We start from the raw sequence: 230,686 nt of genomic DNA, 5'->3' as shown, positions 1-230,686 counted from the left end.
TGGACACCGGCCCCGACGGTGACCTCGACCCCGAGGCGCTGGCCCGCGTCCTGGCCGACGGCGAACCCGAGGCCGTGCTGCGCGGGGGAGCCGTCCTCACCCCCCGGCTCGCCGCCGCGGCGGCGCCGCAGGACGGCCCGCGCCCGGCGTGGCCGGCCGACGGCACCGTCCTGGTCACCGGCGGCACCGGGGTGCTCGGCGCCCACGTCGCCCGCCACCTCGCGTCCGCGCACGGGGTACGCCGGCTGCTGCTGCTCAGCCGGCGCGGCGAAGCCGCCCCGGGCGCGGCCGAACTGGTCGCGCAACTGGTGGAGTCGGGCGCCGAGGCGAAGGTCGTCGCCTGCGACGTCGCCGATCGGTCGGCCCTGGCCGCGGTGCTGGCCGCGATCCCCGCCGACCGCCCGCTGCGCGCCGTGGTGCACACCGCGGGCGTCCTGGACGACGGCGTCATCGACGCGCTCACCCCGAAGCGCCTCGACGAGGTGCTGCGCGCCAAGGCCGACGCGGCCTGGCACCTGCACGAACTCACCCGCGGGTTCGACCTCGCCGGCTTCGTGCTGTTCTCCTCCGCGGCGGGCACCCTCGGCGCGCCCGGACAGGGCAACTACGCCGCCGCCAACGCCTTCCTCGACGCCCTGGCCGCCCACCGCCGGGCCGCCGGCCTTCCCGCGGTCGCGCTCGCCTGGGGGCTGTGGGCCGACGGCAGCGGGATGACCGGCGCGCTCGACGAGCGCGATATCTCCCGGCTGCGCCGCCAGGGCTTCCCGCCCCTGGAGACCGCGGAGGCGCTCGACCTCCTCGACGCCGCCCTCGCGTCCGTACGCGCACCCGGGTCCGTATCTCCGCCGGAGTCCGCGCCCGCGCCCGTATCCGCGCCCGCGCCCGCACCCGTATCCGCGCCCGCCGTCGCGCCGCACGGCTCGCCGTCCGGCAGCGCATCCGGCAGCGCACCTGGCGACGCACCCGTCCCTGTCACCTCCGGCGACCCGGCCTCCGCGCACCGGCTGCTGCTGAAGCTCGACACCACCGCGCTGCGCGCGCAGGCCGCGCAGGGCACCCTCCCGGCCATGCTCCGCGGCCTGGTGCGGACTCCGCCGCGGCGCGCGGCCCGCTCCGGCGGCGACGCCCCGCTGGGCGAGCGGCTGTCCGCCATGGCCCCCGGCGAGCGCGAACGCGCCCTGCTGGAACTGGTGCGCACCCAGGTCGCCGATGTCCTCGGGCACGCCTCCCCGGACGCCGTGGAGGCGGACCGCGCCTTCAAGGAGTTGGGCTTCGACTCGCTGACCGCCGTCGAACTGCGCAATCGGCTGGCCGCCGCGACCGGCCTGCGGCTGCCGGCCACCCTGGTCTTCGACCACCCCTCGGCCCGGGCTGTCGTCCGGCACATGGACCGCGAACTCACCGGGCAGCGCCCCCAGTCGGCGCGGACCCGGGCGGCGGCACCGGACGAACCCGTCGCCCTGGTGGCGATGGCCTGCCGCTTCCCGGGCGGCGTGGAGTCCCCGGAGGACCTGTGGCGGCTGGTCGCCGACGGCACCGACGCGGTCTCGGCGTTCCCCGCCGACCGCGGCTGGGACCTGGAGGAGCTGTACGACCCCGAGCCCGGCAAGCCCGGCAGGACCTACACCCGCTCCGGCGGATTCCTCGACGGCGCCGCCGACTTCGACCCGGACTTCTTCGGGATCAGCCCCAACGAGGCACTGGCCATGGACCCGCAGCAGCGGCTGCTGCTGGAGACCTCCTGGCACCTGTTCGAGCGGGCCGGGATCGACCCGGGAACCCTGCGGGCCACCCCCACCGGGGTGTTCGCCGGCGTGATGTACCACGACTACGCCGACAACAGCGCCACCGGCTCCATCGCCTCCGGCCGGCTGTCGTACCACTACGGCTTCGAGGGCCCGGCGATCACCGTCGACACCGCCTGCTCCTCCTCCCTGGTCGCCCTCCACCTGGCGATCCAGTCGCTGCGCTCCGGCGAGTGCGATCTCGCGCTCGCCGGCGGTGTCACGGTGATGGCCACCGCCGGGGTGCTCGTGGAGTTCGGCACCCAGCGCGGCCTGGCCGCCGACGGGCGGTGCAAGTCGTACGCCGACGCCGCCGACGGCACCGGGTTCTCCGAGGGCGTCGGGCTGCTGCTGGTGGAACGGCTCGCCGACGCCCGCCGCAACGGCCACCCCGTCCTCGCCCTGGTCCGCGGCTCCGCGGTCAACCAGGACGGTGCCAGCAACGGACTGACGGCGCCCAACGGCCCGGCGCAGCAGCGGGTCATCCGCCAGGCGCTGGCCGCGGCCGGGCTCGGCACCGGCGACGTCGACACGGTCGAGGGCCACGGCACCGGCACCACGCTCGGCGACCCGATCGAGGCCCAGGCGCTGCTCGCCACCTACGGCCAGGACCGCTCCGCTGAGCGCCCGTTGTGGCTCGGCTCGATCAAGTCGAACATCGGGCACGCCCAGGCCGCCGCGGGCGTCGCCGGGGTGATCAAGGCCGTGGAGTCCATGCGGCACGGCGTGCTGCCCCGGACGCTGCACGTCGACGAGCCCTCGCAGCAGGTCGACTGGGCCTCGGGCGCGGTACGGCTGCTCACCGAGGCGCAGCCGTGGCCCGAGCCCGGCCGGCCGCGGCGGGCCGGCGTCTCCTCGTTCGGCATCAGCGGCACCAACGCGCATGTGATCGTCGAGCAGGCGCCCGCGGATGCTGCCTCCGACGCCGCCTCCGACGCCACCACCGGGCAGACCCCCGCGGAGCCCGCCGGAGGTTCCGCGGAGCCGCGACACCCGGAGCACGGACCGGAGTCGGCCGCGGCGTCCGAGTCGGCGTCCGAGCTGGCATCCGAGTCGGCGTCCGAGTCGGCGCCCCGGCCCGTGGTGCCCTGGCTGGTCTCCGCGGCGAGCCCGGACGCCCTCCGGCAGCACGCCCGGCGCCTGGCCGCCCACCTCGCGGACGACCCCGGGCCGAGCCCGGCCGACGTGGCGTTCACGCTCGCCACGGCCCGGTCGCCGCTGGACCACCGGGCCCTGGTCGTCGGTGACGACCGCGACGAGCTGGTCGCGGCACTGGCGGCGCTCGCCGCCGACGCCGAGCCGGCCGGGCGGCGCACCACCGGCGGCACCGCCTTCCTCTTCACCGGCCAGGGCGCGCAGCGCCTCGGCATGGGACGCGGACTGTACGACGCCCACCCGCACTTCCGCCGGGCGTTCGACGCCGCGCTGGAGGCGTTCGACCCGCACCTGGACCGGCCGCTGCGCGACGTGATGTGGGGAACCGACCCGGCGGCGCTGGAGCTGACCTGCTACGCGCAGCCGGCGCTGTTCACCGTCGGGATCTCCCTCTACCGGCTGGTCGAGTCGTGGGGCGTGCGGCCCGACTTCCTCGCCGGCCACTCCGTCGGCGAGCTGGTGGCCGCGCGCGCGGCGGGGGTGCTCGGCCTGCCGGACGCCGCCGCGCTGGTGGCCGCCCGCGGGCGGCTGATGCAGGCGCTGCCGGCCGGCGGCGCGATGATCGCCGTGCAGGCCGCGGAGGACGAGGTCCTGCCGCTGCTCTCCGACCGGGTGAGCCTCGCCGCGGTCAACGGCCCGACCTCCGTCGTCATCTCCGGCGCGGCCGGCGCGGCCGAGGAGATCGCCGCCCGCTTCGCCGCGGACGGCCGCCGTACGACCCGGCTGCGGGTCAGCCACGCCTTCCACTCGCCGCTGATGGAACCGATGCTGGCGGAGTTCCGCGCGGTGGCCTCCGCGCTGTCCTACCGGCCGCCCGCGCTCCCGGTGGTCTCCGCGGTGACCGGCCGGCAGGCGGGGGAGGAGCTGCTGTGCGACCCGGAGTACTGGGTCCGGCACGTGCGCGAGACCGTGCGCTTCCACGACGTGGTGCGCCACCTCGACGAGCGCGGGGTGTCCACGCACCTCGAACTCGGCCCCGACGCGGTGCTCGCCACGATGGGGCCCGACTGCCTCACCGGTGAGCGCGACGTCGCCTTCGTCCCCGCGATGCGCCGCGATCGCCCCGAGGCGCGGGAACTCGTCACCGCCGTCGCGCGGGCGCACTCCCGCGGTGTGCCGGTGGACTGGGCGGCGTTCTTCGACGGCACCGCGGCCCGCCGGGTCGACCTGCCCGTCTACCCCTTCCAGCACCGGCACTTCTGGCTGGAGTCGGCCTCGCACGGCGGCGACCCGGCCCGGGTCGGTCAGGCGCCGGCCCGGCACCCGCTGCTGGGCGCGCTGGTCACCGTCCCGGACTCCGGCGCGCTGGTGCTCACCGGCCGGCTCACCGCCGCGGGTGCGCCGTGGCTGGCCGACCACGACCTGCTCGGCACCCCGGTCCTGCCCGCCACCGCTCTGGTCGACCTCGCCCTGCACGCCGCCGGGCACGCCGGCTGCGACACCCTGCGCGAACTGACCGTCGAACTGCCCCTGGCGGTCACCGGCGACGGCTCCACCGCGCTGCGCGTCGTGGTGGACGGCCCGCGGCCCGACGGCAGCCGCCCCGTCTCCGTCCACTCGCGTCCCGACGCCGACCCGGACGCCCCCTGGACCCGGCACGCCTCCGGTGTCGTCGAGGGACCGCAGGCTCCGGAGCCGCCCGCGCCGCGCCCGGCGGCGGACTGGCCGCCCGTCGGCGCCGTCCCGGTCGGCCTCGGCGACGCCTACGAGCGCCTGCTGGCCGCCGGATACGGCTACGGTCCGGCGTTCCAGTGCCTGCGGGCCGCCTGGCGGCTCGGCGACGACCTGTGCGCCGAGGTCGAGCCGGTGCGGGACGCCGACCCGCGGGCGGAGGGCTTCAGCGTGCACCCGGCCCTGCTCGACGCCGTGTTCCACGCCGAACGGCTGGCCGGGGAGGGCGACGCGGCACCGGTCGTCCCGGGTACGTGGCGGGGTGTCCGGCTGCGCGCCGCCGCGGGCGCCGACGCGCTGCGGGCACGGATCACCCCCGGCCCGGAGGGCTGCGCACTGGTGGTCACCGACAGCGCCGGCCGGGTCGTGCTCACCGCCGACTCGGTGGTATCCCGCGCGGTCACCCCCGGTGAACTCGCCGCCGCCGACCGGACCGACCACCCGGTGCTCCACACCCTGCGCTGGACACCGGCCCCGCCCGCTCCCGCCGGGACGGCGGTCGCCGGATGGACGTTCCTCGGCCGCCCCGAGCCGCTGTTCGACCCGGCGTCGCCGGGCCACGCCGACCTCGACGCGCTGCTCGCGGCCATCGACGCCGACGAGCAGGCCCCGGCCACCGTGGTCCACGTGTGCGCGACCGCCGCCCCCGACCCGGAACTGCCCGCGCTGCTGCGGCGCTGGGCGGACGACCCGCGGCTCGCCGCGGTGCGGCTCGTCGTCGCCACCAGCGGGGCGGTGGCCGCCGGCACGGAACCCGGGCAGGACCCGGCGCCCGACCCCGAAGGCGCCCGCGCCTGGGGACTGGTGCGGGCCGCCCGCGCGGAGGGCCTGGGCCGGCCGGTCGTGGTGGACCTCGACCCGTCCGCCGACCCGGACCGCGCGCTCGCCGCCGCGCTGGCCTGCGGCGAACCCGAGACGGCCGTCCGTGGCGGTGAGGTGCTGCTGCCGCGGCTCACCGCCCCGGACGGCGCCGGCCTCCCCCCGCGGGGTCCGGCCGGCTGGGACCCGGACGGCACCGTGCTCGTCACAGGGGACACGGCCGCGGGCACGCTGCTCGCCCGCCACCTCGCCGCCACGCACGGCCTTCGGCGCCTGACGCTGGTCCGCGCACCCGGTGACCCGCAGACGGCCGTGCCCGACGCGGCGGTGACCGTCACCACCTGCGACCTGGCCGACCGTACGGCGCTGGCGGCGCTGCTGGACGCGATTCCCGAGGCGCATCCGCTGACCGCGGTGGTGCACATCGCGGCCGACGGCCCGCGGGCCACCACGGTGAGCGGCCTCGACTCCGGGACGGAATCCGGGATCGGAACCGAATCCGCGACCGGGACCCAGGTCGCCGCGGCCCGGCGGGCCGACGACGCGTGGCACCTGCACGAGGCCGTCCGCGACGCCGCTCCCGCCGCCTTCGTCCTGGTGTCGGCGGCCGACGCCCTCCTCGGGGAGATCGGCACCACGGACGCGGCCATGGCGCACGCGTCCTTCGAGTTGCTGGCCGCGCACCGCCGCGCGCGCGGACTGCCCGCGGTCTGCCTCGCGCACGGGCCGTGGCGCACCGCCGCCCCGGACCGGCCCGGCGCCCCGGACCACGCCGCCGGCACCGAGCACCCCGAGCACCCCGACCGCCCGGGTTTCCCGACCCTCACCGCCGAGGAAGGGCTCGCGCAGTTCGACGCGGCGCTGGCTCTCGGCGCGACGCACTGCGTACTGGCGCGCCTCGACCACGCGGCGCTGCGCGCCCGGGCCGGCGAACTCCCGCACGTGCTGCGGGCGGTGGTGCACGCCCCGGTCCGCCGCGCCCGCGCCGAGGAGGACGCGCCGCTGATCCGCCGGCTCGCCGGACTGGCCCCCGAGGAACGCGACCGGACCCTGCTGGCCGCCGTCCGCGAGCACGTCGCCGCCGTCCTCGGCCACGCCTCGGCCGCGGCCGTCGACCCCGACCGGGCCTTCCAGGAGATGGGATTCGACTCCCTTGCCGCCGTGGAACTGCGCAAACGGCTGAGCGCCGCCGCCGGGGTGTGGCTGCCCGCCACCCTGGTCTTCGACCACCCCACCTCGCGGGCGGTCACCGAGCGGCTCGGCGCGGCCCTCGACGGCGGGACCGGCCCCCGGCAGCCGGTGTTCGCGGAATTCCGGCGGCTGGAGGACGCCCTGGCCGAGGCGACCCCGGACGACGCGGAGGCGGCCCGGATCACGGCCCGGCTGGAGAGCCTGCTGCGCAGGTGGCGCGACCGGCGGGTCGGCGTCGCGGCCGAGGCGGAAGGGGCCTACGAGTCGGCCTCGGACGAAGAGCTGTTCCAGGCACTCGACGACCTCGAGATTGGTTGATGGCGATGGCGAACGAGGAGAAGCTCCGCGACTACCTCAAGCGCGCGATGGCCGACCTGCACCAGGTGCGGCGCCATCTTCGCGAGGTCGAGGCGAAGGAGCACGAGCCCATCGCCATCGTGTCGATGAGCTGCCGGTTCCCCGGCGACGTGCACACCCCGGAGCAGTTGTGGGAGCTGGTGGCCGAGGGCCGCGACGGCATCTCCGCCTTCCCCGACAACCGCGGCTGGGACCTGGCGGCGCTCTACGACCCGGAGCCGGCCACCCCCGGGAAGACCTACGCCCGCGAGGGCGGATTCCTGCACGACGCCGGCGAGTTCGACGCCGACTTCTTCCGGACCAGCCCCCGCGAGGCCGCGGAGACCGACCCGCAGCAGCGGCTGCTGCTGGAGGCCGCCTGGGAGCTCCTGGAGCGGGCGAACATCCCGCCCGACTCGCTCAAGGGCAGCCCCACCGGGGTCTTCGCGGGCGTCGTCTACCACGACTACGCCGCCGCCGGAGTCGGCAGCCTCGCCAGCGTCGCGTCCGGCCGTATCTCGTACTGCCTCGGCCTGGAAGGGCCGGCCATCACCGTCGACACCGCCTGCTCCGCGTCGCTGGTCTCCGTGCACCTGGCCATGCAGGCGCTCAGGTCCGGCGAGTGCTCGCTGGCCCTGGCCGGCGGCGCCACGGTGATGACCACCCCGACGTCCTTCGTCGGCTTCAGCCAGGAGCGCGGGCTCGCCCCCGACGGCCGCTGCAAGTCCTTCTCCTCCGACGCCGACGGCACCGGCTGGGGCGAGGGAGTCGGGCTGCTGCTGCTGGAACGGCTCACCGACGCCCGCCGCAACGGCCACCCCGTCCTCGCCCTGGTCCGCGGCTCCGCGGTCAACCAGGACGGCGCCAGCAACGGCATGTCGGCGCCCAACGGCCCCTCCCAGCAACGGGTCATCCTCCAGGCGCTCGCCAACGCGCAACTGTCCCCGCAGGACGTCGACGCCGTCGAGGGGCACGGCACCGGCACACGGCTGGGCGACCCCATCGAACTCCAGGCCCTGCTGGCCACCTACGGGCAGCAGCGCGACCCCGGCCGGCCGCTGTGGCTCGGCTCGATCAAGTCCAACATCGGGCACGCCCAGGCCGCGGCCGGGGTCTCCGGGATCATCAAGATGGTCCAGGCGATGCGTCACGACACCCTGCCGCGCTCCTTGAACATCAAGGAACCCGTGTCGGAGGTCGACTGGACCTCCGGCCACATCCGCCTCCTCACCGAGGCCCGCCCCTGGACCCGAGCGGACCACCCGCGCCGCGCGGGGGTCTCCGCGTTCGGCCTGAGCGGCACCAACGCGCACGTCATCATCGAGGAGGCCCCCGACGACGACCCGGCCGAGGCCGACCAGCAGGGCACGCTCCCGGACGTCCTGCGCACCCAGGCGCAGCGCCTGCGCTCGCAGGTCGAGGAACTCGCCTCCTCCGTCGTCATCCCGGTCGTCGGCCGCAGCATGGACGAGATCTGGGCCCCCAACCAGCGCGGCCGCACGCACCCGAAACCGTCCGCCCCCGCCGTGCCGCTGCCCCTCTCCGCGCACAGCGGCACGGCACTGTCCGCCCAGGCCCGCCGGCTGCTCGACCACGCCGCCACCGGCAGCCACAGCGTCATGGACCTCGGCTACTCCCTGGCCACCACCCGCTCCGCGCTACGCCACCGCGCGGTGGTCGTCGCGCAGGACCGCGCCGAATACCTGCGCGGCCTGGAGGCGTTGGCGACCGGCGAGGTGCGGGCGGATGTCTTCCAGGGCGCGGTGGCGGAGGGCCTGACCGCGTTCGTGTTCACGGGGCAGGGTGCGCAGCGGTTGGGGATGGGTCGGGAGTTGTGTGGGGCGTTCCCGGTGTTCGCGGCGGCGTTCGACGAGGCGGTGGCGGAGCTGGACCACCATCTCGGGTTCTCGTTGCGGGAGGTGTTGTGGGGTTCGGATGCGGCTCGGGTGAACGAGACGGTTGTGGCTCAGGCGGGGTTGTTCGCGTTCGAGGTGGCGTTGTTCCGGCTGGTCGAATCGTGGGGAGTACGGCCGGACTTCGTGGTGGGTCACTCGATCGGTGAGGTGGCGGCTGCGTGTGTGGCCGGGGTGTGGTCGGTCGAGGACGCGGCGCGGGTGGTGGCGGCCCGGGGCCGGTTGATGCAGGCGTTGCCGGCGGGCGGCGCGATGGTGGCGATCGGGGCGTCCGAGGCCGAGGTGTGCGCGGAACTGCCGCAAGGCGTGTCCATCGCTGCGGTGAATGGTCCGTCGTCGGTGGTGGTGTCCGGGGTCGAGGACGCCGTGGCCGAAGTGGCGGAGGCGTTCGCGGGGCGGGGCCGTCGGACGAGTCGGCTGCGGGTGAGCCACGCCTTCCATTCGGCCTTGATGGAGCCGATGTTGGCGGAGTTCGGGCAGGTGCTGGACGGGGTGTCGTTCGCGGCGCCGCAGATTCCGGTGGTGTCGAACGTGACGGGCGCCCTCGCGACGGCCGAGGACCTGTGCAGCCCCGACTACTGGGTGCGCCACGTACACGAACCGGTCCGCTTCCTCGACGGCGTCCGCCACCTCGGGCAGAAGGGCGTCACCACCTTCCTCGAAGTCGGCCCCGACGCCGCGCTCACCCCGGTCGTCCCCGACTGCCTGCCCGACGACGGCGACCACGCCTGCGTACCGCTCCAGCGCCGCGACCGCGGCGAGGAACGGGAGGCGGTCAGCGCCCTCGCGCTCCTCCACGTCCGAGGCGTCCCCGTCGACTGGTCCGCCTTCTACGCCGGCCGCGACGCCCGCGCGGTGGACGACCTGCCCACGTACGCCTTCCAGCGCAAGTGGTACTGGTGGCAGGACACCGACGGGGGCACGGCACCCGGCGCGACCGGCGGCGACCCCACCGACAGCGCGCTGTGGGACAGCCTCGAACGCACCGGCCTGCCCGAACTCGCCGCGCACCTGAAGGTCGGCGTCGACGCCCTCGGCCAGGTGGTGCCGGCGATGACCGAGTGGCGCCGCGGCCGGCGCGAGCGCGCGACCACCGACACGTGGCGCTACCAGGTCGGCTGGCGGCCCGTCACCACCCCCGCTCCCACCGGCCCGCAGGGAACCTGGACGGTCGCCGTCCCCGCCGGACTCGACGACGACGAAGCCGTCCGCACCGTCCTGGACGCTCTCACCGCGCACGGCGCCGACCGCCTCGCCCTGATCCGCGTCGACGCCGACGACGACCGCGCCGGCCTGGCCGTACGGCTGACCGAGCAGGCCGCCGACGGCCCGCTCGGCACCGTCGTCTCCCTGCTCGCCTTCGACACCACCGGGCATCCGCGCCACCCCGCCCTCACCCGCGGCTGCGCGGAAACGCTCCTGCTCGCCCAGGCACTCGCGGACGCCGCGCCCGACGCCCGCCTGTGGTGCGTCACCCGGCAGGCCGTCGCGGCCACCGCCACCGAAACCGCCGACCCCTACCAGGCGCTGCTGTGGGGCCTCGGCATCGGCCTCTCCCTGGACCGCCCCGACGCCTGGGGCGGCCTGGTGGACCTGCCGGAGACCGTCGACGCGGCCGCCGCCCGCACCCTGTGCGCCATCCTCGCCGCAGACGGTGGCGAGGACCAACTCGCCGTACGCCCCGGCGCCCTCCTGGCCCGCCGCATGCTGCGCGCCCCACGGGAGGGCGCCACCGCGCCGCGCACCTGGCGGCCCGAGGGGACCACCCTGATCACCGGCGGGACCGGCGGCCTCGGCGCCCACGTCGCCCGGATGCTCGCCGACCTCGGTGCCGCACACCTGGTGCTCACCAGCCGCCGCGGCCCGGCGGCCGAGGGCGCCGACGACCTGCGCGCGGAACTCGCCGCCCGCGGCACCCGCACCACCGTCGTCGCCTGCGACGTCGCCGACCGCACCTCCCTCGCCGCGCTGCTGGACTCCCTGCCCGCCGACGCGCCCCTGCACGTCGTGCACGCCGCCGGGGAACTCCAACGACTCGCACCCGTCACGGAGTTGACCGTCGAGGAGGTGAACCAGGCCGCCCATGCCAAGGTGGTCGGCGCCGCCCTGCTCGACGAACTGCTCGCCGACCGCGAGCCGGCGACGTTCGTCCTGTTCTCCTCCGGCGCCGCCGTCTGGGGCAGCACCGGCCAGGCCGGCTACGCCGCCGCCAACGCGTTCCTCGACGCCCTCGCCCACCGCCGCCGCGCCCAGGGCCGGACCGCCACCTCGATCGCCTGGGGCTCGTGGGACGGCGGCATGGTCGACGCCGAACTCGCCGCCACCATGCGGCGCCTCGGCGCACCCCCCATGCCGCCCCATCTCGCCGTCGGCGCGCTGCGGACCGCCCTGGACCACGACGAGCACCACCTCGTGGTCGCCGACATCGACTGGGCCCGCTTCGCCCCCGTCTACACCATGGCCCGGCCCCGGCCGCTGCTCGACGGCCTGCCGGAGACCCGAGGCGGCCTCACCGCGGCACCCGCGCAGGGCCCTGCCGCCGGCGCGGCCCTGCGGGACAAGCTCGCCACGATGTCGCCCGCCCGCCGCAGGCACACCGTGGTCGACCTGGTCCGCAACCACGTCGCGGCCCTGCTCCACTACGACGACCCGGGCGAACTCGACACCGCCCGGCCCTTCACCGACCTCGGATTCGACTCGGTCGCCGCCACCGACCTGCGCACCCGCCTCGCCACGGCCGGCGGCGTCCCGCTCGCGGCCACCGTGGTCTTCGACCACGCCACCCCCACCGCCCTCGCCGACCACCTCCTCGCCCGACTCGGCCTGGACGAGCAGGCCCGCGCCACCGCCGTCCTCGCCGAGGTCGAACGCCTGGAGCAGGCAGCCGCCGAACTCACCCCGCAGGAAGTCGAGGAGCACGGCATCGCCGCCCGGCTGCGCGCGCTGACGGCCCGGCTGGCCGGCGACCCGCCCGGCACGGACACCGGCACCGACCCGGCCGCGCCCGGCACGCCGGACGTCGGCGCGCGCCTCGACGAGGCGTCCGCCGACGACGTCCTCGCCTTCATCGACCAGGAGCTGGGGCTGTCCTGACCGACCGCGCAAGCGCCCCGACCGGAGCCGGAATCCAGTCCCCACCGGGACCGAAAGGTGTTGTGAAACAGGGATGGCTGACGACGCCAAGCTGCTGGACTACCTCAAACGTGTCACCGCCGACCTCGCCCAGACCCGGCAGCGGCTGCGCCACGCGGAGGCGGCCGACCACGAGCCGATCGCGATCGTCGCCATGGGCTGCCGCTTCCCCGGAAGCGTCTCCTCACCCGAGGACCTGTGGCGGCTGGTGGCCGGCGACGGCGACGGCATCGCACCGTTCCCCACCGACCGCGGCTGGGACCTGGCGCGCCTCGGCGGTGACGGCGACGCCGGCACCAGCTACGTGCACGAGGGCGGATTCGTCGACGGCGCCGGCGACTTCGACCCCGGCCTGTTCGGCATCGCCCCCCGCGAGGCGCTGGCCATGGACCCGCAGCAGCGGCTCATGCTGGAGATCTCCTGGGAGACCCTGGAGCGCGCCGGCATCGCCCCCGACGCGCTGCGCGGCGCGCCCGTCGGCGTCTTCGTCGGCTCCGGCTTCCAGGACTACGGCGACCTGCTCGACGCCGCCCCCGAGGTCGCCGAGGCGTACCTCGGCACCGCCGCCGTGGCCGCCGTCATCTCCGGCCGCATCTCCTACACGCTGGGCCTCGAAGGCCCCGCCCTGACCGTCGACACCGCCTGCTCCTCCTCCCTCGTCGCCGTGCACCTGGCCGCCAAGGCGCTGCGGCAGCGCGAGTGCACCCTCGCCCTCGCCGGCGGTGTGATGATCATGTCCACCCCCGGCCCGTTCGTCGCCTTCAGCAAGCAGGGCGGCCTCGCCGCCGACGGCCGCTGCAAGTCCTTCTCCGACAGCGCCGACGGCACCGGATGGGCCGAGGGCGCCGGAATCCTGCTGCTGGAACGGCTCAGCGACGCCCGCCGCAACGGCCACCCCGTACTCGGCCTGATCCGCGGCTCCGCGGTCAACCAGGACGGCGCCAGCAACGGCATGTCGGCGCCCAATGGCCCCTCCCAGCAGCGGGTGATCCGGCAGGCCCTGGAGGCCGCCGAACTCACCACCGCCGACATCGACCTCGTGGAGGCGCACGGCACCGGCACCACCCTCGGCGACCCGATCGAGGCCCAGGCCCTGCTGGCCACCTACGGCCGCGGGCGCCCCCAGGACCGGCCGCTGTGGCTCGGCTCCCTCAAGTCGAACATCGGGCACGCCCAGGCCGCCGCCGGCGTCGGCGGCATCATCAAGGCCGTCATGGCCATGCGGCACGGCACCATGCCCAGGACCCTGCACGTCACCGAGCCCTCACACCACGTCGACTGGACCGCCGGCAACGTCAGGCTGCTCACCGAGCCCGTCGCGTGGCCCTCGACCGGGCACCCGCGCCGCGCCGGCGTCTCCGCGTTCGGCCTGAGCGGCACCAACGCGCACGTCATCCTGGAACAGGCGCCGGAGCAGGACGACGAGCACGCCGAGGAGTCCGCGGCCCCGGCCCCGTCCACAGCCACAGCCACGGCCACGGCCACGGCCCTGGACCGCCCGGCCGGGCTGCCGCTCGCCTTCACCGTCTCCGCCCGCGGCGCCGACGCGCTGGCCGCACAGGCCGCCCGGCTCGCCGCCCACGTCGGCACCGCGGACCCGCTCGGCACCGCGCACACCCTGGCCACCGGCCGCGCCGCGCTCGAACACCGGGCGGTCGTCGTCGCCCCCGACGGCGCCACCGCGCGGACCGCGCTCGCCGCCCTCGCGGAGGGCCGGAGCACCCCCGGCATCGTGCGAGGCGTCGTCGGCGACGGCCTGACCGCGTTGGTGTTCACGGGGCAGGGTGCGCAGCGGTTGGGGATGGGTCGGGAGTTGTGCGGGGCGTTCCCGGTGTTCGCGACGGCGTTCGACGAGGCGGTGGCGGAGTTGGACCGTCATCTCGGGTTCTCGTTGCGGGAGGTGTTGTGGGGGTCTGACACGGACCGGGTGAATGACACGGTTGTTGCTCAGGCGGGGTTGTTCGCGTTCGAGGTGGCGTTGTTCCGGCTGGTGGAGTCGTGGGGAGTACGGCCGGACTTCGTGGTGGGTCACTCGATCGGTGAGGTGGCGGCTGCGTGTGTGGCGGGGGTGTGGTCGGTGCAGGATGCCGCGCGGGTGGTGGCGGCGCGGGGGCGGTTGATGCAGGCGTTGCCGGTGGGCGGCGCGATGGTGGCGATCGGAGCACCCGAGGCGGCGATACGGGAGGTGTTGCCGGAGGGTGTGTCGGTTGCGGCGGTGAACGGTCCGTCGTCGGTGGTGGTGTCCGGGGTTGAGGACGCCGTGCTGGCGCTGGCGGAGGTGTTCGCCGGGCGGGGGTGCCGTACGAGTCGGCTGCGGGTGAGTCACGCGTTCCATTCGGCGTTGATGGAGCCGATGTTGGCGGAGTTCGGGGAGGTGCTGGACGGGGTGTCGTTTGCGGCGCCGACGATTCCGGTGGTGTCGAACGTGACGGGTGGCCTCGCGACGGCCGAGGAGTTGTGCAGCCCGGAGTACTGGGTGCGGCATGTGCGGGAGGCGGTGCGCTTCGCCGACGGCGTGAGCTGGTTGGCGGGTGAGGGGGTGTCGCGATGGGTCGAGATCGGACCGGATGCCGTGTTGTCCGGGATGCTCACCCCCTGCCTCGAAGCCGGCGCCGAAGCGGACAACACAGCCACCAGCGCGGCCAGTTCGGCGGTCATCGTTCCGTTGGTACGCCGTGATCGCCCCGAGGTGGCCGAAGCCCTCGCCGGGGTGGGCCGGTTGTGGACCTCGGGCGTGGCCGTGGACTGGCGCGAGACCTTCACCGGCCCCGCGCCGCGCCAGGTCGCGGACCTGCCCACGTATGCCTTCCAGCGCCGGCACTACTGGGTGGCCCCGCGGCACACCGCGGGCGACGTCGCCGCCGCCGGGCTCAGCTCGGCCGACCACGCGCTGCTCGGCGCGTCCGTGACGCTGGCCGACTCCGAGGGCACCCTGCTCACCGGCCGGCTGTCCCTTGCCACCCACCCGTGGCTCGCCGACCACCGGATCGGCGGCGCGATCCTCTTCCCCGGCACCGGCTTCGTCGAACTCGCCCTGCGCGCAGGCGAACAGGTCGGCTGCGGAACGCTCGACGAACTCGTCATCGAAGCTCCGCTGGTGCTGCCGGAGCAGGGCGGCGTGCAGATTCAGGTCACCGTCGGCGCGCCGGACACCACGGGCGTACGGCCGTTGGGCGTCCACTCCCGGGCGGAGGAGGCCGCGCCGGACGCGCCCTGGCACCGCCACGCCACCGGGACGCTCTCCATCGCCGCGCCGGCCGCCGACCCCGAGGACCTGCCGCAGTGGCCGCCACTCGGTGCCGAGGAGCTTGCGCTCGACGACATCTACCAGGACCTCGCGGCCGCCGGGCTGGAGTACGGCCCCGTCTTCCAGGGCCTCACCTCGGCCTGGCGCCACGACGGCGCCGTGCTCGCGGAGGTCACCCTCCCGCAGCAGGCCCACGCCGACGCCGAGCGCCTCGGGCTGCACCCCGCCGCCCTCGACGCCGCCCTGCACGCGATCGCCTTCACCGGCGCGGCCGACGGCCAGGCCGCGGTGCCCTTCTCATGGAACGGAGTCGTGCTGCACGCTTCCGGCGCGTCCGGTCTGCGGGTCCGGCTGCGGCGCACCGGACCCGACTCCGTCTCCCTGGAAGCGGCCGACACCGCCGGCCGACCGGTGGCGTCCGTCCAGCAGCTCACCGTCCGCCCGCCGTCCCGCGACGCCATCGCGGCGGCCCGCTCGGCGGGGGACGGCGCGCTGTTCCGGCTGGAGTGGACCCCGCAGGCGGCCCCGGGCGCCGCGACCGCTCCGACCGTTCTGCCGCCGGATGTCCAGGTGCTGCACAGCGTCCCCGGCGACGACGCCGACGCGGTACGACGGGCCACCCACGCCGTACTGAAGGCGCTCAGGACGCTGCTCGGCGCACAACACTCCACGCAGGACGTGGACGTGGACGTGGACGTGGACGTGGAGGGGGCGGGAGCCGCTGCCCAGGACGTGGCGCGGGAGGAGGACGGCACCGAAGGGATCGGCACCGAAGGGATCAGTGCCGAACGGGTCAGCGGCGCGGGCCGGTTGGCCGTCGTGACCCGCGGTGCGGCCGGACCTCGCGGGGAGGGGGTCACGGACCTCGCCGGCGCCGCGGTGTGGGGCCTGGTCCGGGCCGCACAGTCCGAGCACCCCGACCGCATCGTTCTCGTCGACCTGGCCGGCGAACCCGACGACGAAGGGCTCGCCGTCGCCCTCGCCAGCGGCGAGCCGCAGGTCGCGATGCGTGACGGCCTCGTCCACGTACCGCGCCTCACCCGGCTTCCGCAGGCCCCCGCCCCTTCCGAACCGACCGGCACCGGATCGACCGGCACCGAGCCGACGGGCGCCCAACCGACGGGCGCTGAACCGACGGGCGCCCAACCGACCGGCACCGCGCCCGCGTTCGGTCCCGACAGCACCGTCCTGATCACCGGGGCGACCGGTTCCCTCGGCGGGTTGCTCGCCCGCCACCTCGTGCACCGGTACGGCGTGCGCCGCCTGCTGCTCACCAGCCGCCGCGGCCCCGCCGCTCCCGGCGCCGACGCGCTGCGCGACGAACTCGCCGCCATGGGTGCCGATGTGGACCTCGTGGCGTGTGACGCGGCCGACCGCCAGGCACTCGCCGAGCAACTGCGCCGGACGGCGCCCACCGCGGTCGTCCACGTGGCCGGTGTGCTCGACGACGGCGTCGTCACCGAACTCACCCCCGACCGGATCGACGCCGTGCTGCGTCCCAAGGCGGACGCCGCGCTCCACCTGCATGAGCTCACCGCCGGACTCGGCCTCACCGCGTTCGTCATGTTCTCCTCCGGAGCCGGCGTCCTCGGCGCCCCCGGTCAGGCCAACTACGCCGCCGCCAACGCCTTCCTCGACGCCCTCGCCGAGCACCGCCACGCCCAGGGCCTGCCGGCGCACTCCCTCGCCTGGGGCCCCTGGGCCGACGCGTCCGCCGCCGGCCCCGCCGGGATGGCGGCCGCTCTCGACGCCGGCCAACGGTCCCGCATGTCACGAGGCGGCGTCCTGCCGCTCACCGCCGACCACGGCCTCGCCCTCTTCGACGCCGCCGTCGCCACCGACCGGCCCGCCCTGGTCCCGGTCCGGTTCGACCTGGCCGCGATGCGGCGCCAGGCGGACGACGTTCCGGCGGTCCTGCGCGGTCTGGTCCCGCCGGCTCGGCGACGCCGTGCCGACGGCGGCCAAGACGCCGCCGCCGCGCTGCGCCGGCAGTTGGCCGCCCTCCCGGCAGCAGACTGGCCCGCCGCCTTGCTCGACGTCGTCCTCCAACGCGTCGCGCTCGTCCTCGGTTTCGGCTCCACCGGCGCCGTCGAGCCCGACCGCGCCTTCCGCGACCTCGGTTTCGACTCGCTGGCCGCGGTCGAACTCCGCAACGGCCTCGGCACCGACACCGGTCTGCGCCTGCCGGCCACCCTCGTCTTCGACTACCCCACCGCCACCGTCCTGGCCCGCTACCTGTGCGAGGAACTCGCCGGCCACCACTCCGCCGACACCGCCGCGCCCACCGCCGCCGCTGCCCCGGCCGCCGACGACGACGACCCGATCGTGATCGTCGGGATGGCGTGCCGCTATCCGGGTGGGGTCTCCTCGCCGGAGGATCTGTGGCGGCTGGTGGCGGACGGCGTGGACGCGATCTCGGAATTTCCCGCCAACCGAGGCTGGAATACCGAGGAGTTGTACGACGCGACAGGTGAGCGGCCGAACACGAGTTATGTCCGTGAGGGTGGATTCCTGCACGACGCGGGGGAGTTCGATCCGGCGTTCTTCGGGATCAGCCCGAATGAGGCGTTGATAATGGACCCGCAGCAGCGGTTGTTGCTGGAGGTGTCGTGGGAGGCGCTGGAGCGGGCGGGTATCGACCCGGCGTCGTTGCGGGGAAGCGCGACGGGCGTGTTCGCCGGGATGATGTACCACGACTACGCCGCGAACAGCGGCACCGGCGCGATTGCCTCCGGTCGGATTTCCTACGTGTTCGGCCTGGAGGGGCCGGCGGTGACGGTGGACACGGCGTGCTCCTCCTCACTGGTGGCACTCCACTGGGCGGTGCAGGCGCTGCGTTCGGGCGAGTGCTCGCTCGCGCTGGTCGGCGGTGTCGCGGTGATGGCGACCCCCGAAGCGTTCGTGGAGTTCAGCCGCCAGCGCGGCCTCGCGCGTGATGCCCGGGCGAAGTCCTTCTCCGACGCGGCGGACGGCACGGTGTGGGGTGAGGGCGCGGGAATGCTGGTGGTCGAGCGGCTTTCCGACGCTCGGCGGAGCGGCCACCCCGTTCTGGGCGTGATTCGTGGGATCGCGGTGAATCAGGATGGGGCGAGTAATGGTTTGACGGCGCCGAATGGTCCGGCGCAGCAGCGGGTGATTCGTGCGGCGTTGGGTGCGGCGGGGTTGTCGGTGGTGGATGTGGATGTGGTGGAGGGTCATGGGACGGGGACGTCGTTGGGTGATCCGATCGAGGCGCAGGCGTTGTTGGCGACGTATGGGCGTGGTCGGGTGGAGGGTTTGCCTTTGTGGTTGGGGTCGTTGAAGTCGAATGTGGGTCATACGCAGGCGGCTGCGGGTGTCGGTGGTGTGATCAAGATGGTGGAGGCGTTGCGGCGGGGGGTGTTGCCGCGGTCACTGCACGTGGGAACGGCGTCGGGTGAGGTGGACTGGGCGTCGGGCTCGGTGGAGTTGTTGGCGGAGGCTCGGGAGTGGCCGCAGGTTGGTCGTGTGCGGCGGGCGGGGGTGTCGTCGTTCGGGATCAGTGGGACGAACGCGCACGTGATCATCGAACAGGCGCCGGAGGAGGTGGAGCCGGCGCTGGCGGAGTCTGAGTCTGTTTCGGGTTCGGCTTCGGGGTTGGTGGCGTGGGTGGTGTCGGGTCGTTCGGAGTCGGCGGTGGTGGGTCAGGCGGTTCGGTTGGGTGAGTGGGTGGGTGGGGTTGGTTCTGGTGTGTCGGTGGGGGATGTGGGGTGGTCGTTGGCGGGGCGTGCCGCGTGGGAGCAGCGTGCGGTGGTGGTCGGGAAGGACCGTGCCGAACTGGTGCGGGGGTTGGAGGCGTTGGCGGCCGGTTTGCCGGGTGCGGGTGTGTCTCGGGGTGTGGTGGGTTCGGGTCGTTCGGCGTTGGTGTTCACGGGGCAGGGTGCGCAGCGGTTGGGGATGGGTCGGGAGTTGTGTGGGGCGTTCCCGGTGTTCGCGACGGCGTTCGATGAGGCGGTGGTGGAGCTGGATCGTCATCTCGGGTTTTCGTTGCGGGAGGTGTTGTGGGGTTCGGATGCGGGCCGGGTGAACGAGACGGTTGTTGCGCAGGCGGGGTTGTTCGCGTTCGAGGTGGCGTTGTTCCGGCTGGTGGAGTCGTGGGGGGTGCGGCCGGACTTCGTGGTGGGGCATTCGATTGGTGAGGTGGCGGCTGCGTGTGTGGCGGGGGTGTGGTCGGTGGAGGATGCCGCGCGGGTGGTGGCGGCGCGGGGGCGGTTGATGCAGGCGTTGCCGGCGGGTGGGGCGATGGTGGCGATCGGGGCCTCGGAGGCGGCCATTCGCGAGGAACTGCCGGAAGGTGTCTCCATCGCTGCGGTGAACGGTCCCTCGTCGGTGGTGGTGTCCGGCGTGGAGGACGCGGTGCTTGCGCTGGCGGACGTATTCGAGCGGCAGGGGTGCCGTACGAGTCGGCTGCGGGTGAGCCACGCGTTCCATTCCGCCCTGATGGAGCCGATGTTGGCCGAGTTCGGCGAGGTCTTGGAAGGGCTGTCGTTCGCGGCGCCGCAGATTCCGGTGGTGTCGAACGTGACGGGCGGCCTCGCGACAGCCGAGGACCTGTGCACCCCCGACTACTGGGTGCGCCACGTTCGAGAGGCGGTGCGGTTCGCGGACGGCGTCAGCTGGTTGGCGGGTGAAGGGGTGTCGCGCTGGGTCGAGATCGGACCGGACGCGGTGCTGTCCGGGATGCTCGCCCCCTGCCTCGACGCCGCCACCGAAGAGGACACCGCACCCGACACCGCTGAATCCGCAGCCACCGACGCGACCGTCTCCGTGAGCAGTTCGGCGGTCATCGTGCCGTTGGTGCGCCGTGATCGCCCCGAGGCGGCGGAAGTCCTCACCGGGATAGGCCGGTTGTGGACCTCGGGCGTCGCCGTGGACTGGCGCAAGACCTTCACCGGCCCCGCGCCCCGCCACGTCGTGGACCTGCCCACGTACGCCTTCCAGCGCCGGCACTTCTGGCTCGACTCCCTTGATTACTGGGCCGATCCGTGGGCCGGTGCGGCGCGAAGCGACATCGGGTCCAGCGGAGTGGAGGCGGTCGACCACCTGCTGCTGCGGGCCGTCGTGGAGCTGCCGGGTGAGAGCGGCACCGTCTTCACCGGTCGGCTGTCGCTCGCGGCGAACCCGTGGCTCGGCGACCACCAGGCGCTGGGCACCGTACTGCTGCCCGGGACGGCATTCGTCGAGATGGCGTTGCGCGCCGGCGGTCACCTCGGGTGCGACACGGTGGAGGAACTGACCCTGCAGGCGCCCCTGTTGCTGCCGGAGAGCGGCGACGTCGTGCTGCGCGTCGCCGTCGGCGCGGCGGATGCCGCCGGAGCCCGGCCCGTACGGGTGCACTCGCGGGTCGGCGACGGGGACGAGCCGTGGGTGCTGCACGCCGAGGGAGCCGTCACCGGTACCCCCTCCGTACGACCCGCCGCCGACCTCGAACAGTGGCCGCCGAACGGCGCCGCCCCCATCGACCTGGTGGGCTTCTACGACGGTCTGGCCGAGCGCGGGTACGGCTACGGCCCGGTGTTCCGCTGCCTGACAGCGGCCTGGCGGCGCGGCGACGACCTGTTCGCGGAGGTCGAACTCGCCCCCGAGGCCGTCGACGACGCCCCGCGCACCGGGGTCCACCCGGCGCTGCTCGACGCGGCCCTTCACGCCACGCTCCTCGGCGGTGGCGGCGACGACGGCGCGACGGACGGGAGCGACGGAGAACAGGCCGGTCCCATGGTGCCGTTCGCGTGGAGCGGTGTCGCCCTCCACGCCACCGGACCGACCGCCCTGCGGATACGTGTCCGCGCCAACGCCAACGGGGACGCCGGCTCCCGCGGCTCCATCGAACTACTCGCCACGGATGGCGCCGGCGCCCCCGTACTGTCCGTCGCCTCCATCGTCTCCAGGCAGGTCACCGCGACGCAGCTCGCCGGCCGGCGCGACGCGCACCCCTACCGCGTGACCTGGTCGGCCGGTCACCGCACCGCCACGACACCGGGGCGCCACGAGGACACCGGCCAGGCGCCCGGCGCCGACTGGGCTCTGGTCGGTGCGCCGACCACCGAGACGGCGACGCGCTTGCGGGCCGCGGGCATCGCCGTCCATCCGGACATCGCCGCACTCGCCGCGGCCGTCGACGCAGGGCTGCCCGCGCCTGCGGTCGTCCTCCTGCCGTGCGCCCCCGACGAGCCGGCCACCGACGTCGTCGCCGAGGCCCACTCCACCCTGCACGAGGTGTTCGAGGCGATGCGGGCCTGGCTGGCCGACGAGCGGTTCGCAGGCACCCGATGCTGCGTCGTCACCCGGAACGCCGTGGCCGTGGACGGTACCGCGGACCCCGCCTCCCTGACCTCGGCCGCCGTCCGCGGCCTGACACGCGCCGCGCAGGGCGAGCACCCGGACCGCCTCGTGCTGATCGACCTCGACGGCACCGACGCCTCCTACCGGGCGCTGCCCGCCGCCATCGCGAGCGACGAACCCGAAGTCGGCCTGCGTGCGGGCGAGATGCTGATCCCGCGACTGGTGAGCGCGCCCTCCGCGGAACGCCCGCCCGTCGCGTTCGCTCCCGACGGCACGGTCCTCGTCACCGGCGGCACCGGCGGGCTCGGTGCGCTCGTGGCCCGGCACCTGGTGACCGAGCACGGCGTGCGGCACCTGCTGCTCACCAGCCGCCGGGGCGCCGAGGCCCCGGGCGCGGCCGAACTGCGCGACGAGCTGGCCGCGTTGGGCGCGGACGTGGTGATCGCCGCCTGCGACGTGGCGGACCGCGCGCAGATCGCGGCCGTCATCGACGGCATCCCGGACGGGCACCCGCTGACCGGCGTGGTGCACGCCGCGGGTGTCCTGGACGACGGCGTGCTCTCCTCGCTGACCGCGGAGCGGATCGACCGCGTCATGGCGCCGAAGGCGGACGCCGCCTGGCACCTCCACGAACTCACCCGCGACGCCGACCTGTCCGCCTTCGTTCTCTTCTCCTCCGCCGCCGGAACCCTCGGCGCCGCCGGGCAGGCGAACTACGCGGCGGCGAACGTCTTCCTCGACGCGCTCGCCGAGCACCGCAGGACCGCCGGGCTGCCCGCGGTGTCCATGGCCTGGGGCCTGTGGGCCACGGACACCGGGATGGGCGGCGGTCTTGACGCGACCGCTGTCCGGCGGCTGCGACGCCAGGGGTTCCCGCCCATGTCGCCGGAGGAGGGGCTCGCGTACTTCGACGCGGCCCTGCGCTCCGATGCCGCGCTGCTCATGCTGTTGAGGCTCGACCTCGCCGCCCTACGGGCCCAGGTCGCGTCCGCCGGAGTCGACGCGCTCCCGCCTCTGCTGCGCGGCCTGGTGCCCGCGCCGTTGCGCCGGGCGGGCGGCAAGGGAACCCAGGACGGTTCCGCACTCGCCGCACGGCTCACCGCGCTGCCCGAGCGGGACCGCATGGCCTTCCTGCTGGGCGAGGTACGCGCGCAGGTCGCCTACGTACTTGGGCACGCGTCCCCCGAAGCGATCGAACCGGACCGCGCGTTCGGCGAGTTGGGCTTCGACTCGCTGAGCGCCGTCGAGCTGCGCAACGTGCTCAACACCGAGACCGGTCTGCGCCTGCCGGCCACCCTCGTCTTCGACTACCCGTCCGCCGCGGCGGTCGCCGCGTTCCTGCTGGGCGAGCTGACCGGCTCGACCGACACCGTGGACGCCGGAGCGGTGGCGTTCCGTACGCAGGTGGACGGTGACGACCCGATTGTGATTGTCGGGATGGCGTGCCGGTATCCGGGTGGAGTCTCCTCGCCCGAGGATCTGTGGCGGCTGGTGTCCGATGGCGTGGATGCGATATCGGAGTTTCCGACCAACCGCGGTTGGAACACGGAGGAGTTGTACGACCCGACGGGTGAGCGGGCGAATACCACATACACGATGCACGGTGGTTTTCTGCATGACGCGGGGGAGTTCGATCCGGCGTTCTTCGGGATCAGTCCGAATGAGGCGTTGGTGATGGACCCGCAGCAGCGGCTGTTGCTGGAGGTGTCGTGGGAGGCGTTGGAGCGGGCGGGTATCGACCCGGCGTCGTTGCGGGGAAGTGCGACGGGTGTGTTCGCCGGGATGATGTACCACGACTACGCGAACAACAACAACACCGGTTCCATCGCCTCGGGTCGGATCTCCTACACCTTCGGCCTGGAAGGGCCCGCGATCACCTTTGACACGGCGTGCTCGTCGTCTTTGGTCGCTCTTCATTCCGCGGTGCAGGCGTTGCGTTCGGGTGAGTGCTCGCTCGCGCTGGTGGGTGGGGTGGCGGTGATGGCGACTCCGGATGTGTTCGTGGAGTTCAGCCGTCAGCGTGGATTGTCGCGTGACGGTCGGTGCCGTTCGTTCTCGGAGGGGGCGGATGGTACCGGGTGGGGTGAGGGTGCGGGAATGCTGGTGGTGGAGCGGCTTTCCGATGCTCGGCGGAGCGGCCACCCCGTTCTGGGTGTGATTCGTGGGATCGCGGTGAATCAGGATGGGGCGAGTAATGGGTTGACGGCGCCGAATGGTCCGGCGCAGCAGCGGGTGATTCGTGCGGCGTTGGGTGCGGCGGGGTTGTCGGTGGTGGATGTGGATGTGGTGGAGGGTCATGGGACGGGGACGTCGTTGGGTGATCCGATTGAGGCGCAGGCGTTGTTGGCGACGTATGGGCGTGGTCGGGTGGAGGGTTTGCCTTTGTGGTTGGGGTCGTTGAAGTCGAATGTGGGTCATACGCAGGCGGCTGCGGGTGTGGGTGGTGTGATCAAGATGGTGGAGGCGTTGCGGCGGGGGGTGTTGCCGCGGTCGTTGTATGCGGGGGTGGCGTCGGGTGAGGTGGATTGGGCGTCGGGTGCGGTGGAGTTGTTGGTGGAGTCGCGGGAGTGGCCGCGGGTGGGTCGTGTGCGGCGGGCGGGGGTGTCGTCGTTCGGGATCAGTGGGACCAACGCTCACGTGATCATCGAGCAGGCGCCGGAGGAGGCCGAGTTGGCGCCTGTGGAAGTTGAGTCTGGGGTGGGTTCGGGTTCGGGGTTGGTGGCGTGGGTGGTGTCGGGTCGTTCGGAGTCGGCGGTGGTGGGTCAGTCGGCCCGGTTGGGTGAGTGGGTGGGTGGGGCTGGCAGTGGTGTGTCGGTGGGGGATGTGGGGTGGTCGTTGGCGGGGCGTGCCGCGTGGGAGCAGCGTGCGGTGGTCGTGGGGCAGGACCGTGCCGAATTCCTGCGCGGCCTGGAGGCGTTGGCGGCCGGCGAGGTGCGGGCCGGTGTCCTCCGGGGTGCGGTGGCGGAGGGCCTGACCGCGTTGGTGTTCACGGGGCAGGGTGCGCAGCGGTTGGGGATGGGTCGGGAGTTGTGTGGGGCGTTCCCGGTGTTCGCGGCGGCGTTCGATGAGGCGGTGGCGGAGCTGGACCGTCATCTCGGGTTCTCGTTGCGGGAGGTGCTCTGGGGTTCTGACACGGACCGGGTGAACGAGACGGTTGTTGCGCAGGCGGGGTTGTTCGCGTTCGAGGTGGCGTTGTTCCGGCTGGTCGAATCGTGGGGGATACGGCCGGAGTTCGTGGTGGGGCATTCGATCGGTGAGGTGGCGGCTGCGTGTGTGGCCGGGGTGTGGTCGGTGGAGGATGCCGCGCGGGTGGTGGCGGCGCGGGGCCGGTTGATGCAGGCACTGCCGGCGGGTGGGGCGATGGTGGCGATCGGGGCCTCCGAGGCGGCCATACGTGAGGAGCTGCCGGAAGGCGTGTCCATCGCTGCGGTGAACGGCCCCTCGTCGGTGGTGGTGTCCGGCGTCGAGGAGGCGGTGCTTGCGCTGGCGGACGCGTTCGAGCGGCAAGGATTCCGGACCAGCCGCCTCCGGGTGAGCCACGCCTTCCATTCCGCCCTGATGGAGCCGATGTTGGCCGAGTTCGGCGAGGTGCTGGACGGGGTGTCGTTCGCGGCGCCGCAGATCCCGGTGGTGTCGAACGTGACGGGCGCCCTCGCGACGGCCGAGGACCTGTGCACCCCCGACTACTGGGTGCGGCACGTTCGAGAGGCGGTGCGCTTCGCCGACGGCGTCAGTTGGTTGGCGGGTGAAGGGGTGTCGCGCTGGGTCGAGATCGGACCGGACGCGGTGCTGTCCGGAATGCTCACTCCCTGCCTCGAAGCCGCCACCGAAGAGGACAGCGCAGCCACCAACACAGCCACCAGCGGGGCCCGTTCGGCGGTCATCGTGCCGCTGGTACGCCGCGATCGCCCCGAGGCGGCCGAAGTCCTCACCGGGGTGGGCCGCTTGTGGACCTCGGGCGTGGCCGTGGACTGGCGCGAGACCTTCACCGGCCCCGCGCCGCGCCACGTCGTGGACCTGCCCACGTACGCCTTCCAGCGCCGGAACTTCTGGCTCGACTCCGTACGCGGGGACACGCGGCGCGACGCGGTGTCGCTGGGTCTGGGCGCCACCGGTTCGCCGCTGCTCGGTGCGGCCGTGCCGTTGGCGGAGGCCGACGGCGTGGTGCTGACCGGTCGGCTGTCACTCGCGACGCACCCGTGGCTCGCCGACCACCGCGTCGGCGGCATGGTGCTGTTCCCCGGCACCGGCTTCGTCGAACTCGCCGTGCAGGCCGGCGACCAGGTCGGCTGCGACGTACTGGAGGAGCTGACGATCGAGGCGCCGCTCGCGCTGCCCGAGCAGGGCGGGGTCCAACTCCAGCTCACTGTGGGCGAGATGGACGAGGCGGGCGGCCGTACGCTCACGGTGCACTCGCGCGGCGAAGAGGCGGAGTCGCCGTGGGTGCGGCACGCCAGTGGAACGCTCACCACCGGCCCGAGCGACCCCGGCGCGGACGTCGACCTCACCGACTGGCCGCCGGCCGGGGCCGAACCGGTCGACGTCGACGCACTGTACGAGCAACTGGCCGACGCCGGGCTGGAGTACGGCGCCGCGTTCCAGGGGTTGCACCGGGCCTGGATCGGCGGCGACGACATCTACGCCGAGGTGCGCCTGGACGAGCGGTTCACGACCGAGGCCGCGTCGTACGGCCTGCACCCGGCCGCGTTCGACGCGTGCCTGCACGCCATCGGCCTCAAGGCGGCGCACGAGGGTGAACCCGGCGCGGCGCGGCTGCCCTTCGCCTGGCACGGGGTGACCCTGCGGACCAGCGGCGCCGCCGCTCTGCGCGTGTGCGTCTCGCTCGCCGGCACCGGCGCGGTCTCGCTGTCGATGGCCGACGAGGCGGGCGGCCCGGTGGCGCACGTGCGGCAGTTGGCGCTGCGCGAGGTGTCGGCGGAGCAACTGGCGGCGGCGCGGGCCGCCGGGCACAACGACGCGCTCTTCCAACTCTCCTGGACACCCGTGCCGGTTCCGGTGCCGGAGCCCGCGCCCGCGTCCGCCGTGCCCGCGTGGTGCGAGTGGGAGGCGCTGTCCGACGACGAAGTGCCGCCCGCGACCGTGGTGTTGCGCTCGCACGGCGACGACGACACCGTGCAGGCGCGCGTGCACCGCGTCCTCGACGTGCTCCAACGCTGGCTCGCGGACGAGCGCTTCACGTTCGCGAAGCTCCTCGTCCTGACCGGCGGCGCGGTGTCGGTCGGCGGCGAGGACATCGCGGACCTCGCGGGTGCGGCGGTCTGGGGGCTGATGCGTTCCGCGCAGTCCGAGCATCCGGACCGGTTCCTCGTCGCCGACCTCGACGAAGCCGCGGCGTCGTTCGAGCCCGGCCAGGCGAGCGGCCAGGCGACCGGAGAGGTGACCGCGGCCGCGGCCGCGGCCGACGCGCTGATCGCCGCGGTCGTCGGGACGGGCGAACCGCAGATCGCGGTGCGCGGCGACCTCCTCCACGCGCCTCGGCTCGTCCGTGCCGCGGCCCCGGCACCGACCGCGGCTGAGGACACCGGTGCGGACGGCGGCCAACGCCCGGCGTCGTTCGACCCCGACGGGACCGTGCTGCTCACCGGCGCCACCGGAACGCTGGGCCGCCTCGTCGCACGCCATCTGGTCGTACGCTGCGGCGTCCGGCGTCTGGTGCTCACGAGCCGCCGCGGCATGGACGCCCCGGGCGCCGCCGAACTCGTCGCGGATCTCGCCGAACTCGGCGCCGAAGCGGCCCTCGTGGCCTGCGATGTCGCGGACCGGGCCGCCCTGGCCGCCGTGCTCGCCGCACATCCGGTGACAGCGGTGGTCCACGCGGCGGGGGTGCTCGACGACGGGGTGATCAGCGCGCTGACCCCCGAGCGGGTCGACACCGTGCTGCGGCCCAAGGTGGACGGCGCGCTCAACCTGCACGAACTCACCGAGGAGATGGGCACGAAGCTCTCCGCCTTCGTCATGTTCTCCTCCGCCGCCGGTGTCTTCGGCACCCCGGGCCAGGGCAACTACGCGGCCGCCAACGCCTTCCTCGACGCCTTGGCCGCACACCGCCGTTCTGCCGGCCGCCCCGCCCAGTCCCTCGCCTGGGGGCTGTGGGAGGACGACGAGGGCATGGCGGGCGAGCTGGACGTGGCGGGCCGGCAGCGGATGAGCCGCACGGGAGTCCGCCCGCTCGCGACCGACGAGGGGCTGGCGCTCTTCGACACCGCCCGCGGCCTCGACGCCGCCGTGCTCGTACCGATCCGGTTGGACCTCACCGCGTCCGCCGGCGGGCGCGGTGGCGGGCCGGACGACGTCCCGCCGCTGCTGCGCTCCCTGGTCCGTCGCACGTCCCGGCGGAGCGCGGACGGGGGGCCGGGCAGCGGTGCGGCGCTGCGCGGCCGGCTCGCCGACGCCACCGCGGAGGAACGCGACGCGCTGCTGTTGGACCTGGTGCGGACCCGGGCCGCTGAGGTGCTCGGACACGCGTCCTCCGACGCCATCGAACCCGATCGGGCGTTCAAGGAACTCGGCTTCGACTCGCTGAGCGCGGTGGAGTTCCGCAACCTGATCAACTCCGCCACCGGTCTGCGGCTGCCGCCGACGCTCGTCTTCGACTACCCCAACGCCCGCGCCCTGGCTGCCCATGTGCACGGCGAACTGCTGCCGGAGGAGGACCCGGCCGACCGCGAGGAGGCGGAGATCCGGCGCGTGCTGCACAGCATTCCGGTCAGCCGGCTGCGCGAGGCGGGCCTGATGGAACTGCTGCTGGAACTCGGCGGAGCGAACGGCCCGGACTCCGGCGCGTCGGCCCCGGGCGCGGCCGACGGCGGACCGTCCATCGACGAGATGGACACCGCGGCACTGATCAGCATGGCACTTGACGGGCATGGCTTTGACGAGCCGACACAGGAAACGGGAGAACTGTAGATGTCCAGCTCTGACCAGAAGCTTGTCGAAGCCCTCCGCTCCTCCCTCAAGGAGACCGAGCGGCTCCGCGCCCAGAACCAGAGTCTCGTTGCCGGTGCCCGCGAACCGATCGCGATCGTCGGGATGGCGTGCCGGTATCCGGGTGGTGTGGAGTCGCCGGAGGATTTGTGGCAACTGGTGTCCGGCGGTGTGGACGCGATCTCCGAGTTTCCGACCAACCGCGGTTGGAACACGGAGGAGTTGTACGACCCGACGGGTGAGCGGGCGAATACCACGTACACGAAGCACGGTGGATTCCTGCATGACGCGGGGGAGTTCGATCCGGCGTTCTTCGGGATCAGTCCGAATGAGGCGTTGGTGATGGACCCGCAGCAGCGGTTGTTGCTGGAGGTGTCGTGGGAGGCGTTGGAGCGGGCGGGTATCGACCCGGCGTCGTTGCGGGGAAGCGCGACCGGTGTGTTCGCCGGGATGATGTACCACGACTACCCGGCCAATGCCAGCACGGGCTCCATCGCCTCGGGCCGGATCTCCTACGTGCTGGGCCTTGAGGGGCCGGCGGTGACGGTGGACACCGCGTGCTCCTCCTCCCTGGTCGCGCTTCATTCCGCTGTGCAGGCGTTGCGTTCGGGTGAGTGCTCGCTCGCGCTGGTGGGTGGGGTGGCGGTGATGGCGACTCCGGATGTGTTCGTGGAGTTCAGCCGTCAGCGCGGATTGTCGCGTGACGGTCGGTGCCGTTCGTTCTCCGAGGGGGCGGACGGCACGGTCTGGGGTGAGGGCGCGGGAATGGTGGTGGTCGAGCGGCTTTCCGACGCTCGGCAGAACGGGCATTCCGTGTTGGCGGTGGTGCGGGGTTCCGCGGTGAACCAGGACGGGGCGAGTAACGGGTTGACGGCGCCGAACGGTCCGGCGCAGCAGCGGGTGATTCGTGCGGCACTGCGTTCGGCCGGGTTGTCGGTGGTGGACGTGGATGTGGTGGAGGGGCACGGCACGGGGACGTCGTTGGGTGACCCGATCGAGGCGCAGGCGTTGTTGGCGACGTACGGGCGTGGCCGGGCGGAGAACTCGCCTTTGTGGCTGGGCTCGTTGAAGTCGAACATCGGTCATACGCAGGCGGCTGCCGGTGTCGGTGGCGTCATCAAGATGGTGGAGGCGTTGCGGCGGGGGGTGTTGCCGCGGTCGCTGCATGCGGGGGCGGCGTCGAGTGAGGTGGACTGGGCCTCGGGCGCCGTGGAGTTGCTGGTGGAGGCACGGGAATGGCCGCGGGTGGATCGTGCACGGCGGGCGGCGGTGTCGTCGTTCGGGATCAGCGGGACCAACGCCCACGTGATCATCGAGCAGGCACCGGAGGAGGTGGAGTCGGCGCCGGCGGAGTCTGAGTCTGTTTCGGGTTCGGGTTCGGGGTTGGTGGCGTGGGTGGTGTCGGGTCGTTCGGAGTCGGCGGTGGCGGCTCAGTCGGCCCGGTTGGGTGAGTGGGTGGGTGGGGCTGGCAGTGGTGTGCCGGTGGGGGATGTGGCCTGGTCGTTGGCGGGCCGCTCCCAATGGGAGCACCGTGCGGTGGTCGTCGGGCAGGACCGTGCCGAACTGGTCCGAGGGCTGGAGACGTTGGCGGCCGGCGAGGCACGGGCAGCGAATGTGTCCCGCGGGGTGACGGCATCGGGTCGTTCGGCGTTCGTGTTCACGGGGCAGGGTGCGCAGCGGTTGGGGATGGGTCGGGAGTTGTGCGGGGCGTTCCCGGTGTTCGCGACGGCCTTCGACGAGGCGGTGGCCGAGTTGGACCGCCATCTCGGGTTCTCGTTGCGGGAGGTGCTGTGGGGGTCTGACACGGACCGGGTGAACGAGACGGTTGTGGCTCAGGCGGGGTTGTTCGCGTTCGAGGTGGCGTTGTTCCGGCTGGTCGAATCGTGGGGGATACGGCCGGAGTTCGTGGTGGGGCATTCGATCGGTGAGGTGGCCGCTGCGTGTGTGGCGGGGGTGTGGTCGGTCGAGGATGCCGCGCGGGTGGTGGCGGCACGTGGCCGGTTGATGCAGGCGTTGCCGGCGGGCGGCGCGATGGTGGCGATCGGGGCGTCCGAGGCGGCGATTCGCGAGGTGTTGCCGGAGGGTGTGTCGGTTGCTGCGGTGAACGGTCCCTCGTCGGTGGTGGTGTCCGGGGTCGAGGACGCCGTCGCCGAACTGGCGGACGTATTCGAGCGGCAGGGGTGCCGTACGAGTCGCCTGCGGGTGAGCCACGCGTTCCATTCCGCCCTGATGGAACCGATGTTGGCCGAGTTCGGCGAGGTCTTGGAAGGGCTGTCGTTCGCGGCGCCGCAGATCCCGGTCGTGTCGAACGTGACGGGCGCCCTCGCGACAGCCGAGGACCTGTGCGACCCCGACTACTGGGTGCGCCACGTTCGAGAGGCGGTGCGCTTCGCCGACGGCGTCAGCTGGCTGGCGGATCAGGGGGTGTCGCGCTGGGTCGAGATCGGACCTGACGCGGTGCTGTCCGGGATGCTCACCCCCTGCCTCGAAACCGCCACCGTAACTGACGAGACGCATGCGGCGAGTTCGGCGGTCATCGTGCCGCTCGTACGCCGTGATCGCCCCGAGGCGGCGGAAGTCCTTACTGGGGTAGGGCGGTTGTGGACCTCGGGCGCCACCGTGGACTGGCCCAAGACCTTCACCGGCCCCGCGCCCCGCCACGTCCTGGACCTGCCCACCTACGCCTTCCAACGCCAGCACTACTGGCTGCACCCTCTGGAGTTCCTCGCCGAGTCCTGGCTCGCGGCCGAACTGGGCGGCAGGCCCGAGGCGATGGGGCTGAGCGCGGTCGAACACCCGCTGCTCGGTGCCGTTGTGGCCCTGCCGGAGACCGACGGGGCCGTCTTCACCGGCCGGCTCGCGCTCGACACGCAGGAGTGGGTCGCGGACCACGACGTCCTCGGGGCCGTCCTGCTGCCCGGCACCGCCTTCGTCGAACTCGCGATCCACGCGGGCGACCACTTCGGGTGCGACGTCGTTGAGGAGTTGACACTCCAGGCGCCCCTGGTCATGCCCGACAGCGGAGGCGTCCTGCTCCGGGTCACCGTCGGCGGCGCGGACGGCTCCGGTGCCAGGTCGCTGACCATCCACTCGCGTCCCGAAGGCGCCGACCAGCCCTGGACACCGCACGCCGAAGGACTCCTGCGCGTGGGTGCGGCGACGCCCTCGTACGACTTCACCCAGTGGCCGCCGGCCGGCGCCACGCCCATCGACGTCACCGGCGGCTACGAGCGCCTGCTGGACCGCGGGTACGGGTACGGCCCGGCCTTCCAGGGCCTCACCTCCGCCTGGGAGCGCGGCGACGAACTGTTCGCCGAGGTCGCACTGCCCGACGCGGCACACCCCGACGCCGCCCGGTTCGGCCTGCACCCGGCCCTCTTCGACGCGGCCATGCACGCGGCCCTGCTCCAGGAGGAGGAGACCGGCGAGGAGACGCTGCTGCCCTTCTCGTGGAACGGCGTCTCCCTCTTCGCGTCGGGTGCCACCGGGCTGCGGATGCGGATGCGCGCCGAGGGCCAGGACAGCGTGTCCATGGAGATGGCCGACGCGTACGGTCAACCGGTCCTGTCCGTCGGGTCGTTGGTGTCCCGGGCGGTCTCGTCGGAGCAACTGGGCGCGGCCCGGGCGGCGGGCGCGGCACAGAACCAGGCGCTGTTCCGGGTGGAGTGGACCGCGACTGCCGTCTCCCAGGCTCAGCCGGAGACGTCGGAGTGGGTACTGCTCACCGCGGACACGGACGGCCCGGAGACGGCCGAACTGCTCGGCATGACGGGGCGATCCGCGTACCGCGATGTCGCGGCGCTGCGGGCCGCCCTCGATGACGACGGAGCCGCCGTCCCCCCGGTCGCGCTTCTCGCCCTGCCGCCGGACGCGACCGCGGGTCCGGTCCCCGCCGCGGTACGGGCTCGCGCGGCGACCGTCATGGCGGCGGTACAGGGCTGGCTCGACGATGACCGCTTCGCCGGCTCGCGGCTCGTGGTCGTGACCCGCGGCGCGGTCGCCACGGCCGACGGCGACGACATCGACCTGGCGCTCGCCCCCGTCTGGGGACTGGTGCGGGCAGCGCAGGCCGAACAGCCGGGCAGGTTCGTACTGGTGGACCTCGACGACGACCACGCGCCGGAGTTGCTGCGTGCCGCCGTGGCCGCCGGCGAACCCGAGATCGCGCTGCGCGACGGCCAGGCGCGGGTGCCGAGGCTCGCCCGGGTCGCGCCCGACGAGATCACCGCCGCGGTCACCGGCCCCGACACCGACCCCGACCCCGACATGGTCACCGGCGCGGACACCCCGCGACTCGACCCCGAACGGACGGTGCTGGTCACCGGCGGCACCGGCGGCCTCGGCGCCCTCGTGGCCCGCCATCTGGTGGCGGCCCACGGCGCACGGCACCTCCTCCTGACCAGCCGCCGCGGCCTCCAGGCACCCGGCGCCGAGGAACTGCGGGCGGAACTCGTCGCGGCGGGCGCCTCCGTCACGGTCGCCGCGTGCGACGTGAGCGACCGGGACGCGCTGGCCGCCCTGCTCGCCGGAATCGACCCCGCGCATCCGCTGACCGCGGTCGTGCACGCCGCCGGCGTGGCCCACAACGGACTCGTGACGGCGCTGACCGACGAGCGGCTGGACGCTGTTCTCGGGCCCAAGGCCGACGCCGCCCACCACCTGCACGAGCTGACCGGCGACCTCGACCTGTCGGCGTTCGTGCTCTTCTCGTCCGCCGGCGGCCTGCTCTTCGCCGCCGGACAGAGCGCCTACGCCACCGCGAACGTCTTCCTCGACGCGCTGGCCGCACACCGCCGGGCCCACGGCCTGCCGGCGACCTCCCTCGTCTACGGCCTGTGGGGTGTCGAAGCGGGCCTCGGCGCGGCCCTCGGCGACGCCGACCTGCACCGGATGAAGCGGCAGGGCTTCCCGCCGCTGTCCGCGGAGGAAGGACTCGCCGCGCTCGACGCCGCCCTGCGCGGAGCCGGGCCGGCGAGCACGCCGCCGTCCGCCGCACCGGCGGTGCTGGTGCCGTTGCGCGTGGACACCGCGGCGCTGCGTGCCCGTGGCGAGGTCCCCGCCCTGCTGCGCGGGCTGGTGAGGAGCCGTCAGGTGTCCGGCACCGGCGGACCGTCCCAGGGCACCGCCCTGGCCCAGCGGCTGGCCGGCCTGCCCGCGGACGAGCGCCGCGGCGTCCTGCTGGATCTGGTCCGCGACCGCGTGGCCGCGCTGCTCGGGCACGGGTCCTCCGACGCGATCGAGCCGGACCGCGCCTTCCAGGAACTCGGCTTCGACTCGCTCACGTCGGTCGAGCTGCGCAACGTCCTCAACACGGAGACCGGCCTGCGCCTGCCGGCCACCCTCGTCTTCGACTACCCGACCGCGTCCGACGTCGCGCGGTACCTCGACGACGAGATCGCCGGAGCCGTGGCGAACGTGCCGGTGACCCCGCTGCCGCTCACCCGTCAGGACGCCGAGCCGATCGCGATCGTCGCCATGACCTGCCGCTACCCGGGCGGCGTCTCCTCGCCCGAGGACCTGTGGCGACTCGTGGCCGACGAGGTGGACGCGATCGCGCCCTTCCCGACCGACCGCGGCTGGGACCCGGACGTCTACGACCCCGAGCCCGGCAAGGCGGGGAAGTCGTACGCGTCGGAGGGCGGATTCCTTTACGACGCGGCTGACTTCGACGCCGACTTCTTCGGCATCAGCCCCAGCGAGGCGCTTTCCATGGACCCGCAGCAGCGGCTGCTGCTGGAGGCGTCCTGGGAGGTGTTCGAGCGGGCCGGGATGGACCCCACCGCGCTGCGCGGCAGTTCGACCGGTGTCTTCGCCGGCCTGATGTACCACGACTACGGCCAGGGCAACGGCGGCGCCAGCACCAGCGGCGGAAGCCTCGTCTCGGGCCGGATCGCCTACACCTTCGGCCTGGAGGGGCCGGCGGTGACGGTGGACACGGCGTGCTCCTCCTCCCTGGTGGCGCTGCATCTGGCGGTGCAGGCGCTGCGTTCGGGCGAGTGCTCGCTCGCGCTGGCGGGCGGTGTCGCCGTGATGGCCACGCCGGAGATGCTGATCGAGTTCAGCCGCCAGCGCGGCCTCGCTCCCGACGGCCGTTCGAAGTCCTTCTCGGACGCGGCGGACGGCACCGGCTGGGGCGAGGGCCTGGGCCTCCTGCTGGTCGAACGGCTCTCCGACGCCCGCAGGAACGGGCACCCCGTCCTCGCGGTGGTGCGGGGCTCCGCCGTCAACCAGGACGGCGCCAGCAACGGCTTCTTCGCGCCGAATGGTCCGGCGCAGCAGCGGGTGATTCGTGCGGCGTTGGGCGCGGCGGGGTTGTCCGTGGTGGACGTGGACGTGGTGGAGGGGCACGGCACCGGGACGTCGTTGGGTGACCCGATCGAGGCGCAGGCGCTGTTGGCGACGTACGGGCGTGGCCGCGCGGAGAACTCGCCTTTGTGGTTGGGGTCGTTGAAGTCGAATGTGGGTCATACGCAGGCGGCTGCGGGTGTCGGTGGTGTGATCAAGATGGTGGAGGCGTTGCGGCGGGGGGTGTTGCCGCGGTCACTGCACGTGGGAACGGCGTCGGGTGAGGTGGACTGGGCGTCGGGCTCGGTGGAGTTGTTGGCGGAGGCTCGGGAGTGGCCGCAGGTGGGTCGTGTGCGGCGGGCGGGGGTGTCGTCGTTCGGGATCAGCGGGACCAACGCGCACGTGATCATCGAGCAGGCACCGGAGGGGGAAGAAGCGCGAACGGTGTCGGCGGGGGTTGGGCCGGCGCCGCTGGAGATTGCGGCGGAGTCCGAGTCTGAGTCTGTTTCGGGTTCGGGGTTGGTGGCGTGGGTGGTGTCGGGTCGTTCGGAGTCGGCGGTGGTGGGTCAGTCGGCCCGGTTGGGTGAGTGGGTGGGTGGGGCTGGCAGTGGTGCGTCGGTGGGGGATGTGGCCTGGTCGTTGGCAGGGCGTGCCGCGTGGGAGCACCGTGCGGTGGTGGTTGGGCGGGACCGTGCCGAACTGGTGCGGGGGTTGGAGGCGTTGGCGGCCGGTTTGCCGGGTGCGGGTGTGTCTCGGGGTGTGGCGGGTTCGGGTCGTTCGGCGTTCGTGTTCACGGGGCAGGGTGCGCAGCGGTTGGGGATGGGGCGGGAGTTGTGTGGGGCGTTCCCGGTGTTCGCGGCGGCGTTCGACGAGGCGGTGGCGGAGCTGGATCGCCATCTCGGGCTCTCGTTGCGGGAGGTGCTCTGGGGCTCGGACGCGGCCCGGGTGAACGACACCGTCATCGCTCAGGCGGGGTTGTTCGCGTTCGAGGTGGCGTTGTTCCGGCTGGTCGAATCATGGGGGATACGGCCGGACTTCGTGGTGGGTCACTCGATCGGTGAGGTGGCCGCTGCGTGTGTGGCCGGGGTGTGGTCGGTCGAGGACGCGGCGCGGGTGGTGGCGGCACGGGGCCGGTTGATGCAGGCGCTGCCGGCGGGCGGCGCGATGGTGGCGATCGGGGCGTCCGAGGCCGAGGTGTGCGCGGAACTGCCGCAAGGCGTGTCCATCGCTGCGGTGAACGGCCCCTCGTCGGTGGTGGTGTCCGGGGTCGAGGACGCCGTGGCCGAGCTGGCGGACGTATTCGAGCGGCAGGGGTGCCGTACGAGTCGCCTGCGGGTGAGCCACGCGTTCCATTCCGCCCTGATGGAGCCGATGTTGGCCGAGTTCGGGGAAGTACTGGCGGGGGTGTCGTTCGCGGCGCCGCAGATCCCGGTGGTGTCGAACGTGACGGGCGCCCTCGCGACGGCCGAGGACCTGTGCACCCCCGACTACTGGGTGCGCCACGTTCGAGAGGCGGTGCGCTTCGCCGACGGCGTCAGCTGGCTGGCGAGTGAGGGGGTGTCGCGATGGGTCGAGATCGGGCCTGACGCGGTGCTGTCCGGAATGCTCACCCCCTGCCTCGAAGCCGCCACCGAGGAGGACGGCGCAGCCGCCAACGCGGCGACCAGCGCGGCCAGTTCCGCGGTCATCGTGCCGCTGGTGCGCCGTGATCGCCCCGAGGCGGCGGAAGTCCTCACCGGGGTAGGGCGGTTGTGGACCTCGGGCGTGGCCGTGGACTGGCGCGAGACCTTCACCGGCCCGGCGCCTCGCCACGTCGTGGACCTGCCCACCTACGCCTTCCAGCGGAAGCGGTACTGGCTGGACGCGTCACGCGGCGGAACGGACGTGGGCGCGGCGGGACTTGAGGCCGTCGACCACCCGCTGCTCAGCGCCGTACTGCCGTCGCCCGACGGTGACTCCGTCGTGCTGACCGGGCGCCTCTCGACGGAAACCCACCGTTGGCTGGCCGACCACGACATCCTCGGGGCGGTCCTGCTGCCCGGTACCGCGTTCGTCGAACTCGCGTTGCGCGCAGGGCTGGAGGTGGGCTGCGGGGGTCTGCGGGAACTCGCCCTGCACGCCCCGCTGGTCCTCCCGGAGCGCGGCGGCGTAGCCGTCCAGGTGGTGGTGCGCGCGCCTGACGCCGCAGGTCTGCGGGAACTCGCGATCCACGCGCGGCCGGAGGAAGACGGCGAAGAGGCCGTCTGGACCCTGCATGCCGAGGGCGTCCTCACCCCTGAGCAGGAAGCCCCGGCGTTCGACCTCGCCGCGTGGCCGCCACCTGGTGCGGTGCCCGTCAAGGTGGCGGGTGCCTACGAGCGGCTGCTCGGCGCCGGCTACGTCTACGGCCCGGCCTTCCAGGGGCTCAAGTCCGCCTGGCGGCGCGGCGACGACCTCTTCGCCGAAGTGGAGTTGCCGGAGGAGTCCCACGCCGACGCCTCCCGATTCGGGCTGCACCCCGCCCTGCTCGACGCCGCCCTGCACGTCAATCTGGTCGCCGCGGGGGACTCCGACGACGAGGACCGCACCGTGGTCCCGTTCGCCTGGAACGGCCTGGCGCTCCACGCGCGCGGGGCCACGGCGCTGCGCGTGCGGCTGACACCGCAGGAAGCCGGACGGACGGCCGATGGCGGTCCGGCCCCGGCCGGGATGTCCATCGTCGCCGCGACCGCCGACGGTCAGCCCGTGTTCAGCGTCTCCTCGCTCGTCGCCCGCGAGGTCTCCCCGGAACAGCTCGCGGCGGCACGCCGTACGGAGCAGGTCCCGTACCACCTGGGGTGGGCCACGCTGCCCGCGCCCACCGGCACGGCCGACGCGCCGAGTTGGGCGGTCATCCGGCCCGCCGGAGCAGCCGAACCGGCGACCGGCCGGCCCGGAGCGACCGAACCCCCCTCGTTCACCGGTCTGGAGGCGCTGGGCGCGGCGCTGGAAGCCGGACAGCCGCTCCCCGACGCGGTCGTCCTGCCGTACGCCGCCCTTCTCGACGGCGCCGACGGCACTGACGGCGCGGACGGCCCCGGCCTGACCGTCATCGCCCACCGTGCCCTTGAGGTCGTGCAGTCCTGGCTCGCGGACGAGCGTTTCGCGCCGTCCCGACTGGTGCTGCTGACGGACGGGGCGATCCGCCTGCCGGAGGACGGCGAGTCCGCGTCCGAGGCCCGGCCCGAAGCCGTGCCCGAAACCGTGCCCGAAGCAGTACCCGAGGCCGAAGCCCTGTCCGAGGCCGTGCTGTCGGCATCGGCGGTGTGGGGCCTGGTCCGGGCGGCCCACAGCGAGAACCCGGGCCGCTTCGTCCTCGTGGATGCCGACGCCGCCACCGATCCGTGGACCGCGCTGCCCATCGCCCTCGCCACCGGCGAGGCGGAGATCGCGATACGGGACGGCGTCATGCGGACGCCTCGACTGGTCAGGTCGAGCACCGTGCCCAGCGACGCCGAACCCGTCTGGGACGCGCACGGGACCGTGCTGATCACCGGCGGCACCGGCGGCCTGGGCGCACTGATGGCCCGTCACCTGGTGACGGCCCACGGGGTGCGACGGCTGCTCCTGGTCAGCCGCCGGGGTGCCGAGGCCCCAGGTGCGGCCGAACTGCGCGACGAGCTGGCCGCGTTGGGCGCGGACGTGGTGATCGCCGCCTGCGACGTGGCGGACCGCGCGCAGATCGCGGCCGTCATCGACGGCATCCCCGCGGCGCATCCGCTTACCGGCGTGATCCACACCGCGGGCGTGCTGGACGACGGCGTCGTCTCCGCCCTCACGCCCGAACGGCTCGACACCGTGCTGCGGCCGAAGGCCGTGGCCGCCTGGCACCTGCACGAGCTCACCCGCGATCTCGACCTGTCCGCGTTCGTGCTGTTCTCGTCGATGGCCGGCACGTTCGGCGGCATCGGCCAGGCCAACTACGCGGCGGCGAACGTCTTCCTCGACGCCCTGGCCCAACGGCGCAAAGCCGCCGGCCTGCCCGCGGTGTCCATGGCGTGGGGCCTGTGGGCGACCGGCATGGGTGGCCAGTTGACGCAGGTGGAGGTACGGCGCCTCGGCAGGCAGGGCTTCCCGCCGCTGTCCGACGCCGAGGGCCTGGCCCTGTTCGACGAGGTCATGCGGTCGGACGCCGTCACGCGGTCCGGACAGGCGCTGACCGTGCTGCTCCGGCTGGACCCCGCCGCCCTGCGCGCCCAGGCGGTGTCCTCCGGCTTCGTCCTGCCGGTACTGCGCGACCTCGTGCGCGTGCCCGCCCGGCAGAGCGTGGTGAGCGCCGCCGCTTCCGGCCTGGCCGGCCGGGTGACGGGCCTGGCGCCCGCCGAGCGGCACGCGTTGGTGCTCACCCTTGTCCGGCAGCACGTCGCCGACGTGCTCGGGCACGCGTCCTCCGACGCGATCGAACCGGACCGTGCCTTCAGCGACCTCGGCTTCGACTCGCTGGCCGCCGTCGAGCTGCGCAACAGCCTCAACACGGCGACCGGAATCCACCTGCCGGCCACCCTGGTCTTCGACTACCCGAGCGCCGAGGCCGTCACGGCCCACCTCGTCGACGAACTGACCGGCGCCGCGCAGGCGTTGGCGCCGGTGGCGTTCCGTACGCAGACGGACGATGACGACCCGATCGTGATCGTGGGGATGGCGTGCCGGTATCCGGGTGGCGTGGAGTCGCCGGAGGATCTGTGGCGGCTGGTGGCGGACGGTGTGGACGCGATCTCCGAGTTCCCGACCAACCGCGGTTGGAACACGGAACGCATCTTCGACCCGACGGGTGAGCGGCCGAACAGCACCTACACCCGGCACGGTGGTTTTCTGCATGACGCGGGGGAGTTCGATCCGGCGTTCTTCGGGATCAGTCCGAATGAGGCGTTGGTGATGGACCCGCAGCAGCGGTTGTTGCTGGAGGTCTCGTGGGAGGCGTTGGAGCGGGCGGGTATCGACCCGGCGTCGTTGCGCGGGAGCGCGACGGGTGTCTTCGCCGGGATGATGTACCACGACTACGCGAACAACAACAACACCGGTTCCATCGCCTCGGGTCGGATCTCCTACACCTTCGGCCTGGAAGGGCCCGCGATCACCATCGACACGGCGTGCTCGTCGTCCTTGGTCGCCCTTCACTCCGCGGTGCAGGCGCTGCGCTCCGGCGAGTGCACGCTCGCGCTGGTCGGCGGTGTCGCCGTGATGGCGACCCCGGACGTCTTCATCGAGTTCAGCCGCCAGCGCGGCCTTGCTCCCGACGGCCGTTCGAAGTCCTTCTCGGAGGGGGCGGACGGTACCGGGTGGGGTGAGGGCGCGGGCATGCTAGTGGTGGAGCGGCTTTCCGATGCCCGGCGGGGTGGGCATTCGGTGTTGGCGGTGGTGCGGGGTTCCGCGGTGAACCAGGACGGGGCGAGTAACGGGTTGACGGCGCCGAACGGTCCGGCGCAGCAGCGGGTGATTCGTGCGGCGTTGGGTGCGGCCGGGTTGTCGGTGGTGGATGTGGATGTGGTGGAGGGGCACGGGACGGGGACGTCGTTGGGTGATCCGATCGAGGCGCAGGCGTTGTTGGCGACGTATGGGCGTGGCCGGGCGGAGAACTCGCCTTTGTGGTTGGGGTCGTTGAAGTCGAACATCGGTCATACGCAGGCGGCTGCGGGTGTGGGTGGTGTGATCAAGATGGTGGAGGCGTTGCGGCGGGGGGTGTTGCCGCGGTCGCTGTATGCGGGGGCGGCGTCGAGTGAGGTGGACTGGGCCTCGGGCGCCGTGGAGTTGCTGGTGGAGGCACGGGAGTGGCCGCGGGTGGATCGTGCACGGCGGGCGGCGGTGTCGTCCTTCGGGATCAGCGGGACCAACGCCCACGTGATCATCGAACAAGCCCCCGACGAGCCTGAGTCGGCACTGGTGGTGGGCTCGGAATTGCCGCTGCTGGAGGGGGCGGCGGAGGCCGACGGGGCTGAGTCTGAGTCGGGTTCGGGGTTGGTGGCGTGGGTGGTGTCGGGTCGTTCGGAGTCGGCGGTGGCGGCTCAGGCGGGCCGGTTGGGTGAGTGGGTGGGTGGGGCTGGCAGTGGTGTGCCGGTGGGGGCTGTGGCCTGGTCGTTGGCAGGCCGCGCCGCGTGGGAGCACCGTGCGGTGGTCGTCGGGCAGGACCGTGCCGAACTGGTCCGGGGGCTGGCGGCGTTGGCGGCCGGCGAGGCGCGGGCGGCGAATGTGTCTCGCGGGGTGACGGCCTCGGGTCGTTCGGCGTTCGTGTTCACGGGGCAGGGTGCGCAGCGGTTGGGAATGGGGCGGGAGTTGTGCGGAGCGTTCCCGGTGTTCGCGACGGCCTTCGACGAGGCGGTGGCCGAGTTGGACCGCCATCTCGGGTTCTCGTTGCGGGAAGTGCTCTGGGGTTCTGACACGGACCGGGTGAACGAGACGGTTGTGGCTCAGGCGGGGTTGTTCGCGTTCGAGGTGGCGTTGTTCCGGCTGGTCGAATCATGGGGGATACGGCCGGACTTCGTGGTGGGTCACTCGATCGGTGAGGTGGCCGCTGCGTGTGTGGCCGGGGTGTGGTCGGTCGAGGATGCCGCGCGGGTGGTGGCGGCACGGGGCCGGTTGATGCAGGCGTTGCCGGCGGGCGGCGCGATGGTGGCGATCGGAGCCTCGGAGGCGGCCATACGTGAGGAACTGCCGCAAGGCGTGTCCATCGCGGCGGTAAACGGCCCCTCGTCGGTGGTGGTGTCCGGCGTGGAGGACGCCGTCGCCGAACTGGCGGAGGTGTTCGCGGGGCGGGGCTGCCGTACGAGTCGCCTCCGGGTGAGCCACGCGTTCCATTCCGCCCTGATGGAGCCGATGTTGGCGGAGTTCGGGGAGGTGCTGGACGGGGTGTCGTTCGCGGCGCCGACGATTCCGGTGGTGTCGAACGTGACGGGTGGCCTCGCGACGGCCGAGGACCTGTGCACCCCCGACTACTGGGTGCGCCACGTTCGGGAGGCGGTGCGGTTCGCCGACGGCGTCAGTTGGTTGGCGGATCAGGGGGTGTCGCGCTGGGTCGAGATCGGACCGGACGCGGTGCTGTCCGGGATGCTCACCCCTTGCCTCGAAGCCGCCACCGAAGCGGACAGCGCAGCCGCCAACACAGCCACCAGCGGGACCAGTTCCGCGGTCATCGTGCCGCTGGTACGCCGGGATCGCCCCGAGGCGGTCGAAGTCCTCACCGGGATCGGGCGGTTGTGGACATCCGGCGCCACCGTGGACTGGCCCAAGACCTTCACCGGCCCCGCGCCGCGCCAGGTCGCGGACCTGCCCACCTACGCCTTCCAACGCCAGCACTACTGGCTGCTCCCTGAGGACCACGCCGACGTGGCCTCCGCGGGCCTGGACACCCCCGATCACGCCCTCCTGGGCGCGGCCGTCACGCTCGCGGAGTCCGAGGCCGTCCTCCTCACCGGCCGGCTCTCCGTGGCGACCCACCCGTGGCTCGCCGACCACCGCGTCGGCGGCGCGATCCTCTTCCCCGGCACCGGCTTCGTCGAACTCGCCGTGCAGGCCGGCGACCAGGTCGGCTGCGACGTGCTGGACGAACTGGTCCTGCACGCCCCGCTGATCCTCCCGGAGGAGGGCGGGGTCCAGGTGCAGGTGTCCGTCGGGGAGCCGGGGGAGGCCGGCCCGGGAGACGCCCGCAGGTCACTGACCATCCACTCGCGGCCCGAGGGCGACGACCAGTCCTGGACACTGCACGCGGAGGGGTTCCTGGGCACCGGCGCGGCGGCACCGTCGTACGACTTCACCCAGTGGCCGCCGGCCGACGCCACGACCATCGACGTCGACGGCGCCTACGAGCGGCTGGCGGAGTACGGCTACGGCTACGGTCCGGCCTTCCAGGGGCTCAAGGCCGCCTGGCGGTGCGGCGAGGACCTGTTCGCCGAAGTGGAGCTGCCCGAGGACGCGCACCAGGACGTCAGCCGGCTCGGAGTCGACCCCGCCCTGCTCGACGCCTCCCTGCACATCATGGCCTTCGCCGGAATCCGCGAGGACGACACCCTGGGCGCCACCGTGCTGCCCTTCTCCTGGAGCGGCCTGTCGGTCCACGCCGAGGGCGCGCGGGCGGTGCGGATACGGATCGCCGCGACGGGACCGCAGGCGGTGTCCGTGGAACTCGCCGACCCCACGGGCGCCCCCGTCGTCCACATCGAGTCGCTGATGCTGCGGGAGGCGTCGCCGGAGCAGTTCCGGGTGCCTGCCGCGGGGCGCAAGGAGCCGCTGCTGCGGATCGACTGGACGCCGGTCGCCCTGCCTGCCCGCGCGGTGCCCTCCGCGCTGATCGGCTCCTTCGCGGACCCGACCGGGTTCGGCGACGCCGCTTCCTACGCGGACCTCGCCGCGCTCACCGCCGCAGTCGAGGCCGGCGCCGCCGTACCCGAGGTGGTCGCCGTACGGGTGGACGCGGTGGCCGCCGTGGACGGCCCGCCCGGGGAGGCGGACATGCCCGCCGCGGTGCGTGGGACCGTCCACGGTGTCCTGGCACTGGTCCAGGAGTGGCTGGCGGAGGAGCGGTACGCCGGGTCGCGGCTGGCGGTCGTGACCACCGGTGCGGCCGACGGCGGCGACGTTCGGCTGGAGCAGGCACCGGTGTGGGGTCTGGTGCGGGCGGCGCAGGCGGAGAACCCGGGCCGCTTCCTGCTCGTGGACGTCGACGGCACCCCCGAGTCCGAGCGGGCGCTCGCGGCCGCCGTCGCCGGGGACGAGCCGGAGACGGCGCTGCGCGGCGGTGAACTGCTCGCGCCGCGGCTGGTCAGGGCCGAGGAGGAACCGGCCGAGAGCGAACCGGCCGAGAGCGACCCGGCGGAAGGCGAACCGCGCGAGGGCGACTCGGGCGAGGCCGAACCGGGCGTGCTCGCCGGCGACGGCACCGTACTGGTGACCGGCGGCACCGGCGGGCTCGGCGGCCTGGTCGCCCGGCACCTGGTGACCGCGCACGGCGTCCGGCACCTGCTGCTGGTCAGCCGCAGCGGGCCGGACGCCCCGGAGGCGGAGGAACTGCGGGAGGAGCTGCGGCGGGCCGGCGCCGAGGTGGCGATCGCCGCGTGCGACGTCTCGGACCGCTCGGCGCTCGCCGGCGTCCTCGCCGCGATCCCCGACGGGCATCCGCTGCGGGCCGTGGTCCACGTCGCCGGTGTCGCCCACAACGGGCTGGTCTCCGCGCTGACCCCGGAGAACGTCGAGACGTCGCTGCGGCCCAAGGCCGACGCCGCCTGGCACCTGCACGAGCTGACCCGGGAGATGGACCTGGCGGCGTTCGTGATGTTCTCCTCCGCGGGCGGCCTGGTGCTGGCCGCGGGACAGGCGGGCTACGCCGCGTCGAACGTGTTCCTCGACGCGCTGGCCCGGCACCGGCGCGCCCTGAACCTGCCGGCGTGCTCCCTCGCCTACGGCCTGTGGGACGTGGCGACCGGGCTGAGCCGGTGGCTGACCGACGCGGACCGGGAGCGCATGAAGCGCCAGGGCCTGCCCGCGCTGACCGAGCAGGAGGGCCTCGCGGCGTTCGACGCGGCGCTGACCACCGCGCACCCGACGCTGGTGCCGCTGCGGGTCAACCCGAAGGGGCTGCGCGGCTGGTCCGGTGAGCCGCCGGCGCTGCTGCGGGGGCTCGCGCCGAAGGCCAGGCGCCGTGCGGCGGGCGGCGGCGCCGACGCGGTCTCGCTGCGCCGGCAGCTGGCCGGCATGGCCGAGGCCGAGCAGAAGCGGGCCATCCAGGACGTCGTGCTGCGGTACTCGGCGATGGTGCTGGGCCACAGCGGGCCGGAGGCCGTGGAGCCCGAACGGGACTTCCTGGAGTCCGGCTTCGACTCGCTCAGCGCCGTCGAGCTGCGCAACCACCTCAACGCCACGACGGGGCTGCGGCTGCCGCCCATGGCCGTCTTCGACGCCAAGACGCCCGCCGAGCTGGCGTCCCGGCTGCACGAGGAGCTCGCCGGCCAGCTCGACGGGACGCTCACCGGGCAACCCGCGGCGGCGCAGCAGCCGGAGCAGGCGCCCGGCCGCCGCCCCGACACGCTGTCGGAGCTGTTCCGCGGCGCGGTGCTGTCCGACAACGTCCCGCAGGGCTTCGACCTGCTGCGGGCGGTGGCCGCGCTGCGGCCGGTGTTCTCCTCGGTCACGGAGCTGGAACACCCGCCCGTCGGGGTGCGGTTGGCCGACGGCCCGGCCACGAACCGGCTGATCTGCATCAGTTCGCCGATGGCGACGGCCGGCCCGCACCAGCACGCCCGGCTGGCGGCGCCCTTCCGCGGCCTGCGCTCGGTCAGTTCGCTGCCGACACCCGGCTTCGGACACGGGGAGAGCCTGCCGTCGTCCGTCCAGGCCGCGACCGCCGCGTTCGCGGCCGGCGCCGTCGAGACGGCGGCCGGCGAGCCGTTCGTGCTCCTCGGCTACTCCGGGGGCGGGGTGATCGCCCACGCCGTGGCGGTCCACCTGGAGCAGCACATGGGCGTCCGTCCCGCCGGCCTGGTGCTGATCGACACCTACCAGGTGGACACCGGCGACGGCGACCAGCGCGACCTGATGCGGCAGCTGGTGATGGGGCTGGTGGCCAAGGACTCGGAGTACGAGATGTTCGACAGCACCGTGCTGTCGGCCATGAGCTGCTACTTCGACCTGGTCCCGCAGTTCACCGTCGGGGAGTTGCGGGCACCGGTGCTGTTCGTCGGGGCGGAGGAGTCGTTCCTGCCCGGCGCCGGCGACTCGGCCGGCCCCGACGACGACTGGCAGGCGAAGCCCTGGGACAGCCGCCAGGAGTACCGGACCGTCCCGGGCAACCACTTCAGCCTCATCGAGGGGAAGGCAGCGGACACCGCGCGGGTCGTCCAGGAGTGGCTGACCACCCTGGACTGAGCGGCGCCCGCCCCTGTGCGGGCGGCTCCGGGGGGAGGCCGGTCCGGCCGGCCTCCCCCCACCGTCAGGAACCGACGTGTCACCGACGTGCCAAAGAGAGGCGATGGACATCATGCACCCGGCCCCGAGCGCCCGAGGAACCCTGCCGTTCGGTCCCTACCGGACCTGGTACCGCGTCACCGGCGAGCTGGGCGCCGGCCGGCCGGCACTGGTCGCCGTGCACGGCGGTCCCGGCAGCACGCACGACTACCTGCTGCGGCTGGCCGGCTTCGCCGCGCACGGCTGGCCGGTCGTCCACTACGACCAGCTCGGCAACGGCGGTTCCACCCATCTGCCGGACGCCGGCGCGGACTTCTGGACCGTCGAGCTGTTCCTCGACGAACTCGACAACCTGCTGCGCGGCCTGGGCGTGGCCGACGACTACATCCTGTTCGGGCAGTCCTGGGGCGGCCTGCTGTCCGCGAAGCACGCCTCGACCCGCCCCGCCGGGCTGCGCGGCCTCGTCATCGCCGACTCGCCCGCCTCCTACCCGCTGTGGATGCAGGAGATGAAGGTGCTGCGGTCCCAACTGCCGCCCGGCACCGACGAGGAACTCGCCCGCCACGAAGCGGCCGGCACCACCGACACCGACGCGTACCACGCCGTCGCGCAGCCCTTCTACGAGCGGCACGTGTGCCGGCTCAAGCCCTGGCCCCGGGACTGGACCGCGTCGTTCTACGAGCTGTACAACGACCCCACCGTGTACTACGCCATGAACGGTCCGAGCGAGTTCCACGTCGTCGGCACCCTGCGCGACTGGTCCGTGGAGGACGTCATCGCCGACATCGCCGTGCCGACGCTGCTGATCTCGGGCCGCCACGACGAGGCGACGCCGGCGACCGTGCAGCCCTACCAGGACCTGATCCCCGACGTGCGCTGGAAGATCCTGGAGGAGTCCAGCCACCTGCCCCACCTGGAGGAGCCCGAGCGCTTCGACGAGATCCTGCTGGCCTTCCTCGCGGGGCTGTGACCGCTCACCTGTCGTCGAGCCAGCCCGCCCCGGGCTCCGGCTGGCCGTCGATCAGACCGCGCTGCGCGGCGATGACACCCGCCTGGAACCGGCTCGTGGCCTTCAGCTCCTCCGTCAGGTCGGAGATGTGCCGGCGGCAGGTGCGCACCGACATCCCGAGCCGGCGCGCCACCATCTCGTCCTTGTAGCCGTTCGCCATGAGCCGCAGGATCGACCGTTTGAGGTCGTCGGTGCGCGGCGCCGGCGACGCGGTGTTCGGCGCGAACGGAACCGACCGGCTCCAGAAGTAGTTGAAGAGCGAGCAGATGAAGGCCACCAGGTTCGGCTCCTTCACGACGACCGCACCGTCCCCGCCGCCCCGGGCCGACTGCGCGGGCAGGAAGGCCACCTCCCGGTCGTAGACGACCATCCGGTCGACGAGTTCCTCCGTGGTGCGTACGTGCGCGCCACGGGCGGTGATCTGCCGCACGTAGGCGATGGTGGTCAGATCACCGCGCGCCGTGTGCTGGTAGATCGTCCGCAGCTCGACCCCGCGTTCGAGGGCGGAGAGCATCGACGGCCCCGGCCGGTCCGACTCGGCGCCGTACCGGGGGCGGGCGGGCTGCACGTCCAGCACCTCGCTGCGGCACCGCCTGCGGTAGTGGTCGAGCATCGACTGGACGGTGTCGGCGTCGGACACGATGTCGAACGCCTCCACCTCGTTGCGCCGCCGGCGCGCCTCGAAGTACACGGGTACGAGCGACAGCAGTTGGCTGCGGATCTCGGCCGCCGCCCTCTGTATCCGGTGGACCTCCTCGTCCAGCGGCCCGACGAGATCGGCGGAGGCGACGTCCGGGTTCACCGGGACGAGCACGTCCGGCGCGCCCGGCATCGCCTGAAGGAGCCGGAGCCGGCGCAGGACCCGTTCGGCCCTGACGACCTCCTCCGACGGCAACTCCATCCGGTCGCCCAGCTCCTGGCGGGAGAACGTCCCGATCTGGATCGCTTCCCGGTAGGCCGCGGCGCTGACGTCGTCCAGTTCGAGGCAGTTCCGCTCATCAGATACCGGCTCCGACATCCTGACAGGACCCCCGTCCGTCGCATCTGGATATGCCGAGGGTCAACGTACTCCAGGTTGCTTTGCACGGCGGGTATGCGAACGCCCACAGTTTCCGGCGCCGGCGCCGGCGACGAGGGCGGCGGGTGGGGCAGCCGGTGCGGCGGCGGGACGTGCGGCCGGTGGGGCGGCCGGTGCGGAAAGCCGGTGGGGAGGCGGGACGGGCGAACGATGGGGGGTGGGACGGGTGAACGGTGGGGCGGCCGGTGGGGCGGCCGCCCTGCGCGTCGCCCGGTCGCTCAGGCGCTCTCCATGGAGCCGAGCGGGAGGTCCACCGGCAGGTCCTGGCGGCGGCTGATGCTCAACTTGCGGTAGACGTGGGTCAGATGCTGCTCGACGGTGCTGACCGTGATGTACAGCTTCGAGGAGATCTCCCGGTTGGTGTAGCCATGCGCGGCGAGCGCGGCCACCCGGCGCTCGGACTCGCTCAGCTTTGCGTCGCTCTCCTCGGCTCCCCGTCTTTGCCGCGGCACCGTGGGATAGCAGGGGTTCAACTGCGCGGCGAGCCCGGGCAGGATGACCTCGCGCAGCGTCTTCGCGCCGCACGCGTGCGCCAGGTTCCAGGCCCGCCGGGTGAGCATGCTCGCCCGGTTGGTCTCCCCGACCGCCTGGAGGTGCTGGCCGAGGTCGGCGAGCGCCCGGGCCAGTTCCACCCGGTCCCCCGACAGCCGCAGCTCGTCGATGGCCTCCTTCAGCAGCGCCTGCCGCTGCTCCGGCGGCCGGATCGCCGCGCGCAGCCGGAGCGAGATGCCCCGTACCCGCGGATGCCGGGCGTCCGGCAGGGAAAGCTGCTCCGCCACCAACTGCTCGGCCTGCTCGGGCTCCCCGAGCCGTACCAGCGCGTCCGCGGCCTCCGTCCGCCACGGCAGGGCCACCGGCCGGTCCAGTCCCCAGGACCGCAGCAGCCTGCCGACCTCCAGGAAGTCACGCAGCGCGGAGGCGTACTGGTTGGTCGCCACGTAGTGCACGCCGCGCGCGTACAGGTAGGAGGACAGGTACACGCTGTCGTCACGGGAGTTGGCGATGGGCAGGTCCAGCAGCCGGGCCACCGTGGCGTGTTGGCCCATCGCGGTCCGCGCCCTGATCAACAGGGCGGCCGGCGCCGCCACGAAGACGGTGCCGTTGCGGCCGGGCAGTGCCTCCCACGCGCGTAGAGCTTGCCGTTCGGCGCCGCGCAGGTCACCGAGACGCAGCAGGACGTCGCCGTGGAGCGTGGCGAACACCGCGGTCCACGCGGGGGCGTTGCGGCAGGCGGCGTCGTCGGCGAAGGTCTGGCACCACGGGGTGGCCCGCTCCGGGTGCTCGGACAGGATGAGCGTCTGGAGGGCCTGCACGATCGGCAGCAGCGTGGTCTCGGTCAGGACGGCGTCCTGCAGGAACCGTTCGCAGTCCGCCAGATCGCTCATGCCCCGGTCCCGCACCGCCCAGAAGGCCGCGTGGGGCAGGTTCGGGTAGGGATCGTGCGCCGTACCGGAGTCCGGCCCGGGCGGGTTCATCCGCCGCAGGACCTCGTCGGTCTCGGCGATGCGCCCCTGCGCGCTGAGCGAGCGGACCAGAGCGGTCAGCCGGCCCTTGCTGAGCTGGCCCGCGCGCGCCAGCCGCAGCGGCTCGGCGAGGTGCTTCTCGGCCGCGGCCGGGTCGAACCGCCAGGTGATCGAGGACAGCCGGGTCTTGATCTCCGCCCGCGTTCCCTCGTCGGTGCAGGCGTCGTAGGCCAGGTGGAGCAGGTCGGCGGCCTGCCGCGGGTCGTCGGTGACCATCAGCTGCTCGGCTCGCTCCCGCAGCACGTCGACCGCCCACAGGGTGTCCGGCCACGGCTCGTGGGCGTGGACGGAGGCGCGCAGGTGCTGGATGACCTTCGCGGCCGGCTCCTGCGCCTGGTAGGCCAGGCGGGCGCAACGCCGGTGCAGGCGGGCCCGCTTGGCCGGCTCCAGCGCGTCCAGCACGGCGGCCGCGGCGCCCGGGTGCCGGAAGCGGTGGCCGTCGAGGATGCCCGCCGCCCGCAGCGCGGTGTCGGCCTGCTCGACCGCGGAGACCGGGATGCCCAGCAGCAGCGCGGCCTGCTCCGGCGAGCCGCGGTCCTGGAGCAGCGCGAGGGCGACGCCCAGGTCGAAGGCGGCCGGGCCGCTGCGCAGCACGCACGTCAGCACGGCCTGGGAGAAGAGCCCGCCGCGCTCCGGCTCCAACTCCTCCGTGGTGGTGGCGGGCGGGGTGGTGGCGCGGGTCTCCTCCAGCAGGGCCCGCAGGAGAAGGGGGTTGCCGCCGCTGATGTCGTGCAGCGCCGCGGCGGACCCGGGGATGGCGGCGATCCGCGGGTAGCCGGCGACCGCCTCCGCGACGGCCGCCTCGCTCAACCGGCCCAGCCGGATGCGCCGGAAGTCGGGCCGGCGCAGCAACTCGGTGTCGAACGTCGGGTCCTGGGAGCTGAAGTGCAGCGACCGCGCCGCCACCAGCAGGACCGGACCGGTACGGGCGTGCCGGATGAGCGCCTGGAGGTACTGCAACGACACGGCGTCCGCGTACTGGAGGTCGTCCACGCAGCAGACGACCGGCACGTTCTGGCTCAGCTCCTGGATCGCCGCGCAGAACTCGCGCATGGCCTCGGCGCGCGGCCGGCCGTCCGTGGCCTGCGGCACCTGGGCCAGCCGCGGGGTCGGCGCGTCGGCGAGCAGTTGCCGCAGTACTCCCGACGGGACGTCCGCCTCGCCCGGTGACCCGACCCCGTGCAGGAGGGCGGCGCCCTCGGCCACCGCTCGCTTTGCGAGGAAGTCGATTAAATCGCTCTTTCCGCAGCCTGAGGCGCCCTCGATAAACAGCAGACGGGCTTGCCCGGAGAGGAAATCGGCCAGTGTTGATTCGATGATCTCAATGTCCATACGATGTTCCACGAGAGTCATCATCTTCCCCCGAATTGGCGACTCGATGCAACGTACGATCAACGGCGTAAGTCTAGAGAGCGGGCAGTCGTTTCGCGCTGACCGCAAGTTGCACGGCAGTAAGTTCGCATGTAGGGGTGGCGCCCTCTCTACGGGCGCATAGGGGGTTGGATCAGGGGAGATGTCCCTTCGCCGGCTAGCCGCGGGGGCACGTTCCGGTCCTGAAGTCCGCGGCAGTTCGTGGCGGACTCACAGGGCTCCTTCGGTCCGCGGGCCCCTATGATCCACATTCGGCCGGTTCGCCGTCGGAGCGGGGGAGCCGGCACGCCCTGAGTGGGGGCGTCGGCCCAGGCCGGACGCCCTGCGAACGCCGTTGGCCGAGCGGCCGCGCCCGCGCGGGCGAGCCGTCGATCGGCGGCCGAGGCGGTCACTGCCGGGTTGCCCCGACGGGCCGGAATGGCCTGGCCGGAAAAATCTGGTTGACAGTTGGATGACTTTCGCTTGTATACGGCCCCTACCGCGTCCGCGTGCGGGAGCGGGGTCCGCGCCGGGGCCTCCGGCGAATGCGGATACCCGCGATATTCCTCGGGAATAGCTGTCGGAATCAGGTCGGAATGTTATGCGGTGGCGGGGAGAAGGGGGCTTCGGCTCACCGCGTGTTCCTGGGCCGAACACCCCTCGTCCGCCCGGTACGGGAACGGGAAAAGGCGCCGGACGACGGCCGGCCGGAGGACGGGAGCCCACCGCGGAGCGCCAAGCGGAGAAAATCCGCTGCCTCCGTTCGCCGGGCTCGGCGGTTTTTCCCGACGACCCTCGCCCGACCCGGTTCCGGCGCCCGGAATTCCCCCCGGTTGCCCGATCGTCGGCCGCCCCCGAGGGTCCGCGCGCCGCCGTCCGAGGGGTGCGCGGAGGGGTCCGCGGGCCGCGCCGGCCGCTCGGGAGATCGGCTCGACGCCAGGTGGGCGGGGGCGCGGACCGGTTCGCGGCGTGCGGTCGCGTCCCGGGCCGCGCCCTCGCTCACCTCGGCTTTTCGTCCGGCAAAGCGGCTTCTTCACCAGCAGCCACATGCGTTCCTACGAATTGCACGCAGTGTGTAATACATACGTCTGATCCAGAGCTACAGTTGGACCATGGGACATCGCGAGGAACTGCTCAAAGGCGCCAAGCACTGCCTGTATGAAAAGGGTTACGCCCGGACTACGGCACGTGACATTGTGGCGGCGTCCGGCACCAATCTTGCTTCCATCGGCTACCACTACGGGACAAAGGAAGTCCTGCTGCGCGCCGCCCTGATCAGGGCGATGAACGAGTGGGGCAGCGAGATGCTGCGCGCGCTTCCGGCCGAGGCCCCCGCGTCCGAGGACCCGCTGGAGCGCTTCGAGTCCACCTGGACGCGGATGATCGAACTGTTTCCGGACAACAGCCGCCTGTGGCGGGTGAGCTTCGAGGTCTTCGCACAGATCCCGCACGACGAGGAGCTCCGCAAGACGATCGCGGGGGCCCTGCCGGACGCCCACGAGGCGATCGCCGAGCTCTTCCAGGGCGTTGACAGCGCCGCGGACGAGAAGTCGGCGCAGCTCGTCGGCATGTTCCACCAGGCCCTGCTCACGGGGGTGCTGGCGCTGTGGCTCATCGACCCGGAGCAGGCCCCCACCGGCCACGACCTCGCCGAGGCGCTGCGCATCGTCGCCGGCGGCCCGGCCGCGTCCACGCAGGGGGCATCCGGCGCGGAACCGTCCCGTGAGAAGTCCGAAACCGCCCAGGAACAGGAGGAGGGCATCCGCGAGGACAGCGCGGCACCCGGGGCCGGCGCGGAGCCCGTACAGTCGTGAGCCCGCGCGGCCCGGGTCCGGCGCTCAGCCGGCCGGCCCGCCGCCGCCCAGCACCTGCGCCAGGTCGTAGGAGACGGGCTCCTCCAGTTGCGCGTACGTGCAACTGTCCGGGGTCCGGTCCGGGCGCCAGCGGCGGAACTGGGCGGTGTGCCGGAAACGGTCGCCCTGCATGTGGTCGTAGGCCACCTCCAGGACCCGCTCCGGGCGCAAGGGCACCCAGGAGAGGTCCTTCTTGCCCGTCCAGCGGCTGGGCCCGCCCGGCAGCCGGTCGGCGGACTGCGCCTCCTCGCTGGCCCACTCCTGCCAGGGGTGGCCCTCGACCGACTCCATCCGCAGCGGCGCCAGCTCCTCCATGAGGGCCGCGCGCCGGGCCATCGGGAAGGACGCGCAGACCCCGACGTGCTGGAGCCGGCCGTCCGCGTCGTACAGGCCCAGCAGCAGCGAGCCGACCACCGGCCCGCTCTTGTGCGGCCGCAGCCCCGCCACCACGCAGTCCGCGGTCCGCTCGTGCTTGACCTTGACCATGGACCGCGCCCCCGGCTGGTACGGCAGTTCGTGCGGCTTGGCGACCACGCCGTCCAGGCCCGCGCCCTCGAACTGCGCGAACCACTCCCGCGCGACGGCCAGGTCGTCGGTGGCGGGAGTGACGTGCACGGGGGCCGCCGCGTCGCGCAGCGCGAGCAGCAGCGCCTCGCGCCGTTCGCGCTGGGGCGCCGCCACCAGCGAGGTGTCGCCCAGCGCCAGCAGGTCGAACGCGACGAAGCTCGCCGGCGTGACCTCCGCCAGATGGCGCACCCGCGAGTCGGCGGGGTGGATGCGCTCCAGCAGCGCGTCGAAGTCCAGCCGGCCGTCCCTCGCGATCACGATCTCCCCGTCCAGCACGCAGCGTGCGGGCACCTGCTCGCGCAGCGCCTCGACCAGTTCGGGGAAGTAGCGGGTCAGCGGCTTGCCCGAGCGGCTGCCCAGCTCGACCTCGTCGCCGTCACGGAAGACGATCGCCCGGAAGCCGTCCCACTTCGGCTCGTACAGCATCCCCGGCGGGACGGCCGCCGCCGACTTCGCCAGCATCGGCCGCACCGGCGGCATCACGGGAAGGTCCATGCCGGGATTCTCCGCCGCGCGGCGGCCGGGCGCCCGCCGAGTGACGGGCGGGGGGAGCCCCGGCCCGCGCGCGTGAGGCGGCTGCCGCGCCGACGGGCGGTCCGCGGCGAGGCGGCCTAGCGTGAGGGGCATGGCAGAGGCGCTGGAGCTCACGGTCGGCGAGCGCACGGTCCGCGTGTCCAACCCGAACAAGGTGTACTTCCCGGAGCGCGGCTTCACCAAGGCCGACGTCGTCCGCTACTACCTGAGCGTCGGGGACGGCATCCTGCGCGTCCTGCGGGACCGGCCCACCACCCTGGAGCGCTACCCCGACGGCGTCGGCGGCGAGTCGTTCTTCCAGAAGCGCGCGCCCAAGAACCTGCCCGATTGGATTCCGACCGGCCGCATCTCCTTCCCCAGCGGGCGCCACGCCGACGAGATCTGCCCCACCGAGACCGCCGCCGTCGCCTGGGCGGCCAACCTCGGCTGCCTCACCTTCCACCCCTGGCCGGTGCGCCGCGACGACACCGAGCACCCCGACGAGCTGCGCATCGACCTCGACCCGCAGCCGGGCACCGACTACGCCGACGCGGTGCGCGCCGCCCACGAACTGCGCGACGTGCTCGACGGGCTGGGCCTGACCGGCTGGCCCAAGACCTCCGGCGGCCGGGGCCTGCACGTCTTCGTGCCGATCGCCCCCGAGTGGACCTTCGTCCAGGTCCGCCGCTCGGCCATCGCGATCGCCCGCGAACTGGAGCGGCGCGACCCGGCGCACGTCACCACCGCCTGGTGGAAGGAGGAGCGCGGCGCGAAGATCTTCGTCGACTACAACCAGACCGCCCGCGACCGCACCATCGCCAGCGCCTACTCGGTACGGCCCCGCCCGCAGGCCCCCGTCTCCGCACCGCTGCGCTGGGACGAGCTGGACAGCGCGGTGCCCGCCGACTTCGACCTCGCCACCATGCCGGGCCGGTACGCCGAGGTCGGCGACCTGCACGCCGACATGGAGGAGCATGCCTTCCGGCTCGACGCCGCCCTGGAGCTGGCCGCGCGCGACGAGGCCGAGCACGGGCTGGGCGACCTGCCCTATCCGCCGGACCACCCGAAGATGGCGGGCGAGCCGAAGCGGGTGCAGCCGAGCCGCGCGAAGAAGGAGAAGTAAGGGAGAAGCAGGGAGAGCAAGGAGTAAGGGGGCCCGGGAGGAAGCACGGGCGCCGGAAGGCACCGACGCGTAGCGGCCGGGGGAGTGCGGTGGGAGGTGACCCGGGCCCGGAGGCACCGGGACCCGGGTCACGTCATGGGGGCGGGCCTCAGTCGAAGGTCTCCACGAACTCCTGCGGCGGGCCCAGCTCCGGCCGGTCGCGCAGCTCGATCCGGTCGCCGAAGCGCTCCAGTTCGAGCACCGTCACGGTGTTGCCGCCCGCGGCCAGCAGCGGCGCGGGCACGTACAGCGTCAGTTGCGGACCGATCTCCCAATAGCGGCCCAGCAGCGTGCCGTTGACCCAGGCGAAGCCCTTGCCGAAGCCGGGGAAGGCGAGGAAGGTGTCGGCGGGCCGCGGCACGCTGAACGACGCGACGGCGAAGCCCGCGCCGCCCGAGGACGCGGCCGCGTCCGGCGCGATCCGCACGTCGTCCGGCGACCATTCGTCCAGGGGGAGTTCACGCATCTCCCAGCCGTGCACCAGCCGCCGCTCGACGCGGACCCCACCGAGGATGCCCTTGCCCTGGCCCAGCAGCGGGCCGTAGTTGATCCGGCCCTGGTTCTCCACCAGCAGTTCGAGCCGGACCCGCTGCCCGGCGCCCTCGACGGCCAGCGAGCCGGTCTCCTGGTCGAGCACGCCCAACGGCACCCCGTCGGCGAAGACCTGCGCCCGGTCGTGCAGTCCGGTCACCGTCAACTCGCAGCTGCCGTGCGGCAGTCGGGGCCACGCCCGGTACAGCACCAGGCCGGAGGGCTGCCCCAGCTCCTCGAAGCTCATCGGGTACGGCGAGCGCACCGCCGCGGACATCGCGGTGAGCCCGCCGAGCAGACCCGCGCCCTGCCGCACCGGCAGGTCACGCGGGGCGAGCAGTTCGGCCGGCGGCGGCAGCGGGCGATCCCGTGCCCCGGACGCCGCGGCGCCGTCCTGCGTCCCGGCGGCCACCGCCCGCAGCCGCTCCCGCAGCGCGACGAACTTCGCCCCGACCGCACCGTGTTCGGCGATCGGCGCGTCGGAGTCATAGCTGGTGACGGTCGGCTGGAAGCGGGTGCCGTCATGGTTGGCGCCCGCCCACAGGCCGAAGTTGGTGCCGCCGTGCGCCATGTAGAGGCTCACCGAGCCGCCCTCGTCCAGGATCTCGCCGAGCGTGCCCGCCGCGCTGCCGGCCGAGCGGACGTGGTGCGGGTCGCCCCAGTGGTCGAACCAGCCGTTCCAGAACTCGGCGCAGACGAACGGCTCGTCGGCCCGGCGCTCGCGCAGCAGCCGTGCCGCCTGCCCGGCCCGTGAGCCGAACGTCGCGGTGGTCAGCACCCCCGGCAGTGAACCGCCGTCCTGCATCAGCTCGGTCGGGCCGTCCGCGGTGCACAGCAACTCGCTGATCCCGCGATCCACCAGCGCGTCCCGCAGCCACTCCAGATAGTCGGTGTCGTCGCCGTAGCTGCCGTACTCGTTCTCCACCTGCACGGCGACCACCGGCCCGTCGTACGCCGCCTGCGCCGCTGCGATCTTCGGCACCACGACGTCGAACCAGCGTGCCACCTCGTCCAGGAACAGCCGCTGCGAGGTGCGCGGCCGCAGCCCTGGCATGCCGGTCAGCCAGGAGGGCAGCCCGCCGTTGTCCCACTCCGCGCAGATGTACGGGCCCGGGCGGACGATCACGTCCAGGCCGGCGTCCTGCGCGAGGTCGAGGAACCGTGCGAGGTCGCGCGGGCCGTCGAAGCGGGGCGCCGAGCGGCGCGGCTGGTGGAAGTTCCACGGAACGTACGTGTCCACGGTGTTGAGGCCCAGCGCGGCCAACCGGGCCAGCCGGTCCGCCCATTGCGCCGGGTGCACCCGGAAGTAGTGCAGCGACCCGGCGAGTATCCGGTGCGGCTCGCCGTCCCGCAGGAGTTCGCCCCGCGGGTAGGACAGGATCGGGGCGGGTGGCTGCGCCGGGCTCCCGACCGGGACCACGGGGGCCGTCGCGTCCCGCTGATCGGCAGTGTCCCGCTGATCGGCGTCCACGCCCACCGCCATCCCGCGGAATGATACCGATACCGTCTGGTCCACCGCCGACTTCGCCATGCTCGCTCCCTAGTGACGTGCTCACGGGTGGAGCAACCTCGGGGGAACTGTTGCACAGGATGATATCGATGCCAAGCCCGGCCGGTGCCGGGTGTCCGGCGGCCCCTGGGTGGCCCCTCTCCGGGGCCGGGGTGTCCTTCACGGGCGGCGGCCACCCCCGAGGGGCGCTCGGCCGCACGGGAGGGTGGCGGATGGGACCGTTATCATCGGGGGAGGAGCGGAAGGGGCCCATGGAGAAGCAGAGCGGGCGCGAGAGCGTACGGCCGCCGGGGATGACGGACGTCGCGCGGGTCGCGGGAGTGTCCGCGCAGACGGTCTCCCGGGCGCTGGCCGGGCACCCGAACGTTCAGGAGAAGACCCGCGCGAAGGTGCTCGCCGCGGTGGAGCAGCTCGGCTACCGGCGGAACAACGCCGCCCGCATGCTCTCCTCCGGCCGCAGCCGCACCATCGGCGTGGTCACCCTCCAGACCAGCTTCTACTCGCGCACCGCGCTCACCTCGGGGATCGAGCACGCCGCGCAGGCCGCCGGGTACGCGGTGAGCACCGCCACCACCGCGTCGCTGGACACCTCCGCGATCGAGGGGGCGCTGCAGCGGCTGGCCGACCAGCACGTGGAGGGCGTGATCCTCGCGGTGCCGCTGATCCATGTCTCGCGGCAGATCGAGCAGTTGACCGGTGCGGTGCCCACCATCACCATCGACGGCTCGCGCACCTCGGCGACCGAGGTGGTCGCCGTCGACCAGTCGCTCGCCGCGCGGCTGGCGACGCGGCACCTGCTCGACCTGGGCCACGAGACGGTGTGGCACGTGTCCGGGCCCGGGCAGTGGCTGGACGCGGCGAGCCGCGCGGCCGGCTGGCGGGCCGAGCTGGAGGCCGCCGGGCGTACCGTCCCGCCGGAGCTGGCGGGGGACTGGTCGCCCGCGTCCGGCTACCGCAACGGCCTGATCCTGGGCCGCATCCCCGACGTCACCGCGGTGTTCGTGGCGAGCGACGAGATGGCGTTCGGCGTGATCAGGGCGCTGCACGAACTCGGGCGCAGGGTGCCGGACGACATCTCCGTGGTCGGGGTCGACGACATCGCGCTCGCCGAGTACTGCTCGCCCTCGCTGACCACGGTCGCGCAGCCGTTCGCGGAGATGGGGGCGCTCGCGGTGGCGCACCTGGTCCGGGCGATCGCCGAGCCGGGCGCCGCCCCCGAACCCGCTTCCGTGGAGCCCACGTTGGTGGTCCGCGCGAGCACTGCTCCCGTCAGGGTGCCCTGACCCTCCGGGGTGGTGGGTGCTGTCGGTCGAGGGACCACCTGCCGGTGGTGGGTTGGTCGCGCCGTTCCCCGCGCCCCTTTGCCGACCTGGGTGCCCCGTCCTGCCCGTTGAGGGACCACCCGCCGGTGGTGGGTTGGCCGCGCCGTTCCCCGCGCCCCTTTTGCTGATCTGGGTGCCCCGTCCTGCCCGTTGAGGGGTCTCCCGCCGGTGGTGGGTTGGTCGCGCCGTTGTCCCCCAGGGCTTCGCCCGGGTGGGGGCGCCCCCGGCGGAACCAGGGGGAGCGGCCCCACGCGCCCGCTATCCGGCTGGACCGGGTGCTCATCGGGTGTGTGCGGCGATATCAGGCTTGCTCGCTTGGTTCACAGACTCTGGTGTTATCGATGCCATCGCGGCTACAGTCGGCACCACTTTCGGCGCTCTCCCAGCCCTAGGCGGTAGTTGGCATGACCTTGAGCATGACCTCGAGCCCACCCCGTTCACCGCGTCGCAGACGTAGCCGGCGGCTTGCGACCGCGGTCGCGTTCCTCGCCTCGCTGACGTTGCTGTCGGTCGGCGTGACCCCCGCGCTGGCGGCGGCGCCGGCCGCGCAGGCGGCCGCGGACCCCGGCACACCCATCGACCCGGGCCAGTACAGCCTGGTCGGCGCCGACTCGCAGTCGCCGGCGTATCCGGCGCCGCCGGCGCTGGACGGCACCGCGCTCGCGGCGTTCGACGACGACACCGGCACGCAGGGGACCGTCGCGTACGACGTCGTGAACGGGGCCGGCGTCGCCAAGACGCCGATGCCGCACTGGCTCACCGTCGACGTGGGCGGGTCGTTCACCCTCACCGGCCTCGACTACTCCGTGAAGAAGCAGGACAACGGCCCGGTCAAGGACTTCAAGGTCTACGTCACCGACGACCCGGCCGCCGCGAAGGACCCGAAGGGCGACTGGGGCGCACCCGCCGCCACGGGGTCGTTCCACCAGCCCACCGCCGACACCGAGGTGCAGACGGTCGCGTTCGACAAGCCGGTCAAGGGCCGTTACGTCAGGTTCGAGGCGGACAGCGCGATCAACGGCAGCGACAACGCGTCCGTCTCCGAGCTGCGGGTGCGCGCGACCGGCGACACCACGCCCGCGCCGGTGACGCCGCCGCCCCCGGCGCACCCCGCCACCCCGGTGACCCTGTCCCGCGGCGGGCTGAAGGTCCAGGTGGCCAAGGAGTTCCCGCAGGTCGTGTCGTACGCGATGGACGGCGGCACGCTCGGTGGGCAGCCGTCGGTGCTGGACACCTTCGACATCAACGGCAAGGCGCACACCGCGACCACCGCGATGCGCGTCACGGGCGACACCGCGACGTACACCTCCACCTTCGCCGACCTGCCGAACGTCACCATCACCTCGGCGATCACCGTGACCGCGAAGAAGACCGTGGTGTTCGAGGTGAAGAAGATCGCCGGCAGCGCGGCCCGCACCGTGGACGAGCTGTCGATCCCCGACCAGTCGCTGGTGTCGGTCGACACCTCCGACCCGCATGCGAACCTGGCCCGTACCAGGATCTCCACCGACTCCACCACGACCGCCGACCAGTTCATCGCGGTCACCGGGGCCACCACGCCGGACGCCGCGTCGGTCGGCACCCCCTACGGCTTCGTCGCCGACTCCCGGCTGTCCGCGGGGCTGCTCACCGACGCCACCGACGACGCCGCGCAGGACAACAACGACAACGGCAACACCCGGCTCCAGTCGCGGATCGTGGACGCGGGCGGCGGCGCCCGGCGCGCGGAGCTGTCGGTCGGCAACTACACCTACGCGGCCAAGGGCGCGACCGACCCGCGGGTGGCGACGTACACGCTGCCGAAGACCACGGTGGTGCTGGCCGGGGACGCCAACGGCGACGGCCAGGTGACCTGGGAGGACGGCGCGATCGCCTACCGGAACGCGATGACGCGCCCGCTCGGCGCGGACCGGGTCCCGGAACGCGTGGTGCAGCACATCCCGTTCAACTTCGCCAGCGAGGCGACCAACCCGTTCCTGAAGACGCTCGACAACGTCAAGCGGATCTCGCTGGCCACCGACGACCTCGGCCAGTGGGTGCTGGAGAAGGGCTACGCCAACGAGGGCCACGACTCCGGGCACCCGGACTACGGCGGCGACTACAACGTGCGGGCCGGCGGGTTGAGCGACCTCAACCAACTCGCCGCCCAGGGTTCCAAGTACAACGCCGACCTGGCCGTGCACGTCAACGTCACCGAGGCGTACCCGCAGGCGAAGCACTTCAGCTCCGGCCTGGTCCAGGGCCAGGTCAACGGCTGGGACTGGCTCAACCAGTCGTACCACATCGACCAGCGCACCGACCTGGGCAGCGGCGCGATCCTCGACCGCTTCAAGGAGCTGCGCAAGGAAGCGCCCGGCATCAAGACCGTCTACATCGACGCCTACTACTCCAGCGGCTGGCTCGCCGACGAACTCGCCACCCAGCTGCACAAGATGGGCTTCGAGGTCGCCAGCGAGTGGGCGTACAAGTTCGAGGGCGAGTCGATCTGGTCGCACTGGGCCAGCGACAAGAACTACGGCGGCCCCACCAACAAGGGCATCAACTCCAACATCGTCCGCTTCATCGGCAACACCGACCGTGACGTGTGGAACGTCGACCCGCTGCTCGGCGGCTCCGACATCAAGGAGTTCGAGGGCTGGACCGGCCAGGACGACTGGAACGCCTTCTACAGCAACATCTTCACCGAGAACCTGCCCACCAAGTTCCTCCAGCACTACCAGGTGACGGACTGGGACTTCGGGAAGTCCGCCCGGCTCACCGGCGGGGTCGACGTCGCGATGACCGACGGGGTGCGGCAGGTCACCATGGGCGGCGCCCTCGTCCTGAAGGGCGACAGCTACCTGCTGCCGTGGGGCGAGGCCAAGGGCGGCGACGGCACCTCCTCGCCGAGCGACGCCGACAAGATGTACGCCTTCAGCGCGTCGGGCGGCACCCACACCTTCGGGCTCACCGCGCAGTTCGCCCGGGACCGGCACTTCACCCTCTACCGGCTCACCGACACCGGCCGGGTCAAGGCCGCCGACATCACCCCGTCCGGTGGCCAGGTCACCCTGACCACCACCAAGAACCAGCCGTACGTCCTGGTGCCGACCGGCGGCAAGGCCCCGCACACGGACGTGGACTACGGCCAGGGCAGCGGCCTGTCCGACCCGGGCTTCAACGCGGGCGACCTGACCGCCTGGCACCCGACCGGCGGCGCGGCCGTCGCGCGCACCACCAACGGCGACAACGTCGCCCGCCTCGGCACCGGCGCCGCGTCCGGCATCTCCCAGCAGGTCAAGGGGCTGAAGGCCGGGAAGACCTACACGCTCAGCGCCGATGTCGAGATCGCCAAGGGGCAGCGGCGCGCCGTCACCCTCGGCGTCAGCGGCGGCAAGCAGCCCGCCGCGAACACCTTCGACACCACACCCGCGCCCAACGAGGTGGCGGCCGACGCCAAGGAGGGGACGTACGCCCAGCGCGCCTCGGTCACCTTCACCGCACCGCCCGGCGGCCGGGTCACCGTCGCCATCGGCGCCGCCGCGGGCGACCCGGCGGTCACCCTGGACGACGTGCGGCTGATGGCCGACAGCACCGTCCCGCTGCCCAAGGCCGGCAGCAAGGCGGCCGGCGGCACCCTCGTCGCGAGCGAGGACTTCGAGGGGAACCAGCCCGGCTGGGGCCCCTTCGTGAAGGGCGACGCGGGAGGCGTCACCGACCCGCGCACCAGCATCAGCGACCTGCACGCGCCCTACAGCCAGAAGACCTGGAAGAACACCTACGCCCCCTACAACTCCGGCACCCTCAAGGGTCAGGCGGTGGACGACGTCATCGGGGGCGACCACTCGCTGAAGGCCCACGAGGAGAACACCGGACTGGTCTACCGCACCGTGCCGGCGACCGTGCCCTTCACCGCCGGGCACCAGTACCGGGTGTCGTTCAGGTACCAGACCAACGTGGCCGGGCAGTGGGCCTGGGTGACGGGTGCCGACACCGTCGGCGGCGGCAAGGTCACGTCGAAGGACGTCACCCGCGACACCCTCGACCCGGCGCTGGACACCGCCACCTACAGCAAGGACATCGTGGCCGGGTGCGGTGACACCTGGGTGGGCCTGCGCAAGCTCGGCGGGGCTTCCGGCACGGACTTCGTGCTGGACGACTTCACCGTCACCGACCTCGGCCCCTCGGCCACCGGGCCGGCCTGCGCGAGCGTCACGGTGCCGCCCACCGCGGAGTTGAGCCCCGGGGTGCCGAGCGAGTACGCCACCACCTTCACCAACAGCGAGACCACCGACGCCACCGGCGTGCGGATGACACTCGACGGGCTGCCCGCGGGCTGGACCGCCGAAGTGGAGAAGCAGGGCGGCAACGCCTTCGCGGCCGTCAAGCCCGGCGCGAGCGCGACCACCACCTGGCTGATCACCGCGCCGGCCGGTGCGGCGGGCACCTCGGCGAGCTGGAAGGCCACCGCCTCCTACACCAACGGCGGCGCCACCAAGACCGTCGCCACCGACGCCAAGGCGACGGTCGCCTCCCGCGCGCTGCTCTCGCCCGGCTCCATGACCGCCACCGCCGACTCCGAGAACCTCTCCTCCGACCCCACCGAAGGCCCGGTCGCCAACGTGCTCGACGGCGACCCCGGCACCATCTGGCACACCGACTACACCAACTCGGAGGCGCCCTATCCGCACTGGGTCACCCTGAAGCTGTCCGGACCCGCCGACGTCGACGGCTTCGGCTACCTCGACCGCCAGAGCGGCGGCCTCAACGGCCGGATCGGTGACTACGAGATCGCGGTCTCCGACGACGGCACCACCTGGCAGACCGTCACCCACGGCACCCTCGTGGACTCCCCGCAGACGCAAGCGATCAACTTCACCCCGGTCAGGGCCTCCTACGTCCGCTTCACCGGGCTGAACGCGCTCAACGGCCTGCCGTTCGCGGCCGCCGCCGAGATGCGGGTCTACGGGTCGTACGCCAACCCGCCGGTGGGCTACCCGCCGCAGTAGGGCAGACGCACGGAAACCGGGGTGGCCGCTCTTCACGGAGAGCGGCCACCCCGGGCGCGGTTCCGGCCGCCGCGGGGCACGCAGGGCGCGAGCAACCCCGGGCGCGGGTCCCGCGAGGGCGCGGTCAGGCCATCCGCAGCGGCTTGTGCAGCCCGGACAGCTCCAGCAGGTCCACCGGCACGACCTCCTGGGTGCGGTCGTCGATCACCGACACCCGCACCGCGGGGCTCGGGTTCGCGTCCCTGGTCGCCTGGTCGTCCAGAGCGAACAGCACGTTCACCGGCCGCGCGCCGCCCGCGTCGTGGTGCACGCCGGCGAACCGCAGCACCCGCCAGCCCTCGTCGTCCCAGGAGTCCAGGAGCGCGGAACGGACGATCGGCGCCGATGCCTGCCAGGCGAGCGAGCGCTCCAGCAGTTCCACCGACGCCTCGACGGGCACCCAGCCGCGCGGGCCGGCCGGCAGCGGAGTGCCGAAGACCCGCAGCCGCAGCCGCCGCAGCGGCATCCACACCCGGTCCAGGTCGGTGGACAGGGCGAGCAGGCCCGCCGCGGCCACCGCGACCACCAGCACCGACCAGCCCGGGTCCCGGACCACCCGCGACCACCAGGCGGTGCCCGCGAAGGCCGCGGCCACCCCGCCGGCCAGTACCGCGCCGGCCCGCAGGAACGAGCGCACGCCGATCGGGCCCTCGTCACGGGCACTGCAACCGCAGGAGGACTGCGGCGCGGTCGCCTTCGCATGGCCGAGGTAGCCGGTGAAGCCCGCCCCGAGCAGCGCGGTGGCCGCGCCGGGCAGGACCGTGCCGGGGAAGGCGGCCAGCAGGCCCGCGGCCACCACGAGTTCGACGGCCCCCACCGCGCGCAGCGCGAACGCCGCCCGGTGGCCGTTGCCGAGCACCCGCACCAGTACGGTGTTCGCCGCCACCTGCGCGGTGCGCCGGCCCAGCAGCTTGGCCGCGCCGCTCACCGCGAGCAGCACACCGCACACCAGGGGAGCGAGGTCGAGGATCATCGCGCCGCTCCTCAATGGCCGACCGTGACGCGGGCGATGTCCACCGAGTCGTCCGCGGGCCGCCAGGCGCCGAGCACCTGCGCCGACTGCCCGATCCGCACCCGGGACAGGTCCGGTGTGAGCGACCCGCCGAGGTAGGACGCGGTGGTCGTCTGGGGCACGATCCGGCCCACCACGGCGTGGTTGCCGTCGCCGTGCGTGAGGTGCAGGCGGTCCTTGGCGATGCCCCGGATCGTGCAGAACAGGTTCACGATGTTCACCCACACCGCGTCGGCGGCGATGGTGCCGTCGGGCATGTCGACGCCCCGCGCGTACAGGCCGTCGCCGACCTCGATCGCGTCGGCGGTGGTGGTGTGCAGCTTCCAGACGCTGGTGGCGTTGGTGAGTTGGATCAGGTGCCGGTCGCCGTACGAGCCGGCCACTTCGAGCACGGTGCCCTTGATGGCGGTGATCCGGCCCTCGGCGAACGCCGACTTGGCGATCGCGGGGTCGAGGGAGGGGGACGGCGCGGCGAACGCGGCGTCCGCGTCGAGTCCACCGAGCGCCGAGGCGCCCACGATGGTGGCGCCGCCGAGCGCGGCGGTGGTCAGGAAGCGCCTGCGGTCGAAGCCGGAACGGGCCCTGGGGTCCTGGCGGTTGCTCATGTCGGTGCTCCTCCTGCCGGGTCGGGTCACTCGTAGATGTAGACCGGCAGCAGGCCGGAGCTGAGACTCCCGATCGCCGAGAAGGCCGCCGGGGTCAGGTCGATCACGCGGTTGGTGCGGCAGGCGCCGTTGCAGCAGGTGGCCTCGCCGCAGAAGCTGTGGGTGCTCGGGCCGCAGTCGGAGATCGTGACGCAGACCTGGGCGCCGGAGCACTGGTGCTTGACGTTCATCACCGAACCGCAGCCGCGCTGCGGAAGGCCCTCGCCGCACAGGTCGGGCCGGGTGATGTTGAAGCACGCCTGGCTGGCGTAGGGCCAGGCGGCCTGGTTGGAACTGGACTGGCAGGTGCCGCAGGCGCCGGTGCCGGCGCTGCCGCAGGGGCCCCAGGAGCTGCCGCAGCAGAACCAGGAGGTCTCACCTGCCCAGAGGCTGGTCGATCCGCAAGCCATGTCGGGTTCCCTTCGCTGATGTCGGAATACCGAGATGTCCTGTGCATGACAACTCGGGATACGGGGTGGGGTTCGCGGGAGTTCGGGAGGAGTTCAGGGTGCGGCGTACGAGGTGTGACGTACGAGGTGCGACATGCGGGGTGTGACGTACGAGGTGCGATGCGCGAGGTGCGATGCGCGAGGTGCGGCGTACGAGGTGCGACGTGCGAAACGCGGTCTGCGACGTACGGTCTGCGACGTGCCCGGGGTATGGCGTGCCCGTGGTGTCTCGTGGAGCCGCACGCGACGCGGCGCTGCGCGCGTGGGCCCCGGGATCGGGCGCCTCCGGCTGTGCCGGGTGGGGACGTTGGGGCTGTAGTGCGGTGGAGCACGGCCATGATGCGCGCTTCTACGCGCGTCCGCCAGAGGGCGGACGCGCGTAGATGGTTTCCCGGTGCACCGACGGTGGCCGGAATCGTCATAACCCTGTCCTTGCCGCCATTCCCGGGCCGCGCCCAGGATGGTGACGTGACCAGCCGCCGTATCGTCTTCGCCGTCTACCCGGACTTCCAGATCCTGGATCTCACCGGGCCGCACGAGGTGTTCGCGAGCGCCGGACGGATAGCCGCCGCGGCGGGCGCCGGGGCGGCGGACCCCCACGTGGGCGACGGCGCGGACCGGACGGTGATCGAGGTCGTGTCCGCCGAGGCCGGCCCGGTCGCGTCGAGCGGCGGCCTCGCGGTGACCCCGACGCTGCCCCCCGCGCGAGTCGGCGGCCCGGTCGACACGCTCGTCGCGGTCGGTGGACCCGGCGTCCAACGAGCCTGCCAGGAAAGGGAGTTCGTCGAGTGGTTCGCGGCCACCGCGCGCACCGCCCGGCGTACCGCGTCCGTGTGCAGCGGCGCCTTCCTGCTCGCCGAGGCCGGGCTGCTCGACGGGCGCCGGGCCGTCACCCACTGGTCGGTCTGCGCCGAACTGGCCGAGCGCTACCCGGCCGTCACGGTCGACCCCGACCCGATCTTCGTCCGCGACGGCGACGTGTGGACGTCGGCCGGGGTCACCGCGGGCATCGACCTCGCGCTCGCCATGGTCGAGGCGGACCACGGCCCCGAGGTGTCCAGGACGATCGCCCGTCACCTGGTGATGTTCGTGCAACGACCGGGCGGGCAGGCCCAGTTCAGCACCCAACTCGCCGCGCAGCGTCCGGACAGGTCGCCGCTGCGGGAGGTGCTCGACTGGATCGCGGACCACCTCTGCGACGACCTCGCGGTGCCCGCGCTCGCCGCCCGCGCCGGGATGAGCGAGCGCAACTTCACCCGCGTCTTCCGCGCCGAGACCGGCCGCACCCCGGGGGCGTACGTCGAGGGCGCCCGGATCGAGGCCGCGCGCCGGCTGCTGGAGTCCACCGGCGCCACGCTCGACGGCGTGGCCCGCAGGTGCGGGTTCGGCACGGTCGAGACGCTGCACCGCAGCTTCAAGCGCCGGGTCCGGGTCACTCCGGGGGAGTACCGACGGCACTTCTCCGTGCCCGCGCCCGCGCCGGCCCCCGATCCCGTTCCCGTGCCCGCGGGTCCGGCCGCGGCCGCCGAACCGCCCCGGTAGCCGGCCGGATCGGTGCCCTGGGCGCCTTCCGGGCACTCGCCCGGGCTCGGCGTACCACCGGGCCCCTGACCCCCAACTGCCCCTTCCTGCCCACGAGTCGACGAACCGACCGCATGTCAGGTCGACAAACCGACACGCCCGTACGGCGACACGTACCGGCCCCCAAGGGTCCGGAGCGGCGTCGGACACGCCCGAAAACGATCACTCCCGAAAGGTTCCGCCCGTGCGAATCGTCGTTCCGGTCTTCGACGGCTTCACCTCGCTCGACGCCATCGGCCCCTACGAGTTGCTGCGGATGCTGCCCGGCGCGGAGGTGGTCTTCGCCGCGCAGTCCACCGCCCCGGTCACCGACGACGCCGGCTGGCTGACCGTGATCCCGTCCGCCACGCTCGACGCGACGGCGTCGGCCGACGTGCTGCTCGTGCCCGGCGGCCCCGGCGCGTCCCGCAACCTCGGCAACGAGGCGCTGCTGGAGTGGATTCGCCGCATCCACGCCACCACCCGGTGGACCACGTCGGTGTGCACCGGCTCGCTGCTGCTGGGCGCCGCCGGGCTGCTGGACGGGCTGACGGCCACCACGCACTGGAGCGCGGCCGGGAAACTGGCGTCCTTCGGCGCCACCTACACCGAGCAGCGGGTGGTGGAGCAGCCCGGGGGGATCATCACCTCGGCGGGCGTCTCCTCCGGGATCGACATGGCGCTGCGGCTCGCCGAACTCGCCGCGGGCCGGGTCGCCGCCGAGGCGTTCCAGCTCGCCATCGAGTACGACCCGCAGCCGCCGTTCGACTCCGGTGCGCTGTCCAAGGCGTCCCAGGAGGCGAAGGACTACCTCGCGGCGCGCTGAGCCGCGGGCGCGTGGGACGCCGCCCCGCCGTGCCACCCGCCCTGCGGGCGCGGCGCCGGCGGGGCACCGGGCGCGGGGGAGGCGGAGCGCGCGGCCGGAGCGGACGCCGGCGCGCCCGCGTCCTGGCCCGCAGCGGCGTCCGCACCCGCGTCCTCGTCCGTGGCCGGGCCCTCGTCCGTACCCGGGTCCGGCTCCCGATCGGCGCCGGACCCCGCCCCGTCCGCCTCCTGCCCCTCCGGCAGCCGCGGTTCGGCGGCCCGCAGCCGCTCGGCCGCCCGCTCCACCGTCTCCACCAGCGGCAGCACCCGCTCGGCCACGCGCTCCCGCAACGCGATCTCGGTGCGGGTCCTGACCACCCCCGGCAGCCGTATCAGCCGCTGGATGATGTCCTCCAGGTGCGCGTTGTCGCGGGCCACGACCCGGGCCAGCAGGTCGCCGCCGCCGGTGATCGAGAACGCCTCGATGATCTCGGGCACCACCGCCAACTCGGTGCCGATCTCGTCGAGATGGCCCTGTGCTACCTCGATCCGGACGAACGCCAGCACCGGGTGGCCGAGGGCCGCGGGCGAGACCCGCGGGCCGGCGGTGGTGATCACGCCGTCGCGCTCCATGCGGTCCAGCCGCGCCTGGAGGGTGCCGCGGGCGACGCCGAGGATACGGGCGTACTCGCGGACGCTGGTACGCGGCTGCTGGAGGAGCAGCCGCAGGATACGGGCGTCCAGGGCGTCGACGGGCATGGGCCGGTGGTCCCCTCACGGCTGTGTTCTTGGCATATTCACCGTACCGACGGGTCGTCGGCCGACGATCATTTCGAGCCACCGCCATGGCCGACGGAAAAGTCGCGCCGGAAGGGAACCGGCGGACCATCGGCGGAATCTTCATATTCACGGGCACGAACCGGGCCGTGCGCATAGGCTCCGGCCACACCCGGGCGCGATCACGCGCGCCCGGCGATGTCGACGGTGACCGAGGGTGGGGGAGTTCGCGGTGTCTTGGGATGGGCAGAACGGGGCTGGTGGCGGCGGTGGTTACGGTGCGCCGCCACCCGGCGGCGCGGGAGGACCCGGTGGTCCGGGCGGTCCCGGCAACCCGCCGGGAAGCGGCTACGGCAGCCCCGGCGGCTACGGCGCACCGCCACCCGTCCCGCCCGTCCCGCCGGCTCCGCCCACCGCCGGCGGCTACGGTGGCTACGGCGCCCCGGCGGGCGGCTTCGGCCCGCCCGGCAGCGGCCCCGGCGGATATCTGCCGCCCCCGCCGCCCGCGCCCCCCGCCGCGCCCAAACCGCCCGCCGACGCGCTGCGAGCCGTCGCCGTGGGGCTGCTCAACCTCAGTGGCCTCGGCCTCGGTTACGCCTTCATGCGCCGCTGGCTGGGCCTGGCGATCTGCCTGATCGCCACCGCCGCGCTGGTGGTCGTCGCGCTGCCGGCCAAGCCGGACGGCGTCTCCGGCGGCGTCCTCGCCGGCTATCTGGCCTTCCTGGTGCTGGCCGCCGCACACGGCGCGTGGCGCGGCCTGCGCACCCGCCTGTCGTGGCCGCCACTCGCACCGGTCGCGGTCGTGGTCGGCCTGGTGCTGCTCGCCGTGCCGGCCGGCGGCGTGGTCCTCTACGACAACGCGCGGGACAACGCGACGCAGAAGATGCTGCTGGACCGCCTCGCCGCGGCCGACAGCAAGGTGACCGCCGCCAAGGGCAAGGACTTCTCGTCCGCGCAGCCCGCGTACAAGTCGGCCCTCGCCTCCTACAGCGACCTCAAGAAGCACCACTCCGGCTCCAAGGCCGCCAAGTTGGTGCCCGCCCGGCTCCAGACGTTCTACTCGACGGTCGCCGCGCCGTTCGACCAGCAGCAGTACTGCGACGCCATACCCCCGCTGAAGTACCTGCGCACCGTGCCCGACTCGTTCGGCAAGGACGGCGTCGGCTCGCTGGCCACCTGGCCCGACGACAAGCTGGCGACGTCGCTGTACGAGTGCGGGGTCGTCGACCTGCAGAGCACCGACCAGTCCACCTCCTCCGGCGGCGACGAGAACGACCTGGGCGAACTGCTCACCACCTTCCCGCAGTCGCCGCAGGCCGCGAAGGTGGAACCGGCAGTCAGCTCCACCATCGACAAGGCGGCCAAGGCGATCGGCGGCAGCGACCCCTGCGGCGCCACCCAGAAGGTCACCGGCCTCGGCTCCTTCGCCACCACCCTCTCCGGCAAGGCGCACGGCAGCGCCGCGGCGGCCCTGGCCAAGGACTCCTCGCGTGCGGGCAGCCATGTGGAGTCGGGTACGTACGCGTGCGGCGTGCACCAGTACAAGTCCGGTGACTTCGACACGGCGCTCACCACGATGAACGACTTCACCGGCAAGTACCCGCACGACAAGAACAACGCGCTGGCCCACAAGTTCGCCATCGCCGCGGAGATCGCCAAGGAGGAGGCCCCGGCCGGCAAGCACGTGCCCACGATGGCCTCCGGCGGCAGCATCAAGCTGATCGTCAGCAACGACAGCCCTGACCCGGTGCAGATCCTCTACACCGGCAAGGTCACCGGCAGCTTCACCCTCAAGGCGTGCGGGAGTTGCCACGCCTACTCCAGCGAGGCCAGTGCGCAGGGCAGCGCCTGCCAGGCCAGCGGCAAGCACTACCCGGAGAAGACCATCTACCTGCCGACCGGCACCATCTACTTCCTGCACAAGCCGTCGGGCGATTCGGGCGCCACCTCGCACGCGGACTCCGAGACGCTGCGTTCGGGCAGTTACTACACGGACTGCGCCTACACCGTGTCGTCCTACGGCGGTTTCTGACCGTCCGCGGAACGGAATCCGGACCCCCGGGGCGCCCGACGGCGTCGCCCCGGGGGTCCGTCATGCCCCCACCGGGTGACCCGGGGGCGACGCCGACCGCCGCAGGTACTACTCTCAGCCGCCGTACAGGTGTCAGTCGGAAGAGGTACGGCAAGTGGCCGCACACGCATACATCGGGTCGTTCACGTCGGCGGGCGGGCACGGGCTCACCGCCGCCGAGGTCGACCCGGGCACGGGCGCGCTGACCGCGCTCGGCCACACCGCCGAGGTGCGGAACCCGTCCTTCCTCACCGCGTCCGCCGACGGGGGCACGCTCTACGCGGTCGGCGAGACCGATCCGGACGGCACGGCCGCCGCGTTCTCGCTGGCCGACCCGGCCGCCCCCAAGCTGCTCGGCGTCCCCGTTCCGGTCCGCGGCGGCGCGCCGACGCACCTGGCGCTGCACCACGGCCACCTGGTGACCGCCAACTACGCGGCGCCCGGCAGCGTGAGCGTGCTGGCCGTCGAGGACGACGGCGCGCTCGGCGCGGTCCGGTGCGTCCTGGCGCACGAGGGCGACGGGCCGAACCCGCAGCGCCAGGAGGCCCCGCACGCGCACGCGGTGCTGCCCGACCCCAGCGGCCGCTGGCTGCTCAGCGTGGACCTCGGCACGGACTCGGTACGGGTCTGCGAACTCGACCCGGCCACCGGCGAGCTGGAGGTCGAGCGGGAACTCGGCCTGCGCTCCGGCATCGGCCCGCGCCACCTCACCTTCCACCCCGGCGGCGGCCACGCCTACGTGATGAACGAGCTCGACTCGGTCGTCACCGTCTGCCGTTGGGACGCCGACAAGGGCAGCCTCCGGCCGCTCGCCGAGACACGGGTGCTGCCCGACGGCGTCAAGGGCGACAACTACCCCTCGGAGCTGGTGGTCTCGCCCGGCGGCCGGTTCGCGTGGGCAGCCAACCGCGGGCACGACAGCATCGCGGTGCTCGGCATCGACGAGACGGGCGAGCAGGTCGAACTCCTCGACACCGTGAGCTGCGGCGGCGCCTGGCCGCGCCACCTCACCCTCGACCCGTCCGGCACCCGCCTGTACGCCGCCAACGAGCACTCCGGCGACGTGAGCTGGTTCGACGTCGACCCGGCCACCGGCATCCCGAAGCAGACGGGTTCGCTGGCACTGCCCGCGGTGTCCTGCGTGCTGTTCGTCTGACCGACGGCCTACCTGATCGACGGCCTACGTGACTGGCGGCCTACGTGACTGGCGGCCTACCTGACCGGTGGTTCGTCTGACCGGCGGTCGGTCCTGCCGCGCAAGGCGGCCGTCCGCAGGCGCGCGAGCGCCCGCACAGGCGCCTCCTGGAGCGGCGCGGGCGCCCCCTCGGCTGTCCGAGGAGGCGCCCGCGCCGTTCGCCTCCCAGCGGCCCCGTGACGGGCGGCAGGGGAGCCCCTGTCACTGCTGCTGAGCGCCGCCCTGCTGCACCGGCTGGAGCGCGATGCCCAGCGCCGTCGCGTACTGCGTCACCACGAGCTTGCCGACCGCCGGGTACGGCCCGAGCGCGTCGGCGCCCGAGCAGCCCGCCTCCGCGGCCGCGGTGTGCAGGAGCTGCGGGGCGATCTCCGGGCCGATCAGGCACGGCGCGAGCGCCAGCGTGGAGGAGCCCGAGGACCGCAACTGCTCGGCGGTGCCCGCGATCGCGCCGTCCACGTCCAACGCGGCGGCCAGCACCGGCACCGCGAGCCGCGCGGCCAGCAGCAGCCCGGTCACGCCGGCGGCCTGCGCCGCCTCCTCGCCGCCGACCGTGGCCAGGATGATGCCGTCGGCCGCCGTGGCGACCGTGAACAGCCGGGCGCGGTCGGCGCGGGCCAGGCCCGCCTCCGACAGCCGGACGTGCAGCGCCTCGGCGAGCAGCGGGTGCGGGCCGAGCACGTCGGTCAGCTCCACCTGCGCCTTGCTGTCCACCATCGCCTGCTTGATCCGGCGCAGCACGGCCGCCTCGGGGCCGGCCAGCAGCGGCACCACGACCGCCGAGGTGTCCTCTCCGGGCCGTTCGACCGCCACCTGGTCCAGCACGCCCCGCAGCGACGGGAACTCGTCCAGGTCGCCGTCCTCGCCGTCCACGAAGGCGATCCGGGGGTCGAGCCCGGACAGCTCGGAGCGCGCGATGCTCACGACCTCCTCGGCCAGGCTGAGCGCCGCTGCGGTCGGGGTGCCCGGCACGGCGAGGACCAGCACCGGCGAGCCCTCGGGCGCGCTGAGCGCCTCCGGGCGGCGGTGTCGTCCCGGCTGGCGCGGACGCGGCATTCGAACGGGGAGGCCGGAGGCGGGCCCTGTGGCATTGCTCATGGCGACGCATGCTAACGCCTTGCGCCACCTGCTTGTTCGCCCGGGTGCGAAGGAGGTCAGACCTGTCCAGAAGTGTCCGTTTCACCGGTCACGTTCGGTCAGTGGGCGAGCCCGACCGGTACGGGCGGCGCCGGCCTCACGCGCCCGGGCGGTCCGTCACCGTGAGCAGCCCCGGGTCGAGCGGCAGGGTGAGGTGGCCGTGGTGGGCGGCGCCGGCGATCAGCACCGCGCCGTCCAGCGGGTCGCCCGCCGCCGGCACGAGGGTGGCACCGGGCAGCAGTTCGGCCGCCAGTTCCCGCAGCGGCCCCAGCAGCGGCTCGCCCGTCCTGAACAGCCCGCCGGCCAGCGCCACGTCCACCGGGCCGGTGCCGGGCCGTACGGCGGCGGCCGACTCCAGGATGTGCCGCGCCGCCTGCCGCAGGATTCCGGCGGCCACCGGGTCGTCGCCCGCGTGGCGCGCCACCTGCGGGGCGAACGAGGCGAGCACCGCCGCCCGGTCCGGCCGCGGGTAGAGCCGGCCCGGCATCGCGTCCAGCGGCCCGAACTGCTTCTCGGCCGCGGCCAGCAGCGCCGGCGAGCCGCCGGCCCGCCCGTCGTGGGCGCGCATCGCCGCGTCCAGGCCGGCCCGGCCGATCCAGGCGCCGCCGCCGGCGTCGCCCAGCAGATGGCCCCAGCCGTCCGCGCGGCGCCAACCGCCGTCGTCCGCCGAGGTGCCGAGCGCGATCATGCCGGTGCCCGCGGCCACGACCACGCCGGGGCGCAGCCCGAGCGCGCCCGCGTACGCCGTCACGGCGTCGCCGGCCAGCGCCAGGCGCCGTACCCCGAAGGCGTCGGCGAGGGCGTCCGGCAGGCGGTCGCGCAGGTCGTCGCCGAGGGTGGCCATCCCGGCCGCGCCGACGCAGGCGGCCGCGATCCGCCGCGCCCCGGCGGCGGCCATCAGCCCCTCGACGAGCGGCAGGACGCGCTCCAGCAGGCTCGCCGCGTCGATGCCGCGCGGCCCGGTGACGGCGGGGCGGTCGGCGGCGGCAACGGTCGCCACGGAGGTGTCCACGGTGGCGGGCGTCCCGGTCCGGTCCGCCGACCGCGTGGAGCCGGTGACCGCGTCGGCGGGCGCGAGGGACACCCGCACGCCGGAGCCGCCGGAGTCGACGCCCAGCACCCAGGAGGGGCCGGTGTCGGAGGAGGAGTGCCGCACGCCTCAGCCGAGCCCGCGCGAGTCCTGCTTGAGCGCGGTGTCCACGGTGAGCGCGGACGCCACGACCATGCTCAGCAGCGGGTCGGCGAGCTGCCGGTGGATCTGCAGCACGTAGTTGTCGGCCGTGGTGAACATCGTCTTGGCCAGACCTTCCCAGGTCTTGGTGATCCGGCCGATCTCGGTGTCGGTGTGGTCCACGATGGCGAAGTTCCAGGCCCGCCAGTTCTCGGCCTTGATCGCGCCTATCTGCTGGCCGTTGTACATGAAGCCGAACTTGATCTTGCCGAAGGCGTTCTGCTGGACGATCTCGCCCAGCGGCTCGCCGTTCGCCCGGTGCACCAGCACCTTGGACTTGATGAACTTCGCCGGGCGGGTGAGCACCAGGTGCGGCTGGCCCTGGGCGTCCCGCACCTCCAGCTTGTGGGTGAGGAACTGGTCCACGCTGGAGACGAACCGCAGCACCTTCTTGGCGGTGCTCTGGCCGACCTCCACCACCGAGCCCAGGGTGCGGCCGTTCTGGTCGAAGACGGTGTACTCGTTGACCAGCTCGATCAGCTTGGCCTTCTGGTTCACCACGAGCACCGGCTCGGTGAACAGGGTGCCGCCGCCGTAGCCGGGCGACATCACACCGGCCTGGCCCTGGACCTGGTGCTGGATCTTCGACGGGTCGGGCGTGCGGCTGACGTCCAGCTCCCAGGCGTTGCCGCCCTCCTGCTTGGGCGCGCCCTGTTGGCCCGGGACCTGGCCGGGGTTGGTGTGCTCGGTCCACTGGGCGCCGTCCCAGTACCGGAGCAGATTCGGAGTGCCCTGCGGGTCGGCGTACCAGCCGGCCGGGGTGTTGGAGTGCGTCGTCACCCGGGCAGACTACCGTGGGGCGCGGCTCAGGGCAGTTGCCAGTTCACCGGTTGGGCGCCCTGCTGCGCCAGCAGATCGTTGGCGCGGCTGAAGGGGCGCGATCCGAAGAAGCCCCGGTCCGCCGACATCGGCGACGGGTGCGCGGACTCGATCGCGGGCAGCTCGCCCAGCAGCGGCCGCGCGTTGCGCGCGTCGCGGCCCCACAGGATCGACACCAGCGGGCGGCCGCGGCCGGCCAGCGCCCTGATCGCCTGCTCGGTCACCTGCTCCCACCCCTTGTCGCGGTGCGCGGCCGGGCGGCGCGGCGCCGTGGTCAGCGCCCTGTTGAGCAGCAGCACGCCCTGCTGCGTCCAGGGCGTCAGGTCGCCGTTGGACGGCCGGGGGGCGCCGATGTCGCCGTGCATCTCGCGGAAGATGTTCTCCAGGCTGCCCGGCAGCGGCCGTACGTCCGGCGCCACCGAGAAGCTCAGGCCGACCGCGTGCCCCGGTGTCGGATACGGGTCCTGGCCGACGATCAGCACCTTCACCTCGTCGAAGGGCTGCTGGAACGCGCGCAGCACGTTCGCCCCCGACGGCAGGTAGGTGCGGCCGGCGGCGATCTCGGCCCGGAGGAAGTCCCCCATCGCCGCGATCCGGTCCGCCACGGGTTCGAGCGCCTTCGCCCAGCCCGCCTCGACGATTTCGTGCAACGGTCGCGCAGTCACGGTCCGTCACTCTACTGGCTCAACAGCCGTGCCGTGTACCGGAGTCCGCGATCAAGGTGCCGGGCCCGTTCCCAGGTGCCGGGCCCCGGTCAGGAGCCCTCGACGGCGCGGGCGGTCCCGGACCGGTCCTGCTGGTCGCGCGGGTCCTGCGGGCACGGCGGCGAGCCTGCCTGCCAGTTCAGGCCGTACCGCTGGAACAGCTCCGCCCGCAGCCGGGCCACCGGCATCGGCGCCCCCGGCAGCAGCAGGGCCACGGTCGCGCCCATCAGCAGCGCCCGCAGCAGCCGGTACTCCTCCTGCGGCGCCTGCGCGCCCCACCGCGTCACCGCCAGCTCCAGCAGCGCCGCCAGCCGCTGCTGCTCCGGACACTGGATGAAGCCCTCGTCCGCGAGTATCTGGGCCATGTGGATGCGCATCAGCTTGGTGTGCGTGACGGTCAGCCCGAGGATGGCGTCGATCGCCCGCGCCAGCACCTCGTCGCCGTCGGCCGGGGCCGGCTCCGCCTCCAGCGCCGCGGTCAGCTCCTGGTTCATCAACCGGTGCACCGCGGACTGCACCAGCGCGCGCTTGCCCGAGTAGTAGTACGACACCAGGCCGCGGGCGGAACCGGCCCGCCGCGTGATGTCGGCCAGCGTCGTGGCCTCGTAGCCGCGCTCCTCGACCAGTTCGACGGTCGCCTGCAGGAGGCGATCGATCGAACGCTGACGCATCGCTTCATTGACCGATGCGCTACGAGGGGACATGATGAACTCCTGCGTTGACTGGCTGCGAGCCAATATACTCAACGCGGCTCGCCGGGCCAGATGGATGGCGGGTGTACGGGGATCGGGCGCCGGCTCCGGCGACACGGGGGATCGCCGGAGCAGGCGCCCGATGTACTCCCTACGGCTCGTGCCGCTCCGGCTCCCGGTGAGCGCTTTCCGCACCGTCCGGCTCCGCACCGTCCGGCTCCGCACCGTCCGGTTCCGTACCGACGGGCTCCGCACGGTCCGGTTCCGTACCGACGGGCGGGTCCAGCACGGCGAGCAGCGCGTCGGGCCGGTCCGCGACCGGCAGCGGGTCCACCAGCAGGAACCGGCAGCCCAGGGCCGCCGCGCCGCCGTCGGCCGCCGCGTTGTCCCCGACCATCACCGCTTCCCGCACCGCGTCGCCGGTGACGCCGAGCGCCTCCAGCGCCACCTGGAACAGCCGCGGGTCCGGCTTCTGCACCTCGTGCTCGTAGCTGAGCACGAAGGCGTCGATGTCGTCCGCCACGCCGTGCACCCGGAAGATCGGGCGCAGGTCCCAGCCGATGTTGCTCACCACCGCCACCGGCACCCCGCGCTCGCGCAGCCCGGCCAGCACCTGGGCGGTGTCCGGATACGGCTGCCACGCCGCGGGGGTGCGGTGCCGTTCGTACAGCGCGTCGTGCACGTCCCACGGCAGCCCCGCCGCGCGGGACAGGGCCGTGTACGCCTCCCGGTGCAGCTCCGCGGTCAGGTCCCGCGCCTGCCACACCTCGACCAGGTCCGCCGGCACCGCGGTGGGCGACTGCCCGCCGGGCTGCGCGCCGACCCGCTCCAACTCCTGTGCGTACTTGATGACTTCGTCGTCCGCGACCTCGATGCCCTCGGCCGCGAGCGCGCCCCTGAGCCATCGCTCGCAGGGCTCGATCCGGAACAGGGTGCCCGAGAAATCGAACATGACCGCCTTGATGGTGCCTCCCCGGTAGTGGTCGCTCGGCTCCAGCATTCCAGACGCGTTCCGGGGCGGTTCGGGTGCACGGTGTGTTTTCGGACGGCCGGGCCGGCGGGGCGTGTCGCCGCACCCGGCAGGTCAGGTCAGGGCGTGCAGGCCGGGGCCGAAGGTGATGATCAGGGGGACGGCCGGGACCAGCAGCGACAGGACGGTCAGCCGCAGCCGTTGCGCGACGGGGAGCCGCGGGACCGGTGCCAGCAGGCGGTTGACGCGGCCGGGGAGTTCGGCGAGCGGCCCGGGGGAGGGGCCGAAGACCCCGCGCGGCTCGTTGAGTTCGACCAGCGCGAGGGCGGTGGTGAGGCGGCCGAACCGGCGCGACGCGGTGTCGTCGGCGGCGAGTTCGATCAGGTGGTGGACCTGGTCGCGGAACGCGGCGAAGACGGGGACCTGGGGGAACCCGCCGGCGAGCGCGCCCGCGCAGTGCAGCAGGAGGTCGTGCCGGGCGCGGGCGTGGCCCTGCTCGTGGGCGATGACGGCGTCGAGTTGGCGTCCCTTGAGCCGGCCGAGCGCGGCCGTGGTGATCACCAGTCGCGGCTCCGCGCCGGACAGCCACCACGCGTCGGAACGGGGGTCCTCCAGCACCACCAGCCGCTCGCCGGGCGGCACGGACTCGCCGGGCAGCCGGGGCGCGCGCACCTGGAGTTCGGCCCGGCGGGAGCGCCGCCGGCCCCGGGCGGTGCGCACCTCGCGGGTGAGCATCGCCGCGGTCCACACGCCGCCGAGCGCGAGCAGGACCGCGAGCGCGCCGGCCCACCGGCCGTATCCGGGCAGCCCGTAGGCGTCCTCGACGCCGCGCGGCGCGAACGCGAAGACGTGGCCGCGGACCGCCACCCAGGCGGCCGAGGCGGTGAGCGCCATCGCCGACACGCAGCACAGCAGCACCGCGGCGACCACGCACTGCCACACCCACAGGGCGAGTACCGGCTCGCGCTCGGGCCAGTCGGCACGTGCGAGCAGACGCGGCGCCGTCGCCGCCGCCAGTGCGCCGAGAACCAGCAGCACGAACGGGACCGTCATGCTGATCACCCTAGGAGTCGCCTTGCTCACAGGGACGCGGCAGCGCGCCGATGTGACGCACGACTCACCGGGTCCGTGGGCCGTCGGGACCGGCCGGGACACGCGGCTCACATGACGAGCAGCATGACGACCATGCCCAGCGCCATCGAGACCCGGCAGGCGACGGCCACCTCGGGGGCGTGCCGCAGCTGTACCCGCCCGCGCGACGGCCCGTGTTGCGACGCTCCGGGTGAAGCTCCGCCCGATGGCGCGGCGGCAGGTCCGGCGGCAGGTCCGGCGACCGTGGCAGCGACCGTCGCGGCGCCGGGTATCAGCCCGCCGGGCGCCGCAACGGGCACGGGCACGGGCACGTACGCGAGCCGCACGCCCGTACGCAGCACGTAGACCGCGAAGTAGAGGAGGAACAGGCCGGTCAGCGCGGAGCTGCCCGCGCCGCCCATCACCATGGTGTGCCCCGCCCCGGACGGCGCGGCCCGCGCCATGGCGAACGCCATGTAGACCATGGCGGCCGAGCAGACCACGTGGTGCACCCGGTGGCCCGAGGGGTGCCGGCCGGGGAGCACGGCGCGCAGCGCGGCCATCGCGTAGACGACCGCGAAGACGGGGGCGGCCCAGCGGTGCGGGTCGAGCACGGAGACCGGCACGGCCATCACCGCCATGCCGGCGCCCATCACCGCCTCGTCCTTGTCCTCGGCGCGCACCAGGCACGACACGGCGGCGGCCGCGCTCAGCGCCACGAGGAGCCATGCGACCAGCAGCGGTTCGCGCATCGGTGATCCCCCTCCCGTCCGCCCTGCTCCGAGCCGTGCCGAGCCGCCCCGACCGGCACGCCCACCCCACCCCGGCACAGCCGCGGCCCGGTCCCGTCCGGTCCGCCTGTCCGTTCGGGTCCTACCCGGCCAGGCGGGCGCGCAGCCGAGCGCACAGGATCGCTCGGGGGAGTGCGCCGGACCGGCGCGCGCCCCCTCGGCGGGGGCGGCGCCACGCGCGGGGGTGCCGCCCGCCGGCCGGCGCACGGGCCTCGGCGACGGTGGCCGCCTTCGGTAGCCTGACCGGCATGGACACCGCATCCCTCAGCTTCCGCCCCGCGACCCCCGCTGACGTGACCGAGCTCGTGGCCCTGGTCGAGTCCGCCTACCGCGGCGACACCAGCCGCACCGGGTGGACCACCGAGGCGGACCTCATCGAGGGGCAGCGGACCGACCCGCAGGGCGTGCTGGACGTGGTGGAGAAGCCGGACGGCATGATGCTGGTGGTCGAGCGCGACGGTGAACTGGTGGCATGCTGCCAGCTCGAACACCGCGGCCTGCACGCCTACTTCGGCATGTTCGCGGTCCGCCCCTCGCTCCAGGGCGCCGGCCTCGGCAAGGTGATCATCGCCGAGGCCGAGCACGTCGCCGCGAAGGAGTGGGGCGTGTCCGAGATGCACATGACGGTGATCAGCGCCCGCGAGGAGCTGATCGCCTGGTACGAGCGCCGCGGCTACTCCCGCACCGGCGAGATGTCGCCCTTCCCCTACGGCCAGGAGCGGTTCGGCCGCCCCACCCGCGACGACCTGGAGTTCGAGCTGCTGACGAAGCGGCTCGGCTGACCGCGGCCGCCTGCCGTACGGCCTCGCTCCGGCGCCGCGCTCACAGCCGCCCGGCCGCCGTGATGCGCCGCAGGAAGTCCTGGGTACGCCGCTCGCGCGGGGCGCCGAAGACCTCGGCGGGGGTGCCGCGCTCCAGGATCACCCCGCCGTCGAGGAAGCACACCTGGTCGGCGACCTCGCGGGCGAAGGCCATCTCGTGGGTGGCGATCACCATCGTCATGCCCTCCTCCTTGAGGTCACGGACCACCGCGAGCACCTCGCCGACCAGTTCCGGGTCGAGCGCGGCGGTGATCTCGTCGAGGAGCAGCAGGCGCGGCCGGGTCGCGACCGCCCGCAGCAGCGCGACCCGCTGCTGCTGGCCGCCGCTGAGCCGGTCCGGGTACTCGCGGGCGCGGTCGGCCAGGCCGAGCCGCTCCAGCAGTTCCCGGGCCCGGGCCTCGGCCTGCGGGCGCGGCTCCTTGTGCACGCGGCGGGGCGCCAGGGTGATGTTGTCCAGCACCGTCATGTGCGGGAAGAGGTTGTACGCCTGGAAGACGACGCCGATCCGGCGCCGTACGTCGTCGACGTCGGTGCGCGGGTCGGTGATGTCCTCGCCGTCCAGGAAGATCGCGCCGTCGTCGACGTCCTCCAGCAGGTTCGCGCAGCGCAGCAGCGTGGACTTGCCCGAGCCGGACGCACCGATCAGCGCGGTGACGGTGTGCGCGGGCACGTCGAGCGCGATGTCGCGCAGCACCACGGTGTCGCCGTAGGTCTTGCGGACGGCCTCCAGCCGCAGCACGGGTTCGGCGCCCAGTGCGGGTTCAGCCCCGGGCACGGGTACGGGTGCGGCGGCCGGCCGTCCACCCGCGTCGCCGGGCCCGTCCCCCAGGCCCGTCGCCCCGATGTCCTTCGCCCCACCGGGGTGCACCCCGGCTTCCTTCGCCCCGCCGGTCTTCGCCTTGCCGGTCTCGGCCCCGCCGGTCTTCGGCCCGTCCGCCGGACGGCCTTCCGCGCTCATACCGCGCCTCCTTGCGACTGCCGCCGGTTCATCCGCGCGGCCACCCAGTCGGTGAAGCGCGTCATGGGGATGGTGATCGCCACGAAGATCAGGCCCGCGATGACGTAGGGCGTGTAGTTGAAGTCGCGGCTGGCGATGATCTGCGCGGCGTAGACCGCGTCCACCGCGCCGCCGATCGAGACCAGGCCGGTGTCCTTCTGCAGGGAGACCAGGTCGTTGAGGAGCGGGGGCACCACCCGGCGGACGGCCTGCGGCAGCACGACGTAGCGCATCGCCTGGGCGTTGCTGAGGCCGAGCGAGCGGGCGGCGGCGCGCTGGCTGGGGTGCACGCTCTCGATGCCCGCGCGGAACACCTCGGCCACGTAGGCGGTGTAGGTCAGGCAGAGCGCGAACGCGCCGAGCAGCACGGGGTTGTTGGTCACCCCGGTCAGCCGCAGCGCGGGGATGCCGAAGACGCACAGCAGGATGCAGATGATCAACGGCAGCCCGCGGAAGAAGTCCACGTAGGCCGTCGCCAGGGCGCGGACGGGGAAGAACACCGGGCCGCGCAGGGTGCGCAGCAGCGCCATCAGCAGCCCGGCGACCAGGACGACCGCGCCGCACACCGCCAGCAGCCGCAGGTTCAGCCACAGGCCGTGCAGGATCGGGTGGAAGGAGATCCGCGCGTAGTGGGCGTCGAAGAACGTCTGCCGGGTGCGGTCCCAGCCGGGCGAGTTGACGATCAGCGCGTACAGCACGGCGGCCGTCGCCAGGGTGCTGGCCGTGGCGACGGCGAACGCGCGGCGGGTGCGGGTGCGCCGGTAGCGCTCCCGGGCGATCCGCCGCGCCGAGGGGCGGTACTCGTCCGGGGCGCTCGTCGTACCGCCGCCGAGGTCGCGCGCCGCGGCCGGTGGCGCGGGCGCGGCGACGTCCCCGCCGCCGCGCTCCGGCCCGTCCTGGACGGTCACTTGAGCACCGGGGCGTTCACCGCGTCCGACAGCCACTTCTTCTCCAGCGCGGCGAGCGTGCCGTCCTTGCGCAGCGCCGTGACCGCCTGCGAGACGCACGGCGTGAGCTTGCTGCCCTTGTCCAGCACCAGCCCGAACTGCTCCGGTGCGGTGCCCGTGGTGGAGAACTGCCCGATCACCTTGGCGTCGGTGACCTGGGCGCCGGTGACGTAGAAGGCGGTGGGCAGGTCGACCACGATGCCGTCCACCTGGCCGTTCTTGAGGGCGGCCACCGCGAGGTCGTTGCGCTGGAAGACCGCGGGCTGCTTGGTGGGCTTCACCAGGTCGTCGATGACGTCGAGGCTGGTGGTGCCGACCTGGGCGCCGAGCTTCGCGTTCTTCAGGTCGGCCAGCGAGTGCGCCCCGGCGATCTTCGAGCCCTTGGGCGCGACGACCGCCTGCCGCACGTCGTAGTAGCCGGGGGAGAAGTCCACCGTCTTGCGGCGCTCGGGGGTGATCGAGACCTGGTTGATGTCCACGTCGAAGTTCTTGGCACCCGGCGAGAAGGCGCTGTTGAACGGCACCTTCTGCCAGACCACCTGGTCGCCGGTGTAGCCGAGTTGCTTCGCCACCGCGTAGGCGACGGCCGACTCGTAGCCCTTGCCGTTGGACGGCTTGTCGTCGACGAACCAGGGGGCGTACGCCGGGTTGTCGGTGCCGACGGTGAACTTGCCCGCGGTGCGGGTGGCGAGCCCGCCGGGGCTACACGCGCCGGCGGTCGTGCCGGAGGCGCTGCCGGACGGCGAGGACGCCGCCGAGGAGTCGCCGTCGTCCTGCGGGGAGCAGGCGGCCAGGGCCAGGGTGAGCAGGGCGGCCGCGGCGAGGGCCGCGCGATGACGGGACGGGAGGATCGCGGGACGCATGGCGGGACCTTGGCACCCGGCGGGCCGATCTGTCCACGCCATTCGGCACTCCGTCCGGATGCCGGACCTTTGTGTCCGCGGTGTTTCCGGCCGTACGCGGTCGGTCGCGATGTCATCGCGTCAGGTGACCGCTGACCGCTGACGGCTGACGGCTGACGGCTTAGGGATCATGCCTTACGCCGTATGGCTGACGCCTTACGGCGCCGAGACTCCGTCCGCCGGTGCGCGGTCGCGGCCCAGCGCGGGCGGCAGGTCGGTGGCGGCGCCGTCCAGGCCCAGCGCGCGGGTCAGCGCCCAGTCCTGCGGGGTGTTGACGCTCCAGGCCATGACGGCGATCCCGGCCGCGTGGCAGCGGCCTACGACGTCGAGGGTGAGCTGGGTGAGGTCGAGGCTGACCAGGCGGGCGCCGACGGCCTGGGCGCGCGGCACGATGTCCGGTCCGAGGTCGCTCGCGACGAGCACGGTGGCGACCTCGGGCAGCAGGGTGTGGATCTCGGCGAGGGCGTCGTCGTGAAAGGACAGCACGCTGACCCGGCCGGTCTCGTCGCGCTCGCGCAGCACCGAGGCGAGCACCCTTGCGGCCGCGGTGTCCTTGATCTCGGCCTGGATCGGGCACGTCACGCGGTCCAGGACCTCCTCGAAGACCGGTACGCCCTCGCCCTGCCCCGCGTCCAGGCGGCGGATCTCGGCGAGGGTGAGGTCGCGGATCGGGCCGGTGCCGTCGGTGGTGCGGTCGACCGAGGCGTCGTGCATGACGACCAGGGCGCCGTCCTTGCTCAGGTGCAGGTCCAGTTCGACCTGGTCCACGCCCTCGCGCTCCGCGCGGCGGAAGGACCGCAGGGTGTTCTCCGGCTCGACGCCCATGACCCCGCGGTGGCCCACGGTGAGGAAGCTCATGAGGGCACCCTAGTGCCACTGTCCGGCCTGCCGGCCGACCGCCCCGGCGCCCCTGAGCGGCCTGGCGGACGCCGCCCCCGGCGCCGCCACGACGCCGCCACGACGCCCGCACCGAGCTCGTCCCGGACGGCCCTCCCGGGCGCCGCCACGGGTCTCGGCCGGCCTTGCCGCGCCCCGGGCACACCTCGGCGCTCACCGCAACTTTTAGCGCCCCATCCTGGAGTCGAGCCGTAAAAACTACGGCCTTCAGCGGCCTTGACCGCACAATCTCAAGGAAGTGGCCTTGAAGACGGGGCCCGGCCATGGCTACGCTGTTCGCACGACAGTTTCTTTTGTGGAGGAGGGGTCATGGGCGAAGTTCTTTCGTCGAAGGTGGCGACCGGAGGCGGGATATCCGGCGAAGGCGTGCTCGGACACCCCCAGTGGCCCGTGCTGAAGCAGGCGGTCGAGGCGATCAGGCCCTGGCAGCGCAAGGACGGTTCGATCGACTTCGACGCCGAGGACGCGCCCACCCGCGACGACGCCGCCCGCACGCTCGGCCGCGTCGTCGACGCCCTCGAACAGCTCGCCCCGCTGCTGCCGCACGACGAGGCGTACCACCGCGCCCTGACCACCGACCTGCGCCACTGGGCCGAGGGCGGCTTCGCCGTACCCGACTTCCTCGACTCGCTGCTGGCCTTCCAGCCCGCCGCCGACCGGCGCGACGGCCTCCAGCACCTGGTCGTCTTCCCGATGTACACCCAGAACGGCAACCCGGACCGCAACCTCGAAGCGGTCGTCTTCCGGGTGGTGTGGCCGGAGTGGCTCGCCGAGCTGGAGCGCACCCGCTACGACAACCCGCAGTTCGTGCCGATCACCTTCGAGGACTTCACCCCGGGCTACGACACCAACTCCGCGGTGCTCTTCCCCGAGACCGTCGCCGTGCGCAAGGCGCCCGACCGCTGGACCTGGGGCGCGATCTTCTGCGACCGCGAGGCCGCCCGCTTCCGCGCGGTCACCTCCGCCGCCGTGGACACCCTCGGCCTCGACCTGCCCGAGGACGCCGCCCGCCTGGTCGACGACCAGGAGCTCGCCCAGCAGACCTACGTGCTGTGGGACATGATCCACGACCGCACCCACAGCCACGGCGACCTGCCGTTCGACCCGTTCATGATCAAGCAGCGCGCCCCGTTCTGGATGTACGGCCTGGAGGAGCTGCGCTGCGACCTGACCACCTTCAAGGAGGCGGTCAAACTCCAGGCCGAGGGCCACCCGATGGGCCTGGGCGTGCAGTACGCGATCCTCTTCGACCGGCTCTTCCGCTTCCCGGTCACCGGCGAGCGCGTGCGCAACTACGACGGCCTCGGCGGCCAGCTGCTCTTCGCCTACCTGCACAAGCACGACGCCGTCCGCTGGACGGACAACACCCTGCACATCGACTGGGAGCGCGCACCCCAGGTCACCACGCAACTGTGCGGCGAGATCGAGACGCTCTACCGCGACGGCATCGACCGGCCCAAGCTCGTGCACTGGCTGGCCGCCTACGACCTGGTCGCGACCTACCTCTCGCCGAACCCCGGCTCGGTCTGGGCCAAGGGCGCGGACGCCCTGGACCTCTCGCTCCCGCCGCGCAAGCTGGTGGACGACGTGCTGCCGGACGAGTTTCCGCTCAGCATGTTCTACGAGGCCCTTGCGAAGAAGCTCCGCGAGACGATTGCCTCGACCCGGGGTATCACCGGGAACAGCGCGCTGCGAGGTGCCGCGTGACCGGTGCAGGCGAGGAGGCGGAGATGACGACCGACACGTACACAGGCGGGCTCGACGGCGCGGTGATCGCGGTCGCGGGCGCGGCGGGACCGGCCGGACGGGCCGTGCTCCAGCGGCTGGCCAGGGCCGGCAGCCATGTGGTCGCGGCCGACGCGGACCCCGAGCGGCTGGCGCAGGCGGTCGACGCCGCGCGCTACGACGCGGGCGGCGCCGACATCACCGGCGAGGTGGTGGACCTGCTGGACCTGGAGGCCGCGCAGGACTGGGCCGGCCGGATCGAGAAGGACCACGGCCGGGTCGACGGCCTGGTGCACCTGGTCGGCGGATGGCGCGGCTCCGCGTCCTTCCCCGAGACCGAACTCGCCGACTGGGACGTGCTGCACGACCTGCTGGTGCGCACCGTCCAGCGCACCACCCTCGCCTTCCACGACGGCCTGCTGCGAAGCCCCGGCGGACGGTACGTCCTGATCAGCGCGGCCGGCGCCAGCACGCCCACGGCCGGCAACGCGGCGTACGCCGCCGCCAAGGCCGCCGCCGAGGCGTGGACGCTGGCCATGGGCGACTCGTTCCGCAAGCTCGGCGGTGACGCCCCCAGCGCGGCGGCCACCGTACTGGTGATCAAGGCCCTGGTGCACGATGAGATGCGGGCCCAGCGCCCCAACGCCAAATTCGCCGGCTTCACCGACGTGCGCGACCTCGCCGAGGCCATCGCGGACGTGTGGAACGCAAGCCCTCAGCAAGTGAACGGGACCCGACAGTGGCTGACGCCCCGACCGTGACCGAGTCCACCGACCCCACCTCCACCCCCACCGGCGACACCGACGCCATACGGCGCCACGACCCGGGCACCCGGGGCTTCGCCAGCGACAACTACGCCGGGGTGCACCCCGAAGTGCTGGCCGCCCTCGCCCTGGCCAACGGCGGCCACCAGGTGTCCTACGGCGCCGACGCGTACACCGACCACCTCCAGGAGCTCTTCCGCGGCCACTTCGGCCCGACCGCCGAAGTCTTCCCGGTCTTCAACGGCACCGGCGCCAACGTCACCTCCCTCCAGGCGGTCACCGAGCGCTGGGGCGCGGTGATCTGCGCGGAGTCCGCGCACATCAACGTCGACGAGTGCGGCGCGCCCGAGCGGGTCGGCGGCCTGAAGCTGCTCACGGTGCCCACGGAGGACGGCAAGCTCACCCCCGAGCTGATCGACCGGCAGGCGTACGGCTTCGACGACGAGCACCGCGCGCAGCCGCAGGTGGTGTCGATCACCCAGAGCACCGAGCTGGGCACCTGCTACACCCCGGAGGAGATCAAGGCGATCTGCGACCACGCCCACGGGCTGGGCATGGCCGTGCACATCGACGGCGCCCGGATCGCCAACGCCGCCGCGAGCCTGGGGCAGCCGCTGTCCCGCTTCACCACCGACGCGGGCGCGGACATCCTGTCGGTCGGCGGCACCAAGAACGGCCTGCTGCTCGGCGAGTGCGTGGTCGTGCTCAACCCCGAGCGGGTCCGCGCGCTCAAGCACCTGCGCAAGCTGTCCATGCAGCTCGCGTCCAAGATGCGCTTCGTGTCCGTGCAGTTCGAGGCGCTGTTCGCCGGTGACCTGTGGCTGCGCAGCGCCTCGCACGCCAACGCGATGGCCCGCCGGCTGGAGCGCGCGGTGCGGGACATCGACGGGGTGACGGTCACCCAACGGGTCCAGGCCAACGCGGTGTTCGCGCTGCTGCCCCGCGAGGTCAGCGAGCGGTTGCAGAAGCGCTACCGCTTCTACTTCTGGGACGAGGCGACCGGCGAGGTGCGCTGGATGTGCTCCTTCGACACCACCGAGGAGGACGTGGACGGCTTCGCCGCCGCGATCGCCGAGGAGATGCGAGCCGGATAGCGCATGGATATGCGTAGCTTCGTAAAGTGATTGATCGAGAGGTCGGTGGCTCCGTAGGCTCCTCCAGTATGGAGCCCATCCCGGAAACCACCGACCTCTCCGCGTATCTCGGCGCCGACGAGGTGCTCGACCACGACCACCCGCAGGTCCGGCAGACCGCCGCGCTGCTGCGCTCCGCCGCACCCACGCCGTATGAGTATGCGAAGGCCGCGTACGACTACGTGCGCGACGAGGTGCCGCACTCCTTCGACAGCGGCGACGACCGCGTCAGCTGGCGCGCCTCCGAGGTGCTGCGCACCCGCAACGGGATCTGCTACGCCAAGTCCCACGCCCTGGCCGCCCTGCTGCGCGCCGAGGGCATCCCCGCGGGGCTGTGCTACCAGCGCCTCACCGAGGACGACGGCCGGCCGGTCGTGCACGGGCTCGTCGCGCTGCTGCTGCCCGGCGGCGACCGCTGGACCCGGCAGGACCCGCGCGGCAACAAACCCGGTGTCGACGCCCACTTCTCCCTCGGCCGGGAGCGGCTGGCCTTCCCCGTGCGGCCCGAGAGCGGCGAGTACGACTACCCGACGGTGTACGCGGCTCCGCCCGCAGCGGTGCTCGCCGCGCTGCGGGAGTCCGCCGACCGTACGGAACTGGCGGCACGGCTGCCGACCGCGCTGGAGTGAGACCGGCGGTCCCGGACCCCGGCCGGTCCCCGCTCAGGCGGCCGTGGCCCGCTTCAGCAGCAGGTACATCTCGCAGCCCAGGCAGTAGGCGAACACCGCGTTGAGGAAGGCGGCGGCCAGCGCGCACGCGGCGGCCGCCAGGCCCAGCCACTGCGGCCCGACCAGGTAGCCGATGGTGCCGAGCACCGCGAAGAACAGCCCGACGGCCTGCGCGAAACGCGGCGGCGCCGCGTCCTCCGTCGCGGTCGGCGGCCCGAGCCGCGGCCGGAGCAGGACCCGGAACGCCCATCCGTAGGGCGACCTGGACACGCCGGCCGCCGCGCCGACGGCGAAGACGACCGCCTGCGCCGCCAGCAGCCAGCCGCTGCCGGTGACCAGCACCACCGCGAGGACCACCGTGGTCACCGCGGCACCGAAGCGGGGCCCTCGTACATCGATCTGCATGGCTGGAATCATCGCCCAAGGACGGCGTGCCGCACCCGCGGGAATCATTGCGGTCGCGTGAACGCTGCCCACGGTGGGCTTGCCGGCGTGGCCGGCGGGCCCGTAGGCACGTGGTGCGAGGACGCCCGCGGCGCGAGGGACGCGACGGGGCACGAACGAACGACGAGGGAGGCGCGACCGCCGTGACCGGACTGATCGTCTGCCTGGCCGTGCTCGTGGCCGCGAGCGGCTACGGGATCGTGCACCGGCGCCGGGACGGGAGGATCAGGGTGCGGGCCAAGGACAGCGGGCAGCGGCTGACGGCCGACGACCTCGGGGAGCCGCTGGGGGAGCGGGCCACGCTGGTGCAGTTCTCCAGCGCCTTCTGCGCGCCCTGCCGCGCCACCCGGCGGGTGCTGGGTGAGGTGGCGGGCATGGTGGACGGCGTGCGGCACGTGGAGATCGACGCCGAGGCGCATCTCGAACTGGTGCGGCGGCTGGACGTGCTGAAGACCCCGACCGTGTTCGTGCTCGACGCGCAGGGCGCGGTGGTGCGCAGGGCGGCAGGACAGCCGCGTACGGCCGACGTGATCGCCGCGCTGGGCGCCGCGGTCTGAACGCCGCGGTCTGAACGCGGGGGTCTGAGCGCGGGGGTCCGGGGACGGCGTTCTGCGGGCGGCGGCGGTGAGCGCGGCGGGCGTACGGGCGCGGTGAGCCGGAGCGCGGTCGGCGGCGGGGGCCGGACCGGTCGCGGGGGCGGCATCGGGTCGCTTTGGCACCCGTCCGGCGCGACGCGGGGCCGGTGTGACGGTCCTTGCATCTGCCCGTGCGCTCTTGACGGTTGACGCCGCGAATCGTCAGTCTGACGTGATGTCCCGAGACTCGCCGCAGAGCCCCCCTGCCGCTGCCGCATCCGGCCGACACCCCCGCGTGCGCCGCCCGGTCCGCTGAGCACCGCCGCCTCCCAGCCCCGACGGTCGGCCCGGCCCGAGGGGCCGCCGCCCCGCCCGCTCGCCGCGGAAGGACGTACCCACCCGTGACCGCAACGCACGACCTCGCCTCGGCCGGCCCGGACGTCCCCGACCTCGACCCGGACGTCTTCCGCTCGGTCTTCCGCCGCCATGCCGCAGGCGTCGCCGTGGTCACCGCGCAGGGCGTGCGCGGTCCGGTCGGCTTCACCGCGACCTCGCTCGTCTCGGTGGCCGTCGAACCCCCGCTGTTCTCCTTCGGCGTCAGCGTCGGGTCCTCCTGCTGGCCGGCGCTGTCCACCGCCGAGCACGTCGGCGTGCACGTCCTCGGCGACCACCAGCGCGAACTCGCCGCGGTCTTCGCCCGCTCGGGGGCGGACCGGTTCGGGCCGCCGACCGGCTGGTCGCCCGGCCCGCACGGAGTGCCGCTGCTCGACGGCGTGGCCGCCTGGCTGGTCGGCCGGGTGGTGGGCCGGGTGCCGGCCGGCGACCACCGGATCGTGGTGGCCCGGGCCGTCGCCGGCGACCCGCACGGGCCGGGCGGGCCGCTTGTCCACCATCAGGGCGGGTACCACCGGTTGTTCCACTGAACGGGACAGGTGGGTGCGTCGGGCACGTCACAGTTCAAGGGCCTTGCGCGTGGGTAGGTACCTCTGTGTACTGACGAGTAATATATTCGGCGGGGTAGTAGTCGTGCCCTGGCAGGGAGCCGCCACGGCGGGCGCCTAACCTGGGCAGTTCACGAAGACGTGCAGGACGGAAGCAGTAGGAGAGCAGGCGTGAGCTTGAGGATCGTAGTCGCAGTGAAGTATGTGCCCGACGCCACGGGTGACCGTCACTTCGCCGAGGACCTGACCACCGACCGCGACGCGGTCGACGGCCTGCTGTCGGAGCTTGACGAGTACGCCGTGGAGCAGGCGCTCCAGATCGCGGAGGCCGCCGACGACGCGGAGGTCACCGCGGTCACGATCGGCCCCGAGGACGCGCGCGGCGCGGTGCTGAAGGCGCTGCAGATGGGCGCGGCGAAGGGCGTGCACGTCGAGGACGACGCGCTGCACGGCACCGACATCATCGGCACCTCGCTGGTGCTGGCCAAGGCCATCGAGCACATCGGCTACGACCTGGTCGTCACCGGCATGGCGTCCACCGACGGCACCGCGGGCGTGGTGCCGGCGCTGCTGGCCGAGCGGCTGGGCGTCCCGCAGGTGACGCTGCTGTCGGAGGTCGCGGTCGCCGACGGGAAGGTCACCGGGCGCCGTGACGGCGACGTGGCGAGCGAGGAACTGGAGGCGGCGCTGCCGGCGCTGGTGTCGGTCACCGACCAGTCCGGCGAGGCCCGTTACCCGTCCTTCAAGGGCATCATGGGCGCGAAGAAGAAGCCGCTGGAGACGCTCGACCTGTCCGACCTCGGTGTGGACGCGGCCGAGGTGGGTCTGGGCGGCGCCTGGACCGCGGTGCAGGACGCCACGGCGCGCCCCGCGCGCAGTGCGGGCACGATCGTCAAGGACGAGGGCGAGGGCGGCAAGCAGCTCGCCGAGTTCCTGGCCGCGCAGAAGTTCATCTGAGCCTCGGCCGCGCCGCCCCACCTGATGGCCCGCCGCCCCTTCCCGAATTCGCAGGAGAACGATTCCCATGGCTGAAGTCCTCGTCTACGTCGACCACGTGGACGGTGCCGTCCGCAAGCCGACCCTCGAACTGCTCACCCTCGCCCGCCGGATCGGCGAGCCCGTCGCGGTCCACCTCGGCCCGGGCGCCGAGGCCGCCGCGGCCGTGCTCGGCGAGCACGGCGCGACCCGCGTACTGGCCGCCGACGCACCGGAGTTCGCGGACTACCTCGTCGTCCCCAAGGTCGACGCGCTCGAAGCCGCCGCGAAGGCCGTGAACCCGGCCGCGGTGCTGGTGCCGTCCTCCGCGGAGGGCAAGGAGATCGCCGCGCGCCTGGCGCTGCGGCTCGGCTCGGGCATCATCACCGACGCCGTCGACGTGGAGGCCGGCGCGGACGGCCCGGTCGCCACCCAGTCGGTGTTCGCTGCCGCCTTCACCACCAAGTCCACGGTGCGCAAGGGCACTCCGGTGATCACCGTCAAGCCGAACGCCGCGCCGGTCGAGTCCGCGCCGGCCGCCGGCACCGTCGAGCCGCTGACGGTCGCCTTCGGCGAGCTGGCCACCGGCACCAAGGTCGTCTCGCGCACCGCGCGCAAGTCCTCCGGGCGGCCGGAGCTGACCGAGGCCGCGATCGTGGTCTCCGGCGGCCGCGGGGTCAACGGCGCGGAGAACTTCTCCGTGATCGAGGCGCTCGCCGACTCGCTGGGCGCCGCGGTCGGCGCCTCGCGCGCGGCGGTCGACGCCGGCTGGTACCCGCACAGCAACCAGGTCGGCCAGACCGGCAAGTCGGTCTCCCCGCAGCTCTACATCGCCAACGGCATCTCCGGCGCGATCCAGCACCGGGCCGGCATGCAGACCTCGAAGACCATCGTCGCGGTCAACAAGGACGCCGAGGCGCCGATCTTCGACCTCGTCGACTACGGCGTGGTCGGCGACCTGTTCAACGTCGTCCCGCAGCTCACCGAAGAGGTCAAGGCCCGCAAGGGCTGAGCCGCTTGAACGCATTGTCGGCCCCCGCGCGGCTGCGGTGCGCGGGGGCCGACGCGCGCCCGGGGAGGCCGATGCGCGCGCCTGCGGGGCCGATGCGCCCCCGCGCGGCCCGGACCGACGCGAGCCGCCGCCCTGTTGACCGGCGCGTACGCCCCCGCTAGCTTGCATTTCAACGATTTGTTGAATTCCGGGAGGGTGCAGATGCCGGCCGTGACGACACTCGCAGACGCCGTACGCACGCGGATCGGCGCCGCGCTGGCCGGCACCGACGCCGAGTTGGCCCGCCGCTACCCCGGCGACCGCGCCACCCGCCAGCCCGTGCACACCGTGTACGTGCCCGCCGACGCCTTCGACGCCGGCACCGCGCGCGCCTGGGGCGACCAGGCGCTCGCCGCGCTCGACACCCACGCACCCGACCCGGCCGTGTTCGGCGCCGTACTCGGCCTGAACGGCGAACTCGCCGCCGACGTCTACGACCTGGTCCGCGCCAAGCTGCGCCGCGAGCCCGTCGAGGACCTGCGGATCGACTTCGAGGACGGCTACGGGGTGCGCCCGGACGCGGAGGAGGACGCCGCGGCCGTCGCCGCCGCCCGTACGGTCACCGCCACCGTCGCCGACGGCACCGCGCCGCCGTACCTCGGCATCCGCATGAAGTGCATGGAGGCCGCCGTACGCGACCGCGGCATCCGCACGCTCGACCTGTTCCTGACGACCCTGCTCGACGGCGGCGCGCTGCCGGACGGGCTCCTCCTCACCCTGCCCAAGGTGACCTTCCCCGAGCAGGTCGCCGCGATGGCCGACCTGTGCGAGGAGTTCGAGCGGGCCGCGGGCCTGCCCGAGCGGCGGCTCGGCTTCGAGATCCAGATCGAGACCACCCAGGCCATCCTCGGCCCCGACGGCACCGCCACCGTGCCCCGCCTCATCGACGCCGCCCGCGGCCGCGCCACCTCGCTGCACTACGGCACCTTCGACTACAGCGCCGCCTGCGGGGTCAGCGCCGCCCACCAGTCCCTGGACCACCCGGCCGCCGACCACGCCAAGGCGGTCATGCAGGTCGCCGCGGCCGGCACCGGCGTACGCCTCTCCGACGGCTCCACCAACGTGCTCCCGGTCGGCTCCACCGCCGACGTGCACTCCGCCTGGCGGCTCCACCACGGCCTCGTACGCCGCTCCCTCGCCCGTGCGTACTACCAGGGCTGGGACATGCATCCGGCCCACCTCCCCACCCGCTACGCGGCCACCTACGCCTTCTACCGCGAGGGCCTGGCCGCCGCCACCGCCCGCCTCGCCGCGTACACGGCCGACTCCGCCGGCACCGCGGATTCAGCGGGTGCCGTGACCTCCGCGGTTCTCGACGAGCCCGCCACCGCCCGGGCCCTTGCCGCCTACCTCCTGCGCGGCCTCGACTGCGGCGCCCTCACCCCCGACGAACTCCCCGCCCCCACCACCCTCGCAGCCCTCGCTGGCCGGTAACGCGGACGGTTCGCCCGCCCGAGGGCCCGAAGCGCCGCTCAGGCTGCCAGCGACGGCGCCGCGAACCGTGCCCGCTCGTAGAGATCACGCGCGGTCGAGTTCCTGAGATGCGGTCGAATCAGGCGGAACATGGTCACCACGCATTGATCGGCGCGCCCCGAGCTGATCAATGGGTAATCGTCAAGCGCCATGTTCCATGTGGCGCAAGCCGCCTCCAGGTGGCCAATTGCGAACTGGCGCTCCGCGAGAAGCCCGCGCTTTCTGACCCGGGTGCCACGGTACACGTCGGCGCGCAAACGGTCGGCCCGCTGCAGCGCTTCGACCGAACCTTCTATGTCCCCGAGTTCAAAACGTACGTGACTGATGTGATCGTTCAATGCCGCGGGAGTGTAGCGACCTGGCTCCCCTTCGTCCTCGGCTTTTCCTACTGCCTGTTCGGCGTTGCGCAAGTGTCGCAATGCATTGATTCGATCGCCTGCCTGAGCCGAGGCATGCGACTGCTGCCCTACGAGGAAGGCCCGCATGCGGTGTCCCGCACGCGGGTGAGCGGCTGCGGCGGCGTCGGCAAGACGGAGCGCCTGTACTCCGTGCCGCAGATCCACGGCTTGAACGCTCATGGCGCGCAGTGTGCCGCAGTACGCGGGGTGATCCTCTGCCGCTCCGGCAAGCTCCAGCGACCTCAGGTAATACTGCTGGGCGATCCCATGCACGCCTTCGTCAACGGCCATGTACCCCGTGAGGTAGCACAGATGGGATGCGGCTGACAGCATCAATTTCCGCACAGGGGCCGTCGAATCTGCCTTGAGGCACGGCGCCACCGTATTCGCCAGGAGAGCGGCGGCCATCGGGCGCGCGTGGCGTCCCCCGAATTGGTCCTCCATGTCGGAAACCCGCTCGGTCATGGATGCGACCATGTTCACTTCGGTGATACCAATACGCTGCGTTCGCCCGATCCGAACCGCTTCCATGCGCCCCACTACGTCTTGCCATCCGGGAATGGCCAAGGCCGCAGAAAAGAGACTCGCTCCCGCCCCTATGACACTACGGCGTGAGGGGTCCATGTCCTGTCTGCTCAAGTCGAGCAGGCCGTCAACGGTGTTGGCTTCGGATGCATCCTCGGGGGGAGCGGGGAACCCCGCCTGTGTGTGCGTGATCGGCTTGCGCAGGCGTCGGGCGAGCGCTTCCACGATCAGCGGGCGCACGTCTTCCCTGGGCAGGTGACCGTCGAGCCATTGGTGGGCGGATGGCGACTGGTATCGGGTAGGCGTGCCCCGCTCGGTGCCGATCTTGTTGACCTCTTGGGTGAACTGTCGCAGCGTCCAGCCGCTTTCGCGGTACAGCCGCTTCAGGCTCTCGTTCGGCCGACGGTCGCCCACGCGTGCCCACCCCCTGCGCCCTTTGACGCCCTTGGCAACGATCTGCGCTTCAACGGTACCGCTCCGTGTGATCGGCTGGTCGCCCAGAGCGAGGAAGGGCTCCTGGACCGCGTTGACCGTGAACCGGCTGACGACCGCCACCGGTGGCAACTGACCGCGTCGCGGGCGATTTCGTACTCAGGCTCTCCGTGCAGGGAGGAAGGCGACAGGGACGCTACGTCCCAATTTCGGCACGCTAAGCGACGACGCGCAGGAACTCCGCCAACGGGCGCAGGCCGGGCGGGTGGTGGGGGAGGGACCACAGGTCGCGGACGATGGCGACGGCCAGGGTGTGATGCTGCATCCACGGCGGCGTGACGCGGCGCAGCGACTCCAGGGTCTTGACGGCTCCGGCCGCGTCGCCGAGGTCGGTGTGGGCGCGGGCCACGTCGAGGAGCAGCCAGGTGCGCCAGGACGGGGGCGTCCGCGGAGTGGCCGTACTGGACGGCCAGGCGGACACGTTCGATCCGGACGGACGACGGGCTGAAGACGCTGACCATCCGATTGTCGCTTCCGGCGGGCAACTTGGCGACGCGGGCGGCCTCGTTCTCCGCCGCTTCCATCATGCTCGCCGCGCGCTCGTAGTCGCTGCTTCTCGCGGCAGACGTGGCGGCGTTCATAGTCAGTGCGCCCCAGACCTTGAGCCCGTCGGCGGTGCCCGTGTGACCGGTGTCCTTCATCGCGTCGGCGGCGCGAAGGGCGACGCTCAGGGCGTCGGCCAACCGGCCGTGCCGTTGATACGTCACGGCCACGGAGTTCACGATCATGGGCACGAGCAGGGGGTCCGCGGACCGTTTGGCCGCGTCGATCGCCCGCTCCAGACTGGTCAGCGCCAGGTCCGTCTTCCCCATGCGTACGGCGACGTGCCCGCCGAGCTGAAGTGCCTTGCCCCAGAGCGGCGAACCCGGCCGCCCAGTCGTCCGCTCCGCCGGTGACGGCGGCCGAGCGCGCGTCCGCGATCAGCTCGGGGAGCATCTTCATGACCGTGTCGAACTCGGCCGCGTGATAGTGCGTCCAGGCGTCGGCGATCTGCTCGCGCAGGCGGTCCAGGGAGAAGTCCGGTGCGACCGGGGGCGGTTGCGGGCCTCAGAGCGTCGGCATGATCGCGCGGCGCACGGCGACGAAGCGCGGACCGTCGTTCTCACCGGTCGCCGCGACCGCCGGCGGGTCCCCGAGCAACGTCGTCAGCTCCACGCCCAGGCCGTTGGCGAGCGCGTGCAACGTGGGCAGTCGCGCCGAGTGCTTGCGCCGCTGCTCCGACTGCCGGATGGCGTCCACCGACACGGCGGAACGCTCCGCCAGTTGCTCCTGCGTGAGATCGGCCAGCCGCCGCAAGCGCCGCAGCGTCCGTCCCAGGTCCTCGCTCGCCACACCCTGACGGTACGCCGACGGGCCCCGGGCCCACGTGTTGTCCGCGTTCGGCCGCCGCTCCGGGAAACCCGGGCGGATCGCTCACCGCTCGGGCGGGAACTCGCCCGAGCCGCGCTCGATCAACCGGACCGGGAGCTCGGTCCGGCTCGCCCCGTCCGTCGCGATCCCGTCCAACCGCCGGAACAACTGCTGCGCGGCCACCCGCCCGATGCCCGGCGCGTCCTGCGCCACCACCGTGATCGCCGGGTCCAGCACATCCGCCAGCTCGAAATCGTCGAACCCGACGAGCGCGATCCGCTCCGGCCGCCCCGCGAGTACGCGCACCGCGGTGACCGTCACCCGGTTGTTCCCGGCGAACAGCGCCGTCACCGGCTCCACCCCGTTCAGCATCGCGTCGAGCGCCGCCTCGACCCGCTCCGGCGTGGTCGGCCCCATCGCGTACCACTCGGGCCGTACGGTCAGCCCGGCCGCCGCCATCGCCTCGCGGTACCCCCGCAGCCGCTCACCCGCGGTGTGGATGCCGGGCTGGTCGCCGATGAACCCGATCCGCCGGTGGCCGTGCGCGATCAGGTGCGCGACGCCCTCCCGGGTGCCGCCCGCGTTGTCCGTGAGCACCACGTCCGCGTCCAGCCGCCCGGCCGGCCGGTCCACGAAGACCGTCGCGACCCCGGCCGCGATCTCCGGCAGGAGGTAGCGGTGGTCGTCCCCGGCCGGCACCACGACCAGCCCGTCCACCCGCCGCGCGCAGAACGCCAGCACGAGCTCCTGCTCCCTGCGCGGGTCCTCCGCGCTGGACCCGGTGAACAGCAGCGCGCCGTGCGAGCGCGCCACGTCCTCCACGGCCCGGCTGAGCGCCGCGTAGAAGGGGTCCGCGAGGTCCTCCAGCACCAGGCCGACGCTCGCCGTACGCCGGGTCCGCAGCAGTCGCGCGCTGTCGTTGCGCCGGAACCCCAGCGCGTCGATGGCGGCCTGAACGCGGGCGGCGGTATCAGGTGTCACGCCGGGTTCCTCGTTCACCACCCGCGACACCGTCTTGAGGCCGACGCCCGCCCGCGCGGCGACATCCTTCATCGTGGGCCGGGGGGTACGTCCTGGTGTTTGGGTCACGGTCGTAGTATTCCCTGCGACAAGAGATGGACAACGTTGTCACGATCAGGCGAGACTACCCTCGTCCGCACCCTTGTCGATACGGCCCCTACAACCCACGTAGTACGAACGCCCAGCGACCGAATATCTACGCTCCGCGCACATCCGACCGCCACAGAACGTACACAGAACGCACGAAGGGACAGACCGCAGTGGGGACCGAGTACCGACCGCGGTCCGCCGCTCGCCGACCACACGCACCACGCACCACGCCCCCGTTCACCCCCGCCACACACGCCCCCACGACCCCCCCACACTCACACGACGCATGACGAAGCGCCCACCGCGGGCACGACGCACGCACAACGCACAAGGAGACGCCGCAGCGATGCACCCTGACAGCGCGACCGGTCCGATCGTGGCCGCACTGGACATCGGCGGCACCAAGATCGCCGGGGCCCTCATCGACGCCGAGGGGCGGTTGCTGGCGCGCGCGCTGCGCCCGACGCCCGGCAGCGCGGACGGCGAGCGGGTGATGGCCGCGGTCGACGAGGTGCTCGCCGAACTGCGCGCCGCCCCGCACTGGCCCGGGGCCGTCGCGGTCGGCATCGGCAGCGCCGGTCCGGTGGACGCGGCGCAGGGCACCGTCAGCCCGGTCAACGTGCCCGGCTGGCGCGACTTCCCGCTCGTACCGCGGGTCTCGGCGGCGGCCGGCGGCCTGCCCGTCGTACTGACCGGCGACGGTGTCGCGATGACCGCCGCCGAGCACTGGCAGGGCGCGGCCCGCGGCTACGACAACGCGCTGTGCATGGTGGTGTCCACCGGTGTCGGCGGCGGTCTGGTGCTCGGCGGTGCCCTCCTGCCCGGGCCGACCGGCAACGCCGGGCACATCGGGCACATCAGCGTGGACCTCGACGGCGACCCGTGCCCGTGCGGGTCGCGCGGCTGCGTGGAGCGGATCGCCAGCGGCCCCAACATCGCCCGGCGCGCGGTCGAGGAGGGCTGGCTCCCGCCGGCCGGCGCGCAGCCGACCGCCGCCGCGGTCGCCGCGTCCGCCCGCCAGGGCGATCCGGTCGCCCTGGCGTCGTTCGACCGCGCCGCCCAGGCCCTCGCCGCCGCCATCGCGGCGACCGCCACGCTCGTCGAGATCCACGTCGCCGTGATCGGCGGCGGTGTCTCGGCGGCCGGGCCGCTGCTCTTCGACCCGCTGCGCGTGCACCTGTCCCGCTACGCCACGCTGTCCTTCGCGGCGGGTGTCGACGTGGTGCCCGCGAAGCTCGGCACCGACGCGGGGCTGGTCGGGGCCGCCGCGGCCGCCGCGCAGGCGCTTCAGCTCTTCCCCACCACCGCGTAGGCTCCGTCCCGGACTTCAAGTCCCGGACTTCAAGTCCCGGACTTCAAGTCCCGGACTTCGGTCCCGGATTGCGGTCCGGGCGTCGGTTCCGGACTTCACGGGAGGGCGTCGTGGACGGGTGTCATGGCCGGGCGTGAGGCGGTCGTCGCGGTCCTGCCACGGGCCGGGCGGGTGCTGGTGATCCGACGGGGGCCCGGCGCCCGTATGCCCGGCTACTGGGCGCCGCCGAGCGGCACGCTCGAACCGGGTGAGAGCCAGCAGGACGCGCTCGTCCGCGAGATGCGCGAGGAGGTCGGCCTCACGGTCGCCCCGGCCGCGAAGGTCTGGGAGTCGCGGGCCGCGGACGGCGTGTTCCTGCTGCACTGGTGGACCGCCCGCGTCGATGACGGTGAGGTCGTCCCCGACCCTCGCGAGGTCGCCGAGGTCCGCTGGGTGACGCCGCGCGAGTTCCTCACCCTCACCCCGGTCTTCCCCGGCGATCGCGAGTTCTTCGGCCACGTCCTCCCGTCCGTCCGCACTCCCTGACCGGGGAGGCGACCCGCGAGCCGACCGTATGCGCCGACCGTACGCGCCGACCCGCGTGCGGCGGCCAGGACGCGGGCGTCGCCGGCGCGGGGCGAGGATACGGACCCGGCATACTGTTTCCCCGCCACTGCGGAGAACCGGTCGCAGGCGATGACACGGCAAGACAGCAGGGGGGCCGATGGAGGACGACGAGAAGTACGCACTCTCCGCCTATCAGGTATTGCGGACCGTGGGTAAGGCGGCGGTGGCCGACCTGCCCGCCGAGACGGGACTCGACCTCGATCAGGTGGAGCGCGGCATACGGCAGTTGCGCCGGCTGGGCCTGGTGCGTGACGTGGAGGAGATGATCGAGCCGGTCGATGCCAACGCGGCGCTGCTCGGGAAGGCGCAGGCCCACCAGGCGACTGCCGCGGCGCACGCGGCGAGCGTCAGTGATCTGGAGCAGCTCGCGCACGTGCTGCTGACGCTCTATCAACCTCCCCTTTCGCCGGACACGCTCCAAGCCGAGGTGGAGCTGATCACCGATCCGAAGCAGAAGGACCGCAGGTTGCAGGAGCTTGCGACCGCGATCAAGGTGAGTTGTGACGCGTTGCACCCCGGCGCCATGCCGTCGATGGAGGTGCTCAACCGCTCGCTGGCCCAGGACAGGGCGCTCGTCGCACGGGGGGTGCGGTGCCGGGCGATCTACCGGCAGGCGCTGCTCGAGACTCCCAAGCACGCGCGCTATCTGCACGACCTCGCGCAGGCCGGCGTCGAGGTCCGGCTGATCGACCACGCGGTCTACGACCTGCTCGTGCTCGACGGCCTGATCGCCTTCAACCCGGCCGCCGCGGGCACGGGTTCGCGGGCCGTGATCCTGCTGCACGGCTCGGCCCTGGTCAGCGCCCAGGTGGCGCTCTACGAGGACTACTGGCTGCGTGCGGTGCCCTACCATCGGGCGGTCGCCCAGTCCGAGCGGACCGCGCTCAGTGCCCAGGAGCGGGTGGTCGTACGGCTCATGGCCAGCGGTCTCAGCGACGACCAGATCGCCCGCAAGCTCGGTGTGCACCGCCGGACCGTGCAGCGCGCGGTGGCCAAGCTCATGGAGCGGCTGAACGCGACCAGCCGCTTCGAGGCCGGTCTGAAACTGGCCCGCGTCATGGGCGCCGACGGGGACTCGGTGGGGCTGGCGCCGAGCCACACCGTGCCGTCGCCGCGGCCCGCGCGGCCGGTGCCTCCGCGCGTCTCCTGAGCGGTTTCCGCCCGCGCCGGTCGTGCCTGAGGGCGGCTGGCCCACGGCGACCTCGGTGCTGGTGCACTACATCCTCGGCGCCACCGGCCGGAACGCCGCGAACACCGCGAGCGCCCGCACGTTCGGGCCCGCCATGGACCGCGCCACGTTCCCCGACAGCGTGGCGAAGGCGTGGGGGCGCTGGACCCGGAGAAGTATCCGCTCACCCGGACCGGTCGCGGATCAACCGCGCGAGCACGATGACGGCGAGCAGTTCCCGGCCGGGGTCGATCTCGTCCTCGCCGGTGTCGGGCCGACCGCCTCGCGCCGACCGGGCGGCCCCGGCCGTGTGTCACGAGCCGCCGGGTGCGTACGGAAGGTCGCTGACGTTCAGTCGCTGACGTTCATGGGACAGGCGTTCACACGGCGGGAGTTCACAGGGGCGGGAGTTCACGCGGCGGGCGTTCACGGGGCGGGCGTTCACGGGGCGGGCGTGAAGAGTTTCCAGTTCCCCTCGGAGACGACGTCCACGGCGCCGCCGGCCACCTTGACGGCGGTGGCGTCGTCGATCGCGTACGCCGGCCCCCCGACCTCGGCCGCCCAACTCTCCGCCGCGGCCATGGTGTTCTCCGGCATGTCCGGGTGGTTCAGGTGCGGGAAGATCGAGAAGTCGACCAACCCGAGCGTGCGGTCGTCACCGGTGGGCGGCATCCAGTCGTCCAAGTCCCGCACGACGCGGGGGGTCAGCACCAGGCTCCCGGCGCTGATTCCCACGTAGACCGTCTCGGGCAGCGACGGCAGGAGGTCGGCCAGCCCGGACTCCCGCATCCAGTGGCTCAGGTACAGGGTGTCGCCGCCGTTCACCAGCAGGACGTCGGCCGCTCGGACCCACTGCACCCAGCGCTCCCGGTCGATGCTGGGCAGCGCGGTGAGCTCCAGCACCCCCACGGACTTCCACCCCAGATCGGCCCCGCGGAGGAAGCGCCAGGGCCCGACCGGGCCGAAGGAACTCCCGTACCCCGCGGTGGGGATGCACAGGGCGTGGGCCTCGGCGACCGGTTTGCCCAGGAGGTCGACCAGCGCGTCCCGGATGCTCTGGTTGGTGATGCCGGCGGAAGTGAGAAGAAGCCGCACGATGTCCGCCCCCAATTGGCTGCACAACGGAAGTGGCCGACACCGTACCGCCCCGCCGGACCTCGATGGGCCAGGTCCGGGGCGGCTGAGGCGGCCGCGTCCGAGGCCGTCGCCGGATTGCGTCCCACCGGCCCTCCTCCCGCGGTCCGGGGCACGTGGTCGTTCAGCCGCCGAGCGCGCTCAAGGGGTCGTCCAGGACCGGCTGCCAGGCGAGTTCGGCGGCGCCGACGAGGCTGTTGTGGTTCAGCGCGCACGCCAGCAGCGGCACGCTTCCGCTGCGCCCCCACAGGCTGCGGTCGGCGACGACCGCGCGCAGCCGGTCGGGGTCGGCATCCAGCAGGTGGCCGTGCAGGCCGCCGAGCAGGATGCGGTCGGGGTTGAGCACGTTGACGAGTCCGGCCAGGCCGGTGCCGAGCCGGTCGATGAGGATATGGGCGGCGCGGCGAACGGACGGGTCGTCGTACTCGGTGCGCAGCAGGTCGCGGGACTGCTCCAGCAGCGAGATCTCCGGGCCCGCCGGGCGTCCGGCGGCCTCGATGAAGGCGAGCGGGTCGGCCTCCACGTCGAGGCAGCCGCGAGAGCCGCAGTGGCAGGGCCGCCCGTCCGGTCGGACGGTCAGGTGGCCGACCTCCAGGGCCAGCCCCGCGCTGCCGGTGTGCAGGCGGCCGTCGAGCACGAGGGCGCCGCCGACCCCGCGGTGGCCCGAGGCGACCACCAGCAGGTGCTGGGCGTCGCGGCCGGCCCCGTGGCGGTGTTCGGCGAGCGCGGCCACGTTGACGTCGTTGCCCACGAAGCAGGGCACCGGGCGCCCGCCGGGACCGGTGATACCGGCCTTGGCCACCTGCTCGGTGAACACCCGCAGCACGGGCGCGCCGGCCGGCCAGGCCAGGTGCAGCGGGTTGAGCGCGGCGCCCTCGGGCTCGGCGACCGCGGACGGCACCGCGAGCCCGGCGCCGACGCACTCCCGCCCGTGGGCGCGCAGCAGCTCCGCGCCGGCCGCCACCACCTCGCCGAGCACGTGCGCGGGGTCGGCCGGAACCGTCATGCAGCCGGGCGCGGTCGCCACCGTCTCACCGCCGAGGCCGACCAGCGCGGCGCGGAAGCCGTCGGCGTGCACCTGCGCGGCGAGTGCGACCGGTCCTTCGGGGGCCACCTCCAGCCGGTGGGAGGGGCGGCCCTGCGCGCCGGAGGGCCCGGTCGGCCGGGTGTCGACCCGGATCAGACCGAGCGCCTCGAGTTCGGCCGCCACCGCCCCGGCGGTCGCACGGGTCACGCCCAGTTCCGCGGTGAGCAGGGCGCGGGTCGGCGCGCGGCCGGTGTGTACCAGGCCGAGCGCTGGACCGAGCGCGCCTCGGCCGCGCTCAAGCCTTGTCCGAATCTGTGTCACCACTCTATTCTCACTTTGTGCCGACGCTGAACAAAATAGGGACGGCGCTGTCCCGATCCCACCACACATTCGCCCCCGACCCGGCCCTGCGCGCGCTGCGCGTCGCGTTGACGGTCTTCTTCGCCGTGGACGGGTTCCTGTTCGCCGGGTGGGTGGTGCGCATCCCCGCCATCAAGGCCCAGGTCGGCGCGTCCGCAGGGCAGTTGGGGCTCGCGCTGCTGGGCGTTTCGGTCGGGGCGATCGCCACGATGGTGCTCACCGGCCGGCTGTGCCGTGTCTTCGGCAACGAGCGGGTGACCGTCGTGACCGCGGCCATGCTGGCGGTCAGCGTGGCCCTGCCGCCGCGTACCCATTCGGCCCTCGCCCTCGGCCTGGTGCTGCTGTTCTTCGGCGCGTCCTACGGCGGCCTCAACGTCGCGATGAACAGCGTCGCCGTCGACCTGGTCGCCGCGCTGCGCCGCCCGGTGATGTCCAGTTTCCACGCTGCCTACAGCATGGGCGGTCTGCTCGGCGCGGGTATCGGCGGGCTGCTGGCGTCGCACCTGTCGCCCGCCACCCATCTGATGCTGCTCACGCCGATCGGCCTGTTGACGGTGCTGTTCGCGGGGCGGGTGCTGGTGGCGCATCCGCTCAGCCACGGGGGCGGACGGGGCGCCGCGGCGCGGGAGAGTTCTGCGGGTGCGGGTGCGGGTGCCGAGGCCGGAACAGGCGCCGAGGCCGGTGCTGGGGCCGGGGTCGACCCGGAGCGTACGACGCCGGCGCCGGACGGGACGGCGCCCGCCGGAGAGGCACTCGCCGGGAAGGCACTCGCCGGGAAGGCGCCGGCCGGGAAGCGGGGAACCGCCGGCCACCGTACGACCCTGCTGGTCGCCGTGTTCGGCCTGATCGCGGGCTGCTCGGCGTACGGCGAGGGCGCGCTCGCCGAATGGGGCGCGCTGCACATCCAGCAGGACCTGCACAACGGTCCCGGGATCGCGGCGGCCGGCTACGCCTGCGTCACCTCGGCGATGACCATCGGGCGGCTGACCGGCGCCGCGCTGATCACCCGGCTCGGGCAGAGCCGCGCGCTGGTGTTCGGCGGGTTGACCGCGTGCGGCGGGATGCTGCTGGGCGCGCTCGCGCCGTTCACCGCGCTGGTGATGGTCGGCTTCGCGCTGACCGGCCTCGGCCTGGCGAACCTCTTCCCGACCGCCATCGCGCGCGCCGGCGCGCTGACCGGTCCGAGCGGAGTGGCCGCCGCCTCCACGCTCGGCTACGGCGGGATGCTGCTCGGCCCGCCCGCGATCGGCTTCCTCACCGACGCGGTCGGCCTGCCCACCGCGCTGACCACGGTCTCCGCGCTCGCCGCCGTCGCCGCGGTGATCGCCTGGTCGGTACGGCACACCTCGCCGCCCCGGTCGGCTTGACGTACATCACAGGCGCGCGAACGGCGTCGAGGAGGCATGCTGGTGGCCCCGCGGAACGTCGCGGTGGCGTACGGCCGTTGCGGCCTGTCGCCGCCGCTACGAGCCCGCAGGTGCCCCCGCGCGGGGGCACCGTACGCACCGCAGGAGGAGCCGATGCGCATGCCGCCCTGGGCCGGCCGTACCGCCCGTACCGTTCGTGCCGGCCGTACCGCCCGTGCCGTCCGTACGGTTCGTGCCGCTCGTGTCGTGGCCGGTGAGCGGGCGGCGCGGATCTATCTGGGCGTGGTCGCGGTGTGCCTGCTGCTGACGCTGCTGCAGACCGCGATCGCGGGCGGCCCGGCGCTGTCGTTCAGCGGGGTGCTGCTCGAACTGGCGACGCTGCCCTGGACACCGGCGCTGTGGCGGCTGTTCGCGGCCGTCGGAGGGCTGGACGTGTCGTCGGCCGCGAGCGGGTGGACCGGCTGGACGTTGACCGTGGTCGCCGCGATCGTCGCGGCGGCCCTGGACGCCGTGCTGATCGGGTACGGGGTGCGCGCCGCCCGGCGCCGTGTCGCCGCACGTTGACCGGCGCCGCCGACCCGGCACAATTCCCCTATGGAGACTGCCGAGTTCATCGAGACGCTGCGCCGCGAGGGACCCCTGCTGGCCGACGCCGCACAGCGCGCGGGGCTGGACGCGCCCGTGCCCACCTGCCCGAAGTGGCAGGTCCGCGACCTGCTGCGGCACACCGGGTCGGTGCACCGCTGGGCGGCCGGGTTCGTCGCCGAGGGGCGTACCGAGCCCGCCCAACTCGACGACACGGCGCCGAGCGGCACGGGGAGCGACGGCACCGGCTCCGACGGCGGCGAACTCGTCGACTGGTACCGGCTCTCGCACGCCCGGCTGGTGGAGGTGCTGGAGGACGCCCCGGCGGACCTGGTCTGCTGGACCTTCATGCCCGCGCCCTCGCCGCTGGAGTTCTGGGTCCGCCGCCAGGCACACGAGACCACCGTCCACCGCGTCGACGCCCAGGCCGCCGCCGGCCTGGCCCCGTCAGCGGTGGACCCCGCCTTCGCCGCGGACGGCGTGGACGAACTCATGCTCCGGTTCGAGGGCAAGGGCCGTAACCGGGCGCGCAGCCCGCAGCCGCGCACGCTGCGGGTGCGTACCGAGGACGTGGCGGGGGACAGCGGCTGGACCCTGCACTTCACACCGGACCCGCCGCGCTGGGAGCGAGGCGGTGCGGACGGCGGCGCCGACTGCGAAGTGAGCGCACCGGCCGCTGAGTTGTACCTGGCGCTGTGGAACCGGCTGCCCCACGACCACTTGTCGCTGCGCGGCGACCGCGACGTCATGGACCTCTGGCTGTCCTCCGGCGCCGCGTCCTGACGAGCGCGTGACCCGATCCTCCGTCCGCTCAGGGATTCGGTCGCACCGAAGCGGCCTGTGGCGCCCTCACAACGTGGGTGCCTCAGGGCACCGCAACCGCCGGAACTCGGGCGATGGCCGGGTGCGCGAGGAAGGTATCGGCATCGCGCTGAACGGCTGTCCAGCGGACGCAAGCTACGGCTGATTCGGGTAGGGGAGTACGCGTGTCATAGCGCGGGTTCCGGTACCCGGCCGTGCTCGCCCTGGAAGCCCCCGTTTCCAGCGCCCTGGGCGCCAGGCGGACCAGCGTCGTCTACGCGCGCGTCGTGGACAGGCCGAACGGGTAGGAGGACGCACTCCTTCGGCAGGCCCTAGGTCTTTTCGATCACTCGCCGCGGCTCCACGCGTCGACCGTTGCAGCGGCCCAAGACCCGACGCGTTCCGTGAACTTTGCGGAGGGGAAAGTTCCGTCGACGGCGACGTCTTCGATCGTGACGGCGAAACGAGATGGCGGCGTGTCCCGGTGCGGCAGCGCCCCGTCCAGCGCGACTCGGGAAGGCCGGCCCTTCACACAATGGGAGTTGCCACGACGAGCTTGGCCAACGAGCTGGTTCGCTTCGTCGAGGCCGCCGTCGATGTATGCGCGCAGGAGCGCCCAAGCCATCGCGCCGTCGTCGGTGGGTAGCCGGCTGGGGTGTTGGAGCAGGAAGCAAGCGACGGAGACGCCGTGCAGCGGCCCCCACGGTGCCCGCCGCGAATGGTCCAATGCGAGCAAGGCGTGGAATAGCTCCTCACAGGACCGCGGGTTCATCGGCGCACCGCACTCCGTGCAGGGCTCCATGCCTTCTCCTTCGTTCGCACGCGAGGCTGGGCACCGTTCAATGTTCTGGCGATCACGCCAAACCATCGAGGCTTCGCGGCTGGAAACAATCCACGTCGTGAGTACGTGCTCTCTGTCGGCACCGTGACCGTCAACGGTTCGTTCATGGAGCTTCGTCGGCTGGTCCTCCATGGAGCCCGCCGTCAGCCCGGTCGAACCGGTCAGTCCGGGTTGCGGCCGACGGCCAGGAGGTGGGAGCTGGCGGCGAGGAGTTCGGGGTAGGGCTCGGCCAGGCGGGCGGCGGTCAGGGCGGATCGGAAGAGTTCCTCGCTCGGCGGGGCGCCCGTACTCTGCTCGACGGCCTTGAGCAGCGACCAGGTGGGGCCCTCGATGCCGAACACCTCGACCTCCCGCAGTCCCGCGGCCCTCACTTCCGCGGCGAGCTCTTCCGCCCGGTGGAAGTAGGAGACGGTGAAGCCGCGCCGGCCGTCGTAGGTGGCGGTGGCGAGGATGTCCGTGATCGAGTCCCGCAGGCGTTCGTGGTGCAGGTGCGCCAGGGCGGTGTGTTCGAAGACGGACGAGTAGCGGTTGATCGCCGCCGCTGCCACGAGGCCCCCGGGCCGGGCCACGCGGGCGGCCTCGCGCAGCGCTCGCAGGCGGTCCTCGCGCTCGGGCAGGTGGTACAGCGGACCGAGCAGCGCCACGACGTCGTACGAGGAGTCCTGCGCGTCGAGGCCGCGGGCGTCCCCGAGTTCCGCCGGGCAGATGTCGCGTGCCTGCTCCACGTGGCGTGCGACCGGGTCGACGAGCCGCACCTCGTATCCGTCCGCCACCAGCCAGCGGGCGTGGGCGCCGGTCCCGCCACCGACATCCAGCACGCGTGCGGGTGCCTCCGGCAGGAAGCGCCGCAACAGCTCCTGCGTGCGCAGCAGTTCCAGTCTTCCGTCAGCCGAAGACGTCAATCGGCTCCCTTCGTCGAAGAGGCTGGTGTAAAAGGTGGTGACCTCGGGTGCCAGTTCGGGGGACGCCATCCCGCCAGTATCCGGCACCGGAGACGCGACGCCGTGCTGATCCCGTCGCCGTTCATCCTCGGCGACGGCAGCGCGGGGCACGGCAGTTGACGCCGTACCGCGTACGGGGGCGCGGCCGCGCCCGTCAGCCGGCATCTGCGGGCGACAGGCCTTCGGTGCCGTGCATGTGGTGGAGCAGGAGGAGCGCGGCCACCGCGTTCGCCGATCTGATCTCGCCCCGCTGGACGAGCATGGGTACGGACGCGAGCGGCACCCATTCCCGTCGCTCCGACTCGAAGTCGTCCTCGGGGTGCCCGACGTACTCGGCGGTGGTGGACCAGTAGACGTGGTGGCGGCCGTCGGCGAGGCCGTTGGAGGGCTCAACGGTCATGAGGTGCTTGAGGGGGCCGGGGCGCCATCCGGTTTCCTCCAGCATCTCGCGGGCGGCGGCTGCTTCGACGTCCTCGCCGTGTTCGACGACCCCGGCGGCGAGTTCCCAGCCCCAGGTGTCGGTGATGAAGCGGTGCCGTCACAGCAGCAGTGCCTCGCCGGCTTCGTTGACGGTGGTGGCGAGCGCGACGGGGCGCTGGCGGATCAGGTAGTGGTCGAGGTGGCGGCCGTCGGGGAGTTCGACGTCGGCGAGGTTGAGAGTGAGCCAGGGATTCTCGTAGACCGTCTTCTCGCCGTGGTTCTTCCACACCGACACGTACGCGCTCCGTCCATGGTTGGCTGCCCGGTGCCCGGGACGGTACCGGACCGGGCTGGTCACTGGGGCAGGGAGAGTGAGGCGGCCGCCTCACTCCGCCGAGCCCCAGCGGACCTCAGTGGACAAGGAACGCCACGTGCCCGTCACCCCAGCGGCCGACAACCGTACGTTCGCCGCCACCACCGACCAACCGTCCCTCGCGTCGTCCGCAAGCGCCCGTACCTGGACCATCACCACCGACACCGGATTCAGCATCAGCGGCCACCTCCCGCCGTGGGCCACCGACGACCCCAGCGAGCACCAACTCCCCGTCGACCGGCTCGGCATCGCGCTCAGCGACATCAACCACCACCAGGACGTCTGCGGCCACGCCTTGCCCCTGCGTACACCCGACGGCTCCGACGAGCCGGGCCACGACACCGACCCGGTGCCGGTCTTCAGCGGCAGCATCGACTGCGACCCCTACGCCACCGAACCCGAACCACGCATCCCCGTCTTCAACTTCCGCCTCGTCGACGACTACCGCATGGAAGCCCTCGGACCGGAAGGCATCACCGAACTGGCCGCGGCATTCCGAGCTCACGCCGAGGTGCTGGACACCCACGTACGACACGCACTCATCGAAGCGCGCGGCGACTGGGCCCGCCAGCACACCAACCGGCCCGCGTAAGCGCAGCTCAAGGGTCCGCCCACCGGAGGGGAGCGGCGCTCGACGAAGCGCGAGGGGCCGCGGCATCGGCCGGCGCCCAGCCGCCCCGTCGGCTCAGGACTTGACGAGCATCCGCTCCAGCACCGCGCGGTGGCACGGGCGGGCCTGCTCGTAGCGGCTGCGGCCGGCCTCCGTGATGGCGACCCGCACCCCGCGCCGGTCCTCGCTGCAGATGCCGCGGTCGACCAGGCCCTCCTTCTCCAGGCGGGCCACCAGCCGGGACAGCGCGCTCTGGCTGAGGTGGACGCGGTCGGCGAGCTCCTGGACGCGGAAGGTGCAGCCGTCCTCCGCGTCGTCGCCGATCAGGACGTCCAGCACCTCGAAGTCGCTGGCGCCGAGTCCGTACCGGTGCAGCTCGCGGTCGATCTCGCAAGCCGTACGGGCGTGAACGGCCAGGATGTCCCGCCATTCCTGCACGAGCGCGCGCTCACCCTTGTCGCCGGTCATGACACAACGTTAGCAGAAAACCGACCCCTATGCACGGGCATTAAATGCGCTTGCATTGGATGCGCGTGCATGTAGTCTGTTCCGCATGACCTCTCCGTCAGTCCCGTCCCCTACCGTCCCCCGCTCCGACCAGCGATGGAGCGCCCTGCAATGGGGCGCCCTCCTCGTGCTGTGCGCCGCGCTCTTCCTCGACGCCCTTGACGTCTCGATGGTCGGCGTGGCGCTGCCCTCGATCGGCAGCGACCTGCACCTGTCCACGTCCTCGTTGCAATGGGTCGTCAGCGGCTACATCCTCGGTTACGGCGGCCTGCTGCTCCTCGGCGGCCGCGCGGCCGACCTGCTCGGCCGGCGCCGGGTCTTCCTGATCGCCCTCGCGGTCTTCGCGGTGGCCTCGCTCCTCGGCGGCCTGGTCGACTCCGGCGAACTGCTGATCGCCACCCGGTTCGTCAAGGGCCTCAGCGCCGCGTTCACCGCGCCCGCGGGCCTGTCCATCATCACCACCAGCTTCGCCGAGGGCCCGGTCCGCAACAAGGCGCTGACCATCTACTCCAGCTGCGGCGCCACCGGCTTCTCCATGGGCCTGGTGCTCTCCGGGTTCCTGACCGAGGCCGGCTGGCGCTGGACGATGCTGCTGCCCGCCCCCGTCGCCGTGATCGCCCTGATCGCCGGGCTGAAGCTGATCCCGAAGACGCCGCGCGAGAAGGCCGACGGCCGGGGCTTCGACCTGCCGGGCGCGATCACCGGCGCCGGCGCGATGCTGCTGCTGGTGTTCACCGTGGTCTCGGCGTCGTCGGTCGGATGGGCCTCGGCCCGCACGCTCGGCTCCTTCGCCGCCGTCGCGGCCCTGCTGGCCGCCTTCACCGTCATCGAGCAGCGCTCGTCCCACCCGCTGGTCCGGCTCGGGGTGCTGCGCGACTCCAGCCAGGTCCGCGCCAACCTCGGCGCCGCCACCTTCTTCGGGTCCTACGTCGCCTTCCAGTTCCTGGTCACGCAGTACCTCCAGAACGTCCTCGGCTACAGTGCCATGCACACCGCGCTCGCCTTCCTGCCCGCGGGCTCGCTCGTCGCGATCCTCTCCACCCGGATGGGCCCGGTCGTCGACCGCTTCGGCACCCCGCGGGTGATCGCGGCCGGCTTCACCTCGCTGGTCGTCGGGTACGTCCTGTTCCTGCGGATCGGCCTGCACCCGAACTACGCGACCGTCATCCTGCCCTCGATGCTGCTGCTCGGCGCCGCCTTCGCCACCGCCTTCCCGTCGCTGAACATCCAGGCCACCAACGGGGTGCGCGACGAGGAGCAGGGCATGGTCTCCGGGCTGCTGAACACGTCCTTCCAGGTCGGCGGCGCGATCTTCCTCGCCGTCGTCACGGCGGTGGTCACCTCCAGCGCCGGCGGTCACCCCGCGAGCCCGCAGGCCACCCTCGACAGCTACCGGCCCGGGCTGTGGGTCGTCACCGGCGTCGGCTTCGCCGGGCTGCTGCTCACCCTCTCGGGGCTGCGCCGCCGCCGTCCCTCCTACGGAATCCTCGTCGCCTCCTCGGACACGGAGGCGCCCGGCAAGGCCACCGCCGTCCAGGGCGCCGACGCCACCGACGGCACGGAGCGGGACGTCCGCGACGGCCGCGTGACCGCACGCGACTGAGCCGGCCCGTCCCCGCCGCTCCCGAACGACCGACCGGCCCCGCGCGAGGAGGGAACGCGCGGGGCTGGTCCACGTCCCCGCGCCCCGCCGTGCCCCCGTGCCGCCGGGCACCCTCCCGCCGACTGCCGCCCACGCGCCGCACATTCCGGGCGGGCTCGGGGGAACGCGGCTGTACCGTACGGCGTCTAGCGCGGTGGCCGGGAAGCGGCGGACGCGAGTGCGGGAGGCGGTGGAGATGAGCGGGGCGGGCACGGGCGGCCGGGGCGTGACGGGGCGCCGTACGCAGGCGGAACGCGACGCCGCGTCCGTCGAGGCGATGTACGCGGTGGTGACCGCCGCGGTGCTCGGCGCGGCCGGCTTCCTCGTCGTGACCACCCCGGTGATGGCGGGCGCGGCGCACGGCTCGGCCCGCGACGGGTGGGTCAGCGCCGCGGTGATCGTGGCGGCCGGGCTCTTCTTCGGCCGGATCGTGCTGACCTTGCACCGCTTCGAACGCCGCGCCCGGGAGCGGCGGCAGGCCCCGCCGCCGTACCCGTGGGACCTGACCCGCAGCCCGGCCGGCCACGGGGACGACCACGGTTCCGGGTACGGCCGCGGGCGCGCCGACGGTGGCGGCGACGGCGGTACGGACCCGGGCGCGGCGCCCCTGGCGCCGGTGGTGACGCCGTACCGGCCCCGGCGGGTGGTGCGGCAGGCCGCGAGCAGCGGTGCCGGCAGGGGCGGCGCGCGGGGTGGCGCCGACCGGATCGGCTGAGCGCGGGGCGGGCGGCGGGGGCGCCGCAGGATCAGCGCCGGATCAGCGCCGCGATCAGTGTTGGATCAGCCGAGCCAACCGGGCCGGACCAGCCCCGACTCGTAGGCGAGCACCACCAGTTGAGCCCGGTCGCGGGCGCCGAGCTTCACCATCGCCCGGCTGACGTGCGTCTTCGCCGTGAGCGGGCTGACCACCAGCCGGCGGGCGATCTCGTCGTTGGACAGGCCGATCCCGACCAGCGCCATCACCTCGCGCTCCCGGTCGGTGAGCTGTTCGAGGTCGGCGGCGGTGGCCGGCTCCTTGGAACGGGCGGCGAACTCGGCGATCAGCCGGCGGGTCACGCCGGGGGACAGCAGCGCGTCGCCGCCGACCACCGCCCGGACCGCGCGCAGGAGTTCGGCCGGCTCGGTGTCCTTCACCAGGAACCCGGAGGCGCCCGCCCGGATCGCCTCGAAGACGTACTCGTCGAGTTCGAAGGTGGTCAGCACCACCACCCGCACCTGCGCGAGCGCCGGGTCCGCGGTGATCGTGCGGGTGGCGACCAGCCCGTCCATCACCGGCATCCGGATGTCCATCAGCACGGCGTCCGGGGCCAGCTCGCGCACCATGCGCACCGCCTGCCCGCCGTCGGCCGCCTCGCCGACCACCTCGATGTCGTGCTGCGCGTCCAGCAGCGCCCGGAAGCCGGCCCGGACCAGAAGCTGGTCGTCGGCGAGCAGTACGCGGATCATGTGCGCTCCTCGGCGGAGGTCAGGCCGCTGGGGCCGGAGGGATCGGACGAGCCGGAGGGACGGTCAGCGGAAGAGGGGTGCCCCTGGGAGGACAAGTGGTCCGGGTCGGACGGACGCCCCTGGTCGGACAAGTGGCCCGGGTCGGACGGCCGCCTCTCGTCGGACGGTCGCCCCCGGTCGCACGGAGAGTCCGGGTCGCACGGAGAGTCCGCGCCGGGCGGAGGGTCCGCGCCGTCCCGCTTCTCCCCGCCCAGCGGCAGCACCGCGCGAACCCGGAAGCCGCCGTCCTCCCGCGTCCCGGCCCGTAGCTCACCGCCCAGCGCGCCCACCCGTTCCCGCATGCCGACCAGGCCGTTGCCGCCGCCGGTCTCGCCGCCCGTGACCGCCGGGCCGTCGTCGTCGACCAGCACCTCGACGGCCCCCGTCCGGTAGGTCAGGCGGACCCGGGCGGTGCGGGAACCGGAGTGCCGCACGATGTTCGTCAGCGACTCCTGGACGATCCGGAAGGCGGCCAGGTCCGCGCCCGGCGGCAGCCGCACACGGGTGCCGTCGACCGCGACCTCGGCGGCCAGGCCCGCGGCGGTCGCCTGCTCCACGAGCTCGGGCAGCCGGTCCAGGCCGGGCGCGGGGGAGCGCGGCGCCTCGCCGGGCGCGCGCAGCGTGCCGAGCACCTGGCGCACCTCGCCCAGCGCCTCCTTGCTCGCTGCCTTGATCGTGGTCAGCGCGGTCCGCGCCTGCTCGGGCCGCTCGTCCATCAGGGCGAGGGCGACGCCCGCCTGGACGTTGATCACCGAGATGCTGTGGGCGAGCACGTCGTGCAGCTCGCGGGCGATCCGCAGCCGCTCCTCGTCCGCCCGGCGGCGCTCCGCCTCCGCGCGCTCCCGCCGGTCCCGGGCGACCTGCTCCCGTCTGACCCGGTACAGCTCGGCGCCGGCGAGCACCGCCAGCAGCCACGCGCCGACCCCCGACGCCTCCGCCCACGTCAGCCGCTGGCTGCCGGACGACGGCAGCCACTGGTAGAGCCAGGCGCCGACCAGGATGTGCGCGGCGTAGGCCGCCGCCGCGATGACCAGCACGGCTCTGCGGTGGCCCGCGGCCACCGCGCTGAAGAACGCCACCACCATCGAGGCGAACACCGGCCCGAACGGGTAGCCGAGCATGACGTAGAGCAGCGTGATCGCGGCGGTGCCGGCGGCCACGGCGACCGGCCGCTGCCGCCGGAACAGGAGCATGACCGGCCCGGCCAGCAGCAGGGTGTACCCCAGCGCGTCGAGCTCGGTGCGGCTCGGCTGGTGCCGCCCGGCGACGCTGGACCCGACCAGCTGGACGAACGCCAGCACGATCACCGGCACCCAGACGCGCCGGGTGCCGAGCAGCCCGCGCCGCCGCGGTTCCGGCCGGTCCTCGTACGTCATGCGTCCCACGCTAGACCGCCACCCGCCGGCCCGGCGTCCACCGGCGGTCGGCGGCGCGGGTACTCCGTACGAAGTACTCCGGGTCGGCGCCGGCACCGGAAACCGGGGGTGCCGGGCCGTCCTCGGTCAGGTGCGGTCGTACGCGTCCAGCGCGCGGCGGGCGATCGAGTGGGTGCGGACCAGCTCGGCGAGCGAGCGCTTCCCCCGGGTGATCCCGGCGAACGCGCGCCAGGCCGGCGGGAAGGTGGTCAGCGCCGCGTGCAGCAGACCGGGGCGCCGCTCGAACAGCGCCAGCATCCGCCGTCCGACGCCCATCTCGACGCCGAGCCCGGCCTTGACCGCGAACGCGTAGTTGAGGGCCTGCCGGCGGGCGTCCACCGCGTCGTGCGCCTCGGCGATGCGCACCGCCCACTCGCCGGCCAGCCGGCCGGAGCGCAGCGCGTAGGAGATGCCCTCGCGGGTCCACGGCTCCAGCAGTCCGGCCGCGTCGCCGCAGACCAGGACGCGGCCGCGGGAGAGCGGGGAGTCGTCGGCGCGGCAGCGGGTCAGGTGCCCGGAGGAGACGCTCGGCTCGAAACCGGCCAGGCCGAGCCGGGCGATGAAGTCGTCCAGGTAGCGCTTGGTGGCGCCGCCGTCGCCGCGCGCGGAGATCACGCCGACGGTGAGGGAGTCGCCCTTGGGGAAGACCCAGCCGTAACTGCCGGGCAGCGGGCCCCAGTCGATGTGCACCCGGCCGGCCCAGTCCTCGGCGACCGAGGCGGGCACCGGGATCTCGGACTCCAGGCCGAGGTCGACCTGGTCGAGCTTGACCCCGACGTGTGCTCCTATCCGGCTGGCGCTGCCGTCGGCGCCCACCACCGCGCGGGCGTAGAGGGTCTCCTCCTCGCCGCGCTTGCCCCCGGCGCCGCCGGTCACCACGACCGCGACGGTCCTGCGGTCGGGCACGCCCGGTCCGTGCTGCTCGACCCGGCAGACCGTCACCCCGGTACGCACCTCGGCGCCGGCCTCGCGGGCGGCTTCGACCAGCCCGTTGTCGAACTCGGGCCGGTTGATGAGGCCGAAGAGCATCTGCCGGGATCGCTTGGTGCGGGTCAGCCGGCCGTTGAGACTGAAGGTGACCGCGTGCACGCGGTCGCGCAGCGGGAGTTCGTAGCCTGGGGGCAGCGAATCCCGGGACGGCCCGATGATGCCGCCGCCGCAGGTCTTGTAGCGCGGCAGTTCGGACTTCTCCAGCAGCAGGACCCGCCGACCGGTCACGGCTGCCGCGTGGGCGGCAGACGCGCCTGCCGGACCCGCGCCGATCACCACGACGTCCCAGACCGGCTCGGTCCCGTCGTTCTCCGCACCGCTGCCCTGGGCCGCCTGCTCACCGCTCACGTCGTTTTCGCTCCCGCTCGCCACGCTCGGCTGTCCTCGCTGTTCAGCGCTGTTCACAAGCATCCTATTGCGCCCGTGGCCAAGGGCTCGCTGTGGCACCATCGGCAACGGCCCGCCGGCCCCCGGCGGGGGCGCCGGTCTGCCGGTGCCTGTCATCCTTTGTCGGCTTTCGTCGCCGTCGTGTCGGCCTCGTCCGTCCCTACCAGGAGCATTCATGTCGTCAGTCCCGCTGTCCGAGACCGTCGCGTCGCTGATCCCCCGCGCCAGGACCGAACTGGCCGAGCTGGTGTCGTTCGCGTCGGTGGCCGACGAGCGGCAGTTCCCCCGCGGCGAGTCGCAGAAAGCGGCGGCCTGGATCGTGGCGGCGCTGCGGGAGGAGGGCTTCGAGGAAGTGGCGCTGCTCGACACGCCCGACGGCACCCAGTCGGTCTACGGAGTGCTGCCCGGCCCGGCCGCCGCGCCGACGGTGCTGCTCTACGCGCACTACGACGTCCAGCCGCCGCTGGACGAATCGGCCTGGCTCTCCCCGCCGTTCGAGCTGACCGAACGGGACGGCCGGTGGTACGGGCGCGGCGCGGCCGACTGCAAGGGCGGCCTGGTGATGCACCTGACCGCGCTGCGGGCGCTGCGCGAGCACGGCGGCGTGCCGCTGAACGTCAAGGTGATCGTGGAGGGTTCCGAGGAGCAGGGCACCGGCGGCCTGGAGCGGTACGCCGAAGCCCACCCCGACCTGCTGACCGCCGACGCCATCGTGATCGGCGACACCGGCAACTTCCGGGTCGGCCTGCCGACGGTCACCTCCTCGCTGCGCGGCATGGTGCTGACCGAGGTCCGGGTGGCGACCCTCGCGGGGAACCTGCACTCCGGGCAGTTCGGCGGCGCCGCCCCCGACGCGCTGGCCGCGCTGATCCAGATGCTCGCCACGCTGCGCGACGCGTCCGGCGCCACCACCGTCGACGGCCTGGACAGCTCCGGCGAGTGGTCGGGACTGGCGTACGAGGAGGCCGACTTCCGCCGCGACGCCAAGGTGCTCGACGGGGTGGAACTGGTCGGCGGCGGCGCCGTCGCGGACCGGCTGTGGGCCCGGCCGGCGGTGACCGTGCTGGGCATCGACGCGCCGCCCGTGGTCGGCGCCACCCCGTCGGTGCAGGCCGAGGCGGGCGCCCTGGTGAGCGTCCGGGTGCCGCCGGGCGTCGACGCGGCCAAGGCCGCCGAGGTGCTGGAGGCCCACCTGCGGGCGGCCGCGCCGTGGGGCGCGAAGGTCGAGGTGACCCGGCGCGGCAGCGGTCAGCCGTTCGCCGCGGACACCGGCAGCCCGGCGTACGCCTCGATGGCCGAGGCGATGCGGGAGGCGTACGGCCAGGAGATGGCGGTGGTGGGGCAGGGCGGCTCGATCCCGCTGTGCAACACCCTCGCCACCCTGTACCCGAGCGCCGAGATCCTGCTGATCGGGCTGAGCGAGCCCGAGGCGCAGATCCACGCGGTCAACGAGAGCGTCTCGCCGGAGGAGTTGGAGCGGATGGCGCTGACCGAGGCGCTGTTCCTGCGCCGGTACGCGGCGGCGCACTCGGCCGGCCAGGGAGTCTGACCGGGGAGCAGTCCGGGGAGTAATCCGGGGCCGGGGAACTGTCCGGGGCCGGGATGTCGGCCCCGGACGGGGAGCGGCCCGGCCGGAGGAGTGGTCCGGGCCGAGGCCGGGGGAACGGGTCGGGGCGTCGGCCGGCGCGCGTCCGACGCCCCGCTGGACGGGTCCGCGGACGGGTCACGGCGCGGGGTGCCCGGCCTCCAGGTTGAGGGCGCGGCCCTGCTCCCGCGCCCGCAGCGCCCAGCGCAGCCGGTCCAGCCGGACCGGGGGCAGCAGCCCGGCTGCCTCGTCCTCGGTGACGAAGCGCCAGCCGCGCAGTTCGGCGTCGGGCAGCAGCAGCCGGCCGATGTCCGCGGAGGGCATCCGGCCGCCGTCGAAGAGCAGCCGCAGACCGCCGTGGCCCGGCGGGTGCGGCGGTTCCCAGTCCACGACGAGCAGTTCGAGCCCGCCGGTCAGTTCGATGCCCAACTCCTCGGCGACCTCGCGGTAGCCGGCCCGGGCCGGCGACTCGCCGCGCTCCACGATGCCGCCGGGGAACTCCCAACCCGGCTTGTAGGTCGGGTCGACCAGCAGCACCCGGTCGGCGTCGTCGAAGAGCAGCACCCCGGCGGCCACCGTCTCCGCGCGCGGCTCGGGCGTCTGGATGATCCCGCAGACGCCCTGGCCGCGGCCGACCGCCTCGGTGACCGCCACCGCCGTCTGCCGCGGGTCGAGCCCGCCGGTGCCGACCACGTGCGCGTCGCCGGTGAGCCACGGCAGGGCCGCGGTGTAGTCGGCGATACGGTCCAGCGCCCAGCGCCGGGCGGCGTCGTCGGCCCCGGGGTCGTCGGGAGCGTCGGCCCGGGCGGCGATCCGCGCGCGCAGGATCGTTTCTCCCGGGTCGAGCAGCACATGTTTCACCTCGATGCCCCGGGCCGCCAGCCCGCCGAATATCTCGTCCCGGTGCTCCTGGCGCAGCAGCGTCATCGGTGTGACGAGCACACCGCCGACCTCGGCGAGCAGCGCGGCGGCGGTCTCCACCACCAGCCGCCGCCAGATCGCCAGTTCCTGGTAGTCGGTGACCTCCTGGAGCCGCTTCTCCGGCAGTAGCTGGCGCAGGCAGCCGCCGAGCGCCTCGGGGTCGTACAGGGTGCTCTCCGGTACCAGGTCCAGCATCTCGCGTGCCGCGCTGGACTTGCCGGCGCCGAACGCCCCGTTCACCCAGATGATCACGGTGCCCCCTTCTCCGTTGACCCCTACGAATTGCCCGGATCATCGGCACCGGCAAACGCACCCGGTCACGTGGTGGCACGTACCGGCCGCAGCAGCCGCCACCGGCCGGCGAGCACCGCGGAGACCGGGTCGTCCCGGCCGGGGCCCTCCGGGCCGAAGTGCGAGCGCATCTCCACGTCCTGCGGTGGCACCGGCTGCACCGCGCACGGCGGGCAGCCGCCGCCGGCGTCGAGCCGGGTGCCGCACCGCGCGTGGTGGAAGGTGCGCAACGGGCCGCCCGGGGTGACGTGCCGTCCGCCCCACAGCGCCAAGCCGTGCACGACGGGCCACAGTTCGAGGCCGGCGTCGGTCAGTACGTAGTCGTGGCGCCGCGGGGACTGCTGGTAGGCGACCCGGCTCAGGACGCCCGCCTCGGTGAGGGCGGCGAGCCGGGTGGTGAGCACGGCGCGCGGGATGTCGAGGTGGACCAGGAAGTCGTTGAACCGGCGCACGCCGTAGAAGGCGTCCCGGAGGATCAGCAGGCTCCAGCGCTCGCCGACGACCTCCAGGGCGCGGGCGAGGGAGCAGTCCTGTTGGGCGTAGTCGGTGCCGAGGGCCATGGGGGACAGGGTACTGCTCGGTTCGGTGAACAGACTCAGGCTGCTAGGCTGCCGTCCCGCTCGTGAGTTCATTCACCAGACCTACCTGTTCGGGTGGGTCGGCAGCCCTCGACGGAGGAGCCCCGTATGGACGTTCAGGCCGCACACAGCGCCGAGGTGCCACCCGTGCCGGGTGCGGGAGCGGGGGTGGAGGACGCCGCGGCGAGCGGCGCGGAAAGGGCCGGTACGGACGCGGCCGGGGCGGAGCGCGCGCCAGGGGCCGTCGCCACGCTGCTGACCGTCGGGCTCGGCACCCTGGTGACGCTGATGGCCTTCACCGCGCCGGCCAGCACGCTCGCCGCCACCGCCGGCGGCCTGCACGCCGGGCCGGTCGCCCAGACCTGGATGTTCACCGGGACCCCGGTCGGGCTCGCCGCGCTGCTGCTCACCGCCGGGTCGGCCGCCGACGCCCGCGGCCGGCGGCGGGTGTTCGGCGCGGGCGCCGTCCTGCTGGTCCTGGCCAGCGTGCTGTCGGCCGCCGCTCCCGACACGGCGCTGTTCCTGACCGGCCGGATACTCCAGGGCGCCGCCAGTGCCGCCGTGCTCGCGTCCGGTCTCGGCCTGATCGCCCAGACCCACCCCGCCGGGCCGCACCGGGTGCGCGCGCTCGGCTTCTTCGGCGCCACCCTCGGCGCCGGCATCGCGCTCGGCCCGGCCTACGCCGCGCTGCTCACGCAGGTCTGGGGTTGGCGCTCGCTGTACTGGGGCCTGGCCGTGCTCGCCGCGGTCACCGCCATGGCGACCCGCTCCGTGCCGGAGTCGCGGGCCGAGCGGGCCCGCGGCCTCGACCTGAGCGGCGCGCTCGTGCTCGGCGCCGGGATCGCCTGCCTGGTCGCGGCGTTCGGCGAGGGCCGCAGCGGCTGGACGCGGGCCGCGGTCCTGGTGCCGCTCGCCGCCGGGTCGGCGCTTCTCGCGCTCTTCGGCGCCGTCGAGCGGCGGGTGGGCGAGCCGATGCTCGATCCCGCGCTGTGGCGCAGCCGCGCCTTCCTGGCCGCGGGCGCCGGCGCGTTCAGCACCGGGCTGGCCGTCGTCGGACTGTTCAGCTACCTGCCGACCGAACTCGAACTCGTCCTCGGCATGAGCCCGCTCGCCGCGAGCCTGCTGTTCATCGTCTGGGCCGGGGTGTCCGCGGTCACCGCGCTCTTCGCCCGCCACCTGGCCGGCCGGATCGGCGCCGCCGCCCAGGTCGCGCTCGGCCTGCTGCTGTCCGGAGCAGGCCAGGCCGCGCTGTACGGCCTGCGGGCCGGCGGCTCCTACGGCCACCTCGTGCCGGGCCTCGCGGTCGCCGGAATCGGCGGCGGCGTCCTCAACGCGGCACTGGCCCGGCTCGCCGTCTCCAGCGTTCCGGCCGACCGCAGCGCCATGGGCTCCGGCGCGAACAACACCGCGCGGTACGTCGGTTCCGCGCTGGGGCTGGCCCTGACGGTGTCGGTGGCGAGCGCCGCGCACGGGCGCACCCCGGCGGACGCACTGGCCGCCGGCGCGAACCGCGGGTTCCTGGTCAGCGCGGCGATCTGCGCCGCCGGGGCCGCGGTGGTCCTGCTGGCTGGGCGGGAGCGGCCCGGGCGGTGACGCCGGAGGCGGGGCGGCCGCGCGACGGGCCCTGACGGCGACCGGCCGACCAGGGGACCGCCGCTCGCCGCCGGGCGCTCAGAACAGCGGCTCCGGCTCCGGTTGTCGAGGGCGCAGGGGCGCGGTCGGGGCGGGGCGGGCGGCGGAGAGGTCCTCGCCGGGGGCGGGGCGGCGCAGCGGCCATCCCGCGGCCAGGCGGGCGTCGAACAGCAGCGGGCCGTCGGCCGTGTCGAGGTACACGTCGTGGCCCGCGATCGCGCGCACCGTGCCGGCCAGGGCGCGGCCGGGCAGCAGCGCGGTGACCTCGGCGACCGGGGCAGGAGGCGGCGGCTCGGCGCTGAGCCCGAACACCTCGGCGTGGTCCACGCAGCGCAGGGCGGCCGGGGCCAGCGACTCCGGCAGCGCGCCGCGCAGCTCCGTCACCCGCGCGTGCAGGGCGGCCAGTTCGGCGGCGCGGACCGCCGGTCCCGGCAGGCGGTGCCGGGCCGCGCGCTTGGCCGGGTCGAGCATCCGGTCGGGCAGGTCGAGGGCGGCGCCCAGCACCGATTCCGTCCGGCGGGCCGCCATCAGCGGGCCCTCGCCGAGGAAGGCGAAGCACACCGCGGCCTGCTCCAGCAGCCGCAGCCGTCCGCGGGCGGCGGCGGTGATGCCGACCTTGTGCAGGCCCGGCCCGAAGTACGCCAGATACACGCGGTACGGCTGCCCGTCGTCCGGCACGGTGTCCGCGGCGACCGACGACGTACGGTCCAGCGCCGCGCACGCCTCGCACCGGTCGCGCCGCGCGCCCGGCGGGAGTTCGGCGGCGTACGGGCACGGGGTGTTGCGGGACGCGCGCCACACGCCCGCGCAGCGCCGGACCGCGGAGCCGTCCAGCGCGAGGTGGAGCGGGGCACCGAGCTCCAGCGGGCTCGCGCGTACTCCGTGCGAGGGGTGCCACCACATCCAGCGCGCCCCCTCCTCGCGCCAGCGCATACCCGTGCTCCGCCACATGGCGTCCACCGTAGGCGGCCCCACCGACAACGCGCCGGGCCCGGCCGCGCGGGGGGCGGGGAGCAGGCCGCGGGCCGCCGGGTACTGCCCCGGGAGCAGCGGAGGTGTCGCTGGCCGGACGACGACGCGGGGGGCGGGCGCGGACCAGGCTCGGTGGTGTCGGAACAGCCGGACGACGGACCGGCCAGAGGGTCCGGCACCGATCGAGGAGATGACGAACGATGGACACGTTGGCGTGGCACGACGGCGGGCCCGGCCCGTGGATTCTGTTCTTCCCGCTGGTGTGGGTCGCCGTGGTCGCCGTGGTGGTCACGACGCTGCGGCGGGTCGGATGGCGGCGCGGCTGGGGCGGCGGCGGGCCGTGGCAGTACCAGCAGCGCGGCGGCGTCGGCGGCGAGCACTCGCCGATGGCGGTGCTCGGGCGCAGGTTCGCCTCCGGCGAGATCGACGAGGAGGAGTACTGGCGGCGGATGTCCGTCCTGGAGGAGCACTTCGCCAGGGACCCGCGTGGCACCGCGGGCGGCGGCCGGCCCGGTGGCAAGGGCGGTGCGGCGTGAGTCCGGTGGCCGGCGCCGCCCCCGGTGACGTGGCCGCCCCGGGCGGCGTCGCGGCCGCCCGGGTCGCCGCCGCCACCAAGGTGTACGGCACGGGCGACGCCCAGGTGCGGGCGCTCGACGGGGTGACGGTCGCGTTCCCCGCCGGGCGCTTCACCGCGATCATGGGCCCGTCGGGCTCGGGGAAGTCCACGCTGATGCACTGCGCGGCCGGGCTCGACACGCTCAGCTCGGGCACGGCGTACATCGGGGAGACCGAGCTGGGCACGCTCGGGGACCGGCAGTTGACGCTGCTGCGCCGCGAGCGGATCGGCTTCGTCTTCCAGTCCTTCAACCTGGTGCCGACCCTGACCGTCGCCGAGAACATCACGCTGCCGACGGACCTGGCCGGGCAGCGGCCCGACCGGGAGTGGGTGGACGCGCTCATCGACGTCGTCGGCCTCGGCGGGCGGCTGGCGCACCGGCCGAGCGAGCTGTCCGGCGGCCAGCAGCAACGGGTCGCGGTGGCCCGCGCGCTGGCCGGCCGGCCCGACGTGGTGTTCGCCGACGAGCCCACCGGCAACCTGGACTCCCGGTCCGGCGGTGAGGTGCTCGACCTGCTCGGCCGGGCCGTGCACGCGATGGACCGCACGGTCGTCATGGTCACCCACGACCCGAACGCGGCCGCGCACGCCGACGAGGTGGTCTTCCTCGCCGACGGCCGCCTGGTGGACCGGATGACCGGGCCCACCGCCGAGCGGGTGCTCGACCGGATGAAGGCGTTCGACACCCGCACCGGCGGTGCCCTCGCCCCGAGCGGGGGCACACCGTGACCGACCCGACGACGACGGGAGCGACGGCGTCGACCCCGGCGGGCGCGGCCGGCAGCGGCGGCGGCGCGAACCGTACGGCGCTGCGCCTCGGCCTGGCCGGTCTGCGCGCCCACAAGCGGCGCTTCGCCGGGACCTTCGTCGCCGTCTTCCTGGGCGTCGCGTTCCTGGCCGGCACCATGGTCATGGGGGACACCCTGCGGGCTAGTTTCGGCGCGCTGTTCGCCGACGCCGACAGCGGAACCGGCACCGTCGTACGCGGCGCGGAGCAGATCAAGGCGGGCCGGGGGGTGGGCACCCGCCCGCCGGTGCCGACCGATCTGATCGCCACCATCCGGAAGGTGCCCGGTGTCGCGGCGGCCGAGCCCGACATCGAGGGCGCCGGCGAGATCGTCGCCCACGACGGCAGGACCCTGCAGACCAAGGGCCCCACCAACGCGGGCAACTGGATCGCCGACCCGAAGCTCAACCCCTACCGGCTGGTCCAGGGCCGCGCGCCGAGCCGCCCCGGCGAGGCGGTGATCAACCGCGGCGCGGCCGACCAGGCGAAGCTGAAGGTCGGCGACCACACGCTGCTGCGCACGCCCGACCCGGTGCCGATCAGGATCGTGGGCATCGCCACCTTCGGCGGCCAGAGCGGCGAGGGCCAGACCACCTTCACCGGGCTGACCCGGTCCGACGCCGAGCGCTACCTGATGCCCCGACCCGGTGAGGCGAGCGCCATCAAGGTCAGGGCCGGACCGGGGATCGGCCGGCGAGAGCTGACCGACCGGGTCGGCGCGGCGCTGCCGGCGCGGTACCAGGCGATCACCGGCAAGCAGGCCGGCGACGAGACCGAGGACGCCACCGCGGGCATGTTCCTGACCCTCTTCACCAGCCTGCTGGTGGTCTTCGCGGGCATCGCGCTGCTCGTGGCGACGTTCAGCATCCACAACACCTTCGCGATCGTCGTGGCCCAGCGGACCCGGGAGAACGCCCTGTTGCGGGCGCTCGGCGCCAGTCGCCGCCAGGTGCTGGCGGCCACGCTCGCCGAGGCCACCGCCGTCGCCGTGGTCTCCTCGGCGGCGGGCCTGCTCGGCGGCATCGGCATCGCGGCCGGCCTGCAGGCGCTCTTCCCCGCGGTCGGGTTCCCCTTCCCCGGCGGCGGCCTGGTGATCCACGCGCTGTCGATGGCGGTGCCGCTCGCGGTCGGGCTGGCGGTCTGCGTCGGATCGGCGCTGCTGCCCGCGCTGCGGGCCGGCCGGACCGCGCCGCTGGCGGCGCTGCGGGAGAGCGCCGTCGACACCTCGGGCGGGTCCCGGCGGCGGGCCGTGACCGGAGCGGCCATGGCGGTGGCCGGGGTCGCGCTGACCGTGGCCGGTGTGGCCGGCCCGACGCTGCCGCCGGCCGCGGCGGGTGCCGCGCTGACCCTGGCCGCGTTCGTGGTGCTCGGCCCGGTCGCCTCCTCGCTCGCGGTGCGGGTGCTCGGCGCGCCGCTCGGCCGGCTGCGCGGGGTGAGCGGCACGCTCGCCCGGCGTAACGCGCTGCGCAGCCCCAAGCGGACGGCGGCCACCGCGACCGCGCTGATGATCGGAGTGGCGGTGGTGTCGCTGTTCACGGTGCTCGGCGCGTCGATGAAGACCACGATGCACCGGACCGTCGACCGCTCCTTCGCCGGTGACGTCGCGATCAGCGCGCAGGTCTACGGCGCGGGCGGCGCCGGCCTCAGCCCGCGGATCGCCCCCACCGTGGCCGCGCTGCCGCAGGTCGGCGCGTCGGTCGGACTCGGCCGCGGGGTCGGCGAGATCGACGGCGCCGGGCGGCAGTTGACGGTCACCGACCCGGTCGCGCTCTCCCGGCTGCTCGACCTCGGCACGGTCCGCGGCTCCCTGGCGGGCCTGGGCACGCACGGGATCGCGGTCGCGAAGGACGAGGCGAAGCGGCACGGCTGGCGCCCCGGCAGCAGCATCACGGTCGGGTTCGCGGACGGGCAGCGGCTGCCGTTCACCGTCGGCGCCGTCTACGACCGGGCCGACCTCGCGGGCGACTACCTGATCACCCGCGCCGCCTGGGCGCCCCACCACATCCAGGACAAGGACACCCTCGTCGCGATCGGCTTCAAGGACGGCGTGTCCACGGCCGCGGGCAAGGCCGCCGTACAGAAGGCGGTGGTGCCCTTCGGCTCGCCCGACGTGCAGACGAAGAGCGAGTACGCCGCGTCGTCGGCCGCCGGCATCGACACCTTCCTCACCCTGATCTACGCCCTGCTGGCGCTCGCGGTGCTGATCGCCCTGCTCGGCATCGCCAACACCCTCACCCTCGCGGTGCACGAACGCACCCGCGAGCTGGGCCTGTTGCGCGCGGTCGGCCAGACCCGCGGCCAGCTGCGGGCCATGGTGCGCTGGGAGTCGGTGGTGGTCGCCGCGTTCGGCACCGCGGGCGGGCTCGGGCTCGGCGCGTTCCTCGGCTGGGCGCTGGTACGGGCCGCCGACGGCGACGGGATCAGCGCGTTCACGCTGCCGCCGGCGCAGCTCGCGGTGGTCGTGCTGGTCGGCGTCGCGGCCGGGGTCCTGGCCGGCTGGCGCCCGGCCCGCCGGGCGGCCCGCCTGGACGTGTTGCGGGCGATCGCGGCGGAGTGAAGCCCCGCGCGGGGGAGCGGAGTCCCGCGCGGGGCGTGGTCCGGCGCGGGGCCAAGTCCCGTGCGGGCGGCCGGAGACGGCAGACCCGTCCGCTGGGCCTCCGGATGCCGGACCGGCCGCCTCCTCCCTGTCACGGGAGGCGGCGGCCGGTCCGGCGCTCACATCTACGGCGTACGCCTGCGGTCTGCGCGCGTGCGCGCGGTCCGCGTCAGGCGCGGTGTCGGACACGGGGTCCGACGGCGGTCCGAGAGGCGGTCAGGCGACCGAGACCGCGACCGCGACACGCTCCTCGGGGACGGTCTCCTCCAGCGGTACCGCGGCGGTCCGCAGCGGGACGAGCTTCGGCTGCTGGGTGGGCGTGCGCAGCACGAACCACACCACCTTGCCGGTCTCGTCGGGCAGCAGGTCGGTGCCCCAGCCGTCGCACATCGCCTCGACCATCGCCAGGCCGCGGCCGGTGGTCGCGGTCGGCTCCATCGGCTGGAGGTGCGGCAGCCGCGTGTCGTGGTCGGCGACGGCCACCGTCAGGCGGTCCGGCACCAGGGTCATCTTCACCGCGCACTGCTTGTCGGGCCTCGCGTGGCGGTGGACGTTCGCCAGCAGCTCGCTGATGCCGGTGGAGGCCGCGTCGACGAGGGGTTCCACCCGCCAGTAGCGCAGCTGGGCGGAGACGATGCGGCGGATCTGCTGGATGCGGTAGGGGTGCGCTTCGAGTTCGAGTGCGCACTCGCGCATGGCTGGGTCGGTCTGGTCGGATTGCATGATCACGGCTGCGACTCCCTCCGCGGTGGGGCCGGCTCCCGTACGGGGGCCGGGCTTCACCGCTCCGATGGGAACACTTGAGCGGGAATGCGTAGAGTGACTGCTGCAGTACTCCGTGATGCGTAATCAGGTTCACCCGTTGCGGGGGTTGCCGCAACTCGGAGTCTTACGGCGCGTTTATCGCGGCGGCGAGCGGTTCCTGATCCGGGGTCCGGAGGCGGTTCCGGGGGACACCGCGGGGCTACTCCGGCGCCGAGTCCTCCGGCAGCGTGCGGGCGAGGTCCGCGAGGGTGGCCAGCGCGGTGCGCAGGACGTCCCGCGGGGGAGAGGCGAGGCCGATCCGCACCGCGTCGGGGGCGCGGCGCGACCCGGCGGCGAAGGATGCCGCGGGCGTGACCGCGATGCCCCGGCGCCCGGCCGCGGCCACGAACGTGTCGGCCCGCCACGGCTCCGGCAGGTCCCACCAGCAGAAGCAGGAGTACGGGTCGGCGCGCACCGCGAACCCGTGCAGCACCTCCGCGGCGAGCGTCTGGCGTACCGCGGCCTCCGCCCGTTTCGCCGCCGACAGCCGGGACACGGTGCCGTCGCCGACCCACCCGGCCAGCGCCTCCAGGGCGTAGCCGCTCACGCCCCACCCGCCCGAGCGCAGCGCCGCCGCCACCCGCTCGGCGCACCCGGCCGGGACGACCGCGAACCCGGCGGTCAGGCCGGGCGCGAGCCGCTTGGAGAGGCTGTCGGTGAGCACCACCCGCTCCGGCGCGTACGCGGCCAGCGGCGGCGGGGCGTCCGGCCGCAGGAACGACCAGATCGCGTCCTCCACCGCCACGCTGCCGGTGCGGCGCAGCGCGTCGGCGACCTCGCTCCTGCGGCGGTCGGACATCGTCAGGGAGAGCGGGTTGTGCAGCGTGGGCTGCGCGTACACCGCGTGCAGCGGCCCCTCGCGGTGCGCGGCGACCAGCGCGTCCGGCCGCAGCCCCTCCGCGTCGCAGGCCAGCGGCACCACCGTGCGCCCCAGCCGTGCGGCCAGCGCCTTGACCACGGGGTAGGTGAACTCCTCCACCCCGATCCGCCCGCCGACCGGGACGAGCGCGGTGAGCGCGCCCGCGATGACCTGGCGGCCGCTTCCGGCGAACAGCACGTCCGCCGCGGCCGGTTGCCAGCCCGGCCGGGCCAGCAGCGCGGCGACCGCCTCGCGGGCCGCGCCGGTGCCCCGCGCGCCACCCGGGCCGAGCGCTGCCGCGAGCACGTCGGGCCGGGCCAGCCGGGCCAGACCCGCGGCCAGCAACTCCGACTGCCCGGGCGCCACCGGGTAGTTGAGCTCCAGGTCGACCCGCTGCCGCGCGGGCTCCGCGAGCGCGGGTCCGGCGGCGGGCGGCGCGGCCCGTACGAAGGTGCCGCGCCCGACCTCGCCGACCACCAGCCCGCGCCGCACCAGTTCGGCGTAGACCCGGCCCGCCGTGGAGTCCGCGATGCCGTGCCGCCGTGCGAACGCCCGCTGCGTCGGCAGCCGGTCCCCGGCCCGCAGTTGTCCCGACGCGATCCGCGCGGCCACCGCGTCCGCCACCCGCCGGAAGTCCCGCACGCGCCCTCCCCCCGATCCGCCGTCGAAGCCCGTCCGCTTGCCCGCCCGCCCGCAGCCTATTGCACCGAGATCAATGCCGTGTATTGCCCTCGCGATTGCCCGCTCCCTAGCATCGGCATACCGGAGGAGCAGAGGAGAAACCCCAGGTGAGTACGGTCATCGTCAACGGGATCACGATCGGCTACGACGACACGGCCGACGGCCGGGGCCCGCACGAGGGGCCCGCGAAGCGCGCGGATCACGCCGAGCCAGCCCCGCTGCTGCTGGTCCACGGCCACCCCTTCGACCGCACCATGTGGCACCCGCAGACCGCCGCGTTCGGCGCGGGGCGCCGGGTGATCGTCCCCGATCTGCGCGGCTACGGGGCGAGTTCGGTACGGCCCGGCAGCACCGGGCTCGACGTGTTCGCCCGCGACCTCGCCGCCCTGCTCGACACCCTCGGCGTGCCCCGGGCCGTGCTGTGCGGGCTGTCCATGGGCGGCCAGATCGTGCTGGAGTTTCACCGGCTGTTCCCCGGGCGCGTCGCCGGACTCGTGCTCGCCGACACCTTCGCCCAGGGCGAGACCGACGCGGGCCGCCGGGAGCGGTACGCCCGCGCCGAGGCGCTGGAGCGCGACGGCATGGCGCACTACGCGCACGGCGTGCTGGACTCGATGGTCGCCCCCGCGACCGTCCGCGAACAGCCGGACATCGCCGCGCACGTGCTGCGGATGATGCTCGCCGCGCCGCCCGAGGGCGCCGCCGCCGCGCTGCGCGGCCGGGCCGAACGCCCCGACTACACCCCGAGCCTGGCGCGGATCGCGGTGCCGACGCTGGTGGTCGTCGGCCGCGACGACGTCTTCACCCCCGTCTCGGACGCGCGGTTCCTGCACGAACACGTCCCCGGCTCGCGGCTCGCGATCGTGGAGGCCGCGGGCCACCTGCCGAACCTGGAACGACCCGAAGCGTTCAACGCCGCGCTGTCGGAACTGCTCACGGCGGTGGCGGAACGGTAGGGGCCGCGACCGGAAGCGCCCACAGGTGGGCGGCCGGCGATGCGCGGCATGGCACCTCTCCCGTTGCCTTTGCCGGGCGGGGGGCTTCCAGTGAGGCGGGGGGAGCGCCCCCGTCGTCGGCGGAGCCGCCCGGGTACGCCTGGTGAGAGGGCGATCCCCCCTGGCCTGGCGGCCGGGAGACGCATGACCGCGTGGCGATGTGCGGGTGCCTCCTCTGCCGAAGGCCGGACCGGGCCGACGGCGTACGGCAACTGGCCCGCGCCGTAAGGGAGTTCGGCCCCACGCCTGGAGCGTGGCCCGCAGGCGCAGGCGCAGGCGCAGCCGCCGCAGCCGCGGCCGTGGACGGGGCCGTGTCCGTGACCGCTGCCGAGCTTCCGGTCCCGCTCGTGCCCGTGCCCGTGTCCGCGCCTGTGCCCGCGCCCGTGCCCGTGTCCGCGCCCCTGCCCGTTGCCCGCTCCCACGCCCCCGCTCGCGCCCCCGCCCGCTCCCGCGCCCTGCCCGTGCCCGGGGGCGGGCTTGCCACGGGGTCTGTTCGTGCCCGAGGCGGGGCGCGCGGCGCGAGCCCTGAGATATGACGAAACGCTGACATCGGCCGCAGGCCCTGGTTCTCGGCGGTCGCGCGTGCTCGAATCGCTGTATGGACAACCACACCGCCGGCCAGGCCGCCGCGGACGGCGGCACGGGGACGGAATCCGGCGCCGAGCCCGGCGCGGAGGAGGGCCGCGGCGCACCGGTCGGGCGGCGGGTCGTGCTGGGCATGCTCGGGCTCGGCGCGGTCGGCGTGGGGGTCGGCGGCGCCGTGCAGGGCCGGCTCGACTCGATCCTCGCCTCGGTGAGCGCGAAGGACCCGACCGGGGTGACCGGACTGCTGCCCGGCGGCGGCGGTTTCCGGTTCTACTCGGTCTCCGACTCCATCCCGCACCGCGGCGAGAGCGACTACCGGCTGACGGTGGGCGGGCTGGTGGACAAGCCCGCGTCGTACCGCCTCGCCGACCTGCGGGCGCTGCCCCAGACCCGGCTGGTGCGGGACGTGCAGTGCGTCACCGGCTGGCGGGTGCCCAAGACCGCGTTCTCCGGGGTGCGGCTGTCCACGCTGCTCGACGCGGCCGGCGTCAAGTCCCCGGGCGGCGCCGTCCACTTCACCTGCTTCGACGGCGTCTACACCGAGAGCCTCACGCTCGCGCAGGCCCGGCGCAGCGACATGCTGGTGGCCCTCACCATGGACGACAAGCCGGTCACCGCCGCGCACGGCGGCCCGGTCCGGCTCTACGCGGCCCCGATGTACTTCTACAAGTCGGCGAAGTGGCTGTCGGGCATCACCGTCACCGAGAAGGTCGAACGCGGCTACTGGGAGCACTACGGATATGACGTCGACGGATGGGTCGGAAAGTCCAACGGCCGCCATGACGCGCCGACGTCGTGACCGCCCGGCCCCGGCCGGGACCGTACGGCGCTTCACCCGCGCCGAAACCTGGGTGCACCGCACCCTCAACACCCTCATGGCCGTCTGCGTGTTCACCGCCGCGTGCCTCTACCTCCCGCCGCTCGCCGAGATCGTGGGCCGCCGCCGGCTGGTGGTGACCGTGCACGAGTGGTCCGGCATCCTGCTGCCCGTACCGCTCGTGCTCGGCCTCGCCTCCCGCGCCTACCGCGCCGACACCCGGCGGCTGGGCCGGTTCTTCCCGCACGACTGGACGTGGCTGCGCATCGCCGTCCGCAGGCGCCGGCGTGACTCGCGGTACGCGGGCAAGTTCAACGCCGGTCAGAAGCTCTACGCCGCGTTCGCGGTCGGCGCGATCCTGATCATGATGGGCACCGGCCTGATCATGTGGTTCCCGCGGCTCACCCCGCTGCTGTGGCGGACCGGCGCCACCTTCGTCCACGACTGGCTCGCGCTGCTGGTCGCCGCCGTCATCACCGGGCACGTGTGGCTGGCCAGCAGTGACCCGGAAGCCCGTCGCGGCCTGCGCACCGGCCGGGTCTCGCACTGGTGGGCGCGCCGGGAGCACCCGCTGTGGCACACCGGGCCGCCCGCGCCCGCTGCCCCCGAGCCGCCCGCGCCCTCCGTATCCTCCCCGACCCCCACGCCGCCGCCCGCCGCCCCCGCCTCTCCCGCACCCGGTGCGACCTCCCGCGGCACCGACGACGCGGACACCCGCTGACGGCGCCACCGTAGCCCGCCGAACCGCCGACAACCCTTCCCCCAGGGCCGGTTCGGTTCCGTTACAGCCCGGACACTCCACGGATGCCCCGGGGCCACCGGGGTTTCGCCGCCCGCACCTAGCGTCACCGTATGACCACGTCGCAGTTGACGAGCCGGAGGGCCGCCGATCCGGCCGGGTCCGAGGCGCGGTCCGAGCCGCCCGCCGCCCCTCCCGAGCCCCACCGTGCGCGGCGGCGGGTGCGGCTGCGGCTGAACGGGCCGCGTCGGCTGGGCGCCCGCGCCGCCCTGGCGCTGCTGCTGCTCGCCGCGTTGTGCGCCACCGCCGTGATCGGCGCGGTGACCGTACGCGGCGACACCGCGCGGCTGCGCACCACCGTCTCCGACCGGGCCGCCGTCGCCACCCAGTTGAGGTTCGCGCTGGCCGACCTCGACGCCCAGCACGCCGACACCCTCGCGCCGGGCATGTCGGCCGACGGCAGCGGCACGTACGTCGGCAACCAGCTCGAAGCCCTGATCACCGCGCAGCAGCGGCGCGCCCAGGTCAGCGACGCGCTGCGACGGCTCAGCGGCGACGGCGCGCACGGTGACCTGGTGGGCGAACTCCTCGACGGCCTGGGCCACTACGACGACCTGAGCGGCCGCGCGTCCTACGCCGACGAGCAGGCGCCCGACCGGCTCGCCGGTCACCCGCCGGCGGTCACCGTCGCCATGAACGCGCAGGCCGCCGCCGTGATGACCCGGACGCTGCTGCCGACCGCCGACAAGCTCGCGGCGGACTACCAGTTGCAGGCCGACCACGACACCGCCCGGGTGCGCGCGGACACCCGGCGCTGGGCGCTCGTGGTGGGCCTGCTCGGCCTGGCCACGCTGCTGTTCCTGCTGTGGTGGCAGCGCGAACTGGCCCGCGACTACCGGCGGTTGCTCAGCCCGCCGCTGGTGGCCGGCACCGCCGCGGTGCTCGCGGTGTGCCTGGCCGGCGTGCTCGCCCTGACCTCCTGCGCGAGCGGCGCCGGCGCCGCCGACCGCCAGGGGTTGCGGCCCTGGTCGCGGCTGGCCGAGGCGAGCGCCGTGGCCGCGCAGGCCGCGGCCGCCGAGAGCCGCTGGTTCGTGCAGGGCGACGACCTCGGGCGGAGCGACGCGGCCCTGTTCACCACGCTGACCAAGCGCCTCGACACCCTGCTGACGCCCGACGGCTACGCCACCGCGCGCGAACGCCCGGCGTACGAGGACGTGCTCACCCGCTACCACCGCTTCCGCGCCGACGACACCACGCTGCGCCGCCTGACGAACGACGGGAAGACCGACCAGGCGGCCGTGCTGCTCACCACGGTCGGGCGCGGGGACATCGCCTTCGACTTCTGGGACTTCGCGACCACCCTGGACGACCTCGCCGGGCAGCAGCTCGACGACTTCGCCGCGCACGCCGCCGACGCCCGGAGCGATCTGGCCGGTTGGCCCGCGCTGCCCTCCGGGGCGCTGGGCGCCGCCGCGCTGCTGGCCCTGCTGGCGGTCCGGCCCCGGCTGGCCGAGTACCGCTGAGTACCGCTGAGTACCGCTGAGCGGTGCCCGGCGGGCGAGCGGCGCCGGGCCGGCGATGACCGGCTTTTTCCGGGAAGCCGGGGGAGCCACGCCGCCGGGCGCCCGGCGAACGTATATTGGTGGGTCGAAGCCGTACCGCCTGGGGGGGCACCGAGCACGACTCTTCACCCCCGGCCGTCCTGGACGAGATGAGAGCCTGCCCGATGACCACAGACTCCGCGCCCACCCCGGAAGGGGAGTCGTCCATCCCGGACGAGGTGTGGGAACAGTTCCTCTCCGACAACGAGCGCGACATCCGCGCCTCCGCGCCCAAGGAGCCGTCCGCGCGCGCCCGGATCGTCGCCCGCCGGCTGCGGGAGCAGGAAGCGCGCGCCGCCGCCGCACCGGGCGGCAAGCGGCGCCGCGGCAGGCGCGGTGGCGCCGCCGTGCCGGCCTCCCGGATACCCGACGACACCTCCTGGCGCACCGGCCGCACCGACGAGAGCGACCGGCGCAGGCTGCGCCGCGGCCGGCTGCGCGGGATGGTCGCGGTCGTCCTGCTCGTGGTGATCCTGCTGATCGTCCTGTCGCCCAGCCACGCCTGGTCGTTGGTCACCGGCAAGGGCTGATTCCCCGCCGCGGGCGGCGCCGGCGGCTGCGGGACGCCGCAGCGGTCAGGTCAGGGTGGGGGACGCGGGGTCGCCCGCGACGATCAGGTCCGACAGGTGCTCGGCGATCTCCTCGCGCAGCACCTCGGGGATGCCCGCGTCGGTGACGAGCGTGTCCACGTCCTCCAGGGTGGCGAACGAACTCAGCCCGACCGTGCCCCACTTGGTGTGGTCGGCGATCACCACCACCCGCCGCGCCGAGCGGACGAACTGGCGGTTGGTCTCGGCCTCCGCGAGGTTCGGCGTGGACAGGCCCGCCTCCACCGAGATGCCGTGCACGCCCAGGAAGAGCAGGTCGAAGTGGAGCGACTGGATCGCCCGGTCCGCGACCGGCCCGACCAGCGTCTCGGACAGCGTGCGCATCCCGCCGGTGATCACCACGGTGGCCGCGGCCGAGCCGTGCGTGCCGCCGGCCAGCCGCTGACCGGACTGGAAGACGTCCGCGACCCGCACCGAGTTGGTCACCACGGTCAGGTCCGGCACCTCCAGCAGCTGCTGGGCCAGCGCGTACGCGGTGGTGCCGCCGGCCAGCGCGATGGCCGCGCCCGGTGGGACCAGGGCGGCGGCCTCCCGCGCGATCGCCTCCTTCGCGCCCAGCTCCAGGCCCGACTTCGCCTCGAACCCCGGTTCGTGGCTGCTCGGCTCGACCACCGGCACCGCGCCGCCGTGCACCTTCTCCACCACGCCCTGCCGCGCCAGCGCGTCGAGATCGCGGCGGACGGTCATGTCGGAGACGTTCAGCCGCCGGGTCAGCTCGTTGACCCGCACCCCGCCGCGCCGTCGGACCTCGTCCAGGATCAGGGCCCGCCGCTGCTCCGCGAGGAGGTTCTGGTTGTCGCTCACCCGTGACCCCGTCCCGTCCGTGTCGTTGTCCAAGTGCACCGACCGCTTATCTTAGGCGCCCCTGACCCCCCGGGGTGGTCCGTACCGTCGGTTCCGCGATCACCCGCGGTGGTGGGTCGCCCGCGCCGCTCCCCGCGGCCTCGCGTTCGTGCGGCACTTCCGCCGAGAAGGCAGCCTTCAGCCGCTCGACGCGAGCAGCCGCTAGTTGAGGTTGGGCAGGTCCTCCGGGTAGAGGAGCTGGAGTTCGTCGTGGGTCGGTTCCTCGACGTGGGCCATGCGGACCGCGTGCCGTTCGACCATGCCCTCGAAGGTCTGGCGCGCGGTGCGGCCGTTGCCGAACGCGGGGCCCTTCGGGATCGCGGTGAAGTACTTCATGAGGGCGTCGGCGGCGTCGTCGCCGAGCCGGTACTCGTGCTCGGTGGCCTGTGCCTCCACGATCTGGAGGAGCTCCCCCGGGGTGTAGTCGCCGAAGGTGATGGTGCGTGAGAAGCGGGACGCCACACCGGGGTTGGAGGCGAGGAACCGCTCCATCTCGGCGGTGTAGCCGGCCACGATCACCACGACCGCCTCGCGGTGGTCCTCCATGAGCTTGACCAGCGTGTCGATCGCCTCGCGCCCGAAGTCGCGGCCGGCGTCCTCCGGCGCGAGGGCGTACGCCTCGTCGATGAAGAGCACCCCGCCGCGCGCCCGGTCGAACGCCTCCTGGGTGCGGATCGCGGTCGAGCCGATGTGCTCGCCGACCAGGTCGACGCGGGCGACCTCGACCAGGTGCCCGCGCTCCAGCACGCCGAGCGAGGCCAGGATCTCGCCGTACAGCCGCGCCACGGTGGTCTTGCCGGTGCCGGGGGAGCCGGTGAAGACCAGGTGGCGGCGGGGCGAGGGCGCCTTGAGCCCGGCCTTCTCACGGCGCCGGCCGACCGAGATCAGGTCTATCAGGGTGCGCACCTCGCGCTTGACGCCGTCCAGGCCGACCAGCGCGTCCAGGTCGCCGAGGACGGCATCGCTCTCCCGCGCGGTCACCCGCACCTGCGGCTCCTGCTGCTGCTCGGCCGGCCGCTGCGCGGGGACGCCGCCCAGCAGGCCGTACGACTGCGTGCCGGGGCTCTGCTGCCGGGCGGGCGTGCCGGGGGCGGCGGACGTGCCGGCCGGGGCCGCCGTGCCCAGCACGCCGCCGGTCGCGGTCGGCACCGGCTCGGGCATGTCGTCGGTGGCGGCCCGGTCGCTGGTGCAGTCCTCGGTGACCGGGCCCGGCTCGGAGAACTCGTACCCGCCGCGGGCGCACCGCTCGGTGCGGCAGCGGGTCAGGTGGGACCGGCAGCCGTCGATGACGTGGAAGCCGAAGCCCCGACTGCCGATCACCCGGCACCCGTTGAACGTGCCGCGGCCGCCCGCCGACACGTACACGCCCGCCTCGGCGGGGTTCGTGACCGTGCAGCGCTCCAGCGCCGGGTCGGCGCCCTTGGTGACGATCACGCCGGTCGCGGTGTCGTCGATGGTGACCTGGGAGAGGGTGCCGCCGCTGCCGTGGTCGCGGAACCACGCACCGGTGGCCGCCTCCTTGATCCGGCAGTCGTCCAGCTGCACGCTGGCGCCGTCGCTCACCGACACCGCGGTGTTCCGGATCTGCGCGAAGTCGCTGTCCACCACGTCCGCGCGCGAACCGCGGTCCAGCACGAACAGCGCGTCCGGCACGTCGTGCACGCGGCAGGAGTCCAGTATGGCCACCGCGCCGTCGCTCACCCACACCGCCGGATAGTCGCCGGTGCTGTCATGTATCTCGCACTGGTTGGCGTCCACGCGGGTGCCCGGGTCCCACACCGACAGGCCGTTGCGGCCGAAGCCGCGCACCGTGCAGCGGGTGAGCGTCAGCACCGAACGGGCCCGCAGGTCGACGGCGTTCTCCGGGATGTCGTGCAGGTCGCAGTCGGCCATCGCCAGCACCGCGTCGGTGTCGAGGGTGATGCCGTCGCCCGTGGTGCGGTGCACCTGGCAGTCGGTGAACTGCCCGCTGCCGCGCGCGGACAACTGCACGCCGGTGCCGCGTACTTCGAACACCTCGCAGCTCACCGCCTCCAGCGAGCTGCCCTCACCGGTGACCGACACCCCCGCGCCGGAGGCGTGGTGGATACGGCAGCGCTCCAGCCGGGGGGACGCGCCGCCGCGGACCGCGAAGCCGTTCTGCCCGGCGGCGATCACCTCGCACTCCTCGAACAGGCCGCCCGCGCCGTCCAGGACGCTCACGCCGAGACCGGCCGGGTTGTCCACGGTGCAGCGGCGCACCGTCGGCCGGGCGCCGTCGCGCACCTCCAGGCCGACCGCCGAGCGGGTGTTGATCCGCACCCCCGACAGCTCCGGGGCGCCCGCCTCGACCAGCAGCGCGGCCGAGGTGACGTCCTGGCACTCGACCAGCAGGTCCTGCACGACGGCGGCGCCGCGCAGGGTCAGCGCGACCCCCGAGGCCGGCGCGAGCCGCACCGTGCCGGGCCCGTCCGCGCAGCGCAGCGTCACCGCGCTGTCCACCAGCAGGTTCTCCCGGTAGGTACCGGGACCCACCGAGAGCACGTCGCCGTCACTCGCCGCTTCCAGCGCGGCGGCCAGGGTCTCGTACTCACCTGTGCGGCGGCGCCACCGAGAACTGCTCGGATTGGTCACCTGCACCACGCCATGTGCCATCGGGCTGCTCAGCCCCCACCTCTTGCGTCGGCCGACCGGGGATCAACCGTAGCGCGAGCGGAGGCATGCTGGTGACGCGCGGCGGGCCGCCGGACGCCGGAAGGAGCCGCCGGACGGTCAGCCGCCGGCGCCCGCGCGGCCCCAATCCTGGCCCACCCGGGCCCATTCGCGCTCCCAGGAGTCCAGCCGGCGCAGCATCAGACGCCACATCAGCAACTGGCGGGATATCACCAGCAGTCCGACCGCGGCCGATCCGGCCGCGACGCCGGCCAGCACCGCGTGGGTGGCCGCCGTGGCGGAGTCCAGCGGCGGCGGCACCAGCCGGCCCTCGTGGTCCGTCCAGATCTTGATCCGGCCCTGCTGCACCACCTCGACGTCGGAGGAGACGGAGGCGGTGTGCGACGTGCCGTCGGGCCCGGTCCAGCGCAGCTGCTCGGCGGGGTGCGTCTTCGCACCGGACGATTTGGAGCGGGCCAGCGACGCCGTCACCAGGCTCCGCTCGGAGTGCTCGGTGGCCACCTCATGCCGCAGGGCGCGGCCGACCGACCGATCCGCCCACCAGCCGAACAGCGGCGACGCGCAGAGCAGGACGGCGAAGAGCAGCGCGAGCCACGTCTCCACCACGTCCGTGCGCCGGCGCAGCGGATTGCGCCGCCAGCGCCAGCCCGGCCTGGTGACTCTTGTGCGACCCCTCATCGACGGCCACCCCCTTCACACCCATCAACTACCTACCGCAACCGGCGCGGTTCATGCCTGCTCCGTCCGCCGGGGCGCGGACGGGGTGCGTGGAAACATCACTCCACCACCGTCAACGGATCGCCGACGTGCAGGGTTCCTGATGTCTCGGGCACGAGATTCTGGCCGAAAACGAGTTGGCTGTTGATGTTGCGGTGCCGGCCCAGGGTGCGCAGCGGCTCCCGGCCGCGTACGCCGGTGCCCTGGTCGGTCGTGGTGATCACGCACCGCCCGCAGGGCTTGGGCACCCGGAAGACCACCTCGCCGATCCGCACCCGCCGCCAGCCGTCCTCGGCCCATGCCTCGGTGCCGTCCACGACGGCGTTCGGGCGGAACCGGTTCATGGGCAGCGGGCCCTCGTCCGCGCGGTCGCCGGCGGCGATCAGCGCGTTGAGCGCGTCGAGCGACGCGGTGGTGGTGACCAGCAGCGGGAAGCCGTCGGCGAGGCTGACCGTCTCGCCCGGCCGCGCGTACTCGGGGTCGATCGGCCTGCGCGACTCGGGCCGGTCGAGGTGGACCAGTCGTACCGGCATGCCGAGGTAGGCGCTGCACCAGGCGCTCGCGGTCTCGTCGGCGGGCCGTACCTCGAGCGTGCCGGAGAAGATCCGGACGGTCTCCAGCGGCCCGGGCGGCGGCACCGCGACGTCGAGCGGCTGCCGGCCGGGCGCGGTCAGCCGCAGCCCGCCGCTCTCGTCGAGGACGGCGCCGATCAGCGCCAGCCGCGCGTCCTCGCGCTGCGTGACGGCCTTGCCGGTATCGGCGTCGACCAGCATCCAGCGGCGGTCCCCCGCGAGCCCCCACGGCTCCACGACCGCTGCCGGCGTGCTGGTCGCACGCAGCGACTTGACCGGGTAGACGTGCAACGCGCTGACTTTGGGCATGGTCATATGACCATCGTGCCACCGGGCCGGGCGCCGCTCGTCGGGAGGTCAGCCCTGGTAGTACCCGCCTCCAGGCTGCGCCGGCGGGACCCCGAGACCGAGGTTGCGGCGCTGGTAGTTCTCCTCGGGGTGCCCGGCGGGCCCCTGCCGCGGCGTCATCGGCCGCGGCGGTGCGGGGCGGGCCGTCTGGTACCCGGAGGGCGAGGGCTGCGGCGGCTGCGCAGGGTAGCCGGCGCCGTTGGTGTTGTACCCGTTGCCGTACCCCTGGCGCGGCGCCGCGGACTGCTGCGGGACGTAGGGCGCGGGCTGCGGCTGGTAGCCGCCGCCCTGGTAGCCGTTCTGCACCGGCTGGGGGTGCGGCTGGTGCTGCTGGCCCATCTGTCCCATCGGCGCCGAAGGGCCGGCCGGCAGCGCGGGGAGCGCGGCCGGCAGTGCGGGCAGATTCCCGCTGCTGCCAAAGGAGTTGTAGCCGCCGGACTCGTACGAGGGGTACGGCGCGGGCACGCGGATGGGGGCGATCTGCGGGGTGCCGCGCTCGGCCACGAGGCTGTCGTAGATCGGGGTGTCCGGGAAGGACGCAGACGAAGGGTAGTAGCTGCCGTAGCCGCCACCGTACGAACCGCGGGGGGTGGTCATGAGCCATAAGTTAAGCCCACGATGTGGTCGTTGGGGAGACCGATTGGATGGTTGTTTTGCGTGCAGGGAGTGACCTCAGGTCACCAATATGAGCGAACCCCCGAAAAACGGTCACCATCTCAGGATGTGATCAGGTAAAAGGCGCGTGTCATGTGCGTAACCCGGGGGTCGGCACGCCGTGGACGAGGGTGCTGAGAGGGTGTCAATGACGCTGCGCGCAGGGGAGAGCGTGGAGCTTCCGGCGGGGGCGGTCCTACGGTTCCGGTACGAACCGGGGGCCGGCGGGGACCGCGGGGGGACCGGCGCGGGCGGATCGGGCGGATCGGGCGGATCGGGCGGGACCGGCGGTCGGTCCGGCGGTCGGTCCGGCGGCGGGCCGGGCGTGCTCGGGGTGCTGCCGCCGGTTCGCTCCGGTGCGCCGTCGTCCTCGCCGGACCGGCCGGACCCGACGGCCCCGCCGTCCCCCGGGGAGACCGGACCCGGCGTCACCGTGGCGGACCGCGGCACCATCCTTTCGGTGGACCTCGCGATCCTCGCCGAGCCCGGGCAGACGGTGCGGATCGTGCTGCGCGCACCCGGCCGGGCACCCGCCGCGGGCCGGATACGGCTGCTCGCCGTCGGCGTCCCGGGCGCCGAACCCGCCGTCGGGCTCGCCGACATGGAGTGCGCGAGCCCCACCGACGCCGATACCGGCACCGGAGCGCGCGGCGACTACGTGGTGGGGGAGTGCTGCCACTACGACGACCGCTGGCACTTCCGCGCCCTCCTGCGCCCCGCCGGCGCCCGCCCCACCGCCGTGACGCTCACCGAGGACGCGCCCACCGCGTCGCTCACCCTCCAGGGCGCCACCCGCGGCATCCTGCGCGCCACCCCCGCCTGGCAGCCCGCGGCCCCCGGCACCCCCGTCCCGGCCGGCATCGACCTGTGCGCCCTGTTCGAACTCACCGACGGCAGCCGCGGGGTCGTCCAGGCCCTCGGCGGCGGCCACGGCGCCCTGGACCGGCCGCCGTTCCTGCGGCTCGGCACCGACCGGCACCGCGGCGACCACGTCGCCTTCGACCTCGACCACGGCGCCGCCTTCCGCCGCGTCCTGCTCTTCGTCAGTGCCCACACCGACGACCACGATCTGCGCGGCCTGAACGGTTCCCTGATCCTGGACTCCGCACACGGCGCCGGCATCCGTATCCCGCTCGGCCCCCGCACCGCGCCCGCCACCGCCTGCGCGCTCGCCCTGCTCGTCCGCGACGGCCCGCACCTGCTCGTCCGCCGCGAGGCCCGCTACCTCGCGCCCCGCGCCGGCCTGAGCCCGCAGCGGATGGTCGACTACGCCTACGGGTGGGGCCTGCGCTGGACCCCCGGGCCCGGCTGAGCCCGGGGGACGCCGCGGATCACACCGTCGCGTCGGGCTTCGCGTAGGTGCGGCCCTTCCACGCCGCGCCCCGGCCGCGGTAGTGCTCCACCGCCGAGTCCACCGTCATCAGCAGGTACAGCGCCGCGGTGTACGGCAGCAGCGGGGCCAGCGCCCACGGCTGCCCGTAGTACCGCAGCATCGGCAGGTACGTCCCCGCCATCACCGCCCACGCCGCCGCGCCCAGCACGCACAGCGGCCACGCGCCCGCGAGCGCCCCGCCGATCGCCGCGACCGGCGGCACCAGGTAGATCAGCGCGAGCCCCAGCACCGTGCCCAGCAGCACCAGCGGGTTGTGCCGCAACTGGGCGTACGCGCTGCGCGCCACCATCCGCCACAGCTCGGCCAGATCCGGGTACGGGCGCACGCTGTCGACGCGCTCGGCCAGCCCCAGCCAGATCCGGCCGCCCGAACGCTTCACCGCCCGGGCCAGCGCCACGTCGTCGATCACCGACTGCCGGATCGCGTCCGGCACGTCGGCGGCCTCCGCCGCGGACGCCCGCAGCAGCACGCACCCGCCGGCCGCGGCCGCCGTACGGCCGCCCGGGCGGTTGATCCAGCGGAACGGGTAGAGCTGCGCGAAGAAGTACACGAACGCCGGGACGATCAGCCGCTCCCAGCCGGTCTCCACCCGCAGCCGGGCCATCTGCGAGACCATGTCCAGGTCGTTGCCGACCGCGGCCTCCACCAGGGCCCGCAGGCTGCCCTCGCGGTGCGCGATGTCCGCGTCCGTCAGCAGAAAGTACTCCGCGCCCGTACGCTCCCGGGCCAGCGCCATCCCGTGCCGGACCGCCCACAGCTTGCCGGTCCACCCCTGGGGCGGCTCGCCCGGCGAGGTCACGGTCAGCGGCAGCGAGCCCGGTCGCTCGCCCAACTCCCGTGCCAGCTCGCCGGTCCCGTCCGTGCTTCCGTCGTCCACGAGGAAGACCTCGGCCCGGCCCGGGTACTCCTGCGCCAGCAGCGAGGCCAGGCTCCGCCCGATCACCTCGGCCTCGTCGCGCGCGGGCACCACCACCGCCACGTCCGGCCACGCCTTCACCGCTTCGCCCCCGCCGCCCCGCGGCAGCCGTACGTCCGTCCGCCAGAACCCTCCCTGCCCTACCAGCAACCACGCCCACGCCACCAACGACACCCCTGCGACCCCGGTCATCACGCTCACCCCCGCAGTGTGCCGTACGGCGTCGCGCCGACCCGCCCGCCCTGCCGGGTCCTGCCGGTTCCGGGACCACCTGTCGGTGGTCGGTTGCTCGGGCGGTTCCCCGCGCCCCTCGTTCGTGCGGCTCCGCCCGCAGATCCGGGCCGGCCCGGAGAGCACGGCGCCCCGGGCCCGGGGGAACTAAAGTGGCGGCGTGAAGATCGGTTTGGTGGATTCGGGAATCGGGCTGCTGGCCGCCGCCGCGGCGGTGCGGCGGATGCGGGCGGACGCGGACCTGGTGCTCGCGTCGGACCCGGAGGGCATGCCGTGGGGTCCGAGGCCGGTGGACGACATGGCCGCGCGGGCGCTGGAGTGCGCGCGGGCCGCGGCGGCGCACGGGCTGGACGGGCTGATCGTGGCGTGCAACACCGCGTCGGTGCACGCGCTGCCCGCGCTGCGGGCGGCGTTCGAGCCGGGGCTGCCGATCGTGGGCACCGTGCCGGCGATCAAGCCCGCGGCGGCGGCCCACCGCGCCGTGGCGATCTGGGCCACCCCCTCGACGACGGGCAGCAGCTATCAGCGCGGCCTGATCGCCGAGTTCGGCAACGGCGCTCGGATCACCGAAGTGCCCTGTCCGGGACTGGCCGACGCCGTGCAGAACGCCGACACGGACGCCATCGACGCGGCGGTCGCCGCCGCGGCGGCCCTCACTCCGTCGGGTGTAAGTGCCGTCGTCCTGGGATGCACCCATTACGAACTGGTCGTCGACCGCATCTCCGCCGCCGTGCCCGGCGCCGAACTGTACGGCTCCGCCGACGCCGTGGCGGCCCAGGCCCTGCGCAGGGTGGCCGACACCCCGGGCGGCGGCACCGTCGAGGTGATCCTCAGCGGCCGCTCGGCCCCCCTCCCGGCCGCCGCCCTCACCTACCCGCAGGGCGCGGGACTCGCCGTGACGCCCGCCACGGCTTGACCCCGGCACGATGCCACGCGCCCCGCGGATGGGTACGCTTCGGGGCATGACGCACGCTCCCCGGCCGGAGACCGGCGCGTCCCAGGTGTGGACGGGCCGGGCCAGCAACCGTATGCAGTGGGTTCCCGCTGCCGTGGGCGCCGCCTGTGTGGCGCTCGGCATCTCGCTCGCGGTGGAGGGCCCAGGCCCCACCGCGAGCCTCGTCCCGCTCGTGATGTCGGTGGTGGGGTGCCTCGCCGTCGGACTGCTCGTCCTGTTCGGCACCGTCGCCTTCACCCACGTCCATGTGCGCGTCGACCGTGACGCGGTTCAGGTGCGCTGCGGCCACATCGGGGTGCCGCGCCGCCGCATCCCGATGGGCGAGGTCAGCGGCGCCCGGCTGGCCCCGGTGATCAGCCCGCGCGCCTGGGGCGGCTGGGGCTACCGCTGGCGGCCGGAGAAGGGCACCGCCGTGGTGGTGCGCCGCGGGCCCGGCATCGTGATCGACCTCGGCGGCGGTCGGTGGTTCACCGTCACCGTCGACGACGCGGAAGGCGCGGTGCGCGCCATCCGCGAGATGCTCGGCCTGTCCGCCGCGCCGCGCGATCCGCAGGGCCCCACCGCCGCCCGTTGAGCCCGGAGCCGCGCCTCGGTACCCCGATCGTCAAAGGTCCGGCGCCGACCCGGAAGCCGGCGAGGAAGCCCGTTCCGCGCCAGAACGCGGGGCGGGCTTCCGCATGGGCTGCTTCGGGCCGGGCTTCGGACTGGGCTTCGGTACGGGTACCGGCGCCTGGGCCGGGAGCGGCCGCGAGGTGGCCAGCCCCGCCAGCAGCCCCGCCGCGGCCGTGACCGCGGTGTAGCTGAGCACGTGGTCCACGGCCGCGAGCAGCCCGAGCCCGGTCAGCGTCGCGGCCGCGGTCAGCACCGCGGGCGTCGACCGCGGGGAGCGCCACAGCGCGCACAGCGTCCACAGGTAGGCGCCGCCGAGCAGCGCCACCCCCGGCACTCCCTGCTCCGCGGCGAGTTGGAACGGCGCGGACTGCGGGGTCTCGGCGGTGGGCGTGTCGGAGGGCAGCGGGGTGCTCTCCTCGGCGAAGCGTCCCGGTCCGACGCCGCGCAGCGGATGGCGTCCGGCGAGGTGCACGGCCTCGTGCCACAGCGCGACGCGCGGCTGGGTGAGCTGCCCGGTCAGCGACTCGGACAGCCCGCCGGGCGCCGCGTCGACCGCGACCGCGTAGCTTCCGCCGACCGCCAGCGCCGCGGCCAGCGCGAGCCCGACCAGGCCGATCAGCCGGTGCCGCATCCGGGCCGCGGCCAGCGAGCACAGCACGACCGCCATGCCCGCCGCGAAGCCCGCCGACGATCCCAGTACCAGCGCCGCCACCGCGGCCGCCATCGCCAGCAGCCGCAGCAGCGCCTGCCACACCACCGACGGGACGCGCCACACCGTGTCGGGGACGCCCCACGCCGCGCAGCACGCCGCCCCGGCGGCCAGGACGAGCAGCGCCGCGTCCGCGTTGGGGTAGCCCAGCGGCGGCGCGCTCGCGCCCCCGGACAGCCGGTGGGCCGGGCCCAGCACCAGCGCCAGCACGGTCACCGCGCCGACGGTGAGGGTCAGCGTCGGCAGCATCGCCCCGAGCACCCGGCCCGCGGCGTATCCGGCGGTGACCGCGAGCAGTGCCAGCAGCGCGCCCTCCGGCCTGGCCTCGCGGCCGCCGGCGCAGACCATCACCCACACCGCGCAGCAGGCCAGGACGACCATCCCCGCCGCGTCGACCGCCCCGCCGCCGGACGGCGGCCGTGCCGGCCGGACCGGCCGCGGCGGGGACCCAGGGATGTCGCCGATGCCGCCGGTGTCACCCGTGTCGCCGAGGTCGGGAAACAGGGCGGAGCCGGTGCCGTCCGCGGCCGTGCTGCCGCTCGCGCTCCCGTCCGGGTCGTCCTCGGGCGTACCGTCGGCCGCCCGGCCGTCCTCGTGCGAACCGGCATGGCGCGGGCCGGCCTCCGCCGCGCGGGCCCCGCGCGCCGCTTCCGGCGCGCCGCCGGCCGTCGTGTCCATCCCCGACCCCCTGCCGCCACCACCCGGGCGCGACGGGGTACCCCGTGCCCGCGTTCCCCGCGTGGGCGCTGTTGTCCGGATCACCGTAACGGGTGAGGGCCCGCCCTGTGGATATGTCGCACAGGAAGCTCGTCGAGCTTGTGAAACCTGGTGCTGATGTGGCGTTCACCTTTCATCTCGTAGGCTCGGGGCATGGCGACTCCCCAGTTCATCCAGGACATCCGCGAAAAGGCGGGGAACGTTCTCCTCCTGCTGCCCGGCGTGGTCATGGTGGTCTTCGACGACCGCGGCAGGGTGCTGCTCAACCGTCGCACGGACACCGGCCGTTGGGCGCTGATCAGCGGTATCCCCGACCCCGGCGAGCAGCCCGCCGAGAGCGCGGTGCGGGAGATCCAGGAGGAGACCGGGGTGTCCGCGGTGGTGGAGCGGGTGCTCAGCGTCTTCACCAACGAGCCGGTGGTGTACGACAACGGCGACCACGCCCAGTACATCGACATCGTGCTGCGCTGCCGGGCGGTCGGCGGCGAGGCCCGGGTCAACGACGACGAGTCGCTGGACGTGCGGTGGTTCGCGCTGGACGAGCTGCCGCCGCTCGGGCCGATCGCCCGCGGCCGGATCGAGTCGGCGCTGCGCGAGGAGCCGACGTGGTTCGCCCCCGCACCTGCGCCCGCGCACGCCCCCGCCCCCGCGCCCGCGCTCGACGGTGACGGTCACCGGGCTCCGTGACCCCGGTACGACCATCGGCCCGCGGCCGGCGTGGACATGTCGGCCGGGTCGGGCCAACCCCCTCCTGGCCAGGCCGCTTTGTCAGTGCTTGGCGGTAAAATCGACAGTGTTCGAGAGGGTTGGCCGACGCCTCAGGAGGAAGCCGATGGCCGCTGCCGTACTGCCCCTGGATACACGCCGACACACATCCGCGCCCGTCGTCGCACTGCCGAAGAAGCCGCTGCCCGCGGGCCTGCCCCGCGAGTGGTACGTCGCCCACAACCGCCGCCTGAAGACCATGCGCCTGACCATCGCCCTGCTCGACTCGGGGGTCTACGAAGCGGCTCACGCCGGGAACGGACGGATTCGCCGCACCGCCGAGCGGATAGGCGTGCACCCGCCGTCCGACATCACCTGCCGGATGGTCCGCCACCTGCTGACCTACGGCCGCTGACCGACCGCCCACGCGGGAGGCCGCGAGGCCAGGCCGCGGGCTCCCCGCGCTCCTTCGCGGAGCGCGGGGAACCCGCGGCTGCTTCCGGTCCAGGGACTAGACCTTGCGGTAGGTGTACGCCTCCGCCGCTGCCGCCGCGACCGCGTCGATGTCCGCGCCCGTGGACGCGGTGACGACGGCGGCGACCGCCCCTTCGAGGAAGGGGGCGTCCACCAGGCGGGCGCCGGGCGGGAGTTCGTCGTCGGCCAGCAGCGCCTTCACCGTCAGCACCGCGCTGCCGAGGTCGGCGAGCACCGCCACGCCCGCACCCTGGTCGACGGTGCGCGCGGCCGAGGAGATCAGGTCGGAGCTGGTGCCGAGGCCGCCGTCGGGCCCGCCGCCGGCCGGCATCAGCGGCACCTCGTCGCCGCCGGTGAGGGCGGACGCCAGATCCGCGACGGCGTTCGCGGCCGCCGCGCTGTGCGAGACCAGCACGATCCCGACCAGCGCCTGTGTACGGTCTCCGGTGGTGCTGTCCGTGCTGCCGGTCATGAGGAGGACGCCTCCCGTGCGGTGTCGGCGAGCGCGGTGAGCAGGAGGGCCGAGGAGGTCGCGCCCGGGTCCTGGTGGCCGATGCTGCGGTCGCCCAGATAACTCGCCCGGCCCTTGCGGGCGCGCAGCGGAATCGTTGCTGCGGCGCCTTCCCCCGCCGCCCGCGCCGTGGCGCTCAGCGCATCGGCGGTGCCCTCGCCCGCGTCGAGCGCCGCCGTGAACGCGTCGAGCGCCGGTACCAGCGCGTCCACCATCGTCTTGTCCTCCGGCACCGCGCCGCCGAGCTGCGCCAGGGCGTCCACCCCGGCCTTCAGCGCGTCGCGCAGTTCCGCCGCGGTCACCGCCGGCGCGTCGCCGAGCGCCTTGCCGGTACGCCGCAGCAGCGTGCCGTACAGCGGGCCCGACGCGCCGCCGACGGTGCTGATCAGCTGCCGTCCCACCGCGACCAGTACCCCGCCGGGGGTGTCCGGCGGCTCCTGCTGAAGTGCGGCGCGCGCGGCGAGGAAACCGCGGCGCATGTTGTTGCCGTGGTCGGCGTCGCCGATCGGGGAGTCCAGTTCGGTGAGGTGGGCGGCCTCCCGCTCGATCACGGACGTCGCCGTGTCGAGCCATCGCAGCAGCAGGGCCGCGTCTATGTCGGCGGGCTGGTCGGGCTGTTCGGGGACGGCGTTCATACGGTGTGCCTTTCCACGGGTGGTCGAAGCGGCACGGCGCGCGGTGCGCGCCCGCGCACCCGGCGGCGGCCGGGGACCGCGGTCAGCAGCCCCAGCGCAACGCCGGGGTCGACACGGGCGCGTCCCACAGCCGCAGCAGCTCCTCGTCGGCCTGGCAGATCGTCACCGAGGCGCCCGCCATGTCGAGCGAGGTCACGTAGTTGCCGACGAGCGTACGGGCCACCGAGACCTTGCGGGCGGCCAGCACCCGGTGCACCTCGGCCGCGAAGCCGTACAGCTCCAGCAGCGGAGTGGCGCCCATCCCGTTGACCAGCAGCAGCACCGGCGCGTCGGGGTGCAGGTCCTCGACCACGGCGTCGACCGCCACGTCGGCGATCTCGCCCGAGGTCATCATGGCGCGGCGCTCCCGGCCCGGCTCGCCGTGGATGCCGACGCCCAGCTCCAGCTCGCCCTCGGGCAGGTCGAAGGTCGGGCCGCCCTTCGCGGGGGTGCTGCACGCGCTGAGCGCCACCCCGAAGCTGCGGGACACCTCGTTGACCCGGTGGGCGATGCCCGCGACCCGGTCCAGCGGCGCGCCCTCGTCGGCCGCCGCGCCCGCCAGCTTCTCGACGAACAAGGTGGCCCCGGTGCCGCGCCGGCCGGCCGTGTAGAGGCTGTCGGTCACCGCCACGTCGTCGTTGACCAGCACCTTCGCCACCTGGACGCCCTCGTCCTCGGCGAGTTCGGCGGCCATGTCGAAGTTGAGCACGTCGCCGGTGTAGTTCTTCACGATGAACAGCACGCCCGCGCCGCTGTCCACCGCCGCCGCGGCCCGCACCATCTGGTCCGGCACCGGAGAGGTGAAGACCTCGCCCGGGCAGGCGGCCGTGAGCATGCCGCGCCCGACGAAACCGCCGTGCAGCGGTTCGTGCCCCGACCCGCCGCCCGACACCAGCCCGACCTGCCCGTCGTAGGGCGCCCCGCGGCGGACGATCACCCGGCGCTCCACGTCGACGGTCAGATCGGTGTGCACCGCCGCGAAGCCCCGCAGCGCGTCCGGGACCACGTTCTCCGGTACGTTGATCAGCATCTTCACGGGAATCTCCTCGCCAGGCCGGCAGCCAGGGCAACCGCCTGTGTCGTAGCAGGTCAGAGGCTGTGTCCAGAGTTCTCGGCGGCGGCGGCCCGCGGTGCTGCGCGAGGGCGCGGCGCGGCGCTTCCGCCGACCGGGTGCCGGCGGGCGGGACGCGCCCCCGGTACGCGGGAGCCCGGGGTCGAGGCCACTCGTCCGGGCGGGCAGTTCATACCCCCCAGTATCCGCCGATGATCGAGAAACGTCACGGCGTGGTCGTACCCCGCCCCCGCGCGGACCCTCCACCTGGACCTCCCACCTGGACCTTCCAGGTGGATCTCCACCCGGATCTCCACCCTGGGGTGGAGCGACGGAACGGCGGTGGTCCTTAGCGTGCCGGTATCAGCGGAACGCCGGCGGAAGCACGTGGCGGGAAAGGGGCGGGATGAGTGCCCTGAACATCGTCTTCCTCGTGAGCGGCGTCGGCTACGTCCTCGCCCGCCGGATCATCGGGGAGGCCCTGGAGGCCGGTCCGGTGCTGGCCGCGCCGGTGGTGCTCGGCGTGCTGGGGCTGGTCACGGTCCGCGACGCCCGGCCGGCGGGCGGGGCGACGGTCGCCCTGATCGCGGCGAGCTGCCTGCTGGGCGTGGCCGTCGGGCTGGCCCGCGGGCTGACCGTACGCCTGGGGACACGGGACGGCGCGCGATCGATGCGGTACGGGGCCGGTTCGCTGCTGCTGTGGCTGCTGGGGGCGGCGTCGCAGGTGGCGCTGTCGTCGGCCGGTCGTGCGGTGGCGGCCGCGTCCGGGCGCGCCGCCGACCAGGGTGTGCTGCTCTCGGTCGGCCTCGGCGTGCTGGCCGAGTCGCTGGTGGTGCTGTTCCGGGCGACCCGCGCCCGGCCCGCGGGGGCGGAGGACCACGGCGGGCACAGTCCGGCTCACCGGGAGCCGGGGGATCGCCAGGGCCACGGCACCAGCCGGGGCGCCTCCGGTTGTCGCGATGGGCGGGGGCGCTGGTAGTTTTCGCCCCGAACCGTTACCGGCTGACCGGCCGACCACGGGAAAAGAGCTCCAGTGCATCGACTCCGAGCCGTGATCCGCTGGTTCACGGAGGACAACCACCTCTTCCAGTTCTTCACCACCGCCACCGGCATCGCGGTGTGCGCGGTGCTGGTGAACCCGATCGGGACGTCCGGCACCGGACTCGCGGTCCTGTGCCTGCTCGTCGTGAACTCGGTGCTGCTGTGCACCCGGTTGATCCCCGTGGGAGTGCTGCCGCCCGGTCCGCAGACGGCGGTGCTGGGCGCCGCGGCGGTCAGCGCGGCCGCCCTGATGAGCCAGGACCACTCCGGAGCGGCGTCGCTGTTCGCGTTCTACGCGGCCGGCCACGCCGGGTTCCGCCTCGCGCAGCACCGGGCACTGACCTTCGCGGTGCTCACCAGCGTGCTGTGCGCGAGCGTGCTGCTCTTCCCGGTCGGCAGCGCCTACGGCCATGTGTCGTGGTACCTGGGCGCGTTGACCGGCGTCAGCGTGCTGTTCGGTATCTCCAACCGTTCGCAGGCCGACGCGCTCAGCTCGGCGCGGGCCGCCGCCGAGCAGGCGGAGCTGGCCTCGCGCTCCGAGGCCCGTGCCGAGGCGCTGGCCGAGCGCGCCCGTATCGCCCGCGACGTGCACGACGTGCTCGCCCACTCGCTGGCCGGCGTCAACATGCAACTGGAGGTCACCGACGCGCTGTTGGAGGCCGGCGCGGTGGACGAGGCCCGGCAGGCCGCCCAGCGGGCGCAGAGCCTGGTCCGCGCGGGACTGACCGAGGTCCAGCGCACGGTCCGCGACCTGCGGGAGGACGCGCTGCCGCTGCTGGAGACGCTGCGCTCCATGCTCGGCTCCAGCCCGGGCACCGGTACGCTGACCCTCGACGGATCGCCGCACGAACTGCCCGTCCGGCCCGCCCAGGTGATCGTGCGCTGCGCTCAGGAGGCGCTGACCAACGCGCACAAGTACGCACCTGGCGCGCCGGTCCGGCTGCGCCTGGGGTACGGCACGGAGGAGACCACCTTCGAGGTGGTGAACTCCGCGCCCCCGGACGGCTCCCGGCCGCTGGCCGGTGCCGGGAGCGGCATGGGACTCGTCGGGATGCGCGAGCGCGTCGAACTGGTGGGAGGCACGGTGACGGCCGGCCCGATCGTGGACGGCGACGACGCGGGAGGATGGCGGGTGCGCGTGGTGATACCGGCGTGAGCGAGCGCGAGGCGGACGGGCACACCGGGAACGGGTACGACGGGAACGGGCACGACGTGGACCGGCGGGACGCGAGGGGGTACGGGGTGGAGGCGCTCGGGGCCGACGGCGAGCACACGGTGCGGGTGGTCGTCGCCGACGACCAGACCGCGATCCGCGAGGCGCTCGCGGTGGTGCTCGACCTTCAGCCGGGCCTGGAGGTCGTGGCCACGGCGCGGGACGGCGCGGAGGCCGTGGCGGCCGCGGACGAGCACGCCCCCGACGTGATCCTCATGGACCTCAACATGCCGCGGATGGACGGCGTCGAGGCCACCCGGCTGGTCACCGAGCGCTTTCCCGGCGTCGCGGTGGTGGTGCTCACCACGCTGGCCGACGAGCAGTACATCCTCGCCGCGCTCGGCGCCGGGGCCCGCGGCTATCTGACCAAGGAGTCCGGCCGCCAGGACATCGCCCGCGCGGTGCGGGCCGCCGCGGCCGGGCAGGCCGTCCTCGACCCGGCGGTCCAGGAGCGGTTGCTCGCGGCCGCCGTCAAGAGCGCGGCCCCGGCCGAGGCGCCGATCGCCGGCCTCGCACCGGACCTCACGCCCAGGGAGGTCGAGGTGCTCACCCTCATCGGCGAGGGCCTGACCAACCGCGGTATCGCCGAACGCCTGGTGGTCAGCGAGGCCACGGTGAAGACCCACATCAACAACCTCTTCGCGAAGGCGCATCTGCGCGACCGGGCGCACGCCGTGCAGTACGCCTTCATCCACGGGCTGGTGAAGGCCCGTGGATGAGGTGCGGGATCGCGGCTGACGGCTTCCCTGTCGCCCTTTGCCCGGCTGACCGGCCGCTGACCTGCCGCTGAGTGGCTGCCGACCGGGCGCTGTCGGACCGGTTGCCGGTTGCTGGTGGCCGGCGGCTGGCGGCCGGCGGCCGGGTGTCAGCCGACGCGCGGGGCCGCCGCGGGGCGGCCGTCCACCGCGGGAGCGGTGCCCTCGGCCGGCGGCAGCGCCCGCACCCGGGCCAGCACCAGCAGCACCCGGCTGAGCACCATGGCCAGCGCCATCAGGACGAAGAACGGCGCGATGGCGTCCTCGACGATGCGGTGGTCCGTCATGAACGTGACCAGGTGGCCGCGGAACCAGTCGTCGTGCTCGCTGAGGTAGATGAACGCCACCCGCAGCGCCACCACCACGGACCAGATGGCGACGAACCCGGCGCCGCACCGCGTGTACACCCGGCCCGAGCCCCGGTCCCGCTCCACCCCGGTGGTGAGCGTCGCGATGCCACCGCACACCACCCCGACCGCGGCACCCACCAGGTAGACCACCAGGTCGACGGTGTGGGTGGGCGCGCCCCTGAGGTAGAAGTAGCCGATCACCGAGACCGACACCAGCGGCATCAGGACCTTGTGCCGGTCGTACTTCCTGCGGCCGTACTGCGTCAGCAGCATCAGCCCGAAGATGCCTCCGCTGATCGCCAGCGCCTGCTCCATGTCGGTCATGACCTCGCACTCCTTCGCCTCGACGGTGTTCCCGTGGTGCCGAGAGCGACTCTCCCGCCATGGCGGGCGAAGTACCTGGTCCCGTGGGTGGAGGTTCGGGTGGAGACGGCGACACGAAGGGCCGGGGACACGGTTTCCGTGTCCCCGGCCCTTCGCTTCCCGCGGGTTCGGCAGCCGCGGGTCAGTCGCCGCGTGCGGGTGGTGGCGTCAGCTCGCGCTTACCGGTGCCATCGTGTCGACGATGTCCGGGTTGTCGGCCATCCACTTCTTCACCCCCGCCGTGGTCTGCCCTTGGCCCGCCGACTGGATGTCGGCCTCCAGGGAGGCGAGTTGCGGCTCGGTCATGTGGAAGTCCTTCATCCACGTGGTGACCTGGGGGAGCTTCTTCGCGCTGTTCTTGTTGGCGACGCTGTGGATCGAGTCGCCCTTGCCCCACAGGCCCTTGGGGTCGCCGAGTTTGGTGAGGTCGTACTTGCTGTAGGCCCAGTGCGGGGACCACAGGACGACGGCGACGGGCTTCTTCTGGTCGTAGTCGCGCTGGAGTTCGGCGAGCATGCCGGCGGTGGAGCTGGCGACGAGCTTGTACTCCTTGTCGAGCCCGTAGCCGGGGAGGACCTTGGAGCTGAGGATCTTCATCTCGCCGGCGCCCGGTTCGATGCCGATGATCTTGCCGCCGAACTCGGCCGACTTGCCCTTGAGGTCGGCCATGGTCTTGACGCCCTTGACGTAGGACGGGACCGAGACCTCGAGCGAGGTCTTGTCGTACCACGGGCCCAGGTCGTCCAGATGGCTGCCGTACTGCTTCATGTACGAGGCGTGCGTGGTCGGTAGCCAGGTGTCGGTCATGTAGTCGATGTTGCCGCTGGCGAGTCCGGTGTACGCGGCGCCCGGGTCGTAGGTGTTGACCGACGCCTTGTAGCCGCGCTCGTCGAGGACTTCCTTCCACAGGTTCGCCGAGGCGATCGACTCGTCCCAGTTGAAGTCGCCGATCTTCACCGACTGGCCCTTGCCGACGTTCGTGGCGGAGGCTCCGGCCACCGGTGCCATCTTGTCGACCACGCCGGGGTTGGCCTTCATCCACTTCTTGACGCCGTCGGCGGTCTTGCCCTGCCCGGCGGCCTGGATGTCGGCCTCCAGCGAGCTCAGCTGCTCCTCGGTCATGTGGAAGTTCTTCATCCACGAGCTGACCTGCGGGAGCTTCTTCGCGCTGTTCTTGTTGGCGATGTTGTGGATGGAGTCGCTCGCGCCCCACAGGCCCTTGGGGTCGCTGAGCTTGGTGAGGTCGTACTTGCTGTAGGCCCAGTGCGGGGACCACAGGACGACGGCGACGGGCTTCTTCTGGTCGTAGTCGCGCTGGAGTTCGGCGAGCATGCCGGCGGTGGAGCTGGCGACGAGCTTGTACTCCTTGTCGAGCCCGTAGCCGGGGAGGACCTTGGAGCTGAGCAGTTTCATCTCGCCGGCGCCGGGCTCGATGCCGATGATCTTGCCGCCGAACTCGGCCGACTTGCCCTTGAGGTCGGCCATGGTCTTGACGCCCTTGACGTAGGACGGGACCGAGACCTCCAGGGAGGTCTGGTCGTACCACTTGCCGAGGTCGGTGTAGCTGCTGCCGTACTGCTTCATGTACGAGGCGTGCGTGGTGGGCAGCCAGGCGTCGGTGAGGTAGTCGAAGTTGCCGCTGGCCAGTCCGGTGAAGGCGGCGCCGGGGTCGTAGGTGTTGACCTGCGCCTTGTAGCCGCGCTCGTCGAGGACTTCCTTCCAGAGGTTCGCCGAGGCGATCGACTCGTCCCAGTTGAAGGAGCCGATCTTGACCGACTGTCCCTTGCCGACGTTCGTGGACGCGGTCGGAGTCGAGCTGCCGCCGTTGTCCGAGAACACCCCGATACCGCCCGCGACCAGCGCGAGGATGACCACCGCGGACAGGCCGACGGCCGGGCGCGGCCGGTAGCGCAGCACCGAGAAGCCCTGCGTGGCGCTGCGGGCGCGCGCCAGGGCGCGGCGGCCCAGCGGCGACACCTGGTCGCCGAGGGCACCGGTGATCCGGTCCAGGTAGATGGCGAGCACCACCACGGATATGCCGCCCTCGAAGCCGAGGCCGATGTTCACCTGGCTGATCGCGCCGAAGACGGTCGATCCGAGGCCGTCCGCGCCGACCATGCCGCCGATGACGACCATGGACAGCGCCAGCATGATGACCTGGTTGACGCCGGCCATGATGGTCGGCAGCGCCAGCGGCAACTGCACCCGCAGCAGGGTGCGGGACGGCGGCGTGCCGAACGCCTCCGCGGCCTCGACCAGTTCCGGGTCGACCTGCCGGATGCCCAGCTCGGTCATGCGCACGCCGACCGGCATCGCGAAGACGATGGTGGCGATGACGGCGGGCACCGTGCCGAGGCTGAAGAAGATGATCGCCGGGATCAGGTAGACGAACGCCGGCAGCGTCTGCATGACGTCCAGCACCGGCCGGATCAGCACGCTCGCCGTGCGGCGCCGGGCGGCCCAGATGCCCAGCGGCACCGCGAGCGCCAGCGCGACCACCGCCGAGACGACCACCAGGGACAGCGATTCCATCGCCTCGTCCCACTGGGCGACGGAGTCGATGAGCGCGAAGCCGACGAAGGCCAGGACGCCCGCGGTCAGCCCGCGCATCCACAGCGCGAGCACCGCGAGGATCGCGGCCATCAGCAGCGGCGACGGGCCGCCGAGCGCCCACTCCACGCCGTTGTACATGCCGTTGACGACATGGCTGATGAAGTTGAAGAGCCAGGACAGGTGGTGGGTGAGCCAGTGGACGACGTCCTCGGCCCAGTCGCCGAAGTGGAGCCTAGGCACGGGTCGCCTCCTTGCCCTCGGCGTCGCCGCCGTCACCGTTGCCGCCGCCGTCAGGACCGCCCGGGCCGTCAGGGCCGCCCGAACCACCCGGACCGCCCGGTCCACCGGGCCCGCCTGGATCGCCGCCGCTCGGGACGGCGTCGTCCAGCGTCGGGAAGTCGGGCAGGCGGTGGCTGCCGGTGTCCTCCAGGCCCTCGCCGAGCGCGGCGAGCAGCGTCACCCGGGGGATGACGCCGGTCAGCCGGCCGTTGTCGTCGAGCACCGCGAGCGGCAGCTTCGACTGCGAGGCGGGGGTGAGCAGTTCGGACAGCGGCGCGTCCGCGTGCGTGGTGACGCAGTCGGTGTCCATCAGGTCGCGCATGGTGCCCTCGGCCTTGCGCAGCGCCTCGGTGACACGCACCTCGGTGACGGTGCCGACCAGCTTGCGGCCGCGTTCGACGACGAAGGCGGCGGACGCCTGGTCGGTGCGCAGCGCGCGCATGGCGGCGCGCGGGCCGTCGTTGGGGCTCACCATCACCCGCGGCTCCTCCATGATCGAGGCCGCGGTCAGCACCCGGGAGCGGTCGACGTCCTGCACGAAGCTGGCCACGTAGTCGTTGGCCGGGTCGGTGAGGATGTCCTCCGCGGTGCCGATCTGGACGATCCGGCCGTCGCGCATCACCGCGATCCGGTCGCCGAGCCGCATCGCCTCGTTGAGGTCGTGGGTGATGAAGACGATCGTCTTGCGCAGCCGCTGCTGGAGCTCCAGCAGCTGGTCCTGCATGTCGCGGCGGATCAGCGGGTCCAGCGCGGAGAAGGACTCGTCCATCAGCAGCAGGTCGGCGTCGGTGGCGAGCGCGCGGGCCAGGCCGACCCGCTGCTGCATGCCGCCGGACAGCTCGTCCGGCCAGGACTTCTCCCAGCCGTCCAGGCCGACCATCGACAGCGCCTCGGCCGCCTTCTCCTCGCGCTCCTTCGCCGGCCGGCCCTGGACCTCCAGGCCGTAGGCGGCGTTCTCCAGGACGCTGCGGTGCGGGAAGAGCGCGAAGTGCTGGAAGACCATGCTGATCTTGCGGGAGCGCAGGTCGCGCAGGGCCTTCGCGGACAGGCCCGTGAGGTCCTGGCCGTCGAACAGCACCCTGCCCGAGGTGGGCTCCAGCAGACCGTTCAGCATGCGCAGCAGCGTGGACTTGCCCGAGCCGGACAGACCCATGACGACGAAGATCTCGCCCTGCTCCACGTCGAAGGAGGCGTCGATCACCGCCGCGGTCGTCCCCTCCTCTCTCAGTTCCGCACGGTCGGCCCCCTCCTGAAGCCGACGAATGCCTTCCTTCGGCTTGCGGCCGAAGACCTTGAATACGTGCTCGATGACGAGCTGTGACACGTTTGCCTTTCGGGGCAGGGGACAGGACGGAACCAGAGGCCGTCGCATACCGGCCAATGAGTTCACATCGAAGCTATCCGGCAGCGACCCGAGTGTCCTGGCAGCGGCAACCGCCGCCAGGAGACGGACCTCCGGGTTCGGGTCGCCGCCTACCCCGTGCCCTACGCAGCGCAAACAAGATCGTCGAAGACCGTCCCGTTTGTCTGATTGTGTACGTATATAAGTGGCCGTTTATCGTGACCGGATCGTGCCCCTTATGACATCGATCCGCAGGGTGGGAACTGTTGACCCGATCTTGACTCAGTGTTAACGATTCTGTGGGATCGCTGTGATCCGCTTCTCGAACCAGTGGTGGGCGTAGGGCTCGTCGTTGAACGCGGGCACCTCCTGGAAGCCGCAGGAGTGGTAGAGCTTGATCGCCGCGTCGAGGGTCCTGTTGGTGTCCAGCCGCAGCGCGGTGCGGCCGTCGGCGGCGGCCCGGGCCTCCAGTTCGGCGAGGAACCTGCGGCCGAGGCCGAGCCGGCGGGCGTCCGGCGCGACCCACATGCGCTTGATCTCGGCGGGGGCGCCGGCCGGCAGCTTCAGGCCGGCGCAGCCGACCGGCTCGCCGTACAGCCGGGCGATCAGGAAGACGCCGCGCGGCGGGCGCAGGTCGCCCGCGTCGGGCAGCAGGCTCGCCGCGGGGTCGAAGCCGCCCTCGAAGCGCTCGTCCATCTCCGCGAAGTACGTCCGCAGGCAGTGCTCGGCGTCGGGGTGCCCCGGCTCGACGGGCTCCAGGGTGACGGTCGCGGCGGTCAGTAGCCGCTCGACGTCGGCCATCGCCGCGGTCAGCCGGGCCCGCTGCGCGGGGTTGAGCGGCGCCAGGAGGGAGCCGGCCAGCTCGTCGCTGCGGTCGTCGAGCGCGGCGCGCTCGGCCCGGCCCGCGTCGGTGAGCCGTACGGTCCGCACCCGCCGGTCGCCGGGTGCCGGCTCGACGGTCACCAGGCCGTCGGCCTCCAGGGCGCGCAGCAGCCTGCTGACGTACCCGGAGTCGAGCCCGAGCCGGTCCCGCAGCCGGCGTACGTCCTGGCCCTGCTCGCCGATCTGCCACAGCAGCCGGGCCTCGCCCACGGGCCGGTCGCGGCCGAGGTAGCGGTCGTGGAGCACGCCCACGCGTTCGGTGACGGTGCGGTTGAACCGTCGCACCTGGTCGATCTGCGCCGTATCCATTCTCTGACTCTAGTCAGAGAATCGGGTGTCGGGACAGGGGCGGACGGGGCGGGTGTGGGTGCGGGCGGGGACCGGGTGCGGGATACGGGCGCCGGGTCGGACGCGGTGGCGGGAATCGGGTCGGGCACGGTGGCGGGAATTGGCTCGGGATCGGGTCGGGCTCGGGTCGGGATCGGGCGCCCGGCGGGGTGGCGGGCGGTCGGGCGTAGGCTGCGGGAAAGGTGAACGTTCAGCCATTGCATGGGCATGGACGCGGGAGGACGGGGAGGCGGCCGATGGCGGGCAGCATGGGGAGGCCGCGGCGGGCGCTGTGGATCACGGCCGCGGCCGGGCTCGCGGTGGACCAGGTGACGAAGGCCGTCGCCGCGGTGGCCGTGGAGGGCAAGCAGCCGGTGCACGCGCTGGGCGGCGGCGTGACCTTCACCGCCTTCCGCAACTCCGGCGCGGCCGGGTCCTTCGCCCCGCACGCCACCCTCGTCTTCACGGTGCTGGCCGTCGGCGTGCTCTCCTTCATCACCTGGGCGTCCTCGTCCGTGCGCTCGGTCGGCTGGGCGGTCGGGCTCGGGCTGCTCTTCGCCGGCGCCGGCGGCAACCTCGCCGACCGGCTCTTCCGCCACCCCGGGTTCGGCCGCGGCGCCGTGCTGGACTTCATCCAGATCGGTCACTCCGGGATCTTCAACCTCGCCGACCAGTGCGTGACCTTCGGCGCGCTGACGATCCTGGTGCAGACCTTCCGCGGGGTCCCGATGCGGGCGCCCGGCCCGGCGCACTGACCCTCGTCCCGCCGAACCGGCCCTGGACCGGGGCCGGTTCGGGCCGGATCACCTGCCGGCCGCTCCGCGGCGCAGAACCAGGTGACTCCACGACACCCCGGGGCGGCCGTGCGGGTCCGGCCGCTCGCTGCGGTGGACCCGGCGCAGACCGTGGTCGCGGCCGAGCCGGACCGTCTCGTCCGCCGAGACGTCGAACATGCGCCGGCCCGCCGGGACCGGGCCGTGCCGCAGCGACAGCACGACCTGCCCCTCGGCGGCGAGCAGGTCGGCGAGCGCTCCCATCGCCGCCGTCCGCTGGCCCGCGTCGAGATGCATCCACACCGCGGTCAGCAGGATCAGCTCGAAGCGCCGCTCGGGTCCGTCGCCGCGCCCGCGCAGCACCGGGAGGCCGGGCAGCGCGTCGTCGACCCACTCGATGTCCTGGTCGGCATGGATCTTCCGGCCCAGGGCGCGCAGTTCCGCGGTCGGTTCGACGGCGACGACCCGGTGCCCCAGCGCGGCCAGCGCGGCGGCGTCGCGTCCGCTGCCCGCGCCGACGTCCAGGACCGTGGCCGGCCGGGTCGGCAGCAGGTGCAGCGTGTCGCGATGGACGTCGGCGAAGGACACGCTCTCGTACTGCCCGGCGAGCGTCTCGGCGGCTTCGGCGTAGCCCGCGGTGGTCGGCATCTGCCGCGCATCGATCATCGGCACAGCGTAGATCGCGCGGCGCGGGCCGGAAAAGGCGCTCGGCGCGGGTCGTTCCACGACGGGATCGGGGAGCCGTCAGCCGTTCGAGGCGTCGTCCGGGGCGGTCCAGACGTCCGGGCCGCCGCCGTGCCACACGAACAGCTCGGGGTCGTCGAGGCTGACCGCGTCCGGGTCGAGGCCCGCGCGGCGAAGGAACTCCAGCAGGTCACCGGGGCTGCGGGCGAGTCCGAGCGTCTCCCGGCCGACCCGTATCCGGCGGCCGGCGGGGGCCGGCGGTTCCACGATGACCTGAGTTCCGCGTTCCTCGTCCATGCCCCCAGCCTGCCCATACGGCGCCACGTGTGCATGTCGACCCGGTAACGACCCGGGGCCGACCGCGTGCCCGCCGGGCGGTCAGGGCAGCGGGCCGAAGGCGCGGCGGTACGCCTGGGGGCTGACGCCGGTCGTGCGCTTGAAGCGGTCGCGGAAGGCGGTGGGCGACCCGAACCCGACCTGGGCGCCGATGCGTTCGACGGAGTGCGCGGTGGTCTCCAGCAGGTGCTGGGCCTGCCGGACCCGGGCCCGGTGGAGCCACTGGAGCGGGGTGACGCCGGTCTGGTCGCGGAACCGCCGGATCAGGGTGCGGGTGCTCAGGCCGGCCCGCGCGGCGATGTCGGCGAGGGTCAGCTCGCGCCCCAGGTCCTCCTGGAGCCAGCCGAGCAGCGGTTCGAGCGCGGAGCCCTGCGGCGTGGGCGTGTGCGGGTGCACGATGAACTGCGCCTGACCGCCCTCGCGTTCGAGCGGCACCACGGACAGCCGCGCGGCGTCGGCGGCGACGGCGGAACCGTAGTCGGAGCGGATCATGTGCAGGCACAGGTCCAGGCCGGCGGCCGCGCCCGCCGAGGTGAGGATCTGCCCGTTGTCGACGTAGAGGACGTCGGGGTCCACCTCGATCTGCGGGTGGGTGGCGGCCAGCAGATCGGCGGCGACCCAGTGCGTGGTCGCGCGCAGGCCGTCCAGCAGGCCGGTCGCGGCGAGCGGGAAGGCGCCGGTGCAGAGGGAGGCGATCCGGGTGCCGTTCTTCGCGGCGGCGCGCAGGGCGTCGCGGACGGCGGGGCTGATCGGCGCCGCGGGGTCGGCGGTGCCGGGCACGATGATCGTGTCGGCGGCGGCCAGCGCGTCCAGGGCCCAGGGCGCGGTCAGGGTGAAGGTGCCGGCGTCGACCTGGGGCCGCTCGGCGCAGACGCGTACCTGGTAGGCCGTACGCCCGTCGGGCAGCCGGGTACGGGCGAACACCTCCAGCGGCGTGGACAGGTCGAAGGGGATCACCTGGTCCAGCGCGAGTACGGCGACGGTGTGCATGTCCAGAAGGTACCTCCCCGCCGGGCAGTCCGATCCGGGACCCCGCTCCCGGAGCGGAGCAGGAGTGCAGTTCAGCCGGTCTTCCCGCCTCTCGCACGGCCGTTGGCGATTTTCCGTTGAAAGGTGGCGTTCGTGCCACTGGGGTGGCGGCCGGGCGGCCCCTAGCGTCGGAGGCGAACCGGCGCCGGCCGGCCACTTGATCCCGAAGCACCTGCTCCTGAAGGAAGTTCCATGCACGTCCAGATCGACCTGCCGCCCCCCGCGGGCTCCCTCGCCCTGACCGACGGCTCAGCCGCCGGATGCCCTCGCGCGGCCACGGCCACGACCACGGCCACGGCCACGACCACGGCCACGGCCACGACCACGACCACGGCCACGGCCGCCGGGAGCATGGGACGCCGGCCGTGACGAAGGTCTTCCTCTCCCTGCACGTCCTGGCGGCGCTGCTGTGCATCGGGCCGGTCACCGTCGCCGCGAGCATGTTCCCCCGCGCGCTGCGGGCCGCCCACGGCGAACCGCGCGACGACCAGGCCGTGACGACCCTGCGGATGCTGCACCGCATCTGCCGCGTGTACGCCGCGATCGGCGTCGCCGTCCCCGTCCTCGGCTTCGCCACCGCCGGCAGCCTGGGCGTCCTGGGGACAGGTTGGCTGATCGCGTCGATCCTGCTGACGGCGGCGGCCGCCGCGGTCCTGGCGCTGCTGATCCTGCCCGCCCAGGACCGCGCGCTCGATGCCGCCGAGGACGCCGAACCGGGCCCGGTCACCCGGGTCGCCGGCCGGCTCGCCTCGCTCACCGGCGTGTTCAACCTGCTGTGGGCCACGGTCACCGTGCTGATGATCGTCCGCCCCGGTTCCACGACGGGGGCATGAGGATGCGTCCACGGTCCCTGCGCATCGCCGCGCACGTCGAACTGGTCTCGCTGGCGGTCCTGTTGGCGAACCTCGCCACCGCCCACCTCCAGCCGGTCTCCTCGCTGGTCGGTCCCACCCACGGCTGCGCGTACCTGTTCGTGGTGGTCACGACCTGGCGCCTGCGGGCGGCCGGCAGCACGACCAGGGCCGTCGCGTTCGTGCCCGGCGTCGGCGGCCTGCTCGCACTGCGGCGGCTCGCGCACGCCGCGGGGTGACGCGGCGTCAGCCGGGTTCGAGGGCCTTGGCGTAGACCGAGGAACTGCGGCGCACGCTCATGCCGAGGTGCTCGTAGAGGGTCAGCGCGCCGGTCGCGGAGTGGGTCCACAGGGTGCAGCCGCGCCGGCCGCGCCGGTGGAAGGCGCGGAAGGTCTCCCGCAGCAGCACCCCGGCGATGCCGCGGCCGCGGTGGTCGGCGCGCACCGCGAGCCGGTCGACGTAGCCCTCGGCCGAGCCCGGCACGTCGAGGGCCACCAGCGCGCCGACCATCTCGCCGCCGGCGAACGCCACGGGCGACATCGCGGGTGCGAACGCGGCCTGCTCGACGGTGAGTCGGGCCCACTCGTCGTACGGCAGCCGGCGCTTCTGCCACTGGCCGAAGGCGTCCTCGACGAGCCGGTGCGCCGCGTGCTCGTCACCCGGGCGGAACGGCCGTACGGTCACGCCCGCGGGCGGTTCGGGCACCTCGGGCTCGTCGGGCACCGCGATGCCCAGCAGCCACTGCGTCACGAACGGCGCGTACCCGCGCGAGAGCAGCAGCGCGACGGCCGCCGCGTCGCAGTCCTCGGCCGGCTGCGCGAGCCGCACCCCGCCCATCAGCCGGGCCCGCGCCTCGGCCCAGTCGAGCAGCAGACCGCCCAACCCCCGCCCGCGGTGGGCGGGATGGACGTCCACCTCGCTGCGGCGGCCGCCGTGCACCCACACCCGGCCGACGAGTTCCGGCTCGGCGCCGGGGCGCGGACCCGGTCCCGGCGCGTGCACGAGCAGCGTGTCGAGCGCCGGGTCCAGGTCGGGCAGCGTCAGGCGCGCGGTGACGGCGTCGGCGCCGGTCTCCACGCTGCCGAGCAGGTCGTGCTCGCAGGCGGCGACGAGCCGGTGGATCGCGCCGGCGTCGGCGAGCGTGGCCGGCCGGGCGCGGTACGGCGCGGGAAGCGGCGGAGCCGGCGGGGACGGTGGGGACAGCGGGGACGGGGCCGGATGGGCGTCGGGGGTCTCAGGCATGGGCGCTTCCGCCTCCGTCGTGCGGGGCCGGGGGATCGGCCGGGGGCTGATCGGCCGGCGGATGACCGGTTGGGGCGGCCGAGGTGCCCGCGAGCGCGTAGCGGACGAAGAGCACCGCTTCGACGTCGCCGTGCGGCGCGCTGTAGAGGTGCGCGCGGTCGGCCCGCCAGTGCGCGTACCCGCCGGGGCCGGCGGTGACGGGTGCGGCGGGCTCGCCGACGACGGCGGTGCCGCTGAGCACGTAGAGATGCTCCCGGGTGCCCGGCAGATGGGGGTCCGACCGTTGGACCGCGCCGGCGCGTATGTGGATACGGAACACGTCGGTGATGGCGACCGGGCTCTCGTGCCGCTCGGTGAGCAGCGCGGTGACGGCCTCGCCGCTGGCGTGGGCGCGGGCCCCGCCGGGGGTCAGCAGGGAGCTGAGCGGATCGGCGAGCACCGAACTGAGCGGTGTGCCGAGCGCGGTGGTCAGCGCGTACAGCGTCTCCAGGGTGGGGTTGCGCCGGCCGCCCTCCAGCTCGGACAGCGTCGCCTTGCCGACGCCCGAGCGCCGGGCGAGTTCGGACAGCGACAGCCGCCGCTCCTCGCGCAGGGCCCGCAAACGCCGCCCCACCTGCTCGTTCAGCTCCATCGACCTTCCCGGGGACGCCGGTCCGCGGCCGCAGACGATTGACGGGCGCGCTCCGCTAACTCTAGCGTTCCACATACGGAACGTTCCATACATGGAACGAGTCCCCGCCTCGCCTCGCCCCGCGCCCGAGCCCCCGTGCGTTCCGTCCGACCTCCCCGGGAAGCAACCGATGACCACCTCAACGCCCCGCCGTACCGCCGCGGCCCACATACGCGCGGCCGCGCCCCCGTCCGCGGTCACGGCCGGCCTGGTCACGGTGCTGGTCGGCACCACCAGCTCGGCCGCGATCGTGCTCGCCGCGGCCCGGGCAGCGGGCGCCGACTCGGCCGAACTCGCCTCCTGGATGCTCGCGTTGGGGGTCGGCCTCGGCGCCACCTGCATCGGCCTCTCGCTGCGCTACCGGGCGCCGGTGGTCACCGCCTGGTCGACGCCGGGCGCGGCGCTGCTGGCCACCGGGCTCGCCGGCGCCTCGATGGGCCAGGCGGTCGGCGCGTTCCTGCTCTCGTCCGTGCTCATCCTGGTCAGCGGGGTGACCGGCTGGTTTGCCCGGGCGATGGCGTCGATCCCGGTGTCGCTCGCGTCGGCGCTGCTGGCCGGGGTGCTGCTGGAGTTCGGCACCGGGCTCTTCCGCACCATGCACGGCCACTTCGGCATCACCTTCCCGATGTTCGCGGCCTACCTGCTCGTCCGGCGCATACGTCCGCGGTACGCCGTGCTGGCCGCCCTCCTCGTCGGCATCGCGGCGACCACCGCGGCCGGTGACTGGGGCGGCGCGGCCGGCCACATCCGGCTCACCCCCGCGGTGCCCGTCTTCACCGCCCCCCAGTTCGACTGGCACACCCTGATCGGCGCGGGCCTGCCGCTGTACGTGGTGACCATGGCCTCGCAGAACCTGCCCGGCGTCGCGGTCCTGCGGGGCGACGGATATGACGTCCCGGTCTCCCCGCTGATCGGCTGGACCGGCGCGGCGGGCGCGGTCCTCGCTCCCTTCGGTGCCTTCGCGATCAACCTGGCGGCGATCTCCGCGGCGATCTGCACCGGCCCCGACGCCCACCCCGACCGGGACCGGCGCTTCCTCGCCGCGGTCTGGGCGGGCGTGTTCTACCTGTGCGTCGCGCTGTTCGGCGGGACCATCGGGACGCTGCTGACCGCGATGCCGCAGGCGCTGGTGCTCGGCACCGCGGGGGTGGGGCTGCTCGGCACCATCGGGAGTTCCCTGCACGGTGCGCTGACCGCCGAGGGTGATCGTGAAGCCGCGGTCGTCACTTTCCTCGCGACCGCTTCCGGGGTCACCCTGCTCGGTATCGGCTCCGCCTTCTGGGGGTTGCTCGCCGGGGTCTTCACGATGCTCGTCGCCCGGGTGACCGGACCCTCCCGGGTGCCCCGTCCCGCCGGTTGAGGGACCACCTCCCGGTGGTGGCTGGATGGGGGGTACCTCCCAGGCGAAGCACCGGGGGAGCGCGGGACCAGCAGGTCACCGGGCTGACGCCGGGTTCGGCCCTCGGCCGCAGCGGCGCGTAGCCGAAAACCGTAAGATGGCGGTGCGGCACCCCGTGGGGGCCGCGCGGCGGTGGGGCCCGCCGTACCCGAACCGCGGTGAGGATGCCGCCAACGGTCCCTGCTTGCGACGCGCACACCCGCATCGCGCCGAGAGGCGCGGGCATGTGCGCCGTACCGATGCGAGTAGGAGACTCACGTGGCAGACCCGCGCCCGCCCCTCTTCGAGGAGCCGGTCGACCCCGACATCGACCTGCATGTCCCGGACCAGCGCACCGAACTGAGCAGGCATCCGGCGGTGGTCATCGCCGTGATCGCGGTCGGCGGTGCGATCGGCGCGTGCGCCCGCTACGGCGCCGCGCGGCTGTGGCCGACCGCGACCGACGCCTTCCCGTGGACGACGCTCGGCGTCAACGTCGTGGGCTGCGCGGTCATCGGCGTGTTCATGGTGCTGATCACCGACGTGTGGACCGCGCACCACCTGGTCCGGCCGTTCTTCGGCACCGGAGTGCTGGGCGGCTTCACCACCTTCTCCACCTACGCGACCGACGTACGCGGCCTGGTCGACCACGGCCATCCGCGCCCCGCGCTGGGCTACTTGGCGCTGACCGTGGCGGCCGCGCTGGTCGCGGTGTGGGCGGGCGCGCAGGCGACCCGGCGGGTCGTGGCGGCGGCGACGGGCCGGGAGGTCCGGTGAACTGGCTGCTCGTCGTCCTCGGCGCCATGGTGGGCGCCCCGTTGCGCTACCTCACCGACCGCGCCGTGCAGGCCAAGCACGACACCGCCTTCCCGTGGGGCACCTTCGCGGTGAACGTCAGCGGCTGCGCGGTGCTCGGCCTGGTCGGCGGGGCCGCGGCCGAGGGCGCCGCCTCCCCGCATCTGCAACTCCTGCTCGGCACCGGGTTCTGCGGCGCCCTCACCACCTACTCGACCTTCTCCTACGAGACGTTGCGGCTGGTGGAGAACCGGGCCCGTTTCTACGCGGCCGCGAACGTCGTCGGCAGCCTCACCGCGGGACTGGGCGCCGCGTTCACCGGCACCGCGCTCGCCCAGGCGTTCTGGGGCTGACCCCGCCGGCGGGTCCACGGCCGCGGCGGGGTCAGCGCGCCGACACCGGGACGTGCGGGGTGGCGGCGTAGGCCGCGGTGGGGTTCATCGCGATGCCGTGCACGGAGACCGTGGCGGCGGTGGCGACCTTCACGCAGGCCGGGCCGGAGGACCGTTTCGCCCGGGCCGGCCGGCCGGCGGCAGGCGTGGCGGAGCCGTCGGGTCCGTCGAAGGACTCGTCGACGCGGGCGGACCCCTGGGCCCTGGCCTTGCGCGGCGGCGTGTCGTCGGCGATCGCGGCGAAGACGCCCCGGGCGGCGGCCGCCGGGACCACGTGGGCGCCGTCGTCCGGGTCGGGAACCGTCGGCATCGTGGCGTAGTCGACCCGGGCGGAGGGGACCTTGCGCACGTCGTCCGCGAGCCCGATCAGCTTGGGGACGGCGGCCAGACCCGGGTCGACGGTGAGGGACTTGGTGGCCGTGTCGGCCAGCGACAGCATCCCGGCCGGGTCGGTGAGCGAGCCGCTGCGCCGCAGCCGCGTGCCCAGCGCGCTCAGGAAGAGGTGCTGCGCGGACGTACGCCCCAGGTCGCTGCCGTCGCCGAACGCGTGCCGGGTGCGCAGGAACTCCAGCGCGGCCTGGCCGCGCAAATCGTGCCGGCCGCGGGCCAGCTTCAGATGCGAGTAGGGGTCGTACATGTCGCGGTCCACGCAGACCGGCACCCCGCCGACCGCGTCGGACATCCGCACCACGCCCGCGAAGTCGGCCATCACGAAGTGGTCGATGGGGATGCCGGTCAGGGCGTGCACGGCCGCGACGGTGCAGCCGGGACCGTACTGGAGCGAGGAGTTGACCGGGCCGCGGTGCGCGGCGGCGGTCCCGCCCTTCGGGGCACGGCAGGCCGGCAGGTCGGTGACGGTGTCGCGGGGGATGCTCAGCACCGTGGCGTGGGAGCGGTCGGCGGACAGGTGCAGCACCATCGCCACGTCCGCGTTGCGGCCCGGGCCGCAGTCGCCGCCGAGCTTGCAGTCCGCCGGGTCCGCGCGGGTGTCGGAGCCGATCACCAGGACGTTCACCGGCGTACGGCCGAAGGCGTCCGGGCGCTCGTGGCCCGCGTTCCCGCCGATGCCGCCGAACAGCGGCATGTCGCGGATGTTGCCGTTCAGCCGCAGGTAGACCAGCGTGCCCGCGCCCGCCGCCACCAGCACCGCCAGCGACAGGCCGAAGGTCAGTCCGCGCAGCAGCCAGTAGCGGCGCCGGACCGCGGCCGGGAGGGGCGGGCGCGCCGGCCACACGGTCTCGCCGCGCGCCGGCCGCCGCCACGGACCGCCGGACGTCCCGCGCTGCTGCTGCCCCTCGGCCATGGTTGTGCACGTCCTCGCGTCCGTCGCCCGCGCACCGGTCGGCCCGCCGCCACCAGCGCAGTTGCAGTATCACCCACGGTGCACGGGAAACCGCGCTCCGTACCGGCGGGGGTGTCGCGCCCGCCCGACGCGCCCTTCGCCCGCCCGCCCGGGCCGATTACGGTGGACGGCACGGGACGAGACGGCGAGACGGTACGGAGGCGGCCATGCGCGACACGGACCCGGGCCCGGACGCGGCCCTGAGCGCCGTCCCGCCGGCGCGTTCCGCCGGGGACGCGGGCGTTGACCCGGCCCCGGACCCGGCCACCGCGCCCGACAGCCCCGCGCCCGCAACTGCGCTCCCCGCGCCCGGACCCACGCTCCCCGACGCCGCCACCGCGGTCCCCGACCCTGATCCCGACCAGGACCCCGGACTGTTCGGCCCCGACTCCGTGACCTGGCAGTTGCACGGCGACCCGATCATGTGGATCGCCGGCATCCGCGCGCTGTACCTCCAGGCGCTGCACCCGCGCGCGGTGCGCGGTGTCGCGCAGAACTCCGACTTCCGGCGCGACGCGTGGGGCCGCCTGCTGCGCACCGCGTCCTTCGTCGGCCGGATCACCTACGGGACCACGCCCGCCGCGGAGCAGGCCGGGGCCCGCATCCGCGGCATCCACCGCAGGCTGACGGCGATCGACCCCGGCACGGGCGAGCGGTTCGGCGTCGACGACCCCGAACTGCTGCTGTGGGTGCACTGCGCCGAGATCGACTCGTATCTGAACGTCGCGCGCCGCTCCGGGTTCCCGCTCACCGACGCCCACGCGGACGCCTACGTCGACGAGCAGCGCGAGGCCGCCCGGCTGGTGGGCCTCGATCCGGCCGGCGTGCCCGCCGACACCGCGCAACTCGCCCGCTACTTCACCGAGATCCGCCCCGAACTGGCCGTCACCCCCGAGGCGTTCGACGTGGTCCGGTTCCTGAAGGCGCCGCCGGTGCACGCCGTCCTGCGGCCGGCGCGGTTCGCGGTGTGGCCGGCCGTCTCGGGCACCGCCTTCGCCGCCCTGCCGCCGTACGCCCACGCGTTGTACGGGCGGACCGCGCCGTCGCGGGCCGCCGCGGACCGCAGGCTGCGGGTCGCCGGGCGGGCGCTGCGGGCGATCCCGGCCACCGTGCGCTGGCAGTTGCCGCCCGGTCACATCCTCAAGGCGGTCGCCCGGCTGGGCCCCGGCACCCGCCCCTCGGCTCGGCGCCTTCCCCCGAATGAGCCCGAAGTGCCCTGATGCGCTGTCCCCCTATGTCGCCCCGCCCGGCCATACTGGGTGCGGGGAAGCACCGACACGAGCACCGATGAGCACGGGGGCACGGCGCTGATGGAGGCTGGACACCACGACGGACCGTACGGACCCGGCGGCGCGGCACCGACCGCCGGCGCGGGCGCGGGCGGCGCCACCACCGCCGACCCGGGAAGCAGCGCGGGCACCCGCGCCGACAGCATGCTGATCCAGGGCCGCTACCGGCTGCACGAACTGATCGGCCGGGGCGGCATGGGCGAGGTGTGGCGCGCGCTGGACGAGTCGCTGGGCCGCCGGGTGGCGGTCAAGTGCCTCAAACCGATGGGGCATTCCGGCGACGCGGGGTTCACCCGGGTGCTCCAGGAGCGGTTCCGGCGCGAGGCGCGGGTGGCGGCGGCGCTCCAGCACCGCGGCATCACCGTCGTGCACGACTTCGGCGAGCACGACGGCGTGCTGTTCCTGGTGATGGAGCTGCTCGACGGCCGCAACCTGCTCCAGGTCCTCGACGACGCCCGCCGGCACCCGCTGCCGGTCCCCGACATCACCGACATCGCCGAACAGGTCGCCGCGGCCCTCGCCTACACGCACGCCCAGGGCGTCGTGCACCGGGACCTGAAACCGGCCAACATCATGCGGCTCACCGACGGCGCCGTGAAGATCTGCGACTTCGGCATCGCCCGGCTCGGCCACGACATCGGCTTCACCTCCCGCCTCACCGGCACCGGTGTCGCCATGGGCACCCCGCACTACATGTCCCCCGAGCAGATCGGCAACTCCGCCGTCGACCAGCGCAGCGACCTGTACTCGCTCGGCTGCGTGCTGTACGAACTCGCCACCGGGCACCCGCCGTTCGACCTCGGCGACGCCTGGTCGATCCTGGTCGGGCACCGGGACAACATTCCCGATCCGCCGCGCGCCGAGCGCCCCGAGCTGCCGGTGGAGCTGGAACTCCTCATCCTCGACCTGCTCGCCAAGGACCCCGAGGACCGCCCGCAGGACGCCGCCGACGTCGGCGGGCGGCTCAAGGCGATGCGCGCGGGGGACAAGGTGGCGACCGCGACCGGCGCCGTGCCGGACTGGGCGCGGACACTGAGCACCGGGCCGCAGGCCCGTTCCACCCGGCCCCGTACGCCCGCCGTGCCCGCCCGCCACGAACTGACCGGTGCCTGGTCCACCCGCACCGTCACCGCGTCCGCCGACCCGGCCGCGCTCGCCGAACTCGCCGCCCGCCAGGCCGAGGCCGACGACCTCGGCCGGATCGGCAACTGGCGGGAGTCGTACGAACTGCACACCGCCGTCGCCACCGCCCGCGACCGCGCCCAGGGCACCGAGCACCCCGACACCCTGGCCAGCCGGCACGAAGCGGCCTACTGCCTGACCCGACTCGGCCGGGCCGAGGAGGCGTTGCGGCTGTACGCCTATGTCGCGGAGGTGCGGCGCCGGGTGCTCGGGCCCGACGACGCCGACACGCTCGCCGCGCGGCACGAAGCGGCGTACGCGCTCGGCGCGCTCGGCCGGCACCTGGAGGCCCACCAGGAGTTCTCCGCGGTGCTCGACGCCCGCGAGCGCACCGTCGGCCCCGACCACCCCGACACGCTGCGATGCAAGCACAACCTCGCCTACAACCTGGCCGAGTTGGGTCGTACGCAGGAGGCGTACACCACTGCCGTCCAGGTCGCCGACGCCCGGTCGCGGGTGCTGGGCGCCGAGCACCCCGAGACGCTCGGCACCCGCTTCGAGGTCGGGTTCACGCTCGGCCGGGCGGGCCGCTGGGCGGATGCGCTGGAGGTCTACCGGGAGGTCGGCGAGGTCCGCGCCCGCGTGCTGGGCACCGAGCACTCCGCCACGCTCGCCGTCCGCTACGAGACCGGCATCTGCCTGACCCGGCTCGGCCGCACCTCCGACGCCCTCGTGCTCTACGAGGACCTGGTCGCCGCCCTCACCCGCACCGCCGGCTCCAGCGACGAGGAGACGTTGCGGGCCCGTCAGGCGCTCGGCGTCAGCCTCGGCCGGCTCGGCCAGTGGGACCGCGCGCTGGCCGAGGCCCGCGACGTGGCCGCCGTCCGGGAGCGGGTGCTGGGCGCCGACCACGCCGACACCCTCGTCAGCAAGCGGGAGATCGCGGTGTGCCTGGGCTGGCTCGGGCGCTGGGGTGACGCCCTGGGCGTCTACCATGACGTCGCCGACGCGCGCGAGGCGCTGCTGGGGCCCGACCACCCCGACACCCTCACCAGCCGCAACGACGAGGCCCGTTGCCTGGAGCACCTCGGCCGCAGCGACGAGGCCCAGGCGCTGTACCGGCGCGTCGCCACCCACCGGGAGGACGGCCCGGAACGCCTCTAGGCCCAATACTGGTGACTTTGGTGGTGTCTGGTCGTTGGTCGGTGTGTGCCAAGGCCTGGACAGGTGAAGTCGTCGGGGGTTGAGCGGTTCTCGGATCGGATCGCGTTGGGGGTGCTCACGCGGGCTTTCCCGCCCGAGTTGATCGACGAGGTCGTCGCCGAGTGTGGTCGGGTCGAGCAGCGGAACCGGCTGTTGCCGGCTCGGGTGGTGATGTATTTCGTCCTGGCGATGTGCCTGTTCTTCGGGCAGGGCTACGAGGAGGTGGCCCGGTTGTTGGTGCAGGGGCTGGAGCGTGAGGGCCGTTGGGTGAAGGCCTGGCGGGTGCCGACCACCGGGGCGATCGGCCGTGCGCGTCTGCGGCTGGGGCCGGAGCCGTTGCGGGTCTTGTTCGACCGGGTCTGCCGACCGGTGGCGGTCCCGCGGACCCCGGGTGCCTGGTATGGCCGGTGGCGGCTGGTCGCGGTGGACGGCACCGTCTTCGACGTGCCGGACACGGCCGCGAACGCGGAGTTCTTCGGGCGTCCGGGCAGCAGCCGCGGGCAGGGCAGGAGCGCGTATCCACAGGTGAGAGTAGCGGCCTTGGCCGAGTGCGGCACCCATGCCGTGTTCGCGGCCGAGGCCGGCCCGTTGTCGGTGCATGAGACCGCCCTGGCCCGGCGGATCTTCCCTGCTTTGACCGGGGACATGCTCGTACTGGCCGACCGGGGTTTTTGCGGCTTGGACCTGTGGCGGGCGGCCAAGGCCGGAGGCGCTGACCTGCTGTGGCGGGTGCGGAGCGTCATCGTGCTGCCGGTCCTGGCCGCGTTGGAGGACGGCTCTTATCTCTCGCAGATCGTCGCCACCCGAGACAAACACCGCCGAGCCGACCCCGAACAGGTTCGAGTGATCGAGTACACGCTCGGTCCGGGCGGGGCTGACGGGGACGTCTACCGGCTGATCACCACCATCCTCGACCCCGCCGACGCCCCGGCGGGCGAACTCGCCGCCCTCTACGCCCAGCGCTGGGAGATCGAGAACACACTCGATGAGATCAAGAACCATCAGGGCAGCCCCGGGATCGTATTGCGCTCCCAGCACCCCCGCGGGGTCGAACAGGAGATCTTCGCGTTCCTGCTGGTCCACCACGCCCTACGGGACCTCATGCATCAAGCCGCCATACACGCCGGACACGACCCCGACCGGATCTCCTTCACCCGCACCCTGCGCATCGTCCGCCGCCACGTCACCGGGCAGGCGGCACTTTCCCCCCTCCCGCCTGACCCACACACTCAGACAGAGTCTGCGTGAAATCACCGAACGGCCCCTACCCGCACGGCGGCCACGCTCCAACCCCCGCGTCATCAAACGCAAGATGTCGAACTGGGCACTGAAACGAGCCGAGCACAACCACCCGCCCCGCCCCAACACCCCCACCGTCCAACTGGTCGGCCCGACCAAAGCCAACCCAACCCGCCGGAAAATAACCTAAATCACCGGTATTGCCTCTAGGCCGTGTTTTGGAAGTCCCGCCTGGCCCGTGGCGCCTGGCACGCACGCTCGCTGCGTTGTCGGGCTTGTCCGAGTAGGCCCACTACGAGGACAACCCTCCGCCTTGCGATCGCACGCACCAGACGCCACGGGCCCCGCCCTTTGGGCGGACGGCGCTACTTCCAAAACACGGCCTAGGGCCCTGACCCGCTGGACTCCACCCGCCCGGCGGGCTGTCTTCGCCCGGGCGCTTCGATCGCCCGGCGGGCTCCCCTCCCCGGTCAGGCGGCGATCGGTGCCAGGACCTCGGCGGTGGCGGCGTGCACGCCGGGGGCCGCGGCCAGGAAGTCGCGGCTGGTCAGGCTCCAGGGCACGCCGTCGATGTCGGTGACGGTGCCGCCCGCCTCGGCGACCAGCAGCGCACCGGCCACCAGGCCGGAGCGGACGTCGGAGAACTGCCAGAAGGCGTCCATCCGCCCGGCCGCGACATGGATGAGCTGCAAGGTGGCCGGCACCGAGACCCGCACCACGAGCCCCGCGACCAGCATCGCGGTGACCGACGCGCCGATCCTGCGGAAGGTGTGCTCGTCCTCGCCCGGCTTCGCCTGGCCGGTGCCGGTCAGGGCGGCGGCGAGGTCGTTCTTGGCGGACACCCGCAGCGGCCTGCCGTCGAGCCGGGCGCCGAGGCCGGCGACGGCCGTGTACGTCTCCCCGGTCAGCGGCAGGTGGACGGCGGTCAGGACCGGCCGGTTGTCGCGCACCAGCGTGGCGGTGACCGCCCAGTCCGGCATGCCGTGCACGTGGTTGATGTTCCCCTCGGCCGGGTCGACCACCCACCACTCGCCCGGCGGCAGCGCCCCACCGGCCAACTCGTCCTCGGCCCACCGCGATCCGGGCCGGGCCGCGAGCAGCGGGGGCATGAGCACGTCCAGGACGGCGGCGTCGTTGGCGTGGATCTCGCCGACGATCTCATCGAGGCCGCTGCCGCGGGCGTCCGCGGTGAAGCGCTCGCGCAAGGTGGCCCCCGCGGCCCTGACGGCGGCGGTCACGGTGTCCAGAAGCGCGTGGTCGAGGTCGGAGGACGGGGCAACGGACATGGGGTTCTCCCTGGGTTGGCATCCGGTCGGAGCGGGGGATCGGTTCCCTCGCCGCCTGCTCTTCGACGGTAGGCAGCACGGCTCTTGACGGCAAATGCATCTTTGGCAGTGGTGGAGTTACCTGCGTGCACTACGTGTTCCGTGCATGGAGATGGCCGTGGAACGCATGGAGAGGGCCGCGGCATCGGGCCGTCGCGCGGATGCGGGCTTGAGTCTCCCGCCGGGGGAGACCCGAGGATGGGGGCATGAACGGCCCCACGCTCTACTCGATCGGCGAGTTGGCCCGGCGCACCGGGACCACGGTGAAGACCGTCCGGTACTACTCCGACCGCGGCCTGCTGCCGCCCGCGGACCGCAGCCCGGCCGGCTACCGCCGCTACGCCCACGACGCCGTCGCCCGCCTGGACCTGGTACGCACCCTGCGTGAGCTGGGGCTGGACCTCGCGGCGGTCCGGAAGGTGGTGGACCGGGAACTCGCGCTGCCGGAGATCGCCGCGGTGCACGCCGACGCCCTGGACGTCCAGATCCGGGTGCTGCGGCTGCGGCGCGCGGTGCTGGCCGCCGTGGCGGAGCGCGGCGCGACCCCTGAGGAGACCCGTCTGATGTACCGGCTGGCCATGCTCTCCGAGACCGAACGCTGGCGGCTGGTCGGCGACTTCCTCGGTGCCGCCTTCGCCGACCTGGCAGGCGACCCGGTGTTCGCCGGCGTCATGCGCTCGATGACCCCCGAACTGCCCGACCACCCCGACGCGGAACAGGTCCGGGCGTGGGTGGAACTGGCCGAGCTCGCGCAGGACCCCGGCTTCCGGGCTCATCTGCGGCAGCTGGTCGAGGAGGAGGCGGCCGGGCACCTTCCGGGCGAACCGCCCATGCTGCACGGCAGTTTGGCCGCGATCGTCCGTGACCAGGTCGCTCCGGCCGTGGCGGCGGGCACCGATCCGGCTGCTCCGCAGGCCGATCCGATCGTCGCGGTCCTCCTGACCCGCTGCGCCCATCTCCTCGACCGGGGCGACGGGAACGGCAACGAGGGTGGCGACGGCGACAGCGGCGACGGTGCCGGGCCTGATCCGCGGCGGCAACTGGCGGCCCGGCTGGAGCGCATGAACGACCCGCGCCGGGAGCGGTACTTCGCGCTGCTCGCGGTGATCAACGGCTGGCCCGCGCCGGAGAGCCTGCGACCGGTGCTCGACTGGGCAGCCCGCGCCCTGTACGCCCGGGCACCGCGATGACGTGGTGGCCGCGGCGCGGTCCCGGAACGGCGGATGCCGCGTCACGTCGTGGCGCCCTCGGATACGATCCCGCGATGAACGCGACCGTCGTGCTCACGGCCCCCGCCACGCCGACCGCGCCGGCGCTCGTGCTGCGCCCCTGGTGCGAGGGGGACGCCGCCGCGCTGGTCGAGGCGTACCGGGACCCGGGGATGCGGCGGTGGACGAGCCGCTGTCCGGACAGCGAGGACGACGCGGTGCGGTGGGTGCGGGCCGAGGAACAGGGCTGGGCGCAGGGCGACCGGTTCGGCTTCGCCGTCCTCGAAACGGCGCCGGACGGTGCGCCGCCGGGGCTGGTGGGCAACGTGGTGCTCAAGGACGTCGCGTCCGGTGCGCCCCGCGCCGAGGTCGGCTACTGGACGGTGGCCAGGGCGCGCGGCCGTGGCGTCGCCCCGCGCGCCCTGGAAACGCTCACCGCGTGGTCCTTCGACGTCTTCGGGGCCGCCGGTCTGGAACGCCTCGAACTCCTCCACCAGCTCGACAACGCGGCCTCCTGCCGTGTCGCGGAGAAGGGCGGTTACCGCTTCGACCGGCTCCTGCCGGCGGCTCCGCCGGCCTACCCGCTCGACGGCCATCTGCACGTACGGCACGCGGCCGCCTGACCCGGCCCCGGCTCCGTACGCGGGCCGCGCGCCTCACGCCAGGGGTCAGCCTTACGGTGTCAGCGCGGGGCCGGAGCCGGGTCGCCGGCCGGGGCGTCCGCGGTGATGACCGCGAGCGCGTCGACGAGTCGGGCGCGCAGCCAGGCGTGGGCCGGATCGGTGTCGTGGCGGTGGTGCCAGGCGACGACGACCGGGACGGTCGGCAGGTCGAAGGGGAGGGTGCGGGCGCACAGCCCCAGGCCGGTGAGGACGGGGCGGCACACCTTCTCGGCGACCACGGTCACGGCCCCGATCCGGGCGGCGAGGTCGAGGGCGGCACTCGCGGTGGGCAGCGCGGCACACACGTGCCGGCGCAAGCCGAGTCCGGCGAGCGCGTCGTCGACGGGACCGGACAGGTGGCCCCGGCGCGAGACGGTGACGTGCACGGCCTCCGCGAAGCGCGCCGGGGTGATCTCGCCCTCGGCCAGCGGGTGGTCGGGCCGCATGACGGCGACCATCCGGTCCGACCCGACCTCCTCCGCGGCGATCTCCGGCCGGTCGGGCGCGGCGGCCCCGACCTCGACGTCGGTGTGTCCGCGGCTCAGGTCGGCGACGTCGGCGGAGGGTTCGGCGAGGAACCTGATCGAGACCAGCGGTGCCTGCCGGGCGACGGCCGTGATCAGGAGCGGGGCCAACGCGGTCACCAGGGCGTCGTGGCAGCGCAGGGTGAAGGTGCGGTCGAGGCGGGCCGGGTCGAGCGTGGTGACCGGGGTCAGGACCGCGCCGGCGCGCCGCACCAACTCCCGTGTCTCCTGGCGCAGTTCCAGGGCGCGCGGGGTCGGGGTCATGGTGCGCCCGGTGCGGACCAGGATGTCGTCCCCGGTCGCCTTGCGGATACGGGCGAGGGTACGGCTCATCGCCGGCGGGCTCAGATGGAGGCGCTCGGCGGCCGCGGCGACGCTGTTCTCTTCGAGCAGGGCGTCGAGCGCGACGAGCAGATTCAGGTCCACATGCACCAGGGTAACTTCTGGGCTTACAAGAGTGCACTGGCAATCATCTGTCCGGGCGCCTAGCGTCGAAGGCGCAAGCCGAAGCGGTCGAAGTCGAAGTTCGAAGCCGAAGTTCGAAGTCGAGGCCGAGGCCGAAGTCGGGGCCGATGTCGTAGGGGCGCGGGCCGGAGAGCCCGGTCCACCGGCACGGCCACCGGGGCACCCGGGTCGGCTCCCCGCCCCGCCCCACCGCAGCCGCCATCCCCACCACTCACCAGGAACCCGCCGTGCAACTGACCATCCTCGCCGCCTCCGGCGCCACGGGCCTCGCGCTGACCCGCCAGGCGCTCGACCGCGGGCACACCGTCACCGCCGTCGCCCGTACCCCCGCGCGGATCACCGTCCCCGACGACCCGCGCCTGACCCGCGTCGCCGCCGACGTACGCGACCCCGCCTCCATCGCCGAAGCGCTGCGCGGGAGCCAGGTGGTGCTGTCCGGTCTCGGCGTGGCCAAGGGCGACCGGCCCGGCGCCCTGACGTCCGGCGCCCGCGCGGTGGTCGCCGCCGGACCCGAGCGGATCGTGTGGCTGGGCGCCTACGGCACCGGTCCCTCCGCCCGGTCCGCCGGTCCCGTCACCCGCACGCTCCTCAAAGCGCTCGGCGCCCAACTGGCCGACAAGGTCGCCGCGGACGCCACCGTCCTCCAGGCCGGCGGCACGGTCTTCCACGCGGGGCCGCTCTCCAACGGCCCGCTCGGCCCGCGCCGGCGCACCACCGGCCTCGACGGCGCTCCCAGACGCCTTCTCCCCGCCCGGGTGAGCCGGGAGACGGTGGCCGCGGCCATGCTCGACGAGGCGGAGGACCCGCGCCACGCGGGCCGGATCGCCCTGCCGTTGAGCCGGTGAGAGCCACCGGACCACCGGACCGCCGGACCGCCGAACCGCCGTGCCGCAGAGGGGCGCTGACCGCCCCCGCCTCCCGTCCGGCGAGCGCGCGTCGACGGTCACGCCACCGGCGAACACGGCGGCCCGGGGCGTTCGGCGCGGCTAGCGTGGCGACATGAGCGACGTGGTGACGTACGAGGTCAACGGGGTGCGGCTGGTCGGCGACGCGGAGGGGCCGGCCGACGGGGCGGCGGTGCTGCTCCTGCACGGGCTGGGCGAGAACCGCGGCTCGTGGCGGGCCGTGTCGGCGGCGCTGGCGGCGGACGGCCTGCGGACCCTGGCCGTCGACATGCGCGGGCACGGCGAGAGCGACCACCCGGGGGAGTACGCCTACGAGGCCATGCGCGACGACGTCCTCGGCCTGATCGACGCGCTCGGGCAGGAGCAGGTGGTGATCGTCGCCCACTCGATGGGGACCGTGCCCGCCTCGCTGGTGGCGATGGACCGCCCGGCGGCCGTGGCGCGGCTGGTGCTGGAGGAGGGCCCGCTGCCCTTCCCCGCCGAGCCCCGCCGCCCGGTCCCCGAATGCCCCGACGGCCCCACGCCGTACGACTGGCGGGTGGTGCGGGACGTCGCGGTGCAGCGCAACGCGCCGGCCGCCCGGCACTGGGACGGCCTCGCCGAGATCACCGCGCCCACCCTGGTGATCGCCGGCGGCCCGGGCAGCCACCTGCCGCAGGACCAGCTCGCGCGGACCGCCGCGCGCATCCCGGACTCCCGCCTGGTGACGATCGACGCGGGGCACATGGTGCACGACGAGCGCCCGGCGGAGTTCATCGAGACGGTGCGCGCGTTCCTCGGACCCGCCCACGGACCGCGGCGGACCGGGCCGGAAACCGCCTGATGCGAGCGCCGGTTCAACCGCTGACGTGCACCGCGATCGTCCGGGCGCAGGCCAGCGGGTCGGTGTGGCTGGAGTCGACCTCCAGGTCGTAGCTGACACCGGTGTGGACCAGCGACGCCTGCCGCGCCGCCATGCCCGGGACCCGGTCGCCGCGCGCGGCCTCCCGGGAGGCGGCCACCGCCGGGTCGCAGCGCACCCCCACCCACAGCACACCGAGCCCGGCCATCGCGTCGCGCCAGCGGGCCTGGGAGGCGGCGCCGCCGAGGAAGACCTCGTCGATGACGAGGTGCGCGCCCGCGCGGGCGGTCGCGGCCATGCCCAGCGCCCACGCGTCGTCGAGCCGGCGGAACTCCGCGCCCGGCACCACCTCCCCGTCGGGCCCGAACGCGATGCCGTCACCGCCGTCCGGCCCCGGACCGGACTCCGCGTCCTCCTCGCGCATGCGGGCCGGGAGCGCCTCGACCAGGGTGTCGGTGCCGAACGTCAGCCACGGCGGGCCGGGCAGCACGTCCTGCAGAGCGCGCGCGATACTGCTCTTCCCCGAACTGGAGCCGCCGTTCAGAATGATCACCTGGGTGGGCATGCCGCCACCGTAGGCAGGACGAACGGGGAGGTCCAGTGGATTCCGGCAGCGCGGACGGTGCGGAGGTCGCGGACGGCACGACGGGCGACGAGCGGGGCGAGCGGCGGAGCGACGGGCCGGACGCGCTGCGGGTGATGACCTGGAACCTGTGGTGGCGCTTCGGCGGCTGGCAGGAGCGGCGCGAGGCGATCCTGCGCACCCTCGAAGCCGAACGGCCCGACGTCCTGGGCCTTCAGGAGGTGTGGGCGAGCGGCGGTCCCGACGGGGCGGGCGGGGAGAACCTGGCGGAGTGGCTCGCCGAGCGCCTCGGCATGCACTGGGCCTGGTCGCGCGCGGCGGCGCAGGACCGCTGGCACGCCCGCAACGGCGGCGACACCAGCGTCGACGTCGGCGTGGCCGTACTGAGCCGGCACCCGATCCTGGCGACGGCCGAGCGCCGTCTGCCCACGCTGCCCGGCCACCGCGACGACGGCAAGACCGCGCTGCACGCCCTCCTCGACGTGCCCGGCGGGCCGCTGCCCTTCTTCACCACCCACCTCAACTCCGGTGTCGCCGAGTCCGCGGTGCGCTGCGCGCAGGTCCGCGAGCTGGCCGCGTTCGTCGCCGAGCACGCCCGCGGGCCCTACCCGCCGGTCGTCACCGGCGACTTCAACGCCGAGCCCGACTTCGACGAGGTGCGGCTGATCTGCGGCTACAAGACCGCCCCCGCCGTCCCCGGGCTGGTGCTCCTCGACGCCTGGCGGTTCGCCGATCCCGCGCTGCCGCAGGGCACCTGGGACATCAGCACCGAGTACGCGGTGAACTTCGGGGACCGCCCGAGCTGTATCGACTACATCCTCGTCGGCCTGCCGGGCCCGGACAGCCGCGGCTGGGTCCGTACCGCCCGCCGCGCCGGCGACCGGCAGGTGGCCGGGGTGTGGCCCTCCGACCACGCCGCCGTGATCGCGGAACTCGCCCTGCCAGACCCGTCGTTGAAGCTGAGCGGCGCCTGATCCCGGGCGTCCGGGTCAGCGCCACTCGACGGCGAACGCGCGGGCCGGGTTCGCCACGAAGATCGCCTCGGCGGCGTCCTCGCCCAGAGCGGCGGCGACCCGGGGCCGCAGCACCCGCAGCAGGTAGGGGATGCCGGGGGAGCCGCCGGTCGAAGCGCGGGCGGAGGCGAGGACGTTGTCGCCGCCGAGCAGGATCTGGTCGGTGTGACCTGCCGCGGCGAGTTCGGTGAGGCAGTCCAACAGCCGCCAGTCGGTGGCGTGGTGGGCGCGGGAGGGCCCGTCGAAGGCGAGGAACGCGCCGGAGGAGGCCAGTTCGCGGTGGATGCCGGAGTCGGGGAACCGGTTGAGGTGGCCGAGCAGGATGCTGGTCACCGGGACGCCCAACTCGCCGTGCAGCAGCGCGAGTACATCGACAGCGGCGGTGCCCATCTCGTGGTGGACACCGATCGGCGCGCCCGTGGCGTGGTGTGCCCGCGCCGCCGCCGTCATCACCTCGCGGGTGTGCCCGTCCAGGCCGTGGAACATCCCGGCCACCTTGATCATGCCCGCCTTCGCGCCGCCACGCGGCCCGTCCGGATCGTCGCCGGCGAGCATGCCCTCGGCCAACTCGGCGGTGAAGAAGGCCGCGAGGCCGTCCGACCGCAGCCGGTCCAGCAGCGCGGGAGCGTAGTGCGTGGCCTGGTGCAGGCCGGTCGCCGCCACCACATGCACCCCGGCCGCCCTCGACAGCGCGGGCAGTCCGGCGGCATTCCGGCCCAGCCCGAACGGCGTCCACTGCGCCACCGCCGCGCCGCCCACCGCCCGGAACGCCGCCAACTCCGCCTCCGCCGCGGCCGGATCGTCCAGTTCCTGCCCGGCGAACGCGGGCGCGGCGAAGAACAGGTGGTCGTGCGCGTCGGTCACCCCGAGCCGCTCGGGCGCGATGTCGCCGAGCACCGTCCGTACGGTCTTCACGCGGCACCGCCGTCCGCGCCGCTGCCGACGCCGACGCCCGTGCCGGGGTCGTTCGCCGCGTTGCCGTCCGGGGCCACCCCGAGGTCGGCGAAGGCCGCCGCGGCGACCCGCAGCCCCGCCAGCGCCTTGGGCACGCCGACGTACGGCGCGAGGTGCACCATCACCTCGACGATCTCCGCGGGGGCGATGCCGGTCCGCAGCGAGTTGCGGACGTGGTCGTCGAGTTGGGGCTCCACGCCGCCGAGCGCGGTGAGCGCGGCGAGGTTCGCGACGAGGCGGTCCCGCAGGGCGAGGCCGTCGCGCTGGTAGGTGCCGCCGAACAGCGCGGTGACGATCCAGTCGGCGAACCCCGGCGCCAGGGCGTCCAGCGGGGACAAGGTGCCCTCGACGGTGCCCGGTCCGGCGAGTTCGCCGAGCAGCCGGTAGCCCGCCTCGCGGTCGATCTTCGCCTGCTTCACCACTGCCTCCCGGTGTCGATGGCGTCCAGTTCGGGCCGTGACAGGTGCAGCACCTGGAAGCGCTCGGCCCCGGGCTCCTCGGGCGCGACGTCCCGCCACAGCGTGAAACGCAGCAACTCCCAGTGGCGCGGGTCGACCAGCAGCGCGGCGGAGTGCGCGCCGGGCCGTGCCGCCACCTCCCGCAGCTCCGCCAACTCGCGTGCGACGGCCTCCGCGAGCGGTTCGCCGGCGGCCAGTTGCCGGGCCGCTCGGGTGGCGGCGGCCGGCGGCTGCGCCACCTCCGGACCGCGTTCGAAGCCGAGCCCGGTCCAGTGCTCGACCGTCGGGCGGCCGAAGTCGTCCACCAGGGAACGGAATCCGGGTCCCCACAGGAAGCTGTTCATGCCCTGAGCGGTGTTCCACAGGTAGAAGGGCGCGTACTCGTTCACCGGCGAGCCGTCGGTGCCGCGCTCCCGGATCAGGTACGCCTTCTGCCCCAACCCCGGGAAGGTGTCGAGCAGATGGCCACGAGTCGCGACCCGCTGTCTGATGATGCCCATGTCGTAGTCGGCGGGCAGGGCGATGCGGTAGTTCATGCCGTGCACGGGTGGGTGCTCCCTCGTCAGGTACGAGCCGTTGCGCGGGTGCGCGGGCGGTGCGTACGCGTCCTCGTGTCGTGCCGCCCGCACGTCTCGTACGGGCCAAGTGCCTTGGCGGGCACAGCGATTGGGGCCCTCGGCCGGTGTACGGCGCGGGAGGTCGTACGGTCGCGGGCCGGTGCCGCGTTGATCAGGGGGCCGGGTGGAGCGGCCGGGTCAGGCGGCCGGGTCGGTCGCGGCGGCCCGGAGCAGGCCGAGCGCACCGCGCACCGCCTGGTCGAACGGTTCGCGGTCGCCGGCCGCGCGGGCGAGCACGTAACCGCCCTGGACGACCGCGGCCAGTGCCGCCGCCGTGTCGCCCGCGTTGATCTCCGGGCGCAGCTCCCCGGCCGCGATGCCGTCGGCGACGATCCCGGCGAGCCGCCCGCGCAGCCACGCGAACGTGTCGCGGACCGGCTCCCTCAGCTCGTCGCTGGCGATCACCTCCGGGTCCATCGCCATCCGGCCGACCCGGCAGCCGCGCAGCGGCTCCCGCTCGCGCATCAGATACGCGCCGACCCGCGCCACCGCGGTGTCGCCCTCGGCGAGCTGCGCGTCGGCCTGCGCCCGCAACTGCGCCGCGCTGCGCCGCATCGCCGCGGCGGCGAGGTCGGGCTTGCCCTTGAAGTGGTGGTACATGCTGCCCTGCCCGGCACCGGCCCGCTCCTGGATGGCCTTCGGGCTGGTGCCGACGTAGCCGCGCTCCCAGAGCAGTTCCTGCGCGCTTGCGACGAGGCGTTCCGCGGTGTCCATGAGCTCATCGTACATACTAGTAGGTACAGAACCAAGCCCGAAGAACGGCGGCGGGTCGACCCCGCCGCCGACCGGACCCGCAAGCGGACCCGGAGATGGGCCCGGAAACGGGCCGGAACGTGGTCGGGTGCGTCAGGCGAAGTACACGTCGGACCCGGCGACCACCGTGCCGAAGCGGGGGAAGTTCAGCGCCACCGCCGCCTCGTGCTCGGCCGCCGTCAGCCCCGACATCGCGTCGTGCGCGAAGACCAGCCGGTAGCCGAGGTCGGCGGCGGCCCGCGCGGTGGACTCCACGCCCATGTTCGTGGCGATCCCGGCGAGCACCAGGGTGTCGATGCCGCGCTCCCGCAGGCGCGCGTCCAACTCGGTGCCCTGGAAAGCCCCGACCGTGCGCTTGACCAGCAGCGCGTCCGCGACCGCGGCGACCTGCGGTACCAGATCGCTGCCGGGTGGCTGCTCGGCCGCCCCCGACCGGCGCGCCCGCACCGCCACCACCGGCGCGCCCGCCGCGCGGAAGGCCGCCGCCAGCCGCACCGCCGCGGCGACCACCTCCGACCCCGGGTGCGGGGCCAGCGGCAGCGCGACGATCCGGTCCATCAGGTCGACGAGCACGAGGGCGGTACGGGCGGGGTCGAGACCCGGCGCGAGCGGGGACTCGCGGGTGTCGCCGGCCGCGCGGTAGTCGTGATCATGTGCGGTCATGATCGGACCCTACCGGCCGGGCCCGCTTCGCGCGTACGGATCGAACGGGGTGGTGTGGTAGGGCAGTTGGGGCGCGTGAGGATCGCATCCGGCACCGCGCGGACCCGGTGCCGGACCGGCCGCCATAGCGCATCCGGGCGCCCCCGCGTGCGGCTTCCGCCTTCTTCTGCCGGGTGGGTCCAACACCGATAGGCTGGAAGCGGACGACGATGTGGGAGGAGTCAGGACGTGGCTGAGAGCACCATCGGACAGCCGTTGGCCAACGGGAAGAAGCCTCAGGTGGATTTGACCGGGGCCGAGTGGCTGTCCAGCAGCCAGGGCACCGGGGACGTGCAGATCGCTTTCGTGGAGGGGTACATCGCGATGCGCGACGGCCGCAACCCCGAGGGGCCCGCGCTGATCTTCACCCCCGCGGAATGGCGTGCCTTCGTGCTGGGCGCCCGCGACGGCGAGTTCGATCTGACCTGACCCGTCGGGGCGGTGGGTTCCGCGGTCGCGGGACCCACCTGCCGACGACGCGCTGCCGCGCGGTTCCCGCCAAGGGCCGCGCGCCTACGGCCAGTTGCCCAGCGGCGGCAACGGACCGCCGCGCAGCGGCTCTTCGGGGTGCCGCCCGGCCAGCCACGCGGCGAGGTCGGTGAGGCGGCCCTCGACGGACAGCGGTGACCCGGAGCCGTGCGACCAGCGGAAGTCCGCGTCCGTGGCGGTGAGCGTCACCCGGTAGCCGTCCGGCACGCGGGGCGCGAGGAAGCCGATGAGGTGGGTGCACAGCGGCACCGACCACGCGTGGGTGCCGTAGCCGAGGTCCGCGTCGGCCGTGTGGATCTCCAACTCCCGCCACCAGGCGAGCCCGGCGTCGCGCAGGGTGCCGTCGCGGTAGCGGACCGGCCGCTCCCAGTCGTCCGGCCCGACCAGGGACCAGGACGCCTCTACCTCGTCCAGCGCGTCCGCGAGCGCGGGCGCGAGCTGCTGCACCGGGCGCCGGTGCCCGGCCTCGATGGCGGCGTCACGGGTGGGGCGGCCCCCGTCGTAGACGTCGATGAGCTTGCCGCGCAGTGCGTAACGGGCCTGCCGGGCAAGGGCGAGTCCGACCCCCTCGATGTGGGTGAGCACATGGCCGCGGCTCCAGCCGGGCAGCGGGCTCGGCCCGCGCAGTACCTCGTCGGTGAGGGCCGGCAGCAGGGCGCGCAGCCGGGACTGCCCCTCGGCGAGCGCCGCCTGGAGATCGGCGGGTGCGGTTCCGGTCACGGCCACAGCAGTCCACGCTCCCAACCGGCGTCCGTGCGGCGGTAGTCGACGCGGGTGTGCCGGCGTTCCCGGTCGCCCTGCCAGAACTCCACCTGCTCGGCGTGCAGCGTGTACAGCGTCCAGCCGGGCGCCACCAGCCCGGGCTCCGCCGCGATCCGCTCGGCGGCGGCGCGCACGTCGGCGTCGCGGGCGGCGAGGTCGGACAGCGGGGTGCTCTGCCGGCCGAGCAGCGCCTCGGCCCGGGCGCCGGGGGAGCGGGCGAGGAAGTCGGCGGCGGACTCCTCGGGGTTGCCGGGGCGTACGGTTCCGCGCACCCGCACCTGGCGGGCGAGCGGGGACCAGTAGAAGGTGAGCGCCGCGGCGGAGCGGCCGGACAGCTCGCGGCCCTTGCGGCTGCCGGCGTCGGCGGCGAACTGCCAGCCGTCGGCGGTGACGTTCTTGCAGATCAGCACCCGTGCCGACGGGGTGCCGTCGAGGCCGGTGGTGGACACGGTCATCGCGTGCGGTTCGCGCACCCCTTGCCGGATGGCCGTCAGCAGCCACTCGGTGAACAATTCGTGCGGGTCGGCGGGAAGTCGAGAGACGTCGAAGTCCGGCAACTCCCCCTCGAACACCTCGATCTCGCGCAGTACCTCGCGCAGGTCGGACACGAATACCCCCTCTGCGTTAATGGTGTACGGCGACGATACCATTAGGTCATGCCGGTTGATCATCTCGCCCTCGCCCTCGCGGTCACCGTGCGCCATGACGGCCACGGCGGAGTCGCGGACGACCTCGCCGCCCCCGAGGGCCTGACCGCCTGGGTCCGGCAGCACGAGCGGGCGCTGGCGGAGTATGGCTTCGTGACGGCGGACGAGGGGGACGGGCGTGCGGACCCCGCCCATCCCGCTGTGGCCGCCGACCCCGCCGACCCCGCCGTGCTCGCCGCCGCCGTCGGCGTACGGACCGCGCTGCGGGCGCTGTTCGCGCGGGCGGTGCTTCCCGGCGCCCCCAGCAAGGCCGACGCCGGGCGGCTGCCCGACGCGGCGGCGGCCCTGGAGCGGCTGAACGCGGCCGCGGCGCGGGTGCCGGTCACCCACCGGCTCGCCTGGCCCGCCGACGGCCCGCCCGCCGCCGGCTACGCGGTGGCCGGCCGCCACACCCCGGCCGACCTGCTCGCCGCCGCGCTCGCCCGGGCCGGCATGGCCTTCCTGGCCGGCCCGGACCGCGCCCGGTTGCGGGCCTGCCCGGCACCGCGCTGCGTGCGCTACTTCGTCCAGGCGCACGCCCGCCAGGAGTGGTGCAAGCCCTCCTGCGGCAACCGCGCCCGCGTCGCCCGTCACCATGCCCGCCAGCGGGCCCGTACCGCCGACGACCCGAACTGACGCTCCACGCGGGCCCGTACCGCCGACGACCTGAACTGACGCTCCACGCGGGCCGGTTGAGCCGGACGTCTCGGGACTGATCACCGTCGCCGGAGCCGCGTCGACCGCGACGGCCCGCCCGTAAGGCCCGCACCGGTCCGACCGTACGACCCGCACCGCCCGCATGCACGACCCTCCCGCACCGCCCGCCCCCGACTCCCCATCCCTTTCATCCGCCCCCTTCGGTTACGCGCGGTAACGGGGGCGCACGCGGGGCGCATGGGAGCTTTGGCGGGGAGTGGGGCCCGAGTGGAGTGGTGACGGCCGGGAGGCCCGTGGGACAGTCGCGGCGGGCCGACCGGGAAGGCACCCGCCTCCCCCGCGGAGTCATGGGCTCCACCCTGCCGGTACGCCTCCTGCCAGTGGCGTACCGGCACGGTCGTTCCCCCTGACCGAGCGCAGCCGACGGCGTACCCTGTGGACCGATCGGACCGAGTGCGCCGGGCGCGCGCCCCGCCGGTCGGCAAGGGGGAGAGCATGGCTGGAGGGCCCGCCGGCGTCGCCCGCCCGCTGCTTGAGCGTGACGTCGAACTCGCCGCCGTCGACGAGGCGTTGACCGCCCTCACCGGAGTGGCGCCCGGCGCCTTACCGGAGCCGGCCGGCGGTCGGCTACGGCGGCGGGGCGGGCTGCTGGCGTTCGCCGGGCCCGCCGGGCTGGGCAAGACGACCCTGCTCGCCGAGGTACGGGCCCGGGCCGCGGACCGCGGCTGCACCGTGCTGTCCGCGCGCGGCGGCGACCAGGAGCAGCAGGTCGCCTTCCACGTCGCACGGCAACTCCTGCAACCGCTGCTGGCCGGCTCCACCGAGGCGGATCTGCGGGCGGCACTGGGCAGTTGGTACGGCATCGTGGGCCCGGCGCTGGGGCTGTGCACCGCGCAGGGCGCCGCCCCCGACCCCCAGGGGCTGCGGGACGGACTGGACTGGGTGCTCACCCACGTGGTGGTCCGGTACGCCCCGGTGGTGCTGGTGCTCGACGACGCGCACTGGGCCGACCCGCAGTCCCTGAACTGGCTGGCCGCGTTCGCACCCCGCACCGACGACCTCGCGCTGCTCGTCGTGGTGGCCTACCGCCCGGACGAACTGCCGCCGTCCGCCGAGGCGTTCCGCGGCCTGCCGGGCCGCGCCGGGCACCGTCCGCTCGGCCTGGAACCGCTGACCGCCGACGCGATCGGCCTGCTGGTGCGCGACCGGGTCGGCGCGCACGCCGACGAGGAGTTCTGCCGGGAGTGCTGGGCGGTCACCGCGGGAAACCCTTTCGAGGCGGTCGAGTTGGCCGCGAAGGTCCGTGACCGGGGGCTGCAACCCGACGGTGGCAGCGTCCACCTGCTGCGCGACCTGGTCGCCGCGGTGAAGGGCAGCGGCCTGGTCGCCCGGCTGGAGCGGCTCGGCCCCTCCACGGTCCGCCTCGCCTGGGCCGCCGCCGTGCTCGGCACCGAGATCCGGCCCGCGCTGGCCGCCGCCGTGGCCGGCCTCGGCACCCAGGAGGCCGCCGACTGCGCGGACCGGCTGCGGGCCGCGCGCGTCCTCACCGGCAGCCGCACCCTGGAGTTCGTCCACCCGCTGATCGCCACCGCCGTCTACCGGGCGATACCCGACGCGGTGCGGGTCGCCCTGCACGGCAAGGCCGCGTGGGCCGTGGTCGACGCCGGGCTCGGACCGACCGCGGCCGCCCGCCACCTGCTGGAGACCCACCCCGAGGAGGACCCGTGGGTGGTGCACCAACTGCGCGCCGCCGCCCGGGAGATCCTGCGGGCCGGCGCCCCCGAGGCGGCCCGCAGCTGCCTGGCCCGGGCGCTGCGCGAGCCCCCGCCGCCCGGCGAGCGCGCCGGCGTGCTCTACGAACTCGGCTGCGCCACACAGCTGCTGGAGCCCCCGACCACCGTCAACCACCTGCGGGCCGCCCTCGAAGAGCCGATCGACGACCCCGAACTGCGCGACGGCATCCTCTTCCTGCTCTCCCAGTCCCTCGCGCACAGCGACCGGCTCAGCGAGGCCGCCGACGTCGTCGGCCGGGCCGCCCGCACCGCCACCGGGGCACGCACCCGACTGCGCATGCAGGCCGAGCAGTTCATGTGGGACGCCTTCCGCTCCGACGAACCCGACTCGCCCGGCAGGTCCCGCCGGCTGGCCCGGCTCGCCGACCGCCTCACCGGCCGCGACCTCACCGAGCGGTACATCATCGGCCTGCGCGCCTGGGACGCCACCTTGCGCGGCGAACCCACCGGCACCGTCCTGCGCCACGCCGCCCGCGCCCTGCGCGGCGGCCTGCCCTGGGTCGACGAGGGCCGCGGCTTCGAGGTGCCGGTGCTGGTCGCGATGACCCACCTGTACGCCGACCGGCCCGAGCGCGCCGAGGAGCTGTTCGCCGAGGGCATCGCCGACTTCGAACGCCACGGCTGGCGCGGCGCGCACCTCTCCTTCGGGTACGTCCTGCTCGGCTACGTCCGCCACCGCTGCGGGCGGCTAGCCGAGGCGGAGGAACTGGCCCGCGACGGATTGCGGCTGGCCGAGCGGGTCGGCCGCGGCACCCCCGTGCAGTGGTACGCCGTCGGCGTGCTCGCCGGGGTGCTGATCGCCCGTGGCCGCCCCGAGGAGGCGGCCGCGCTCGCCGCCGACTACGACTTCGCCGCGCCCTTCCCGGCCGCCGTGACCTTTCCCGACGCCCAGGCCGTGCACGGCGAGATCCTGCTCGCGCTGGGCCGGTACCAGGAGGCCGCCGCGGAACTCGCCGCGGTCGGGCGGCGGCTCGACCCGCGCGGCATGCGCAACCCGGGCTGGTGCCCCTGGCAGCTCCACCTGGCCCTCGCCGAGGCGCACGTCGCCCCCGACCGCGCGGCGAGCACCGCGCTCGACGCGGTCGGCCGGGCCCGGCAGTTCGGTGCGCCGTCCGCGGTCGGGGGCGCGCTGCGGGTCGCCGCCGAGGTGATCGGCGGGGCGCGCGGCCTCGACCTGCTCGCCGAGGCCGTCGCCCAGCTGGAGGCGTCGCCCGCCGCCCATCAGCTCGCGGCGGCGCGGGTCGCCCAGGGCGCCGCCCTGCGCGCGGCGGGCCGCCCGGGACCGGCCGCCGACGCGCTGCGGCTGGGGCTCGACGGTGCGGTGGGCTGCGGCGCGGACGGCCTGGCGGGCACCGCGCGGGCCGAACTGGCCCGGCTGCCCGCACCGCTGTCCGTGCCCCTGCCTGCGCCGCTGTCCAGCCCGCCCGCCGCACCGCAGGCCCCGCCCGCCGCGGCACCGCGCGAGAGGTGAAAGACGGGCTCCCGCCCCGGCCGTGCCACCCCGTACGATGGCCGTATGTCCTTCCTCCGCCGCCGTAGCGCAGCCACGCCCACCGGGCCGGACTTCGACGTCCTCGCGATGGACCCGGGGGACTGGCCCGGCGACCTGGGCGCGGGGCTGCTGCCCGGTGCCGACGGGAGCTGCCAGGGCATCTACCTGCGGTACGACCTCTTCGGCGGCCGCGGCCCCGCGATGCTGATCGGGAACCTCCCCGAGGGCTCCCCGGCCCGCGAACTGGAGGAGGGCCAGGTGCCCTTCGAGGTGGCCCAGCTGCTGGCCGCGCTCGGCAACGACGAACCGGCCGAGGTGGTCGACGTCGAGGGCACCCCGGTGATGCTGGGCGACGGACCGCTGATCGTCCGCCGGATCAAGATCTCCGAGTCGCGGGTCGCGTGCGCGCAGTTCGACCGCAGCGACGGCGTGCAGGTCACTATCGCCACCTGGGACCGTCCGATCACCGACGACCTCTACCAGCTGCTCAAGCCGCTGCCCGCGGAGATGTTCCAGGCCGAGTGAACGCCCGGGCCGAGTGAACGCCCGGGCCGCGAGCCGGCCGGGCCGAACGACCGCATCCAGCCGCACCGAGCCGAACGACGTAAGGGGCGCCATCCCAAGGATGGCGCCCCTTACCTGTGTCACCTGCTCACCTGCTCACCGGTGTCACCCGTCGCCGCGGCCTCCCGGCCCGGCTACGGCAGCGCCGAGGGCACCAGCGCCACATCGGACGCGAGAACGTACTCCACGCGGTGCCCGAGCTGGATCTCGTAGTAGACGTTCTTGCCCCGCACCACCTGGTGGCTCGCCGGGTCGAAGGTCACCGAGTAGTAGTACTCGCCGTGCACCGCGCCGCCGACCACGTACCGCTGGCCGGCCGGGATGGAGTACGGCATCGGGGTGAGCGCCTGAACCGGCACGCCGGCCGGGAACGCGCTCGCCTCGGGGTAGGCGCGGCCGTAGACCGGGATGCTCGCCAGACCCTTCTTCGGGGTCACCACCAGACCCGTCGCGTCCACGGCCGTCGGGTTCGCCTTCGGGTTGTGGAACCACGCCTTCTGGCCGAGGTACCAGATCGCGGTCCAGTCGCCCTGCCGTCCGGCGACCGCGTACTGCTGGCCGGTGGACGCCCGCGCGCCCACGTCGTTGACGTCGGTGGTGCTGGCGCCCGTCGCACCGTGCAGAGCCACGTCCTGCACCAGCGGAGCGTCCTCGCTCGGCGCCGTGTACAGCCGCACCGCGTCGGAGCCGTGCGCCGGGCAGGTCGCGCCGGCCGTGGTGCAGCCGGTGTAGACCGGCTGGTTCGTCGCGTAGTCCGGGTCGATCGTCACCTCACCGCCCCACGCCCCCGCCGTCGGGTGGATCGGCGCGCCGAGCAGCGCCATGTAGTGGGCCCAGTCCCAGTACGGCCCGGGGTCGGTGTGCATGCCGGGAACGTAGGAACCCGTCGGACCCGGCACGTTGTCGTGGCCGAGGATGTGCTGCCGGTTCAGCGGCACGTCGTACTTCTGCGCCAGGTAGCGCACCAGCCGCGCCGACGAGCGGTACATCGCCTCCGTGTACCAGGCGTCCGGGTCGGTGAGGAAGCCCTCGTGCTCGACCCCGATGGACTTGGCGTTGGTGTACCAGTTGCCCGCCTGCCAGCCGACGTCCTGCGTCTTCACATGCTGCGCGATGTGCCCGTCGGAGGAGCGCACCGTGTAGTGCCACGCCAGGTATGTCGGGTCCTGCACCAGCTTCAGCGAGGTGGCCCAGGAACCCTCGGTGTCGTGGATGACGATCGTGTCGATCTTCTCGTCGTTCGGCCGGTCGGCGAGGTCGTAGTTGCCGTAGTCCCCGCCGCCGATCTCCTGGTAGGGCGCCGGCACCCACTCGCAGCCCAGCCCCGGCGGGCACTCGGTGCCCGCGTCGTTGTCCGCGCGCAGCCCCACCTTCGCGGCCTGGTCGGCCGCGGGCGCCAGACCGGGCACCGCCGCGAGCGCCACCCGCTGGCCGCTGTCGGTGGTGCGCGCCTGGCCCTGCCGGATCACGTCGAACACGTCGTCGGCGAAGGAGTCCGCGGTGTCCCGGTCGTCCGCGCCGGAGTAGCGCGCTACGGCGGCGTACCAGTCGGCCGGATCGGCGCTCAGCGGTTCGCCCAGCTCGCGCTGCTCCGCGGCCAGCAGAGCGGCGCCGCCGGCCACGTTCGCCGCCGGCGTGTCGCGCAGCTCGGCGGACGGCAGCCCGGTGAGGGTCGCCGCGCGCCGCACCGTGGTCAGGTTCGCCGGGAAGGCCGCGGTGGCCGGGGCCGCCGCCTGCGCGGGCGTGATCAGCGGGCGCGAGTCGTCGCCGCGCCCGTCGTCGCCCCCGTCGCCGACCTGCTTGACCGGGAAGTCGGTCAGCGCGGTCCGCGCGTCGGTCAGGTGCATCGGCCCGTAGCCGCCGGTGACGCTCGGCATGCCCTGGTGGCCGTCCCACCGGGACTCCATGTACGACACGCCCAGCAGCACGCTGCTCGGCACTCCGTACTTCCCGGCGGCGTCGGTGAACGCCTGCTGGAGCGAACCCGGCGCGGCGGCCGCGTGCGCGGTCCCCGCGCCGAACAGCGGCAGCAGCACGGCCGCCGCGGCGACCGCGACCGCGCTTCGGGCGCGGCGCCCGAGCGGCACGGATCTTCCAGGTGGGGACGGGGGAGCGGAACGCGGCACGAGGGCCTCCTCCGGATGGGGGGTTGCCGAGTTGATCGGTTCCCCACAGGTACCGGCCCTCCCGACGCCCCGTCAACCACCCGTATACGGCGCGTCTTCCGCACGTCAGGGCCGCGCACCCCGGGTTTCCGCGCCACGCGGCCGCCCACCTGCCGACCGCCAGAGGCGTACACCTGTGCACCCGCTGTGCTCCGTTTCGGCGGCCTGTCGACAATTCCCGCCGCGGGGCGGAGGCGTGGGCCGGTGTGCCGCGCCCAACTCGTTGGCCAAAGAGGCCGGCCGGCGTCGAGAATCCCGCCATGACCAACGGCAGCGACGACCCGGACCGCATCTTCGTTCGCAGCAGGTGGGGCGACAGGCGCTACGTCTACAACCCGTACAACCCCATCGGCCGCGCGCTCATCGCCGGGACCGTGCTGGTCGCGGTCGTCGCCCTGTTCCTGCTGCACCGCTCGTCCGTCCGTGGCGCTTCGGGCGACTGGAGCGAGAAGGAGTTGCGGAAGGCGGTGACGGCGGCGACGGCCGAGCTGGCGAGCGACGCCGAGTTCGGGCCCGGAAGCGTGGGCTACGAGGAGATCCTCCAGAGCGGGATAGCGGAAGCGGCCCACCGCGACGAGCGCGGCCTCACCGTCGCCCTCGCCTCGGCGCCCCCGACGTCGGCCCTGGTCGAGGGCGGTCCGGAACAGGCCGACTACACCGTCAGCGCCGACGGCACGGACACGCAGCTGTGCCTCGACGTCCACGCGCTGAAGCGCAGGATGGCCATGGGCTACGACTCCGTGACCATCTCCGTCGGCGAGGGGGCGTGCCCCGCCTCCTGACAGCCGCCCGCCCTGCCCGGCGGCTGTCCCGTCCGGCCGGCAGCCGCTACTGCGTGCCGACCGCCGCCCGCACCGCGCGCCTCGCCATCCCGCAGTCGTCGTGCAGCCGCCGCAGCAGCAGCCGCTGCTCCTCGCCCGCCTCGGCGGAACCCGGCGGGACCGGCCCGGTGGCCCGCATCGTCCGCTGCACGGCGGTCTCGTAGGTACGGATCTCCCGGGTCAGCACCAGCATCAGGTTGACCAGGAACCCGTCACGGGCCTCCGCGCCCTGGGCCTGCGCCTGCTGGCTGATCTGGCGCCGCGCGGCGGGATCGTCCCCGAGCACCGACCACAGCACCGCCAGGTCGTACCCGGGCAGGTACCAGCCCGCGTGCTCCCAGTCGACCAGCGACGGTCCGGCCGGCGACAGCAGCACGTTCGACAGGAGGGCGTCGCCGTGGCAGAACTGGCCCGGCGCGTGCGCCAGCCCGCGCAGCAGCTTCTGCAGGTCGCCCAGATCCCGGTCGGTGAGCAGGCCCAGTTCGTGGTAGCGCCCGATCCGCGCCGGGTAGTCGATCGGCGCGTCGAACGAACCGGGGGCCGGCCGCCAGGAGTTGATCCGCGAGTACGCCGACAGCGCGGCGCGCACATCCGCCCGGGTGGGCGCCTGCACGGGGTGCCGCTGCGGCGTGACCACCCGTCCGGGCATCCGCTCCATCACCAGCACGTAGCTGTCCGGGTCGGCGGCGATCAGCCGCGGCACCCGCACCGGCGGCCGCTGCCGGACGAACGTGCGGTAGGCCGCTATCTCATGGCGGAAACGTTCCGCCCAGGCGGGGGAGTGGTCCAGCAGACACTTGGCGACCGCCGGCGCCCGGCCGGAGGTGCCGATCAGCAGCGCGGTACGGCCGCCGCGCCGCAGCAACTGCACGGGGGCGAACTCGGGGCAGATCCGCTGCACGGCGGCCACGGCGGTGCGCAGCTGAGCCCCCTGCGGGCCGGTCAAGTCGATTCTCCCGCTGAGCGGATGGGCGCCGCCGGCCATGTTCCGCCGCAAGGCGGCCGGGCGCGGGCGCAGCACCGGCTCGGCGACGGAGGGGTGCGAGGGCCGGGGCGGGGCGGACACGGAGGACGATGCCGAATACATGAGTGGAAGCAGATCCCTTCGCGTGCCAAGGAGTTCCAGGGGCGCCGTCCCGGTCCGGTACCGCACCCTGGGGAATGCGGAACCGGGCCGGGGTGGCGCGTTCCTACCTGACACCCTGGCGCGGGTGGCAGACCATCTGGCGGACCCTGGCGAACCCTGGCGAATAGTCGCGAGGCGAATGTCACCGGGATTAGTGTCAACGTGCCGAGGAACCTGGGGGCTTGACGTGGGCAACGAAGCCAACACCCGACTCGCGGACCTGTTCGGCCTCACCGGCTGGTCCAAGGGCGAACTCGCACGGCTGGTCAACCGGCATGCGGCGGCCATGGGCCATCCGCAGCTGGCGACCGACACCTCGCGGGTACGCCGCTGGATCGACACCGGTGAGTCGCCGCGCGAACCCGTGCCGAGAGTGCTGGCCGCGCTGTTCACCGAGCGCCTCGGACGTGTCGTGACCATCGAGGATCTCGGCTTCGACCGGCGCCGGCAGGCGGGGAAGAAACAGATCGGCGACGGCCTGCCGTGGCCGCCGGAGCGAACCGCCGCGGTCCTCACCGAATTCACGGGAATGGACCTCATGCTCAACCGACGCGGACTGGTGGGCGCGGGCGCCGCGCTCACCGCCGGCACCGTACTCAGCACGGCCATGCACGAGTGGCTGCACACCGATCCGGCCCTGGCGGCCGACGCACCCGTCCTCGACGACCCGCTCGCGGTCGATCCGGTCGCGCACGACGTCTACGAGGCGGCCCCGATCGGCTCCCAGGAGATCGAGTCGCTGGAGCACTCGGTCGAGGTGTTCCGCGCCTGGGACGCCTCACGCGGCGGCGGGCTCCAGCGCAAGGCGGTGGTCGGCCAGCTCAACGAGGTCGGCGGCATGCTCTCCTACCGCCACCCCCCGCATCTGCAACGCCGGTTGTGGGGGGTGGCGGCCAACCTCGCGGTGCTAGCCGGCTGGATGTCGCACGACGTCGGCCTGGAGCCGACCGCCCAGAAGTACTTCGTGATCGCCGCGCACGCGGCGCGCGAGGGCGGTGACCGGCCGCGGGCCGGTGAGGCGCTGTCCAGGGCGGCCCGCCAGATGGTGCACCTGGACCGGCCCGACGACGCGATCGACCTGATGAAGCTCGCCACGTCCGGTTCCGGCGAGCAGACCCTGCCGCGTATCCAGGCGATGCTGCGCACCGTCGAGGCGTGGGCGCAGGCGTCGATGGGGCGCGGCCAGGAGATGCGGCGCACCCTGGGCGAGGCCGAGGAGCTCTTCGCGTCCGACGCGGGCGAGGAGCCGCCGCCGAGCTGGATGCAGAACTTCGACGAGGCCGACCTGCACGGCATGCAGGCGCTCGCGTACCGCACGCTGGCCGAGCACGACCCGTCGGCCGCCGTCCAGGCCCAACTGCACGCCAGGCGGGCGATCGACCTGCGCGGCGGCGGCCGCGAGCGGTCGATGATCTTCGACTACCTCTCGCTCGCCTCGGCCTGCTTCATCGCCAACGACCCCGAACAGGCGGACCGCTACGCCCGGATCGCGCTGTCGACCATCGGGCAGACCTCCTCGCACCGCACCTGGGACCGGCTGCGCCAGATGTACCGGCTCACCGCGCGGTACTCCGGGCAGGTCGAGATCCAGGAGCTGCGCCGGGAGATCGAGACGGCACTGCCGAAGCAGAAGGCGCCCCGGGAGGGAAAGGGGGCGAAGGAGCCCAAGGGGAAGAACCCGCAGACCCGTTCGGTGTGACGCCGCCGTCACGTCACACCGTTGTCGGGCAGCGGGAGAAACCCCTGTCCGTCATGTGCCCACGCCTCACGGCCGGTTGGTCATGAAGCCGTGTCGCCCTACGGCCCGTCGTGCGGTCCGGTGACCTCGCGGTCGCGTTCGAGTGATCTCACCTTCGGGTGATCGCTCGGGCGGTCAGGAGATCCTCGCGATCAGTACGCACGCGTCGTCCGCCCGGTCGGGGACGTCGAACTCCTCGGCCACCATGCGCAGGCAGTCCTGCGCGGACCGGGCCCCGTCGAACAGCGGTCCCATGGCGAGCAGGCGTTCGGCGCTGCCGCCGGCGGTCGCGTTGTGCGGGGAGCGGCTCGGCACCAGGCCGTCGGTGTGCAGCAACAGCAGGTCGCCGGGGAGGAGTCGTTCCCGCGCCTGGGCGTACCGGGCACCGGAGGTGGCGCCGAGCAGCATGCCGTCGGGCGAGTCGAGGACGCGCCCCGTCCCGTTGCGGAACAGCAGCGGGGCGGGGTGCCCGGCCTGCGCCCAGCGCAGCACCCGCTCACCGGGTTCGTACCGGCAGCACAGGGCGCTGCCGAGGGCGGGCTGCGCGGAGGTGTCGAGGAGTTCGTTGAGCGAGGACATCAGCGCGCCGGGCTCCAACCCGGCGACGGCCATGCCGCGCAGCGCGCCGAGCAGCATCGCCATGCCCGAAGTCGCGGCCACACCATGCCCGGTGAGGTCGCCGACCGACAGTAAGGAGGAACCGTCGGGCAGTTGCATCGCGTCGTACCAGTCGCCGCCGATCAGGCCGCTGGTCGCCGACGGGAGATAGCGCGCGGCAAGGTCCATCGCGGCGGGACCGCCCTCCTGCGGGAAGCGCAGGCCGCCACGCCACGGTGGGAGTACGGCCTCCTGCAGTTCCACCGCGAGCCGGCGCTCGGTCTGCGCGATCTGCCGCTGCCGCTCCAGGGAGTCGCGGGTCTCCCTGAGGGTGCGCTGGCTGCGCCGCAGATCGCTGACGTCGCGGATCACCGCCCACATCGCGATGGTGCCGCCGTCCGCGTCGAAGACCGGTTCGCCGACCATGTGCACGGTGCGCACGGAGCCTTCGGGCCGCACGATCCTGAACTCGCCGTCGATCGGCCGCCCGTCGACCAGGCAGCCGGTCACCATCTCGGAGAGCAGTTGCTGGTCCTCCGAGAAGAGCCATGACGGCAACTCGTCCAGGGTCAACGGTCCGTCCTTCTGGGCGCGGCCGAAGATGCGGTACAACTCGTCGGACCACTGCACCGCGTCGGTGAGCAGGTCCCACTGGGCGCTTCCGGCCCGCCCGAGCGCGCCGACCGCGACCGGGTCGGGCAGCGCGGAGGCGCCGATCGCCGCGTCGAGCGGTGACCCGGGCTCCCGCGCCGGCGCCTCGACCGGCACGTCCAGGTCGAAGCCCTCCCGCAACTGCCCCAGGTGGGTGCCCAGATCGTCGAGCTGGTGCACCGCGAGGTCGCACAGCGCACGCTGCCACCGCAGCCGCGGGTCCTCAGCCGCCGACACGCTCTCGCCGAGCACTTCGTCGACCCGGCTGCGCAACTGGCGCGCCTGGCTGATCAGAGCATCCACAGCCCCGGGACCCGGTGGCTGTGCTGCGGGGGAATCCGCGTGCGCGGGGGACGGCATGACGCACTCCGAGGGATGTCTGCGGGCAGCCGCTGGTGCGGCCGTGGCGGACGGTGGGACAGATGGACCAGTAACGACTGTTGCACAGCGAGCGATGGCTCGTAAGGGTTTCCGCGATACCCGATCCGGTGGTGCTTCCGGCATATGCCAAAAGCCCACACTTTCGTGTGTACTTCCTCCGGGCCGCCCAGCCGCGCGCGGAGCGCAACATCCGGTGCCGCGGGGGTACTTGGCGGCGGGATGGAGGCGGGCAGGCGGCGATCTCCCGGTGCGGCGGCACCGGACCGCGCTCAGGACGGGGTAAAGGGGCGCCCAGGCGGTACGCGGGACACCGGTCCGGCCGAGGAGACCACCCGGCGCGCTGTCGCGGAAGCCTCCTCAGAGCGGCGCGCCGGAGCCGGCACCGCACGCTGGGTCCCGTCAGTGCCGACGGCTGACCGCCGACCGCCGCCGACCGTGCGAGCAAAGGGGACGTCGATCGGCGGTACGGGCGCGCGACGCCATGCCGTACGCCCGGCCGGGCTCCTTGCCGCCGGGGGGCGGAGCGGAATCGTGCGGAGGTGGAACGGCGAGGGCGAGGTGCCGGGCGCGGCGCCGTTTCCGGTGCGGGCGGGGCCAGCCGCGCGTGCGGCCGTACGCCCGGCGGGGTTTGTTGCCGCCGGGGGGCGGAGCGGAATCGTGCGGAGGTGGAACGGCGAGGGCGAGGTGCCGGGCGCGGCGCCGTTTCCGGTGCGGGCGGGGCCAGCTGCGCGTGCGGCCGGCGCCCGGCGGGGCCTCGCGTCAGCCGGCGTTCACCCGGCGCTCAACCGGCCCCGGACCGCCGTCTGGACGTCCACTTCCTCCGCGGGGTCCGCGGCCAGCCTGCGCAGTTGCGCCAGCACCCGGACGTCGCCGGACGCGGCCTTCCGCGCCGCGAGCTCCCGCGTGCTCTCCTCGCAGTCCCACAGGCACTCCACCGCGAACCCGGCCGCGAACCCCGGATCGGTGGCGGCCAGCGCGTGTGCGGCGATCCCGCGCAACTGCGAGGACGACGTCTCCCGGTAGAGATGCCTGAGCACCGGCGCCGCGCGGCAAGCGGCGAGCCGCCCCGCGCCTTCGACCAGCGCGTCGAGCCCGTCGGCGTCGGCCCCGCCGGCCTGTACGGCCCGCCGGAGCGCGGCCAGCACGAGGTCGGCGTCGCGCGGCCCGCCGTGTCTGGCCAGAATCCGGGCGGCGGCGTACCCGAGCGGGTCGGTGCGCTCCGCCCACTGGCGCGCGTGCGCGGTCGCGTCGTCGTCGGCACGCCGCTCGAACGACTCGACGGCGGCCCGTACCACCCGCTCGTCCGCGGCGGCCGCGGCGGCCTCCAGGAGGGCGAACGCCTCGGGGTCGCGGCGGTCGACGAGGTGGCGCAGCGCGGCCGCGCGGGCGGCCGACGGGCCGTGCAGGGCCGCGTCCAGCAGCGCGGGGCGGTCCTCGGGCCCGGCCACCGAGGCGAGGCAGCGGGCGGCGGGCTGGTCACGGTCGAGCACGGGATACTGCGCGAGCCCCTGCTCGGCCCACTCCAGTACGGCCGCGACGCTCCACCCGGGGGTGGGTCCGGCGGACCGCATCTGCCGCTGCCAGCGGTCGAAGGACACCTGCTCGGTGGCCTTGCGGACCCGGGCGGCGGTGCCGGGCCGGGCGGCGTCCTCGGCCCACAGCTGCCAGGGCCGCGGTTCGTACGCCTCGCGGACGGCCCGCGCCAGCTCCGCGTCGCCCTCCTCGGTCTCCGGGAACCGGGCGACCACGGCGGGGCCGAGCGCGCGCAGGCCGGCTTCGTCGTCGCGCACGGCGAGCTCGTCCAGCGCCCAGGACCAGGAGCCGCCGGCCGCGGCGTAGCGGCGCAGCAGCCGCAGGGCGTCGCGGCGGCCGTACCCCGCCAGGTGCCCGAGCACGGACAGCGCCAGCCCGCAGCGGTGCTCGTCGGGGACGAGCAGGTCGTCGGGATGGAAGAGGTGCTGTTCGACCCCGTCGAGCGGGCCCTCGAGGTCGGAGTAGAGGCGGGCGTAGTACAGCGAGCGCGACTCGACCCGCCAGTCCAGGCGGGGGTCGCGCAGCACGCAGTGCTCCAGGGCGGCGAGGGCCTCCGCCCGCTCGGTCGCCAGGGCATGGAGGGGCCCGTCCCCGCGTCCTCGCTGGAGGAGGCCGAGAAGGGTGCCACTGGGCGCTATGTCTGGGTCGAACATGAGGTCAGCATCCGGTGCGGGGGGTCTCATGGCAACGGGATTTCCGTGGCCAGGCGTGTAACGCCGTCCGGCATCCTTACCGGCCACCGGGCTTTTATGCCTGGCGATCGAGTGGACTCCCATGGGGACGGGCGCCGGAAGCCTACCGACTCGCCCCCGCCGCTGTCGCTCCGCCCACCGCCGCCCGACCCTCCAGGCCGCGTCCGCAGTGCCGCGTCCGCCCGCTGTCCTCGACCGATGCCAGCGGTTCGTCGAGCGGCGTACGACGGCCATGACCTCTTCCTCGGGAACCGAGGCCCACGACACGTCGCCGCGCCACAGCGGCGCGCCGTCGCGATCCGGAGCCGGCCACACCGCCAGCAGCCGCCGCCGGTCCTTGTCCGTGCCGTGTATCCGGTGGTCCCGGACCTCGGACCAGGGGATGCGCCGCTCCCCGCTGCTCCCCGCGCCACCTCGGCGCCCGGATGCCCGCGGCGGAGAGCTCCGCCGGCCGGCCGAGCCACCGGCCGATCGCCGGCAGCACGCACGAGATCCCGACCACGGCCAGGCCCAGCGCGAGCAGGGTGCGGGTGAGCGGTTCGGTGAATCCGCCGTCGGCCTCGGGCCGGCTCGCTCCACCGGCCAGGGCGATCGCCACCCCGAAGCCGCGGGCAAGGAGGAGTAATCGGGACAGCGGGCGGGCGAACCCGCCGGAATATCCCAGCCGGACGGAACCGTCGTCCGGAGCTTCGTCGCCGTCCATGTCCGTGGACTCCCCGCCTCGGCCCCGTGCGGCACGTCCAGGATGCCCCTGGTAAGCGCTGAGGTGACTTCGGTCCCGGATGCCCTCCGGCCTCGGTCAAGACTCTGGCGGCCGGGGAGACGGCCTCGGCCAGCCGCCCTGGAGCGTACCGGCGCACCGGCCCGAAAGGTTCGGAAGGTTCGGAAGGTTCGGAAGGTTCGGAAGACAGCTTCTCACGGGGCGTTCCCCTTCGGGAAAGATCCACGTGGCCCTGACAACTCCCGGTCCGGCGACAACCACGGTATGAGAGTCGCCATCGTCACCGAGTCCTTCCCCCCGGACGTCAACGGAGTGGCCCACTGTGCCCTGCGCACGGCCGAGCACCTCGTCAGGCGCGGCCACGCCCCTCTGGTCGTCGCCCCCGCCGGCCCGCTCCTTCCCGAGCCCGGCCAGGACCCCTGTCCCGTCGTACGGGTGCCGTCGCTGCCGCTGCCCGGCTACCCGCAGGTGCGCGTCGCGCTGCCCGGCCGGCGTACCGCGGCCGCCGTGGCCGCGCACCGGGCCGACCTGGTCCACCTCGCCAGCCCCTTCGTCCTCGGCGTGCGCGGGATGGCCGCCGCCACCCGGCTCGGCGTGCCCGCGGTCGCCGTCTACCAGACCGACCTGGCCGGGTACGCCAAGACGTATCTGAGCACCGGCGAGGCCGCGGCGTGGCGCCGTATCCGCGCGGTGCACACCGCCGCCGCCCGCACCCTGGCCCCCTCCAGCGCCGCGGTGGACGCGCTCGTCCGGCAGGGCGTGCCGCGCGTGCACCTGTGGGCCCGGGGCGTGGACTCCCGGCGCTTCCACCCGGACCACCGCGACGACGCGCTGCGCCGCGAACTCGCCCCGCACGGCGAGCTGATCGTCGGATACGTCGGCCGGCTCGCCCCCGAGAAGCACGTCGACCTGCTCGCCGGGACCTGCGCGCTGCCCGGTGTGCGGGTGGTCGTCGTCGGTGACGGGCCGAGCGCCCCGGGACTGCGCGCCGCCCTGCCCGGCGCGGTCTTCCTCGGCCGCAGGACCGGCGACGAACTGGCCCGCCTCTACGCCTCCTTCGACGTCTTCTGCCACACCGGACCCTTCGAGACGTTCTGCCAGACCGTCCAAGAGGCGATGGCCAGCGGCCTGCCCGCGGTCGCCCCCGCCGCCGGCGGCCCGCTCGACCTGGTCGACCACGGCGCGACCGGCCTGCTGGTTCCGCCCCTCGACGGCGCCGCCACCGCCGACGCCGTACGGCGGCTCCAGGCCGACCCCGCGTGCCGCGCCCGCTTCGGCGCGCAGGCCCGCCGCGCCGTCGCCGCCCGTACCTGGGAGGCGGTCGGCGACCAACTCCTCGACCACTACGCCGATGTCCTCACCCGGCACGAGGCGGCGGCGGCATGAGCGGCCACGACCAGGCCGGCGCGAGCGCATACGGCGTGAACGGTACGAGCACGTACGGCGTGACCGGTGCGGGCGCTGTGCGCGGGAACGGCCCGGACCGTACGGGCCCGCTGCGGATCGTGCGGGTGGCGAACTTCGTGACCCCCGTCTCCGGCGGCCTGCGCACCGCGCTGCGGCACCTCGGCGAGGGCTACGCGGCGGCCGGCCACGAACCCGTGCTGGTCGTGCCCGGCGCCGAGCGGTCCGACGAACTCACCCCGCAGGGGCGGGTGATCACGGTGCCCGGCCCCGAGATCCCCGGCACCGGCGGCTACCGGGTGCTGGCCCGCCGCGCCCCGGTCGAGGCGCTGCTCGCGCGGCTGGCCCCCGACCGGCTGGAGGTCTCCGACCGCACCACGCTGCGCTGGACGGGGGAGTGGGCAAGGCGGCACCGGGTGCCGGCCGTGATGGTCTCGCACGAGAGCGCCGACGGCGTGCTCGGCACCTGGGGCGTGCCCGGCCCGCTCGCCCGCAGGTTCGGCGACGCCCTCAACCGCCGCTCCGCGCACGCCTACACGCGCATCGTGTGCACCACCGCGTGGGCGGCGGCGGAGTTCGAGCGGATCGGCGCCCGCAACGTCGTACGCGCCCCGCTCGGCGTGGACCTCGCCGCATGGCACCCCGGGCACCGCGACCCGCGGGTGCGGGCCCGGTACGCGCGGGACGGCGAGGTGCTGCTCGTGCTGTGCTCGCGGCTCTCCCCGGAGAAGCGGCCGGACGACGCCCTCGACGCGCTGGCCCACCTGCGCGGCCAGGGCGTGGCCGCGGCACTCGTGGTGGCCGGGGACGGGCCGCTGCGGGCCCGGCTGACCGAACGGGTGCGGGCGGCGCGGCTGCCGGTGACCTTCCTCGGCCATGTGGCGCGGCGCTCCGACCTCGCGGCGCTGCTGGCCACGGCGGACGTGGCGCTGGCGCCCGGGCCGGTCGAGACGTTCGGGCTCGCCGCGCTGGAGGCGCTGGCCTGCGGCACCCCCGTGGTGGCCAGCGCCCGCTCCGCGCTGCCTGCGCTCATCGGGCCGGCGGGCGCCGCGGCCACCACCCCGGCGCAGTACGCGGATGCCGTCCGGCGGCTGCTGGCCGTGCCCGCTCGGACCCGCCGCGCGACCGCCCGCGCCCGCGCCGAGCTCCACCCGTGGCCGGCGGCCGTCGCCGCGTTCCTCGCCGCCCACGACGCGCCCGTCCCGCACCCGGCCGGCACCGGATCGGACGCCTGGACGTGAGCACCGACCTGCCCATGTCGCGGCCCGGAGCGGCCACTTCGGGAGCGGACGTTTCCGGAGCGGGGACTTCCGGGGGCGCCCGGGGATACGCGCGCGGTACGGCGGCGCGCCGGGAGCCGGCCCTGCGGTTCGCGGTGCTGGGGGACTCGCTGAGCGAAGGGGTCGGCGACCCCATGCCCGGGGGCGGCTGGCGCGGCTGGGGCGCGTTGCTCGCCGAGGGCATCGGCGCCGGGCCGGGCGCCGTCGCCGTGGTCAACGCCGCCCGCAGCGGCGCCTGTTCGGGGGACGTGGCCGGGCGGCAGCTCGCGGTGGCCCTGGCGTGCCGGCCGCGCCTGGCGTCCGTGGTCGTCGGCGGCAACGACACGCTGCGCGGCGGATTCGCGATCGACCGGGTCACGGCCGACCTGCACACCGCGATCGGAGAGCTGCGCGCGGCCGGCGCCGACGTGCTCACCGCGTGCCTGCCCGACCCCGGCAGCGTGCTCGGCCTGCCCTGGCCGCTGGCCCGCCCGCTGGCCCGCCGTATGACGGCGCTCAACACCGCCGTGCACGCCCTGTCCGCGTACCACGGCGCCCTCCACCTGCACGCCGCGCACCGGCCCTGGTCCACCGCGCCCGGCACCCTCAGCGCGGACCGGCTGCACCCCAGCGAGAAGGGGCACCGGCTGCTCGCCCGTGACTTCCACGCGATCCTCGCCGCCCGAGGGCTCGCCGCCGGTCCGCCGCCACGGCTCGACCCCGACCGCCCGCCGCCCGGGCGGCGTGCCTCCACCTGGTGGATGGCCACGCGCGGCACCCGCTGGGTCGCCGACCGCAGCCGTGACCTCCTGCCCGACCTGATACGGCTCGCCGCCGAGGAGTACCGCCACGAAGTCCGCGGCACGGTGCCCCTCCTGGACCACGCGGCCCGCCGCGCCACCGAACGCGCCCTCGGCGCGGTGCTGCCCTCCTCCCTTACGGCAGGGCGCCCTTGAGCGGGGGTGGCGCTTCCGGCAGGTTGCGGGGCATCCGTTCTTCGAAGCCGTCCTGTTCGACCGGGTCGGTACGCTCGTCGTTCCCAAGTGGGTTCCCGCCGAGGGACGTTCGCGGGGCGCCGGATGGATCGAGCACGCGTTGCGGCAGCTCCGGCGCGACACGTCGGAGCCGCGGGTGCGGCGGGTCGGTCAGGCGCTGAGCGCGGCGGGCCGGCGTGCGGGCGTGGAGCGGGGCTGGTTCCGCGCCGACGCGTCGGCCGCGTCCCACCGCCGGGGCCACGACCGCCGGGTGGACGCCGCCGGCACCTTCCCCCTCGCGGACTGGCGCGAGGCCCTCGATATCAGCCTGACCGGGCACGCCCGCGGCAAGCTCCTCCCGCTGCCCGCCGAAAGCGGCGACGAATGACCCGGAAGAGCCGCCTTCAGCGGCGCCGTGCGGGGGTGAAACGGACGGGGGTGCCCGGGCGGGCCTGGGCGGCGGCGGGGAGGGCCGCGGCCGGGACGACACCGATGACCGGGTAGCCCCCGGTGGTGGGGTGGTCGGCGAGGAAGACGACGGGCCGTCCGTCCGGAGGGACCTGGACGGCGCCCAACACCATTCCCTCGCTGGGAAGTTCGGCATCCCTGACCCGTTCCAGGGGCGGCCCGAGGGTGCGCAGGCCGATCCGGTTGGACGCGGGGGAGACCTCGTAGCGGCCGCGGGCGAGCACGCGCGGCGCGTCGGGCGTGAACCAGTCGTCGCGGGGGCCGGGCAGCAGCGGAAGCACCAGTTCGGCGCCGAGCCCGCCGTACGGCAGCACGTCGCACGCACCGGTCAGGCCCGACGGGCGTGCTCCGAGGGGGAGTTCGGCGCCGTCGGCGAGCGGCGCGGGGCCGAGCCCCGACAGCAGGTCGGTCGCGCGGCTGCCCAGCACCTCGGGCACGTCCACGCCCCCCGCGAACGCCAGGTAGGCGCGCACGCCCAGGGTGGCCGCCCCCACGTCGAGAACCGCCCCCGCGGGCACCGGCACCGGCGCGCCCCAGGCCACCGGGCGGCCGTCCACCCGGACCGGGCAGGCCGCGCCCGTCACCGCCGCGAGCATCGGACGCGAGGCGCGCACTGCGCAGCCGTTCAGCGTCGTCTCCAGGCCGGCCGCGCCCGCGGGGTTGCCGACCAGGCGGTTCGCCAGCAGGTGCGCCGGCCGGTCGAGGGCGCCGGAAGCGGGCACGCCGAGGTGCGCGTACCCGGGCCGGCCGAGGTCCTGCACCGTGGTGAGGGCGCCGGCGCGGACGACGGTCAGCACGGTCGGGCTCGCGGCGGCGGTCATCGCGCGGCCGTGAAGCGTACGCCGGTGCCGGGCGCGAGCAGGGCCGCCGGCTCGCGCGCCGGGTCCCACAGCTCCGCGTCCGTCGTGCCGATGATCTGCCAACCGCCCGGCGACGCCCGCGGATAGACCCCCGCGTACGGTCCGGCGAGGCCGACCGACCCCGGGGGAACGGCCGTTCGCGGGGTGGCCCGGCGCGGCACCGCCAACTCCGGCGGCAGACCGGTCAGATACCCGAACCCGGGGGCGAACCCGCAGAACGCCACCCGGAAGGCGGTGCCCGTGACGGTTGCCACGACCTCCTCCCGCGACATGCCCCACATACCCGCGACCTCCGCCAGATCCGGCCCGTCGAACCGTACGGACAGCTCCACCGCCCCCGCCGCGGCGGTCGCCGGCGGCGGCACCTCCCAGCGCACCACGTCCGCCGCGAACGCCCGCGGGTCGGCCAGCCCGGCGACCAGCACCGTACGGGCCGCCGGCACCACTTCCGTCACCGCGCCCAACTCGCCTGCCGCGCGCCGCCGTTCCACCTCCGCGTGCAGGGCCTGCGCCTGCTCGCCGTTCTCCACCTCGACCAGCACCGCGGACTCCCCGGCCGGCAGCGCCCGCGCCCTCATCCGGACGGCCCCGCCCGTATCCGAACCCGAACCCGAGCCCGTATCCGTATGCGCGCCCGCGCCCGTACTCCCGCTCATGCGAACGCCTCCACCCGCAGCCCCGCGTCCTCCAGCGCGCCGCGCACCCGCACCGCCAGCCGGGCCGCGCCGGGGGTGTCGCCGTGCACGCACAGGGACCGCGCCGCGACCGCGACCGCCTCCCCGGTCAACGCCGCCACCCGGCCGTCGCGGGCCAGCCCGACCGAGCGGGCCACCACGGCGTCCGCGTCCTCCACCACCGCGCCCGGCTCGCGCCGCGACACCAGGGTGCCGGCCGCGGTGTACGCGCGGTCCGCGAACGCCTCGGGCACCGCCGCCAGCCCGGCCCGCTCCGCCGCCGCCAGCAGCCGGGAACCCGGCAGCCCCAGCACCGGCAGCGCCCCCGCCAGCCGTACGCCCGCCACCACCGCCTCGGCCTGCTCCGCGTCGTGCACCGCCCGGTTGTACAGCGCGCCGTGCGGCTTCACATACGCCACCACCGCGCCCGCCGCCCGCGCGAACACCTCCAACGCGCCGATCTGGTAGGCCACTTCCGCCGCCAGCTCGTCCGCCGGCACGTCCATCGCGCGCCGCCCGAAGCCCGCCAGGTCGCGGTAGGAGACCTGCGCGCCGATCCGCACCCCGCGCTCGGCGGCCAGATCGCACACCCGCCGCATCGTCGCCGGGTCGCCCGCGTGGAAGCCGCACGCCACGTTCGCGCTCGTCACGACCGCCAGCAGCGCCTCGTCGTCGGTCAGCCGCCAGCGGCCGAAGCCCTCGCCGAGGTCGGCGTTGAGGTCGATCGCCGCTCGCGCCACCGCGTCCTGCGCCATGATGATCCGCCCGGGTCCGTCGCCTGGCATCGGCCCGCCGATGCCCGTGGCACGATCATGGCAGCTCCCCGCCGCTTCCACCCGGCACCGCCCACCCCGTACGCATCCGTGCCGTTTCGTGCGTTGTCGGTGGCACCGCCTAATGTTGGGGCGTGACCACGACCGTCCCGCACCTTCCGCCGCAGCAGTCGCGGCAGCCGCCGCCGCAGCCGCTGCCGGGTGCGCCGCGCCCCGCGCCGGGCCCGGCGGCCGACGAAGGGCTGGCCCGCCGGCTGCGCGCGCTCGCCTGCACCGCGCCGCTGCACGACCTCGACACCCGCAAGGCGAACCTCGCCGGCGCGTACTCGGTCTACGCGATGGCCGAGGTGGCGCTGGCCGCGATCGACCTGGTCACCCTCAACATGGACTTCGACACCGGCGCGGACCACGACCAGATAGTGGCCAGACTGCTGCCCCGCGTCGCCGCCCAGGCCCCCACCCGCACCCTCGCCGAACACGAGCGGGTGGCCCGCTGGGTGCTGGAGAACCTCATCAACGTCGGCAGTGCCGACCGCGGGTTCCGCGCCGTCTACGGCACGTTCGGCGCGGACGGCGCGTACATCCGGCGGGACTACGACTTCAAGCTGATCGAGGAGGTCGCCGGCCCCGGCGGCAGCGTGTACCTGCGCACCACCGACGAGGCGGTCAACGTCCTGGTCGGCGCCCTCGACACCGACGTCACCAGCGCCCAGATCGCCGCCGAGGTCAAGCTGGAGGTGCTGATCAGCCGCGGCCGCCTCGCCGACGCCCAACTCGCCGCCGAGCAGGCCCGCTACCGCACGGTGCAGTACGCGGAAACCCTCCGCCGCACCCTGGAGGCCACCCGGCGCAACGTCCGCGCGGTCGACTGGCTGCGCCAGGTGCCCGACATGATCGCCGAGGCCCTCGACCACGTCGCCGACCGCTACCGCCACGAGAACGCGATCCTCACCAACATCCGCAAGGCGCGCGACGAAGCGGAGGAGCCCGAGCACAAGCGGCGCGCCGCCGAACTGGTGGACATCGTCAAGGACTGCATCCGCCGCCACACCCAACTCCAGTCCCGGCTGCTGGAGGCCGGGCCGCTCTTCCGCGCCGAGCAGGACCGGCAGGCGTTCGCCGCGCCGCCCGCCCGCGCCGGACTCGACCTGTACGGCCAGCTCGTCGCGCCCCTGCTGCCGCTGCCCGTCGAGCAGGCGTCCCGCGTCACCGACGCGTTCTTCGCCCGCGGCACCGGCCTGCGCACCCCAGGCGCCGTCCGCGTCACCGACCTGGTCGACCTCCTGCTCACCCCGCCGGTCGAACGCGACCACCTGGGCGCGGAGATGCCCGAGCCCGACCTGGTCGCCACCCCCGACGACTCCCGGTTCAGCGACGAGCAACTGGAGTCCGCGCTCGCCCTCCTCGACCTGCCGCACGACGCCCCGCGCCGGCTGTCGGGGCTGCTCGCCGAGGCCCGCCGCCAGGACCCCGACCTGCCCTACCTGGTCGCGCTCCTCGCCATCCACGCCGCGTCCCCACCGGTCGGCACCGCACACCGGCAGGGCGAGCCCCACCTGCTCTTCGCCGTGGACGACGGCACCGTGCTCGACGACCCGGAGTTCGGCGGCGCGGACCTCATCCTGGGGACCGCCCTGCTGGCGGGAGGTGCCGACCGTGAGGGGTGAACGCCGGGTCGGTCCGACGGGCGGCGGCCCCCGCGTCCGCGGCCTGGCGGATGGCCCCGGCCCCGGTTTCCGCAACGGCCCCGGCCCCCTCCCCGGCTCCGGCCCCGGCTTCGGCTCCGGGCGCCCGACCGGCCCCGCCCACCCGCACCCAGCCCACCCCCAGTACCCAGAGGAACGCACGACGTGATCACGGATCGGCAGGACGACACACGGGAATCCGGCGAGGCGGCCGGCCCGTCCCCCATCGTGCCCGGCGATGTCGCGGACGCCGCCCGCCTGGTCGGGTTCGGGTTGCAGCCCAAGCTGGTCCCGGCCCGCGACGCGGAGTACGCGGAACTGATCCGCCGCCACCGCGAGGACCCGGCGTTCGCCCGGCTCGCCGACGCCGTGGCGGCCGGGCTCGGCCTGATCGTGCTGGAGGTGTCGCCCCGGGCGGGCATGGCCGTCGCCGCGGGCGAGGACTCGGTGTTCGCGGTCCGGATGGGCGACTACGCCCGCCGCGCCGCGTCCGACTCCGGCGACCGCTTCCTGCACGGCCTCGCCCACCTCGCCGCGGCCGCCCTCGCCTTCCCCCGCCCCGAGGACCTGGCCGACGACGGCTACATCGGCCGGATCACCGTGCACGGAGTGGACGCCTTCGTCCGGCAGGCGTGCCGCCGGCTGGAGGAGCGCGCCGACGAGAGCGGCGAGAACACCGACCCGGCCAGCGACGCGCCCGGCCTGGAGGCGGCCTGGCGGGTCTACACCCGGCGCAGCGCCACCGGCGCGACCAAGGACGCCCGCCGGCTGGCGAGTTCGACCACCGGCATCATCGGCAAGGCCGTCGCGTTCCTGGTCGACTCCGGCTTCCTGCAACGCACCGGCGACGAGTCGGGCGGCACCTACCGCACCACCGCCCGCTACCAGCTCCAGGTCCGCGACATGGCGGGCAGCGCCGCCATGGCCGAACTCCTCGACCTCGGTGTCGTACCGGTCGGCGACGGCACCGCCACCCTCGTACCCGCCGCGGCCGACGGCGAGGCCGCGGACCTCGCCGCCGACGCCGGCCTGCCCTTCCACACCGGCAGCTGACCCGTGCCCCGGCCGGCCCCCACCGCCGCGCCACCTGAACCCCCGATCCGTAGCCCTGACCCGTACTCCGACTCCTAGCCCTGACCTCGTAGCCCTGACCTCGTAGCCCCGACCGGCATGCACCCGCCGAACGCCCGACCCGTTCCCCGAACCCACGAACCACCCCGACTCACCCCCGACCCGCATCCACCCGCCGAAGCCCCGAGGACGAAAGCCCCCCGCATGTACGAGCTCTCCCGACTGCGCCTCTACTCGATCGGGCCGGCCGGCGCGCGCTACGCCGACACCGTTCTCGACCTGCGCGGCGTCGGCGAGCCCGTGCCGCAGCCCGCACCCGCGCAGGGCGACTTCTTCGCCGACGAGCCGACCGGGCCGCCGCGCCGCCCCGCGCCGGCCGGCGTGCTCTTCCTGGAGAACGGCGGCGGCAAGTCCGTCCTGCTCAAGCTGATCTTCTCGGTGATGCTGCCCGGCCACCGCAACACCCTCGGCGGCGCCAGCTCCGGGGTGCTGCGCAAGTTCCTGCTCGCCGAGGACTGCGGCCACGTCGCCCTGGAGTGGCAGCACACCCTCACCGGCGAACTCGTCGTGGTCGGCAAGGTCAGCGAGTGGCGCGGCCGGCAGGTCTCCTCCGACCCACGCCGGTTCGCCGAGGCGTGGTACTCCTTCCGCCCCGGCCCCGGCCTCGGACTCGACTCGCTGCCGGTCGCCGAGTCGACGACGGTACGGCCCCCGGTCGAGGGCGCGTCCGGCGCGCGTGGCCGCCGCCGCACCATGAAGGGCTTCCGCGACGCCCTCACCGAGGCCGGCAAGGCGTACCCGCACCTGGAGGTGGTCTGGGAGGAGATCCACGACCGGTGGAACGAACACCTCGGTGACCTCGGCCTGGACCCCGAACTCTTCCGGTACCAGCGCGAGATGAACGCCGACGAGGGCGAGGCCGCCGGCCTGTTCGCGGTCAAGAAGGACTCCGACTTCACCGACCTGCTGCTGCGCGCGGTCACCGACACCCGCGACACCGACGGCCTCGCCGACCTCGTGCACGGCTTCGCCGGGAAGCTCGGCCGCCGGTCGGAACTCACCGCCGAGCGCGACTTCACCGCCGGCTCGCTCGACCTGCTGGACCGGATCGTCGAGGCCGCGGCCGTACGCGACCAGGCCCGCGGTGTGCACGCCCAGTCCGAGCGCCGCACCCGCGCGCTCACCCGGCGGCTGGCCGCCCGCGCCCGCCAGGAACGCGACCGGGCCGCCGACCTCGCCCACGACATGGCCGACGCCGCGCACACCGTCACCGACACCGAGCAGGCCCGGGCCGGCAGCGCCCGGATCGCCGCCGAACTCGCCTACCGGCACGCCTCGCTGGCGCTGGCCGGCGCCGAGAAGGGCGCCGCCGCGCTGCGCCGCGAGCTCACCGACGCCCGTACCCTGCACTCCGCCTGGCAGACCGCGGAGACGGTGCTGCGGCACCGTGCCGCCGGCGACCGGCTGGCCAGGGTCACCGAGGCGATCCGCGCCGCCGAGCGCGACGCGGCGCCCGCGCTCGCCGCCCGTACGCAGGCCGCCGCCGAACTCGTGCGCGCCTTGCAGGGTGCCGCGGTGCGGGCCGAGCGCCAGGCCGACGACGAGGAGGAGCGTTCCGCCACGCTGCAGACCCTCGCCGAGGGCGCCCACCGCGACGCGACCGCGGCTGCCACCGAGGCGCAGCGCGCCCGCAGCGAGAGCGGGCACCTCGGGCAGCGGCTCGCCGAGGTCGAGCAGGAGACCGCCGAGGCGGTGCGGGCCGGGTGGCTCGACGACACCGCGCCCGACGCCGATCCGGCCCGCGCCGCGCTCGCCGCCGCCGACGCCGAGCGCACCGCCGAGAAGCTGGCCCGCGCGGCCGCCGACACCGCCACCGCCGCCACCTCCCGCGCCCGCGAGGCCGCCGCCGCCGAGGCCCGCGCCGAACTCGCCGCGGCCCGCGCCACCGACGCGCTCACCGCGGCCACCACCGCCCACCGCGCCGCCCTCGACGCCACCACGGCACTCACCACCGACCCCCGCGCGGTCGCCCTGCTGAGCCTTGGCGACCCGGGCGCCGGGGCGGCCACCGCGTCACCCACCGGGGCACCCACCGCGTCAGCCATCGCGCCGGAGCCCGCGAGCGCCGACACGTCCGGCACGTCCGGCACCGCCGGCACGTCCGACGCATCCGGCACCGCCGGCACGTCCGGCACCGCCCGCACCAGCGGCCCGGTCGGCAGCGCGTCAGCCGGCGAAACCAGGGGAGCCGGCGGCGCCAGCGGAGCCGTCCACCACGAAGGACCGCTGACCGCCGCGGAGTTGGACCGCTTCGCCGAACCGCTGCGGGAGATGCTGGAGGACGGCGTCGCGGCGGCCGAACGCCAGATGTTCGAGCTGCGCACGGCCGCCGCCGACGACACCCGTATCCTGGGCGCGCTCGGCGACGGCGGGCTGCTGCCGCCCGGCCCCGACGTCCTGGCCACCGTGGAGTACCTCGCCGAGCACGGCGTCCCCGCGCTGCCCGGCTGGCGGTATCTCGCCCAGGCCGTCGCCCCGGCCGACCACGCCGCCGTGATGGCGGCCCGCCCCGAGCTGGTCGACGGGGTCGTGGTGACCGACCCGGACTCGTACACGCGGGCCAGGGAAGCCCTGGCCCAGGCGGCGCTGCTGCCGCGGTCGACCGTCGCCGTGGGCACCGCCGCCGCGCTGCTGGCCCCGCCGCCCGCCGCCGACCACGCCCCCGACGTGTTCCTGGTCCCGCCGAACCCGGCGATGCACGACGAGATGGCCGCCGACGGCGAGCGCCGCGAGCTGCGCGGACGCGCCACCGCCCGCGAGGAGGAGATCCGTACCCTCGCCGCCCGGCTGGCGCACGACCGTACGCTCGCCGCGCGCCTCGCGTCCTGGCGGGCGTCCTGCCCGCCCGGGCGCCTGGCGGAACTCGGCGCGGAAGTCGCCGCCGCCCAGGACACCGCGGAGGAAGCCCGCGCCGAGCTGTCGGCCGCGCGGGCGGAGCGGGCCGAGGCCGACGCGGCCGCCGCCGAGGCCGGCGCGGACCACGACGCCCGCCGGGCCGCCGCCGAGCAGGCCCGCCGCCGCGCCGACAAGCTCGCCGGGCTCGCCCACCGGCTGCGCGAGCGCGCCAACTGGCAGCGCCGGGCCCGCGAACTGGCCGCCGACGCCGCCGAGGCCGAGGCCCGCGCGGAGACCTGCCTGGACCGGGCCCGGGCCGCGGACGAGGACCGCAGGGCCGCCCAGCGCGCCTCCGACGACGCCCGCCGCACCGCACGGGTGCTGCGCGCCGAACGCGCGGAGATCGCCGGTGCCCCCGAGGACACCCCCGAGCCCGACGCCGACGAGCCGTCCGCCTCCTCGCTGCCCGCCCTGCGCGAGGCGTACCGCGCGGCCTCGCAGGTCTACGAACAGGTCGGCGTCGGCGCCGACCTGCGCGCCGAACAGGCCCGCGCGGAGAGCACCGAGAACTCCGCGCTCGCCGAACTCGAACGCCTCAGCAACAAGGTCCGCAGCCGCGCCGCCCAGCTCCTCGAAGGCCCCGACGGCTCCGACGGGCCGTCCCGGCAGGCCGCCGCCGGCCGCGCGGAACAGCTCGTGCAGACCCTGGAGTCACGCCAGTCCACCGCCAGCGAGCAACTCGGCCGGCTGCGCGCCGAGGCCGAACGCCTCGCCCCGGCCGACGGCGACGCCCACGCGGCGCTGCCCGACGCCCTCACCCCGCGCGACGCCGAGCACGCCCAGCAGCTGCTGCGCGCCGCCAACGCCGAACTCGCCACCCACACCGAGGAGGTGGAGCAGGCCAGGACCGCGCACGCGGACATCGTCCGATCCCACCGCGCCGCCGAGGACGCGGCGAGCGGCTTCGACGAGACCGCCGCCCTCCTGCGCGACCTGCTGCGCGACGGCCCGCAGACCGCGGCCGAGGAGGACGAACCGGAGCCGTACCCCGGCAGCCTGGAGGAGGCCCGGCACGCCGCGGCCGAGGCCCGGCGGGGCCTGCGCGGCTGCGCCGCCGACCTGTCCACCGCCGACACCCAACTGCGCGACGCCTCCGACGTGTTGGTCCGGCACGCCAACGCGGTCCGCTACGAGCAGGTCCGCACCCCCGCCCGGCAGCAGATCCGCGAGCTGCCCGCGTCGTCGCTGCCCGAGCACTCCGCCGCCTGGGCCGCGGCGTTCGCCCCCCGGCTGCGCGTACTGACCGACGAACTGGGCCAGTTGGAGCGCAACCGGGACAGCATCGTGGACCGGCTGCGCGGCCTGGTCGAGTCCTCGCTCGCCACGCTCCGCTCCGCGCAGCGCCTGTCCCGGCTGCCGGAGGGGCTCGGCGAGTGGTCCGGGCAGGAGTTCCTGCGCATCCGCTTCGAGGACCCCGACCACGCCGTGCTCACCGACCGGCTCGGCGAGGTCATCGACGAGGCCACCCGTGCCGCCGTCCGGAAGAACTCCGACCTGCGGCGCGACGGCATGACCCTGCTGCTGCGCGGGGTCGCCGCGGCCCTGGAGCCGCGCGGGGTCGCCGTGGAGATCCTCAAGCCGGACGCGGTGCTGCGCGCCGAGCGGGTGCCGGTCGGGCAGATGGGCGACGTGTTCTCCGGCGGCCAACTCCTCACCGCCGCCATCGCGTTGTACTGCACGATGGCCGCGCTGCGCAGCAACGACCGCGGCCGGGACCGCCAGCGGCACGCCGGCACCCTCTTCCTGGACAACCCCATCGGCCGCGCCAACGCCACCTACCTGCTGGAGCTCCAGCGGGCCGTCGCCGATGCGCTCGGCGTCCAACTGCTCTACACCACCGGCCTGTTCGACACGACAGCGCTCGCCGAGTTCCCGCTGGTGGTGCGGCTGCGCAATGACGCGGACCTGCGGGCGGGCCTGAAGTACATCAGCGTCGAGGAACATCTGCGGCCCGGGCTGCCGGTGCCCGACCCGCGCGGCGAGCAGGTGCACGGCGAGATCACCGCCACCCGTATGTTCCGCCGCCCCGCAGAGGCTCAAACCCCGTAGCCGATGCTCGAACCCCGTAGGCGTTCAGGCTCCATGCGCTCCCGGCAGGTGGCTCCGCCGCGGTCCGCCGCGTATGTGCGTCCGATGGCCCGCACCGCGTCGCGCGGCGGCCCGCGCCGCCCGGCGTTCGCGGCGGCGCTCCCTGCGCAGGGCCCGCGCCGCGCTGCTCGGGCTGGACACCACTCCGTTGCGCTGGTTCCACACCTGGCGGGTGACCCAGACATCGAGCACCGCCCAGCTCGCGACGACACTGGTGAGCACCGAGGCCAGCGTCATCGGAGCGCTCAGCCAGGAGTCGCCGACGGCCAGCAGCACGGTCGTCACCGCCTCCGTGAGCGCGACCGCGGAGATCAGCACCGCACGCACCGCCGCCGCCCGAACCGGATCGGGCATACGCGGGGTCGGTACGGACTGGTCCTCCCACATTGATCGGGGTTCGAACTCCATAAGGGGTCCCTGCCCCGAAACGTCCGTGCGCATTCCGCCCGATCCCGCACCGGAACAGGTGGCACTTTCCGGCCAGACCCGGTCAACCCTCCGGACGGACTTTCGAGTTACCACAGTGACAGTAGTAGGCTCACGCCGTTTGCACGCCACAGACCGATCCCCGTTTCGGGGTGAGACGTTGGGGAGGCCATGCGCTTTCGCGGTACGACGATCCGCCGGAAGATCGTGGCGCTGCTGCTGATCCCGCTGGTGTCCCTCACCGCCATCTGGGTCTTTGCCGCAACGATCACGAGCCGAGCGGTGTTCGGACGGCCCGATCCCGAGCGAATAGCGAACAACGTGCTCTATCCCTTGCAGGACGTGCTGGGCAGTCTCCAGCAGGAGCGCAAGGCCGCACTGTTGTACGTCGCCAACACCCGGGACTCCCAGGCGCGGATCGCCTTCGAGAAGCAGGGCCAGGTGACGGATTCGGCCATTGCGAAGCTGCGCGGCAACATCACCGACGGCCACATGCGCAAAGACCTCAACGCTTCGGCACGCGAGCACCTCGACGACTTCTTCACCGGAGTCGGTGATCTGGCGCAACTGCGCCGGCGAGTGGACGACCAGCACATCTCCCGCGAGGACACGTACGCCGGTTACAACACCTTCCAGGGACCGGCTTTCGCGTTCTGCGACAGCCTCTATCTGGTCGACAACACCAGTGTCGAGCCGCAACGCACCGCGGGGATCGGAGTGATCCGGGCCGAGGAGCAGATCACCCGCGAGGACGCCCTGATGGGCGCCGCGATCAGCACCGGCCATATGACCCGCCAGGAACTCACCGCCTTCACCTCCGCCGTCGCCGTGGAACGCGGCTACTACGCCGACAACACCCCCGGGTTGGCAAAGGCGGACCGTGCGCGGTTCGACGCGTTCTGGCGGAGCGAGCCCGGAAAGCAGTTGCGCGCCGCCCAGGACGCGATCTCGGCCGCCACCCCGGCCGACGCGCCGATCGTCGCCGCACACCAGTCCTGGCCGACGGTGGCCGGCACCGCGGTGACCGGCGTCAACAAGCTGGACCAGCAGGTCGTCGTGGACTTCACCAAGAAGGCCTCTCCCGTGGCGACCTCCCTCGTGGTGGAGGCGATCCTGGCCGGTGGCCTCGGCCTGATCGCGGTGGTCGCGTCGGTGATCGTGTCGGTCCGGATCGGCCGCGGGCTGATCCGCGACCTGACCGGGCTGCGCCGCGAGGCGCAGGAGCTGTCCGGCACCCGGCTGCCGCGCGTGATGCGCCGGCTCGCCTCGGGCGAGCAGGTCGACATCGAGACCGAGGTGCCGCGGCTGCAGTACACGGACGACGAGATCGGCCAGGTCGGCCAGGCGCTCAACGTGCTCCAGCGCGCCGCCGTCGAGGCGGCGGTCCGGCAGGCCGACATGCGCAAGGGCGTCTCCGACGTCTTCGTCAACCTCGCCCGCCGCAGCCAGGTGCTGCTGCACCGCCAACTCACGCTGCTGGACTCGATGGAGCGGCGCACCGAGCAGCCCGACGAGCTCGCCGACCTGTTCCGGCTGGACCACATGACCACCCGCATGCGGCGGCACGCCGAGGGTCTGGTCATCCTCTCCGGCGCGGCCCCCTCCCGGCAGTGGCGCAAGCCGGTGCAGCTGATGGACGTCGTCCGCGCCGCCGTCGCCGAAGTCGAGGACTACGAGCGGATCGAGGTCCGCCGGCTGCCGCGGCTGGCCGTGGCCGGTGCCGCGGTCGCCGACCTCACCCACCTGCTCGCCGAACTCATCGAGAACGCCGCGGTGTTCTCGCCCCCGCACACCCAAGTACGGCTGCACGGCGAGCCGGTCGCCAACGGCTTCGTGCTGGAGATCGACGACCGCGGTCTCGGCCTGACCCCGGACGCCCTGCTCGAAGCGAACCTGCGGCTCGCCGAGACCCCCGAGTTCGAGCTGTCCGACACCGACCGGCTCGGCCTGTTCGTGGTCAGCCGGCTCGCCCAGCGGCACAGCGTCCGCGTCTCGCTGCGCCAGTCGCCGTACGGCGGCACGACCGCGGTGGTGCTGGTGCCGGCGGCGCTGCTCAGCGAGAGCGGCGACGTCGACACCGGCGCGACCCGCCTGGACCTCGCGGACGACCTGACGCCCGCCGGCGACACCGAGCACACCTTCCGGCAGTGGGGCCTGGACGGCGCCGGCGGCGAGCCCCACAAGGAGCACGTCGCCCACGTCGAGGAACCGCCCGCCCCGCAACCCCTCCCGCAGCCCCTCCCGCAGCCCGCGGCAGAGCCGGAGCCGGGCGGGCCGTTCGGCCTGCCCCGCCGCAGGCGGCGCACCGCACCGGTGCTGGTCACCGACCACGGCCGCCCGGTCGGCGAGCCACCGCAGCCCGCGGACCGCGCCGAGCCCGAACAGCCGGCACAGCCCGCCGAACCGGCCACACCGGGGGCACCGGACGTCCCGGCGGCGCAGGCCGCGCAGACCGAGCAGCCGGAGCGGGGCCAGGAGCGCGGCGAGGGGCAGGAAGCCCGCAGGCCCTGGAACACCGCACCCCAGCCGCCCCGCCAGCCGGGCCCGCCGGTGCAGGCCGTGCCGCCGGTGGGCGGCGCCGAGCCGCTGCCGACCCGCCGCACCTCCACCCGGCACGCCGCGCCCGCGTCCCCACCAGCACCGGCACCCGCGCCTGCTCCCGCGCCCGCCCCCGCTCCCGCTCCCGCGGCCGGCAACACCGCTGCCCCCGCGCCCGGTGCCGCGCCGGGCGGCGGCACCGTACTTCCGCGCCGGGTCCGGCAGGCGAACCTCGCGCCGCAGTTGCGGAGCGACCCGACGCAGACCGGCCGCCGTACGGAAGAGCCTGCCGTGCGCGAGCGGTCCGCCGACGAAGTGCGCGACCGGATGGCGTCACTCCAGCGCGGCTGGCAGCGCGGCCGGGCCGCCGAGTCGGACCCGGCACCCGGGTCCGACGACGACACCTCGACCTCCGTAACGCGAACGACACCTGAGGAGTACGGCCGATGACGGCACCATCCAGCCCGACACGCGAGCTGAGCTGGCTCCTTGACGATCTGGTCACCCGCGTGGCCAGCATCCGCAAGGCGCTGGTGCTCTCCGGGGACGGCCTGTCCATCGGCGCGTCCGACGGGCTCACCCGCGAGGACTCCGAGCACCTCGCCGCCGTCGCCTCCGGCTTCCACAGCCTGGCGAAGGGAGTCGGACGGCACTTCGAAGCCGGCCGGGTCCGGCAGACCATCGTGGAACTCGACGAGGCGTTCCTCTTCGTCACCGCGGCGGGCGACGGCAGTTGCCTGGCGGTGCTCAGCGACGCGGACTCCGACGTCGGCCAGGTCGCGTACGAGATGGCCCTGCTGGTCAAGCGGGTAGGGGTACATCTGAGCAGCGCACCGCGGCACGGCGGCGGCGCGGCGCTCAGCGGCTGACCGCGATGTGCTGAATCTACGGGGTGACAGGGCATGACTTCTGAGTCGTCCGAAACATCTGAACCGTCGTCATCGGAGCAGTGGTACGACGACGCTGCCGGACCGGTGGTACGGCCCTACGCGATGACACGGGGCCGTACCAGCCATGCCGCGAAGGCCAGAATCGACCTGATCGCCCTGGTGATCACCGAGCGGGCGCCCGGCGACGGGGACCCGATCGACGACCACACCCTGTCGCCCGAGCACCTCGACATCATCGAGCGCTGCCAGTACCAGGCCATCTCCGTCGCCGAGTTGGCGGCCGACCTCGACCTTCCGGTGGGCGTGGTCCGGGTGTTGGTCGGCGACCTGGTGGAAGCCGCGCACGTGCACATTCACAAGCCGGTGCCGCCGGCCGAGTTGCCCGATGTGAGCATCCTGCGCGAGGTGATCAATGGCCTGCGCGCCTTGTAGCGCCGGACCAGGCCCGATCCCGGTCCGAGCAGTCCCCGCCACCGCCGTCACCGCGCCCGCCGACGCGCTGCGGCAGAAACCGTCACCAGGGCAAGTAACCTGTGTGACACGTGAGTTGTGAGTACGCCACCCGCGGGCGTCCCCTCGCCCGCCCCGGTAGGGAAGTAGAGAAGAGACCATGGCCGCCGTGCGCACCGAACGTCGTCCCGAGCAGCCCGCCAAAGAGCCGGTGGCGCTCAAGCTGCTGGTGGCCGGCGGTTTCGGCGCGGGCAAGACCACGCTGGTCGGCGCGGTCAGCGAGATCCGCCCGCTGCGCACCGAGGAGTCGCTGAGCGAGGTCGGCCGCCCGGTCGACAGCACCGTCGGGGTCGAGGGCAAGCGGACCACCACGGTCGCCATGGACTTCGGCCGGATCACGCTGCGCGAGAACCTGGTGCTCTACCTGTTCGGCACACCCGGTCAGGACCGGTTCTGGTTCCTGTGGGACGAGTTGGCGCAGGGCGCGCTCGGCGCGGTGGTGCTCGCCGACACCCGGCGGCTGGCCGACTGCTTCGCCGCCGTCGACTACTTCGAGCAGCGCGGCATCCCCTTCGCGGTGGCCGTCAACTGCTTCGACGGCGCCGAGTTGCACGACCCGCAGCACGTCCGTGAGGCGCTCGACATCGATGCGGGAGTGCCGGTGGTGCTGTGCGACGCGCGCGAGCGCGACTCGGCGAAGAACGTCCTGATCAGCGTGGTCGAGCACGCCGCGAACATGGCGGCGCGGCGGAGTGCCGGGTAACTGCTGTCGCCTGAAACGTGGTTGACGGCACGTCAGTCGTGACTCGTTGTCCGTGAACCGTGCACCGTGAGCCGTCGGTCGTGTGTTGGCCGGCGGCTCACGTGCGTGCGGGGCCGTCCGTGCCTTCCGCCGTGTCCGTGCCCCCGCCGTGTCCGCGCCGGCGGCGGCCCCCTCCTGCGGCGCCGAACTCCCTTGCTCCGCGAGCCACTTCGCCGCGGTCGCGCCGAGTTCCGCGTCCCGTCCCGCGAGCATCGTGGTGATCATCTTCACGTCGCCGCGCAGCGACCACGCCGGGTGCCCGAAGGTCGCCGGGTTGTTCCCCTCGATCAGGAAGTGCGCGGGCCACGCGGTCCCGTAGCCGATCAGCGGGAGCGCGGCGGCGTATCGCGCCCGCCCGCGGGCCAGGCCGTAGCCGCTGACCGCGAGTCCGGTCAGCGAGCCGACGAGATGCACCCAGCGGGTCGCCGCCTTGGAGTGCATCGCCACGTAGTAGGGCCAGAACTCCTCGAAGGAGCCGTAGGTCTGCTTCGTCATTACCGCACAGTAGCGCCGGGCCTGGACCTTGTCAGGGGTCCGTGCTATGTTCTTCTCATATCGAGAAGTACTCATAGTGAGAATGACTCGGGACGGGTACGGGCGGCTCGATGCGGCCGGCAAGCGGAGGATGGAGGGGGCTGTGGTGGACGCGGCGCAGCATGACCACAGTGACGAACAGGAGCTGCGGGAGCGGGACTTCCTCGCCGACTACGACCCGCGCGCGTTCGACCCGATCGCGGTGACCGTCGACGTGGTCGTGCTGACCCTGCGTCAGGGCCGGCTGCACGTCCTCGCGATCGAGCGCGGCGGACCGCCGTTCGCTGGAGCCTGGGCGCTGCCCGGCGGGTTCGTGCGGGCCGGGAAGGAGTCGCTCGACGCGGCCGCGGCCCGCGAACTCGCCGAGGAGACCGGCCTGGACGCCACCACGCTCGGCCGGGTCCACCTCGAACAGCTCGGTTCGTACGGCCACCCGGACCGCGACCCGCGCATGCACGTCGTCTCGATCGCCTACCTCGCCTTCGCGCCGGGCCTGCCCGACGCCCAGGCGGGCGGCGACGCGGCCGGCGCCGACTGGCTCCCGGTGGCGGCGGTCGCCCCCGCCGGGCAACCGGAAACGGCAGCTCGGCGTCCCTTCGAGCAGGGTCGGCTGACCGGAACCCACGGGGGTGGTACCGGTCGCCGACCCGTTCCTTCGGCACCTGGCGAGGCCGTGCTCGCCTTCGACCACGCGCTCATCCTCGCCGACGCCCTGGAGCGGGCCCGCGGCAAGATCGAGTACACGCCGCTGGCGACCGCGTTCCTCGCCGAGACCTTCACCATCAGCGAGTTGCGCGCGGTCTACGAGACGGTGTGGGGCGCCCCGCTGCACGCCGGCAACTTCCACCGCAAGGTGCTGTCCGTGCCCGGCTTCGTGGAGTCCACCGGGCAGACCGACACCCGCCCCGGCAGCCGCGGCGGTCCCCGCGCCCGCCTCTACCGGGCCGGCGACGCCAAGCTGCTGCACCCCGCGCTGCTGCGGCCGGACCGTGAGGCGGACATACGATGAGCGCCGCCGACGCGCGTACCGTCCCCGGCCGTGCGGCTGCCGCCGCCGGACCGGGCGGGCACCCACACCCACACCCACACCCACAAGCCGACCGGCACCCGGCAGCGGACGACCGGCCCGAACCGCGCACCTTCGACGAGGCCCTGGCCGTACTCGACAGCGGCGGCACCGCTTTCCCCGCCGACCCCGCACAGGCCGCCAGCCGCTTCCGCCGGCTGGCCCGGCTGCTCCACCCGGACACCTCGCCGCCCGGCCGCGCCGCGCAGGCCACCGCCGCGTTCGCCCGGCTCACCGCCGCCTGGCACGACCACGACCGGCAGATCCTCACCGGCCCCCGGTACCGCTACGTACTCGGCCCGCTGCTGGCCGCCGGCGACCTCGCCGACCTGCACACCGCCCGCTACGACCACGACGGCGAGCGCCGCACCGCCGTCCTGAAGATCCCGCGGCAGCCGCGCGACAACGACCTCGCCGAGCACGAGGCCGACGTCCTGACCCGTCTCCACACCGTCGGCGAACGCCGGCACCGCGCCTACGCGCCCACTCTCGTGGAGAGCTTCCGGCACCGCGCCGACGACGGCACCGAGCGCCTGGTCAACGCGCTCGCGCCGCTCACCGGCTTCCACAGCCTCGCCGCCGTCGCCGCCGCCCACCCCGGCGGACTCGACCCGCGCGACGCCGCCTGGATGTGGCGCCGCCTGCTCACCGCGCTGGGCTGGGCCCACCGCGCCGGGCTGGTGCACGGCGCGGTGTTCCCCGAACACGTCCTCATCCAACCCGAGTTGCACGGTCTGGTGCTGGTCGACTGGTGCTACGCCACCGCTGTCGGCACCGACGTACCCGTCCTCATCCACCACCACGCCGACGACTACCCGCCCGAGGCGCGGCAGCACGAACCCGCCTCCCCGGCCACCGACATCCACCTCGCCTCGCTCTGCGTACGCCGCCTGGTCGGCCCCCGCGCCCCGGGCCCGATGCGCGCTTTCCTGCGCGGCTGCACCCTGCCCGGCCGGAACTCCCGTCCGCAGGACGCCTGGCAGCTGCTCGCCGAACTCGACGACCTCCTCGACCGGCTCTACGGGCTCCGCACCTTCCGCCCGTTCACGATGCCGACCGCCAACTGACCGACCGGGCACGGCCGTTCACCCGGCCGTGCGGTGCCATGCGACGCACGGCCGGCCACCACCCGCCACACACCACCACTTCACCAGGGGGAACACCATGGGCAGCGGAAGCTGGTCCACCAACGTCTACGACGCCGCCGAGCGCTACCGTTCGGCCTCCGGCGCCAGCGCCTTCGCCTACAGCGACCGGGTCAAGCACAGCGCACCGCGGTCGAGTTGGACCGCGCACCCCTCGCTCGACCCGCACGGCCTCAGCACCCGCGAGAGCCGCGACTCCGCCGAGCACCCCACCTCGCTCGCCATCTCCGTGCTCTTCGACGTCACCGGCTCGATGGGCGGCGTCCCGCGGGTCCTCCAGACCAAGCTGCCCGAACTCTTCGGACTGCTGCTGCGCAAGGGCTACACCGAGCACCCGCAGATCCTCTTCGGCGGCGTCGGAGACGCCACCTGCGACCGAGTGCCGCTCCAGCTCGGCCAGTTCGAGTCCGACAACCGGATGGACGAGCAGCTCGGCAACATCCTCCTCGAAGGCGGAGGCGGCGGCCAGATGACCGAGTCCTACGAACTCGCCCTCTACGCCATGGCCCGGCACACCTCCCTGGACTGCCACGAGAAGCGGGGCCGCCGCGGCTACCTCTTCCTCATCGGCGACGAGATGCCCTACGGCAAGGTGAAGGCCCGCGAGATCCGCGACGTGCTCGGCGACCCCGTCCAGGAGGACATCCCGCTGCCCGAGATCCTCGCCGAACTGCGCCGCAAGTTCCACGTCTTCTACATCCTCCCGGCCGGCGCCTCGCACGCCGGCAACCCCGAGGTCCTCACCCTCTGGCGCCGCCTGCTGGGCCAGAACGTGATCGAGCTGGACGACCTCGACGCCGTCTGCGAGACCATCGCGCTCACCGTCGGCCTCGGCGAGGAGGCCATCGACCTCGCCGCGGGCCTCGCGGACCTGGCCGAGGTCGGCTCCACCGTGGGCCCCTCGGTGGCCCGGGCCCTCACCCCCCTGACGCGCTGACGCCCGCGCGCCCCGCCTGCGCGCCTGCTCGCCTGCCGCCCGTACGGCGGGCGGGGTGGGGCGGGGTGGGGCAGGTCGGGGCCGGTGCGAGGCCGGATCAGGACAGACGGTCACCCCGGCGACCCGGTACCCCGGCGCGCGTACCTGCGGCCCGGCAACGAAAGGAGTTCCCCGTGCACACCACGGTCGTCGACCTCGGCTACGGCGACGCCGGCAAGGGCGCCGTCGTCGCGCGCCTGTGCCAGGAGCGGACCGTCACCGCCGTCGTACGGTTCAACGGCGGCCCGCAGGCCGCCCACAACGTGGTGACCGCCGACGGCCGCCACCACACCTTCGCCCAGTTCGGCGCCGGCACCTTCCACGGCACCCCCACCCACCTGTCCCGCTTCATGTCCGTCGACCCGCTGGCCCTGGCCGCGGAGGCCGACCACCTCCGCGCCCTGGGCGTCCCGGCGCCGTACGGCCTGCTCACCGTGGACCGCGCGGCACGCCTCGTCACGCCGTACCACGCCGCCGCCAACCGGCTGCGCGAGCAGGCCCGCGGCGCGGACCGGCACGGCTCGTGCGGCATGGGTGTGGGGGAGACCGCCCGCTACGCCCTGGCGTACCCGGCCGACGCACCGACCGTGGGCGACTGCGCCTCCCGGCCGCGGCTGCTGCGCACGTTGCGGCTGCTGCGCGACCGCCTCACCGACGAGCTCGGGCCGCTGCCCGCGCCGCCGGTCGAGGACTGCGCGGCCGCGTTCGCCGCGTTCGCCGACGCGGTGGCCCTCACCGACGAGACCCACCTGCGCCGCCTGGTCCGCTCCGGCCCGCTCGTCTTCGAAGGCGCCCAGGGCGTCCTGCTCGACGAGTGGCACGGCTTCCACCCGTACACCACCTGGTCGACCACCACCTTCGCCAACGCCGAGACGCTGCTCGCCGAGGCCGGCGCGGCGGATGCGGCGCGCCGGATCGGCGTGGTCCGCACGTACACCGTCCGGCACGGTCCTGGCCCGCACGTCACCGAGGAGCCGGAACTGGCCGCCGCACTGCCCGAACCGCACAACGGCCACGGCCGCTGGCAAGGCGCCTTCCGGGTCGGGCACTTCGACGCGGTCGCGCACGCGTACGCCGTCGCGGTGTGCGGGGGAGTGGACGCGCTGGCCGTCACCCACCTGGACGCGCCGCCGCGCTGCCCGGCACTGCGGATCTGCCACGGCTACGCGATCGAGGGCCGGTTGGTGGAACGGCTCCCGGTCGGCCGGCCCGGCGACCTCGACCGCCAGGCCGCGCTCACCCGGCAACTGCTCGGCGCGCACCCCGCGTTGTGGTCGACGCCCGAGCACTGGCCCGCCACGATCAGTGCCCTCCTCGGCGCGCCGGTGGTGATGGAGTCGTACGGCCCGGCCCGCCAGACGCTGACCGGTGCCGGGGTCGGATAGGGTCCGCGAGTGCCCACCGACCCCCCGCGCGCCGGCTCCCGACCCGCCAACTCCCCGTACACCGAGCCCGATCACGCCGACATCGGTCACGCCGACATCGGTCACGTCGAACCCGATCGCACCGAACCCGATCCCGCCGACACCGCCCGCGCGGGCTCGTACCGCCCCGACTCGCACTGCTCCACCTGCGGAACGCCCTACCCCGACGCCGGGGTCTGGCCGCGCACCTGCCCCGCCTGCGGCCACACCGCCTACCGCAACCCGCTGCCGGTCGCGGTGTGCCTGCTGCCGGTCCACGACGCGGACGGCACCGGCCTCGTCGTCATCCGCCGCACCATCCGGCCCGCGCTCGGCCGGCTCGCGCTGCCCGGCGGTTTCATCGACTTCGGCGAGACCTGGCAGCAGGCCACCACACGGGAGTTGGCGGAGGAGACCGGAATCGTCGCCGGGGCGGCCGACGTGGTGCTCGCCGACGCCCTGACCGACACCGAGGGCGGCTACCTGCTGCTCTTCGGCCTGCTGCCGCCGCGCCCGCTCGGCGAACTGCCGCCCTCCGTGCCGACCGACGAGACCGAGGGCTACGAACTCCTGCACGCACCTCAGGAGTTGGGCTTCCCGCTGCACACCCTCGCGGTGCGCCGCTGGTTCGACGGCGGCTACGCCCCCAGCCCCCGCACCCGCACCTCGTAGCCGACCTCGCCGCCGCCCTCCCGCTCCACCACGACCTGGTCCTCCTTCCAGTGCGACACGAAGTGCTCCCGGCGCGGCGGCGCCCACCCCTCCGGGTCACCGACGACGACCTCGCCGCCCCCGCCCCGGCCCGGGCGCGGCGCCCACGCCTCCAGCCGCACCGCCCCGTCGGCCCCGGCCACCGGCAGCACCGACCCGGCCCTGGCCAGCACCGGAATCCGGCCCAACGGCGCCTCCACCCGCACCGTCGAGCGCCCCCGGTAGGCCACGCCGGTGGCCGTGTCGTGCCACAGCCCGCGCGGCAGCCGCACCTGCCGGCTGGTGGCGCCCTCCGTGAGCACCGGCGCCACCAGCAGCGACTCCCCGAGCAGGAAGGCGTCCTCGCAGTCCCGCAACGCCCGGTCGCCCGGCGACTTCCACCACAGCGGCCGCACATACGGCGCCCCGGTGCGGTGCGCGACGTGCGCCAGCGTCTCCAGATACGGCATCAGCCGCCCCCGCTCCCGGAGCGCCGCCCGGGCGTGCTCCAACACCTCGGGACCGAACTCCCACGGCTCCCGCAGCCCCGCGTCGATCGCCGAGTGGGTGCGGAACAGCGGCAGGTAAGCGCCGAGTTGGAACCAGCGCAGATACAGCTCCGGCGACGGCGTGCCCGTGAAGCCGCCCACGTCCGGCCCGGAGTACGGCACCCCGCACAGCCCCAGACCCAACACCAGCGCCAGCGAGGCCCGCAGCCCCTCCCACCCGGTCGCCACATCCCCCGACCAGGTGCCGCCGTACCGCTGCATCCCCGCCCAGCCCGAGCGGGAGAAGAGGAACGGCCGCTGCTCCGGCCGCAGTTCGCGCAAGCCCTCGTAGCCGGCCCGGGCCATCGACAGCCCGTACACGTTGTGCGCCTCGCGGTGGTCGCCACCGCGGCCGTCCAACGAGTGCCGGGCCGACAGCGGCAGCGTCGGATCACCGAACGCCGCGAAGGACACCGGCTCGTTCATGTCGTGCCAGAACCCGGCGAAGCCTTTCGCCAGCCGCTCCTCGTACAGACCGCCCCACCAGGCGCGCGCGGCCGGATCGGTGAAATCGGGGAAGGCCGCCTCGCCCGGCCACACCACCCCGCGCACCTCTTGCCCCCGCGCGTCCCGTACGAACGCGCCCGCCGCCGTCCCGCTGTCGTACGCCGCAAGCCCCGGCTCCGCCTTCACCGCCGGGTCCACGATCGACACCAGGCGCACCCCGTGCTCGCCCAACTCCTTGGCCAGGCCCGGCAGATCGGGGAAGGTCCGCGGATCGGCCGTGAAGACCCGGTGCCCGTCGAAGTGGTCGATGTCCAGATGCAGCACCGACAGCGGCAGCGCACGCTCCCGGTACCCGGCCGCGACCCGCCGCACCTCGTCCTGGCTGCCGAACCCCCACCGAGAATGCTGGTGGCCCAGCGCCCAGCGCGGCGGCAGCGCGGGCCGCCCGGTCAGCGCCGTCCACCCCGCCAGCACCCGGGCGGGCGTACCGGCGATCACCCAGTACCGCAGCTGCCCGCCGTCCATCCGCAGCCGGCTGATCCCCGCCTGGTCCGGCCCCGACCCGGCGCCCTCCCGGCCGTCCCACAGCGCGACCTCGCCGTCCCACGTGTTGTCGTGGAAAGCCAGATGGCAGCCCGCGTCCGCGACCACGAGCTGCACCGGCATGGTGATGTACAGCGGGTCGTCGCCCGGCCCGAACGCCCCGCCCGGATCGGTGTTCCACAACCGGTACCGGCCGGTGCGCAGCACCGGACCCGCCGCCCGCCCGCCCATGCCGAACACCCGCGCGTCGGCCGGCAACCGCGCCCGCTGCTCCCAGCGCGGCGCCCGGCCGTCCCCCTGCCCGGCCGCCGGGACCCGCCACGACGGCGGCCCCTCCGAGCGCAGCAGCAGCCCGCCCGGCGTACGGAAGTCCACCACCCCCCGCTGCGAGATCCGCACCGTGATCCGCTCGGACACCACCCGCCAGCCCGCGCCGTCCGGCTCCAGCACCGCCCGCGGGTCGGCCGGCGGGCACTCGCCGGCCAGGGCGTACGACGGCAGCGGCCCGGCGCCGTCCCAGCCGCAGAAGACCGCGCCGCCCACCGCCACCCGCACCCGCAACTCCGCCCGCGCGAACCGCACCACGCCGCCGCCCGGCTCCGGGTCCGCCCCCACCACCTCTCCCGGCGTACGCGCCCGCTCCGGGCCGGGCACGGGCAGGTCCCTGGCATCCAGCGCCCGCCGCCGCACCGCCCAGCGCACCGCGAGCCGCCCCCGCGCCGAGCCCAGCATCCGGGCCGCCCGCAGCAGATCGGCGCCCTCCGCCCGCTGCCGTCGCAGCGCCGCCCGCAGGCCCCGCACCTCGCCGACGACCTCCCCCCACACCGCGCCCAGCAGATACCCAGCGTCCATGCCCCCACCCTCCCACCGGCCCGGGAACCCGCGCCGCTCGTTCAGCCGCTGTTCACCTCGACGATCATGCCCGGCCGCGGCGCGGCACCCACCCGCCACCGGCCACCGTCCGGTGCGACCCGCCCCACACCACCCGGGCCACCCTGGCGTCCAAGACGATCACATGGCATCGTCCTGCCCAGTCCCCGGGCGACGGACGCCCGTCCGGGAACCACCGACGCAACGACGCGTACCGTCCGGGAGCCGCCCATGAGCACCACGCCCGAGCCCGCCGCCAGCAGCCCCGAGCCGCTGTGGAGCCCGAGCCCCGAACGGATCGCCGGCGCCCGGCTGACCCGCTTCCAGCAGTGGGCCGCCCAGCGGCACGGTGCCCCCGCCGCCACGGGCACCGACCCCGTCGCCGACTACGCGGCCCTGCACGCCTGGTCCGTGCGCGCGCCCGAGGAGTTCTGGCGCGCGGTCACCGAGTGGTTCGACGTCCGCTTCTCCACCCCCGCCGACACGGTCCTCGCCGATCCGGCGATGCCCGGCGCGCGCTGGTTCCCCGGCGCCCGGCTCAACTACGCCGAACACGCCCTGCGCCCCGCCCTCGACCCCGACCAGGCCGACCGACCCGCCCTCGTCCACGTCGACGAACGGCACGAACCGGCCACCGTCACCTGGGCAGAACTGAGCCGCCAGGTCGCCTCGCTCGCCGCCGAACTGCGCCGGCTCGGCGTCACCCCCGGCGACCGCGTCAGCGGCTACGTACCCAACACCGCGCACGCGGTCGTCGCGCTCCTGGCCACCGCGGCCGTCGGCGGCGTATGGACCTCCTGCGCCCCCGACTTCGGCGCCCGCAGCGTGCTGGACCGCTTCCAACAGGTCGAGCCGGTCGTGCTGTTCGCGGTCGACGGCTACCGCTACGGCGGCAAGACCCACGACCGCACCGCCACCGTCGCCGAACTGCGCGCCGGACTGCCCACGGTGCGCGCCACCATCCACATCCCGCTGCTCGGCACCGAGGCCCCCGAAGGCGCCCTGCACTGGGACGCGTCGACCACGTCCGAGGCCGAACCCCACTACGAGCAGGTCCCGTTCGACCACCCGCTGTGGGTGCTGTACTCCTCCGGCACCACCGGCCTGCCCAAGGCCATCGTCCAGTCCCAGGGCGGCATCCTGCTCGAACACCTCAAGCAGACCGGCCTGCACCTCGACCTCGGCCCCGGCGACCGCTTCTTCTGGTACACCTCCACCGGCTGGATGATGTGGAACTTCCTCGTCTCCGGCCTGCTGGCGGGCGCCACGATCGTGCTCTACGACGGCGCGCCCGGCTACCCCGACACCGCGGCCCAGTGGCGGGTCGTGGAGCGGACCGGCACCACCGTCTTCGGCACGTCGGCCGCCTACGTCATCGCCTGCCGCAAGGCGGAGGTGCACCCCGGACGCGACTTCGACCTCTCGGCGGTCGGCTGCGTCGCCACCACCGGTTCCCCGCTGCCCCCCGACGGGTTCCGCTGGCTGCACGACGAGGTCGCCGCCGACCTGTGGATCGCCTCGGTCAGCGGCGGTACCGACGTGTGCAGTTGCTTCGCCGGCGGCGTGCCGACCCTGCCCGTCCACGTCGGTGAACTCCAAGCGGCCTGTCTGGGCACGGACCTTCAGGCGTGGGACGCCCAAGGGCGGCCGGTGGTCGACGAGGTGGGGGAGCTGGTGGTCACCAACCCGATGCCCTCCATGCCGATCCGGTTCTGGAACGACCCGGGCGACACGCGCTACCGCGAGAGCTACTTCGAGATGTTCCCCGGCGTGTGGCGGCACGGAGACTGGATCACCCTCACCTCACGCGGCACCGTCGTCATCCACGGCCGCTCCGACTCCACCCTCAACCGCCAAGGCGTCCGGATGGGCTCCTCCGACATCTACGAGGTCGTCGAACGCCTCCCGGAGATCGCCGAATCCCTCGTCATCGGCGTCGAACAGCCCGACGGGGGCTACTGGATGCCGCTGTTCGTCCGGCTCGCCCCCGGCGCCGCGCTCGACGACGGGCTGCGCGACCGCATCCGCACCGCGATCCGCGCCCAACTCTCCCCGCGCCACGTGCCGGACGAGGTCATCGCGGTCCCCGGAGTGCCGCACACCCTCACCGGCAAGCGCATCGAGGTCCCGGTCAAACGGCTCCTCCAGGGCACCGCGCTCGACAAGGCGGTCAACCCCGGCTCGGTGGACGACCTGGAAGTGCTGCGCTTCTACGAGCGGCTCGCCGCCGAACGCGCCGCCGGCGGCCGCCCGTAGCTCCGGCTGCTCCCGGCGAGCACCCGCCACGGCCCGCGGCACCAGGATCGGCGCCGCGGGCCGCCACCGTCCCATCGTCATATCGTCACATCCCCCGTCGGTTCCGGTACGTCGGTTCCGGCGCGGAGCCGCGTTGTCAGTGGGTCCGACTACGGTGAGTGAGCAGTGGTGGTCGGGCCGTACCGGTTCCGGCCTCCACCGACCCGTGCTGACCCGCACCGACTCCAAGGGGAACCCATGCCACCCACCGCCGACCACACCGGCCGACCCGACCAGCCCGCCACCCGCGAGGACGCCCGCACGCGTTCCCGCACCCGCACCCGCCCCGAGCAGGCACCCGCCGGCGCCCGCGCACCCCGCACCGGCCGCCCCGGCGGCCGACCGGGACGCACCCGCCTGCGCCGAGCCCTGCGCCGGGAAGCCCCCACCGTCGTCTCCCTGCTCCTCGACGACCACGACTTCACCGCCATGACCCGCCACCCGAGCTTCCCCTTCGACGACTACGGACAGTATCTGCACCACCTCGACGGGCTGCTGCGCGGCCTGCACGCCCAAGGCACGCACATCGCCGTCACCCACTTCGACCCCGACGCCTACGACGACTACTGCCGCAGCACCCGCCGGCCACCGGACACCCCCGACACCCGCACCCGCTACGTCGCGGAGGCCACCACCACCGGCCCCACCGTCCACTACGCCCGCCAGCCCGTCACGGAACTGCGCGCCTCCCTCGGCCGCGAAGCCGACCGCCGCGCCGTCTGGCAGCGCGCCACCGACCTCCTCATGGACGCCGGCTCCTGCCCCGACTGCGGTCAGGACCTCGCGCACTGCGCCTTCGACGACGCGTCCGACACCCTCCTACGGCTGCTGGACGCCGTCGGCCCCGGCGCCCACCACCTCGTGTGCAGCCTCCCCACCGACGACGGCCCACCTCTCCCCGCCGCCCTCCACGCCCACACCTCGCCCGACGGCGAACCCCACTTCGCCGAGGCCGACGCCCTCGTCCTGTGCACCCTCATCGCCGCCGCCACCGTCACCGGCCGCACCGCCGGACTCGTCATCCGCACCTTCGACCACGACGGCGACACCGTCCGCGGCTGGGAACTCCACCAGGGCGACCCCCGACCCCTCACCGAAGCAGCCGTCTTCGACGCCTACTGCACCGACCCCGCCACCGGCACCCCCATCCCCCCGGAACCCGGCGTCCGCTACGCCGCCGGCATCCCCCTCCCGTAGCGAGCCGAGCGGACAGCCGCGTGACCGGCCCCACCGGCGGAAGGCCCGGCACCTTCCGCCGGGATACCGGACGCGCGGTCCCGCACCCCGGCTCGCCCGGACCATCCGAGCCACCGGACCACCCGCACTACTCGCCCGACTACTCGCCCGACAGGACCGCTTGCGCGGCCCCCCGGGCCGCATCGGCGCTGTCCGTCGCCCGCGCCGCCGCCGCGGCCCGCTCGCACTGCGCCACCGTGTGCTTCGCCAACGTCGTCCGCACATACGGGATCGACGCCGCCCCCATCGAAAGGCTGGTCACCCCCAACCCCGTCAGCACACACGCCAGCAGCGGATCGGCCGCCGCCTCACCGCAGACCCCGCAGCTCTTCCCCTCGGCCCGAGCCGCCTCCGCGGCGGCCGCCACCAGGTCGAGCAGCGCCGGCTGCCACGGGTCCTGCCACCGTGCCACCGCCCCCACCTGCCGGTCCGCCGCGAAGGTGTACTGCGCCAGATCGTTCGTCCCCAGCGAAAGGAACTCCACCTCCTTCAGCACCGACCGCGCCCGCAGCGCCGCCGAGGGAATCTCCACCATCGCCCCGAACTTCGCCGGCAGCCCGGCCGCACGGCACGCGTCCGCGAACGCCTTCGCGTCCTGCCGGTCCGCGACCATCGGCGCCATGACCTCCAGGTGCACCGGAAGCCCCTCCACCGCACGCGCCAGCGCCCTCAA

General features: G+C 74.1%; 163 protein-coding genes and 4 pseudogenes (2 of these 167 cut by a window edge). 88 read left to right on the top strand and 79 right to left on the bottom strand.

From position 1 onward, the window contains the following. The 5 genes from OG896_RS04255 to OG896_RS04235 form a co-directional block, all read left to right on the top strand. Positions 1–6,938, top strand: the 3' portion of a protein-coding gene (locus OG896_RS04255; RefSeq protein ID WP_329362504.1) for an SDR family NAD(P)-dependent oxidoreductase. Its footprint begins 2,812 nt before the window's first position; 6,938 of the gene's 9,750 nt are visible here — the last part of the coding sequence; the start codon falls outside the window, past its left edge; it ends in the stop codon at positions 6,936–6,938. A gap of 5 nt (positions 6,939–6,943) precedes the next feature. Continuing rightward, positions 6,944–11,962 carry a type I polyketide synthase gene (locus tag OG896_RS04250; protein ID WP_329373692.1) on the top strand — a complete coding sequence of 1,673 codons (5,019 nt, stop codon included), beginning with the start codon at positions 6,944–6,946 and terminating at the stop codon, positions 11,960–11,962. Between the two features lie 73 nt (positions 11,963–12,035). After that, entirely contained in the window at positions 12,036–28,475 is a 16,440-nt protein-coding gene (locus OG896_RS04245) for a type I polyketide synthase (protein WP_329362501.1), read from the top strand. Beyond that, a complete protein-coding gene (locus OG896_RS04240) occupies positions 28,476–45,647 on the top strand; it encodes a type I polyketide synthase (RefSeq protein WP_329362499.1) in 17,172 nt (5,723 codons plus the stop codon). It abuts the gene before it with no gap. A 112-nt stretch (positions 45,648–45,759) separates the two neighbouring features. Beyond that, positions 45,760–46,656 (top strand): proline iminopeptidase-family hydrolase, encoded by an 897-nt coding sequence (locus OG896_RS04235; protein ID WP_329373689.1) that lies wholly within the window; start codon positions 45,760–45,762, stop codon positions 46,654–46,656. Between the two features lie 4 nt (positions 46,657–46,660). Here the strand turns inward: OG896_RS04235 and OG896_RS04230 are convergent, their stop codons facing one another. Together OG896_RS04230 and OG896_RS04225 are read right to left on the bottom strand one after the other, a co-directional pair. Further along, positions 46,661–47,713 carry a helix-turn-helix transcriptional regulator gene (locus tag OG896_RS04230; protein ID WP_329362498.1) on the bottom strand — a complete coding sequence of 351 codons (1,053 nt, stop codon included), beginning with the start codon at positions 47,711–47,713 and terminating at the stop codon, positions 46,661–46,663. Between the two features lie 278 nt (positions 47,714–47,991). Beyond that, complete coding sequence (locus OG896_RS04225; protein ID WP_329362497.1) at positions 47,992–50,628, bottom strand: helix-turn-helix transcriptional regulator; 2,637 nt, start codon at positions 50,626–50,628, stop codon at positions 47,992–47,994. A 1,130-nt stretch (positions 50,629–51,758) separates the two neighbouring features. Here OG896_RS04225 and OG896_RS04220 point away from each other — a divergent pair. After that, positions 51,759–52,460: a TetR/AcrR family transcriptional regulator gene (locus OG896_RS04220; protein ID WP_329362496.1), complete on the top strand. Its 702-nt coding sequence runs from the start codon at positions 51,759–51,761 to the stop codon at positions 52,458–52,460. Between the two features lie 24 nt (positions 52,461–52,484). Here OG896_RS04220 and OG896_RS04215 read toward each other — a convergent pair whose 3' ends face one another. Continuing rightward, the gene (locus OG896_RS04215) at positions 52,485–53,561 is read right to left on the bottom strand and encodes an ATP-dependent DNA ligase (RefSeq protein ID WP_329362493.1); all 1,077 of its coding nucleotides are present in this window, start codon (positions 53,559–53,561) and stop codon (positions 52,485–52,487) included. A gap of 130 nt (positions 53,562–53,691) precedes the next feature. On the opposite strand from OG896_RS04215, the gene ligD reads away from it, so the two are divergent. Further along, positions 53,692–54,702 carry a non-homologous end-joining DNA ligase gene (ligD, locus tag OG896_RS04210; RefSeq protein ID WP_329362491.1) on the top strand — a complete coding sequence of 337 codons (1,011 nt, stop codon included), beginning with the start codon at positions 53,692–53,694 and terminating at the stop codon, positions 54,700–54,702. A gap of 148 nt (positions 54,703–54,850) precedes the next feature. Here the strand turns inward: ligD and OG896_RS04205 are convergent, their stop codons facing one another. Then, complete coding sequence (locus tag OG896_RS04205; protein WP_329362490.1) at positions 54,851–56,755, bottom strand: glycoside hydrolase family 35 protein; 1,905 nt, start codon at positions 56,753–56,755, stop codon at positions 54,851–54,853. 278 nt (positions 56,756–57,033) lie between these two features. On the opposite strand from OG896_RS04205, the gene OG896_RS04200 reads away from it, so the two are divergent. Next, complete coding sequence (locus OG896_RS04200) at positions 57,034–58,065, top strand: LacI family DNA-binding transcriptional regulator (protein ID WP_329362487.1); 1,032 nt, start codon at positions 57,034–57,036, stop codon at positions 58,063–58,065. Between the two features lie 455 nt (positions 58,066–58,520). Then, positions 58,521–63,092, top strand: a complete 4,572-nt coding sequence (locus tag OG896_RS04195) for an endo-alpha-N-acetylgalactosaminidase family protein (protein ID WP_329362484.1) — start codon at positions 58,521–58,523, stop codon at positions 63,090–63,092. 124 nt (positions 63,093–63,216) lie between these two features. On the opposite strand, the gene OG896_RS04190 is transcribed toward OG896_RS04195, so the two are convergent. Genes OG896_RS04190 through OG896_RS04180 form a run of 3 tightly spaced genes read right to left on the bottom strand, consistent with a single transcriptional unit; the run spans position 63,217 to position 65,197 of the window. Next, positions 63,217–64,104 carry a MauE/DoxX family redox-associated membrane protein gene (locus OG896_RS04190; RefSeq protein WP_329362483.1) on the bottom strand — a complete coding sequence of 296 codons (888 nt, stop codon included), beginning with the start codon at positions 64,102–64,104 and terminating at the stop codon, positions 63,217–63,219. A gap of 11 nt (positions 64,105–64,115) precedes the next feature. Beyond that, entirely contained in the window at positions 64,116–64,748 is a 633-nt protein-coding gene (locus OG896_RS04185) for a cell wall protein (RefSeq protein ID WP_329362481.1), read from the bottom strand. Between the two features lie 26 nt (positions 64,749–64,774). After that, positions 64,775–65,197 carry a hypothetical protein gene (locus OG896_RS04180; RefSeq protein ID WP_328472195.1) on the bottom strand — a complete coding sequence of 141 codons (423 nt, stop codon included), beginning with the start codon at positions 65,195–65,197 and terminating at the stop codon, positions 64,775–64,777. A 507-nt stretch (positions 65,198–65,704) separates the two neighbouring features. Here OG896_RS04180 and OG896_RS04175 point away from each other — a divergent pair. Then, positions 65,705–66,778: a GlxA family transcriptional regulator gene (locus tag OG896_RS04175; protein ID WP_329362477.1), complete on the top strand. Its 1,074-nt coding sequence runs from the start codon at positions 65,705–65,707 to the stop codon at positions 66,776–66,778. 223 nt (positions 66,779–67,001) lie between these two features. Beyond that, a complete protein-coding gene (locus OG896_RS04170; protein ID WP_329362475.1) occupies positions 67,002–67,622 on the top strand; it encodes a DJ-1/PfpI family protein in 621 nt (206 codons plus the stop codon). Positions 67,623–67,891: 269 nt separating this feature from the next. Here the strand turns inward: OG896_RS04170 and OG896_RS04165 are convergent. Next, positions 67,892–68,359: pseudogene (locus OG896_RS04165) on the bottom strand (Lrp/AsnC family transcriptional regulator); the annotation flags it as partial. A 250-nt stretch (positions 68,360–68,609) separates the two neighbouring features. On the opposite strand from OG896_RS04165, the gene OG896_RS04160 reads away from it, so the two are divergent. Next, entirely contained in the window at positions 68,610–70,409 is a 1,800-nt protein-coding gene (locus tag OG896_RS04160) for a hypothetical protein (protein WP_329362472.1), read from the top strand. A 154-nt stretch (positions 70,410–70,563) separates the two neighbouring features. Then, positions 70,564–71,604 carry a lactonase family protein gene (locus OG896_RS04155; protein ID WP_329362469.1) on the top strand — a complete coding sequence of 347 codons (1,041 nt, stop codon included), beginning with the start codon at positions 70,564–70,566 and terminating at the stop codon, positions 71,602–71,604. Between the two features lie 240 nt (positions 71,605–71,844). On the opposite strand, the gene OG896_RS04150 is transcribed toward OG896_RS04155, so the two are convergent. From OG896_RS04150 to OG896_RS04115, 8 genes are all read right to left on the bottom strand, one after another. Then, a complete protein-coding gene (locus OG896_RS04150) occupies positions 71,845–72,738 on the bottom strand; it encodes a sirohydrochlorin chelatase (protein WP_328472206.1) in 894 nt (297 codons plus the stop codon). 136 nt (positions 72,739–72,874) lie between these two features. After that, on the bottom strand, positions 72,875–73,933 hold the full coding sequence (locus OG896_RS04145) for an N-acetylglucosamine kinase (RefSeq protein ID WP_329362465.1): 1,059 nt from the start codon (positions 73,931–73,933) through the stop codon (positions 72,875–72,877). Positions 73,934–73,936: 3 nt separating this feature from the next. Beyond that, the gene (locus OG896_RS04140) at positions 73,937–74,788 is read right to left on the bottom strand and encodes a phospholipid scramblase-related protein (RefSeq protein WP_329362463.1); all 852 of its coding nucleotides are present in this window, start codon (positions 74,786–74,788) and stop codon (positions 73,937–73,939) included. 26 nt (positions 74,789–74,814) lie between these two features. Beyond that, positions 74,815–75,492 (bottom strand): uracil-DNA glycosylase, encoded by a 678-nt coding sequence (locus OG896_RS04135; protein ID WP_328472212.1) that lies wholly within the window; start codon positions 75,490–75,492, stop codon positions 74,815–74,817. Positions 75,493–75,581: 89 nt separating this feature from the next. After that, positions 75,582–76,235 (bottom strand): TetR/AcrR family transcriptional regulator, encoded by a 654-nt coding sequence (locus OG896_RS04130; protein WP_329362460.1) that lies wholly within the window; start codon positions 76,233–76,235, stop codon positions 75,582–75,584. A 139-nt stretch (positions 76,236–76,374) separates the two neighbouring features. After that, positions 76,375–77,223, bottom strand: a complete 849-nt coding sequence (locus tag OG896_RS04125; RefSeq protein ID WP_329362458.1) for an HAD family hydrolase — start codon at positions 77,221–77,223, stop codon at positions 76,375–76,377. Positions 77,224–77,307: 84 nt separating this feature from the next. Next, positions 77,308–78,246 (bottom strand): M56 family metallopeptidase, encoded by a 939-nt coding sequence (locus OG896_RS04120; protein WP_329362456.1) that lies wholly within the window; start codon positions 78,244–78,246, stop codon positions 77,308–77,310. Between the two features lie 107 nt (positions 78,247–78,353). Next, positions 78,354–79,016 carry a DUF5134 domain-containing protein gene (locus tag OG896_RS04115; RefSeq protein ID WP_329362454.1) on the bottom strand — a complete coding sequence of 221 codons (663 nt, stop codon included), beginning with the start codon at positions 79,014–79,016 and terminating at the stop codon, positions 78,354–78,356. Positions 79,017–79,303: 287 nt separating this feature from the next. Between OG896_RS04115 and OG896_RS04110 the strand changes: the two genes are divergently transcribed. Beyond that, positions 79,304–79,837, top strand: a complete 534-nt coding sequence (locus OG896_RS04110; protein WP_329362452.1) for a GNAT family N-acetyltransferase — start codon at positions 79,304–79,306, stop codon at positions 79,835–79,837. A gap of 40 nt (positions 79,838–79,877) precedes the next feature. Here OG896_RS04110 and OG896_RS04105 read toward each other — a convergent pair whose 3' ends face one another. The 4 genes from OG896_RS04105 to OG896_RS04090 all read right to left on the bottom strand — a co-directional run bounded on the left by OG896_RS04105 (position 79,878) and on the right by OG896_RS04090 (position 83,580). Next, a complete protein-coding gene (locus OG896_RS04105) occupies positions 79,878–80,630 on the bottom strand; it encodes an amino acid ABC transporter ATP-binding protein (protein WP_329373688.1) in 753 nt (250 codons plus the stop codon). Positions 80,631–80,830: 200 nt separating this feature from the next. After that, positions 80,831–81,652 (bottom strand): amino acid ABC transporter permease, encoded by an 822-nt coding sequence (locus OG896_RS04100; RefSeq protein ID WP_329373685.1) that lies wholly within the window; start codon positions 81,650–81,652, stop codon positions 80,831–80,833. A 125-nt stretch (positions 81,653–81,777) separates the two neighbouring features. Beyond that, positions 81,778–82,683, bottom strand: coding sequence for an ABC transporter substrate-binding protein (locus tag OG896_RS04095; RefSeq protein WP_329362450.1), 906 nt, complete (start codon positions 82,681–82,683; stop codon positions 81,778–81,780). Positions 82,684–82,878: 195 nt separating this feature from the next. Continuing rightward, positions 82,879–83,580, bottom strand: coding sequence for a glycerophosphodiester phosphodiesterase (locus OG896_RS04090; RefSeq protein WP_329362448.1), 702 nt, complete (start codon positions 83,578–83,580; stop codon positions 82,879–82,881). 348 nt (positions 83,581–83,928) lie between these two features. Here OG896_RS04090 and OG896_RS04085 point away from each other — a divergent pair, with 348 nt between their 5' ends. From OG896_RS04085 to OG896_RS04070, 4 genes are all read left to right on the top strand, one after another. Beyond that, positions 83,929–85,326 carry a DUF6421 family protein gene (locus OG896_RS04085; protein WP_329362446.1) on the top strand — a complete coding sequence of 466 codons (1,398 nt, stop codon included), beginning with the start codon at positions 83,929–83,931 and terminating at the stop codon, positions 85,324–85,326. Between the two features lie 23 nt (positions 85,327–85,349). After that, complete coding sequence (locus OG896_RS04080; RefSeq protein WP_329362443.1) at positions 85,350–86,105, top strand: SDR family oxidoreductase; 756 nt, start codon at positions 85,350–85,352, stop codon at positions 86,103–86,105. Next, entirely contained in the window at positions 86,084–87,202 is a 1,119-nt protein-coding gene (locus OG896_RS04075) for a threonine aldolase family protein (protein ID WP_329362440.1), read from the top strand. The genes OG896_RS04080 and OG896_RS04075 overlap by 22 nt, the downstream gene beginning before the upstream one ends. 68 nt (positions 87,203–87,270) lie before the next feature. Beyond that, positions 87,271–87,870, top strand: coding sequence for a transglutaminase-like domain-containing protein (locus OG896_RS04070; protein ID WP_329362438.1), 600 nt, complete (start codon positions 87,271–87,273; stop codon positions 87,868–87,870). 33 nt (positions 87,871–87,903) lie between these two features. Here the strand turns inward: OG896_RS04070 and OG896_RS04065 are convergent, their stop codons facing one another. Further along, positions 87,904–88,314, bottom strand: a complete 411-nt coding sequence (locus OG896_RS04065) for a DUF4395 domain-containing protein (RefSeq protein WP_329362435.1) — start codon at positions 88,312–88,314, stop codon at positions 87,904–87,906. A 182-nt stretch (positions 88,315–88,496) separates the two neighbouring features. Here OG896_RS04065 and OG896_RS04060 point away from each other — a divergent pair, with 182 nt between their 5' ends. From OG896_RS04060 to OG896_RS04040, 5 genes are all read left to right on the top strand, one after another. Next, positions 88,497–88,910, top strand: a complete 414-nt coding sequence (locus OG896_RS04060) for a TlpA family protein disulfide reductase (RefSeq protein ID WP_329362433.1) — start codon at positions 88,497–88,499, stop codon at positions 88,908–88,910. Between the two features lie 419 nt (positions 88,911–89,329). Next, positions 89,330–89,851: a flavin reductase family protein gene (locus OG896_RS04055; RefSeq protein ID WP_329362431.1), complete on the top strand. Its 522-nt coding sequence runs from the start codon at positions 89,330–89,332 to the stop codon at positions 89,849–89,851. 189 nt (positions 89,852–90,040) lie between these two features. Then, positions 90,041–90,826 carry an electron transfer flavoprotein subunit beta/FixA family protein gene (locus OG896_RS04050; RefSeq protein WP_329362429.1) on the top strand — a complete coding sequence of 262 codons (786 nt, stop codon included), beginning with the start codon at positions 90,041–90,043 and terminating at the stop codon, positions 90,824–90,826. 67 nt (positions 90,827–90,893) lie between these two features. Continuing rightward, positions 90,894–91,856: an electron transfer flavoprotein subunit alpha/FixB family protein gene (locus OG896_RS04045; protein WP_329362427.1), complete on the top strand. Its 963-nt coding sequence runs from the start codon at positions 90,894–90,896 to the stop codon at positions 91,854–91,856. 201 nt (positions 91,857–92,057) lie between these two features. Then, positions 92,058–93,329: a DUF6986 family protein gene (locus tag OG896_RS04040; RefSeq protein ID WP_329362425.1), complete on the top strand. Its 1,272-nt coding sequence runs from the start codon at positions 92,058–92,060 to the stop codon at positions 93,327–93,329. A 38-nt stretch (positions 93,330–93,367) separates the two neighbouring features. Here the strand turns inward: OG896_RS04040 and OG896_RS04035 are convergent, their stop codons facing one another. From OG896_RS04035 to OG896_RS04025, 3 genes and pseudogenes are all read right to left on the bottom strand, one after another. Continuing rightward, entirely contained in the window at positions 93,368–94,705 is a 1,338-nt protein-coding gene (locus tag OG896_RS04035; protein WP_329373684.1) for a tetratricopeptide repeat protein, read from the bottom strand. A gap of 235 nt (positions 94,706–94,940) precedes the next feature. Continuing rightward, positions 94,941–96,115: pseudogene (locus OG896_RS04030) on the bottom strand (helix-turn-helix domain-containing protein). An 81-nt stretch (positions 96,116–96,196) separates the two neighbouring features. Further along, on the bottom strand, positions 96,197–97,186 hold the full coding sequence (locus tag OG896_RS04025) for a LacI family DNA-binding transcriptional regulator (RefSeq protein ID WP_329362423.1): 990 nt from the start codon (positions 97,184–97,186) through the stop codon (positions 96,197–96,199). A gap of 403 nt (positions 97,187–97,589) precedes the next feature. On the opposite strand from OG896_RS04025, the gene OG896_RS04020 reads away from it, so the two are divergent. From OG896_RS04020 to OG896_RS04010, 3 genes are all read left to right on the top strand, one after another. Beyond that, the gene (locus tag OG896_RS04020) at positions 97,590–98,555 is read left to right on the top strand and encodes an ROK family protein (RefSeq protein ID WP_329362421.1); all 966 of its coding nucleotides are present in this window, start codon (positions 97,590–97,592) and stop codon (positions 98,553–98,555) included. 123 nt (positions 98,556–98,678) lie between these two features. Further along, the gene (locus OG896_RS04015; RefSeq protein ID WP_329362419.1) at positions 98,679–99,080 is read left to right on the top strand and encodes an NUDIX domain-containing protein; all 402 of its coding nucleotides are present in this window, start codon (positions 98,679–98,681) and stop codon (positions 99,078–99,080) included. A 178-nt stretch (positions 99,081–99,258) separates the two neighbouring features. Continuing rightward, on the top strand, positions 99,259–100,311 hold the full coding sequence (locus tag OG896_RS04010; RefSeq protein ID WP_329362417.1) for a helix-turn-helix transcriptional regulator: 1,053 nt from the start codon (positions 99,259–99,261) through the stop codon (positions 100,309–100,311). Positions 100,312–100,770: 459 nt separating this feature from the next. Here OG896_RS04010 and OG896_RS04005 read toward each other — a convergent pair whose 3' ends face one another. Then, entirely contained in the window at positions 100,771–101,424 is a 654-nt protein-coding gene (locus OG896_RS04005; protein WP_329362415.1) for a Type 1 glutamine amidotransferase-like domain-containing protein, read from the bottom strand. A 163-nt stretch (positions 101,425–101,587) separates the two neighbouring features. Next, the gene (locus OG896_RS04000) at positions 101,588–102,811 is read right to left on the bottom strand and encodes an ROK family protein (protein WP_329362413.1); all 1,224 of its coding nucleotides are present in this window, start codon (positions 102,809–102,811) and stop codon (positions 101,588–101,590) included. A 17-nt stretch (positions 102,812–102,828) separates the two neighbouring features. Between OG896_RS04000 and OG896_RS03995 the strand changes: the two genes are divergently transcribed. The 3 genes from OG896_RS03995 to OG896_RS03985 all read left to right on the top strand — a co-directional run bounded on the left by OG896_RS03995 (position 102,829) and on the right by OG896_RS03985 (position 105,585). Then, on the top strand, positions 102,829–104,217 hold the full coding sequence (locus OG896_RS03995; RefSeq protein WP_329362410.1) for an MFS transporter: 1,389 nt from the start codon (positions 102,829–102,831) through the stop codon (positions 104,215–104,217). A gap of 153 nt (positions 104,218–104,370) precedes the next feature. Beyond that, positions 104,371–104,781 carry an SCO4225 family membrane protein gene (locus tag OG896_RS03990; RefSeq protein ID WP_329362408.1) on the top strand — a complete coding sequence of 137 codons (411 nt, stop codon included), beginning with the start codon at positions 104,371–104,373 and terminating at the stop codon, positions 104,779–104,781. A 30-nt stretch (positions 104,782–104,811) separates the two neighbouring features. Then, positions 104,812–105,585, top strand: a complete 774-nt coding sequence (locus OG896_RS03985; protein WP_329362406.1) for a maleylpyruvate isomerase family mycothiol-dependent enzyme — start codon at positions 104,812–104,814, stop codon at positions 105,583–105,585. 364 nt (positions 105,586–105,949) lie between these two features. Here the strand turns inward: OG896_RS03985 and OG896_RS03980 are convergent, their stop codons facing one another. From OG896_RS03980 to OG896_RS03970, 3 genes and pseudogenes are all read right to left on the bottom strand, one after another. Then, the gene (locus OG896_RS03980) at positions 105,950–106,576 is read right to left on the bottom strand and encodes a DUF5946 family protein (protein ID WP_329362404.1); all 627 of its coding nucleotides are present in this window, start codon (positions 106,574–106,576) and stop codon (positions 105,950–105,952) included. Positions 106,577–106,605: 29 nt separating this feature from the next. Then, entirely contained in the window at positions 106,606–107,415 is an 810-nt protein-coding gene (locus OG896_RS03975; protein WP_329362402.1) for a class I SAM-dependent methyltransferase, read from the bottom strand. A gap of 124 nt (positions 107,416–107,539) precedes the next feature. Further along, a pseudogene (locus tag OG896_RS03970) lies at positions 107,540–108,100 on the bottom strand (NUDIX hydrolase). Between the two features lie 136 nt (positions 108,101–108,236). On the opposite strand from OG896_RS03970, the gene OG896_RS03965 reads away from it, so the two are divergent. Next, positions 108,237–108,770: a DUF6907 domain-containing protein gene (locus OG896_RS03965; RefSeq protein ID WP_329362400.1), complete on the top strand. Its 534-nt coding sequence runs from the start codon at positions 108,237–108,239 to the stop codon at positions 108,768–108,770. Between the two features lie 93 nt (positions 108,771–108,863). Here the strand turns inward: OG896_RS03965 and OG896_RS03960 are convergent, their stop codons facing one another. Further along, on the bottom strand, positions 108,864–109,256 hold the full coding sequence (locus OG896_RS03960) for a MarR family winged helix-turn-helix transcriptional regulator (protein ID WP_329362398.1): 393 nt from the start codon (positions 109,254–109,256) through the stop codon (positions 108,864–108,866). Positions 109,257–109,341: 85 nt separating this feature from the next. Between OG896_RS03960 and OG896_RS03955 the strand changes: the two genes are divergently transcribed. Then, entirely contained in the window at positions 109,342–110,898 is a 1,557-nt protein-coding gene (locus tag OG896_RS03955; protein WP_329362396.1) for an MFS transporter, read from the top strand. Between the two features lie 235 nt (positions 110,899–111,133). After that, on the top strand, positions 111,134–111,652 hold the full coding sequence (locus OG896_RS03950) for a DUF6332 family protein (protein WP_329362394.1): 519 nt from the start codon (positions 111,134–111,136) through the stop codon (positions 111,650–111,652). A 65-nt stretch (positions 111,653–111,717) separates the two neighbouring features. On the opposite strand, the gene OG896_RS03945 is transcribed toward OG896_RS03950, so the two are convergent. The 3 genes from OG896_RS03945 to OG896_RS03935 form a co-directional block, all read right to left on the bottom strand. After that, positions 111,718–112,383: a response regulator transcription factor gene (locus tag OG896_RS03945; RefSeq protein WP_329362392.1), complete on the bottom strand. Its 666-nt coding sequence runs from the start codon at positions 112,381–112,383 to the stop codon at positions 111,718–111,720. Next, a complete protein-coding gene (locus OG896_RS03940; protein WP_329362390.1) occupies positions 112,380–113,798 on the bottom strand; it encodes a histidine kinase in 1,419 nt (472 codons plus the stop codon). The genes OG896_RS03945 and OG896_RS03940 overlap by 4 nt, the downstream gene beginning before the upstream one ends. A gap of 126 nt (positions 113,799–113,924) precedes the next feature. Beyond that, complete coding sequence (locus OG896_RS03935) at positions 113,925–115,175, bottom strand: geranylgeranyl reductase family protein (RefSeq protein ID WP_328472285.1); 1,251 nt, start codon at positions 115,173–115,175, stop codon at positions 113,925–113,927. Positions 115,176–115,389: 214 nt separating this feature from the next. Between OG896_RS03935 and OG896_RS03930 the strand changes: the two genes are divergently transcribed. Continuing rightward, positions 115,390–116,763, top strand: a complete 1,374-nt coding sequence (locus OG896_RS03930) for a dipeptidase (protein WP_329362387.1) — start codon at positions 115,390–115,392, stop codon at positions 116,761–116,763. A 174-nt stretch (positions 116,764–116,937) separates the two neighbouring features. Here OG896_RS03930 and OG896_RS03925 read toward each other — a convergent pair whose 3' ends face one another. Both OG896_RS03925 and OG896_RS03920 read right to left on the bottom strand, forming a co-directional pair. Continuing rightward, the gene (locus OG896_RS03925; RefSeq protein WP_329362385.1) at positions 116,938–117,972 is read right to left on the bottom strand and encodes an NUDIX hydrolase; all 1,035 of its coding nucleotides are present in this window, start codon (positions 117,970–117,972) and stop codon (positions 116,938–116,940) included. 65 nt (positions 117,973–118,037) lie between these two features. Beyond that, positions 118,038–118,571, bottom strand: coding sequence for a winged helix-turn-helix transcriptional regulator (locus OG896_RS03920; protein WP_329362383.1), 534 nt, complete (start codon positions 118,569–118,571; stop codon positions 118,038–118,040). 126 nt (positions 118,572–118,697) lie between these two features. Between OG896_RS03920 and OG896_RS03915 the strand changes: the two genes are divergently transcribed. Further along, the gene (locus tag OG896_RS03915) at positions 118,698–120,182 is read left to right on the top strand and encodes an MFS transporter (RefSeq protein ID WP_329362381.1); all 1,485 of its coding nucleotides are present in this window, start codon (positions 118,698–118,700) and stop codon (positions 120,180–120,182) included. A 78-nt stretch (positions 120,183–120,260) separates the two neighbouring features. Here OG896_RS03915 and OG896_RS03910 read toward each other — a convergent pair whose 3' ends face one another. Next, positions 120,261–121,172 carry a DUF2797 domain-containing protein gene (locus OG896_RS03910; RefSeq protein WP_329362379.1) on the bottom strand — a complete coding sequence of 304 codons (912 nt, stop codon included), beginning with the start codon at positions 121,170–121,172 and terminating at the stop codon, positions 120,261–120,263. Positions 121,173–121,393: 221 nt separating this feature from the next. On the opposite strand from OG896_RS03910, the gene OG896_RS03905 reads away from it, so the two are divergent. The 3 genes from OG896_RS03905 to OG896_RS03895 all read left to right on the top strand — a co-directional run bounded on the left by OG896_RS03905 (position 121,394) and on the right by OG896_RS03895 (position 125,153). After that, complete coding sequence (locus OG896_RS03905; RefSeq protein WP_329362377.1) at positions 121,394–121,729, top strand: SHOCT domain-containing protein; 336 nt, start codon at positions 121,394–121,396, stop codon at positions 121,727–121,729. Next, a complete protein-coding gene (locus tag OG896_RS03900; protein WP_329362375.1) occupies positions 121,726–122,538 on the top strand; it encodes an ABC transporter ATP-binding protein in 813 nt (270 codons plus the stop codon). The genes OG896_RS03905 and OG896_RS03900 overlap by 4 nt, the downstream gene beginning before the upstream one ends. 80 nt (positions 122,539–122,618) lie before the next feature. After that, a complete protein-coding gene (locus tag OG896_RS03895) occupies positions 122,619–125,153 on the top strand; it encodes an ABC transporter permease (protein ID WP_329373682.1) in 2,535 nt (844 codons plus the stop codon). 255 nt (positions 125,154–125,408) lie between these two features. Here OG896_RS03895 and OG896_RS03890 read toward each other — a convergent pair whose 3' ends face one another. Together OG896_RS03890 and OG896_RS03885 are read right to left on the bottom strand one after the other, a co-directional pair. After that, positions 125,409–125,915 (bottom strand): ATP-binding protein, encoded by a 507-nt coding sequence (locus tag OG896_RS03890; protein ID WP_329373681.1) that lies wholly within the window; start codon positions 125,913–125,915, stop codon positions 125,409–125,411. A 241-nt stretch (positions 125,916–126,156) separates the two neighbouring features. Then, positions 126,157–127,497 (bottom strand): aminotransferase-like domain-containing protein, encoded by a 1,341-nt coding sequence (locus OG896_RS03885; protein WP_329362373.1) that lies wholly within the window; start codon positions 127,495–127,497, stop codon positions 126,157–126,159. A 146-nt stretch (positions 127,498–127,643) separates the two neighbouring features. Between OG896_RS03885 and OG896_RS03880 the strand changes: the two genes are divergently transcribed. The 5 genes from OG896_RS03880 to OG896_RS03860 all read left to right on the top strand — a co-directional run bounded on the left by OG896_RS03880 (position 127,644) and on the right by OG896_RS03860 (position 132,803). Beyond that, the gene (locus OG896_RS03880) at positions 127,644–128,492 is read left to right on the top strand and encodes an alpha/beta fold hydrolase (protein WP_329362372.1); all 849 of its coding nucleotides are present in this window, start codon (positions 127,644–127,646) and stop codon (positions 128,490–128,492) included. Positions 128,493–129,249: 757 nt separating this feature from the next. Continuing rightward, complete coding sequence (locus OG896_RS03875; RefSeq protein WP_329373679.1) at positions 129,250–129,915, top strand: molybdopterin-dependent oxidoreductase; 666 nt, start codon at positions 129,250–129,252, stop codon at positions 129,913–129,915. Further along, positions 129,896–130,654 (top strand): cytochrome b/b6 domain-containing protein, encoded by a 759-nt coding sequence (locus OG896_RS03870; RefSeq protein WP_329362370.1) that lies wholly within the window; start codon positions 129,896–129,898, stop codon positions 130,652–130,654. Before OG896_RS03875 ends, OG896_RS03870 begins: the two co-directional genes overlap by 20 nt. Before the next feature lie 131 nt (positions 130,655–130,785). Next, the gene (locus OG896_RS03865; protein ID WP_329362368.1) at positions 130,786–132,195 is read left to right on the top strand and encodes a hypothetical protein; all 1,410 of its coding nucleotides are present in this window, start codon (positions 130,786–130,788) and stop codon (positions 132,193–132,195) included. 203 nt (positions 132,196–132,398) lie between these two features. After that, the gene (locus OG896_RS03860; RefSeq protein WP_329362366.1) at positions 132,399–132,803 is read left to right on the top strand and encodes a hypothetical protein; all 405 of its coding nucleotides are present in this window, start codon (positions 132,399–132,401) and stop codon (positions 132,801–132,803) included. 45 nt (positions 132,804–132,848) lie between these two features. Here OG896_RS03860 and OG896_RS03855 read toward each other — a convergent pair whose 3' ends face one another. From OG896_RS03855 to OG896_RS03835, 5 genes are all read right to left on the bottom strand, one after another. Then, positions 132,849–133,685: a DeoR/GlpR family DNA-binding transcription regulator gene (locus OG896_RS03855; protein WP_328472309.1), complete on the bottom strand. Its 837-nt coding sequence runs from the start codon at positions 133,683–133,685 to the stop codon at positions 132,849–132,851. A 201-nt stretch (positions 133,686–133,886) separates the two neighbouring features. After that, positions 133,887–136,358, bottom strand: a complete 2,472-nt coding sequence (locus tag OG896_RS03850) for a right-handed parallel beta-helix repeat-containing protein (protein ID WP_329362363.1) — start codon at positions 136,356–136,358, stop codon at positions 133,887–133,889. A gap of 117 nt (positions 136,359–136,475) precedes the next feature. Continuing rightward, positions 136,476–137,054 carry an Rv1733c family protein gene (locus OG896_RS03845; protein WP_329362360.1) on the bottom strand — a complete coding sequence of 193 codons (579 nt, stop codon included), beginning with the start codon at positions 137,052–137,054 and terminating at the stop codon, positions 136,476–136,478. A gap of 98 nt (positions 137,055–137,152) precedes the next feature. Beyond that, positions 137,153–137,980 (bottom strand): MOSC domain-containing protein, encoded by an 828-nt coding sequence (locus OG896_RS03840; RefSeq protein ID WP_329362358.1) that lies wholly within the window; start codon positions 137,978–137,980, stop codon positions 137,153–137,155. Positions 137,981–138,022: 42 nt separating this feature from the next. Further along, on the bottom strand, positions 138,023–138,610 hold the full coding sequence (locus OG896_RS03835; protein ID WP_329362356.1) for a DUF6643 family protein: 588 nt from the start codon (positions 138,608–138,610) through the stop codon (positions 138,023–138,025). 517 nt (positions 138,611–139,127) lie between these two features. Here OG896_RS03835 and OG896_RS03830 point away from each other — a divergent pair. Then, a complete protein-coding gene (locus tag OG896_RS03830) occupies positions 139,128–139,979 on the top strand; it encodes a hypothetical protein (RefSeq protein ID WP_329362354.1) in 852 nt (283 codons plus the stop codon). 19 nt (positions 139,980–139,998) lie between these two features. Here the strand turns inward: OG896_RS03830 and OG896_RS03825 are convergent, their stop codons facing one another. Further along, positions 139,999–141,168 carry a glycosyltransferase gene (locus OG896_RS03825; RefSeq protein WP_329373677.1) on the bottom strand — a complete coding sequence of 390 codons (1,170 nt, stop codon included), beginning with the start codon at positions 141,166–141,168 and terminating at the stop codon, positions 139,999–140,001. A 199-nt stretch (positions 141,169–141,367) separates the two neighbouring features. On the opposite strand from OG896_RS03825, the gene OG896_RS03820 reads away from it, so the two are divergent. Together OG896_RS03820 and OG896_RS03815 are read left to right on the top strand one after the other, a co-directional pair. Next, the gene (locus tag OG896_RS03820; protein WP_329362352.1) at positions 141,368–142,123 is read left to right on the top strand and encodes a glutamate racemase; all 756 of its coding nucleotides are present in this window, start codon (positions 141,368–141,370) and stop codon (positions 142,121–142,123) included. Between the two features lie 46 nt (positions 142,124–142,169). Continuing rightward, positions 142,170–142,736 (top strand): hypothetical protein, encoded by a 567-nt coding sequence (locus tag OG896_RS03815; protein WP_328472322.1) that lies wholly within the window; start codon positions 142,170–142,172, stop codon positions 142,734–142,736. A 30-nt stretch (positions 142,737–142,766) separates the two neighbouring features. Here OG896_RS03815 and OG896_RS03810 read toward each other — a convergent pair whose 3' ends face one another. Next, entirely contained in the window at positions 142,767–144,161 is a 1,395-nt protein-coding gene (locus OG896_RS03810; protein ID WP_329362349.1) for an O-antigen ligase family protein, read from the bottom strand. 192 nt (positions 144,162–144,353) lie between these two features. Between OG896_RS03810 and OG896_RS03805 the strand changes: the two genes are divergently transcribed. After that, positions 144,354–144,887 carry an NUDIX hydrolase gene (locus OG896_RS03805; protein ID WP_329362347.1) on the top strand — a complete coding sequence of 178 codons (534 nt, stop codon included), beginning with the start codon at positions 144,354–144,356 and terminating at the stop codon, positions 144,885–144,887. Between the two features lie 145 nt (positions 144,888–145,032). Beyond that, positions 145,033–145,320, top strand: coding sequence for a hypothetical protein (locus tag OG896_RS03800; RefSeq protein ID WP_329362345.1), 288 nt, complete (start codon positions 145,033–145,035; stop codon positions 145,318–145,320). Between the two features lie 96 nt (positions 145,321–145,416). On the opposite strand, the gene OG896_RS03795 is transcribed toward OG896_RS03800, so the two are convergent. The 3 genes from OG896_RS03795 to dhaK form a co-directional block, all read right to left on the bottom strand. After that, positions 145,417–145,851 (bottom strand): PTS-dependent dihydroxyacetone kinase phosphotransferase subunit DhaM, encoded by a 435-nt coding sequence (locus OG896_RS03795; RefSeq protein WP_329362343.1) that lies wholly within the window; start codon positions 145,849–145,851, stop codon positions 145,417–145,419. Further along, positions 145,848–146,525, bottom strand: a complete 678-nt coding sequence (dhaL, locus tag OG896_RS03790; protein ID WP_329362341.1) for a dihydroxyacetone kinase subunit DhaL — start codon at positions 146,523–146,525, stop codon at positions 145,848–145,850. The genes OG896_RS03795 and dhaL overlap by 4 nt, the downstream gene beginning before the upstream one ends. A gap of 82 nt (positions 146,526–146,607) precedes the next feature. Then, positions 146,608–147,600: a dihydroxyacetone kinase subunit DhaK gene (gene dhaK / locus OG896_RS03785; RefSeq protein WP_328472347.1), complete on the bottom strand. Its 993-nt coding sequence runs from the start codon at positions 147,598–147,600 to the stop codon at positions 146,608–146,610. A 421-nt stretch (positions 147,601–148,021) separates the two neighbouring features. Here dhaK and OG896_RS03780 point away from each other — a divergent pair, with 421 nt between their 5' ends. The 3 genes from OG896_RS03780 (at position 148,022) to OG896_RS03770 (ending at position 150,588) form a co-directional block, all read left to right on the top strand. Beyond that, positions 148,022–148,594 carry a hypothetical protein gene (locus OG896_RS03780; RefSeq protein WP_329362338.1) on the top strand — a complete coding sequence of 191 codons (573 nt, stop codon included), beginning with the start codon at positions 148,022–148,024 and terminating at the stop codon, positions 148,592–148,594. A 54-nt stretch (positions 148,595–148,648) separates the two neighbouring features. Continuing rightward, positions 148,649–149,812 carry a sensor histidine kinase gene (locus OG896_RS03775; protein ID WP_329362336.1) on the top strand — a complete coding sequence of 388 codons (1,164 nt, stop codon included), beginning with the start codon at positions 148,649–148,651 and terminating at the stop codon, positions 149,810–149,812. A gap of 86 nt (positions 149,813–149,898) precedes the next feature. After that, entirely contained in the window at positions 149,899–150,588 is a 690-nt protein-coding gene (locus tag OG896_RS03770) for a response regulator transcription factor (protein ID WP_329373675.1), read from the top strand. Positions 150,589–150,734: 146 nt separating this feature from the next. Here OG896_RS03770 and OG896_RS03765 read toward each other — a convergent pair whose 3' ends face one another. From OG896_RS03765 to OG896_RS03750, 4 genes are all read right to left on the bottom strand, one after another. Then, the gene (locus OG896_RS03765; protein ID WP_329362334.1) at positions 150,735–151,298 is read right to left on the bottom strand and encodes a hypothetical protein; all 564 of its coding nucleotides are present in this window, start codon (positions 151,296–151,298) and stop codon (positions 150,735–150,737) included. A 207-nt stretch (positions 151,299–151,505) separates the two neighbouring features. Further along, positions 151,506–154,130: an ABC transporter permease/substrate binding protein gene (locus OG896_RS03760; RefSeq protein WP_329362332.1), complete on the bottom strand. Its 2,625-nt coding sequence runs from the start codon at positions 154,128–154,130 to the stop codon at positions 151,506–151,508. Then, entirely contained in the window at positions 154,123–155,493 is a 1,371-nt protein-coding gene (locus OG896_RS03755) for a quaternary amine ABC transporter ATP-binding protein (RefSeq protein WP_329362330.1), read from the bottom strand. Before OG896_RS03755 ends, OG896_RS03760 begins: the two co-directional genes overlap by 8 nt. 306 nt (positions 155,494–155,799) lie before the next feature. Continuing rightward, positions 155,800–156,702, bottom strand: coding sequence for a bifunctional helix-turn-helix transcriptional regulator/GNAT family N-acetyltransferase (locus OG896_RS03750; protein ID WP_329362328.1), 903 nt, complete (start codon positions 156,700–156,702; stop codon positions 155,800–155,802). Between the two features lie 275 nt (positions 156,703–156,977). Between OG896_RS03750 and OG896_RS03745 the strand changes: the two genes are divergently transcribed. Beyond that, a complete protein-coding gene (locus OG896_RS03745) occupies positions 156,978–157,475 on the top strand; it encodes a signal peptidase II (protein ID WP_328472361.1) in 498 nt (165 codons plus the stop codon). A 48-nt stretch (positions 157,476–157,523) separates the two neighbouring features. On the opposite strand, the gene OG896_RS03740 is transcribed toward OG896_RS03745, so the two are convergent. From OG896_RS03740 to OG896_RS03730, 3 genes are all read right to left on the bottom strand, one after another. Continuing rightward, positions 157,524–158,159, bottom strand: a complete 636-nt coding sequence (locus OG896_RS03740; protein ID WP_329362325.1) for a class I SAM-dependent methyltransferase — start codon at positions 158,157–158,159, stop codon at positions 157,524–157,526. Positions 158,160–158,237: 78 nt separating this feature from the next. After that, positions 158,238–158,474, bottom strand: a complete 237-nt coding sequence (locus tag OG896_RS03735; RefSeq protein WP_329362323.1) for a hypothetical protein — start codon at positions 158,472–158,474, stop codon at positions 158,238–158,240. A gap of 81 nt (positions 158,475–158,555) precedes the next feature. After that, positions 158,556–159,503: a GlxA family transcriptional regulator gene (locus OG896_RS03730; RefSeq protein ID WP_329362321.1), complete on the bottom strand. Its 948-nt coding sequence runs from the start codon at positions 159,501–159,503 to the stop codon at positions 158,556–158,558. A gap of 404 nt (positions 159,504–159,907) precedes the next feature. Here OG896_RS03730 and OG896_RS03725 point away from each other — a divergent pair, with 404 nt between their 5' ends. Beyond that, positions 159,908–160,375, top strand: coding sequence for a DUF2269 family protein (locus tag OG896_RS03725; RefSeq protein ID WP_329373673.1), 468 nt, complete (start codon positions 159,908–159,910; stop codon positions 160,373–160,375). Then, positions 160,372–160,632, top strand: a complete 261-nt coding sequence (locus OG896_RS03720; protein ID WP_443056923.1) for a DUF3817 domain-containing protein — start codon at positions 160,372–160,374, stop codon at positions 160,630–160,632. The genes OG896_RS03725 and OG896_RS03720 overlap by 4 nt, the downstream gene beginning before the upstream one ends. 7 nt (positions 160,633–160,639) lie before the next feature. Here OG896_RS03720 and OG896_RS03715 read toward each other — a convergent pair whose 3' ends face one another. Together OG896_RS03715 and OG896_RS03710 are read right to left on the bottom strand one after the other, a co-directional pair. Then, complete coding sequence (locus tag OG896_RS03715; protein WP_329362319.1) at positions 160,640–161,635, bottom strand: GNAT family N-acetyltransferase; 996 nt, start codon at positions 161,633–161,635, stop codon at positions 160,640–160,642. Then, positions 161,628–162,266, bottom strand: a complete 639-nt coding sequence (locus OG896_RS03710) for a helix-turn-helix domain-containing protein (RefSeq protein ID WP_329362317.1) — start codon at positions 162,264–162,266, stop codon at positions 161,628–161,630. The genes OG896_RS03715 and OG896_RS03710 overlap by 8 nt, the downstream gene beginning before the upstream one ends. Positions 162,267–162,435: 169 nt before the next feature. On the opposite strand from OG896_RS03710, the gene OG896_RS03705 reads away from it, so the two are divergent. The 3 genes from OG896_RS03705 (at position 162,436) to crcB (OG896_RS03695) (ending at position 164,831) form a co-directional block, all read left to right on the top strand. Further along, positions 162,436–163,665 (top strand): benzoate/H(+) symporter BenE family transporter, encoded by a 1,230-nt coding sequence (locus OG896_RS03705; RefSeq protein WP_329362316.1) that lies wholly within the window; start codon positions 162,436–162,438, stop codon positions 163,663–163,665. A gap of 297 nt (positions 163,666–163,962) precedes the next feature. Further along, positions 163,963–164,460 carry a fluoride efflux transporter CrcB gene (gene crcB, locus OG896_RS03700; protein ID WP_402448331.1) on the top strand — a complete coding sequence of 166 codons (498 nt, stop codon included), beginning with the start codon at positions 163,963–163,965 and terminating at the stop codon, positions 164,458–164,460. After that, the gene (gene crcB / locus OG896_RS03695; RefSeq protein WP_328472379.1) at positions 164,457–164,831 is read left to right on the top strand and encodes a fluoride efflux transporter CrcB; all 375 of its coding nucleotides are present in this window, start codon (positions 164,457–164,459) and stop codon (positions 164,829–164,831) included. The genes crcB (OG896_RS03700) and crcB (OG896_RS03695) overlap by 4 nt, the downstream gene beginning before the upstream one ends. 31 nt (positions 164,832–164,862) lie before the next feature. On the opposite strand, the gene OG896_RS03690 is transcribed toward crcB (OG896_RS03695), so the two are convergent. Further along, positions 164,863–166,173, bottom strand: a complete 1,311-nt coding sequence (locus tag OG896_RS03690; RefSeq protein ID WP_329362314.1) for an LCP family protein — start codon at positions 166,171–166,173, stop codon at positions 164,863–164,865. A 206-nt stretch (positions 166,174–166,379) separates the two neighbouring features. Here OG896_RS03690 and OG896_RS03685 point away from each other — a divergent pair, with 206 nt between their 5' ends. The 3 genes from OG896_RS03685 (at position 166,380) to OG896_RS03675 (ending at position 171,074) form a co-directional block, all read left to right on the top strand. Next, a complete protein-coding gene (locus OG896_RS03685; RefSeq protein WP_329362312.1) occupies positions 166,380–167,432 on the top strand; it encodes an oxygenase MpaB family protein in 1,053 nt (350 codons plus the stop codon). 213 nt (positions 167,433–167,645) lie between these two features. Next, positions 167,646–169,787 (top strand): serine/threonine-protein kinase, encoded by a 2,142-nt coding sequence (locus tag OG896_RS03680; protein ID WP_329373667.1) that lies wholly within the window; start codon positions 167,646–167,648, stop codon positions 169,785–169,787. Between the two features lie 45 nt (positions 169,788–169,832). Then, positions 169,833–171,074, top strand: a complete 1,242-nt coding sequence (locus tag OG896_RS03675) for an IS4 family transposase (protein WP_329362138.1) — start codon at positions 169,833–169,835, stop codon at positions 171,072–171,074. Between the two features lie 461 nt (positions 171,075–171,535). Here OG896_RS03675 and OG896_RS03670 read toward each other — a convergent pair whose 3' ends face one another. After that, positions 171,536–172,351, bottom strand: a complete 816-nt coding sequence (locus OG896_RS03670) for an inositol monophosphatase family protein (protein WP_329362309.1) — start codon at positions 172,349–172,351, stop codon at positions 171,536–171,538. 245 nt (positions 172,352–172,596) lie between these two features. Between OG896_RS03670 and OG896_RS03665 the strand changes: the two genes are divergently transcribed. Both OG896_RS03665 and OG896_RS03660 read left to right on the top strand, forming a co-directional pair. Beyond that, positions 172,597–173,580, top strand: coding sequence for a MerR family transcriptional regulator (locus tag OG896_RS03665; protein WP_329362307.1), 984 nt, complete (start codon positions 172,597–172,599; stop codon positions 173,578–173,580). 74 nt (positions 173,581–173,654) lie between these two features. Further along, positions 173,655–174,221 carry a GNAT family N-acetyltransferase gene (locus OG896_RS03660; RefSeq protein ID WP_329362305.1) on the top strand — a complete coding sequence of 189 codons (567 nt, stop codon included), beginning with the start codon at positions 173,655–173,657 and terminating at the stop codon, positions 174,219–174,221. A gap of 59 nt (positions 174,222–174,280) precedes the next feature. Here OG896_RS03660 and OG896_RS03655 read toward each other — a convergent pair whose 3' ends face one another. After that, the gene (locus tag OG896_RS03655; RefSeq protein ID WP_329362303.1) at positions 174,281–175,210 is read right to left on the bottom strand and encodes a LysR family transcriptional regulator; all 930 of its coding nucleotides are present in this window, start codon (positions 175,208–175,210) and stop codon (positions 174,281–174,283) included. A 266-nt stretch (positions 175,211–175,476) separates the two neighbouring features. Here OG896_RS03655 and OG896_RS03650 point away from each other — a divergent pair, with 266 nt between their 5' ends. Further along, positions 175,477–176,094 carry an NAD(P)-dependent oxidoreductase gene (locus OG896_RS03650; RefSeq protein ID WP_329362302.1) on the top strand — a complete coding sequence of 206 codons (618 nt, stop codon included), beginning with the start codon at positions 175,477–175,479 and terminating at the stop codon, positions 176,092–176,094. Positions 176,095–176,248: 154 nt separating this feature from the next. Beyond that, positions 176,249–176,977: an alpha/beta fold hydrolase gene (locus OG896_RS03645; protein ID WP_329362300.1), complete on the top strand. Its 729-nt coding sequence runs from the start codon at positions 176,249–176,251 to the stop codon at positions 176,975–176,977. Between the two features lie 13 nt (positions 176,978–176,990). Here OG896_RS03645 and cpt read toward each other — a convergent pair whose 3' ends face one another. Beyond that, positions 176,991–177,560, bottom strand: a complete 570-nt coding sequence (gene cpt / locus OG896_RS03640; RefSeq protein WP_329362298.1) for a chloramphenicol phosphotransferase CPT — start codon at positions 177,558–177,560, stop codon at positions 176,991–176,993. 134 nt (positions 177,561–177,694) lie between these two features. Here cpt and OG896_RS03635 point away from each other — a divergent pair, with 134 nt between their 5' ends. After that, positions 177,695–178,552: an endonuclease/exonuclease/phosphatase family protein gene (locus tag OG896_RS03635; protein WP_329373665.1), complete on the top strand. Its 858-nt coding sequence runs from the start codon at positions 177,695–177,697 to the stop codon at positions 178,550–178,552. A gap of 15 nt (positions 178,553–178,567) precedes the next feature. Here the strand turns inward: OG896_RS03635 and OG896_RS03630 are convergent, their stop codons facing one another. The 5 genes from OG896_RS03630 to OG896_RS03610 all read right to left on the bottom strand — a co-directional run bounded on the left by OG896_RS03630 (position 178,568) and on the right by OG896_RS03610 (position 182,036). After that, a complete protein-coding gene (locus OG896_RS03630) occupies positions 178,568–179,506 on the bottom strand; it encodes a phosphotriesterase family protein (RefSeq protein ID WP_329362297.1) in 939 nt (312 codons plus the stop codon). Further along, a complete protein-coding gene (locus OG896_RS03625; RefSeq protein WP_329362295.1) occupies positions 179,503–179,964 on the bottom strand; it encodes a carboxymuconolactone decarboxylase family protein in 462 nt (153 codons plus the stop codon). The genes OG896_RS03630 and OG896_RS03625 overlap by 4 nt, the downstream gene beginning before the upstream one ends. After that, entirely contained in the window at positions 179,961–180,548 is a 588-nt protein-coding gene (locus OG896_RS03620; RefSeq protein ID WP_329373663.1) for a DUF4865 family protein, read from the bottom strand. The genes OG896_RS03625 and OG896_RS03620 overlap by 4 nt, the downstream gene beginning before the upstream one ends. A 210-nt stretch (positions 180,549–180,758) precedes the next feature. Next, positions 180,759–181,334, bottom strand: a complete 576-nt coding sequence (locus OG896_RS03615; RefSeq protein WP_329362292.1) for a TetR/AcrR family transcriptional regulator — start codon at positions 181,332–181,334, stop codon at positions 180,759–180,761. Between the two features lie 132 nt (positions 181,335–181,466). Then, a complete protein-coding gene (locus tag OG896_RS03610; protein WP_328472410.1) occupies positions 181,467–182,036 on the bottom strand; it encodes an isochorismatase family protein in 570 nt (189 codons plus the stop codon). A 228-nt stretch (positions 182,037–182,264) separates the two neighbouring features. On the opposite strand from OG896_RS03610, the gene OG896_RS03605 reads away from it, so the two are divergent. After that, positions 182,265–182,504, top strand: a complete 240-nt coding sequence (locus tag OG896_RS03605; protein ID WP_103889877.1) for a DUF397 domain-containing protein — start codon at positions 182,265–182,267, stop codon at positions 182,502–182,504. An 84-nt stretch (positions 182,505–182,588) separates the two neighbouring features. Here the strand turns inward: OG896_RS03605 and OG896_RS03600 are convergent, their stop codons facing one another. Together OG896_RS03600 and OG896_RS03595 are read right to left on the bottom strand one after the other, a co-directional pair. Continuing rightward, positions 182,589–183,284, bottom strand: coding sequence for a maleylpyruvate isomerase family mycothiol-dependent enzyme (locus tag OG896_RS03600; protein WP_329362288.1), 696 nt, complete (start codon positions 183,282–183,284; stop codon positions 182,589–182,591). Further along, positions 183,281–183,934: a pyridoxine/pyridoxamine 5'-phosphate oxidase gene (locus tag OG896_RS03595; RefSeq protein WP_329362286.1), complete on the bottom strand. Its 654-nt coding sequence runs from the start codon at positions 183,932–183,934 to the stop codon at positions 183,281–183,283. The genes OG896_RS03600 and OG896_RS03595 overlap by 4 nt, the downstream gene beginning before the upstream one ends. Positions 183,935–183,982: 48 nt before the next feature. On the opposite strand from OG896_RS03595, the gene OG896_RS03590 reads away from it, so the two are divergent. The 3 genes from OG896_RS03590 to OG896_RS03580 all read left to right on the top strand — a co-directional run bounded on the left by OG896_RS03590 (position 183,983) and on the right by OG896_RS03580 (position 188,479). Beyond that, a complete protein-coding gene (locus OG896_RS03590) occupies positions 183,983–184,648 on the top strand; it encodes a CGNR zinc finger domain-containing protein (protein ID WP_329362284.1) in 666 nt (221 codons plus the stop codon). Between the two features lie 516 nt (positions 184,649–185,164). After that, a complete protein-coding gene (locus OG896_RS03585) occupies positions 185,165–187,933 on the top strand; it encodes an ATP-binding protein (protein ID WP_329362283.1) in 2,769 nt (922 codons plus the stop codon). Between the two features lie 45 nt (positions 187,934–187,978). Next, positions 187,979–188,479 carry a hypothetical protein gene (locus OG896_RS03580; RefSeq protein WP_328472424.1) on the top strand — a complete coding sequence of 167 codons (501 nt, stop codon included), beginning with the start codon at positions 187,979–187,981 and terminating at the stop codon, positions 188,477–188,479. A 173-nt stretch (positions 188,480–188,652) separates the two neighbouring features. Here the strand turns inward: OG896_RS03580 and OG896_RS03575 are convergent, their stop codons facing one another. Further along, positions 188,653–190,605, bottom strand: a complete 1,953-nt coding sequence (locus tag OG896_RS03575; protein ID WP_329362280.1) for an N-acetylmuramoyl-L-alanine amidase — start codon at positions 190,603–190,605, stop codon at positions 188,653–188,655. Positions 190,606–190,943: 338 nt separating this feature from the next. Between OG896_RS03575 and OG896_RS03570 the strand changes: the two genes are divergently transcribed. Next, entirely contained in the window at positions 190,944–191,465 is a 522-nt protein-coding gene (locus tag OG896_RS03570) for a hypothetical protein (protein WP_329362278.1), read from the top strand. Positions 191,466–191,511: 46 nt separating this feature from the next. Here OG896_RS03570 and OG896_RS03565 read toward each other — a convergent pair whose 3' ends face one another. Then, positions 191,512–192,591, bottom strand: coding sequence for an aminoglycoside phosphotransferase family protein (locus OG896_RS03565; protein ID WP_329362276.1), 1,080 nt, complete (start codon positions 192,589–192,591; stop codon positions 191,512–191,514). Between the two features lie 226 nt (positions 192,592–192,817). Here OG896_RS03565 and OG896_RS03560 point away from each other — a divergent pair, with 226 nt between their 5' ends. Next, positions 192,818–194,329 carry a DNA-binding protein NsdB gene (locus OG896_RS03560; protein ID WP_329362274.1) on the top strand — a complete coding sequence of 504 codons (1,512 nt, stop codon included), beginning with the start codon at positions 192,818–192,820 and terminating at the stop codon, positions 194,327–194,329. A 174-nt stretch (positions 194,330–194,503) separates the two neighbouring features. Here OG896_RS03560 and OG896_RS03555 read toward each other — a convergent pair whose 3' ends face one another. Together OG896_RS03555 and OG896_RS03550 are read right to left on the bottom strand one after the other, a co-directional pair. Then, complete coding sequence (locus tag OG896_RS03555) at positions 194,504–195,976, bottom strand: PP2C family protein-serine/threonine phosphatase (RefSeq protein ID WP_329362272.1); 1,473 nt, start codon at positions 195,974–195,976, stop codon at positions 194,504–194,506. Between the two features lie 791 nt (positions 195,977–196,767). After that, a complete protein-coding gene (locus tag OG896_RS03550) occupies positions 196,768–198,183 on the bottom strand; it encodes a HEAT repeat domain-containing protein (protein ID WP_329362270.1) in 1,416 nt (471 codons plus the stop codon). A 1,024-nt stretch (positions 198,184–199,207) separates the two neighbouring features. Between OG896_RS03550 and OG896_RS03545 the strand changes: the two genes are divergently transcribed. The 4 genes from OG896_RS03545 (at position 199,208) to OG896_RS03530 (ending at position 202,968) form a co-directional block, all read left to right on the top strand. After that, positions 199,208–200,329 carry a glycosyltransferase family 4 protein gene (locus OG896_RS03545; protein ID WP_329362268.1) on the top strand — a complete coding sequence of 374 codons (1,122 nt, stop codon included), beginning with the start codon at positions 199,208–199,210 and terminating at the stop codon, positions 200,327–200,329. Next, on the top strand, positions 200,326–201,588 hold the full coding sequence (locus OG896_RS03540) for a glycosyltransferase (RefSeq protein ID WP_329362266.1): 1,263 nt from the start codon (positions 200,326–200,328) through the stop codon (positions 201,586–201,588). The genes OG896_RS03545 and OG896_RS03540 overlap by 4 nt, the downstream gene beginning before the upstream one ends. After that, positions 201,585–202,562, top strand: coding sequence for an SGNH/GDSL hydrolase family protein (locus tag OG896_RS03535; protein WP_329362264.1), 978 nt, complete (start codon positions 201,585–201,587; stop codon positions 202,560–202,562). Before OG896_RS03540 ends, OG896_RS03535 begins: the two co-directional genes overlap by 4 nt. 139 nt (positions 202,563–202,701) lie before the next feature. Next, positions 202,702–202,968 (top strand): hypothetical protein, encoded by a 267-nt coding sequence (locus OG896_RS03530; RefSeq protein ID WP_329362262.1) that lies wholly within the window; start codon positions 202,702–202,704, stop codon positions 202,966–202,968. Between the two features lie 16 nt (positions 202,969–202,984). Here the strand turns inward: OG896_RS03530 and OG896_RS03525 are convergent, their stop codons facing one another. The 3 genes from OG896_RS03525 to OG896_RS03515 form a co-directional block, all read right to left on the bottom strand. Further along, a complete protein-coding gene (locus OG896_RS03525; RefSeq protein WP_329362261.1) occupies positions 202,985–203,869 on the bottom strand; it encodes a biotin-dependent carboxyltransferase family protein in 885 nt (294 codons plus the stop codon). Continuing rightward, positions 203,866–204,486 (bottom strand): 5-oxoprolinase subunit B family protein, encoded by a 621-nt coding sequence (locus OG896_RS03520; protein ID WP_329373661.1) that lies wholly within the window; start codon positions 204,484–204,486, stop codon positions 203,866–203,868. Before OG896_RS03520 ends, OG896_RS03525 begins: the two co-directional genes overlap by 4 nt. Positions 204,487–204,560: 74 nt before the next feature. Continuing rightward, positions 204,561–205,337, bottom strand: coding sequence for a LamB/YcsF family protein (locus tag OG896_RS03515; protein ID WP_329373659.1), 777 nt, complete (start codon positions 205,335–205,337; stop codon positions 204,561–204,563). A gap of 152 nt (positions 205,338–205,489) precedes the next feature. On the opposite strand from OG896_RS03515, the gene OG896_RS03510 reads away from it, so the two are divergent. The 3 genes from OG896_RS03510 (at position 205,490) to OG896_RS03500 (ending at position 213,115) form a co-directional block, all read left to right on the top strand. After that, the gene (locus OG896_RS03510) at positions 205,490–207,022 is read left to right on the top strand and encodes a hypothetical protein (protein ID WP_402448279.1); all 1,533 of its coding nucleotides are present in this window, start codon (positions 205,490–205,492) and stop codon (positions 207,020–207,022) included. 243 nt (positions 207,023–207,265) lie between these two features. Beyond that, positions 207,266–208,093, top strand: a complete 828-nt coding sequence (locus tag OG896_RS03505) for a hypothetical protein (protein WP_329373655.1) — start codon at positions 207,266–207,268, stop codon at positions 208,091–208,093. Positions 208,094–208,315: 222 nt separating this feature from the next. Beyond that, positions 208,316–213,115 (top strand): hypothetical protein, encoded by a 4,800-nt coding sequence (locus OG896_RS03500; RefSeq protein WP_329362260.1) that lies wholly within the window; start codon positions 208,316–208,318, stop codon positions 213,113–213,115. Positions 213,116–213,139: 24 nt separating this feature from the next. Here OG896_RS03500 and OG896_RS03495 read toward each other — a convergent pair whose 3' ends face one another. Continuing rightward, positions 213,140–213,508: a hypothetical protein gene (locus tag OG896_RS03495; RefSeq protein WP_402448273.1), complete on the bottom strand. Its 369-nt coding sequence runs from the start codon at positions 213,506–213,508 to the stop codon at positions 213,140–213,142. 243 nt (positions 213,509–213,751) lie between these two features. Between OG896_RS03495 and OG896_RS03490 the strand changes: the two genes are divergently transcribed. The 4 genes from OG896_RS03490 to OG896_RS03475 all read left to right on the top strand — a co-directional run bounded on the left by OG896_RS03490 (position 213,752) and on the right by OG896_RS03475 (position 218,221). Then, entirely contained in the window at positions 213,752–216,568 is a 2,817-nt protein-coding gene (locus tag OG896_RS03490) for a sensor histidine kinase (protein WP_329362258.1), read from the top strand. Then, positions 216,565–216,987 (top strand): roadblock/LC7 domain-containing protein, encoded by a 423-nt coding sequence (locus OG896_RS03485; RefSeq protein WP_328472455.1) that lies wholly within the window; start codon positions 216,565–216,567, stop codon positions 216,985–216,987. Before OG896_RS03490 ends, OG896_RS03485 begins: the two co-directional genes overlap by 4 nt. Before the next feature lie 33 nt (positions 216,988–217,020). Continuing rightward, positions 217,021–217,440: a DUF742 domain-containing protein gene (locus OG896_RS03480; protein WP_329362255.1), complete on the top strand. Its 420-nt coding sequence runs from the start codon at positions 217,021–217,023 to the stop codon at positions 217,438–217,440. Between the two features lie 178 nt (positions 217,441–217,618). Next, complete coding sequence (locus OG896_RS03475) at positions 217,619–218,221, top strand: GTP-binding protein (protein ID WP_329362253.1); 603 nt, start codon at positions 217,619–217,621, stop codon at positions 218,219–218,221. 186 nt (positions 218,222–218,407) lie between these two features. On the opposite strand, the pseudogene OG896_RS03470 reads toward OG896_RS03475, so the two are convergent. After that, positions 218,408–218,755 (bottom strand): annotated as a pseudogene (locus OG896_RS03470) (Mpo1-like protein); the annotation flags it as partial. 130 nt (positions 218,756–218,885) lie between these two features. Here OG896_RS03470 and OG896_RS03465 point away from each other — a divergent pair. The 5 genes from OG896_RS03465 (at position 218,886) to OG896_RS03445 (ending at position 224,056) form a co-directional block, all read left to right on the top strand. Then, entirely contained in the window at positions 218,886–219,803 is a 918-nt protein-coding gene (locus OG896_RS03465) for an NUDIX hydrolase (RefSeq protein ID WP_443057225.1), read from the top strand. Beyond that, positions 219,800–220,927: a molecular chaperone DnaJ gene (locus tag OG896_RS03460; protein WP_329362251.1), complete on the top strand. Its 1,128-nt coding sequence runs from the start codon at positions 219,800–219,802 to the stop codon at positions 220,925–220,927. Before OG896_RS03465 ends, OG896_RS03460 begins: the two co-directional genes overlap by 4 nt. Positions 220,928–221,024: 97 nt before the next feature. Beyond that, complete coding sequence (locus tag OG896_RS03455; RefSeq protein ID WP_329362249.1) at positions 221,025–221,942, top strand: hypothetical protein; 918 nt, start codon at positions 221,025–221,027, stop codon at positions 221,940–221,942. A 173-nt stretch (positions 221,943–222,115) separates the two neighbouring features. Next, entirely contained in the window at positions 222,116–223,366 is a 1,251-nt protein-coding gene (locus OG896_RS03450; RefSeq protein WP_329362247.1) for an adenylosuccinate synthetase, read from the top strand. A 96-nt stretch (positions 223,367–223,462) separates the two neighbouring features. Continuing rightward, positions 223,463–224,056 carry an NUDIX domain-containing protein gene (locus tag OG896_RS03445; RefSeq protein ID WP_443057224.1) on the top strand — a complete coding sequence of 198 codons (594 nt, stop codon included), beginning with the start codon at positions 223,463–223,465 and terminating at the stop codon, positions 224,054–224,056. On the opposite strand, the gene OG896_RS03440 is transcribed toward OG896_RS03445, so the two are convergent. Next, on the bottom strand, positions 224,023–226,344 hold the full coding sequence (locus OG896_RS03440; protein WP_329373651.1) for a glycoside hydrolase family 31 protein: 2,322 nt from the start codon (positions 226,342–226,344) through the stop codon (positions 224,023–224,025). The genes OG896_RS03445 and OG896_RS03440 overlap by 34 nt on opposite strands. A gap of 369 nt (positions 226,345–226,713) precedes the next feature. Between OG896_RS03440 and OG896_RS03435 the strand changes: the two genes are divergently transcribed. Both OG896_RS03435 and OG896_RS03430 read left to right on the top strand, forming a co-directional pair. After that, positions 226,714–228,738, top strand: coding sequence for an acetoacetate--CoA ligase (locus OG896_RS03435; RefSeq protein WP_329362243.1), 2,025 nt, complete (start codon positions 226,714–226,716; stop codon positions 228,736–228,738). Between the two features lie 237 nt (positions 228,739–228,975). Next, positions 228,976–229,974 carry a hypothetical protein gene (locus tag OG896_RS03430; RefSeq protein ID WP_329362241.1) on the top strand — a complete coding sequence of 333 codons (999 nt, stop codon included), beginning with the start codon at positions 228,976–228,978 and terminating at the stop codon, positions 229,972–229,974. 139 nt (positions 229,975–230,113) lie between these two features. Here the strand turns inward: OG896_RS03430 and ptsP are convergent, their stop codons facing one another. Then, positions 230,114–230,686: the 3' end of a phosphoenolpyruvate--protein phosphotransferase gene (ptsP, locus tag OG896_RS03425; RefSeq protein WP_329362239.1), read on the bottom strand. It continues 1,098 nt past the right edge of the window; only the last 573 of its 1,671 coding nucleotides appear in the window; the start codon falls outside the window, past its right edge; its stop codon occupies positions 230,114–230,116.

The organism is Streptomyces sp. NBC_00669, from assembly GCF_036226785.1.
GTDB lineage: Bacteria > Actinomycetota > Actinomycetes > Streptomycetales > Streptomycetaceae > Actinacidiphila.
Note: the sequence above shows the minus strand (reverse complement) of the source record. Positions and strands in the feature narration are given on the sequence as shown.

Bases quoted from the DNA above. Each gene is read 5' to 3' on its own strand.
- OG896_RS04220 (WP_329362496.1), top strand. From the start codon at position 51,759: ATGGGACATCGCGAGGAACTGCTCAAAGGCGCCAAGCACTGCCTGTAT.
- OG896_RS03570 (WP_329362278.1), top strand. From the start codon at position 190,944: ATGACCAACGGCAGCGACGACCCGGACCGCATCTTCGTTCGCAGCAGG.
- OG896_RS04010 (WP_329362417.1), top strand. From the start codon at position 99,259: ATGGAGGACGACGAGAAGTACGCACTCTCCGCCTATCAGGTATTGCGG.
- OG896_RS03975 (WP_329362402.1), bottom strand. From the start codon at position 107,415: ATGGCGTCCCCCGAACTGGCACCCGAGGTCACCACCTTTTACACCAGC.
- OG896_RS04205 (WP_329362490.1), bottom strand. From the start codon at position 56,755: ATGGCGGTGGGCGTGGACGCCGATCAGCGGGACACTGCCGATCAGCGG.
- OG896_RS04095 (WP_329362450.1), bottom strand. From the start codon at position 82,683: ATGCGTCCCGCGATCCTCCCGTCCCGTCATCGCGCGGCCCTCGCCGCG.
- dhaL (WP_329362341.1), bottom strand. From the start codon at position 146,525: ATGAACGCCGTCCCCGAACAGCCCGACCAGCCCGCCGACATAGACGCG.
- OG896_RS04215 (WP_329362493.1), bottom strand. From the start codon at position 53,561: ATGGACCTTCCCGTGATGCCGCCGGTGCGGCCGATGCTGGCGAAGTCG.
- OG896_RS03940 (WP_329362390.1), bottom strand. From the start codon at position 113,798: ATGACGTACGAGGACCGGCCGGAACCGCGGCGGCGCGGGCTGCTCGGC.
- OG896_RS03990 (WP_329362408.1), top strand. From the start codon at position 104,371: ATGCGCATGCCGCCCTGGGCCGGCCGTACCGCCCGTACCGTTCGTGCC.
- OG896_RS03540 (WP_329362266.1), top strand. From the start codon at position 200,326: ATGAGCGGCCACGACCAGGCCGGCGCGAGCGCATACGGCGTGAACGGT.
- OG896_RS03480 (WP_329362255.1), top strand. From the start codon at position 217,021: ATGACTTCTGAGTCGTCCGAAACATCTGAACCGTCGTCATCGGAGCAG.
- OG896_RS03490 (WP_329362258.1), top strand. From the start codon at position 213,752: ATGCGCTTTCGCGGTACGACGATCCGCCGGAAGATCGTGGCGCTGCTG.
- OG896_RS03945 (WP_329362392.1), bottom strand. From the start codon at position 112,383: ATGATCCGCGTACTGCTCGCCGACGACCAGCTTCTGGTCCGGGCCGGC.
- OG896_RS03665 (WP_329362307.1), top strand. From the start codon at position 172,597: ATGAACGGCCCCACGCTCTACTCGATCGGCGAGTTGGCCCGGCGCACC.
- OG896_RS04070 (WP_329362438.1), top strand. From the start codon at position 87,271: ATGGAGCCCATCCCGGAAACCACCGACCTCTCCGCGTATCTCGGCGCC.
- OG896_RS03500 (WP_329362260.1), top strand. From the start codon at position 208,316: ATGTACGAGCTCTCCCGACTGCGCCTCTACTCGATCGGGCCGGCCGGC.
- OG896_RS03720 (WP_443056923.1), top strand. From the start codon at position 160,372: ATGAGGATGCGTCCACGGTCCCTGCGCATCGCCGCGCACGTCGAACTG.
- OG896_RS03915 (WP_329362381.1), top strand. From the start codon at position 118,698: ATGGACGTTCAGGCCGCACACAGCGCCGAGGTGCCACCCGTGCCGGGT.
- OG896_RS04250 (WP_329373692.1), top strand. From the start codon at position 6,944: ATGGCGAACGAGGAGAAGCTCCGCGACTACCTCAAGCGCGCGATGGCC.
- OG896_RS03565 (WP_329362276.1), bottom strand. From the start codon at position 192,591: ATGTATTCGGCATCGTCCTCCGTGTCCGCCCCGCCCCGGCCCTCGCAC.
- OG896_RS03950 (WP_329362394.1), top strand. From the start codon at position 111,134: ATGAGCGGGGCGGGCACGGGCGGCCGGGGCGTGACGGGGCGCCGTACG.
- OG896_RS03930 (WP_329362387.1), top strand. From the start codon at position 115,390: ATGTCGTCAGTCCCGCTGTCCGAGACCGTCGCGTCGCTGATCCCCCGC.
- OG896_RS04085 (WP_329362446.1), top strand. From the start codon at position 83,929: ATGGGCGAAGTTCTTTCGTCGAAGGTGGCGACCGGAGGCGGGATATCC.
- OG896_RS03815 (WP_328472322.1), top strand. From the start codon at position 142,170: ATGACGCACGCTCCCCGGCCGGAGACCGGCGCGTCCCAGGTGTGGACG.
- OG896_RS03585 (WP_329362283.1), top strand. From the start codon at position 185,165: ATGGCTGGAGGGCCCGCCGGCGTCGCCCGCCCGCTGCTTGAGCGTGAC.
- OG896_RS03980 (WP_329362404.1), bottom strand. From the start codon at position 106,576: ATGGAGGACCAGCCGACGAAGCTCCATGAACGAACCGTTGACGGTCAC.
- OG896_RS04045 (WP_329362427.1), top strand. From the start codon at position 90,894: ATGGCTGAAGTCCTCGTCTACGTCGACCACGTGGACGGTGCCGTCCGC.
- OG896_RS03520 (WP_329373661.1), bottom strand. From the start codon at position 204,486: ATGAGGGCGCGGGCGCTGCCGGCCGGGGAGTCCGCGGTGCTGGTCGAG.
- OG896_RS03545 (WP_329362268.1), top strand. From the start codon at position 199,208: ATGAGAGTCGCCATCGTCACCGAGTCCTTCCCCCCGGACGTCAACGGA.
- OG896_RS03750 (WP_329362328.1), bottom strand. From the start codon at position 156,702: ATGGATACGGCGCAGATCGACCAGGTGCGACGGTTCAACCGCACCGTC.
- OG896_RS03710 (WP_329362317.1), bottom strand. From the start codon at position 162,266: ATGGAGCTGAACGAGCAGGTGGGGCGGCGTTTGCGGGCCCTGCGCGAG.
- OG896_RS03825 (WP_329373677.1), bottom strand. From the start codon at position 141,168: ATGACCGGGGTCGCAGGGGTGTCGTTGGTGGCGTGGGCGTGGTTGCTG.
- OG896_RS03615 (WP_329362292.1), bottom strand. From the start codon at position 181,334: ATGGACACCGCGGAACGCCTCGTCGCAAGCGCGCAGGAACTGCTCTGG.
- OG896_RS03550 (WP_329362270.1), bottom strand. From the start codon at position 198,183: ATGTTCGACCCAGACATAGCGCCCAGTGGCACCCTTCTCGGCCTCCTC.
- OG896_RS04090 (WP_329362448.1), bottom strand. From the start codon at position 83,580: ATGAGCTTCCTCACCGTGGGCCACCGCGGGGTCATGGGCGTCGAGCCG.
- OG896_RS03800 (WP_329362345.1), top strand. From the start codon at position 145,033: ATGGCCGCTGCCGTACTGCCCCTGGATACACGCCGACACACATCCGCG.
- OG896_RS04200 (WP_329362487.1), top strand. From the start codon at position 57,034: ATGGAGAAGCAGAGCGGGCGCGAGAGCGTACGGCCGCCGGGGATGACG.
- OG896_RS04065 (WP_329362435.1), bottom strand. From the start codon at position 88,314: ATGCAGATCGATGTACGAGGGCCCCGCTTCGGTGCCGCGGTGACCACG.
- OG896_RS04225 (WP_329362497.1), bottom strand. From the start codon at position 50,628: ATGGACATTGAGATCATCGAATCAACACTGGCCGATTTCCTCTCCGGG.
- OG896_RS03555 (WP_329362272.1), bottom strand. From the start codon at position 195,976: ATGCCGTCCCCCGCGCACGCGGATTCCCCCGCAGCACAGCCACCGGGT.
- OG896_RS03460 (WP_329362251.1), top strand. From the start codon at position 219,800: ATGAGCGCCGCCGACGCGCGTACCGTCCCCGGCCGTGCGGCTGCCGCC.
- OG896_RS04235 (WP_329373689.1), top strand. From the start codon at position 45,760: ATGCACCCGGCCCCGAGCGCCCGAGGAACCCTGCCGTTCGGTCCCTAC.
- OG896_RS04125 (WP_329362458.1), bottom strand. From the start codon at position 77,223: ATGCTGGAGCCGAGCGACCACTACCGGGGAGGCACCATCAAGGCGGTC.
- OG896_RS04185 (WP_329362481.1), bottom strand. From the start codon at position 64,748: ATGAGCAACCGCCAGGACCCCAGGGCCCGTTCCGGCTTCGACCGCAGG.
- OG896_RS04015 (WP_329362419.1), top strand. From the start codon at position 98,679: ATGGCCGGGCGTGAGGCGGTCGTCGCGGTCCTGCCACGGGCCGGGCGG.
- OG896_RS03840 (WP_329362358.1), bottom strand. From the start codon at position 137,980: ATGACCATGCCCAAAGTCAGCGCGTTGCACGTCTACCCGGTCAAGTCG.
- OG896_RS04150 (WP_328472206.1), bottom strand. From the start codon at position 72,738: ATGAGCAATGCCACAGGGCCCGCCTCCGGCCTCCCCGTTCGAATGCCG.
- OG896_RS04025 (WP_329362423.1), bottom strand. From the start codon at position 97,186: ATGAAGGATGTCGCCGCGCGGGCGGGCGTCGGCCTCAAGACGGTGTCG.
- OG896_RS03610 (WP_328472410.1), bottom strand. From the start codon at position 182,036: ATGACCGCACATGATCACGACTACCGCGCGGCCGGCGACACCCGCGAG.
- OG896_RS03845 (WP_329362360.1), bottom strand. From the start codon at position 137,054: ATGAGGGGTCGCACAAGAGTCACCAGGCCGGGCTGGCGCTGGCGGCGC.
- OG896_RS03835 (WP_329362356.1), bottom strand. From the start codon at position 138,610: ATGACCACCCCCCGCGGTTCGTACGGTGGCGGCTACGGCAGCTACTAC.
- OG896_RS03485 (WP_328472455.1), top strand. From the start codon at position 216,565: ATGACGGCACCATCCAGCCCGACACGCGAGCTGAGCTGGCTCCTTGAC.
- OG896_RS03745 (WP_328472361.1), top strand. From the start codon at position 156,978: ATGGCGGGCAGCATGGGGAGGCCGCGGCGGGCGCTGTGGATCACGGCC.
- OG896_RS03715 (WP_329362319.1), bottom strand. From the start codon at position 161,635: ATGCCTGAGACCCCCGACGCCCATCCGGCCCCGTCCCCGCTGTCCCCA.
- OG896_RS03645 (WP_329362300.1), top strand. From the start codon at position 176,249: ATGAGCGACGTGGTGACGTACGAGGTCAACGGGGTGCGGCTGGTCGGC.
- OG896_RS03525 (WP_329362261.1), bottom strand. From the start codon at position 203,869: ATGACCGCCGCCGCGAGCCCGACCGTGCTGACCGTCGTCCGCGCCGGC.
- OG896_RS04130 (WP_329362460.1), bottom strand. From the start codon at position 76,235: ATGTCCCCTCGTAGCGCATCGGTCAATGAAGCGATGCGTCAGCGTTCG.
- OG896_RS03860 (WP_329362366.1), top strand. From the start codon at position 132,399: ATGACCACAGACTCCGCGCCCACCCCGGAAGGGGAGTCGTCCATCCCG.
- OG896_RS04020 (WP_329362421.1), top strand. From the start codon at position 97,590: ATGCACCCTGACAGCGCGACCGGTCCGATCGTGGCCGCACTGGACATC.
- OG896_RS03440 (WP_329373651.1), bottom strand. From the start codon at position 226,344: ATGCTGGGCTCGGCGCGGGGGCGGCTCGCGGTGCGCTGGGCGGTGCGG.
- OG896_RS04080 (WP_329362443.1), top strand. From the start codon at position 85,350: ATGACGACCGACACGTACACAGGCGGGCTCGACGGCGCGGTGATCGCG.
- OG896_RS03455 (WP_329362249.1), top strand. From the start codon at position 221,025: ATGGGCAGCGGAAGCTGGTCCACCAACGTCTACGACGCCGCCGAGCGC.
- OG896_RS03475 (WP_329362253.1), top strand. From the start codon at position 217,619: ATGGCCGCCGTGCGCACCGAACGTCGTCCCGAGCAGCCCGCCAAAGAG.
- OG896_RS03735 (WP_329362323.1), bottom strand. From the start codon at position 158,474: ATGGACGAGGAACGCGGAACTCAGGTCATCGTGGAACCGCCGGCCCCC.
- OG896_RS04230 (WP_329362498.1), bottom strand. From the start codon at position 47,713: ATGTCGGAGCCGGTATCTGATGAGCGGAACTGCCTCGAACTGGACGAC.
- OG896_RS03685 (WP_329362312.1), top strand. From the start codon at position 166,380: ATGCGCGACACGGACCCGGGCCCGGACGCGGCCCTGAGCGCCGTCCCG.
- OG896_RS04240 (WP_329362499.1), top strand. From the start codon at position 28,476: ATGTCCAGCTCTGACCAGAAGCTTGTCGAAGCCCTCCGCTCCTCCCTC.
- OG896_RS04115 (WP_329362454.1), bottom strand. From the start codon at position 79,016: ATGCGCGAACCGCTGCTGGTCGCATGGCTCCTCGTGGCGCTGAGCGCG.
- OG896_RS03515 (WP_329373659.1), bottom strand. From the start codon at position 205,337: ATGGCGCAGGACGCGGTGGCGCGAGCGGCGATCGACCTCAACGCCGAC.
- OG896_RS04040 (WP_329362425.1), top strand. From the start codon at position 92,058: ATGCCGGCCGTGACGACACTCGCAGACGCCGTACGCACGCGGATCGGC.
- OG896_RS04190 (WP_329362483.1), bottom strand. From the start codon at position 64,104: ATGATCCTCGACCTCGCTCCCCTGGTGTGCGGTGTGCTGCTCGCGGTG.
- OG896_RS03920 (WP_329362383.1), bottom strand. From the start codon at position 118,571: ATGGCCCTCGGCACCGACTACGCCCAACAGGACTGCTCCCTCGCCCGC.
- OG896_RS03795 (WP_329362343.1), bottom strand. From the start codon at position 145,851: ATGACCGGCAGCACGGACAGCACCACCGGAGACCGTACACAGGCGCTG.
- OG896_RS03985 (WP_329362406.1), top strand. From the start codon at position 104,812: ATGGAGACTGCCGAGTTCATCGAGACGCTGCGCCGCGAGGGACCCCTG.
- OG896_RS03590 (WP_329362284.1), top strand. From the start codon at position 183,983: ATGCCGGTTGATCATCTCGCCCTCGCCCTCGCGGTCACCGTGCGCCAT.
- OG896_RS03890 (WP_329373681.1), bottom strand. From the start codon at position 125,915: ATGCAATCCGACCAGACCGACCCAGCCATGCGCGAGTGCGCACTCGAA.
- OG896_RS03580 (WP_328472424.1), top strand. From the start codon at position 187,979: ATGTCCTTCCTCCGCCGCCGTAGCGCAGCCACGCCCACCGGGCCGGAC.
- OG896_RS03660 (WP_329362305.1), top strand. From the start codon at position 173,655: ATGAACGCGACCGTCGTGCTCACGGCCCCCGCCACGCCGACCGCGCCG.
- OG896_RS04110 (WP_329362452.1), top strand. From the start codon at position 79,304: ATGGACACCGCATCCCTCAGCTTCCGCCCCGCGACCCCCGCTGACGTG.
- cpt (WP_329362298.1), bottom strand. From the start codon at position 177,560: ATGCCCACCCAGGTGATCATTCTGAACGGCGGCTCCAGTTCGGGGAAG.
- OG896_RS03730 (WP_329362321.1), bottom strand. From the start codon at position 159,503: ATGCACACCGTCGCCGTACTCGCGCTGGACCAGGTGATCCCCTTCGAC.
- OG896_RS03870 (WP_329362370.1), top strand. From the start codon at position 129,896: ATGACGCGCCGACGTCGTGACCGCCCGGCCCCGGCCGGGACCGTACGG.
- OG896_RS04180 (WP_328472195.1), bottom strand. From the start codon at position 65,197: ATGGCTTGCGGATCGACCAGCCTCTGGGCAGGTGAGACCTCCTGGTTC.
- OG896_RS03905 (WP_329362377.1), top strand. From the start codon at position 121,394: ATGGACACGTTGGCGTGGCACGACGGCGGGCCCGGCCCGTGGATTCTG.
- OG896_RS03680 (WP_329373667.1), top strand. From the start codon at position 167,646: ATGCTGATCCAGGGCCGCTACCGGCTGCACGAACTGATCGGCCGGGGC.
- OG896_RS03810 (WP_329362349.1), bottom strand. From the start codon at position 144,161: ATGGACACGACGGCCGGCGGCGCGCCGGAAGCGGCGCGCGGGGCCCGC.
- OG896_RS03465 (WP_443057225.1), top strand. From the start codon at position 218,886: ATGGAGGGGGCTGTGGTGGACGCGGCGCAGCATGACCACAGTGACGAA.
- OG896_RS03765 (WP_329362334.1), bottom strand. From the start codon at position 151,298: ATGACCGACATGGAGCAGGCGCTGGCGATCAGCGGAGGCATCTTCGGG.
- OG896_RS03875 (WP_329373679.1), top strand. From the start codon at position 129,250: ATGCTCGGGCTCGGCGCGGTCGGCGTGGGGGTCGGCGGCGCCGTGCAG.
- OG896_RS03955 (WP_329362396.1), top strand. From the start codon at position 109,342: ATGACCTCTCCGTCAGTCCCGTCCCCTACCGTCCCCCGCTCCGACCAG.
- OG896_RS04245 (WP_329362501.1), top strand. From the start codon at position 12,036: ATGGCTGACGACGCCAAGCTGCTGGACTACCTCAAACGTGTCACCGCC.
- OG896_RS03780 (WP_329362338.1), top strand. From the start codon at position 148,022: ATGAGTGCCCTGAACATCGTCTTCCTCGTGAGCGGCGTCGGCTACGTC.
- OG896_RS03910 (WP_329362379.1), bottom strand. From the start codon at position 121,172: ATGTGGCGGAGCACGGGTATGCGCTGGCGCGAGGAGGGGGCGCGCTGG.
- OG896_RS04120 (WP_329362456.1), bottom strand. From the start codon at position 78,246: ATGACGGTCCCGTTCGTGCTGCTGGTTCTCGGCGCACTGGCGGCGGCG.
- OG896_RS03740 (WP_329362325.1), bottom strand. From the start codon at position 158,159: ATGATCGATGCGCGGCAGATGCCGACCACCGCGGGCTACGCCGAAGCC.
- OG896_RS03435 (WP_329362243.1), top strand. From the start codon at position 226,714: ATGAGCACCACGCCCGAGCCCGCCGCCAGCAGCCCCGAGCCGCTGTGG.
- ligD (WP_329362491.1), top strand. From the start codon at position 53,692: ATGGCAGAGGCGCTGGAGCTCACGGTCGGCGAGCGCACGGTCCGCGTG.
- OG896_RS03690 (WP_329362314.1), bottom strand. From the start codon at position 166,173: ATGGCCGAGGGGCAGCAGCAGCGCGGGACGTCCGGCGGTCCGTGGCGG.
- OG896_RS03635 (WP_329373665.1), top strand. From the start codon at position 177,695: ATGACCTGGAACCTGTGGTGGCGCTTCGGCGGCTGGCAGGAGCGGCGC.
- OG896_RS04195 (WP_329362484.1), top strand. From the start codon at position 58,521: ATGACCTCGAGCCCACCCCGTTCACCGCGTCGCAGACGTAGCCGGCGG.
- OG896_RS03865 (WP_329362368.1), top strand. From the start codon at position 130,786: ATGACCACGTCGCAGTTGACGAGCCGGAGGGCCGCCGATCCGGCCGGG.
- OG896_RS03850 (WP_329362363.1), bottom strand. From the start codon at position 136,358: ATGGCACATGGCGTGGTGCAGGTGACCAATCCGAGCAGTTCTCGGTGG.
- OG896_RS03495 (WP_402448273.1), bottom strand. From the start codon at position 213,508: ATGCCCGATCCGGTTCGGGCGGCGGCGGTGCGTGCGGTGCTGATCTCC.
- OG896_RS03705 (WP_329362316.1), top strand. From the start codon at position 162,436: ATGACCACCTCAACGCCCCGCCGTACCGCCGCGGCCCACATACGCGCG.
- OG896_RS03805 (WP_329362347.1), top strand. From the start codon at position 144,354: ATGGCGACTCCCCAGTTCATCCAGGACATCCGCGAAAAGGCGGGGAAC.
- OG896_RS03670 (WP_329362309.1), bottom strand. From the start codon at position 172,351: ATGTCCGTTGCCCCGTCCTCCGACCTCGACCACGCGCTTCTGGACACC.
- OG896_RS03960 (WP_329362398.1), bottom strand. From the start codon at position 109,256: ATGACCGGCGACAAGGGTGAGCGCGCGCTCGTGCAGGAATGGCGGGAC.
- OG896_RS03430 (WP_329362241.1), top strand. From the start codon at position 228,976: ATGCCACCCACCGCCGACCACACCGGCCGACCCGACCAGCCCGCCACC.